Origin of the sequence: Gilliamella sp. B3817, assembly GCF_026536705.1 — a bacterium.
Lineage (GTDB): Bacteria > Pseudomonadota > Gammaproteobacteria > Enterobacterales > Orbaceae > Gilliamella > Gilliamella apicola_I.
Genome location: NZ_JAFNNV010000001.1, coordinates 115,343 through 346,028, shown reverse-complemented (window position 1 = coordinate 346,028; position 230,686 = coordinate 115,343). Strand labels below are relative to the sequence as shown.

Annotated in this window: 206 protein-coding genes, 6 tRNA genes, 2 other RNA genes and 2 riboswitches (2 of these 216 cut by a window edge); of the genes, 114 read left to right on the top strand and 100 right to left on the bottom strand. The window is 35.5% G+C overall.

Annotation, left to right across the window (positions count from 1 at the left end; all coding sequences use genetic code 11):
* Both J3U36_RS01535 and J3U36_RS01530 read left to right on the top strand, forming a co-directional pair.
* Positions 1 to 425, top strand: partial view of an HD domain-containing protein gene (locus J3U36_RS01535; protein ID WP_267380841.1) — the 3' portion only. 253 nt of this gene lie to the left of the window's left edge; the window shows 425 of its 678 coding nt (coding positions 254-678); its start codon lies beyond the left edge, outside the window; the stop codon is at positions 423 to 425.
* A gap of 80 nt (positions 426 to 505) precedes the next feature.
* Positions 506 to 1,348, top strand: a complete 843-nt coding sequence (locus J3U36_RS01530) for an aldo/keto reductase (RefSeq protein ID WP_267380840.1) — start codon at positions 506 to 508, stop codon at positions 1,346 to 1,348.
* A gap of 39 nt (positions 1,349 to 1,387) precedes the next feature.
* On the opposite strand, the gene J3U36_RS01525 is transcribed toward J3U36_RS01530, so the two are convergent.
* The 7 genes from J3U36_RS01525 to J3U36_RS01495 all read right to left on the bottom strand — a co-directional run bounded on the left by J3U36_RS01525 (position 1,388) and on the right by J3U36_RS01495 (position 11,778).
* Complete coding sequence (locus J3U36_RS01525; RefSeq protein WP_267349837.1) at positions 1,388 to 2,311, bottom strand: AEC family transporter; 924 nt, start codon at positions 2,309 to 2,311, stop codon at positions 1,388 to 1,390.
* A gap of 24 nt (positions 2,312 to 2,335) precedes the next feature.
* Entirely contained in the window at positions 2,336 to 5,014 is a 2,679-nt protein-coding gene (gene glnD, locus J3U36_RS01520) for a bifunctional uridylyltransferase/uridylyl-removing protein GlnD (protein WP_267380839.1), read from the bottom strand.
* 69 nt (positions 5,015 to 5,083) lie between these two features.
* A complete protein-coding gene (locus J3U36_RS01515) occupies positions 5,084 to 5,524 on the bottom strand; it encodes a hypothetical protein (protein ID WP_267380838.1) in 441 nt (146 codons plus the stop codon).
* 290 nt (positions 5,525 to 5,814) lie between these two features.
* Positions 5,815 to 6,459 (bottom strand): DUF7424 family protein, encoded by a 645-nt coding sequence (locus J3U36_RS01510; protein ID WP_267359350.1) that lies wholly within the window; start codon positions 6,457 to 6,459, stop codon positions 5,815 to 5,817.
* Positions 6,460 to 6,676: 217 nt separating this feature from the next.
* On the bottom strand, positions 6,677 to 7,807 hold the full coding sequence (nrdB, locus tag J3U36_RS01505) for a class Ia ribonucleoside-diphosphate reductase subunit beta (RefSeq protein WP_363317376.1): 1,131 nt from the start codon (positions 7,805 to 7,807) through the stop codon (positions 6,677 to 6,679).
* Between the two features lie 138 nt (positions 7,808 to 7,945).
* A complete protein-coding gene (nrdA, locus tag J3U36_RS01500; RefSeq protein ID WP_267380837.1) occupies positions 7,946 to 10,231 on the bottom strand; it encodes a class 1a ribonucleoside-diphosphate reductase subunit alpha in 2,286 nt (761 codons plus the stop codon).
* Between the two features lie 209 nt (positions 10,232 to 10,440).
* On the bottom strand, positions 10,441 to 11,778 hold the full coding sequence (locus J3U36_RS01495) for a replication-associated recombination protein A (RefSeq protein WP_267380836.1): 1,338 nt from the start codon (positions 11,776 to 11,778) through the stop codon (positions 10,441 to 10,443).
* 176 nt (positions 11,779 to 11,954) lie between these two features.
* On the opposite strand from J3U36_RS01495, the gene lolA reads away from it, so the two are divergent.
* Positions 11,955 to 12,548 (top strand): outer membrane lipoprotein chaperone LolA, encoded by a 594-nt coding sequence (gene lolA, locus J3U36_RS01490; protein ID WP_065558834.1) that lies wholly within the window; start codon positions 11,955 to 11,957, stop codon positions 12,546 to 12,548.
* A gap of 145 nt (positions 12,549 to 12,693) precedes the next feature.
* Here lolA and J3U36_RS01485 read toward each other — a convergent pair whose 3' ends face one another.
* The gene (locus tag J3U36_RS01485) at positions 12,694 to 13,473 is read right to left on the bottom strand and encodes an FCD domain-containing protein (protein WP_267380835.1); all 780 of its coding nucleotides are present in this window, start codon (positions 13,471 to 13,473) and stop codon (positions 12,694 to 12,696) included.
* Between the two features lie 687 nt (positions 13,474 to 14,160).
* Between J3U36_RS01485 and J3U36_RS01480 the strand changes: the two genes are divergently transcribed.
* From J3U36_RS01480 to J3U36_RS01470, 3 genes are all read left to right on the top strand, one after another.
* Positions 14,161 to 15,387, top strand: coding sequence for an oligosaccharide MFS transporter (locus tag J3U36_RS01480; protein ID WP_267380834.1), 1,227 nt, complete (start codon positions 14,161 to 14,163; stop codon positions 15,385 to 15,387).
* A 75-nt stretch (positions 15,388 to 15,462) separates the two neighbouring features.
* Entirely contained in the window at positions 15,463 to 16,581 is a 1,119-nt protein-coding gene (locus J3U36_RS01475; RefSeq protein ID WP_267380833.1) for a glycoside hydrolase family 172 protein, read from the top strand.
* Between the two features lie 15 nt (positions 16,582 to 16,596).
* On the top strand, positions 16,597 to 17,595 hold the full coding sequence (locus J3U36_RS01470; protein ID WP_267380832.1) for a substrate-binding domain-containing protein: 999 nt from the start codon (positions 16,597 to 16,599) through the stop codon (positions 17,593 to 17,595).
* A 43-nt stretch (positions 17,596 to 17,638) separates the two neighbouring features.
* On the opposite strand, the gene smpB is transcribed toward J3U36_RS01470, so the two are convergent.
* Entirely contained in the window at positions 17,639 to 18,121 is a 483-nt protein-coding gene (smpB, locus tag J3U36_RS01465; protein WP_065558829.1) for an SsrA-binding protein SmpB, read from the bottom strand.
* Between the two features lie 67 nt (positions 18,122 to 18,188).
* Here smpB and J3U36_RS01460 point away from each other — a divergent pair, with 67 nt between their 5' ends.
* The 5 genes from J3U36_RS01460 to J3U36_RS01440 are packed head-to-tail and all read left to right on the top strand — an operon-like array spanning position 18,189 to position 20,091.
* Complete coding sequence (locus J3U36_RS01460) at positions 18,189 to 18,617, top strand: type II toxin-antitoxin system RatA family toxin (protein WP_267349810.1); 429 nt, start codon at positions 18,189 to 18,191, stop codon at positions 18,615 to 18,617.
* Between the two features lies 1 nt (position 18,618).
* Positions 18,619 to 18,891: an RnfH family protein gene (locus J3U36_RS01455; protein ID WP_267349808.1), complete on the top strand. Its 273-nt coding sequence runs from the start codon at positions 18,619 to 18,621 to the stop codon at positions 18,889 to 18,891.
* Positions 18,892 to 18,914: 23 nt separating this feature from the next.
* The gene (gene zur, locus J3U36_RS01450) at positions 18,915 to 19,349 is read left to right on the top strand and encodes a zinc uptake transcriptional repressor Zur (protein WP_065558826.1); all 435 of its coding nucleotides are present in this window, start codon (positions 18,915 to 18,917) and stop codon (positions 19,347 to 19,349) included.
* Positions 19,337 to 19,696 (top strand): EamA family transporter, encoded by a 360-nt coding sequence (locus J3U36_RS01445; RefSeq protein ID WP_267349804.1) that lies wholly within the window; start codon positions 19,337 to 19,339, stop codon positions 19,694 to 19,696. Before zur ends, J3U36_RS01445 begins: the two co-directional genes overlap by 13 nt.
* The gene (locus J3U36_RS01440; protein ID WP_267349802.1) at positions 19,693 to 20,091 is read left to right on the top strand and encodes an EamA family transporter; all 399 of its coding nucleotides are present in this window, start codon (positions 19,693 to 19,695) and stop codon (positions 20,089 to 20,091) included. Before J3U36_RS01445 ends, J3U36_RS01440 begins: the two co-directional genes overlap by 4 nt.
* A gap of 42 nt (positions 20,092 to 20,133) precedes the next feature.
* Here J3U36_RS01440 and mutT read toward each other — a convergent pair whose 3' ends face one another.
* The 5 genes from mutT to J3U36_RS01415 form a co-directional block, all read right to left on the bottom strand.
* Complete coding sequence (gene mutT, locus J3U36_RS01435; RefSeq protein ID WP_267349800.1) at positions 20,134 to 20,538, bottom strand: 8-oxo-dGTP diphosphatase MutT; 405 nt, start codon at positions 20,536 to 20,538, stop codon at positions 20,134 to 20,136.
* Between the two features lie 117 nt (positions 20,539 to 20,655).
* Entirely contained in the window at positions 20,656 to 23,382 is a 2,727-nt protein-coding gene (gene secA / locus J3U36_RS01430) for a preprotein translocase subunit SecA (RefSeq protein ID WP_267359366.1), read from the bottom strand.
* Between the two features lie 83 nt (positions 23,383 to 23,465).
* Complete coding sequence (locus tag J3U36_RS01425; RefSeq protein ID WP_267349796.1) at positions 23,466 to 23,804, bottom strand: hypothetical protein; 339 nt, start codon at positions 23,802 to 23,804, stop codon at positions 23,466 to 23,468.
* 147 nt (positions 23,805 to 23,951) lie between these two features.
* The gene (locus J3U36_RS01420; RefSeq protein WP_267380831.1) at positions 23,952 to 25,502 is read right to left on the bottom strand and encodes a multicopper oxidase family protein; all 1,551 of its coding nucleotides are present in this window, start codon (positions 25,500 to 25,502) and stop codon (positions 23,952 to 23,954) included.
* A 130-nt stretch (positions 25,503 to 25,632) separates the two neighbouring features.
* A complete protein-coding gene (locus J3U36_RS01415; RefSeq protein WP_267380830.1) occupies positions 25,633 to 25,995 on the bottom strand; it encodes a hypothetical protein in 363 nt (120 codons plus the stop codon).
* A 319-nt stretch (positions 25,996 to 26,314) separates the two neighbouring features.
* Between J3U36_RS01415 and J3U36_RS01410 the strand changes: the two genes are divergently transcribed.
* On the top strand, positions 26,315 to 27,379 hold the full coding sequence (locus J3U36_RS01410) for an MJ1255/VC2487 family glycosyltransferase (RefSeq protein WP_267359372.1): 1,065 nt from the start codon (positions 26,315 to 26,317) through the stop codon (positions 27,377 to 27,379).
* A gap of 10 nt (positions 27,380 to 27,389) precedes the next feature.
* Positions 27,390 to 27,896 (top strand): type 3 dihydrofolate reductase, encoded by a 507-nt coding sequence (gene folA, locus J3U36_RS01405; protein WP_267380899.1) that lies wholly within the window; start codon positions 27,390 to 27,392, stop codon positions 27,894 to 27,896.
* 62 nt (positions 27,897 to 27,958) lie between these two features.
* Here the strand turns inward: folA and relA are convergent, their stop codons facing one another.
* The 11 genes from relA to trmB form a co-directional block, all read right to left on the bottom strand.
* Complete coding sequence (gene relA / locus J3U36_RS01400; protein ID WP_267380829.1) at positions 27,959 to 30,217, bottom strand: GTP diphosphokinase; 2,259 nt, start codon at positions 30,215 to 30,217, stop codon at positions 27,959 to 27,961.
* Between the two features lie 2 nt (positions 30,218 to 30,219).
* Positions 30,220 to 31,557: a 23S rRNA (uracil(1939)-C(5))-methyltransferase RlmD gene (gene rlmD / locus J3U36_RS01395; protein ID WP_267380828.1), complete on the bottom strand. Its 1,338-nt coding sequence runs from the start codon at positions 31,555 to 31,557 to the stop codon at positions 30,220 to 30,222.
* 12 nt (positions 31,558 to 31,569) lie between these two features.
* Entirely contained in the window at positions 31,570 to 32,058 is a 489-nt protein-coding gene (coaD, locus tag J3U36_RS01390; protein WP_267359378.1) for a pantetheine-phosphate adenylyltransferase, read from the bottom strand.
* 253 nt (positions 32,059 to 32,311) lie between these two features.
* On the bottom strand, positions 32,312 to 33,310 hold the full coding sequence (galM, locus tag J3U36_RS01385) for a galactose-1-epimerase (RefSeq protein ID WP_267380827.1): 999 nt from the start codon (positions 33,308 to 33,310) through the stop codon (positions 32,312 to 32,314).
* Positions 33,301 to 34,458, bottom strand: a complete 1,158-nt coding sequence (galK, locus tag J3U36_RS01380) for a galactokinase (protein WP_267380826.1) — start codon at positions 34,456 to 34,458, stop codon at positions 33,301 to 33,303. The genes galM and galK overlap by 10 nt, the downstream gene beginning before the upstream one ends.
* Positions 34,459 to 35,508 (bottom strand): galactose-1-phosphate uridylyltransferase, encoded by a 1,050-nt coding sequence (galT, locus tag J3U36_RS01375; RefSeq protein WP_416379859.1) that lies wholly within the window; start codon positions 35,506 to 35,508, stop codon positions 34,459 to 34,461.
* A gap of 41 nt (positions 35,509 to 35,549) precedes the next feature.
* A complete protein-coding gene (gene galE, locus J3U36_RS01370) occupies positions 35,550 to 36,569 on the bottom strand; it encodes a UDP-glucose 4-epimerase GalE (protein ID WP_267380824.1) in 1,020 nt (339 codons plus the stop codon).
* 39 nt (positions 36,570 to 36,608) lie between these two features.
* Positions 36,609 to 37,889, bottom strand: a complete 1,281-nt coding sequence (locus tag J3U36_RS01365; protein WP_267349776.1) for an MFS transporter — start codon at positions 37,887 to 37,889, stop codon at positions 36,609 to 36,611.
* Between the two features lie 532 nt (positions 37,890 to 38,421).
* Positions 38,422 to 39,582 (bottom strand): histidine-type phosphatase, encoded by a 1,161-nt coding sequence (locus J3U36_RS01360; RefSeq protein WP_267380823.1) that lies wholly within the window; start codon positions 39,580 to 39,582, stop codon positions 38,422 to 38,424.
* Positions 39,582 to 40,307, bottom strand: a complete 726-nt coding sequence (nfsA, locus tag J3U36_RS01355; RefSeq protein WP_267380822.1) for an oxygen-insensitive NADPH nitroreductase — start codon at positions 40,305 to 40,307, stop codon at positions 39,582 to 39,584. The genes J3U36_RS01360 and nfsA overlap by 1 nt, the downstream gene beginning before the upstream one ends.
* Positions 40,308 to 40,325: 18 nt before the next feature.
* Entirely contained in the window at positions 40,326 to 41,027 is a 702-nt protein-coding gene (trmB, locus tag J3U36_RS01350) for a tRNA (guanosine(46)-N7)-methyltransferase TrmB (RefSeq protein ID WP_267380821.1), read from the bottom strand.
* 271 nt (positions 41,028 to 41,298) lie between these two features.
* On the opposite strand from trmB, the gene J3U36_RS01345 reads away from it, so the two are divergent.
* The gene (locus tag J3U36_RS01345; protein WP_065558808.1) at positions 41,299 to 42,246 is read left to right on the top strand and encodes a ribose-phosphate pyrophosphokinase; all 948 of its coding nucleotides are present in this window, start codon (positions 41,299 to 41,301) and stop codon (positions 42,244 to 42,246) included.
* An 86-nt stretch (positions 42,247 to 42,332) separates the two neighbouring features.
* Positions 42,333 to 42,917 (top strand): aminoacyl-tRNA hydrolase, encoded by a 585-nt coding sequence (gene pth, locus J3U36_RS01340; RefSeq protein ID WP_324100926.1) that lies wholly within the window; start codon positions 42,333 to 42,335, stop codon positions 42,915 to 42,917.
* A 91-nt stretch (positions 42,918 to 43,008) separates the two neighbouring features.
* Here pth and J3U36_RS01335 read toward each other — a convergent pair whose 3' ends face one another.
* On the bottom strand, positions 43,009 to 43,452 hold the full coding sequence (locus J3U36_RS01335; RefSeq protein WP_267349771.1) for a DUF3597 domain-containing protein: 444 nt from the start codon (positions 43,450 to 43,452) through the stop codon (positions 43,009 to 43,011).
* An 843-nt stretch (positions 43,453 to 44,295) separates the two neighbouring features.
* On the opposite strand from J3U36_RS01335, the gene J3U36_RS01330 reads away from it, so the two are divergent.
* Positions 44,296 to 44,499, top strand: a complete 204-nt coding sequence (locus J3U36_RS01330; RefSeq protein WP_267380820.1) for a heavy-metal-associated domain-containing protein — start codon at positions 44,296 to 44,298, stop codon at positions 44,497 to 44,499.
* A gap of 167 nt (positions 44,500 to 44,666) precedes the next feature.
* On the opposite strand, the gene thiD is transcribed toward J3U36_RS01330, so the two are convergent.
* From thiD to J3U36_RS01265, 13 genes are all read right to left on the bottom strand, one after another.
* Entirely contained in the window at positions 44,667 to 45,464 is a 798-nt protein-coding gene (gene thiD, locus J3U36_RS01325) for a bifunctional hydroxymethylpyrimidine kinase/phosphomethylpyrimidine kinase (protein ID WP_267380898.1), read from the bottom strand.
* 8 nt (positions 45,465 to 45,472) lie between these two features.
* Entirely contained in the window at positions 45,473 to 46,114 is a 642-nt protein-coding gene (thiE, locus tag J3U36_RS01320; protein ID WP_267380819.1) for a thiamine phosphate synthase, read from the bottom strand.
* 12 nt (positions 46,115 to 46,126) lie between these two features.
* Positions 46,127 to 46,912 carry a hydroxyethylthiazole kinase gene (gene thiM, locus J3U36_RS01315; RefSeq protein ID WP_267380818.1) on the bottom strand — a complete coding sequence of 262 codons (786 nt, stop codon included), beginning with the start codon at positions 46,910 to 46,912 and terminating at the stop codon, positions 46,127 to 46,129.
* Positions 46,913 to 46,957: 45 nt separating this feature from the next.
* Positions 46,958 to 47,058: riboswitch (TPP riboswitch) on the bottom strand.
* Between the two features lie 68 nt (positions 47,059 to 47,126).
* Positions 47,127 to 48,488 carry a Trk system potassium transporter TrkA gene (trkA, locus tag J3U36_RS01310; protein ID WP_267380817.1) on the bottom strand — a complete coding sequence of 454 codons (1,362 nt, stop codon included), beginning with the start codon at positions 48,486 to 48,488 and terminating at the stop codon, positions 47,127 to 47,129.
* Between the two features lie 123 nt (positions 48,489 to 48,611).
* Complete coding sequence (gene trpS, locus J3U36_RS01305) at positions 48,612 to 49,607, bottom strand: tryptophan--tRNA ligase (RefSeq protein ID WP_267380816.1); 996 nt, start codon at positions 49,605 to 49,607, stop codon at positions 48,612 to 48,614.
* Positions 49,608 to 49,631: 24 nt separating this feature from the next.
* Entirely contained in the window at positions 49,632 to 50,327 is a 696-nt protein-coding gene (locus J3U36_RS01300) for a phosphoglycolate phosphatase (protein ID WP_267380815.1), read from the bottom strand.
* The gene (gene rpe / locus J3U36_RS01295) at positions 50,320 to 50,997 is read right to left on the bottom strand and encodes a ribulose-phosphate 3-epimerase (RefSeq protein ID WP_267359399.1); all 678 of its coding nucleotides are present in this window, start codon (positions 50,995 to 50,997) and stop codon (positions 50,320 to 50,322) included. The genes J3U36_RS01300 and rpe overlap by 8 nt, the downstream gene beginning before the upstream one ends.
* Positions 50,998 to 51,042: 45 nt before the next feature.
* Positions 51,043 to 51,858, bottom strand: a complete 816-nt coding sequence (locus tag J3U36_RS01290; RefSeq protein ID WP_267349761.1) for a Dam family site-specific DNA-(adenine-N6)-methyltransferase — start codon at positions 51,856 to 51,858, stop codon at positions 51,043 to 51,045.
* Positions 51,859 to 51,904: 46 nt separating this feature from the next.
* Positions 51,905 to 52,714: an SPOR domain-containing protein gene (locus J3U36_RS01285; RefSeq protein ID WP_267380814.1), complete on the bottom strand. Its 810-nt coding sequence runs from the start codon at positions 52,712 to 52,714 to the stop codon at positions 51,905 to 51,907.
* Between the two features lie 70 nt (positions 52,715 to 52,784).
* Positions 52,785 to 53,306, bottom strand: coding sequence for a shikimate kinase AroK (gene aroK / locus J3U36_RS01280; RefSeq protein ID WP_065558794.1), 522 nt, complete (start codon positions 53,304 to 53,306; stop codon positions 52,785 to 52,787).
* 184 nt (positions 53,307 to 53,490) lie between these two features.
* Complete coding sequence (gutQ, locus tag J3U36_RS01275) at positions 53,491 to 54,453, bottom strand: arabinose-5-phosphate isomerase GutQ (RefSeq protein WP_267349756.1); 963 nt, start codon at positions 54,451 to 54,453, stop codon at positions 53,491 to 53,493.
* A gap of 211 nt (positions 54,454 to 54,664) precedes the next feature.
* A complete protein-coding gene (locus tag J3U36_RS01270) occupies positions 54,665 to 55,288 on the bottom strand; it encodes a LysE family translocator (RefSeq protein ID WP_267359403.1) in 624 nt (207 codons plus the stop codon).
* 7 nt (positions 55,289 to 55,295) lie between these two features.
* Entirely contained in the window at positions 55,296 to 56,738 is a 1,443-nt protein-coding gene (locus J3U36_RS01265) for an LTA synthase family protein (RefSeq protein ID WP_267380813.1), read from the bottom strand.
* Positions 56,739 to 57,120: 382 nt separating this feature from the next.
* Between J3U36_RS01265 and glyA the strand changes: the two genes are divergently transcribed.
* Complete coding sequence (glyA, locus tag J3U36_RS01260) at positions 57,121 to 58,377, top strand: serine hydroxymethyltransferase (RefSeq protein WP_267380812.1); 1,257 nt, start codon at positions 57,121 to 57,123, stop codon at positions 58,375 to 58,377.
* A 49-nt stretch (positions 58,378 to 58,426) separates the two neighbouring features.
* On the opposite strand, the gene J3U36_RS01255 is transcribed toward glyA, so the two are convergent.
* On the bottom strand, positions 58,427 to 60,595 hold the full coding sequence (locus tag J3U36_RS01255; RefSeq protein WP_267380811.1) for a hypothetical protein: 2,169 nt from the start codon (positions 60,593 to 60,595) through the stop codon (positions 58,427 to 58,429).
* A gap of 195 nt (positions 60,596 to 60,790) precedes the next feature.
* On the opposite strand from J3U36_RS01255, the gene J3U36_RS01250 reads away from it, so the two are divergent.
* Complete coding sequence (locus J3U36_RS01250; protein WP_267380810.1) at positions 60,791 to 62,710, top strand: ABC transporter ATP-binding protein; 1,920 nt, start codon at positions 60,791 to 60,793, stop codon at positions 62,708 to 62,710.
* Positions 62,711 to 62,748: 38 nt separating this feature from the next.
* Here the strand turns inward: J3U36_RS01250 and J3U36_RS01245 are convergent, their stop codons facing one another.
* Positions 62,749 to 63,915 (bottom strand): sugar transporter, encoded by a 1,167-nt coding sequence (locus tag J3U36_RS01245; protein ID WP_267349746.1) that lies wholly within the window; start codon positions 63,913 to 63,915, stop codon positions 62,749 to 62,751.
* A 190-nt stretch (positions 63,916 to 64,105) separates the two neighbouring features.
* Here J3U36_RS01245 and J3U36_RS01240 point away from each other — a divergent pair, with 190 nt between their 5' ends.
* Together J3U36_RS01240 and J3U36_RS01235 are read left to right on the top strand one after the other, a co-directional pair.
* Complete coding sequence (locus J3U36_RS01240; RefSeq protein ID WP_267359414.1) at positions 64,106 to 64,462, top strand: DMT family protein; 357 nt, start codon at positions 64,106 to 64,108, stop codon at positions 64,460 to 64,462.
* A 298-nt stretch (positions 64,463 to 64,760) separates the two neighbouring features.
* On the top strand, positions 64,761 to 65,522 hold the full coding sequence (locus J3U36_RS01235; protein WP_267380809.1) for an acid phosphatase: 762 nt from the start codon (positions 64,761 to 64,763) through the stop codon (positions 65,520 to 65,522).
* A gap of 101 nt (positions 65,523 to 65,623) precedes the next feature.
* Here J3U36_RS01235 and apbC read toward each other — a convergent pair whose 3' ends face one another.
* Positions 65,624 to 66,691: an iron-sulfur cluster carrier protein ApbC gene (apbC, locus tag J3U36_RS01230; protein ID WP_267380808.1), complete on the bottom strand. Its 1,068-nt coding sequence runs from the start codon at positions 66,689 to 66,691 to the stop codon at positions 65,624 to 65,626.
* A 252-nt stretch (positions 66,692 to 66,943) separates the two neighbouring features.
* Between apbC and metG the strand changes: the two genes are divergently transcribed.
* On the top strand, positions 66,944 to 68,971 hold the full coding sequence (gene metG, locus J3U36_RS01225; RefSeq protein ID WP_267380807.1) for a methionine--tRNA ligase: 2,028 nt from the start codon (positions 66,944 to 66,946) through the stop codon (positions 68,969 to 68,971).
* Positions 68,972 to 69,057: 86 nt separating this feature from the next.
* Here metG and J3U36_RS01220 read toward each other — a convergent pair whose 3' ends face one another.
* A complete protein-coding gene (locus J3U36_RS01220) occupies positions 69,058 to 69,846 on the bottom strand; it encodes an SDR family NAD(P)-dependent oxidoreductase (RefSeq protein ID WP_267349737.1) in 789 nt (262 codons plus the stop codon).
* Between the two features lie 470 nt (positions 69,847 to 70,316).
* On the opposite strand from J3U36_RS01220, the gene J3U36_RS01215 reads away from it, so the two are divergent.
* Positions 70,317 to 71,189 carry a LysR family transcriptional regulator gene (locus J3U36_RS01215; RefSeq protein ID WP_267349735.1) on the top strand — a complete coding sequence of 291 codons (873 nt, stop codon included), beginning with the start codon at positions 70,317 to 70,319 and terminating at the stop codon, positions 71,187 to 71,189.
* Between the two features lie 105 nt (positions 71,190 to 71,294).
* Here J3U36_RS01215 and tolC read toward each other — a convergent pair whose 3' ends face one another.
* Complete coding sequence (gene tolC / locus J3U36_RS01210; protein ID WP_267349733.1) at positions 71,295 to 72,644, bottom strand: outer membrane channel protein TolC; 1,350 nt, start codon at positions 72,642 to 72,644, stop codon at positions 71,295 to 71,297.
* A gap of 138 nt (positions 72,645 to 72,782) precedes the next feature.
* Between tolC and nudF the strand changes: the two genes are divergently transcribed.
* Entirely contained in the window at positions 72,783 to 73,412 is a 630-nt protein-coding gene (gene nudF / locus J3U36_RS01205; protein ID WP_267380806.1) for an ADP-ribose diphosphatase, read from the top strand.
* Positions 73,413 to 73,573: 161 nt separating this feature from the next.
* On the top strand, positions 73,574 to 74,416 hold the full coding sequence (gene cpdA / locus J3U36_RS01200) for a 3',5'-cyclic-AMP phosphodiesterase (RefSeq protein ID WP_267385828.1): 843 nt from the start codon (positions 73,574 to 73,576) through the stop codon (positions 74,414 to 74,416).
* Positions 74,417 to 74,457: 41 nt separating this feature from the next.
* On the opposite strand, the gene cls is transcribed toward cpdA, so the two are convergent.
* From cls to fldA, 5 genes are all read right to left on the bottom strand, one after another.
* Positions 74,458 to 75,921 (bottom strand): cardiolipin synthase, encoded by a 1,464-nt coding sequence (gene cls, locus J3U36_RS01195; protein WP_065558777.1) that lies wholly within the window; start codon positions 75,919 to 75,921, stop codon positions 74,458 to 74,460.
* 5 nt (positions 75,922 to 75,926) lie between these two features.
* Positions 75,927 to 76,385 (bottom strand): acyl-CoA thioester hydrolase YciA, encoded by a 459-nt coding sequence (gene yciA, locus J3U36_RS01190; protein ID WP_267359429.1) that lies wholly within the window; start codon positions 76,383 to 76,385, stop codon positions 75,927 to 75,929.
* Positions 76,386 to 76,412: 27 nt separating this feature from the next.
* Complete coding sequence (locus J3U36_RS01185; RefSeq protein ID WP_267380804.1) at positions 76,413 to 76,955, bottom strand: septation protein A; 543 nt, start codon at positions 76,953 to 76,955, stop codon at positions 76,413 to 76,415.
* A 66-nt stretch (positions 76,956 to 77,021) separates the two neighbouring features.
* Positions 77,022 to 77,480, bottom strand: a complete 459-nt coding sequence (gene fur, locus J3U36_RS01180; protein ID WP_065558774.1) for a ferric iron uptake transcriptional regulator — start codon at positions 77,478 to 77,480, stop codon at positions 77,022 to 77,024.
* Between the two features lie 80 nt (positions 77,481 to 77,560).
* On the bottom strand, positions 77,561 to 78,073 hold the full coding sequence (gene fldA, locus J3U36_RS01175) for a flavodoxin FldA (protein WP_267349728.1): 513 nt from the start codon (positions 78,071 to 78,073) through the stop codon (positions 77,561 to 77,563).
* A gap of 179 nt (positions 78,074 to 78,252) precedes the next feature.
* Between fldA and sucC the strand changes: the two genes are divergently transcribed.
* The 11 genes from sucC (at position 78,253) to hslU (ending at position 88,054) form a co-directional block, all read left to right on the top strand.
* Positions 78,253 to 79,422, top strand: coding sequence for an ADP-forming succinate--CoA ligase subunit beta (gene sucC / locus J3U36_RS01170; RefSeq protein WP_267380801.1), 1,170 nt, complete (start codon positions 78,253 to 78,255; stop codon positions 79,420 to 79,422).
* Between the two features lie 27 nt (positions 79,423 to 79,449).
* Positions 79,450 to 80,316, top strand: coding sequence for a succinate--CoA ligase subunit alpha (gene sucD / locus J3U36_RS01165; RefSeq protein ID WP_267349726.1), 867 nt, complete (start codon positions 79,450 to 79,452; stop codon positions 80,314 to 80,316).
* A 110-nt stretch (positions 80,317 to 80,426) separates the two neighbouring features.
* Positions 80,427 to 81,998: a cytochrome ubiquinol oxidase subunit I gene (locus J3U36_RS01160; RefSeq protein WP_267380800.1), complete on the top strand. Its 1,572-nt coding sequence runs from the start codon at positions 80,427 to 80,429 to the stop codon at positions 81,996 to 81,998.
* Positions 81,999 to 82,017: 19 nt separating this feature from the next.
* The gene (cydB, locus tag J3U36_RS01155; RefSeq protein ID WP_267349724.1) at positions 82,018 to 83,154 is read left to right on the top strand and encodes a cytochrome d ubiquinol oxidase subunit II; all 1,137 of its coding nucleotides are present in this window, start codon (positions 82,018 to 82,020) and stop codon (positions 83,152 to 83,154) included.
* A gap of 9 nt (positions 83,155 to 83,163) precedes the next feature.
* The gene (gene cydX / locus J3U36_RS01150) at positions 83,164 to 83,277 is read left to right on the top strand and encodes a cytochrome bd-I oxidase subunit CydX (protein ID WP_065558768.1); all 114 of its coding nucleotides are present in this window, start codon (positions 83,164 to 83,166) and stop codon (positions 83,275 to 83,277) included.
* Positions 83,278 to 83,457: 180 nt separating this feature from the next.
* On the top strand, positions 83,458 to 83,853 hold the full coding sequence (ybgC, locus tag J3U36_RS01145; protein ID WP_267359440.1) for a tol-pal system-associated acyl-CoA thioesterase: 396 nt from the start codon (positions 83,458 to 83,460) through the stop codon (positions 83,851 to 83,853).
* 9 nt (positions 83,854 to 83,862) lie between these two features.
* Complete coding sequence (gene tolQ / locus J3U36_RS01140) at positions 83,863 to 84,534, top strand: protein TolQ (RefSeq protein ID WP_218837365.1); 672 nt, start codon at positions 83,863 to 83,865, stop codon at positions 84,532 to 84,534.
* 3 nt (positions 84,535 to 84,537) lie between these two features.
* Entirely contained in the window at positions 84,538 to 84,957 is a 420-nt protein-coding gene (gene tolR / locus J3U36_RS01135) for a colicin uptake protein TolR (protein WP_267349722.1), read from the top strand.
* A gap of 30 nt (positions 84,958 to 84,987) precedes the next feature.
* Complete coding sequence (gene tolA / locus J3U36_RS01130; RefSeq protein ID WP_267349721.1) at positions 84,988 to 86,001, top strand: cell envelope integrity protein TolA; 1,014 nt, start codon at positions 84,988 to 84,990, stop codon at positions 85,999 to 86,001.
* A gap of 170 nt (positions 86,002 to 86,171) precedes the next feature.
* Positions 86,172 to 86,699, top strand: a complete 528-nt coding sequence (gene hslV, locus J3U36_RS01125; protein ID WP_025316169.1) for an ATP-dependent protease subunit HslV — start codon at positions 86,172 to 86,174, stop codon at positions 86,697 to 86,699.
* Positions 86,700 to 86,725: 26 nt separating this feature from the next.
* Positions 86,726 to 88,054, top strand: a complete 1,329-nt coding sequence (gene hslU / locus J3U36_RS01120; protein WP_267380799.1) for an HslU--HslV peptidase ATPase subunit — start codon at positions 86,726 to 86,728, stop codon at positions 88,052 to 88,054.
* Positions 88,055 to 88,154: 100 nt separating this feature from the next.
* On the opposite strand, the gene asmA is transcribed toward hslU, so the two are convergent.
* The 3 genes from asmA to mltA form a co-directional block, all read right to left on the bottom strand.
* Entirely contained in the window at positions 88,155 to 90,047 is a 1,893-nt protein-coding gene (gene asmA / locus J3U36_RS01115) for an outer membrane assembly protein AsmA (RefSeq protein WP_267380798.1), read from the bottom strand.
* A gap of 33 nt (positions 90,048 to 90,080) precedes the next feature.
* Entirely contained in the window at positions 90,081 to 90,662 is a 582-nt protein-coding gene (dcd, locus tag J3U36_RS01110) for a dCTP deaminase (protein ID WP_065558762.1), read from the bottom strand.
* Between the two features lie 70 nt (positions 90,663 to 90,732).
* The gene (gene mltA / locus J3U36_RS01105) at positions 90,733 to 91,812 is read right to left on the bottom strand and encodes a murein transglycosylase A (RefSeq protein ID WP_267380797.1); all 1,080 of its coding nucleotides are present in this window, start codon (positions 91,810 to 91,812) and stop codon (positions 90,733 to 90,735) included.
* A gap of 191 nt (positions 91,813 to 92,003) precedes the next feature.
* Between mltA and cycA the strand changes: the two genes are divergently transcribed.
* Complete coding sequence (gene cycA, locus J3U36_RS01100; RefSeq protein WP_267349717.1) at positions 92,004 to 93,377, top strand: D-serine/D-alanine/glycine transporter; 1,374 nt, start codon at positions 92,004 to 92,006, stop codon at positions 93,375 to 93,377.
* A gap of 46 nt (positions 93,378 to 93,423) precedes the next feature.
* Here the strand turns inward: cycA and J3U36_RS01095 are convergent, their stop codons facing one another.
* On the bottom strand, positions 93,424 to 94,455 hold the full coding sequence (locus J3U36_RS01095) for a TerC/Alx family metal homeostasis membrane protein (RefSeq protein WP_267380796.1): 1,032 nt from the start codon (positions 94,453 to 94,455) through the stop codon (positions 93,424 to 93,426).
* A 174-nt stretch (positions 94,456 to 94,629) separates the two neighbouring features.
* Between J3U36_RS01095 and dacB the strand changes: the two genes are divergently transcribed.
* Positions 94,630 to 96,072: a serine-type D-Ala-D-Ala carboxypeptidase gene (gene dacB / locus J3U36_RS01090; RefSeq protein ID WP_267380795.1), complete on the top strand. Its 1,443-nt coding sequence runs from the start codon at positions 94,630 to 94,632 to the stop codon at positions 96,070 to 96,072.
* A 48-nt stretch (positions 96,073 to 96,120) separates the two neighbouring features.
* Here the strand turns inward: dacB and J3U36_RS01085 are convergent, their stop codons facing one another.
* On the bottom strand, positions 96,121 to 97,956 hold the full coding sequence (locus J3U36_RS01085; RefSeq protein WP_267380794.1) for an ABC transporter ATP-binding protein: 1,836 nt from the start codon (positions 97,954 to 97,956) through the stop codon (positions 96,121 to 96,123).
* Between the two features lie 239 nt (positions 97,957 to 98,195).
* Complete coding sequence (locus tag J3U36_RS01080) at positions 98,196 to 98,888, bottom strand: LexA family transcriptional regulator (RefSeq protein WP_267349713.1); 693 nt, start codon at positions 98,886 to 98,888, stop codon at positions 98,196 to 98,198.
* 658 nt (positions 98,889 to 99,546) lie between these two features.
* Between J3U36_RS01080 and tatA the strand changes: the two genes are divergently transcribed.
* A complete protein-coding gene (gene tatA / locus J3U36_RS01075; protein ID WP_411590960.1) occupies positions 99,547 to 99,720 on the top strand; it encodes a twin-arginine translocase TatA/TatE family subunit in 174 nt (57 codons plus the stop codon).
* 7 nt (positions 99,721 to 99,727) lie between these two features.
* Positions 99,728 to 100,912, top strand: coding sequence for an FAD-dependent monooxygenase (locus J3U36_RS01070; RefSeq protein WP_267380793.1), 1,185 nt, complete (start codon positions 99,728 to 99,730; stop codon positions 100,910 to 100,912).
* A 59-nt stretch (positions 100,913 to 100,971) separates the two neighbouring features.
* Here J3U36_RS01070 and J3U36_RS01065 read toward each other — a convergent pair whose 3' ends face one another.
* From J3U36_RS01065 to raiA, 4 genes are all read right to left on the bottom strand, one after another.
* Positions 100,972 to 102,012 (bottom strand): NADH:flavin oxidoreductase/NADH oxidase, encoded by a 1,041-nt coding sequence (locus tag J3U36_RS01065; protein WP_267380792.1) that lies wholly within the window; start codon positions 102,010 to 102,012, stop codon positions 100,972 to 100,974.
* A 125-nt stretch (positions 102,013 to 102,137) separates the two neighbouring features.
* Positions 102,138 to 103,175, bottom strand: a complete 1,038-nt coding sequence (gene mutY, locus J3U36_RS01060; RefSeq protein WP_267380791.1) for an A/G-specific adenine glycosylase — start codon at positions 103,173 to 103,175, stop codon at positions 102,138 to 102,140.
* A 15-nt stretch (positions 103,176 to 103,190) separates the two neighbouring features.
* Positions 103,191 to 104,342, bottom strand: coding sequence for a bifunctional chorismate mutase/prephenate dehydratase (pheA, locus tag J3U36_RS01055; protein ID WP_267380790.1), 1,152 nt, complete (start codon positions 104,340 to 104,342; stop codon positions 103,191 to 103,193).
* A gap of 101 nt (positions 104,343 to 104,443) precedes the next feature.
* A complete protein-coding gene (gene raiA, locus J3U36_RS01050; RefSeq protein ID WP_065558752.1) occupies positions 104,444 to 104,776 on the bottom strand; it encodes a ribosome-associated translation inhibitor RaiA in 333 nt (110 codons plus the stop codon).
* A 332-nt stretch (positions 104,777 to 105,108) separates the two neighbouring features.
* Between raiA and trmJ the strand changes: the two genes are divergently transcribed.
* Positions 105,109 to 105,795 carry a tRNA (cytosine(32)/uridine(32)-2'-O)-methyltransferase TrmJ gene (gene trmJ, locus J3U36_RS01045; RefSeq protein ID WP_411590978.1) on the top strand — a complete coding sequence of 229 codons (687 nt, stop codon included), beginning with the start codon at positions 105,109 to 105,111 and terminating at the stop codon, positions 105,793 to 105,795.
* A 46-nt stretch (positions 105,796 to 105,841) separates the two neighbouring features.
* On the opposite strand, the gene cysS is transcribed toward trmJ, so the two are convergent.
* From cysS to mog, 5 genes are all read right to left on the bottom strand, one after another.
* Entirely contained in the window at positions 105,842 to 107,233 is a 1,392-nt protein-coding gene (gene cysS / locus J3U36_RS01040) for a cysteine--tRNA ligase (RefSeq protein WP_267380788.1), read from the bottom strand.
* A 282-nt stretch (positions 107,234 to 107,515) separates the two neighbouring features.
* Positions 107,516 to 107,758: a GlsB/YeaQ/YmgE family stress response membrane protein gene (locus tag J3U36_RS01035; RefSeq protein ID WP_065558750.1), complete on the bottom strand. Its 243-nt coding sequence runs from the start codon at positions 107,756 to 107,758 to the stop codon at positions 107,516 to 107,518.
* Positions 107,759 to 108,067: 309 nt separating this feature from the next.
* Positions 108,068 to 109,429, bottom strand: coding sequence for a lysine-sensitive aspartokinase 3 (gene lysC / locus J3U36_RS01030; protein ID WP_267380787.1), 1,362 nt, complete (start codon positions 109,427 to 109,429; stop codon positions 108,068 to 108,070).
* Positions 109,430 to 109,510: 81 nt separating this feature from the next.
* A riboswitch (Lysine riboswitch) is annotated at positions 109,511 to 109,685 on the bottom strand.
* Between the two features lie 110 nt (positions 109,686 to 109,795).
* Positions 109,796 to 110,254, bottom strand: coding sequence for a transcriptional regulator ArgR (gene argR, locus J3U36_RS01025; RefSeq protein ID WP_267359469.1), 459 nt, complete (start codon positions 110,252 to 110,254; stop codon positions 109,796 to 109,798).
* A gap of 205 nt (positions 110,255 to 110,459) precedes the next feature.
* Positions 110,460 to 111,029, bottom strand: a complete 570-nt coding sequence (mog, locus tag J3U36_RS01020) for a molybdopterin adenylyltransferase (protein WP_267359471.1) — start codon at positions 111,027 to 111,029, stop codon at positions 110,460 to 110,462.
* Between the two features lie 232 nt (positions 111,030 to 111,261).
* Between mog and J3U36_RS01015 the strand changes: the two genes are divergently transcribed.
* Complete coding sequence (locus J3U36_RS01015; protein ID WP_267349700.1) at positions 111,262 to 112,206, top strand: ABC transporter ATP-binding protein; 945 nt, start codon at positions 111,262 to 111,264, stop codon at positions 112,204 to 112,206.
* Positions 112,199 to 112,969, top strand: coding sequence for an ABC transporter permease (locus J3U36_RS01010; RefSeq protein ID WP_267349698.1), 771 nt, complete (start codon positions 112,199 to 112,201; stop codon positions 112,967 to 112,969). Before J3U36_RS01015 ends, J3U36_RS01010 begins: the two co-directional genes overlap by 8 nt.
* A gap of 133 nt (positions 112,970 to 113,102) precedes the next feature.
* On the opposite strand, the gene accC is transcribed toward J3U36_RS01010, so the two are convergent.
* Positions 113,103 to 114,449 (bottom strand): acetyl-CoA carboxylase biotin carboxylase subunit, encoded by a 1,347-nt coding sequence (gene accC, locus J3U36_RS01005; RefSeq protein ID WP_065558744.1) that lies wholly within the window; start codon positions 114,447 to 114,449, stop codon positions 113,103 to 113,105.
* Between the two features lie 41 nt (positions 114,450 to 114,490).
* Complete coding sequence (gene accB, locus J3U36_RS01000) at positions 114,491 to 114,955, bottom strand: acetyl-CoA carboxylase biotin carboxyl carrier protein (RefSeq protein ID WP_065558743.1); 465 nt, start codon at positions 114,953 to 114,955, stop codon at positions 114,491 to 114,493.
* Positions 114,956 to 115,318: 363 nt separating this feature from the next.
* Here accB and J3U36_RS00995 point away from each other — a divergent pair, with 363 nt between their 5' ends.
* The 6 genes from J3U36_RS00995 (at position 115,319) to J3U36_RS00970 (ending at position 121,608) form a co-directional block, all read left to right on the top strand.
* Positions 115,319 to 116,362, top strand: coding sequence for a rod shape-determining protein (locus J3U36_RS00995; RefSeq protein WP_065558742.1), 1,044 nt, complete (start codon positions 115,319 to 115,321; stop codon positions 116,360 to 116,362).
* Between the two features lie 142 nt (positions 116,363 to 116,504).
* Complete coding sequence (mreC, locus tag J3U36_RS00990) at positions 116,505 to 117,347, top strand: rod shape-determining protein MreC (protein WP_065558741.1); 843 nt, start codon at positions 116,505 to 116,507, stop codon at positions 117,345 to 117,347.
* Complete coding sequence (mreD, locus tag J3U36_RS00985; RefSeq protein ID WP_267349693.1) at positions 117,334 to 117,819, top strand: rod shape-determining protein MreD; 486 nt, start codon at positions 117,334 to 117,336, stop codon at positions 117,817 to 117,819. The genes mreC and mreD overlap by 14 nt, the downstream gene beginning before the upstream one ends.
* 27 nt (positions 117,820 to 117,846) lie before the next feature.
* The gene (rng, locus tag J3U36_RS00980; RefSeq protein ID WP_267349692.1) at positions 117,847 to 119,322 is read left to right on the top strand and encodes a ribonuclease G; all 1,476 of its coding nucleotides are present in this window, start codon (positions 117,847 to 117,849) and stop codon (positions 119,320 to 119,322) included.
* Between the two features lie 94 nt (positions 119,323 to 119,416).
* Positions 119,417 to 120,877 (top strand): metalloprotease TldD, encoded by a 1,461-nt coding sequence (tldD, locus tag J3U36_RS00975; RefSeq protein ID WP_267380784.1) that lies wholly within the window; start codon positions 119,417 to 119,419, stop codon positions 120,875 to 120,877.
* 26 nt (positions 120,878 to 120,903) lie between these two features.
* Positions 120,904 to 121,608 (top strand): DedA family protein, encoded by a 705-nt coding sequence (locus J3U36_RS00970; protein ID WP_267349689.1) that lies wholly within the window; start codon positions 120,904 to 120,906, stop codon positions 121,606 to 121,608.
* Here the strand turns inward: J3U36_RS00970 and rnpB are convergent.
* Positions 121,603 to 121,991: RNase P RNA component class A (gene rnpB / locus J3U36_RS00965), an RNA gene on the bottom strand. The two genes, J3U36_RS00970 and rnpB, sit on opposite strands and share 6 nt — an antisense overlap.
* Positions 121,992 to 122,349: 358 nt before the next feature.
* Positions 122,350 to 122,691: a helix-turn-helix domain-containing protein gene (locus tag J3U36_RS00960; protein WP_411590973.1), complete on the bottom strand. Its 342-nt coding sequence runs from the start codon at positions 122,689 to 122,691 to the stop codon at positions 122,350 to 122,352.
* A gap of 177 nt (positions 122,692 to 122,868) precedes the next feature.
* Between J3U36_RS00960 and J3U36_RS00955 the strand changes: the two genes are divergently transcribed.
* The 5 genes from J3U36_RS00955 to J3U36_RS00940 all read left to right on the top strand — a co-directional run bounded on the left by J3U36_RS00955 (position 122,869) and on the right by J3U36_RS00940 (position 126,625).
* Positions 122,869 to 123,225, top strand: coding sequence for a DNA-binding protein (locus tag J3U36_RS00955; protein ID WP_065558735.1), 357 nt, complete (start codon positions 122,869 to 122,871; stop codon positions 123,223 to 123,225).
* Positions 123,226 to 123,288: 63 nt separating this feature from the next.
* Complete coding sequence (gene proQ / locus J3U36_RS00950) at positions 123,289 to 124,251, top strand: RNA chaperone ProQ (protein ID WP_267380782.1); 963 nt, start codon at positions 123,289 to 123,291, stop codon at positions 124,249 to 124,251.
* Between the two features lie 9 nt (positions 124,252 to 124,260).
* Complete coding sequence (gene prc / locus J3U36_RS00945; RefSeq protein ID WP_267380780.1) at positions 124,261 to 126,351, top strand: carboxy terminal-processing peptidase; 2,091 nt, start codon at positions 124,261 to 124,263, stop codon at positions 126,349 to 126,351.
* Between the two features lie 25 nt (positions 126,352 to 126,376).
* Positions 126,377 to 126,466, top strand: coding sequence for a YnhF family membrane protein (locus J3U36_RS11370; protein ID WP_267359485.1), 90 nt, complete (start codon positions 126,377 to 126,379; stop codon positions 126,464 to 126,466).
* Positions 126,467 to 126,537: 71 nt separating this feature from the next.
* Positions 126,538 to 126,625: transfer RNA gene (locus J3U36_RS00940), tRNA-Ser, on the top strand.
* A 93-nt stretch (positions 126,626 to 126,718) separates the two neighbouring features.
* Here the strand turns inward: J3U36_RS00940 and J3U36_RS00935 are convergent.
* Together J3U36_RS00935 and J3U36_RS00930 are read right to left on the bottom strand one after the other, a co-directional pair.
* Positions 126,719 to 127,006 (bottom strand): hypothetical protein, encoded by a 288-nt coding sequence (locus J3U36_RS00935; RefSeq protein WP_267380779.1) that lies wholly within the window; start codon positions 127,004 to 127,006, stop codon positions 126,719 to 126,721.
* Between the two features lie 522 nt (positions 127,007 to 127,528).
* Positions 127,529 to 128,224: an XRE family transcriptional regulator gene (locus tag J3U36_RS00930; protein ID WP_267359489.1), complete on the bottom strand. Its 696-nt coding sequence runs from the start codon at positions 128,222 to 128,224 to the stop codon at positions 127,529 to 127,531.
* 300 nt (positions 128,225 to 128,524) lie between these two features.
* Here J3U36_RS00930 and J3U36_RS00925 point away from each other — a divergent pair, with 300 nt between their 5' ends.
* The 27 genes from J3U36_RS00925 (at position 128,525) to recB (ending at position 158,902) form a co-directional block, all read left to right on the top strand.
* Positions 128,525 to 129,061, top strand: a complete 537-nt coding sequence (locus J3U36_RS00925; RefSeq protein ID WP_267385826.1) for an antiterminator Q family protein — start codon at positions 128,525 to 128,527, stop codon at positions 129,059 to 129,061.
* A gap of 358 nt (positions 129,062 to 129,419) precedes the next feature.
* On the top strand, positions 129,420 to 129,746 hold the full coding sequence (locus J3U36_RS00920) for a phage holin family protein (protein ID WP_218837354.1): 327 nt from the start codon (positions 129,420 to 129,422) through the stop codon (positions 129,744 to 129,746).
* Between the two features lie 11 nt (positions 129,747 to 129,757).
* Positions 129,758 to 130,198 carry a D-Ala-D-Ala carboxypeptidase family metallohydrolase gene (locus tag J3U36_RS00915; RefSeq protein WP_065559620.1) on the top strand — a complete coding sequence of 147 codons (441 nt, stop codon included), beginning with the start codon at positions 129,758 to 129,760 and terminating at the stop codon, positions 130,196 to 130,198.
* The gene (locus tag J3U36_RS00910; protein WP_267385824.1) at positions 130,198 to 130,674 is read left to right on the top strand and encodes a lysis system i-spanin subunit Rz; all 477 of its coding nucleotides are present in this window, start codon (positions 130,198 to 130,200) and stop codon (positions 130,672 to 130,674) included. The genes J3U36_RS00915 and J3U36_RS00910 overlap by 1 nt, the downstream gene beginning before the upstream one ends.
* Positions 130,675 to 130,825: 151 nt before the next feature.
* A complete protein-coding gene (locus tag J3U36_RS00905) occupies positions 130,826 to 131,233 on the top strand; it encodes a phage tail terminator-like protein (RefSeq protein ID WP_081299199.1) in 408 nt (135 codons plus the stop codon).
* A 24-nt stretch (positions 131,234 to 131,257) separates the two neighbouring features.
* On the top strand, positions 131,258 to 131,914 hold the full coding sequence (locus tag J3U36_RS00900) for a phage tail protein (RefSeq protein WP_267379117.1): 657 nt from the start codon (positions 131,258 to 131,260) through the stop codon (positions 131,912 to 131,914).
* A 16-nt stretch (positions 131,915 to 131,930) separates the two neighbouring features.
* Entirely contained in the window at positions 131,931 to 132,245 is a 315-nt protein-coding gene (locus J3U36_RS00895; protein ID WP_267350661.1) for a phage tail assembly chaperone, read from the top strand.
* Positions 132,242 to 132,547: a DUF1799 domain-containing protein gene (locus tag J3U36_RS00890; protein ID WP_081299198.1), complete on the top strand. Its 306-nt coding sequence runs from the start codon at positions 132,242 to 132,244 to the stop codon at positions 132,545 to 132,547. The genes J3U36_RS00895 and J3U36_RS00890 overlap by 4 nt, the downstream gene beginning before the upstream one ends.
* 35 nt (positions 132,548 to 132,582) lie before the next feature.
* On the top strand, positions 132,583 to 135,183 hold the full coding sequence (locus tag J3U36_RS00885; protein WP_267379120.1) for a phage tail tape measure protein: 2,601 nt from the start codon (positions 132,583 to 132,585) through the stop codon (positions 135,181 to 135,183).
* A gap of 339 nt (positions 135,184 to 135,522) precedes the next feature.
* Positions 135,523 to 135,864: a phage tail protein gene (locus J3U36_RS00880; RefSeq protein ID WP_220215504.1), complete on the top strand. Its 342-nt coding sequence runs from the start codon at positions 135,523 to 135,525 to the stop codon at positions 135,862 to 135,864.
* A gap of 62 nt (positions 135,865 to 135,926) precedes the next feature.
* Positions 135,927 to 136,661, top strand: a complete 735-nt coding sequence (locus tag J3U36_RS00875) for a phage minor tail protein L (protein WP_267379123.1) — start codon at positions 135,927 to 135,929, stop codon at positions 136,659 to 136,661.
* 1 nt (position 136,662) lies between these two features.
* Positions 136,663 to 137,385 (top strand): C40 family peptidase, encoded by a 723-nt coding sequence (locus tag J3U36_RS00870; protein ID WP_267379125.1) that lies wholly within the window; start codon positions 136,663 to 136,665, stop codon positions 137,383 to 137,385.
* Positions 137,375 to 137,992 (top strand): tail assembly protein, encoded by a 618-nt coding sequence (locus J3U36_RS00865; protein ID WP_267379128.1) that lies wholly within the window; start codon positions 137,375 to 137,377, stop codon positions 137,990 to 137,992. The genes J3U36_RS00870 and J3U36_RS00865 overlap by 11 nt, the downstream gene beginning before the upstream one ends.
* Before the next feature lie 7 nt (positions 137,993 to 137,999).
* Positions 138,000 to 141,635 carry a phage tail tip fiber protein gene (locus tag J3U36_RS00860; protein WP_267379131.1) on the top strand — a complete coding sequence of 1,212 codons (3,636 nt, stop codon included), beginning with the start codon at positions 138,000 to 138,002 and terminating at the stop codon, positions 141,633 to 141,635.
* Between the two features lie 62 nt (positions 141,636 to 141,697).
* A complete protein-coding gene (locus J3U36_RS00855; protein ID WP_267379134.1) occupies positions 141,698 to 143,125 on the top strand; it encodes a hypothetical protein in 1,428 nt (475 codons plus the stop codon).
* A 1-nt stretch (position 143,126) separates the two neighbouring features.
* Positions 143,127 to 143,654 carry a tail fiber assembly protein gene (locus J3U36_RS00850; RefSeq protein WP_267379137.1) on the top strand — a complete coding sequence of 176 codons (528 nt, stop codon included), beginning with the start codon at positions 143,127 to 143,129 and terminating at the stop codon, positions 143,652 to 143,654.
* A 629-nt stretch (positions 143,655 to 144,283) separates the two neighbouring features.
* Positions 144,284 to 145,177: a 50S ribosomal protein L3 N(5)-glutamine methyltransferase gene (gene prmB / locus J3U36_RS00845; RefSeq protein ID WP_267379140.1), complete on the top strand. Its 894-nt coding sequence runs from the start codon at positions 144,284 to 144,286 to the stop codon at positions 145,175 to 145,177.
* Between the two features lie 29 nt (positions 145,178 to 145,206).
* Positions 145,207 to 146,277: a chorismate synthase gene (aroC, locus tag J3U36_RS00840; RefSeq protein WP_267379143.1), complete on the top strand. Its 1,071-nt coding sequence runs from the start codon at positions 145,207 to 145,209 to the stop codon at positions 146,275 to 146,277.
* A 13-nt stretch (positions 146,278 to 146,290) separates the two neighbouring features.
* Positions 146,291 to 147,046: a TSUP family transporter gene (locus J3U36_RS00835; protein WP_267379146.1), complete on the top strand. Its 756-nt coding sequence runs from the start codon at positions 146,291 to 146,293 to the stop codon at positions 147,044 to 147,046.
* 425 nt (positions 147,047 to 147,471) lie between these two features.
* Entirely contained in the window at positions 147,472 to 148,395 is a 924-nt protein-coding gene (locus J3U36_RS00830) for a LysR family transcriptional regulator (protein ID WP_267379149.1), read from the top strand.
* 140 nt (positions 148,396 to 148,535) lie between these two features.
* The gene (gene rpsO, locus J3U36_RS00825) at positions 148,536 to 148,805 is read left to right on the top strand and encodes a 30S ribosomal protein S15 (protein ID WP_065559597.1); all 270 of its coding nucleotides are present in this window, start codon (positions 148,536 to 148,538) and stop codon (positions 148,803 to 148,805) included.
* 307 nt (positions 148,806 to 149,112) lie between these two features.
* Entirely contained in the window at positions 149,113 to 151,227 is a 2,115-nt protein-coding gene (pnp, locus tag J3U36_RS00820; protein WP_411597146.1) for a polyribonucleotide nucleotidyltransferase, read from the top strand.
* A 25-nt stretch (positions 151,228 to 151,252) separates the two neighbouring features.
* Positions 151,253 to 152,104, top strand: a complete 852-nt coding sequence (nlpI, locus tag J3U36_RS00815; RefSeq protein WP_267350629.1) for a lipoprotein NlpI — start codon at positions 151,253 to 151,255, stop codon at positions 152,102 to 152,104.
* 376 nt (positions 152,105 to 152,480) lie between these two features.
* On the top strand, positions 152,481 to 154,247 hold the full coding sequence (locus J3U36_RS00810; RefSeq protein ID WP_267379150.1) for a DEAD/DEAH family ATP-dependent RNA helicase: 1,767 nt from the start codon (positions 152,481 to 152,483) through the stop codon (positions 154,245 to 154,247).
* A 452-nt stretch (positions 154,248 to 154,699) separates the two neighbouring features.
* Positions 154,700 to 154,996, top strand: a complete 297-nt coding sequence (locus J3U36_RS00805; RefSeq protein WP_267350625.1) for a YfcZ/YiiS family protein — start codon at positions 154,700 to 154,702, stop codon at positions 154,994 to 154,996.
* 10 nt (positions 154,997 to 155,006) lie between these two features.
* The gene (sixA, locus tag J3U36_RS00800) at positions 155,007 to 155,462 is read left to right on the top strand and encodes a phosphohistidine phosphatase SixA (RefSeq protein WP_267379154.1); all 456 of its coding nucleotides are present in this window, start codon (positions 155,007 to 155,009) and stop codon (positions 155,460 to 155,462) included.
* Positions 155,441 to 158,902, top strand: coding sequence for an exodeoxyribonuclease V subunit beta (gene recB / locus J3U36_RS00795; protein ID WP_267379156.1), 3,462 nt, complete (start codon positions 155,441 to 155,443; stop codon positions 158,900 to 158,902). The genes sixA and recB overlap by 22 nt, the downstream gene beginning before the upstream one ends.
* 136 nt (positions 158,903 to 159,038) lie before the next feature.
* Here recB and J3U36_RS00790 read toward each other — a convergent pair whose 3' ends face one another.
* Positions 159,039 to 162,128, bottom strand: coding sequence for a beta-galactosidase (locus J3U36_RS00790; RefSeq protein ID WP_267379158.1), 3,090 nt, complete (start codon positions 162,126 to 162,128; stop codon positions 159,039 to 159,041).
* 428 nt (positions 162,129 to 162,556) lie between these two features.
* Here J3U36_RS00790 and J3U36_RS00785 point away from each other — a divergent pair, with 428 nt between their 5' ends.
* On the top strand, positions 162,557 to 164,266 hold the full coding sequence (locus J3U36_RS00785) for a carbohydrate porin (RefSeq protein ID WP_267379160.1): 1,710 nt from the start codon (positions 162,557 to 162,559) through the stop codon (positions 164,264 to 164,266).
* Between the two features lie 125 nt (positions 164,267 to 164,391).
* On the opposite strand, the gene J3U36_RS00780 is transcribed toward J3U36_RS00785, so the two are convergent.
* Genes J3U36_RS00780 through J3U36_RS00765 form a run of 4 tightly spaced genes read right to left on the bottom strand, consistent with a single transcriptional unit; the run spans position 164,392 to position 168,009 of the window.
* Positions 164,392 to 165,417, bottom strand: coding sequence for a BtrH N-terminal domain-containing protein (locus J3U36_RS00780; protein WP_267379163.1), 1,026 nt, complete (start codon positions 165,415 to 165,417; stop codon positions 164,392 to 164,394).
* A 41-nt stretch (positions 165,418 to 165,458) separates the two neighbouring features.
* Positions 165,459 to 165,890, bottom strand: coding sequence for a hypothetical protein (locus J3U36_RS00775; protein WP_267379166.1), 432 nt, complete (start codon positions 165,888 to 165,890; stop codon positions 165,459 to 165,461).
* Positions 165,891 to 165,895: 5 nt separating this feature from the next.
* Positions 165,896 to 167,071: a beta-ketoacyl-ACP synthase III gene (locus tag J3U36_RS00770; RefSeq protein ID WP_267379170.1), complete on the bottom strand. Its 1,176-nt coding sequence runs from the start codon at positions 167,069 to 167,071 to the stop codon at positions 165,896 to 165,898.
* A gap of 17 nt (positions 167,072 to 167,088) precedes the next feature.
* Positions 167,089 to 168,009, bottom strand: a complete 921-nt coding sequence (locus J3U36_RS00765) for a dialkylrecorsinol condensing enzyme (protein WP_267379173.1) — start codon at positions 168,007 to 168,009, stop codon at positions 167,089 to 167,091.
* A 118-nt stretch (positions 168,010 to 168,127) separates the two neighbouring features.
* Between J3U36_RS00765 and J3U36_RS00760 the strand changes: the two genes are divergently transcribed.
* From J3U36_RS00760 to J3U36_RS00740, 5 genes are read left to right on the top strand one after another with little or no spacing between them, the layout of a single operon-like run.
* Entirely contained in the window at positions 168,128 to 169,066 is a 939-nt protein-coding gene (locus tag J3U36_RS00760; protein ID WP_267379176.1) for an ABC transporter ATP-binding protein, read from the top strand.
* A complete protein-coding gene (locus J3U36_RS00755; RefSeq protein ID WP_267379179.1) occupies positions 169,047 to 170,258 on the top strand; it encodes an ABC transporter permease in 1,212 nt (403 codons plus the stop codon). The genes J3U36_RS00760 and J3U36_RS00755 overlap by 20 nt, the downstream gene beginning before the upstream one ends.
* Before the next feature lie 35 nt (positions 170,259 to 170,293).
* Positions 170,294 to 170,560: an acyl carrier protein gene (locus J3U36_RS00750; RefSeq protein ID WP_267350604.1), complete on the top strand. Its 267-nt coding sequence runs from the start codon at positions 170,294 to 170,296 to the stop codon at positions 170,558 to 170,560.
* Positions 170,561 to 170,564: 4 nt separating this feature from the next.
* Positions 170,565 to 171,716, top strand: coding sequence for a beta-ketoacyl synthase N-terminal-like domain-containing protein (locus tag J3U36_RS00745; RefSeq protein ID WP_267379182.1), 1,152 nt, complete (start codon positions 170,565 to 170,567; stop codon positions 171,714 to 171,716).
* The gene (locus J3U36_RS00740; RefSeq protein WP_267379185.1) at positions 171,716 to 172,438 is read left to right on the top strand and encodes a hypothetical protein; all 723 of its coding nucleotides are present in this window, start codon (positions 171,716 to 171,718) and stop codon (positions 172,436 to 172,438) included. Before J3U36_RS00745 ends, J3U36_RS00740 begins: the two co-directional genes overlap by 1 nt.
* Before the next feature lie 93 nt (positions 172,439 to 172,531).
* On the opposite strand, the gene J3U36_RS00735 is transcribed toward J3U36_RS00740, so the two are convergent.
* Together J3U36_RS00735 and J3U36_RS00730 are read right to left on the bottom strand one after the other, a co-directional pair.
* A complete protein-coding gene (locus J3U36_RS00735) occupies positions 172,532 to 173,536 on the bottom strand; it encodes a substrate-binding domain-containing protein (RefSeq protein WP_267379188.1) in 1,005 nt (334 codons plus the stop codon).
* A 428-nt stretch (positions 173,537 to 173,964) separates the two neighbouring features.
* The gene (locus J3U36_RS00730) at positions 173,965 to 176,082 is read right to left on the bottom strand and encodes an alpha-galactosidase (RefSeq protein ID WP_267379191.1); all 2,118 of its coding nucleotides are present in this window, start codon (positions 176,080 to 176,082) and stop codon (positions 173,965 to 173,967) included.
* Positions 176,083 to 176,317: 235 nt separating this feature from the next.
* On the opposite strand from J3U36_RS00730, the gene J3U36_RS00725 reads away from it, so the two are divergent.
* From J3U36_RS00725 to J3U36_RS00695, 7 genes are all read left to right on the top strand, one after another.
* Positions 176,318 to 176,932, top strand: a complete 615-nt coding sequence (locus J3U36_RS00725; protein ID WP_267350594.1) for a TIGR04211 family SH3 domain-containing protein — start codon at positions 176,318 to 176,320, stop codon at positions 176,930 to 176,932.
* Positions 176,933 to 178,051, top strand: a complete 1,119-nt coding sequence (locus J3U36_RS00720) for a multifunctional CCA tRNA nucleotidyl transferase/2'3'-cyclic phosphodiesterase/2'nucleotidase/phosphatase (protein ID WP_267379194.1) — start codon at positions 176,933 to 176,935, stop codon at positions 178,049 to 178,051.
* Positions 178,052 to 178,147: 96 nt separating this feature from the next.
* Positions 178,148 to 178,224 (top strand) — tRNA-Met (locus tag J3U36_RS00715).
* Positions 178,225 to 178,261: 37 nt separating this feature from the next.
* Positions 178,262 to 178,346, top strand: a tRNA-Leu gene (locus tag J3U36_RS00710).
* Between the two features lie 25 nt (positions 178,347 to 178,371).
* Positions 178,372 to 178,446, top strand: a tRNA-Gln gene (locus J3U36_RS00705).
* A 75-nt stretch (positions 178,447 to 178,521) separates the two neighbouring features.
* Positions 178,522 to 178,607 (top strand) — tRNA-Leu (locus J3U36_RS00700).
* A gap of 26 nt (positions 178,608 to 178,633) precedes the next feature.
* Positions 178,634 to 178,708: transfer RNA gene (locus J3U36_RS00695), tRNA-Gln, on the top strand.
* Between the two features lie 212 nt (positions 178,709 to 178,920).
* Here J3U36_RS00695 and J3U36_RS00690 read toward each other — a convergent pair.
* The 3 genes from J3U36_RS00690 to J3U36_RS00680 all read right to left on the bottom strand — a co-directional run bounded on the left by J3U36_RS00690 (position 178,921) and on the right by J3U36_RS00680 (position 182,397).
* The gene (locus J3U36_RS00690) at positions 178,921 to 180,414 is read right to left on the bottom strand and encodes a hypothetical protein (RefSeq protein ID WP_267379196.1); all 1,494 of its coding nucleotides are present in this window, start codon (positions 180,412 to 180,414) and stop codon (positions 178,921 to 178,923) included.
* Between the two features lie 233 nt (positions 180,415 to 180,647).
* Positions 180,648 to 181,448, bottom strand: a complete 801-nt coding sequence (locus J3U36_RS00685) for a YdgH/BhsA/McbA-like domain containing protein (protein ID WP_267350588.1) — start codon at positions 181,446 to 181,448, stop codon at positions 180,648 to 180,650.
* A 337-nt stretch (positions 181,449 to 181,785) separates the two neighbouring features.
* Entirely contained in the window at positions 181,786 to 182,397 is a 612-nt protein-coding gene (locus J3U36_RS00680) for an NUDIX hydrolase (protein ID WP_267379198.1), read from the bottom strand.
* Between the two features lie 111 nt (positions 182,398 to 182,508).
* Here J3U36_RS00680 and J3U36_RS00675 point away from each other — a divergent pair, with 111 nt between their 5' ends.
* From J3U36_RS00675 to rlmB, 12 genes are all read left to right on the top strand, one after another.
* On the top strand, positions 182,509 to 184,980 hold the full coding sequence (locus J3U36_RS00675) for a class I adenylate cyclase (protein WP_267379200.1): 2,472 nt from the start codon (positions 182,509 to 182,511) through the stop codon (positions 184,978 to 184,980).
* 216 nt (positions 184,981 to 185,196) lie between these two features.
* Complete coding sequence (gene rpoE / locus J3U36_RS00670; RefSeq protein ID WP_267350583.1) at positions 185,197 to 185,769, top strand: RNA polymerase sigma factor RpoE; 573 nt, start codon at positions 185,197 to 185,199, stop codon at positions 185,767 to 185,769.
* 43 nt (positions 185,770 to 185,812) lie between these two features.
* A complete protein-coding gene (locus tag J3U36_RS00665; protein ID WP_267350581.1) occupies positions 185,813 to 186,373 on the top strand; it encodes an RseA family anti-sigma factor in 561 nt (186 codons plus the stop codon).
* A 6-nt stretch (positions 186,374 to 186,379) separates the two neighbouring features.
* Positions 186,380 to 187,366, top strand: coding sequence for a MucB/RseB C-terminal domain-containing protein (locus J3U36_RS00660; protein WP_267379202.1), 987 nt, complete (start codon positions 186,380 to 186,382; stop codon positions 187,364 to 187,366).
* A 155-nt stretch (positions 187,367 to 187,521) separates the two neighbouring features.
* Positions 187,522 to 189,318 (top strand): translation elongation factor 4, encoded by a 1,797-nt coding sequence (gene lepA, locus J3U36_RS00655; RefSeq protein WP_267379205.1) that lies wholly within the window; start codon positions 187,522 to 187,524, stop codon positions 189,316 to 189,318.
* Between the two features lie 20 nt (positions 189,319 to 189,338).
* Positions 189,339 to 190,340 carry a signal peptidase I gene (lepB, locus tag J3U36_RS00650; RefSeq protein WP_267379207.1) on the top strand — a complete coding sequence of 334 codons (1,002 nt, stop codon included), beginning with the start codon at positions 189,339 to 189,341 and terminating at the stop codon, positions 190,338 to 190,340.
* Positions 190,341 to 190,345: 5 nt separating this feature from the next.
* Complete coding sequence (gene rnc, locus J3U36_RS00645) at positions 190,346 to 191,026, top strand: ribonuclease III (RefSeq protein ID WP_267379209.1); 681 nt, start codon at positions 190,346 to 190,348, stop codon at positions 191,024 to 191,026.
* Entirely contained in the window at positions 191,023 to 191,928 is a 906-nt protein-coding gene (era, locus tag J3U36_RS00640) for a GTPase Era (RefSeq protein ID WP_267379210.1), read from the top strand. Before rnc ends, era begins: the two co-directional genes overlap by 4 nt.
* 387 nt (positions 191,929 to 192,315) lie before the next feature.
* On the top strand, positions 192,316 to 193,908 hold the full coding sequence (purH, locus tag J3U36_RS00635; RefSeq protein WP_267379213.1) for a bifunctional phosphoribosylaminoimidazolecarboxamide formyltransferase/IMP cyclohydrolase: 1,593 nt from the start codon (positions 192,316 to 192,318) through the stop codon (positions 193,906 to 193,908).
* Between the two features lie 45 nt (positions 193,909 to 193,953).
* Complete coding sequence (purD, locus tag J3U36_RS00630; RefSeq protein WP_267379216.1) at positions 193,954 to 195,246, top strand: phosphoribosylamine--glycine ligase; 1,293 nt, start codon at positions 193,954 to 193,956, stop codon at positions 195,244 to 195,246.
* Between the two features lie 199 nt (positions 195,247 to 195,445).
* Entirely contained in the window at positions 195,446 to 197,875 is a 2,430-nt protein-coding gene (gene rnr / locus J3U36_RS00625; protein ID WP_267379219.1) for a ribonuclease R, read from the top strand.
* On the top strand, positions 197,876 to 198,628 hold the full coding sequence (gene rlmB / locus J3U36_RS00620) for a 23S rRNA (guanosine(2251)-2'-O)-methyltransferase RlmB (protein WP_267379221.1): 753 nt from the start codon (positions 197,876 to 197,878) through the stop codon (positions 198,626 to 198,628).
* 269 nt (positions 198,629 to 198,897) lie between these two features.
* On the opposite strand, the gene J3U36_RS00615 is transcribed toward rlmB, so the two are convergent.
* The 14 genes from J3U36_RS00615 to J3U36_RS00550 form a co-directional block, all read right to left on the bottom strand.
* A complete protein-coding gene (locus J3U36_RS00615; protein ID WP_267379223.1) occupies positions 198,898 to 200,358 on the bottom strand; it encodes a catalase in 1,461 nt (486 codons plus the stop codon).
* A gap of 294 nt (positions 200,359 to 200,652) precedes the next feature.
* Complete coding sequence (locus J3U36_RS00610; protein WP_267379226.1) at positions 200,653 to 201,198, bottom strand: 5-formyltetrahydrofolate cyclo-ligase; 546 nt, start codon at positions 201,196 to 201,198, stop codon at positions 200,653 to 200,655.
* 24 nt (positions 201,199 to 201,222) lie between these two features.
* Positions 201,223 to 201,405: non-coding RNA, 6S RNA (ssrS, locus tag J3U36_RS00605), on the bottom strand.
* Positions 201,406 to 201,461: 56 nt separating this feature from the next.
* Positions 201,462 to 201,755 (bottom strand): cell division protein ZapA, encoded by a 294-nt coding sequence (gene zapA / locus J3U36_RS00600; RefSeq protein ID WP_065559560.1) that lies wholly within the window; start codon positions 201,753 to 201,755, stop codon positions 201,462 to 201,464.
* Between the two features lie 7 nt (positions 201,756 to 201,762).
* Positions 201,763 to 203,625 (bottom strand): 1-deoxy-D-xylulose-5-phosphate synthase, encoded by a 1,863-nt coding sequence (gene dxs / locus J3U36_RS00595; RefSeq protein WP_411590082.1) that lies wholly within the window; start codon positions 203,623 to 203,625, stop codon positions 201,763 to 201,765.
* Between the two features lie 15 nt (positions 203,626 to 203,640).
* Positions 203,641 to 204,513, bottom strand: coding sequence for a (2E,6E)-farnesyl diphosphate synthase (ispA, locus tag J3U36_RS00590; RefSeq protein ID WP_411597176.1), 873 nt, complete (start codon positions 204,511 to 204,513; stop codon positions 203,641 to 203,643).
* Entirely contained in the window at positions 204,503 to 204,748 is a 246-nt protein-coding gene (gene xseB / locus J3U36_RS00585; RefSeq protein WP_065559557.1) for an exodeoxyribonuclease VII small subunit, read from the bottom strand. The genes ispA and xseB overlap by 11 nt, the downstream gene beginning before the upstream one ends.
* Before the next feature lie 130 nt (positions 204,749 to 204,878).
* On the bottom strand, positions 204,879 to 206,246 hold the full coding sequence (gene rmuC / locus J3U36_RS00580) for a DNA recombination protein RmuC (protein WP_267379233.1): 1,368 nt from the start codon (positions 206,244 to 206,246) through the stop codon (positions 204,879 to 204,881).
* Between the two features lie 2 nt (positions 206,247 to 206,248).
* Positions 206,249 to 207,223, bottom strand: a complete 975-nt coding sequence (gene epmA, locus J3U36_RS00575) for an elongation factor P--(R)-beta-lysine ligase (RefSeq protein WP_267361064.1) — start codon at positions 207,221 to 207,223, stop codon at positions 206,249 to 206,251.
* Positions 207,224 to 207,285: 62 nt separating this feature from the next.
* Positions 207,286 to 209,643: a glucans biosynthesis glucosyltransferase MdoH gene (gene mdoH / locus J3U36_RS00570; protein ID WP_267379236.1), complete on the bottom strand. Its 2,358-nt coding sequence runs from the start codon at positions 209,641 to 209,643 to the stop codon at positions 207,286 to 207,288.
* Between the two features lie 10 nt (positions 209,644 to 209,653).
* Positions 209,654 to 211,216: a glucan biosynthesis protein G gene (locus J3U36_RS00565; protein WP_267350551.1), complete on the bottom strand. Its 1,563-nt coding sequence runs from the start codon at positions 211,214 to 211,216 to the stop codon at positions 209,654 to 209,656.
* Positions 211,217 to 211,234: 18 nt separating this feature from the next.
* On the bottom strand, positions 211,235 to 211,900 hold the full coding sequence (locus J3U36_RS00560) for a hypothetical protein (RefSeq protein WP_267361060.1): 666 nt from the start codon (positions 211,898 to 211,900) through the stop codon (positions 211,235 to 211,237).
* Positions 211,901 to 212,050: 150 nt separating this feature from the next.
* Positions 212,051 to 212,287 carry a YecH family metal-binding protein gene (locus tag J3U36_RS00555; RefSeq protein ID WP_065559551.1) on the bottom strand — a complete coding sequence of 79 codons (237 nt, stop codon included), beginning with the start codon at positions 212,285 to 212,287 and terminating at the stop codon, positions 212,051 to 212,053.
* A 228-nt stretch (positions 212,288 to 212,515) separates the two neighbouring features.
* Entirely contained in the window at positions 212,516 to 214,501 is a 1,986-nt protein-coding gene (locus J3U36_RS00550) for an exoribonuclease II (RefSeq protein ID WP_267379239.1), read from the bottom strand.
* Positions 214,502 to 214,589: 88 nt separating this feature from the next.
* On the opposite strand from J3U36_RS00550, the gene J3U36_RS00545 reads away from it, so the two are divergent.
* The gene (locus tag J3U36_RS00545) at positions 214,590 to 215,345 is read left to right on the top strand and encodes an alpha/beta fold hydrolase (protein ID WP_267379242.1); all 756 of its coding nucleotides are present in this window, start codon (positions 214,590 to 214,592) and stop codon (positions 215,343 to 215,345) included.
* Between the two features lie 3 nt (positions 215,346 to 215,348).
* Here the strand turns inward: J3U36_RS00545 and J3U36_RS00540 are convergent, their stop codons facing one another.
* From J3U36_RS00540 to J3U36_RS00525, 4 genes are read right to left on the bottom strand one after another with little or no spacing between them, the layout of a single operon-like run.
* Entirely contained in the window at positions 215,349 to 215,675 is a 327-nt protein-coding gene (locus tag J3U36_RS00540) for a type IV pilus modification PilV family protein (protein WP_267379245.1), read from the bottom strand.
* Complete coding sequence (locus J3U36_RS00535) at positions 215,662 to 216,093, bottom strand: DUF2509 family protein (protein ID WP_267350541.1); 432 nt, start codon at positions 216,091 to 216,093, stop codon at positions 215,662 to 215,664. Before J3U36_RS00535 ends, J3U36_RS00540 begins: the two co-directional genes overlap by 14 nt.
* Positions 216,080 to 216,640: a prepilin peptidase-dependent protein gene (locus J3U36_RS00530; protein ID WP_267379248.1), complete on the bottom strand. Its 561-nt coding sequence runs from the start codon at positions 216,638 to 216,640 to the stop codon at positions 216,080 to 216,082. Before J3U36_RS00530 ends, J3U36_RS00535 begins: the two co-directional genes overlap by 14 nt.
* Positions 216,634 to 217,113 (bottom strand): prepilin-type N-terminal cleavage/methylation domain-containing protein, encoded by a 480-nt coding sequence (locus tag J3U36_RS00525; protein ID WP_267379250.1) that lies wholly within the window; start codon positions 217,111 to 217,113, stop codon positions 216,634 to 216,636. The genes J3U36_RS00530 and J3U36_RS00525 overlap by 7 nt, the downstream gene beginning before the upstream one ends.
* A gap of 219 nt (positions 217,114 to 217,332) precedes the next feature.
* Between J3U36_RS00525 and dapD the strand changes: the two genes are divergently transcribed.
* From dapD to J3U36_RS00495, 6 genes are all read left to right on the top strand, one after another.
* Positions 217,333 to 218,157, top strand: a complete 825-nt coding sequence (gene dapD, locus J3U36_RS00520; RefSeq protein ID WP_267350535.1) for a 2,3,4,5-tetrahydropyridine-2,6-dicarboxylate N-succinyltransferase — start codon at positions 217,333 to 217,335, stop codon at positions 218,155 to 218,157.
* A gap of 102 nt (positions 218,158 to 218,259) precedes the next feature.
* Positions 218,260 to 218,751 carry a YajQ family cyclic di-GMP-binding protein gene (locus tag J3U36_RS00515; RefSeq protein ID WP_267350533.1) on the top strand — a complete coding sequence of 164 codons (492 nt, stop codon included), beginning with the start codon at positions 218,260 to 218,262 and terminating at the stop codon, positions 218,749 to 218,751.
* A gap of 254 nt (positions 218,752 to 219,005) precedes the next feature.
* The gene (bglX, locus tag J3U36_RS00510; RefSeq protein WP_416379830.1) at positions 219,006 to 221,258 is read left to right on the top strand and encodes a beta-glucosidase BglX; all 2,253 of its coding nucleotides are present in this window, start codon (positions 219,006 to 219,008) and stop codon (positions 221,256 to 221,258) included.
* Positions 221,259 to 221,312: 54 nt separating this feature from the next.
* Complete coding sequence (locus J3U36_RS00505) at positions 221,313 to 223,007, top strand: sensor histidine kinase (RefSeq protein WP_267379257.1); 1,695 nt, start codon at positions 221,313 to 221,315, stop codon at positions 223,005 to 223,007.
* Positions 223,007 to 223,726 carry a two-component system response regulator BtsR gene (btsR, locus tag J3U36_RS00500; RefSeq protein ID WP_267361044.1) on the top strand — a complete coding sequence of 240 codons (720 nt, stop codon included), beginning with the start codon at positions 223,007 to 223,009 and terminating at the stop codon, positions 223,724 to 223,726. The genes J3U36_RS00505 and btsR overlap by 1 nt, the downstream gene beginning before the upstream one ends.
* 292 nt (positions 223,727 to 224,018) lie before the next feature.
* Positions 224,019 to 226,169 carry a carbon starvation CstA family protein gene (locus tag J3U36_RS00495; RefSeq protein WP_411589998.1) on the top strand — a complete coding sequence of 717 codons (2,151 nt, stop codon included), beginning with the start codon at positions 224,019 to 224,021 and terminating at the stop codon, positions 226,167 to 226,169.
* A 505-nt stretch (positions 226,170 to 226,674) separates the two neighbouring features.
* Here the strand turns inward: J3U36_RS00495 and J3U36_RS00490 are convergent.
* Together J3U36_RS00490 and J3U36_RS00485 are read right to left on the bottom strand one after the other, a co-directional pair.
* Positions 226,675 to 227,136: an NfeD family protein gene (locus J3U36_RS00490; protein ID WP_267379260.1), complete on the bottom strand. Its 462-nt coding sequence runs from the start codon at positions 227,134 to 227,136 to the stop codon at positions 226,675 to 226,677.
* A 96-nt stretch (positions 227,137 to 227,232) separates the two neighbouring features.
* Complete coding sequence (locus J3U36_RS00485) at positions 227,233 to 228,150, bottom strand: SPFH domain-containing protein (protein WP_267379263.1); 918 nt, start codon at positions 228,148 to 228,150, stop codon at positions 227,233 to 227,235.
* Positions 228,151 to 228,511: 361 nt separating this feature from the next.
* Between J3U36_RS00485 and J3U36_RS00480 the strand changes: the two genes are divergently transcribed.
* Together J3U36_RS00480 and trpD are read left to right on the top strand one after the other, a co-directional pair.
* The gene (locus J3U36_RS00480; RefSeq protein WP_267379266.1) at positions 228,512 to 230,074 is read left to right on the top strand and encodes an anthranilate synthase component 1; all 1,563 of its coding nucleotides are present in this window, start codon (positions 228,512 to 228,514) and stop codon (positions 230,072 to 230,074) included.
* Positions 230,074 to 230,686 carry the start of a bifunctional anthranilate synthase glutamate amidotransferase component TrpG/anthranilate phosphoribosyltransferase TrpD gene (trpD, locus tag J3U36_RS00475; protein ID WP_267379267.1) on the top strand. It continues 1,019 nt past the right edge of the window, so 613 of the gene's 1,632 nt are visible here — the first part of the coding sequence; the start codon lies at positions 230,074 to 230,076; its stop codon lies off the right edge, out of view. The genes J3U36_RS00480 and trpD overlap by 1 nt, the downstream gene beginning before the upstream one ends.

Here is a 230,686-nt window from a genome sequence, read left to right as displayed (position 1 = left end):
TACACGATTTTTTAATTCAACAAACGATCAGTCAAAGCGAAATTAAACACATTTTTGACATTATTGAAAATATGTCATATCGAAAAAATCTCACTCAAAAAAAAGAATTGTCGTTAGAAGGGCAAATTGTACAAGATGCAGATCGATTAGATGCCATTGGTGCTATTGGTATCGCTCGGACGTTTTACTATGGGGGTAACAAGCAAAATATTATGTATGATCCCACTATATTACCCAGAACATCATTAAATGAAGAAAACTATAAACAACCTAATACAGTAATAAACCATTTTTATGAAAAACTCTTTTTACTCAAAGATAGGATGAATACACAAATTGCTAAAAAAATCGCATTAAAACGTCACGCTATATTGGTTGAGTTTGTGAAGCAATTCGAAAAAGAGTGGGATGGTGATGAAGAATAGATAATATTCTAAATTAATTGATAATATCGATATGATCGATATAATTGATCAATAATCTGAATAAAATAGAAGGGGTTATCATGACGATTTCGATCAACAGTAAAGTAATGCTTAGTCATCATGTAGCAATGCAGCAACTCGGTTTTGGCACTTATCAATTAACTGATTTTGATGAATTATCATGTGCAGTAAATACGGCTATTAATGCGGGGTATCGAGCGTTTGATACCGCTCAGCTTTACCAGAACGAAAAGCAACTCGGGCAAATTATTAAAGATTGCCATGTCGCACGTGATAAATTGTTTATTACCACTAAAATCAATAATAGCAATCAAGGTTATGATAAAACATTAGCGGGTTTTGATCAGTCGCTAAAAGATTTACAGCTTGATTACCTCGATCTTTTTTTAGTTCACTGGCCATTAAGTGACACTTTTTTTGATACATGGAAGGCGTTCGAAAAACTGTATGAAGAAAAGCGTGTGCGGGCAATCGGCGTTTGTAATTTTCAAATCTCACATTTAGAATTACTCTCAACCAAAGCAAATATTAAACCCATGCTTAATCAAATCGAGATTCATCCTTATTTAACTCAAATCGAATTAGTGGAATATTTACGACAACAAAAGATTGCTATTGAAGCTTGGTCACCGTTGGCTCGTAACAAAGTCATTAATGATCCGCTTCTTATTAAAATTGGTAATAAATATCAGAAATCAGCATCACAAGTGACATTACGCTGGCATATTCAAAATGGTTACATTGTGATCCCTAAATCAGCACATCCGGATCGAATTGTGCAGAATGCTAATATTTTTGATTTCGAACTCACTTTAGATGAAATAAAAGCCATTAATGGACTTAACCAAAATCTGCGCGTAGGGCCGAATCCAGATAACGTTTATCAAAAAAATGGTTTTTGATGGTGAAAGATAAGATCTCTCTTATCGAGAGATCATGAATCAGTAAGGAATGGGCGCCCCAACTAAGGATAGAACAATCGGCAGAGTAATTAAACTGATTAAAGTACTGAAAAAAGTGGCACTTGATACAAGTTCAGGGTGCGTGTCAAATTGTACCGACATTAATGTCGTGTTTGCCGCACTTGGCATTGCCGCTAGTACTATTAGCACTTGCTTATATACCGGTGCAATAGGCATGAAGTAGACCATGGCACAAGCAACAATTGGCGATAGAATCATCCGAGTGAGGAGTGCAAAAGATAATTTAGGATAATCCAGTTGGGTGATTTTTATTTTCGCTAATTGCATACCTAATATAATCATAATAACCACGATGGATGCGTCACCAATCATCCCAATGGACGTCATAATCGATTTAGATAAGGGAATGTTACAAAGTTGAAAAAGGATACCTAAAAACGCTCCATACGCCACAGGCATGCGAATAACTTTGTTAATGACATCTTTTTGCGTAACGATATCATCTCGTGCGCTACCTTTTGCCGCATAATAGATACCAACAGTACTCATGACAAATTGTTGTAGCACCATCATAATTACGCCCAGATCAAATCCTATTGTGCCAAAAAAGACAAGCAATACGGGTGTGCCATAATTACCATTGTTCATAAAGCAAGCGCTTAAAATCATTGCACAGCGTTCTTTGCTTGAGTATTTCATCAAAATAGACCAAATCGAAATAATGATGACTAAAGCAAAACAGAGACCAAAAATATAGCAAATATAGAATAAGTATTCTGTTGTTAAGGTATGTGTATAAAATGTTTTAAATGCCAAAAAGGGTGAAAGCACATACAGTGACATTTTGGACAGGTTTGCCACATCAAAATGTAATTTTTTCTGCGCAATAAATCCCACCACGAAAATACAAAAAATAGGAAATAAAATAGTAAAAAATTGCATAGTTATTATCTTTAATTTATGTGATTAATTCATTGCATCGAGCGCAACAATGATGGATTGTTTTAGTTTATGACAAGTATCATCATCAAGGGCATGGTTATGTTTGTCGGTCAAAATAAACAGATCCTCGATATGTTCGCCGATAGTGGCAATTTTGGCACTCCTTAAAGATATCTCTAAGTTAGCAAAAACTTCTCCAACACAAGCTAAAAGTCCTGGTCTGTCTAAAGCAATCAATTCCATATAGGTTTGACTTTCGTTAAAGGATGATAAAAAGTTAATTTGTGTCGGCACTGAAAAATAGCGTAATCGTTGTTTAGGCGGTTTTACCGTAACACCTTTATAAGTCGGTTGTTGTAATGTTTTTTCAAGTGCATTTATTATACCTTCATGGCGATCAGATTGAACGGTATTGCCGTTAGGTTCCAGTACAATAAAGGTATCAAGCGCAAATCCTTGTTTATTGGTGATGATAAGCGCTTCAAGTATATTTAAATTGTGCATACTTAAGTTGTTGCAGACGGTAGCAAACAAATAAGGTCGGTCTGGTGAGTAAATAACGATTTCTGTACCACCATGATACGGCGTCGAATTGATCATAACTAGTGTTTGCGTTAAGTCGTGGTTTAACAAATTTTGAGCATGCCACACAATCTGTTCGGTAGTGTAGCGCAAAAAGTAATCCACCCGATAGTTTAGCCAAAAGTTTTTGATGTGTTGCTCATCATAACTTTGAGCAATTAAGATGGATAGTGCTTCTTGCTTGTGTTGACGAGCAATACTCCGCTGTTCCGGTATTTGGTGTATTCCAATATCAAATAAGTGTTCGGCATTAAAATACAGTTGACGTATTAAGCTTTGTTTCCAACTGTTCCAAAGTGTTTCGTTCGTCGCACACACATCAGCAACGGTTAAGCAGAGTAAATATTGAAGGCGACGCCGACTTTTAACTTGTTGAACAAATTCTTGAATCACAGCAGGATCTTGTAAGTCTCGATTTTGTGCCGTGACTGACATCAGTAAATGATAGCGTACTAACCAAATAATCAGATCAGTATCTTTTGTTTCAAGCTCATGTAATTGACAAAATTTTTCAACTAATTTAGCACCAATTTCAGAATGATCACCATGTCGACCTTTACCGATATCATGAAATAAACCCGTAATAATTAACAGTTCAGGTTTGGATAATTTAGCAAAAACGTTTGAGCTATTAGGATGCTTTTGTTTCCCTTGTTCTGATTTTAAACTATCAAGCTCTATTAATAATCGTACCGTATGTTCATCAACTGTATAGGTATGAAATAGATCAAATTGCATCATACCAGCGATATGTTTCCAACCAGGTATATAGACCGCTAAAATTCCATAACGATGCATGGGTAAAATTGCTTTTGCAATGGCTTCCGGATGCTTAATGATTAACATAAATAGTGCTCTGGCTTTAGGGTGTTCACATAATAATGTGGTGAGTTTTCGCCTTGCAGAGCGTAACTGACGAATGGTATTAGAATAGAGACCGATGATTTGAGGATTGAGCAAAATGGTGTAAAACAGTTGCAGTATCATTGTCGGATCTTTTTTAAAGATACTATCATCTTTTACATCAATTAATTTTTCTCGGATTTGAAAGTGTTCATCGATAGCATAGGGTTTATTGCTTGGATTAACTTCAAGAATAGACTCATCAAATAATTGCAGTAACATCTGATTGAGTTCAGTAACGTTGTGTGCAATTCGGTAGTAATCATGCATCATTTGTTCAACAGGTGCATTTCCTTGACCTTGATAGCCTAAAAGCTTGGCGATACTTAATTGACGATCAAAAAGCAATCGGTTGTCATAGCGAGTAATGACACTGTGAAGGGCAAAACGAATACGCCATAAAAATTTACGACAAGTTCTAAATTCGTCTACCTCTTCGGGAGTGAGGTAATGAAAATCAGCAATTTTTTGCAAAAATTCATCGCCAAAGTGACGAATCGCAATCCATTGAATAATTTGCATATCCCGTAGACCGCCCGGACTATTTTTTAAATCAGGTTCAAGATTATAAGTTGTACTGTGATATTGCTGATGCCGGGCTTGTTGTTCGGCAATTTTAGCACGATAAAAAGCAGGAGAAGGCCAAATTTTATCACTAAAAATGTGTTGTCGAAGGGTTTGTAATAATGGATTATTACCCGCAACCCATCTTGATTCAATTAGATTGGTCATGATAGTAATATCGTTTTTAGCTTCTTGCAAACACGTTTTTAGCGTTCTGACACTATGACCTATATCCAAATGAAGATCCCAAAGCAGCCGTACTAACTCGCCGATTTGTTTTTCGATATCATGATTAAGCGGGTAATCACTTAATATCAAAATATCAATATCTGACAAAGGGTGCAGCTCTGCTCGCCCATACCCCCCGACAGCGATTAATGCAATACGATTATTTTTTAAAGCTGATGAAGTTTGATCGGGAATTTGAAAATAGCACCATAATCGTGCAAGTAATTTATCGATAAATTGACTGCGTAGATGCACTAATTCATCAATATCTGCATTTTGTTTAAATTGCTTCATCGACCATTGTTGAAATTGGTCAAGGTGTTGTTTGAGAAAGTTAATATTTATCTCAGCATCACTAAAATCAAGTGGTGAAATAGGATAAATTAAATGCACTTGCGTCATGGGAATAAAATTAAGACCATTCAATAATCATATCGTCACCTGATTTTCACAGACTGTCAAGCAACAGTTTAGTTTGTTGCTTGAACTTTTGTTTTAATTTTTTATACGGTCACAATTTATTTCTACATTCATTTTTCGATTTGCGTTTGGAGCATTATCGATAAGAATTTCAGTTACTTCCGTTGTTTTGAATTTGTCTGGTGATAAATAGTTCATGGTCTTTTGCGTTTTTGATGTAACACCATTATTGGATTTTATATCCATTGAATCATTATAATAAGCTTTTAAATTATATGGATAAGATGTATCTGTACCAAAATTGAAAAATAAGGTATTGTCCTTCATAAAATACCTAATCATCCCTTTATCTTGTTTGAGTGGTGCATAGTCAGAAAATTTACCATTTTCCCATTTTGCCTCTTGCCCTGAAAATGTGCAATCCCACTCACCAATAAGCATTTCTTCAGTTACTTTTTTTTCACCACAACCAACCAAAACTAAACCGACAAGACTACTCAATAAAAGTTTTTTCATATTAAAACCTATAATTAATGTAAGTAAAAATGAAGTAAGTTTTTTCAAGATCGATGAATAGTACTGTTTCAAACGTTAGTGCAACTACAATATAACACAGTTTTATTTAATTATGCTTCAAATATTGATAGTAATTAACACGAAAACATTTACTGTTATCTATTATGATTTATACCCCAAAAAAACAACATAATTTCGTCAAGCTAAATAGCAATTCGATAGTTTTTACCTTACATTTTAAATATCATAAACTAAATAAAAGCGTTGATAGGCTTTTATTTTAGTTATAGCTAATTTTTTGTATCGATTGAATCATTAGCATTTTCATAAACTAAAGCGGAACCCTTAGTTAATATTGCAGATACCGAAACATCAGATAATTTTATCGTATGCTGACCTGGTTTTAAATCATACTTAGATACAGGAATCGCATTGTTATCAAGATAGATAGCATAACCAATAATTTGTTGTGCTTGATTCAAATCATTATTGACGTTAATACTGATTGATGTATTGATTTTGCGAAATGTCGAATTTTGGTGATTACTGATCTTTTGTTCTAATTTTTTTGACATTTCAACAACCATACCACCTGACTCGTTATTGCGTATTTGGATATCACCATTACCCGTTTTTCCTCCTACCATAATCGGTATTTCAAATACTGCTTTAGAATCCATTTTTTCTCGATAACATTCAATATATTTTGCATCCGCAAAAATTTTTTGAATTTCATTTTTTGCTTTTATTAACGTGGATGATTCTTGTCGTGAATCTTTAAAGTCAGTACATGATGAAACTTCAATCAATATTTTTGACTGTACGGTTTTTGCTGTTTCACTTTGCACGTCGCTAAGGTTTACTGTCGGTGCTAATTCAACTTTACAACCTGATAGTAACGTAATAGCAATTAAACTTACCATGAATTTATTCATTTTACTTCTTACTTCCTTTTGATTTATTTAACTAATATCGGTTAAATAATACAATTAAAAAGATTATTAATCAAACATTAAGAAATGTAATATAAATTAAAAAAAGAAATTGGATTGTAATTACTTAGATTTGGTTAACCGCTAAAGACAAAACATGCACAGGCTTTAGTACTAAACCTGTGCAAGTCAGGATAGGAAGTTTTAATGACAGCGTAAATTATAAAGTAAAATCACTCAAATCATCTTCATTGATTTCAGAATCAATTTGACCGACTAGATAAGAGCTCATTTCGGCTTCTTGTGGCGCAACTTGAACATTGTCGGATACTAACCAATTATTGATCCATGGAATCGGGTTAGATTTTACCTCGTAAGGCAATTTCAATCCGACCGCTTGCATACGAATATTGGTGATGTATTCAACATATTGACATAAAATATCTTTATTTAAGCCAATCATTGAACCGCCTTCAAATAAGTATGCTGCCCACTCTTTTTCTTGATTCGCTGCTTGTAAAAACAGGTCATAGCAGTCTTGTTCACACTCTTTTGCGATTTCAGCCATTTCAGGATCATCTTCACCACTACGAAGCGTATTAATCATAAATTGAGTTCCCGTTAAGTGAAGGGCTTCATCACGGGCAATGAGTTTGATGATTTTTGCATTTCCTTCCATTAGTTCTCGTTCAGCGAAAGCAAAAGAACAAGCAAAGCTGACATAAAAACGAATGGCCTCAAGGGCATTAACACTCATTAAGCAAAGGTACAGTTTCTTTTTCAATTCACGTAAACTTATGGTAATGGTTTTATTGTTAACTGTGTGTTTACCTTCACCTAATAAGTTGTAATAACTCGCATAGCTAATTAGATCATCATAATAACCCGCAATGTCACCCGCACGTTTTTGGATCTCTTTATTTGTCACAATGTCATCAAATACCACCGAGGGATCATTGACAATGTTACGTATGATGTGTGTGTAAGAACGAGAGTGAATTGTTTCTGAAAACGACCACGTTTCTACCCAAGTTTCAAGTTCAGGAATTGAAATTAAAGGGAGTAAAGCAACGTTTGGACTACGACCTTGAATCGAATCCAATAATGTTTGGTACTTTAAATTACTAATGAAAATATGTTTTTCATGCTCGGGTAGTGCCGCATAGTCAATGCGGTCTTGAGATATATCGACTTCTTCCGGACGCCAAAAAAACGAAAGTTGTTTTTCGATTAATTTTTCGAACATTTCATATTTTTGTTGGTCATAACGCGCCACATTAACCGGTTGACCAAGAAACATGGGTTCTTTAAGCTGATCGTTATGTACATGCGAAAAGGTACTGTAATTCATATTCATAATCGTACTCCTAACTGAATTTAGTTACTTTTACCACTACCTGTCGACAGCGGAAAAGGGGCAATATTGGGGGATCAAAATCCCCCATTGAATGTTTTTAAAGTGATGCTTTGTTTTTGTCTAAAAGGGCAATTAAATTTTACAAGCCCCGCCTTCACAACCGTCATCACTTTCAGTTAGTGCAATATCCCCTTGAATATCTTCCGCCCCATCACGTGTGTTATGGTAGTAGAGTGTTTTGACACCAAATTTATATGCGGTTAATAAATCAGCAAGTAGCTGTTTCATCGGTACTTTGTCATTCGGGAATTTTGTCGGATCATAATTGGTGTTAGCCGAAATTGATTGATCGATAAATTTCTGCATAATACCAACTAATTGTAAATAACCCGTGTTATTAGGAATTTGCCAAAGTAGTTCATAGAAGTTTTTTAAATCTTTATAGTCAGGTACTACCTGCTTTAAGATGCCATCTTTCGATGCTTTAACGCTGACATATCCTCGAGGTGGCTCAATACCATTAGTCGCATTAGATATTTGCGAAGACGTTTCAGAAGGCATTAACGCCGATAAGGTTGAATTACGTAGACCATGAGTTTTAATTGATTCACGCAGTGCTTCCCAATCATAATGTAATGGCTCTTTTGTAATGGTATCAAGATCCTTTTTATAGGTATCTATCGGTAATATCCCTTGTGAATAGGTCGTTTCGTTAAATAAGTTACATGCACCTTTTTCTTTCGCTAGGTTATTTGATGCTTTTAAAAGATAATATTGCATCGCTTCAAACGTGCGGTGGGTTAAATTATTAGCGCTGCCGTCAGAATATTTTACCCCATGTTTTGCTAAATAATAGGCATAGTTAATGACACCAATGCCTAATGTACGGCGATTAATAGATGAATTGCGAGCAGCAGGAACAGGGTAATCCTGATAATCAAGCAGTGAATCAAGGGCACGAACCGTTAAATCGGCAAGCTCTTCAAAATCATCTAACGATTGAATTTCACCTAAATTAAAGGCGGACAGTGTACATAGTGCTATTTCACCCTTTTCATCGTTGACATTGTTCAGCGGTTTAGTTGGTAACGCAATTTCCATACATAAATTAGATTGATGTACAGGCGCAAGCTGAGCATTGAATGGACTGTGAGTATTACAGTGGTCAACATTTTGAATATAAATACGTCCAGTTGATGCACGTTCTTGCATTAACAGGGCAAAGAGTTCTACCGCTTTCACTACACGTTTTCGAATGTTTACATCTTGTTCATATTGATGATACAACGCATCGAATTTTGCTTGATCGGCAAAAAACGCCTCGTATAGACCCGGAACATCTGACGGGCTAAAAAGGGTAATGTTTTCGTTTTGGATTAAGCGTTGATACATTAATTTATTAATCTGAACACCATAATCCAAATGTCGAACACGGTTTTCTTCAACACCTCGATTGTTACGTAAAACCAATAGACTTTCGACTTCTAAATGCCAAAGCGGGTAAAATACCGTTGCAGCACCACCACGAACACCGCCTTGTGAACAGGATTTTACCGCTGTTTGAAAATATTTATAGAATGGGATACAACCGGTGTGGAAAGCTTCACCACCACGAATTGAACTACCAAGCGCTCGAATTTTGCCCGCATTAACCCCAATGCCTGCACGTTGTGACACATATTTGACAATTGCGCTTGCCGTCGCATTAATAGAATCTAAGCTGTCATCACATTCGATAAGTACACATGAACTAAATTGGCGTGTTGGGGTGCGAACACCGGCCATAATTGGCGTTGGTAATGAAATTTTAAAAGTTGAGACTGCATCATAAAAGCGTTTGATGTAGCTAAGACGCGTATCTTTAGGGTAATTAGCAAAAAGACAAGCTGCGACTAAAATGTATAAAAACTGTGCGCTTTCATAAATCTCGCCTGTTACCCGATTTTGAACTAAGTATTTTCCTTCAAGCTGTTTTACTGCCGCATATGAAAAAGACATATCACGCCAATGATCGATAATTTTATCCATTTGTTCAAACTCTTCTTGCGTATAATCTTCAAGTAAGTGTTTGTCATAACGGTCACTTGCCACTAGTTTTTTTACATGTTCATAAAGTGGTGGAGGAGTAAATTGGTTATACGCTTTTTTACGTAAATGAAAAATGGCTAAACGTGCAGCCAAATATTGATAATCTGGTGAATCTTGCGATATAAGATCGGCGGCAGCTCGAATAATTGTTTCATGAATATCAGATGTTCGGATCCCATCATAAAATTGAATATGTGAACGTAATTCAACTTGAGATACCGAAACATTTTCTAATCCTTCTGCTGCCCATGTAATTACCTTGTGAATTTTATCAAGATTGATAGGTTCTTTCTTACCATCTCGCTTGGTCACAAATATTGATTTATTCATTTTCCATCCAGTTTTATCCCGTTTTTTGTGGAGCTTATCATAATTGATATTTGTCAAAATATACAATATATAGTGCCTATTAATCATTTTATTACTATATATAGTGTATTTATTAGTCAGTTAACATTTTTTTATTTTGTTAACTATCGGTTAGTAAACGTTTTTTTCTGTAATAAAATAAAATGGTTTAGAAAGGTTTTACTTATGAATCATTTTTGGTTTTTATAACGTTGAATTGCGCTTGCTTTATTTTGGGCTTCTAACCATGCAAGTTTATCGGCATAATTTTTTTCTGCACCACGATCAGTTGGTTGATAATATTTACTATCAGCCATTTCAGGCGGAAAATAATTTTCACCTGCTGCAAAAGCATTAGGTTCATCATGTGCATAACGGTATTGTGCTCCATAGCCCAAATTTTTCATTAGACTGGTTGGTGCATTACGTAAATGTTCAGGTACATCATAGTCTGGCTTAGACTGCGCGTCACTCATAGCTTGTTTGAAAGCAAGATAGACGGCGTTACTTTTCGGTGCACAAGCCAAATAAACTATAGCTTGCGCAATGGCGCGTTCTCCCTCGGCGGGGCCAACACGCGTAAAACAATCCCACGCCGCCAATGCAACTTGCATTGCTCTTGGATCGGCGTTCCCGACATCTTCAGAGGCAATTGCCAGTAATCGACGAGCAACATAGAGGGGATCACCACCAGCAGTAATGATTCTTGCATACCAGTATAATGCAGCGTCAGGCGCAGAACCACGAATTGATTTATGGACGGCAGAAATCAAATCATAATATCGGTCACCTTGATTATCGAATCTGGCACTACGCTCACCCATGACTTCTTTGAGTAACGCTGGTGTTAGTTCATTGCCACCGGACATATCCACTAATAATTCAAGTGTATTCAGTGCACGTCTGGCATCCCCCCCGACAAATTCAGCAATCTGTTTTTTTGTTTCTGGTGGTAACACGACATGTTTATTGCCATAACCTCGAACCGGATCATCAATGGCTTGTTGTAAAATATTTTCGATATCGGCATTGGTTAATGATTTGAGTAAATAAACCCTAGCTCGTGATAACAGCGCTGAATTGAGTTCGAATGACGGATTTTCAGTTGTCGCCCCAATAAAAGTAACTGTACCATTTTCAACATAAGGCAAAAATGCATCTTGTTGGCTTTTATTAAAACGATGAACTTCATCAACAAATAAGATCGTACGGATACCCGCTTGCTGATTGATTTTTGCTCGCTCAATGGCTTCACGAATATCTTTGATTCCGGATGTGACTGCCGAAACTCTTTCAACTTTAGCATGAGCATGATGCGCTATAATTTCAGCTAATGTGGTTTTCCCAGTTCCCGGAGGCCCCCATAAGATCATTGAATGGAGGTTTCCGGCTTCAATGGCTTTCGGTAATGGTTTTCCTGCTCCTAGTAGCTGAGTTTGTCCAATGTATTCTGATAAATTACGTGGACGCATTTTTGCCGCTAAAGGCTGAAATTCATCGGTCGTAAAATCAAATGACATGCTAGGCATAACAGGTGGTATCCAAGTTTGAAAAATTCATTATATTATATACTTGTTAATTGATAAGTGAAAAAGAAAAGAAAATAACTTTTCGATCTTAACGAAAAACGGTAATATTTTGACCTAATCAGATTTACGAACACTATTTAACGCTTTGTTATAGATAAAAAAAGTAAGGATTCGTTATGAAACAATTTTTAGTATTAATGGGATTATTAGTTAGCGTATCCGCTTGGGCAGGTGATAAAGAGGTCTTACAACAGCGTTTAGACAAAGTTGACGGATTTTATGCACGCTTTTCACAAGATGTAAAAACAGCAGATAATCAGCAAGTTCAGGAAGGAAAGGGGGATCTTTGGGTAACAAGACCTTACTATTTTAATTGGAAAATGACAGAGCCAGAGGAAACAACTATTATTTCGGATGGAAGTAATATGTGGGTCTATACGCCAACAGTCGAACAAGTCACAGTGATGGATTTAAAAAAAGCCGTTGATAATCGTTTAATGCTTTTAATTACCGATAGTCATAATCCTATTTGGAACCACTATCAAGTTACACGTAAACAAGATTCATTCACTTTAAAGCCGACAGACAGTTCAAGTCAGAATTTTATCATTTCAGTGTTACCAAGCGGAATGATTTCCAATTTTACGATTATTGAGGAAGATGGACAACGCAGTTTTTATGATCTATCGCACCAAAAACTTGGAAAAGTAGAACTCAGTAAGTTTCATTTTGAACCGCCTTTAGGCATTCAAATTGACGATCAACGATAAGTGATCAATGCGTTTAAAGTAATAAAAGTCATTATCGATTATCATTTTGAGCCTTAAACACAAGATAGCGTCAATTAATTTTGCTAAATTTATTTTTAATTAGTTGATAGCTACGAGTGAGTTAAAGCTTGATGATTTGTTTAGTTTAGTCTAATTCATTGTTATTGATACTAATGACGGGATTATCAGAAAATAAATAGTGATCACGTCTTGTTTCAAAATCTTTATTTGCAGCATCAAAAAGTGCTTTTTTAGTGTTTTCTAAATGCTGCCACATCGCTAATTTTGCTGCTTGAGGATCTCGATTAATTAAAGCTTCCAAAATTTGGTTATGTTCATCTGCCCAATTATTAATGGTTTGTTCTGGCATATTTTCATGAAGTTTTTTCCATAAAGGATTTAACGTGCGCTGTTGCCATGTTTCTTCAACAATGATAGTTAAAGCACTGTTACGAGTAATCATGGCAATCTGAGTATGGAATTTAATATCCCAATAGGGATCGCGATGATGATCTTCTTTTTGAGCATTATGTTGAATTTCTAATAATTTAACAATATCTCCCTTGGTGATTTGTGTGGCAGCAAATTCAGCAATATTACTTTCAATAAGTTGGCGTGCTTGCAACAGTTCAAAAGGCCCACTTTTTACAAAATTTAATCCTCCTGAAGTTGATGAAAGGTTTTTAAGCGAGCTATTGCCAATAACGTGGATACCCGATCCTTTACGTGCTTCAACAAAACCTTCAACTTCTAACATGATTATTGCTTCTCTTACGACAGAACGACTAACTTTTAACTCTTCGCACACCAATCTTTCTGAAGGTAATTTGCTTCCTATTGGGTAAATACCGCTAATAATCCGATTTTTTAATTCTGATGCGATGACTTGATAAAGCCTGTGATATTCATTTTGTTTTTCGGTCATAATTTATTTTTTTAAAATACCTAAGTCGTTTAAATATAACCTTAAAATAACATCTAATTGATTAGAGTTAAATAATGTAACTCTAATTTTTTTTATACTATTTTTATCAATTCTTACATAACTGACAAGTCGATAAACCATCTTAAATTGTTGTTATATTTTAGCTATATCATGTGTGTCAACTTTTTAGATTGTCATATATGTTTGAGTTAAATTTGATGTCTTTTTCACTAAATTTATATATCTAATATAGGTTAACTATCTTGCAGTTATAAGTTAGATTTTTTAGGGATACTTAACCGTGTTACATTTTATCATCTCACGCAAGTTGCTGAATCGACATTCCTCATTTTTTGATCATTTAAAACACAGTTAATGGCGTCTAATTAAAACATTTTTAATCATTCAATGGGTAAACTCATCTTGTTGCGATTTATGAATTAAAAAGTTGTCTGATATCTTGTTTTAAAGTTCAACGTTCAAATTTTTTTGAATTTATCAGCATAATGATTATCTTACTTTTAGATTTACCTATTGTTAACAAAACACCATGATGAATTTTGCTGTTTATTGCAAGTCTTAGAAATAATTTTTGATGTGGATCACATTTATCCAATAAACCCATTAAAGCTAAATTTTTAGCTCTTTATATTCCTTATCAGTGGTTAACTCTTCATAGGATAAATTATGACAAGTGAATTTTATAAAAAACCAACTTATTGGTTTGCTTCCTGTTATAGCTTTATGTATTACGCAGCAGGCAGTTTTGTTTTCTCTTTTTACTCAATTTGGCTTAGTAAAGAGATTGGTTTAACAGCGAAACAAACGGGTATCATTTATTCATTTAACTACTTTATTTCGTTAATTATCATGATTATATATGGTGTTTATCAAGATAAATTAGTCTTAAAAAAACACCTTATTTGGTTTCAAAGTATTATTATCACCTGCGCAGCACCTGCATTAATTTATATTTATGAACCACTTTTAAAGCATAACTTTTATGTTGGTGTGATTTTTGGCAGTTTCTTTTTAGGATTTGGTTGGGTGGCAGGTATGGGACTGATTGATTCATATTGTGAAAAGATTAGTCGGGCGTTTGGATTTGAATTTGGACAATGTCGAACTTGGGGCTGTATTGCTTATGCAGTAGGGACTTTTATCGCCGGAATTTTAATAAGTATTAATCCCCATCTTAATTTTTGGGCAGCGTCGATTGTCGGTCTCTGTTTTATGATTTTAAATCTCAATTTCAAACCTGACTTAACTCAATCCTCAAGTGTGGTATTTCAAAAGAAAGAAAAATTGACCTTTAATGAAATCCTTTCTGTGTTTGCGCTCAAAAAGTTTTGGATATTTGTTATTTATGTATTAGGCACTTATAGCCTTTATAATATTTATGATCAGCAACTGTTTCCTGTCTATTTCACACAACAATTTACCGATGTAAATGATGGTTATCATTTATATGGTTTATTAAATTCTTTTCAAGTGTTTTTAGAAGCTGCAGTCATGTTTTGTGTTCCTTTTGTTGTTAATCGAGTTGGCGCAAAAAATGCACTTATTTTTGCTGCATTTATATCGGCATCACGAATATTTTTAACTGCTCATGTTGATAGCATTGTCATTATATCCATTATTAAGCTAATGCATTGTTTAGAAATTTCAACCATTTTAGTCTCAGTATTTAAGTATATTGATAACAATTTTAATGCTCGTCTTTCTGCCACTGTTTTTCTGATTGGTTATCAAGTCGCAGGTTCAGTTGGGGTTATTTTGTTCTCAACTTATGTTGGCGACATTTATGATACCGCTGGCGCCGCAACGACGTTTAATAATTTAGGTTTGGTGGTTTTAGGTTTTATGATTTTTGCTATTTTCTTCTTAAGTCGAGACCAAAAAGGGAACACATAAAAAAAAGATTAATAAAAACACATATCTTTTAGACGGTAATAATAAGAATTTATTAAGACATATTAAGGATTAAAAATGAATATATTCAATTCAGTGACACAATTTAACTTTGAACAAACTCGAACTATTTCACCTGAAAATATGACAGGCGAAAAGGGTAAGTCTTGTATGAAACCGAGTGCTTTAGGCCCTAGCCGTAAAGGACAAGGGTGTATCTCGATTCCGGCAGGGGAAAAAATAACAATTGCAGAAATTAGCGGGCCTGCTGAAATTAGACATATGTGGTTTACCTTAACCGATAGAACACATCGTGGTAGTTTTGTCTTGCGTGATGTGGTTATTCGTATCTACTGGGATGACGAAACAATACCGTCAGTTGAAAGCCCAATTGGTGATTTTTTCTGTAATGGATTTGGAGCAAGATGTGATATCAATTCATTACCGATTGTGGTTAATCCAACAGGGGGATTTAACTGTTATTTTAGAATGCCATTCAATAAAAAAGCCAGGATAGAAATTCACAATGAGCATGAAGCAGATTTACAACATTTCTTTTTCACTATTAATTATGCCATCATGCCAAAACCGTTCGAACAGCCTCTCTATTTTCATGCTCAATGGCGTCGTCAGCGAGTAACTCAGTATGCACAAGATTATGTCATATTAGATAACGTACAAGGTCATGGCTATTATGTGGGGACGTATTTAGCCCTAACCGCTTTAGAACGGTATTGGTGGGGAGAAGGCGAGTTCAAATTTTATCTGGATGATGATAGTGCGTATCCAACACAACATTCAACTGGCTCAGAAGACTATTTTGGTGGGGCATGGGCATTTCATAATCGTGACAGTCAAGGTAAGCCTAAAGCAAAATGTTTTCAAACACTGTTTATGGGCTATCCTTATCAAACTAATCGAGATGCTACACGGGATTTTTTTCAAACAGGTGATTCAAATCCGGTACATGGCTTCGGCGATGATGCACTTCCGATGCATGGTTTATACCGTTGGCATTTACCTGATCCGGTTGCTTTCCATAAAAATATTAAGTTAGCTTTTCAACAGATCGGAAATGATGATATAAGATTGTATGAACGTTGTGATGATATTGCCAGCGTGGCGTATTGGTATCAAAATCCGTCGGAAAATCACAACCCGACTTTTCCCAATAAACAACAACGCACACCACGATAGTCTGGAAGGTGAAATATGGCGAGTAATAAATTAAGAATCAATGATATTGCTCGTTTGGCTGGCGTTTCGGCAACGACCGTCAGCCATATTTTTAATAAACGAGATAAAAAATATCGAATCTCATCTCTTACACGCCAAAAAGTGCTTGCAATAGCTGAGCAGTATAAAGAGCAATCGCATATTCGTCGATACTTAGTCAAGGCGAAGAGTACCAATACAATTGGTGTCATTGTTCCTGATATGTCGAACTCGTTTTTTTCGATGTTTTTACACCATTTAGAAGCATCATTTCGGGAAAAAAATATTCAGCTTTTAATTACTTGTAGCCACTATAATAAAGAGGTTGAAATTAATGTAGCGCAAAATTTGGTTGAACGAAAAGTGGATGCAATGATAGTGGTCACATCACTAGATAGCGATGAGTTTTACATGAGTATTAATCAACATACTCCGGTGTTATTTTTTGATCGTTATATTGAGCATACCATACTTCCATTTATTACAAGTGAGGCAATAGGATCGGTAGCTGAATTAATCGAACCTTATGCAAAAAAATTAAATGAGTTTTATTTTATTGGTTGTGATGTACAACTCACTTCAATTCGTGCTCGGTTACAAGGATTTAAACAAGGTTTAACGAATGCAGGCTTAACGCCAGCTTCTGACTGGATCATTTGTGATAGTTATTGCCCAAATAAAGGTTATGACTTACTCAAACGATTGCATCAAAAATTAGGGCGTTTACCGAAAGCTATTTTTACTCCGTCCGGTAATTTATTGCAGGAAGTGTTGAGCTATTTAGTCGAGGTTAAAGTTAATCCAGACCAAATTTGCTTATGTTCGTATGATTATAATATTTATCTGGATTACTCTTATTATCCGATTGATGCTATTGCACAAGATTTTCAAACTATGGCACTGACGTGTGTAAACACTATAGATGATCTGCTTAATTTTAAAGCGCTAAAGCATAACGCGATTTTCATCAAACCACAAATTAAACGCCATCCATAGCTTTTACGATGAGAGACAAAAGTAATAATAAGATGATTAGCGATTAGCGATTAGCGTTTTTCATGATACGCGCTTTATCAACCTGCCATTGCCGTTCTTTGATATCCGTTCGTTTATCGTACTCTTTCTTGCCTTTAGCCACACCAATTTTGACTTTTGCCCAAGCATTTTTCCAATATAATGAAAGCGCAACAACTGTGTAACCTTTTTGATTGATTTGACCAAATAGCGAATTTAATTCACGTTCATTCAAAAGCAATTTACGGTTACGCATGGGATCGCAGACAACATGTGTTGAAGCCACATTTAATGGTGTAATGGTTGCACCAAATAACCATGCTTCCCCGTCTTTAAGCAGTACATAGCTATCGCTAATATTTACTTTTCCTGCACGCAGGGATTTAACTTCCCAACCTTGTAGGGATAATCCCGCCTCAATTTCCTCTTCAATAAAGTACTCATGGCGTGCGCGTTTATTTAATGCAATGGTTGCCGAACCGGGTTTGTGTGATTTTTTCTTAGTCATAATGTGCGTTATTATAGAGTTACGTGTTAATATATGCCACAAATTTTATTTTTAATTAATTAATGTTATGGCACATATATTTCACGAAGTTATTGAACCGTATTCAATTGAACAAATGTTTTCATTAGTCAATGACATTGAGCGATATCCTGAATTTGTTCCCGATTGTATCGCAACGGGAATTATTAGAAAACAGGATAATATTATTGCTGCATTTATTGAAGTTGAAAAATTTGGTTTCAAAAAATCATTTACCACATTAAATCAAATTAATGAACCTAATTCAATCGATTTAACCCTTTTAGAAGGCCCATTCAAGCACCTTTCGGGCAAATGGCAGTTTACTACACTTTCTGACAACCAAAGTAAAATCAGTTTTAGTTTAGATTTTGAATTTCAAAATAAATTATTAGACATGACTTTTACCCCAATGTTTAAAGATGTGATGATAAATATGGTTAAAGCGTTTTCCAATCGAGCAAGGCAGATTTATTAATATGATAACGGTTCAAGTTGTGTATGCGTTACCGAATAATCCGACAATAATTGATTGTCAGGTTGAAGAATCGACGAATATCTTGCAAGCAATAGTAAAATCCAATATCTTATCTATTTGTCGCATTCAATTAGATGATCATCTAATTGGTATTTATGGAAAACGTTGTTCGCTTGATGAACTAGTGAAAGAGGGTGATCGTATTGAAATTTATCGCCCTTTAATCAACGATCCTAAAGAAATAAGACGAAGAAGAGCAGCATTAAATAAATAATGATTACTGGCAAGGGAAACACGATGCATAATCTGATAATTGAAAAGATTGAAACCTTATGCAAAAAACGCGGTATTAAATTGACAACTCAGCGTCGTACAGTTTTAGATATCATGTTAACGGCAAATAAGGCTATGAGTGCATACGATCTTTTAGATTTATTAAAAGTCAGTGAACCCCAAGCCAAACCACCGACTATTTATCGTGCCCTTGAATTTCTGCTTGAGCAAGGCTTTATACATAAAGTTGAATCAAGCAATAGTTATATTGTTTGCCCACATTTTCAAGACCCCGATCATCTTTCAATTCTCTTTATTTGTGATAAATGCCGACAAATTTTTGAAAAACACTCAGCAAATATTGAACAACAACTAAAACAACTGGCACAACAAAGTCAATTTTTGATTAAACACAGCGTGTTGGAAATTCATGGAGTGTGTCAGTCGTGTCAACCTTAATTATTTTTCTTTGGCTATTGAATATCGGCTGTGACACGGTCGGTCAAATCGCCTTTAAATATGCAGCGATTACCTCAAAGCATAATCAAGGTTTGGATTATTGGCATAAACTATTTGGTAATTTTTGGCTTTGGATTGGTTTTGGATCTTATTTTGTTGGTTTTATTTTCTGGTTAGCTTTTTTAAGCGAAGTGCCTTTGTCACAAGGTATTTTATTGGGTTCGTTTAATATGATAACGGTCATGTTAGCAGGACGAATCTTATTTAAAGAGCACCTAACGTGTTTTCGGTTGTTAGGGATATTTTTTATTACAGCAGGAGTAGTTTTAGTAGGACTCACGGAATGAAAAAATTCTATTTAATTGGCTTTATATTACTGCTTTTTTTTGATACTTTTGGTCAAACCAGTTTTAAGCTGACAGCAATATCGGCTTTGCCTTTCGAATTGAGTGTTGATTGGTTATTACGTATTTTTAGCCACTGTTGGGCTTATTTAGTCATGATAGGTTATACCGGTGCATTTGTGACCTGGATGGTACTGTTAAAAAAAGCACCAGTTGGCCCTGCTTTTGCAGCCTCGCATTTACAAGTTGTTACGGTAATGTTAGTGTCGGTAATGGTGTTTAATGAAAAGATTACATTAACACGCTTTATAGGCGCAATAAGTATAATCATCGGGATTATTTTTTTAGCGTTAGCTGAACAAAGAATTCACCAAAAGTCTAAAAAAGCGCATAGCTAATTTGAAAATGATGTGATTTTAACAATTTATGGCAATTACTTCTTAAATTTGTTTATCGAGATTCTTTAACATTTCGATTATAGGTCGATTTGCATCAGGAAATTCATCCGCATTCAATTCTTCTTGATCTACCCATCGGCTGGGTTGTCCTTCTTTAGCAAATGGAACGCCGTCCCATTCTTCCACTAAATAAGCGTGAATGGTAATATCACGATCATCGTAGCTGTGTTTCACTACTTTTAAAAATTGAGCATCATGGATTTGGATATCAACTTCTTCAGCAATCTCGCGTTGCAAAGTTTGATAAGGTGTTTCACCTACTTCTATTTTTCCTCCGGGAAACTCCCAAAAACCCGCTAAATGAGAGTCTTCTCCACGTTGGGTAATAAAAATTTGACAATTTTCCGAACGTATAATTCCTATTGCTATTTCAGTATGTTTTCTCATAATTCTGTTTATCTATCCGTAAAATTAGGGAAAGTGAACACTTTCCCTTGAATTTAAACGACGATGATAATCGCTGATTAAATCATCAATAATGTTTGATGATACTAAATTTTTTGCTTATTGAACAGCACCATGACAATGTTTATACTTCTTACCTGAACCACAAGGACATGGATCATTTCGTCCCACTTTGGCTTCAGTGCGAACTCTAGGTTGAGTTGAGCTTGTATTGTTTTCGCTTTCACCTTCGATATTAGAAGCTGATTCATGACTTGCATGTTGCTTAGCTGATAGTTTTTCCATTTCAGCAATGCGTTGACGTTCTGCTTCTTCCACTTCTTCTTGTGAACGAATAACAACACGACTTAATATCCCAATAACTTCATATTTTAGTGATTCTAACATGTCTTCAAACATGTTAAAGGATTCACGTTTATATTCTTGTTTAGGATCTTTTTGCGCATAACCTCGTAGATGAATACCTTGACGTAGATAATCCATCGCAGCCAAGTGTTCTTTCCACAAGTTATCAAGCGTCTGTAACATAACTGTTTTTTCAAAATGTCTAAATGCTTCTGAACCTGCTGCTTGCTCTTTTTCTTCATAAGCTTGTTGAGCAATTTGAATAATACGTTCTCGAAGTGACTCTTCATAAAGATTTTGTTCTTCATCCAACCATTTAGCAATTGGAAGATCCAAATCAAAATCACGTTTTAGCGCTAATTCAAGTCCTGGTACATCCCACATATCTTCGATTGATTCCCGTGGAATATAACGATCGATGAGCGCATTAAATACATCAACACGGATTACGGTAATGGTATCTTTAATTTCAGTATTATCCAGTATCTCATTTCGTTGACGATAAATTGCTTTACGTTGCTCATTGGCAACATCATCATATTCAAGCAATTGTTTACGAATATCAAAGTTACGACTTTCAACTTTCTTTTGAGCATTCGCAATCGCTTTATTGACCCATGGGTGTTCGATCGCTTCGCCTTCTTTCATACCCAATTTACGCATCATATTACCAACACGTTCTGACGCAAAGATTCTCATCAGCGGATCTTCAAGCGATAAATAAAAACGTGAACCGCCCGGATCTCCTTGACGACCAGCACGACCGCGTAACTGATTATCAATCCGACGGGATTCATGTCGTTCTGTACCTAAAATGTAAAGCCCGCCCAGTGCAATAACTTCTTCATGTTTAACTTGCCATGCTTGTTTAGCTTTTTCGATATCTTCTTGAGTAGGATTTTCAAGTTTTGCTAAATCGCTTTGCCAGTTACCGCCAAGCATAATATCGGTACCTCGACCCGCCATATTGGTTGCAATAGTGACAGCGCCTTTACTCCCTGCATTAGCAATAATTTCTGCTTCTTGGGCATGGAACTTGGCATTTAATACGTTGTGCTTAATGCCAACTTTTTTAAATGCATTGGATACCAATTCTGATTTTTCAATCGATGCAGTCCCCACTAGTACTGGTTGTCCTCGTTTTACACAATCTTGTACGTCAGCGACAATGGCTGCAATCTTCTCTTTTTCAGTCATATAGACTAAATCGGATTGGTCTTTACGCTGCATTGGGCGGTTAGTTGGTATAACAATGGTATCCAAACCATAAATCTGATGGAATTCGAAGGCTTCAGTATCGGCAGTACCCGTCATACCGGCTAATTTTTCATATAGACGGAAATAGTTTTGGAAAGTGATTGAAGCTAACGTCTGGTTTTCATTCTGAATTTTAACATGTTCTTTTGCTTCAACCGCTTGATGTAAGCCGTCAGACCAACGACGTCCTTCCATTGTTCGTCCAGTATGCTCATCGACAATAATAATTTCGTTATTTTTAACGATGTAGTCGACATCACGATGAAATAAATGATGGGCTCGTAGTGCCGCATTGACATGATGCATTAACACAATATTACTTGGCGCATAAAGCGACTCATCATTTTTCATGATACCTTGTTTAATTAGTAGTTCTTCTACCTTAATTAATCCTCGTTCAGTTAGATTAACTTGACGTGATTTTTCATCAATTGAAAAGTCACCGTCTCCTTGAAACTGATCTGAGTCTTCTTTTTCTTGGCGAATAAGATGAGGGATAATTTTATCAACACTCACATATTTATCTGAGCTGTCTTCGGCTTGCCCAGAAATAATCAACGGCGTTCTTGCTTCATCAATTAAAATAGAGTCAACCTCATCGACTAAAGCATAATGTAATGGTCGTTGAACACGTGCATCTTTACTAAACACCATATTGTCACGTAAGTAGTCAAATCCATATTCGTTGTTGGTGCCATAAGTGATATCAGCGCTGTAAGCTTCTCGTTTTATTGCTGGCGGCATATTGGGCAGGTTAATACCAACGGTTAAACCTAAAAATTCAAATAAAGGACGATTATTTTCAGCATCACGTTGTGCTAAATAATCATTGACCGTGACGACATGCACACCTTTGCCCGTTAATGCGTTTAAATAAGCGGGTAATGTTGCGGTTAACGTTTTACCTTCACCTGTACGCATTTCGGCTATACAGCGCTCATTTAAAACCATACCACCAATTAACTGAACATCAAAATGACGCATACCAAAAACACGTTTACTGGCTTCACGGACAACGGCAAAAGCTTCTTCTAAAATATCATCTAAACGGGTACCTGATGCTAATTTTTGTTTAAATTCAACTGTTTTTGCTTTAAGTTCATCATCAGTTAATGCTTCCATTGCAGGTTCTAATGCATTAATTCTTTCAACACGCTTACGCAGGGTTTTTAGCACACGTTCATTACGGCTACCAAAAACTTTAGTTAATAATTTTAATAACATAAATTTCTCTTTCTTCTTTTAATAGGGAATGTAAGGTCGACACCTTAGATAACAACATAAAAATTAAGTAATAAACTCTTAAATTAAATAGTGTTTTTAGGGCCTGCTCTTATCGCATTATGTGAAGTTATTTGAATGGGTTTATTGGTGGATAAAATATCGTAATTAGTCGCCATAAAGACAGTATTGGTACTGAATTTTTGGGGGTTGGTTAACGATGGTGACACCTTTCGGGTTGATATTTGTTGATCTTGAACGATTTCATTGTTCGCCATAATCCCAACGTGAGAAACCGTTGATTCATTGGGGATTGCTTCTTGCTGGCATAAACTAAACCCAGTAGCAATTACACCTAATAATAAGTGCGATAGAGCTGTTTTGATTGTTAAGCGTTTACTGAGTATTTGCCAGAAATTAGTCATGATCATAGTGGCAATATGTTAGCATTATTTGCCAAAATGAAAAACATTTATTACTTGTATTGTTATCAAGAAAATGAAGATTCAGTTAAAAAGGAAATTTATCTATCTTGTCGAACGTTTAATGACAAGATAGATAAAGATAAAAAACTATTTTACCATCAATTGACCCATCATACCCAGTGTTTCATGTTCAATGATATGACAATGATACATGCGTAATCCGGGCATATTTTGTTGAATCTTTATCGTGATTGTTTCATGGGGTCGAAGATTTACTGTATCTTTTAATGCCACGTATTGGGGGGGTGTTTTGGTACCATTAAATTCATGTGAAACGACCATAAATTGTGCACCATGAATATGAAAGTTATGATCCATATGAGAGTTATTATGAATAGTCCATTCTTCAACCTCGTGAATTTTACTTTCAAGATCGATACGATTCATATCATGGCGTTTGCCATTGATTAAAAATAACATTCCGCCACGCGGCTCTTTCATGTCCATCACTTCGGTATATTCCAGTTTTTTGTGTGCGGTGGCTTGTCCAAGTTTTGGTAAGGTACGAAGTGTTGATGGCAAGGTGATTGAGTTTGACTGCGTTAAATCTAACTCTGCAAGTAACATATCTTGTTCAGGTGGTACATTGCCCATTTTGCCTCGATCGTAACCGATAGATTGCAAATAAACCGTCCCCGTTTTTTTAGGTAGAATAACAATTTCTGCCCGTTCGGCAGGGGATAACAGTAATGGTTTATTTAGTGATACAGGTTCAGACAATAATCCACCGTCAGTCCCCACTAAAAAGACATCACAATCAGGAATGGATAAGTTAAGGTATCTACCTGAACAAGCGTTCCAGATTCTTACACGTGTTGCTGAATCAACTTTAATTTTAGGTCGATAACTCCCGTTAATTAATACAAATTGACCTTCACGACCGTTCATCCAATCAACCATGGTATTATCGGCAATTTCACCTTTATCCGTTAATTTTAAATCTGAAAAGAACCAGTGTTGTTCAGGAAGAGAATTTAAAGGATCATCTTTACTTCGAACAATGAATGTTCCAGCTAAACCTCGATAAACTTGTTCAGCTACTGTTTCATGTCCATGAGGATGATACCAAAATGTGCCTGCATTTCCTTTAGGAACGTCAAATTCATAAACACGACTTTTTCCCGCTGGAATGGCATCTTGAGGGTTACCGTCTTGATTCGATGGAATAAGTAACCCATGCCAATGCACGGTTGTGGCTTGTGGCAGATCATTTTTTACCGTGATTTTAACGTGATCACCCTCGTTAACTTCAATTTTAGGGCCGGGAATCATACCGTTATATGCCCAAAATTCCGTCGTAATTTCAGGTGTTAAGGCAATTTTGACGGGTTTGAGGTGTAAGGTCGCTTCAAATACACCCGGTTGATTACTTTCATTTTTTAAATTGATCAAGCTGGGTAAATTGTCGTTCTGTTTTAGTGAGGAAGTAGGCAAAAGCTTTTGTGGTTTTTGATCGTGTTTCATATTCATGTTCATATTCATATGTTCGTGCATATTATCCCCCTTGTTACAATCATCAGAATTGAGTTCGCAGGTCATACCCGTCATCTTGGTATGTTCCATTTTAGCAATGGCTTTGGTTGCAACTAATCCACCTACAGCAGCCGTAAAATTCATTAAAAAATGTCGACGTTTCATAATATTCCCATAATAAATTAACTGATTTAACAATAACGCTGAAAATCGTGATGTGAGTAAACATAACGATAGATAACGTTTATTCATAACTGATAGTGATTAACAACTACTATCTAATAGCGATAACTTATTAAGCAATTCGTGGTGGTCTTAATTCAGGAATAAATTCATTATCATTTGCAATGAATTTAAGTGATAAAAAATGTGTAAAGTTGATTTGCCTATCGAGGTTAATGGCATAGTTTGAAACGATTGCCCCACATACAGCACAATGATTGATTAATGAACAATTTATTTTTGATGATAAAGAATTAGCGTGATGAGGATCCGAGCTTTGATCGAATGTTAAAATGGAATGAGTCGTTGAATAACAAGTCGAGTCAAAAGACTTTCCCATTTTTGATAATGGTAGTAAAAAATAACCAAACAGCAACAAAACCGCTGTTAATACAACGATGCCTTTAAATTGTATATTGAGGATCCTTACTGACATATTACAATCTCACAACGCATCAAATCGCTAATAAGCAGTATTGTACTTCAAACGTCACGATATAGCACGTTTTTTAAACATTTCTTATTTTTAAACAACATAATTGATAGTTAACAAATTGAATAAATTTATTAATTAGATAAATAAGATATAGACTTTTTTTAAGTTTGGCGAGTTCATGAAATTCAGATTGCGATTGACCCTTAAACTCATTTTCAAATTTGTCTCAAAATTCTCCTTTATTGTTTAAAATAAGCAAGATAATTGTTTTGGCTTCTGGTATGATATGCAGTAATTTTAATTGACTAATCATTACAATATGAAAATTCTTTTTGGTGTTCAAGGAACAGGAAATGGTCATATTAGCCGATGTCGAACTTTAGCCAAAGCGTTAAAAAAGGCAGGCGCTGATGTTGAGTATATTTTTAGTGGACGTGATCCAAAAGATTATTTTGATATGGATGTTTTTGGTCATTATAAGACTTTTCGGGGTGTTACCTTTGCAACAGTCAATGGAAAGATAAATTTTCGTAAAACGGTTCAACGCATCCGTGCTTTTCGGTTAATTAAAGATGTTCGCGAACTGGACTTATCAAAGTATGATTGTATTATTAGTGATTTTGAGCCGGTAAGCGCTTGGGCTGCTCATCATCAGCATCGAGAATGCTTAGGTATCAGTAATCAGGCGGTTTGTCAGTATTTAAAACCCAAAGAATATGGACTGATTGCAAATGTGATCATGAAGTATTATGCGCCAGTAACCAAGCCAATTGGTTTACACTGGTTTCATTTTGGACATAAATTATTGCCACCCATGATTGATTCATTTCAAGTGGCGCCTACCGAAAATGGTTCCATTGTTGTTTATTTGCCATTTGAAAATATGACTGAAATTGTTGAATTACTTAAACAATTTGCTAAACATCAATTTATCTGTTTTCATCCAAATATAAAGCAATTATCACAAAACGATAATGTTACTTTGCACCCTCTTTGTCGTGACGGTTTTATGGATGCGGTAATAAGCTGTTCGGGGATTATTTCTAACACGGGATTTGCACTAATATCTGAAGCATTAGTTTTGGGTAAAAAGATTTTGACTAAACCTGTCTCGGGTCAGTTTGAACAAATCTATAATGCTCAATGTTTACATACATTAGATATGGCAACGGTGATGGAAACCTTAAATAGTATTAAACTTAAGTATTGGTTAGATTTACCTTCGCCAAAACCAACGGTCTATCCTGATGTTGCAACTGAACTTGCTAATTGGATTGTTAATGGGCAAAAAGAGTCTTTGCTTTCTTTAAGTCAACGACTTTGGGCGCAAACTGTTTTTCCCGAAAATGTAAATCAACGAATTAAAGCTTTAGGTTATGTATAAACAAACTCACATGACACTTAGTATCATTGTTGCGATGGCACATAATCGTGTTATTGGTTTTAACAATCAGATGCCTTGGCATTTACCAGCGGATTTGGCATGGTTTAAAAAAAATACGCTTAATAAACCTGTTATTATGGGCAGGAAAACGTTTGAATCTATCGGCAAAGCGTTACCCAATCGACATAATATTGTTATTTCTAGGCAAGCAAAAACCGAAGCCGAATCAAATACAAATCCTAATATAAGTTGGGTCACATCTATTGATGAGGCACTGGTAGTGGCCAATAGTCAACAATGTCAGGAAGTCTTTATCATTGGTGGTGGCAATATTTATCAGCAAGTTTTACCGTTTATCAATAGACTTTACTTAACGCATATTGATGCTGATTTACAAGGTGATACTTATTTCCCTAATTATGCCCCCGAAACTTGGCAATCAGTTTTTCAAGAACATCATCAAGCTGATGATAAAAATCCTTACGATTATTACTTTGAAGTGTTAGAACGTAACTAAATCACATTACGAAATGATGTCTGAGCAAAACTTAAGGTAGTGAGGGTGGCTTAAAAAATAGCTCACCCTTGGTGGCGTCTTGCTTCAATGACATCGGGTAGCTGTTTTATTTTATTGAGTATACGATTTAACGAGTCTTGATCAAAGATTTCCATGTCGACATCAATATTAGCCAATTGTTGCTTCATATCACTTCGACTTATTAATCCAAGCACATTGACTTTTTCGTTAGCTAAAATGGTTGTGATATCACGTAATAAGCCACTCCGATCGTTAGCGATGATCTGTATCACCATGGTATAACTTGAATTGGTTTCATTACTCCAAACCGCACTAGTGATTCGTTCAGGAGCGTGATTTTTTAAATCCTGTAACTGTTCACAATCCGCCCGATGAATGGAAATGCCTCGCCCTTGAGTCACAAAACCGACAATTGGATCACCGGGAATAGGGCGACAGCAATTTGCAATAGTGCACATTAAATTACCGACACCTTCAATAATAATTTCACTTCCTTTTTTATTACCGATTTTATTGGTATTTTTCGTTTGTGAATTGGATTTTTGAACAATTTGTTTTAATGCCGCTTCGTCTTCTTCTTCAGCGGTAGGTTTATTGACTTGGGCATTAACAAAATTGACCAATTGATTTATTCTGACATCACCACTACCAATACCGGCAAGAACTTCATTAAAGGAATGGGCGTTATATTTATCAATCAGCATTTTTTCAACGCTTTTCAAACTGATATTTAAAGGTTCCAGCTCATCTTCTAAAATTTGTTGACCAGCTGCTATATTTTTATGTCGATCTTGTTTTTTAAACCATGCCTGAATTTTAGCTCGTGCCCGACTACTATTTACAAATCCGGTATTTGGATTCAACCAATCTCGGCTCGGATTAGGTTGTTTTTGAGTGATTACTTCAACTTGATCGCCCATTTTTAGGTTATAAGTAAATGGTACAATTCGTCCTCCAACTTTTGCACCAATACAACGATGACCTACATCACTGTGAATATGATAGGCAAAATCAAGCGGTGTTGAGCCAGTAGGCAAATCAACCACATCACCTTTAGGCGTAAAGACATAGACTCTATCATCAAAAATCTGGCTACGTACGGCTTCTTGTATTTCACCACTTTCAGACATCTCTTGTTGCCATGTTAATAATTTTCGTAGCCAAGTAATTCGCTGATCATAAGCAGTCATTTTATCAGTACTGCCTTCTTTATATTTCCAGTGCGCAGCAATGCCTAATTCAGCATCATTGTGCATTTGCTCAGTTCGAATTTGAATTTCAATCGTTTTATTTTCGGGGCCATACACTACGGTATGAATTGATTGATAACCATTTGGTTTGGGGTTGGCAACATAATCATCAAATTCTTTAGCAATATGTTTATAATGACTATGGACAATACCTAATGCGTTATAACAATCTTCAATACGATCACAAATAATCCGTACAGCACGAATATCATAAAGATCTTCAAATTCAAGGTGTTTGCGTTCCATTTTTCGCCAGATACTGTAAATATGTTTCGGGCGTCCATAAACTTCTGCACGAATATGATCTTTATTCATTAACGCTTGTAGATGCTTAACAAAATGATTGATATAGGATTCACGATCAAGGCGTTTTTCGTGTAATTTTTTAGCAATAAAGCGATATTCATTCGGATAGAGATAACGGAAACAAAAATCTTCCAGCTCCCATTTTAATTGACCAATTCCTAAACGGTTGGCAAGCGGTGCATAAATGTTAAAACACTCCTTAGCAGCCAGTACTTGTTCTTCTTGTGGAGCATTTAACAGATTACGTAAATAAGTGATGCGTTCGGCAATTTTTATCACTACACTGCGAAAATCATTAACCATTGCCAATAACATACGGCGGATGCTATCAATCTGTTCAGACGTTGCACTGCCATTACGGATGGCGCGAAGTTGACGAATTTCTTTCATTCGAACAATGCTAGAAATAATGTGCATCATTTCACGGTCAAAATCTTCAGGAATATCTTCTCGACGTATAATCTTAGTTTCAAGGAAAGGGAGCAACAAAGCCGCACATAAACTGTTGATATCCATATTAAGTGTGGATAATATTTCAACCATTTCAACGGCATTTTGAAAACAGTAGACTTGCTCAGCTGCACCGGCACTGCTTTCAAAGCAAAAATCCCAGACTTGTTTAAACGTCTGATAACTATCCGCGTTAGTCAGTTGTAATTCTTGTTTTGCCCATTGTTCGACATCAAACTGTGCAAGAGAGTAATGCTCTTCACTATGTTGGTGTGCTCCTCTAATTGATACCATAATTATGATCCTGATTTGGTTAACAACAACATTGATTCAATATGTTTAGTTTGTGGAAACATATCTAAAATTGCTACTTGAGCAATGTTATAACCCGCTTGAGTTAACACTTTGCTATCTCTCGCTAATGTTGCGGGATTACATGAGATATAAACAATTTTTGACGGAGCCATTTTAACAATTTCTGTCGTTGCATTAAATGCCCCAGCTCTGGCAGGATCTAATAAAACTTTATCAAATTGTGATTGATTCCATGTAAAAAATTGTTGATTATCCTCTAAATTACTCGTTAAAAAATGAGTTTCGGCACAAACCTTGTTGCTATTTAATATAACGTTTAATTTCGCTTTTTCAACTAGTTCTTCTACGCCTTCAACGCCCGTTAATGATTGACAATAGGTAGCCATAGGTAATGAAAAATTACCCATACCACAAAAGAGATCTAAAACTTTATCGGTTGATGTTAATGTTAGCCAATCAAGCGCTTGTTCAATCATTTTTTGATTAACGTTGCTATTGACTTGAATAAAATTCAAAGGACTAAAAGTAAGCTTTAACTGATTGATTAGATAATAATGTTCCGTATGGCCGGTAATGTGCTGTAAATCTATGCCATGAAAGTAGAGTGAAATACCATTTTTTTCAGCGAAGTTTGTTAGTAACTGAGTGTCTTCATTGGTCATAGGCAAAGTATGCCTTAATACCATGATAATGCCACTATCAACAGCAACCAATTCAATATGCCCAAGTGATTTTTTTGATTTAATTTGACGTAATATTTTTTGCAAAGGAGCGAGTAACTGATCCAAGCTTTCGACCAATACAGGACAGTATTCTATATTGATAATTTGATTTGATTCAGCCTGACGAAAACCAATAAATAATTCACCTTTTACAATATTTATTGAAAGTCGGGCTCGTCGGCGATAATGATAAGGTTGATCAGCAATAATAAGCGGTGCTGAGTCAGTGATATGAGTTAACGATTGCCCACTTTCTTTTTGTATGAGATTAATGAGCGCATGATACTTTGCACTTTGCTGCAAATCCGTTGAAATATGCTGCAATTCACAGCCACCACATTTTTGATAATAGCCACATAATGGTTTTACCCGTTGGGCACTTTGATTGTGGTATTTGATGACCTTCGCTTTAGCATAATTTTTTTTATTTTCTGTCAACTGGATATCAACAGTTTCATCGGGTAAGGCTGATTTAACAAAAATAGTTTTGCCTTTGTGATTTGCAATTCCTTGTCCGAAGGCATCTATCGCTGAGATGGTGACCGTTAATTTTTGTGGAGCTTGTTTTTTTGAAGGTGGAGTATAAAAAATAACCATATAAATTCAACGTTATGTTAACCGTTTTAACAATTCTGTTTTGACATGTAAAGGAACTAAATTGGTAATATTGCCACCATGATAAGCAACATCTTTCACAATGGTTGAAGAGATAAAACCAATAGTCATTGATGGCATTAAAAATAAAGTATCTAAATCCGGTTTTAATGCGCGATTCATTTCGGCTAATTGTCTTTCGTATTCAAAATCTTGAGTGGTTCGAACACCTCGAACAATGACCGTTGCATTATGAGTTTGTGCAAAATCTGCCATTAAATTATCAAATCCAATCACTTGTACATTAAGTAAGTGTTCAACTGAACTGGATGCTAAATTGACCCGTTCTTTCAAACTAAATAACGTTTTTTTATTCGGATTTTCCGCAATTGCAACAATTAATCGAGGAAACAACAGCGAAGCTCGAGTAATCAAATCGATGTGCCCGTTAGTAATTGGATCGAACGTTCCCGGAAAAATTGCAGTTAAACTTTTACTTTTCATCAATCATAATGTCCATTTGCCATGATAGCTCTATCATACCGAATTCTTATCAAAATTGTTAGGGTAACTTGACAAAAAGCTTTGATGGTTTTATCGGAATATCCATCGTTGGTTATAAACGCGCATTGAATAAAATTGGGGTGTTACCGTGGTAGTAAGTCCCATTAAATCCAGTTGGACTTAACTCCATTGGTGTTTGCTCATATAGCATTAAGTGTTCATTTTTCCGTTTACATACTCAATTGATATAATATTATTCAATAAAAAATTGATAGATCGTTTGATATTGATAGGTTTCATCAGGTGTTAACCAACAACTAGGTTGTGGCCATTTGGGGTGATGTGGGCTATCTGGTAGAAATTGTGCTTCTAGCGCGATACCTGCATAATTGTCATATTCCCCATTATGACGGTTAGGTGTATGTTGCAGAAAATTACCGGTATAAACTTGTAACGCTGGTTTGGTCGTTATGACATTCATGGTCACTTTATTATCGGATGAGGTTAATTGCGCGGCAATTGGCTGGGTTTTGTCCAGTAAATAAGCATGATCATAGCCACCTGTTTTTTGTCGTTCAGGACTTTCAAGTAATCGGTCTGATAATCGTTTTGCTTGGCGTAAGTCCATATCAAATTCAGCGACACTAGCTAAATTGTCATCAGGTATGCCATGATTATCAACGGGCAAAAATTGGTTAGCATTGACTTGTAAAGTGTGATTGAGGATAGTGTTACTTGTTTCGCCATCTAAATTAAAATAAGCATGATTAGTTAAATTTACCACAGTGGTTTGCGTGGTAGAGGCATTGAACTTGATGATAACTTGATTATTATCGGTAAGTTGATAGGTCACTTGAACTTTCAGTTCACCGGGATAACCTTGATCACCATCGCAAGAAATTAAACTGAAAATGACTTGTTGATTAGATTGATCATCAATTTGCCATAATTGCTTATCAAAGCCTAACTTTCCGCCATGAAGCTGATTTTTACCTTCATTGGCAACAAGCGGATAGCGTTTATCGCCTAATTCAATAGATGCATGAGCAATACGGTTAGCATAACGCCCAATAGTTGCACCTAAATAAGCATGTTGTTGTTGATATTGCGCTAACGAACTACAACCAAGAAGTACTTCACGATTTTTATTATCAACCGGTATTAAGCAAGAAAGCCAAGTCGCTCCCCAGTTAGATAATTTAATCTGCATCCCTTGCTTATTAGATAGTGTAATGATCGTTGTTAAAGACATATGGCGTGCGCTCCTTCACTTGGTTGACAGATATATATATCTTCTTTAATACCAAATTTATTCTGATAATTATTGCTTACAACGGTTTTTACTGCATCAACTTTATTTTTATTTACCAGTGCAACAACACAGCCGCCAAAACCGCCACCTGTCATACGAACTCCACCTTGTTCACCGATAACATTATTGATAATGTTCACCAGATAATCGATAGCAGGTACTGTAATTTCAAAGTCATCACGCATTGAATTGTGACTTTGCGCCATTAATGTCGATAGTAATTTGTAATCACGACGTGCAAGTGCATGAGATGCCAGTAAAGTCCGTTCATTTTCGGTAATGACATGATGTGCACGTTTAAAAACGGTAGGATCAAGCGTTGGTTTAATTTTCAATAAATCTGATAATGTGGCGTCTCGTAATGCTTTTACGCCCAGCGCTGTTGCTGCTGCTTCACATTGCCTACGACGAGTATTATATTCGCTATCGACTAATCCACGTTTAATATTTGAGTTAATAATAACAACAGCTAAATCATCGGGTATTGAAACCGGATGAACAGAGAGCGTACGGCAGTCAATAAGTAAAGCATGATGATCTTGTCCAAGTGCCGATATTAATTGATCCATAATTCCACAATTGCAACCAACAAATTGATTTTCCGCTTCCTGACCGATTAATGCTAATTTAGTGCCATCTAAAGGTAAATTATTTAGAACTTGAAACATTTTGCCGATAGCCACCTCAAGCGAAGCCGATGAACTCAATCCTGCACCTTGGGGAACATTACCGCTAATTGCTAAATCAACACCATAAAGTGTATTTGCATAGTTTTTTAAATGTTTTACTACACCTCGAACATAATTAGCCCATTGATATTGTGAATGTTTCTCAATAGGGGAATCTAGCCAAAATTCATCTTGTTGATTATCATAGTCAACGGCAATTACACGTATTAATTTATCGGTACGTTTATGGCAGCTTATTACTGTGCCATAATTAATCGCACAAGGTAATACAAAACCATCGTTATAATCGGTATGCTCACCAATCAAGTTGACTCGCCCTGGTGCTTGCACAGTGATATCGGGTTGATAACCAAATAGGGTTGCAAAAGCTTGTTTAGTTTTATCGATTAATGCTTTCATCTATTTATCCTTTTTATCTTTATAATGAACATCACTGACATTGCGCAGTCTTTCAGCTGCCTGTTCAGGCGTTAAATCCCGTTGTACTTCAGCTAACATTTCGTAACCTACCATAAATTTTTTGACTATCGCTGAACGAAGCAAAGGAGGATAAAAGTGAGCATGAACTTGCCAATAGTCAGTGGTACCTTGCATAAATGGTGCGCCATGCCAACCCATAGAGTAGGGGAAAGAGCAATTAAACAAATTATCATAACGACTTGTTAATTTTTTCAGCGCCACCGCTAAATCAATCTGTTGGCTGTCGGTTAATAAGGTTAATTGTGCAATATGTGTTTTGGGTAATAATAACGTTTCAAATGGCCATGTTGCCCAGAAAGGCACGACAGCAAGCCAATGGTCTGTTTCAACAACTATTCGCTCACGATAGATCAATTCTTTTTCGGCATAATCAACTAATAAATTGCGGTGATAGGTTTCAAAATAATGATGCATATTCTGGTCTTCACGAGCGATTTCATTTGGGATAAAGCTATTTGCCCAAATTTGTCCGTGTGGATGAGGATTAGAGCATCCCATTACTGCACCTTTGTTTTCAAATATTTGCACCCAAGGATAATTTTGGCTTAGTTCTTTTTGCTGTGATATCCAAGTTTTAATTACTCCCTCAATTGCCGTTAAGTCTAATTCTGGCAAGGTTTTACTATGATCGGGGGAAAAACAGATTACTCGACTGGTTCCTTTGGCGCTTTGCATTTGAAAAAGAGTATCATCAGCTGGCGGCGAATCAGGGGTATCATCCATTAATGCGGCAAAATCATTAGTAAATACAAAAGTACCTGTATAGTCCGGATTTTTATCACCCGTGACCCGTTTATTGCTGGGGCACAAAAAACAGTTAGGATCGTAACTGGGTTTTTGTTCTTGATTTAGTGTTTCTTGTTGACCTTGCCAAGGTCGCTTGGCTCTATGCGGTGATACTAAGACCCACTGAGCCGTTAATGGGTTATAACGACGGTGGGGATGATCAACAGGATTAAATATTTGCATGTTTGCCTCTTTTAACATATTGCTGGTATTCATCTTTTTCATTAATCTTGAGGATAACCTTGTGGGTTATTCGATTGCCAATTCCAAGAATCTTTGACCATATCATCAAGCGTTAATTGGGTTTTCCACCCGAGTATCTGTTCTGCTTTTTTTGCATCTGCCCAAAATGCGGGTAGGTCGCCCGCACGTCGGGGTGCGTAATGCCACTTTAACGGTTTTCCTGACGCTTTCTCAAATGCTTCGATGACTTGTAAAACACTATACCCAACACCTGATCCTAGATTGTAAATATGGACACCGGGTTGATTATGATCAGCTTTTAATGCGGCGATATGACCATCAGCTAAGTCAACAACATGAATAAAATCACGAACACACGTTCCATCTTGCGTCGGATAATCATTTCCAAACACCGCCAATGATTCTCTTTTTCCTACAGCAACTTGGGTAATAAATGGCATAAGATTATTAGGAATACCAAGAGGATCTTCGCCTATTAATCCACTAGGATGAGCCCCCACAGGATTAAAGTAGCGTAGTAGGGTCAATGACCAATCAGGTTCGGCAATAGCCAAATCCATAATACATTGTTCGACCATTAACTTACTTTTTCCATAAGGGCTGGTTGGTAAACCTTGTGGCAAGGTTTCAACATAAGGTACGGGGGCTGATTCACCGTAAACGGTTGCGGATGAACTAAAAACTAATTGTTTGACGCCTGCATCACGCATTGCCTTCATTAACACAATGCTGCCATAGACATTATTTTCATAATACTCAAGTGGTTTATATACCGACTCACCGACGGCTTTTAAACCCGCAAAATGGATCACTGCTTGAATATCATTTTCATTAAAAATTTGCGCTAATAAATTGGCATCTCGTACATCACCTTGATAAAAATTGATTGGCTGATGCGTAATTTGTTGGATTCTTTTTAATACCGATGCTTTACTATTGAATAAATTATCTATCACAATTGGCGTATAACCTGCTTTAATCAATTGAACACAGGTATGACTTCCTATATATCCACAACCACCAGTAACGAATACTTTCATATAGAAACCTCAATTTATCTTAAATTGTTAAAAATTTGGTTATTGTTGTATTTCAGACGGGTGTTTATTTTTAGGTATGAATAGATCCCAAGGTCCTCGTCCGGATAAAGTGAAAGATGAAATAAATGTAAAACTAAATGCAATCAAACCAAGCACCAGATAGGCTCCTGTAAATCCAATTTCGACATACATTAGACCTGCAAGTGTGGACATAAACATCGTTGAAAGTTGTTTAGCAAAACAAAATGCAATCAAATAAACGGTTGCCGATAATCGTAAGGGGAAGTGTTTTGTAATATATTTAAATGCCCCGACAAGTAATAGTGGCGCTTCAAACATGTGTAAGGTTTTTAGAATAATAACTTCAACTGCATTGCTGGCAAATGCTGAGCCAGTTATACGAATTGACATAATAGCACCGGCAACTAATAACGTATTTTTGCTACCAATTTTTTTCACAATCCATGGAGCAAAAAACATGACGGTTGCATTTAAAATTTCACCGAGAGTCGTGACATAACCAAAGGCTTCTTGACCGACTTGTTCACTGGAAAAAAACGACGTAAAAAAGTTTGCAAACTGCTGATCAAAAACATCATAAGTACAGGCGACGCCAATTATATAAAGCATAAAACACCAAAGTTTCGGCATTTTTAATAAATCGACTGCGAGTTTAAAATTAAAGGATTCAGGCTTATTTAATCCCATTTGTTCAACGATATCGGTGGTGGAAGTTTTAGCGGGATCGGCTAATTTCACTAAAATAAGTAGAAATAATGCAAAACCAGAACAGAGCCAAAAAACCGCATTAATGTTCTTCGAAATCATAATTCCAACAAATGATGCACAAATTGCCCAACCAAAACAGCCAAACATACGGCAACGCCCAAATTCAAATCCACTGCGTCTGCTTATTTTTTCAACCAAGGCTTCAATAGCAGGCGCACCACCACTAAAAACCATGCCAAGATAAAACCCTCCAGCTATCGCACCGACAGTAACATTAAATTGTAGAAGTGGCCCTAACACATAAATAAAAAATGGCCCAAACAAGACTAACAGTAGAGTAATAAGCCAAAGGAGATGTTTTTTCAGTCCTAATTTATCTGAAATTAAACCGAATAAAGGTTGGAAAAGTAGTGCAAAAAATGAAATAAACGAAAAAACATAGCCAGTTTTTGCTTCATCAAGCCCGTTCATTTTCAGCCAAACGGGAAAGAATGGGCAATAGGCACCCATGATGAAAAAGTAGAGAAAGAAATAAAAACTGAAAATCCAATAATTCTTATTATGCCTTGCTGACTTAGTATTTTGATTCATAATTTACTTCCTTTAATCGAATTTGAATGAACCTGCATTCATTAAGAAATCGTTTACATATTTTTTTATGGATGAACTTGCTTCTCTTTTATGGTGGATAGTATCACCATAAAATGATGAAAAAAGTGATCTAGATAACACTTTATGAAATCGATTACATTATTTTGTTGTTTATGAGTAAGATGTTTTGTTGATGACGATGTTTTAATTCAACTCAAAGAATTCAAGAAGATAACTCTATTCTATTTAATATTATCAATTTATTGATGAGGCGATTCTGCTTACAATGAAATATAGCGTTAATATACAGGTTACATGTTGAGCGAAAATAAGATAACTTTTATGGTATCGATTACATTAATAAACAAGAAGCCGTTTTTATCTATTCTATCCACTCCTTGAAGATAAGGTAGGGAATAGTGATTAGGTGAGATAATATAACAGAGGTATTTAACCATAACAGGGAGCTAAATGTTAAAATCATCTCACGCCATGTAGGATAAATGCTGACGTGAGAAGTGAATTGATTAAATCATCCTTTAAACATGTTTAAACGCTGCTCAAAATCATGCCAGTCATAAAATCCATCTTGATTTTGCATGGCATTTTTAAGCTGCAACGTAAAATGTTGTGGTGGGTTATTTATACTGATTTGAGCACCAGTAAATAGTTGTTCAAAGCTTTGATAAACATATTCGGCTTTAAAATAGTATGTTCCAGACTCTAAATGACGAAAACGTTGTAAAATTACCTTACCACCGATTGGCGTTGTTTCATATTGATTCGGTAACTGATAATGTTCAAAGTCTAATGCGCCGAATAATGAAGCAATGGTACTATCATGTCCCACAAGTAAATGAATTTTTCGATCATCATGATGCATAAGATTGTTTATCATATTAATCAATTCGGTAGCAGAATGTTTGGCAAGCGTTTTAGTTCGACAGACTAAGTTTAGATATTGATTACGTATCTGAATAAGTTGTTGCCATTGTGCTTGGCTGTTGATTCTTCCCCACGCAATCTGTTCTTTGGGAAAGCCCGAATAATATTGTAATAAAAATGCATCTACTGCACTAACACCAATCGCTAATGCACCTAACAGAGCAGGTTCTTCATGCTTTTTCAAATAAACTTCAACAGGAATATCGGCTAAATCACATTGATATTGTGCATAAAATTTGGAATGTTTATAGTCTAAAATATCGGCTAAAATTTCATAAGCAGGCGCTAAATTTTTATAGATTGATTCTGCTGTAACAGTTTCATCAATGTCCTTAATAACAGCTTGTTTAAATTCGTCAGAATCGTTACGTAAACTAGGATCAAACATGGAATCCATTTTTTCAATGGGGTATTTATGATTGATGGGGATGTCATATCCGGCAAAAGCACCAGCTGTCAAAAATTGAGCTGTAGCAACGGTTCTTTGTAAACTATTTGCATACACAGACACATCAGAAGAAGTTGCTTGGTATTGAATATGTTGATTTTCAAGCCATGTCGCTAAGTATCGTCCAAAATAAACTTCTAGGGCACCGCCTCGGGTAGTTAGATAGCCATAAGGATGATCCCATTTAGGCCATTTAAACGGCGTGGCTTGTTCTAAAAATTCAAGTGTATTTTGTAATGGTGTACGGATTCCATGTCGGCTTAATATGACGACTTTATCCAATTGATAGTGATTGTTCATTATTGTTTCACCCAGCCTTGTTGATGTAAATAGTTGAGAATAAATTCTCGTTGTCCTTTGTAGATCGTTTCAGCTATTTTGTTACTCCATCCGCCTTCTTTTTGATTAGAACTACGAGTTTGATAATAATTTTCTATTTGCTCATCATACTGTGCCAATAATGTCTGATTGATTGGTTGATATTGATTTTCGAAAAAGATTAATTCACTCGGTAATCTTGGTTTCATTTCGGGTTCTTGATCTGGATACCCAATACAGAGACCAAAAAGGGGGATAACATATTTTGGCAAGGCTAGTAATTGTGTCACTTCAGATATATTATTACGTAAACCACCAATATAGACTGTACCTAATCCTAACGATTGCGCAGCAATAACCGTATTTTGCGCCATCAAGGCGGTATCAATACAACCGACTAAAAGTTGTTCGGCTCGTTCAAGAGGAATCGTTGCATCAATTTGAAAATGTCGATTAAAATCGGCACAAAACACCCAAAATTCGGGAGCTTGATAAATATAATTTTGATCACCTGAATAGTGAGCTAATTTTTTTCGCTTATCACTGTCTGTGATACGAATAATGGTTGAACATTGAAGAAAGTTAGAACTCGGAGCCGATTGTGCTGCTTGAATCATCGATGTTATTTGCTTTTGCGTCAATGGGGTGGGTTTATAAGCACGAATTGAACGACGATGATAAATGAAATCAAGAGTTTGATTTTCCATAACGGCTCCTTAATAACGTTATTGTTTTTGAAACTGTAAATCCCAAACACCATGACCAAGATTTTGACCTCTTTTTTCAAACTTGGTAATAGGTCGGTCTGCTGGTCTTGGAATATAATCTCCTGTTGATGATAAATTTTTATAACCTGTCGCTTGATTTAACACCTCAAGCATATGTTCGGCATAATGTTGCCAATCTGTTGCTAGATGTAAAATACCATTAACTTTTAATTTACGTCTGATAAGTTCGACAAAAGCAGGCTGAATAATTCGACGCTTGTTGTGCCTTGCTTTATGCCAAGGGTCAGGGAAGAATATTTGCACCTTATCTAATGAATTATCTGCAATCATGTTTTCTAAAACTTCGACTGCATCATGGCACATCACATTTAAGTTTGATAATTGATTTTCTTCGATCGCCATTAAACAAGCTCCGACACCCGGTTTATGTACTTCAATACCTAAAAAAGATTTCTCGGGGGCATTTTTTGCCATTTCGATGAGTGATGCGCCCATACCAAATCCAATCTCTAAAACGACGTTTTGATTAGGTTCAAAGTGAATGGGCGATCCCGCATTATATTTGACACCAAAGACGGGCCATAAATTTTGTAATGCTTGTTCTTGACCTTTGGTCAAACGACCTTGTCGTAGCACAAAACTGCGTATTGTTCGTTTCGGTTTTTGTTCTTCAATATCTGTATGTAATTGTTCTGCCATTAGATTATCTACTTGTGTTGTAAAATTGATTTAAACTAATTGAAAGCTACTCTAAAATAGCGATGATTACTTAGTTTACTCGATTTTAAGTTGACGTCAAAAAACATATTGATTACCCATGGACTCTTACACTATTTTGCTAGGCAGGTTAAATTATTTTGATAATTTTTTATAATGTGGTTGAGCATGATCACCAAATGATTATATAATTGTCACTCCGATTTAACCGATTACGGATACGTAATCATGATTACATGCTTGAGGATTTCTCGTGCCTGATATGAAGCTTTTTGCTGGCAATGCTACACCTGAGCTAGCAAAGCGTATAGCTAATCGTCTTTATACTTCTCTTGGTGATATTGTTGTTGGTCGTTTTAGCGATGGAGAAGTGAACGTTCAAATTAATGAAAATGTCCGTGGTGAGGATGTTTTTATCATTCAATCAACTTGTGCACCAACCAATGATAATTTAATGGAATTGCTTGTTATGATTGATGCAATGCGTCGAGCATCTGCAGGTCGTATTACCGCTGTTATTCCTTATTTTGGTTATGCTAGACAAGATCGTCGAGTGCGTTCTGCACGGGTTCCGATCACAGCTAAAGTGGTTGCTGACTTTTTATCAACTGTCGGTGTTGATAGAGTATTAACGGTTGATCTTCATGCTGAACAGATCCAAGGTTTTTTTGATGTGCCAGTGGATAATGTATTTGGTAGCCCTGTGATTTTAGAAGATATGCTTCAACGTGATTTTGAACGCCCAATTGTTGTCTCTCCGGATATTGGTGGGGTGGTGCGAGCTCGTGCTATTGCAAAACTGTTAAATGACACCGATATGGCGATCATCGATAAACGTCGTCAACGAGCGAATGAAGCTGAAGTGATGAATATTATTGGTGATGTTGCTGATAGAGATTGTATTTTAGTCGATGATATGATTGATACAGCAGGAACGCTTTGCAAAGCCGCTGATGCATTAAAAGCACGTGGTGCTAAAAGAGTATTTGCCTACGCAACGCATCCGATTTTCTCGGGTAAAGCCGTCAGTAATATTAAAAACTCAGCCATTGATGAAATAGTCGTTTGTGATACTATTCCATTAACAGCGGAAGTTAAAGCATTGAAAAATGTACGTCAATTAACATTATCAGGAATGTTAGCAGAAGCAATTCGTCGCATAAGCAACGAAGAATCGATTTCTGCAATGTTCCATCAATAATTGATTTTTAATGATAAAGATGCCCCGTTTTTTGGGGCTTTTTAATTTAACATCTTCAAGTAACAACAGCTAACAATTAAAACATCATGACAACCATAAAACTTATTGTAGGACTGGCCAATCCTGGAAATGAATATGCCCAAACTCGACATAATGCAGGGGCATGGTATGTTGATTTGCTTGCACAACGTTATCAACAGCCGTTAAAAAATGATCCTAAATTTTTTGGTTATAGTTCACGTATCAATATCGCAGGACATGACATACGTTTATTAGTGCCTACCACGTTTATGAATTTAAGTGGTAAAGCTGTTCAAGCGATGGCTTCATTTTATCAGATAAAACCCGAAGAAATTTTAGTTGCTCATGATGAACTTGATTTAAATCCGGGTATTGCGAAATTTAAATTTGGCGGAAGTCATGGTGGTCACAATGGTTTGAAAGATATTGCTAGCAAATTAGGCAATAATCCAAATTTTTATCGATTAAGAATCGGTATCGGGCATCCGGGTGATAAAAATAAAGTGGTCGGTTTTGTGTTAAATAAACCTTCTAAGCCCGAGCAAGAACTAATAGATAAAGCGATTGATGAATCTGCACGTTGCACGGATATTTTATTATCACAAAGCTTTGAAGCCGCAATGAATCGATTACACTCGTTTAAAGCGTAATGCCGTTGATTGAGTCGAACGAATTACAATATGCTATATAAAAAATCCACCCGAAGACCAGGTGGATAACAAATCACGTAACAATCTTTGATTAAGAAAATAGATGGGTAATATTACCGCCTTTTTCGGCAATTCGTTTAAATACTTCTTTAATTAACCAAGTATTCATTGCAGCGGTATCATCTGTACTACCCGTGTAATTAAGTTCTTTTGCCAATCTTTTACGAGCATCTAGACTATTGTCTATTCCTAATAATTTTAAAAGATCAACAATCGATGTTTTCCAATTAAGTTTTTCAGGAAATTTGCTCGCTAAATTATTAAGAATTGACATAACATCCACGTCCGAAATGGGCGTTTGGTTGTCTGAATGTTGTTGATTTTGATTTTGGTCTTGATTCTGATTATTTGACGCGGCATCTTTATCATGACCGGTAATGCTGTTGACTTGATTTTTAACGGCATCAGCGACATTACCGACAGCCGCTTGAGCACTTGGAAAGATTTTAGAAAAAATATTATTTAAGATACCCAAATTACACCCCCCTATGTTTAAACTGCTTTTGAAAAAAGTGCTTAACTATTCAGATGTACAAAATATCGCCTTTAGTATAACGTTTAACAAGCAATAGTGTCAAAGAAGTTCTGGATTTATAGCATTTTTTGTTGTTAATTCAGAGAGTAAATAAATTAAATGCATGAATAAATTTTTCTATAAAAAAATTATCTTGGCGTTTTAAATTATGATAACCATGGATAAACTTAGATTGTTAACCATTCACTATTAGTGAAAATGATGCTATTAATCCTAGATTGTTCAGTTTGTTATCTGATAATGATTCCAAGTGTTGAACATGAAAAGATGATTGAGATGTTTTTATTTGTGTCCTATAAATTCCAGTTTATTTAAAGCTAAAGTGAATCACGTAAATGAGTAAATCGAAACGATAAAAGAGATGCCTGACAAATTCTAGTTTTAAAAAGTATTGCGATGACAACGTCGAACAAAAAAATTCGCAACATTCACGCAATAATTCGATATGCTAAAGGCAATACCTTATACGCAAAATGATAATATGTCAGAGCCAGTTTTATCAGAATAAAAAATTGTGTATGATAAAAGAAATAATGTCATTGTGGCTTTGTAACTGAAGCATGCTTTTTACAAACAATATTGTGGACGTTTCAAAAAATTTAGCTTCATTTTTTACTGTACGCAATCTTTTTTGTTTCCCACAAAGTATGATGAAAATTACTGGGCTTGATTATTATCAAACGAGTAATAATGCGGGTCAATGGATCGAACACAATTATAAAGCCTACGCTAATTTGGGCGATCCGAATTCTGATAAGATTTAATTGAAAAGAGAGGTCAACTATGAAATTAATTGTCGATAATATGAGTTGTCAGCACTGTGTTAATACGATTACTAAAGCGATTAACGATATTGAGCCAAAAGCGAAAGTAAAGATTGATTTGGCTAAACATGAAGTTGATATCGAAGGCGGGACCATTTCACAAGAAGCCGCTATAGTGGCTATCAATGAAGCTGGGTATGAATTTGTAGGTATTTCATATTAATTAACCTATATTAAAGCAAACAAATTTGGACGTTAGTTTTTTTATTTATCTGTTTTCATTAACACGTTTAAAACGTCCAAAATCTACTTTACATCCTCTTTTAATCACTCATATTTTGAAAAATTTGAAGAGAGTGTTCGCAAATATGCGTCAATTGTGTTTTTGAATCACCACCAACGATAAAAGTGATGTGTTGGTCCAATCCCTTTACCAATATTTAAATCATCAGCATGGCGTATGGCGCCGTGTAGATATTCTTTCGCCTGTTTAACCGCGTGTGCTAAGCTGTTTTTAGGCAATAAAGTCGCAATAGCGGCTGATAAGGTACAACCTGTACCGTGCGTATTTTTTGTTTGAATTCTTTGCGATGTCATTCGGATTGTTTGGTCTGAGGTGATTAAATAATCGGGACTTTCTTGACTGGCTAAGTGCCCGCCCTTCATTAGTACCGCTTTACAACCTAGTTTAAGTAAATCTTGCCCTTGTTTTAGCATCTCATCTTCATTTTTCGCTTCATCACAATCTAAAAGTGCTGCGGCTTCGGGTAAGTTAGGTGTAATAATTGTTGCTAATGGCAATAATTGTTCTCGAATGGCGGTAATGGCATCGGGTTTTAAAAGTGCATGTCCCCCTTTAGCGATCATAACAGTATCAAGTACAATCGATGGTATAGGATGATTTTTTAATAACTGATAGACAGTTGTGACAATTTCTTTATTCATTAGCATACCAATCTTCACACTATCAATGTGAATATCTTGATATAAGGTGTTAAATTCTGCTTCGATAAATTCAGGCGGAATTCCAAATACCGCATTAACACCTTGGGTGCTTTGTGCGGTTAACGCGGTAATGACAGACATGCCATACGCACCGAGTGCCGAAAACGTTTTGAGATCGGCTTGGATGCCAGCTCCCCCACTGGGATCTGAACCAGCAATAGTTAGGGCTGTAATTGTCATGATGTTGCTTCCTATCTAGCTTGATTTATTTTATTGATTAGTAAGGTGGTTGCTTGTTCAATATTGGATTGACCACAAATAGCCGATACGACTGCAACGCCTTCAATTCCTGTTTGTATTATTTCTGTAACTTTTGTTACGTCGATACCACCAATGGCAACAGCAGGGCAATGTTTGGTTTTGACTAATTGAGTTAACTGCTCAATACCAAGTGCCGAGGATGCATCTTTCTTGGTCGAGGTCGGATAGACAGGACCAATTCCAATATAATCGACGTTTTGCCAAGGCACGGTTTCAAGTTGTTGCTGATTCGAAACAGATAGCCCTAACCATTTATTTTTACCGATCAATCGGCGAGCTACATCAACGGGCAAATCATTTTGACCAACATGCACACCATCTGCATCGACAGCTAAAGCAATATCCACATGATCATTAATCAATAGGGGAACCGATGTCTGACTGAGTGCTTCTTTCAAGGCTACAGCAGCTTTATACCAATCTTTGCCTGTCAATTCTTGTTCTGATCGTAATTGTACGGCGGTTACACCGTTGGCAACGGCAATTTTGGTGGTGTCTACCATGCCACTAATTCCCCCACATAGTGTCGGATCGAGCACTAAATAGAGAGTAAGATCCAACTTTTTCTGCATGCTACGTCCCTATTAGTATGATGAATAAAATAGTGATAATTGATCTAATAACGATACGGCAAAACTGCCTAATCCAAGCTGTTTATTTGCCTTTTCTCCAGCTTTTTTCATCATAAAGCAAGCGGCTGCTGTGGCTAAAAGTGGATCGGTTGAATTTACAATAAACGCTGCAACCATAGCAGATAAGGAACAGCCTGTTCCGGTAATTTTGGTTAAAGCAATATCACCGCCTGCTATAGCGTAAGTCGTATGACCATCAGTAATATAATCAATGTCACCAGTCATGGCGATGATAGTCTGGTAATCTTGTGCCAATTGTTTTGCATATTGTAAAGCGGATTTTGTCGAGTCTTGACTGTCCGGGCCTTTTGATGATGCAAGTTGACCGCTAAGCGCTAAGATTTCCGAAGCATTGCCACGAATAACGGTGGGTTTAAATGATAATAATTGATACGCAATTTCGGTACGATAAGCAAGTGCCGAACCAACGGCAACAGGATCAAGTACCCATGGAGTTTGGCTTTGTTGAGCTTGGCTTGCTGCAAGTAGCATACTTTTGGCGGTATTGTGATTAATTGTACCGATGTTAATCAGTAAACTATTAGCAATTTTAACAAATTCAGCCACTTCTTGTTCAGCAATAATCATTGCTGGTGAAGCTCCAATAGCAAGTAGGACATTAGCAGTAAAATTTTGTACAACATCATTTGTTATACAATGAACTAATGGGCGTTGCGTTTTGACAAGATTAATAAAAGGTGTAACTTGTGTGATTTGAAGCGATGTGGTTACTGACATGTTCATTCCTTATTTGATTTATCGGGAAGAATTTGCCTATTGTAAAGTTGAATGGCTAGACTTCCCTACGCTGGTGTTATCCAGATCAGGTTCAACGGGTAAACTCTCAGTTTTTTAATGAATAAAAAACACCCCGAGTCAAAATTATGCTTATATTATGAACTGCCTATTGGCTTTTAACAAGTTTGTATAATAGAAAATTTCGATTTAAATGTTATTGTAACAATTTTTCGATATCGGTAATCGCTCTTCTATCCGGCAAGAAAATAATCAGGTGATCATTCTCTTCAATCGTTAAATCCGTGTTGATAATAATAACATCTTCATCACGTACAACTGCGCCGATTGTTGCCCCAGACGGTAGCTTTAATCCATTGATGTTTTTTCCGACCAGTTTTGAATTTTCTTTATCACCATGCGCAACGATTTCCACAATTTCAGATTCGCCTTGTCGTAGTGATACAACTTTGACGATGCCTGTTTGTCTGACATGACTTAAAAGTTCAGAAATAGTGGCGTGTTGGGGTGAAATAGCAATATCAATCACACTGTCATTAATGAGTTCAAGATAAGCTTGTTTTTGAATTAAGACGATGACTTTTTTAGCGCCCATTCTTTTCGCTAGCATCGATGACATAATATTGGATTCATCATCGCCGGTTACCGCAATAAAAAGATCTGTCAGTTCAATCTGTTCTTGGGATAGCAATTCTTGGTCTGATGATTCGCCATGTAATACCGTGGTATTAAGTAACTGTTCAGCAATGAGTTCTGCTCGTTCAGCATTGCGTTCAATTAGTTTGACTTGATAATCATTTTCTAAGCGCTTAGCCAGTACAAGTGCAATGCCGCCACCGCCACTAATGATAATTCGTTTATAGGGTTTTTCTAAACGTTGTAGCTCACTGGTCACGGCTTTGATATTGGTAGGCGGAGTAATAAAATACACCATATCGCCAGCTTCAATTAAGGTAGAACCCAGTGGACGAATAAAGCGATTTTTACGGTAGATAGCAACGACTCTGGCTTCAACATGCGGAAGATGTTCTTTAAGCTCTGATAGCTCACTGCCAACTAGCGCGCCACCATAATATGCCATAACAGCGACTAGACATACACGGGTATCGTTGAATGAGGCAAATTGTAATGCGCCTGGATATTGAACTAAATGACTGATGTGGTTGGTAATAAGGTTTTCTGGTGCAATGATATGGTCGATATTGATACACTCTTTATTGAAAAAAGGATATCTTTCATCATTGTATTCCGGTGCGCGGATACGCGCCACTTTTTGCGGAATATTAAACATGACATGCCCTATTTGACATGCCATCATGTTGATTTCATCAGAGTTGGTAACGGCAACAAGCATATCAGCCGATTCCGCGCCAGCACTCTCTAATACTTGTGGATAAGATGATTTTCCACAAATAACTTGTAAATCAAAGCGTTCTTGCAAAGATTGCAATTTATCATGATCTTCATCGACAACAGTGACATCGTTTTGTTTTTCAGTAACAAGATATTCTGCAAGCGCACTGCCTGTTTGTCCTGCCCCAAGAATGATAATCTTCATAACTAACCTATTTTAATTAAATGGCTTTCATCGGATTGATTGTCATTAGGATAATCAATGCCTATATCAAAGCTAATTAATACTGTTTAGTGTTAATAATAATCATGTTTTTTTGATTTCAGACTATACAAAACCGATAGCGTCATAGACCTTTTTCAATGTGATATCCGCTTTAGTTCGAGCTTTTTCAGCGCCTTCTTTCATGATTGAATAGAGGTAATCTTCATTATCACGATATTGGTGATATTGTGCTTGTAAGTGACTTATCATATCAATCACTTGAGTCGCCACTTCCGTTTTAAGATGTCCATACATTTTACCCTCAAACTCTTTTTCAAGTTCGGTGACTGGTTTTCCTGTTACGCCAGTTAATATATCTAATAAATTTGATACACCAGCTTTATTTTTTAAATCATAACGTACAACAGGCGGTTCATCAGAATCGGTCATCGCTCGTTTGATTTTTTTCTCGATGTCTTTAGGATTTTCAAGTAAGCCAATCACATTGTTTCGATTTTCATCAGATTTAGACATTTTTTTCGTTGGGTCTTGTAAAGACATCACTCTTGCACCAACTTTAGGGATAAAAGGTTCAGGAACAGTAAAAATGTCACCATACAGGGCATTAAAGCGCATTGCAATATCACGTGATAGTTCGAGATGTTGTTTTTGATCGTCACCCACCGGTACTAAATTAGCTTGATATAATAAAATGTCAGCTGCCATTAATACAGGATAATCAAAAAGCCCTGCATTAATGTTTTCAGCATGTCGTGATGATTTGTCCTTAAATTGTGTCATGCGACTGAGTTCACCAAAATAAGTGTAACAGTTTAATGCCCACCCTAATTCAGCATGAGCAGGTACATGAGATTGTACAAATATAGTGCTTTTTTGAGGATCAATGCCACATGCTAAATAAAGCGCCATGGTATCCAGTGTTGCTTTGCGTAGCTTCTGTGGATCTTGGCGTACTGTGATAGCATGTTGATTTACAATACAATAAACGCAATCGTATTCTTGTTGTAAAGCGACCCAATTTTTTAAGGCACCCAAATAGTTGCCAAGTGTTAATTCCCCTGATGGCTGAGCGCCACTAAATACAATCGGTTTACTCATAATTTATTCCTAATCTATTCATTCTTATTTTTTTGCCTCAGCTTTAGGCAGTGGTAACAAGGTTAATATATCTTTGAAATCGTCAAACAAAAAATCGGGGTCGCTGGTCGCTATGGATACACCATAGTTGTAACCGTAACTTAACGCAACAGTATGGCAGTTAGCATTCTTTGCTGCGGTAATATCATTTTTCGAGTCACCAACAAATAGTAATTGATCGCAAAAGAGCCCAAACGTTGCCATAACCTGATAAAGTGGGGCAGGATGAGGTTTTAGCTTGATAACATCACCGCCACCTAGCACCAGTTTGAAATATTCTTTAATGCCTAATGATTCTAATAAAGCAGGTAAAAATTGTGCAGGTTTATTGGTAACAAGTGCTAATGGATAATGATTATCATAAAGCACTTTTAAGGTCTCTTTAACATGTGGAAAGAGTTTTGTTTCTGCATCGATAACTTTATCATAATGCTGATTAAAGCAATTTTTAGCTTGACTAAACAATTCTGCTGTTGGGGTAATATCGATTGCTTTAAAGGTACGTTCTAACATAACATCGATGCCATTACCTACCCAATTTTTAACTTGATCTTTGCTAACAGTAGGTAATTGTAAGTCGGCAAGCATTTGCTGAATTGCTAATGCAAGTCCGGGTACACTATCAACGAGTGTGCCATCCAGATCAAATGCTATTGCTTGAATGTCATCCAGTTTAGGCATAGTTTACTCCTGCTAATGCTTTTCGCATGGCATCAATAACTGATTTATAATCAGGCTGACCAAATATGGCAGACCCTGCAACAAACATATCAGCGCCTGCTTGGGCTATTTCTGCAATATTGTCGACTTTGACGCCCCCATCTATTTCAAGTCGTATATTTTGACCTGATTCAATAATACGTTGTTTAACTTGTCGTAATTTTTTTAATGTTGACGGGATAAAAGATTGCCCACCAAAACCAGGATTAACTCCCATTAATAACACAATATCAATTTTATCCATTACATAATCTAAATGATCTAACGGAGTAGCCGGATTAAAAACTAAACCAGCGGTACAACCATGATCTTTGATAAGTTGCAACGTTCGGTCAAGATGAATCGTTGCTTCGGGATGAATAGAGATATTGCTAGCTCCAGCTTTTGCAAAAGAGACAATAAGTTCTTCGACAGGGGATGCCATTAAATGGACATCGATTGGGGCTTTTATTCCGTAGTCACGTAGTGCTTGGCAAAACATTGACCCCATTGTCAAATTAGGCACAAAGTGATTGTCCATGACATCGAAATGAATTACATCAGCCCCTGCTTCAATCACTTTTTGGGTTTCTTCACCTAAACAAGCAAAATTTGCTGAAAGTATTGACGGTGCAATAATAAACTCTTTCATAACATACCTCTAATCATACAAGCCAATACTCAAATGTTTTTAGGATTATTTGTATAGCGCTAATATTTCATCAATTTTTTTTCGACCTTCACCATCACAGCTTATTGAGCGTCGCATTTCAGCTCGATAAAGGTGGCGAGCTTTACTATATAACGTTCTTGTATAATCAGTATCATGATTGGATACAAGCACTGGAATATTGTTTTTATAAGCCATTTTTTCGGCTAATTTAGAGAGTTTTTTATGTTCTTCATAGCCAAAATTATTTGAATAATATGCCGTAAATCCAGCCGAATCATTTGGCGATAAATAGGGCGGATCACAGTATATCACAGAATTTTTCTTTGCTTTTTTCATGACCTCTTGGTATGGGGCACAGATAAATTCCGCATTTTGTGCTTTTTTTGCAAAAAAGTTTAGCTCTTTCTCAGGAAAATAGATTGTTTTATAGCGACCAAATGGCACATTAAAAAGTCCACTGTTGTTATAACGACATAGACCGTTATAGCAATGACGATTTAAGTAAATAAATAATAACGATCGTAAATACTGATCTTTACTATAATTAAATACGTCTCGTAGTTGATAAAATGCCTCAGGCTTATTGTTCTGAGGTTGGAAAAATATTTTTAGATCATTAATAAACTCATTTGGTTTTGATTTCAATAAATTGAATAATTCAATTAAATCATGGTTAATATCAGCTAAAAGGTAGCTTTTATAATTGGTATTTAAGAAGACCGAACCTGCACCAACAAAAGGTTCAATCAGTTGATCTCCTTCTGGTAGATACTGCCTAATGGTGTCCACAAGCTCATATTTTCCTCCAGCCCATTTTAAAAAGGCTCGTTGTTTTTTCAAAGGATACTCCTATTTTGTCTTTGGTAGGATAAATGAACCATATCCTTTATTTTTCAGCTTTTTCTTTATTCACAGATGCACCAGATTTGACCCATGGATTATCCTTTTGTAAAGCACTAGGTAAAGATTTTATAGCCTTTTTGGCTTCATCTGATGATTTATATATACCTTTAATCAAAATAAACCATTTACTGTTATTACGTTTAGTTTCGTAAATTTGGTAATGAGTAATATTATTTTTTTCAACAAATTTTTTTAAGTTTTCAATAGATGATGAAGCACTAAGTTGAATAGTGTATTCATCATCTTTAATATAAATAGTATTGTTTTTATTCCTGTTTCCGTTATGACTTGAAATAGTATTATGACTATTCGCTCCATTTTTCTCAGAAAGGGACGATGTTGTTGGTTTTTTTATAGTCGAATCATTTGATTGATTACGAGCTTTCCTTGATTCATCCACAATATTACTATTACTGGTTAGTGGCTCTTGACTGTCTAATGATTGATTCGATCTTGAAGCAGTTGTAGAGTTGGGCAATAAACTTGAATCGGTAGTTTGTGTGTTACTTGATGCGTTTAACTCATCAGTTAAAGATTGAGCGTTGTTGCTGTTTTCAATATGTGTTGATGAATAACCATTGACGTCAGGCGACGTCAATGATGTAGGTTCATTTTCTGTTGAAGAACTTAATATCACAAAACTTAGCGTTAAGAAAAAGATTACCATAGCAGAACCAAGAATAATTAATTTTTTCTTGGAAAAATAATTAAGAAAACTTGGTAATTTGAATGAAGTTGTAGAGTCTTTATTCGCTTTTTCTGATATATAACGGTCATCTTTATCTACACGCATATTTACTCCTTAACTTGACATCTACACTATTACTATTTCAGTATCAGTCATTATCTTGATAATAAGTAGCTTAAATTTGCTCTATTTTATCGATGATATAACCAGCTACACCTTTAGCACTTTGTTCATCTGTCTTAATAGTGATATCAGCAATTTCTTGATAAAGTGGTTCACGTTCATCAGCAAGCTCTTCATAGAGTTCTCGAGGGGTATTTCCTCCTTGTAATAATGGACGCCGTTTGTCTTTTTGAGTTCTTGCCATCTGTTTTTCAATGGTTGTTTCAAGATAGACCACTATCCCACGAGCAGATAAACGATTACGTGTCTCTTTTGATAGAACCGATCCACCGCCTGTCGCGAGTACTACACCTTGTTTTTCAGTCAATTCATTAATGACTTTTTCTTCTCTGGCGCGGAATCCGTCTTCACCCTCTAAGTCAAAAATCCAAGCAATATCGGCACCCGTTCGTTTTTCGATCTCTTGATCAGAGTCAAAAAACTCCATGCCTAACTGTTGTGCAATTTGTCGACCTATTGTGCTTTTTCCTGCCCCCATTGGGCCAATTAGAAAAATATTTCGCTTTTCTGCCATTGTAGTTTCATCATCTATTAATTTTGGTTAAAATTTACAACACAATATTAACTGACCGTGATCTTTCGTTTCACAAGCAGTTAATTGTGTAACTTTTCTTGTATCTCCGTCTAACGACAAAAATTTAGGTTGGTAATTATCTCAATAGAAAGCCCCTTTTTGCAATAGGTATTTATTAATAGTTTTAGCTAATTCCTGCTTGATGCAAATCGTGAATATTTAATGCACCGACTAATTCACCTTCGTTATTCACAACTGGTGCAGCAGTAATATTGTGATAATTAAATGATTTTAAAGCTTCTGTTGCTTTCCAACTTGCGGGTATTCTATAACCAGGACTTGTCATCACAGCTTCAATACTGTCTTGTAATGTGCCATTTTTTAATAATAATCGACGCAAATCCCCGTCAGTAAATACGCCAATAATTTTATTATTATCCTGACATATTGCAACTAATCCCACACCTGTACGGCTGAGTTCAAGCATAGCTTCAAGTACTGTTGCAGTATGGGGAACTTTTGGAATTAAATCTCCCGTTCTCATGACATCTTTTACTTGATTAAGTAATTTCGCACCCAAACTGCCTGCCGGATGTGAACGAGCAAAATCTTCTTCATTAAAACCTCGGGCTCGCATGACGGCTATGACCAGCGCATCACCCATTAATAATGTATTTGTCGAACTCGAAGTAGGTGCTAGCCCCATAGGACACGCTTCTTTTTCGATCGATATATCAATTACGGCTTGAGCCGCTTTAGCTAAGGGTGAGTCTAAACCGCCAGTTATGGCAATCACCGGTACTTTCATCGAAGCAAGTATAGGGAGTATAAAATTAAACTCTTTTGCTCGTCCCGAATAAGAAATTAGTATTGCTACATCATTTTCGCTTACCATTCCTAAATCGCCATGTAGCGCTTCGGAGGGATGCATAAAAAAAGAAGGGCTACCAGTACTGGCTAAAGAAGCAGAAATTTTTTTTCCGATATGTCCCGATTTTCCAATACCCGATACGACAATTTTTCCTTTTGCAGTTAAAATAAGCTGGCAAGCTGTAATAAAGTCTTCACCTAGGCGATTAGGTAACTTTTGAGCTTCATGAATTTCCAATTCAAGAAGTTCACGACCATATTTTAATAATTTATCCATTTCAATTAACCTATGGAGTTTTTAGAAGGTATTTGTGCTATTTATGATCTTCAATAAGTAAAATTGAAAATAATAATATATATTAGATAGCTAACAGTGTAGCAAGTAACAGAGAAATATTCAAAAAGAAAGCGAGTTAATTTTTACGTCAATCATGTTTCTTATAAATTTATGATCGATTAAGTATTAGAATTTGGAAAATAACGAGGCATTAACCACCTAAAGCTACTTTTATTCCCAGTGCGATTATAATGATACCCAGAATTTTATCAATGATGAACTGAATTTTACCGTAACATCGTTGTACCGATCGGGTTTGAAAAATAAAGACAACAAATGGCCACCAAAAAATCGCTTCTACCCAAATTATCAGTGCCACTAATAATTTGTCAATGAGCGTTGAATTAGCACTAAGTACCTGAGTAAATATAGCGAGAAAAAACAAAGTAGCTTTAGGATTAAGTAAATTACATAAAAAGCCTTGAATAAACGCTGTGCCAGATGAGATCATCCTACCATGTGATTCACAATTTAGATAACGAGTACCGCTATTTTTGGCAAGTAGTGCTTTTATGCCTATCCAGATTAGGTATACAGCACCAACATAACGTAATGCATTATAAAGTAAGGGTGTTGCGGTAATCAGCACTGCGATTCCCGCAACACAATAACTCATATGAATTAATATGGCGATAATGACACCCAAACACGTGAGTAGTGCTATTTTTCGGTTATAACTTAAACTATTTTTTAGCACTAGAAAAAAATCAGGTCCGGGCGAAATCATTCCCAAAAAACTGACGGTAGTGACTATGATCATGGTATCAAGTGTCATGTTTGACCTATTTAACGTATTCAGCTGAGTGATTTAACGTTGCGATTTTAGATTTATTTTGTTCAATAAACTGTTTTTTATCCATGTCGGTTTGGGTTAAATAATCAGTTAAAAATTTAGCATTACTTTTAATTTGAGCACCATTTAAAATCAATCTTGGTAAATCAATTTGATAGATTGTTTGATCGGGTGATTTATGTAAATTTTCAGGTTTAGCATTGGTTAATAAATAAAGTTGACGCTCTTTTTCAGATAGGCGATGAATAGTAGGGGTACCCGAACCCATCATTAAGTGATCCGGAAAAATATAAAAGACCGTATCTTCGAGCAATCCATTATGCTCTAAATATTGGATAAATTGTCCAACGTTATAATCCAGTGAGGCAGCAACAAATGACATATTATCTTCTTTAGGTGTGATAACCGATGTCATTCGTTCATCATAAAATCCGTTAGGGGCATGGGTTGAAACAGTTGAAATGAATAGCGCAAAAGGTTGATTTGCTTCATTCATATCATTAATTTGTTTTTTGGCGATATCAAAAATATCTTTGTCATATAATCCAAAAGGTGCATTGGGATACTGACCTATATAGTTTTTTTCAGAAATCACTTTCAAACCAAGTAATTCAGCGGTATGTCCAATACCTGCAAAATCAGGGCCAGCCATAACATAGCGTGTTTGGTAGCCTGCCTGTTTCAATACATCCCCTAAACTGATTAATTGGGTTTGATTGCTTTTCATCAATGGCGAAGTTGAGTACCCACCAATTAAAAAAGGCACGCCTGTCATGTAAGTATACATTGATGCAGTTGTCCAGCTACTACCAACACTCATTGGCATATTCGGGAAGAAAGTGTATGTTTGACGTAATTGTCTTAAATGCGGTGTGATATCCGCAAAATCTAAAAAACCTTGCTCAAACGATTCTAACGAAATGACGACAATATTTTTTCCTTTATGACTAATTAACTGATTTTTATTAGTGTAATCTGTCATATTGAGCGTTTGTAGTGCTTGTTCGAATGATTCACGAGGTGCGTTTGTCACTTGATAAATTTCGTATAAACGGCTTAACGGTCCATTGTGATAACTGATGCTAATAATGGCAATCATAGCCAATACCAAACGAAGTAATGGATGACATTTTCGCTTAAATAAACTCGCTAACTTAAACAGTAAAAATACAAAACCCAAAAAGACAACAATCACCAAGAGTGCTTGTAATTTAAAAATGAATAACCCTTGTATAATGTCATTGATATTTAAATTGACGTAAAACTGGTAGTCTATAAAGCCGCCACTAAAATAGATTGAGGTTAACTCCATGACTACAAAAACTGTCAACAAACTGATCACCAGTAGTTGCCACTTTTTTCGTTTAAAAAATGAGGCAATCACAACGGTAATAATTAAAAGAGGTAAAACAATTAATGTCGAAAGTGGCATAGAACAAAATACTCAATGATTAACTTTTGCATAAGTATATACTTAATATTATGAAAAATAAAAAGCAGCGAGTATTTTTATCTCAATAGCTAGATAGAATGCTGTTAACTGACAATTTTGAGTGTAATTAATCTGTTATTTATCAACAAATAAATTAAAAAATCACATTTTTTTGTTAAGGTTAAATTATAACCGTTTGGTGAATTAATCGGATATTTAGCCTATCAAGATTTTTATAATCTTATTTCTATAAATATTATTTATAACTCATAAAAAAGATTGAAATAAAATGTTGGATAGGTAAGGATAATTCATCGTGATTTTTAAGCGTAAAGTTAACCAACAGCCTAAAAGCCAATGTAATTGAAAATAAGGAGTCAAAATGTTTAGTAAAGAAATGACTATTGCCGATTATGACAAGGAGTTGTGGGATGCCATTAAGGGTGAAGAACAACGTCAAGAAGATCATCTTGAATTAATTGCATCCGAGAATTATGCCAGCCCAAGAGTAATGCAAGCACAAGGTTCCCAGTTAACCAATAAATATGCAGAAGGGTATCCAGGTAAACGTTACTACGGTGGTTGTGAATATGTCGATATTGTTGAAAAATTGGCTATTGAACGAGCAAAAACGTTATTTGGTGCTGATTATGCCAATGTACAACCCCATTCAGGTTCGCAAGCTAACTTTGCTGTTTATACCGCGTTATTAAATCCTGGCGATACAGTACTGGGTATGAATTTATCTGAAGGTGGTCATTTAACCCATGGTGCACCGGTTAGTTTTTCAGGCAAGCTTTATCATGTTGTTGCCTATGGTGTTGATGAGGCAGGTCGTATTGATTATGAACAGTTAGCGACCATTGCTAATGAGTCAAAACCTAAAATGATTATTGGCGGTTTTTCTGCTTATTCTGGTATTGTTGACTGGAAGCGTATGCGTGAAATTGCTGATAGTGTGGGTGCTTATTTATTTGTGGATATGGCGCATGTTGCAGGTTTAGTGGCAGCAAGTGTTTATCCAAATCCTGTTCCTTATGCGCATGTGGTTACCACAACAACCCATAAAACCCTTGGTGGACCAAGAGGCGGATTAATTTTGGCAAAAGGTGGTAGTGAAGATCTTTATAAAAAATTAAATTCATCGGTATTTCCTGGTGCGCAAGGTGGGCCTTTAATGCATGTCATTGCAGCAAAAGCGGTGGCATTGAAAGAAGCAATGGAACCAGCTTATCAACAATACCAACAACAAGTCGTTAAAAATGCACAAGCAATGGTTGATGTGATTTTAAAACGGGGCTATAAAGTCGTTTCTGGTGAAACACACAATCATCTATTTTTGATTGATTTAGTCGATAAAAAAATTACAGGTAAAGAAGCTGACGCAGCATTAGGAAGTGCAAATATCACCGTGAATAAAAATAGTGTGCCAAAAGATCCGCAAAGTCCTTTTGTCACATCTGGTATTCGTATTGGTTCACCTGCGATTACAAGGCGAGGATTTAAAGAGTCGGAGTCTCGTGAATTGGCTAATTGGATTTGCGATGTATTAGATAATATTGATGATGAACAAACGATCCAAGCCGTAAAAGAAAAAGTATTAGCGATATGTCGGCAATTCCCTGTTTATCAACATTAAGATACCATCATTATCGCCGACACTATCGGCGATAATGATAGATTTGTTTTTATTGTTTTTCTGTGTCTGTGGTTTTTTGTATAAGTTCTTGCTTTTGTTGTTCTATAAAGTGTGTTATATGACCTTTATGCCATAACCACCCACCTGTTATACCAATACCTAATACTAAAGCTATCCAAAATACAATAGCAAATTTATTACGACGTTTTCTCATTGGGTCACGTAAATTACGTTTTGCATTTTTCGGTAATTCTGCTTTACTAGTGAGTAATCCACCTAATAATAAGTTTATTTTCACTTGCCCATTAATTGCCCAACCGGATGCTTCAAGAAGTGGTCCAAGTGTACGGTGTCTTAATTTTAACCAAGCTAAAATCACAGAAGGCCCCGATATAATGACAAATAATCCAATAATAACCAAAGGAAGTTGCCACCAGCTTAATGAAAATAGTGCTTGGAAAATGGTCGCTAAAGCAGTACCAATTGCACCAAGTGCTAAGCCAATTGCGGCAAATATACCCACGCTTTTACCAATATCAAATTTGGTATCTGGATTTTGTAAGACTTGCGTACCGGTTTTTTCGATATCGGCATCTTTGCTGGTTGCCCATTTATTAATTTGTTCAGTAATTAGGCGACCAATACGTTGATAAGGAGCCCAAACAGCTTGTTGGATACTGATTGGTTTTGTAATAATCTTAACTACATTAGCATCCCAATCATTACCTTCATTGTCAATAAATACACCGTTACGACCTTCGATAAGTAAATCACCTTGCCCTGCAGTAATAGCCGCTGCAATCACCTTTTTTTCACCTTGTCTGGTACATTCACAGTAAAGTAAACACAGTTCCGAGTAGTTAGACATAGTAATGTGTTTGGCAATATTATCTACCGAAACACATAGCGTTGCACAGCGACCATCAATATAGAGTTTTCCAAGTTGAAATGCCGCTCTTTTTTCAAGTGAAAAGAAATCAGAAAAAGAGGTAAAATTGACGAGTAGTCGATACAAATGTTTGTGAAATAGAACGAGTTTTTCTAAAACTAATACATCTGAGGCTGAAATTGGTGTCTTATTGTCTTGATCAACCATTTCTTGAAATTGAGCCAATAAATCACTATTTGCCATGTTTTTAATCGTTTTGTTTGATAAATCTTCAATGCTATCGGTTGGTTGAACTGAAACTTTGGTTTGAACCATACTAGGTTTTGAATTAATCAGCGAGGCGTAAGGATCCAGACTGGTTTGAATATTTTGCCATTCTTCTTCTGTTAGTACATTAGAATTGGCTAATAACGGCGAAACGAGTGTTTTAAATTGTGTAATTTTTGCTTTCCATAATGGATTGAGCCCATTGACCAAATCGAGAGAGTTATGGGTATCGATTTTTGATAACGGTAATTCGGCTAGCGCTTCGTCTGATAATAACCCATTTTCTGTTGGGACAATATACTTCTCATCAACGTTCAATGCTGTTTGTGCTTGTGGTGCATATTGTGCAAGTTCCACACGTAAAAAATAGTCATCTATTTTGGGTTTTAGCGTTTGAACAAGGTTCCATATTTCAGCACTATTTTCGCCAAATGGTGTTTGTGTATTACTTATATCCTTTTGCCATTGTTGCCATATTTGTAAGTTTTGAACAAATGTTTTGGCAATATCTATGTTAATTCCATTTTCTCCACTCATATCTTTTTCAGCCCCAACAATTTTTATTGCTGATTTGATAAAAGTTTGCATTTCTGGTGATAGCTCGGCGGATGCAGGAAAAATTAAATCACCATTGTAAAGTTTGCCTGCATTAATTTTAATAGATTGTTGTACATCATCTTGAGTTAAATAATCACAATCACTTTTGTTTAAATTGACAAGAATGCTGCGAGCGGTGATGAATAATTTTTTACCTTGTTCTGTTTCTGTATTAATTTGTGACAAAGGTAAAATATCTGATGAATGTAAGATCGTTTCAAAAGAGTGAATTTTACCTCTTGTCCAAGCGATAGCATCTAATATATCGGGAATGCGAATGCGACCGTCTTGATCTTCATCCAAAAGTGCCAATGTTCGTTTGTCAAAATCTAGCCCTGTCGTCGGGCAACTGAGTGCGACCCATAATTTAGGGTCAAGATTGGGTAGATTAATAATATCGTCGGCGTTTTTAAAAACAACTTGATCTAATCCACCTACACGCTGAAATGTCCACATATGACTCATGATAACCTCCATACTGAAATTTATTTTATTTCCTTTATGTAAATAAATATAACAGTATTAGTCGTTTAATGAAAGAGAACAGTGATTTTAAGCTTGTGAAATTTTAAAAAATTTTGAAGAATTGAGTTTAGTTGCTGACCACAACTTTATGATAGAATAACGCCATATTACTTAATATCCAAATAAAAAATAACTATGTCATTAATCAATCTTACAAATGCTTATCTTTCCTTTAGTGATGCGCCATTACTCGACCATATTGATATGTCGATTGAAGCTAATGAGCGTGTCTGTCTTGTTGGGCGTAATGGTGCAGGTAAATCAACGTTACTTAAAGTATTAAATAAAGAAGTACCGTTAGATGAAGGTCAAATTATTTATGAGAATAATGTTGTTGTGTCACGTTTACAACAAGATCCCCCAAGAGATATTCAAGGAAATGTGTTCGATTTCGTTGCAGAAGGTTTAAAAGAACAAGCTCAATTATTGAGGGATTATTATGATTTATCTCATCGTATTGAACAAGATCCCAGTGAAAGTAATCTGTCTAAATTAGCTAAATTACAAGAGCAATTAGATCAGCAAAATGGTTGGCAACTTGATAATCGTATTCGTAATGTTATCTCTTCACTTTCCTTGGATGGTGATGCGCTACTGTCATCCTTATCAGGAGGTTGGTTGCGTAAAGCCGCATTGGCTAAAGCATTAGTGTGTCAGCCAACAGTATTGTTACTGGATGAGCCAACTAACCATTTAGATATCGAAACGATAAAATGGTTAGAGGAATTTTTAAAAAGTTTTAATGGTAGCATTGTGTTTATTTCACATGATCGTTCTTTTATTCGGCAAATGGCAACGCGTATTATTGATCTCGATAGAGGTAAAGTGGCTTCATGGGGTGGTGATTATGATAGTTATCTTGTTGGAAAAGAGGAAGCACTACGTGTCGAAGAGTTGCAAAATGCAGAATTTGATAAAAAATTAGCTCAAGAAGAAGTGTGGATACGTCAAGGTATCAAAGCTCGCCGTACACGTAACGAAGGTAGAGTACGCGCTTTAAAGGCGATGAGACAAGAACATTCACAGCGTCGCCAAGTCATGGGTAGTGCAAAAATGCAAATTGAAGAAGCGTTGCGTTCGGGCAAAATTGTTTTTGAATTGGATAATGTGAGCTATCAAGTCGCAGATAAATTACTGGTTAAAGATTTTACGGTACAAGTATTACGTGGCGATAAAATTGCGCTGATTGGTCCTAATGGTATAGGTAAAACAACACTTTTAAAGCTGATGTTAGGTAACTTACAGCCGACATCGGGTAGCGTCCATTGTGGTACCAAATTGGAAGTCGCTTATTTTGATCAGTATCGACTTGAGTTGGATCCTGAAAAGACTGTGATGGATAATTTGGCTGAAGGTAAGCAAGAGGTGATGGTTAATGGTCGATCTCGTCACGTGCTTGGCTATTTGCAGGACTTTTTGTTTCCACCAAAACGCGCCAGAACTCCTGTTCGTGCATTATCTGGCGGTGAGCGAAATCGTTTATTGTTAGCTAAACTATTTTTAAAACCAAGTAATTTATTAGTTCTCGATGAACCCACCAATGATCTGGATATTGAAACTTTAGAGTTGTTAGAAGAACTAGTTAATGATTATCAAGGCACTGTTTTATTGGTTAGCCATGACCGACAATTTGTTGATAATGTGGTTACCCAATGTTGGTTTTTTGAAGAACAAGGTCATATCGGTATTTATGCGGGCGGTTATACTGATGCTTTACAGCAACAGCAGCAAGCAAAACCCGTGTCGGTGAATAAAAATACTGCACCGGTTAAATCCGATGAAAAAGCGGTAACAGCAGAAACCAAAATGCCTGAAGCGAAAAAGAAAGTAAAGTTAAGTTATCATGAACAACGTGAATTAGCACAATTACCAAGCCAAATAGAGCAATTGGAATTAGCAATAGCTGATTTACAAGCGCAAATAGGGCACAGTGACTTTTTTAATCAACCCCACGAGGTGACAAGCCCGATTTTAACTGATTTGGCCAATAAAGAAGCTGAACTAGAAGCAGTTTTTGCACGTTGGGAAGCGCTTGAGTCGTTAAGTCAACAATAATAGCGTTAAGAGCTTGCTTGGCAAGCTCTTGTTAGCATTTACCATGTTCTTTTTGTTAATATTAAAAAGAGTGCTAATGCAAGAATAACAAATATTGCACCAATAAACCCGATATACTCGGTTGATAGTCGAACTAACACTTGGCTACCCACAAACGCACCTGCTCCAATGCCGATATTATAAATACCTGAATAAACGGAGGTTGCAATATCAGCTGCATCTGGAGCAACATCGATGACTTTACTTTGCATAACCATGCCGATAATGGTGATCGCAAGTCCCCATAACATTCCTTGTATAATTGCAGTGATTAAATTGAATGAGCAAACATAAAGCGAAAGTAAACAAATCATTAATAATAACAACGGAATGATTAGAATTGCTGTTGGATGTCTATCAGAATATTTAGCAAAGACAACACTGCCGATCATACCTGAAAAACCAATAGCTAATAGAATGCTAACCACCACTTTTTCGTTAAAACCACCGACATTTATCATAAAAGGGGTGATATAGGTATAAGCACAAAAATGACCAGTAATAATAATTGCTGTTAACAGATAGATATTAAGTAATACTGGTCGTTTAAGCACTTTCGGAATATCACGGATAGATAAGGTGTCTGTGCTTGGCACAGGCGGTAATAAATAGAGTAATGAAACCATGACACAAAAAGCAATAAAACCGATACATAAAAAAGTAATCCGCCAACCAACAACTTGTCCAATTATCGTGCCAATTGGAATACCTAAAATTGTTGCCATTGAAACACCGACAACAATAAAACCCATTGCTTTAGCTTTTTTGCCATTGGGTGCAAGTCGAACAGCTAAAGGCGTAGTAATAGCCCAAAATACAGCGTGTGCACAAGCGATTCCAATTCTGGCTACCATTAAACTATAAAAGTCCCAAGCAAAACCCGCTAAGATATGGCTACCAATGAATAAACAGAATAAGAAAACAAGAAGTTTTCGGCGATCCATTTTTGAAGTTAATACCGTTAAGGGTAACGATAATAATGAAACAGACCAAGCATAGATAGTTAATAATAATCCTGCATGCGCTTCATCCATTGAAAAACTTTTAGCGATGTTGGGTAATAATCCTACCGGAACAAATTCGGTGGTATTAAAAATAAATGCTGCAAATGCCAAACATAAAATTGACGACCAAATTCGAGACCGTTTATTAGCATTGTTTATCATGTTGTTTTTCGAAGAAGGGATAAATAGATTGAGTGTCATTATAACATGAATAATGTTCGTTATTAAACAGTCAGTAAAGATAATGGTGTCATCTTCGATGACAACTAATCGGCATTCTTTATCGATTTTGTACCTTCATTCGTAACAGGTATATAATACTCATACCTTTCCACTAACAGTGATGATAATCATGAATCAACTTTTTATTACGATATGTCTATTAATTTTTAGTAATATGTTTATGACGTTTGCTTGGTATGGCCATTTACGTTTTTTGCATAATCAAGTCTGGATTGTTGCCGTTTTTATTAGTTGGGGGATTGCGCTGTTTGAGTATTTATTGCAAGTTCCTGCTAATCGTATAGGCTTTCAAGTTGCCACCGCTGGTCAATTAAAAATTATTCAAGAAGTCATTAGTTTGTCTGTCTTTATACCCTTCTCAATTTATATCTTAAAAGAACCTTTTAAAACTGATTATATTTGGGCTGGTTGCTGTTTGCTTGGTGCAGTATTTTTTATGTTTCGAGATAAAATTTTTGCATCATAAACAGTTATGATACCTCTATTTTAAATATCATTACGGCTTGAAGAGTGATTCGATCTTTTATATCACTATTGATAAAAAGTGACAGTATGAAAATGTGATAGTTGTCACATAATGTAAATGATGTAATTTATTAATCCAATAATTCAATTTAAGATTGATTAATATCAAATAAATCAATGTGATTAGACAATAAGATTTAGAAAACTTTATTGTATGGACATTGTAACAAGGCAATTTAATCGTTTTAAATACCAACGATATAGGAATATCAATATCGAGAAAGAAAAGGGGGCCGTCTATGCAAAAAATGTTAGTTAAAAGTATTATGCTGTATTCTTTATTATGTGCTCAAGCATTCGCCGTAGAAATAAAAGATGTAACAACACATCCTAATGACTATTATCTTACTGAAAATCAAGCTCCTGATAGTTTACAATTGTTACCACCACCTCCTTCATTTACCAGTGTTGAATTTTTAAGAGATAAAGCCATGTATGATTGGGGTAAATCGATGCGTCATACCGAACGAGGAAGACAAGCTTATATTGATGCTGACTCTAGCAAGGAAAATGTCACTCAGCAATTTTCAACGTCGTTTGGTTTTGATATATCTGCTATCAAAACACCCGAAATTTATAAATTGATTACGACAATGAAAGAAGATGCTGGTGATCTGGCTACTCGTTCGGCGAAAAATTATTACAATCGTATCCGACCATTTTCGTTTTTCAATGAGCCCACTTGCCGACCAGAAGACGAAAAAACGCTGTCTACTAATGGATCTTATCCCTCAGGACATACAACAATTGGTTTTGCTATATCGCTGGTGTTAGCTGAAATCAACCCACAACGTCAAAATGAAATTTTAAAACGAGGTCTTGAAGTGGGTGAAAGTCGTGTTATTTGTGGATACCATTGGCAAAGTGATATTGATGCGGCTAGAGTGATGGCGGCGAGTGTGGTGGCACAACTGCATGCTAATGCCCAGTTTAATCAACAACTAACAAAAGCCAAAATGGAGTTTAACCGCTTAAAAACCAACCAACAAAATAAAAAATAATAAGAATTATCGAAAAATATGATTCGATTGTAAATCCAATGTTTATCAATTTAAGGCTGATATTGGCTGTTTCGTTAAACAACCAATATCCAGCTTAACAATCATAACGCTTTAAATGAGATATCCGGTAAAATCGCTTCACCTTGCCAATATAATTCACTGGCAAGTTGCCCGGCAATTCGACAATAATTTTCAGTAAATTCACTGTCTGGATGACTAATAACTGTTGGCGTTCCGGTATCAAGGTCTTGTCGCAACATTTTATGCAGCGGTATTTGCCCAAGTAATTGAGTTTGATATTTTTCGGCAAGTTGTGCCGCACCACCTTCACCAAAAATTGCCTCGTGGTGCCCACAATTTTCACAGATATGGTAGCTCATGTTTTCGATAATACCTAGCGTCGGGATATTAACCTTATTAAACATTGTGATGCCTTTTTTAGCGTCAATTAAGGCAATGTCTTGAGGCGTGGTAACAATCACCGCGGCAGTAACAGGAATACTTTGCGCGAGTGTTAATTGAATATCTCCTGTCCCTGGTGGCATATCAATCACTAAATAATCAAGTTCAGGCCAAAGCGTGTCTTGCAAAATTTGCAATAATGCTTTGCTTGCCATTGGTCCTCGCCATACCATTGCTCCATCCGAATCGACTAAATAGCCAATCGAGTTACTGGCTAATTCATAGGCCATAATTGGTGTCATATGTTTATTGTCGGGAGTAAGTGGCTGTTGTTTTTCGGTTCCTAACATGGTAGGTATAGACGGGCCATAAATATCGGCGTCTAAAATACCAACTTTAGCGCCTTGTTTTTGCAGTGCAAGCGCAAGGTTAATCGCGGTTGATGATTTACCGACTCCTCCTTTACCAGAGCTAATGGCGATGATGTTTTTAATGTTTTTTATCGCTTGTTGATGATTTGCTCGTTTTAGGGTGGCAATATTGAAATCAATTTGCCAATTCACTTGTTTTAGACCGTCAAGTTCGAGTAATTGAGGTGTAATGGTTTTTTTCAGCTCTTCAAAAGTGATTTGCCATGCAAAGGGCATCGTTAAATGAATATGCAAAGTTTGATTTTCCATTTCACACTTTTTAACTGCACCTAATTCGATTAAATTTTTTCGCAAAGTAGGATGAGCAAAATTTTCAAGAATCTTTTTGGGTTCCATGGTGATTAGCCTTCATTTTTATCTACGGTTTTATCTGCTTTAATGCTGATTTGTATAATTATCATGCTTATTTAAGTAAAATATTGAGAACAGCCAAATTATTTTATGCTTTCCAAAATATCGTGAATCATTAGTTTGCTGATTTTTCTGAATCTGGAAAGAATTTTTATTAAATTATGGCATAAATCTAGCGATAATCCCATGTTTGATGTACTATTCCCGACATTATGTAATAAAAGGTATTAAATTGACATGACAACAAAACGCAAAATATTAGTGACTTGTGCACTTCCTTATGCAAATGGTTCAATTCACTTAGGACATATGCTAGAACATATTCAGGCTGATGTATGGGTACGCTATCAACGAATGCGTGGCAATGAGATTTACTTTATTTGTGCAGATGATGCGCATGGTACGCCAATCATGCTTAAAGCCCAACAACTAGGGATGACGCCTGAACAGATGATTGCAGAAGTTAAAACTGAGCATCAACGTGATTTTGCTGGATTTAACATCAGTTATGACAATTACCATTCAACGCATAGTCCAGAAAATCGTGAGATATCTGAACAGATTTATAAAAAGCTAAAAGCCAATGGTTATATCAAAACAAAAGTAATATCACAATTATTTGACCCAGAAAAACAGATGTTTTTACCTGATCGGTTTGTGAAAGGCACGTGTCCACGTTGTAAAGCCCCAGATCAATATGGTGATAACTGTGAAGTTTGTGGTGCAACTTATAATCCAATTGATCTCATTAATCCTCAATCGGTTATTTCTGGCGCAACCCCAATAATGAAAGACTCAGAGCATTTCTTTTTTGATTTGCCCGCTTTTTCAGAAATGTTACAGGCATGGATCCGATCGGGCACATTGCAAGATCAAGTTGCGAATAAAATGCAAGAGTGGTTTGAAGCAGGATTACAACCTTGGGATATTAGTCGTGATGCTCCTTATTTTGGTTTTGAAATTCCGGATGCACCCGGTAAATATTTTTATGTTTGGTTAGATGCGCCAATAGGTTATATGGGATCTTTCCTTAACTACTGTAATAAAAATAATAAAGCGATATTTGATGAGTTTTGGAATAAAAACTCAACGACTGAACTTTATCATTTTATCGGTAAAGATATTGTCTACTTCCATAGTCTATTTTGGCCAGCAATGTTAGACGGTAGTGAACATCGTAAACCTTCCAATATTTTTGTTCATGGCTATGTCACGGTTGATGGTGCAAAAATGTCAAAATCACGTGGAACTTTCATTCAGGCAAGTACTTACTTAAAACATTTAGATCCAGACTGCTTGCGTTACTATTATGCAGCGAAATTGTCGCCACATATTGATGATATCGATTTAAATTTGGAAGATTTTGTCCAACGTGTTAATAGTGATTTAGTCAATAAAGTTGTTAATATTGCTTCCCGTTCGGCAGGCTTTATCAGCAAACGTTTTGACGGTAAATTGTCTGATAATCTTTCTGAGCCAGAACTTTATGCTTTGTTCATTGAAAAATCAAAAGTAATTGCTGATTATTTTGAACAACGTGAATCCGGTAAAGCAATACGTGAAATTATGGCACTGGCTGACGAAGCAAATCGTTATATAGATGAAAAAGCGCCGTGGGTTGTAGCAAAACAAGAAGGGCAAGATCAAGCATTACAAGATATTTGTTCAATGGGGATTCATCTATTCCGTATTTTAATGACCTATTTAAAACCTATTGTGCCAGCATTAGCAGAACGCACTGAAGCATTTTTAAATAGCCAATTAACGTGGGATTCGATTAATCAACCTTTGACCAGACACAATATTAACAAATTTAAAGCCCTATTTAACCGTATAGATATGGATAAAATTACTGCTATGATTGATGAAACAAAACAACAAGCTGCATTAGCGACGCCAGCTAAAGAAAAAGTTGCTGAACCGATTGCTGACACGATCAATTTTGATGATTTTGCAAAAGTGGATATGCGTGTTGCATTAATTAAAAATGCAAGTGTTGTTGAAGGATCAGACAAATTATTGCAACTTACACTTGATATAGGAGACGAAACTCGTAATGTCTTTTCAGGCATTAAAGAGTTTTATCCTGATCCTCAAGTTTTAGTGGGCAGATTAACGATTATGATCGCTAACTTAGCGCCTCGTAAAATGCGTTTTGGTATCTCTGAAGGCATGGTACTTTGTGCAAGTGGTAAAGATGATAGTGAAGGCGTTTACTTATTGTCACCTGATAGTGGAGCAAAACCAGGTATGCGAATTTCGTAATTAATTGTTTTCTTTTTTTACATCTTAACAAGTTAAAACGCTTGTTAAGATGTTTAATTTTTTTAACGTGTTTTGTTGTAAAAGTTTTAAGACTTTTGATTTTCAGCCGCATTGCCAGAATAAGGTAAAATACTATCTTTTAATGTAAATGAAAAATCTTTTGTGCTGATTTCTCCGATGATGTTGTCGCTATCATATAGCGCCATTAAAAAACCAGCCATTTGCTCTGCTGTGTGATATTGGCTGAAACTTTTATTATAGTCATATTCATTGACATTATTCGCTTTTTGACCGAATTCAGTTTGGGTTGCCGCAGGGGCTAAGACTTTAGCCGTTAATTTCGCTTTTGCTTGTCTTAATTCTTGCGCTAAACCTTCAGTAAAAGCATTAACATAGAATTTAGTCGCACAATAAGTGACAGCATTGGGTACAATTGTGTATCCACCTCGTGAAGAGATATTAATTATTTGTGTACCAGATTGATGGTGATATTTATGCACATACAGCGTTGATAGAATTGTTAAGGCTTCGATATTTAAATGTAGCATAGATTGTATTTTATCTAAATCTTGATCTTTAACACTTCCGTAATGCCCAAAACCTGCATTATTTATCCATGTTTCAATATAATAGCTATCTAATTGTTTGAAGAGTGAAAAAACATTATTGGCTTGCGACAAATCACAAATTTTAATGATGACTTCCAAATTTGGATTTAATTCGGCAATTTTTTGTTTCAATGTTTCTAGTTGTGATTCTCTTCTTGCTATCAATATAAGGTTTTTATTTCGTTTAGCAAATTCAATTGCAGTGGCATAACCAATGCCTGAACTTGCGCCGGTAATTGCAGTGTATTTTTTAACATGATTGTTCATTTTTTTTCCTTTTAATTTCTTAATAAAGTAATTGTTATGTCGGTTTTTCCATAGACTATGGAGTAATTTTCTGTTTATTGGATTTCTATGCTTTAACTAATTGATTTTGAATAAAACACAGTTTATGTTGGTTAAGTTCACGCCAATCACCAACTTCAGGATATAAAGCTAGTTTTGATAGAACCAAATACCCTTTGCGCAAATTATTAAAATATAAAGGTGTTTACTTTTTACGTCATTATTTAGGATAACAAGCGATCTTCAATTTGTTGTATTATTCAGTTTTGAATCTATAACGTTATCTTCAATAGAAGTTTAATTGACAATACCTGTTTATCTCGTAGTAAATTTTCTGTTTTCACACCCAAGATGATTTTGTTTTATTATCTTTATAAAATAAGGGATAATAAATATTATAAAAATTGATTTATTAACAACTGGGAGTTGATAATTTGGATCTATTAAAGTGTATGGAAGCATTTGTATTGACGGTGAAAACAGGATCGTTTGTGTCTACGTCAGTATCATTGAATACTTCACCGCAGATGGTGACTAAATACATTGCTTTTTTAGAAAAACACTTAGGATTAAAATTACTTAATCGAACAACACGCTCGCAACATCTTACCGTGTTTGGCAAACAGTATTATCAACGGTGTTTGTTAATTCTTGCAGAAATAAAAGAGACGAAGATATTAGCCCAACAATTTATTGAAGAGCCAAAAGGTCGATTAAGGATTAGTGCACCTGTCAGTTATGGACACTATAATTTAATTCCGGTCATTAGCCGTTTTATGAAACGCTATCCTAAATTAAACATTGATATTCAACTAAGTGATCGCTATGTTGATATAGTAAAAGAGGATTATGATATTGTGTTTCGTATCGGTCAATTAAATGATTCTGGTCTGATCGGACGCAAACTTAAACCTTTTCAACTTATATTTGCCGCTTCGCCGAGTTATTTGATGCAAAATGGTGTACCAGCTGTTCCTGACGATTTAAAAAATCATCAGTGTCTAATTTATCAATATGTGAATCGAAATAAAAATGATTATGTTTGGCCATTTACGATGAATGGCAAAGCCGTCAATCTTTCTATTTCTGGTTCATTACAATCAAATGATACTTCAGCATTAGCGATTGCCGCTATTGAAGGTTTGGGGATAACGATGTTACCCGAACCGATGCTTAATGAGGCGATAAAACAAGATAAATTATTACCGATATTACAAAATTATTTACCTCCCGCTCGGGAAGTCCATATGCTTTATACTGCTGACAGGCAACCGCTAGCTATAATGAAAATGTTTATTGAATTCGTGGTTGATACGATGTCATGAAAATCATCAAATGATGTTATGATCAGACTTGATTTAAGATAACTGCTATAAGGCAATAAAAAAAGGCGATAAAATCGCCTAAAGTCAAACAGTTATACTTAAAGATTATTGTATTGTTGCTAAGGTACTGACTTCATTGCCAAGCATATTATTTAGATAGACTAAATCGTCTGCGGTTAATGTACCAACAGCATATTTAAGTTGTAGTAAATTTATTAGATAGTTATATTTCGCATCTGATAAATTTCGTTTAGAGCTATAAAGTTGAGTAGTTGCATTCAATACATCAACAATAGTTCGAGTTCCTACTTGATAACCTGAATTCGTCGCTTCTAATGAGCTTTCAGCTGAAACAACCGCTTGTTGATAAGCTTTAATCGCACTAATTGACGAAGAAATATTGTTATAAGAAGAACGGACTTGATTGATTACACTGCGATTAGTACTTTCAAGCTTTTCACTCGAACTAACGTAGTTGTGTTGAGCTTGCTCAACTTTAGATTGCGTAGCGCCACCTGAGAAGATAGGTAAATTTAAACTTAATCCAACATAATTATTACCCGAATAAGATTTTCCTCTATGGCCCCCATTAGTTGCAAAATTATCCCCATATCTATCGGTTTTATTTAGATTTGTTGATGCATCTAAACTTGCTGTCGGTAGGTGTCCTGCTTGTGATAATTTGATTTGATCACGAGCTATTTCTTGGTTTAATTTCATTGTTAATAAATTAAGATTAGACACTTCAGATTGTTTTAACAACGAATTAATTGAAATTGGCGCTTCGGTTTTAAACATTTTGGTATTAATGGTTGCTAAATTTGAATAGAATCGACCACTGACCTGACGTAAGTTTTCGATAGCGTTATTCAAATCGTTCAATGCATTAACTTGTTGAGCAAGCGTAAGGTCATAATTTGCTTGCGCATTTTGCACATCGGTAATTGCTACCAAACCAACTTGATGTTGTTGTTTGGTTTGTTGTAATTGACGACCAATTGCTTTTTTCTGTGCATCGATAAAGTTTAATGCCTCAAGTGCTTTAAGTACATTAAAATACGCAACTGAGGTATTTAATATAAGCGTTTGTCCTTGATATTGATAAGCTATATCAGCAATACTAGCTTGCTTTTTAGTGATATCTAAAGCTTTCCAATTAGAATAATTAAAAATACTTTGTGATAAGCTTACTTGATAAAGGTTCCCACTTTTGGATTTTACACCACTGGTATCACGACGCCCATGAGTTACACCATAAGAAGCACTTAAACCAATTTGTGGTAATAAGCTTGCTCGTGATCCAGAAATTGCTGAATATGCCTTTTCTTTTTCAGCTAATGAACTGCTTAAATCAGGATTCGTTTCCTTAGCTTGTTCATAAACCTGAACCAAATTTTCGGCAAATACAGAGTGGCTTAGCGCTAAGCCGATTAGAAAGGTTAAAGTTTTTTTCATCAATTTTCTCTTTAAAACATTCAAATATAATAGTATTTTTAATTTGCATAATTTTAACAGATAAATAGGATATAGTAAGCATAGTTTGTTAACTATTCGCACTTTTTATTAAAATTAAGACTAAAATTGAGAGTTTCTATGAAAATTAATAATGATCCTGTTGTGTTTAACAAGAAAGATGTGTTTAATTTGACTAAACGCGTTTTGTATAAAGGCTTTTTTTCTTTAATTGAATACCGTTTTCAATACCGTAAATTTGACGGCACCAAAAGCGATGTCGTAACGCGAGAAATTATGGAGCGGGGACATGCTGTCGTGTTATTAGCTTACGATGTTAAACTTGATAACGTAGTCATGATAGAACAGATTCGTATTGCTGCTATCGAAACTCAGGATAGTCCGTGGTTATTAGAACTTATTGCTGGCATGATGGATCATGAAAATGAATCTTATGAAGAGGTTGCAAGGCGAGAAGCGATGGAAGAGGCAGGTATAACAATTGGACGTTGTAAACCGATTGTAAGTTATTTGGCATCACCGGGGGGATTAACGGAAAAACTTCATATATTAGTTGGTGAAGTAGATTCCTCAACTGCTATGGGAATTCATGGATTGGCAGAAGAAAACGAAGATATCAAAGTGCATGTAATTAGCCGCAAGCAAGCTTATCAGTGGGTTCAAGAAGGCGTGATTAATAATGCGGCATCAATTATTGCGCTTCAATGGTTACAGCTCAACTATAAATCATTAAAAGATGAATGGATATAATCAATGGCAATGATCACATTTAAGTTTTTCTTTCATAAAAATGTGATCCATTTTACACTTTATAAATCTACTTGAATTTATAATAAAAAATATTTAGTCTAGCCAGCTTTACTATCCTTATTTTGGGGATTTGATTATCTCTAATCGTGTATTTTGATAAAATGTTGAGGTCAATTTTGGGGTCATTTTTAACGCTTCCAATCATAAATAGAAATTACAGTAATATTTTACATATTACCGATACACATCTTTTTGCTAATGACCAGAGTAAATTATTAGGTATTGATTCAAATGCTAGTTTTCGAACAGTGATAAGAGAAATAGAAAATAGAAAAAGCCCGTTTGACTTAATAGTGGCAACAGGTGATTTTGTTCAAGATGGATCAAAACAAGCTTATCGTCTTTTTGCCGAGCAAATACAGAAATTTAATTTACCTTGTGTTTGGTTAGCAGGCAACCATGACAATTATCATGATATGCATGAAATTTTTGCTGACTATCAACTCGCTGAAAATAAAATTGTTCTTCTAGGGGATAAATGGCTTTTAGTGTTGCTTAATAGTCAGGTTGTGGATCAAGCCTATGGTTTTTTACCCCAGTCAGAACTTGAATTTTTGCAATGCACATTAACAAGTCATGATGATCGTTATGCTTTTGTGTTTTTGCATCATCATGCTATTGAGTCAGGTTGTCACTGGTTAGATCAACACATATTAAAAAACAAACATGAACTAGAAGAAATTATTAAGCATCAACCCAATATAAAAGGCGTAGCTTGGGGACATATTCATCAAAGTCTGGAATATATTTGGCACGGCTGCAAAGCGTTTTCTACACCTTCCACTTGCGTACAATTTATGCCAAAATCTTATGATTTTAAATTATCCTATGAAGCACCAGGATGGCGAGAAATCAAGCTTTCAATAGATGGAACAATTCAATCCAAGGTTCATCGTATTGCTGACAATTGTTTTCAACCAGATATGTCACAAAATGGCTATTGAATTAGATCCGATTATAACATTAGTTTTAAAAAATTAATTTTTTATAGCAACGGTGCAAAAAAATAAAAAAGTCGTTCAATAACACGTTGCCAAATTGGGCGTTTTTTCCATTCATCGATATTTACGATATCTGAGTTAGATAAGTATTTATGTAAAAGCTGAGATAATGATTTAGCAAATTCAGCATCATCAATAACTGTAGTGATTTCAAAATTGAGCCATAAACTACGCATGTCTAAATTTACGGTACCCACTAAACTAAGTTGATTATCAATTAACACACTTTTGGTATGTAATAAATTATCATTAAATTGATAAAGTTTGACACCACCTTCTAGTAATTCAGAGAAAAATGCTCGACTAGCCCATTTGACCATAAGTGAATCATTTTTTTTCGGAACGATAATAATCACTTCAACACCTCGCTGAGCAGCTGTCACAACAGCGTGTAATATATCATCGCTAGGCACTAAATAAGGGGTAGTAAAAATAATTTGTTCTTGCGCTGAGTATATTGCGGTTAACAGCACTTGATGAATCATATTTTCAGTATAACCCGGCCCTGAAGCAATTAATTGCATTATGTGTTTTTTCTCTTCGGGCGGTTCGGCAAACTCAGTAATTTGCGGTAATGCTAAGTATTTCCCCGTTTCAAGCTCCCAATCACTTGCATAAATTGCACCCATTAACGTTGTCACGGGCCCATTCATTCTTACCATGATATCTACCCATTCGCCAATGTGTTTATTTTGTTTAAAATAGCGAGGATCCACGATATTCATACTGCCAGTATAAGAAATATAATTATCAATAATGGCAACTTTGCGATGTTGACGTAGGTCAAGACGTCGGAACATAAAACGTAACAGATTTACTTTTAACGCTTCGATAATTGTAATGCCTGCGTCACGCATTCTTTTACTTGCTTTGGTTCTGATAAAATGGCGACTACCTGCGGAATCAACCATTAAACGACAGGTTACGCCTCGTTTGGTTGCGGCAATCAATGCATTCTCAACATCATCCGCTCTACCGCCTTCGTTCCAGATATAAAAAACCATTTCAATATTGGATGTTGCATGATTGATATCATCGATTAAACGATCGAATATCTCATCTGTTTCGCTAAGTAACTCTATATGGTTACCATTAATACCATCGAGGCCGGTTTGGTGCTTACAAAGTTGAAAAATCGGTTTACTGACTTGACTAACATTACGGGTAAAAATATCAGGAAAATCTTCAAGTCGATTAATAAATTTAGCAATTGTAGGACGCATTTGTTGCGCACGTTTTACACGTTGTTGACCTAAATGGGCTTCCCCTATGGCAAAGTAGAGTATGATTCCAACAATTGGTAAAATATAGATTATTAACATCCATGCAATAACGTAGGTTGTCGGTCTGCGTTTGAAAACAATACGCAATGAGGTTGCTACAATAAGCAACCAATAAGTTAGAAAGATCAACGAACTAATTAGAGTATGGAATGAGTATAATTGCATATTGCTCAACTATTGTTAAGATTTAATTTGCTAATCGGGTCTTTGTCGCAATCGAAGTTTTGAAATATTTCTGGTAAAGGTTTTGGATTATTATGCTTATCGACAGACACATAGGTAAATACCGCATCAGTAATACAAAAACGCTGTGTTGTATCATCAGTATCAATTAATTTTTTGATCCAAACTTCAATAGCAATTGTCATTGAGGTTCTTCCTGTTTTTATACAACGAGCATAGCAGCAAACTACATCACCAACCATAGCGGGTTTATGAAAAGTAATGCTACTGGCATTAACAGTTACGACTCTGTTTTTAGCAATCTCTTTTGATAAAATACCACCTGCAAGATCCATTTGAGACATGATCCAACCACCAAATATGTGTCCATGTGGGTTGGTGTCTGAAGGCATAGCAAGCGTTCTGAGTACTAGTTGTCCCTTGGGATTGTCAGTTGTTTGTTTCATCACTAAAATTACTCCTACCTATGCTATTTATTTACTTTCTAAATCTTTATTAAGATTTTTATAGATATAAATACCAGAAATTAAGGATAATAACAATGATGCAATGGGTAAAATAAAAACCTTAAATTTCCAAAAAAAGTTATCAGACATATAATAAGTTGCAATCAAACTGAACGTTCCACAAAGTATAAAAAAGACTATCCATATTAAATTCAGTTTATTCCAAATAATGTCATCTAATTGTAACTCTTTGCCTAACATTTTTTGAATTAAGTTTTTCTTAAATATAGATTGACTGATTAATAGAACAGATGCAAATAAAAAATTAATAATTGTTACTTTCCATTTTATGAATATCGCTTCTTTTGTGGCGAGCGTAATACCACCAAAAATCATCACCATCAAAAAGGAAATTAATTCTACTTTATCAATTTTTTTGTATAAAATCATTCCAATAACAAGTGATACACATGATGCAATCATTAATGCTTGAACACCAACAAAAATATCATACATTGTCAAAAAGACAAAAAAGACAACAAGTGGGACAAAGTTTAAAAGCTGTTTCATTTTAATTATTAACCTAACAGAAGAATTACGATAATTTGAAAAGTAAAAAAAGCCTATAAAATAGGCTTATTTTTTGGTATGAAGTTCTGGGTGTTTTTTGCAATTACCGGAATCACAATGACCATAAAGATACAAACTATGGAAAGTTAATTTTACGCCATATTGTTCTGCAATTTCTTTTTGTCTGGTATTAATAATTTCATCACGAAATTCAAATACTTCACCACAATCTAAACAAATTAGATGATCATGATGTTGTTGTGTTGCAAGTTCAAATACGGCTTTACCACCCTCAAAATTGTGTCGGGTTACGATACCTGCGTCATCAAATTGGTTTAAAACTCGATAAACTGTTGCAAGTCCAATTTCTTCTCCCATATCAAGAAGTTTTTTATAGAGATCTTCTACAGTAATATGTTGGCATGAAGGATCACGTAGTAACTCTAAAATTTTTAAACGAGGTAATGTAACTTTTAAACCAGCACTTTTCAGCGCTGCATTATTATCTCTATCATGATTTGTCATATTACATCCCAATATAGTTGATATAAATTAATGATTATAAAATATGATGAACGAAAAATACATTAAATCATTAAAATAGATTAAATATTCATTTCTGTTTTTACTTGTTCAACCCAAGTAGAAATGCGTTCTTCTGTTAATTCTGGTTGACGATCTTCGTCAATTGCCAAACCAACAAAATGTGTATCATCAACTAAACCTTTAGATGCTTCAAAGTTATAACCTTCAGTTGGCCAATGCCCAACAATTTTGGCGCCTTTCGGTTCGATAATATCGCGTATTGTTCCCATTGCACTGCAGAAGAATTCTGAATAGTCTTCTTGATCTCCGCAGCCAAAAATAGCGACAGTTTTTCCGTTAAAATCGATTTGCTCTAAATTAGGAAAGAAGTCTTCCCAATCTGCTTGTGGATCACCATAATACCAAGTTGGAATACCGAAAATAAGGTAAGCATATTGTTCGATATGCTCTTTGGTGGCTTCTCGAATATCTAAAAGATCGGCTTTATCGTTACCCAAAATGAGTTGGATTTGTTTGGCAACATTTTCTGTATTGCCTGTATCACTTCCAAAAAAAATACCAACTTGTTTCATTTTTTTACCTTTACAATTATTACGATATTAATTTAGCTAATGAGTATATCATTGTCACTTATTATCAGCAATAATTCTCAATTACAATACCTATAAGATATTATTTACTACACAATTGATTAATCTTGGATTAGAATTGAGGCTATTTTAAATATTAACTTAAGTTGTGGAATTTGTTTATGAACTTGCATGAATATCAATCCAAATATCTTTTCAAGCAATGCAACTTACCCGTACCAGAAGGGTTTGTATGTAACTCAATGGATGAAGTACAAGATACTTTAGCTGAATTAGCATCTAAGTCTGATTCAGGTGCTTGGGTTGCTAAATGTCAAGTTCATGCAGGGGGCAGAGGAAAGGCTGGTGGTGTAATTTGTACTAATGATCTTAATCAAATTAAACTTTTTGCTGAAAAATGGCTAGGTCAGCATCTTGTCACTTATCAAACCACATCAGAAGGTCAACTTGTTAATCAAATCTTAATTGAAAAAGCTTCCAATATACAGAAAGAACTTTATTTAGGGGCAGTAATAGATCGTAGTATTCAACGTGTGGTCATCATGGCTTCAACTGAAGGCGGCGTTGATATTGAAAGTATCGCTGAAAAATCACCACATTTAATACATAAAATTGCACTTGATCCTTTAACTGGTCCTTGTGCTTTTCAAGGTAGAGAACTTGCCTTTAAATTAGGGTTAACGGGTAAACTTATTAACCAATTTGCCAAACTATTTGTTAATTTTGCGCAGTTTTTCTTAAAAAATGATGTGTCATTAGCAGAAGTCAATCCTTTGGTAATTACCGATGCCAGTGAATTCGTTTGCTTAGATGCTAAAGTTGTTTTAGATGATAACGCAATGTTTAGACATCCTGACTTAACTATTTTAAGAGATACCACACAAGAAGATAAACGTGAATCTATTGCCGCCAAACAAGGGATTAGTTATGTTTCGTTAGATGGCAATATCGGTTGTATGGTTAATGGGGCAGGTTTGGCAATGGCAACCATGGATATGATCAAACTTTATGGTGGAAAACCGGCCAATTTTCTCGATGTAGGTGGCGGTACAACCAAAGAGCGAGTCGCTGAAGCGTTCAAATTGATTTTATCAGATAAAAATGTCAAAGCGATATTGGTCAATATTTTTGGTGGTATTGTTCGATGTGATCTAATTGCCGATGGTATTATCAGCGCTATTAAAGAAATTGGGCTAACTGTTCCTGTTGTTGTTCGTCTTGAAGGTAATAATGCTCTGCTTGCCAGAGAAATTTTAATTGAAAGCCAATTAAATGTTATTACAGCCGAAAGTTTGACTGATGCTGCACAAAAAATTGTTGCGGTCGCATAATAATAGGAAGAGTGGGGAACAATAATTATGTCAATTTTAATCAATAACGCAACGAAAGTCATTTGTCAGGGATTTACGGGTAGCCAAGGTACCTTTCATTCACAACAAGCGATTGAATATGGAACTCAATTGGTTGGTGGGGTTACACCCGGTAAAGGGGGAACAACTCATCTCGGATTGCCGGTTTTTAATACTGTCAAAGAAGCTGTTGAAGCGACGGGGGCAACGGCAAGTGTGATTTATGTTCCTGCGGCATTTGGTAAAGATTCGATACTCGAAGCAATAGAAGCAGGTATTAAATTAATTGTTTGTATCACTGAAGGTATTCCTACTTTGGATATGCTTATTGTCAAAGAAAAGCTAAAACAGAGTGATACAATTATGATTGGTCCTAATTGTCCGGGTATTATTGTGCCTGATGAATGTAAAATTGGCATTATGCCTGCGCATATTCATCTAGCTGGTGATATCGGTATTGTGTCTCGATCAGGGACTTTGACTTATGAAGCAGTCAAACAAACTACTGATATTGGACTAGGTCAATCTGTTTGTATTGGTATTGGTGGTGATCCCATTCCAGGCAGTGATTTTATTTCTATTTTAGCATTACTTGAGCAAGATCCGAAGACTAAAGCAATTGTGATGATTGGCGAAATTGGTGGTAGTGCGGAAGAAGAAGCTGCTGAATACATTAAAAAACATGTTAGCAAACCAGTTATAGCCTATATTGCCGGTATGTCGGCACCAGCCGGCAAACGCATGGGGCATGCAGGAGCAATTATCTCGGGTAATAAAGGCACTGCTGAAGAAAAGGTAAAAGCTTTAACTGCTGCTGGTGTAGTTGTAGTTAGTAGTCTTGCTGAAATTGGTAATGCGGTAAAAAAAGCAGTTTAAACAGTGTTTTTTTTGACATTAATCAATTTTTATTCTTTAAATATTGATGTACAATATTGCGATATATCTTTATACACTTTGTGGGCATATTAAAGGAACAGGGAGCAATTATGTTAGATATAGTAGAACTATCGCGTCTCCAGTTTGCACTCACGGCAATGTATCATTTTATTTTTGTACCATTAACGCTAGGTTTAGCGTTTATGCTAGCAATTATGGAAACGGTATATGTTGTTAGTGGTAAGCAAGTCTGGAAAGATATGACTAAATTCTGGGGAAAACTGTTTGCTATTAACTTCGCTGTTGGTGTAGCAACAGGTTTAACAATGGAATTTCAGTTTGGTACTAACTGGTCTTATTATTCGCATTACGTCGGCGATATTTTTGGGGCACCATTGGCAATAGAAGGGTTAATGGCCTTTTTTCTAGAATCAACAATGGTAGGGTTATTCTTTTTTGGTTGGGATAGATTAAGTCGCGGTAAACATCTTCTTGTGACATGGTGCGTTGCATTCGGGTCGAATTTTTCTGCACTATGGATTCTCGTTGCTAACGGTTGGATGCAGTTCCCAATCGGTTCAGATTTCAATCCAATCAACTCTCGCATGGAAATGGCAAGTTTTTATGATCTGATCACCAACTCTGTTGCACAATACAAATTTGTGCACACTGTCGCAGCGGGTTATCTAACAGGTGCGATTTTTGTCTTAAGTATCAGTTCTTATTACTTACTTAAAAAACGTGATAGCGAATTTGCTAAACGCTCTTTTGCCGTGGCAGCTATGTTTGGTTTCATTGTATCTATTGTTGTCGCGATTATGGGGGATGAAGCCGGTCACGAAATGACAACCGTTCAGCCAGCTAAACTTGCTGCTATCGAAGCCGAATGGGAAACTCAACCCGCCCCTGCATCATTTAATGTTATTGCTTTTCCTTCTCAAAAAGATAAAGAAAATTTATTTGCGATTGAAATACCTTATGCAATGGGCATTATGACAACACGTTCATTGGATAAGCAAGTAACAGGGTTAAAAGACATTTTAGCCACTAACGAAATGCGAATTCGTAACGGTATTTTAGCTTATACAAATCTTGAAAAAATCCAACAAGGAAATCAAGATCCCGAGGTGCTTAAATTGTTTGAAAATAACAAAGCTGATTTAGGTTATGGTTATTTAGTCAAACGTTTTACTGATCGAGATAATTTAACGATTCCGGAAGCGACGGAAGCGCACATTAAAGCTGCCACAGAAGATTCTATTCCTACTGTTTGGCCACTATTCTGGTCATTTAGAATCATGGTTGGTCTTGGTGTATTAATGATCTTAGGAACTGGTCTTGCATTATGGACTACTTATAAAAATAAAATTGGTGAAAAACGTTGGCTTCACCGTTTATTATTAGTGTTCTTACCTTTTCCATGGATAGCATGTGAATGTGGTTGGTTTGTTGCTGAATACGGTCGACAACCATGGGCAATACAAGATATTTTACCAACAGGTGTGGCTAATTCGTCGTTAACTCCAGGTGAAGTATTATTTACTATGATACTAATTTGTGGACTTTATACTCTGTTCTTAGTTGCTGAAATGTTCTTAATGTTTAAATTTGCACGTCTTGGACCAAGTTCTTTGGGGACAGGCAAATATCATTACGAAAAAACGCAACCAACTACAGAATAGGACAAAGGGAGTAAACACAATGATTGATTACGAAATTCTACGAGCTATTTGGTGGTTGCTAATTAGTGTTATCTTGATTGGTTTTGTTATCACTGATGGTTTTGATATGGGGGTTGGTATTTTACTCCCTTTCATAGGTAAAACAGATACTGAACGCCGAATTATGATAAATGCTATTGCGCCTCATTGGGATGGTAATCAGGTTTGGCTAATTACGGCTGGAGCTGGGATTTTTGCTGCATGGCCATTTGCTTATGCTGTGTCGTTTTCGGGCTTTTACATCGCAATGATTTTGGTTCTATGTGCATTATTTTTTAGACCAATAGGCTTTGATTATCGCAGTAAACTTGAAAATTCAAAATGGCGTGGTTTATGGGATATTGCAATCTTTATTGGTAGCTTTGTTCCTGCTCTTGTTTTTGGGGTGGCTTTTGGTAATTTATTAGAAGGCGTTCCATTTAGATTTGATAATTCTTATCGTGTCTTCTATGATGGAAACTTCTTTGGTTTGCTTAATCCGTTTGCTTTATTAACCGGTGTGGTGAGTTTGATGTTGTTTGTTGCTCATGGCGGCACTTGGTTGCAAATGAAGACCTCTGGTGAATTATATTTAAGAGCCCGAAAAGCAACTCAAATATCTTGCTTAATTTTAGTCATTACATTTATTTTAGCGGGTATTTGGGTCATGTTTGGTATGCATGGTTATGAAGTGGTCAGCACGATAGATCATAGTGTCACGTCACAGCCATTAAATAAAGTGGTATCCACCGAATCAACATGGCTTAGAAATTATATGAATTATCCAATTTTATGGATTGTTCCTGTACTCGGTGTTGTTTTACCTTTACTCAACATTGTTTGTTCTGGGTTAAATAAAAATGCTTTATCATTTATTTTATCGACGTTAACTATTGCGTGTGTGTTATTAACTTATGGCATAGCAACGTTCCCATTCATTATACCATCAAGCATTATGCCTAATGCGAGTTTAACAATGTGGGATTCAACATCAAGCCAGTTAACACTTAATATTATGTTCTTTGTAGTAGTGATATTTTTACCCATTATCCTTTTCTATACTACTTGGTCATATATTAAAATGTTCGGACGACTTGATAAAAATCATATCGAAAATAACAAACATTCACTTTATTAAGGTATAATTATGTATTACTTTTTATGGTTTATCGGTCTTATTGCAGCTTGTATGCTTGCCGTTGTTACAGGACTTTGGGTTGAACAAACAAACAGCGAAAAAGAACCCAAAAATAACAATTAATAAGCATCTCTGTATTTTTAAAGGTGACAATCGTCACCTTTTTCATTCATCGTTAATTTAAATCATTAATATGTTACAAATGATAATTGTTTTCATTTGAGTAATTCTATATCATAGTGCAGCATATTTAAGATTTAGATATAATAAAACATATTGCTTTTAAAATATGTAAATACAAATATGAAAGAATTTAATTGGAGTGCCAGAGTTTATTATGAAGATACTGATGCTGGTGGTGTCGTATATCATGCCAGGTATCTTGCTTTTTATGAGCGAGCGAGAACAGAATTGCTAAGACAACTTGGAATCAGTCAACATAAGCTATTACAAGAAAGTATTGCTTTTGTTGTTAAAAAGATGGATATTAGCTATCACTTCCCCGCTCGTTTGGATGACCTGTTAACTATTAATAGTAAAGTTGATCAAATTCGCAAGGCATCTATAATTTTTAAGCAAACTATTATTAATGAGAACAATCAAGTGATTAGCAGTGCTGATGTTATTATTGCTTGTGTTGATATCACTAAAATGAAGCCATGTGGGCTTCCAAAGTCACTAGTTTTGGAGTTTATATAAGTGGAAAATCTGAATATTGTTAATCTGTTCTTACAAGCAGGTCTTTTAGTGCAATGTGTTATGTTGTTATTATTGATGTTTTCAATTATGTCATGGGCGATTATTTTTCAGAGAACTAAGGTTTTAAGGCAAGCCAAAAAGCAAATTGAACAATTTGATAATCGTTTTTGGGCAGCTGACGAGTTGAATGTTTTATTTGAGAAAGCAAAATCCAACAAAGATGAAATTACAGGTACAGAACATATTTTTTATTCAGGTTTTAAAGAATTTACCCGTTTATATCAAATCAATCCAAATATGCCAGAGGCAGCTTTAGACGGTGCATCTCGTTCTATGCGCCTTGCTATGAATCGAGAACTTGATAATCTTGAACAGCATATTCCTTTCTTAGGTACGGTAGGTTCTATTAGTCCTTATATTGGGTTATTTGGGACCGTTTGGGGAATCATGCATGCTTTCATTTCTCTTGGCGCAGCTAAACAAGCGACATTAAAACTTGTTGCGCCAGGTATAGCTGAAGCTTTAATTGCAACAGCAATTGGTTTATTTGCTGCAATTCCAGCGGTTATGGCATTTAATCGTTTATCGTTGAAAGTCAGCCGTATTGAGCAAAGTTATCTCAACTTTATTGATGAATTTTCAGCTATTTTACAGCGTCAAGCTGTGGCTGTCAGGAAATAAACTATGCGTAGAAGTTCACGTTTTTCAACTAAATCAGAGATTAACATTGTACCATTGCTTGATGTACTGTTAGTATTGGTACTTATTTTTATGGCAACAGCCCCCATTATTAGCCAAAGCGTTGAAGTCGATCTGCCTGAATCAACCGAATCTAAGACGGTTTCAGCTTCTGAAAATAAAACCATAATATTAGAAGTGGCAGATGTCGGGGTTTATACACTCAGAATCGATGGTGTGCCACAAGAAAGCTTACAGCAAGAACAGATCATTGCTGAAGTTAAGCAGTTATTAGCATTGAATGAAAAGGCAGTTTTTTTAGTCGGTGGAGCTAAAAATGTACCTTATGAAGAAATTATAAAAGCTTTAAACTTATTACAATCTGCAGGTGTTAAATCTGTTGGTTTAATGACACAACCAATGTAAACTAGAATAAAACACATTAAAATGTCAGCAATGTCTAAAAAATCAAATTCAAAATTCAGTTTAGCCATAATTTTATCAATCCTGTTTCATGTGCTATTGATAATTTTTTTATGTTATAAAGCTATACAAGATGATAGTGATAATTACGGTACGGTCAATGGTCAATCGATTGATGCAATTATGGTTGATCCATCTATTATATCTGAACAATATAAAAGGCAATCACAAAGTCAAAAAAATCAACAGCAATTAAGGCAACAGGTTGATGAGCAAATTACAAAACAGAATCAGTTGTTGCAGCAAAAGCAACTGGAACAGCAACAGTATTTAAAGGATTTAGAAAAAGAGCGTTTAAAACTTGCTGAAAAACTTAAACAAGAACAGCTTGAAGCTGAGAAAAAAGCAGCACAAGAAAAGCTAGAGGCTGAAAAGCGAGCCGCTGAGGAAAAAGCAGCACGAGAAAAGCAAGAAGCTGAAAAGCGAGCCGCCGAAGAAAAAGCAGCACGAGAAAAGCAAGAAGCTGAAAAGCGAGCAGCTGAAGAAAAAGCAGCACGAGAAAAGTTAGAAGCAGAAAAAAGAGCTGCTGCAGAAAAAGCAGCACGAGAAAAGCAAGAAGCAGAAAAAAAAGCTGCTGAAGAAAAAGCGGCACGCGAAAAAAAAGAAGCTGCTAAACGAGCTGCGCAACAAAAGGCAGCAAATGATAAAGCTGTTAATGATCTATTAGGTGAACTTACGACAGGTGGATCAAGCGCACCAGCAACAAGAAAGGGTGTTTCTAACGGCGAATTAGATAAATATAAATTTTTAGTTAAAACCGCTATAAGTAATAAATTTATTAATCCAAATCGTCTTTATGTAGGTCAGCGTTGCCAATTACAAATTCAAATCGCACCGGATGGTCTATTGTTGGACCATAAAGTGTTGAGCGGCGATGATGCATTATGCCGTGAAGCCGTTGCTGCTACATTGTTAGCCGTAATTCCGGAACCTTCTCAAATACTTTATCCTGAAGTTAAAAAGATGATAATCAACTTTGAACCATAGTAAATATGGATTTTCAATTGATTTTACAATGTGATGTGAATCTCGATTATCCATTCATTCAATAAATTGACAACATCTTTGTATAAAAGATGTTGAAAACCAATTTATCATCCCAATATATAACCTATTCATTCCAAATTAAGATATTTATGTAAGAGAAGGAGCAGAATATGACAACAATTGTCAGTGTCCGTCGAGAAGGGCAAGTTGTAATCGGTGGAGACGGTCAAGTCACACTAGGCGAACGTATTATTATGAAAGGAAATGCACGTAAAGTTCGTCGTCTTTATAATAACAAAGTGATTGCAGGTTTTGCTGGTGGTACTGCTGATGCTTTTACACTTTTTGAATTATTTGAGCGTAAATTAGAAATGCATCAAGGTCATTTGACGAAGGCCGCTGTTGAACTAGCTAAAGATTGGCGAACAGACAGAATGTTACGCAAATTAGAAGCTTTACTTGCTGTTGCTGATGAAAGTGCTTCACTAATTATTACTGGTACAGGGGATGTAATTCAACCAGAAGATGATTTAATTGCAATTGGTTCTGGTGGACCTTATGCTCAAGCTGCGGCAAGAGCTTTGCTGGATAATACTTCTTTATCTGCACATGATATTGTACAAAAATCATTATCGATTGCCGGCGATATTTGTGTGTATACCAATAATTTCCAAACGATTGAAGAACTTAATTATTAATTTAACTGATTTAAGAGAATTATATTATGTCTGAAATGACTCCTCGCGAAATTGTAAGCGAACTAAACCAACATATTATTGGACAAGATAAAGCTAAACGTTCCGTTGCAATAGCGTTACGTAATCGTTGGCGTCGTATGCAACTAGATGAAGCACTCCGTCACGAAGTCACCCCAAAAAATATATTAATGATTGGTCCAACTGGTGTTGGTAAAACAGAAATTGCAAGGCGCTTAGCGAAATTAGCTCATGCACCTTTTATCAAAGTTGAAGCGACGAAATTTACTGAAGTAGGTTACGTTGGTAAGGAAGTCGATTCCATTATTCGTGATTTGACGGATTCAGCGGTAAAAATGATTCGACAAGAAGCGATGGAAAGAAATCGTAATCGTGCTGAAGAACTAGCTGAAGAACGGATTTTAGATGTACTTGTCCCACCGGCTAAAGATGGCTGGGGACAAGTTGAAAACAATAATGATTCTACAGCAAGACAAGCATTTCGAAAAAAATTACGTGAAGGTGCGCTTGACGAGAAAGAGATAGAGATTGAAGTTGCTGGCGTTAATATTGGTGTCGAAATTATGGCTCCTCCGGGTATGGAAGAGATGACTAATCAATTACAATCAATGTTTCAAAATCTAGGTGGACAAAAAACCAAACCACGTAAGATGAAAATTAAAGATGCATTTAAACAGTTGATTGAAGAAGAAGCTGCTAAATTGGTTAACCCTGACGATCTTAAACATGAAGCTATCGAAGCGGTGGAACAAAATGGGATCGTATTTATTGATGAAATTGATAAAGTCTGTAAACGAGGTAATTCGTCAGGTCCTGATGTTTCACGTGAAGGTGTACAGCGTGATCTATTACCACTTGTTGAGGGATGTACTGTTTCTACTAAACATGGTGCAGTAAAAACCGACCATATTTTATTTATTGCTTCGGGAGCTTTCCAAACAGCTAATCCATCTGATTTAATCCCTGAACTTCAAGGGCGTTTACCTATAAGGGTTGAATTACAGGCGTTAACAACTGAAGATTTTGAGCGAATTTTAACTGAGCCAAATGCCTCGCTTACAGTACAATACAAAGCATTAATGGCAACAGAAGGTGTCAATATCGAATTTACGCCTGATGGTATCCGTAAAATAGCTGAATCTGCTTGGCAGGTGAATGAACAAAATGAAAATATAGGCGCTCGTCGTTTGCATACCGTGTTAGAACGATTAATGGAAGAAGTTTCGTTTGATGCAAGTGAATTAGGTGGTCAAACTATTACTATTGATGCTAAATATGTAGGCGATCACTTAGATAAACTGGTTGCGGATGAAGATTTAAGTAAATTTATTCTATAAATAAATGTTCTTTATCGAATAAAAAAAGGTGAGTTAATCTCACCTTTTTTATTAACATCATTGATCGTCATAACAATCAATTTAACGTGCAGATCAAGCACTATTTTTTAAATAACTGACCTAAGATATCCGCCGCTTTTTGCTTCGATTTTGATTTAGAATCATCTTTTGAATTTCGATTTTCGAGTTTTTCTCGAAGTTTATCTAATCCTTGTTGTAGTTTATCATTAAGAACATCTTTAAAGACTTGGCTAATATCAATTTGATAATGAAGTTTTGTAAATTCACCATAAATTCGTAGTGGAATCGTTAATTGTTGTAATTTGGCAATGGTTTCACTTTTTCCATTCCAACCACCTAGCATTTTGACATTTAAATTGATATCGAGGTCTTTTTGAACTAGTCCTACTCTTCCCGAACCATTTATAATATCTAATGTTTCTGAATTAGCGGTTAATGTCGTGACATCCAAATTACCATTATTTATATTACCATTAGCAGAAATTTGATGAAACTCGGTGAATTTTTGTTGATTTTCGGTTGTCAGCACATCTTTACTATACTTCGCTGCCGCATTTTGAATGATATTTTGAATATTAATATTATCCAATCTAGCATTAGCTATGTTGATAGCAACGTTTCCTCGTAAACTGGATAACAAGTTAGCCGTGGAAATGGTGCTTGCTTCTAATTCTCCGTTTGCATTAAATACGCCTACTAAATCATTTGGTGTATTGATTTGATTAAAGAATTCATTTAAATCGATATTACTGATTTTACTGCTCAGTTTAATTAATGCATTCTTTTGTTTGCCGCTGGCAAAACCATTTGCCGTAATATGCCCTTTGGCAAAATCAAAATTCAGGTTATTAAACGTTGCAATACCATCATTATTACTGATATCAGCATGAACATTATCAAGTGTTATTTGATTAGCAATGATTTGCCTAATATTTAACTTAGCTTTCGCATTGAAACTATTTAGGAAATCAAGTTCATTATTAGTTTTTTGAACTGTCGATACAACAGGTGTCGTTTGCTGTGATGGACTACTTTCATTATCGCTAGGCTTCTCTTTGGCCGTAATAAACGGATCTAAATTTAATTTATCAGCATTGAGATCTAACGCTAAATAAGGCTTGTTAGCTAAATTGAGACTAACGTTGCCTGTTAATGTATTACCATTAACTGATAATAGAAGATCTTGCGTGTTCACGCTTTGCGGATTTTTTTGATAATGTAAAACAGTTTTCAAATTACCTTTTATTTCGCCACTAGGGATGCCGATACCTGTTAACGTATAATCAAATTTTTTCAGATCGATTGTCGCCTGTTCAGGGTATTGACTTAAATCAATATTGGCATTTGCAACATAAAATAAATCCTGTTGATTTTTATCAACATTTCCTTTGAAATCAACATTGAGATTTTTATCCGCTTTTTGTTCAACCGTTAAGTTAATGTTCCTAAAATTGATTAGCGTATCTTTTTGTTGTAGTACTAAAGTGCTATCTGCAACTTCAAATTTGTTCAATGTGAATTGCCAACTTGATTTGCTTTGCTCTTCATTCTTTTGTTTATCTTCATTAGGTTTATGAGGTATATTGTTGGCGTTTTTTTTATGTGCCATTTCACCTTTGCTATCATCGGTAATATTGATGACAGCCGACTTAACAAAAACATTTTTTACTACCAACTTTTTCGAAAAAAGTGGTAGCAGTTCAACATCTAGTCGCATATTGTCTGCGGTCAAAATAGGTTTTTGCGCACCGGTATCATTCAGTTTTACCGAATCGGTTAATATACTGACTTGTGGCCAAATATGCCAACGTAAATCACCCTCAATAGTTAATTCATAACCTGTTTTATCTCTTACTTTATCAGAAATAAATCCTCGGAAATTATTAGGATCGACAAAAACAATCAGTGAAATGATCCCAATAGCTATAATCAGAATTAAAATAAAAAGAGTAACCAATATTTTTTTTATCATATTAGTGTTCCTATAGTAAGGTTATATGCTGATTTAGTCTTTATCAATACGACTGGCTACAGCGCCATGTTGGTCTTTATATTTTGCATCTTGTCGACGATTGTAAGGTCTCGCCGCTCGCCCTGTTAAAGTCTCAAAACTTAGGGCTCCGATAGTCATCCCAGGTCTAAGTGCTAATGGGATTTTTCCAGAATTAAAAAACTCTAAGACAATTTGTCCTTGCCAACCTGGATCAATACGGTGTGCAGTTACATGCACCATAAGACCAAGTCTGGCTAATGAAGAACGTCCATCAAGCCAGCCAACTAAATCATCAGGAATCGTCACAGATTCAAGTGTAACGGCTAATGCAAGTTCTCCTGGATGAAGGTAAAAAACATGACCTTCAGATAGTACTATTTCATCACTCATTACACGTTCTAATACTGCGGAAACTTCTTCTTTGGGTCCACTTAAATCGATATAGGGAGTTGTATGTTCTCGGAAAGTCCGAAATTGATTACCTAACCTGACATCAACTGTTGCGCCATTTATTGAACTTGGTGCTGGTTGAGGGGTTATTTTTAATTTACCGTTTTGTAAATATGCTTCAATATCTCGATCGCATAATCTCATGAGTTATCCTTAATTGAGCCTCTATCCTGCTATTTTAACAGTTTCTTGTTATGCCGTCGATGTTCGTAAATTAAGGTTTAATTACCCATGCCCGACCATAATGATTGTAGTATCCAGCAAGTTTACCTGCGTCATTTCCAACGCCAAGATAAAGGTCAAAATGATGGCCTTTTATGGCGCCTCCAACATCGAGCGCAACCATTAGACGAGTTTCTCGTCTACCACTATATTGACCATCCTCATCGAGTAATGGTAAATCCATTAACACCACCGAACCAAGAGGGACAAGTAACTTATCTGATGCTACCGATGCATTAGCAACCAAAGGTACAGTTGCTGCTCCTTTGACATCAGCATTGTATTGGGGCTTAAAAAAGACAAAGGAACGGTTTTCGGTTAGCAAGGCTTTGAGCTGTTTTTCAGTTTTAGTTGTTGCCCAATCTCTAATTGCTTGTAACGATATCTTTTCTTTTTCAATTTCACCTTGTTCAATTAAAATTCTTCCAATGCTGGAATAGCCATGTCCATTTTTACCGCCATAGCTGAAAAAGACCAAAGGTTCACCGTCTTCAAAATCGATATAGGCACTACCTTGAACTTCCATAATGAAGTTTTCAATTAATGAATTACTATAAGCAATTTCAAGTCCTTTACCAGCTAAAGCACCTTTATAAATCTGTTGTCGACTTGGTAATTGACCTTTGTAGTTAACCGGCATTTTATAAATAGGATATTTAAATTCTTTAGTAGGTTTATGTCTGGCTTTAATAATTGGGGTATAATAACCAGTTAAGTGCACGTTTCCAAATCCATCTTGACCTGCCATTTCGTAACTATTTAATCCTACTTTGTGAAATTCATTAGAAGCAAGCAAGCCATTAATCCAATCATCAACAGCTTTATAAATATGTTCATTTTGTTTGTATAATGCGGGCGATGCGGTTTTTATTTGTTCCACCTGCATGATGTAGTCTGTTATGTTTACAGGCGTATCTAAATTTGGATAGCTGATATTAAGTGATAAGGGTAATCGCCCGTCCGAGTATTGTTGACCCTGTTTAATGGGTTTATCTTGACAGCTGGTTAACAGCGAAAGTGTAAAAAAGGCAATAAAAACAATGAAAAGATAATGATTGAGTTTTTTTTTCATCTAATTAGTTATTATCAATAATAAACAGTATTGAATATGCTACACAATTATATTATAAGAAACTACTCATAATTATTAACGGACAATAAAAAGTTTTCATAAAAAATCAGCTTGCGATTTAGCAATATTGAATTTATAGTCCTATATTCCTTAAAAAATCGAAAATTACGGAATAAAAGGTAATAATAGTGATGAGCAATACATCCTCAAACAATGACCTAAAACGAAACCTTTCTAATCGGCATATTCAGTTAATTGCAATCAGTGGTGCAATTGGTACAGGCTTATTTATGGGATCAGGAAAAACAATTAGCCTTGCTGGACCGTCGATCATCTTTGTTTACATGATTATTGGTTTTATCTTATTTTTTGTTATGCGAGCAATGGGTGAAATCTTGCTTTCCAACTTGAAATATAAATCGTTTAGTGATTTTGCCAATGATCTACTCGGCCCTTGGGCAGGGTTTTTTACTGGTTGGACTTATTGGTTTTGTTGGGTGGTAACAGGTATTGCTGATGTGGTTGCTATTGCCGGTTATGCACAGCATTGGTTTCCTGATTTGCAATCTTGGATCCCGATGTTATTAACCGTCGTTTTACTGTTAACACTTAATTTATTAACAGTAAAAATGTTTGGCGAAACCGAATTTTGGTTTTCAATGATTAAAATTATTGCGATTTTAGCTTTGATTGGTATTGGATTAGGATTAATTTTCACAGCATACCACTCAGATCAAACGAATACCACAGCTGCATTTTCGAATCTTTGGGATTATGGCGGATTTTTTCCTCATGGTTTTATGGGATTCTTTGCCGGTTTTCAGATAGCTATTTTTGCTTTTGTGGGAATTGAACTGGTTGGTACTACCGCCGCTGAAACAGTCGATCCGAATAAAAATTTACCTCGAGCCATTAATTCTGTGCCTGCACGTATTATCTTCTTTTACGTGTTTGCATTAATTATCATTATGAGTGTGACACCATGGTCATTTATTTCACCAAATAAGAGTCCATTTGTTGAGTTATTTACCCTAATTGGTTTACCAGCGGCAGCAAGCATTATTAATTTTGTGGTATTAACATCGGCTGCTTCGTCGGCTAATAGTGGTATCTATTCTACCAGCCGAATGTTATTTGGTTTGGCTAAAAAACAAGATGCACCAGAGCCTTTTGGAAAATTATCACGTCGTTCAGTTCCTGCCAATGGTTTACTCTTTTCATGTACTTGTTTATTCGGTGGTGTAGTTCTGATTTATTTAGTTCCTAATGTGATGGAGGCTTTCACCATAGTAACGACGATTTCCGCCATATTATTTATGTTTATTTGGTCAATGATATTGATATCGTATATGGCTTATCGACGTAAAAAAGTGAATTTGCACGAACAATCTCAATTTAAGATGCCAGGTGGTAATTTGATGTGCTTGGTTAGCTTGATGTTTTTTATATTTGTTATTGTCTTACTTACTTTTGAAAAAGATACTCGTCAAGCATTGATTGCAACACCAATTTGGTTTGTAATTTTAGGGATAAGCTATTTTATACGTTCGCTAAAACGTCAATAATTATTACTATAATGAGTAGGATGAATTCCTACTCATTGTCTGAAGATTAATCTGCTTTGTGGTGATCTTTTTCAGGCCAAATGATACTGGCAATAATACCGATAGCTAAAATGCCTAATACGATATAAAGGCTTGTTATAGGACTAATATCAATACCATGCCCAAATAAATGGTTACTTGCATTTAATGCTAATTTGATTGCTATAAAAAACAGTAAACAAATAACCGCTTTTCCTAAGTGAACTAAGTATTGTTTCATGGCTTCTAAAACAAAATACATGGTTCTGAGACCTAAAATTGCAAAAATCATGGCACTATAAACGATGAGTGGTTCTTGGCTAACCGCGATGACAGCAGGAACAGAATCAAAGGCAAACATCACATCGCTAAGTTCAATTACAGTAATACATAAAAAAAGCGGGGTTGCGTATAAAGCTCTTTTAGGTAATTTGCCAATTAAGTTACTGTTTTCTGGTTTTGCAAGTTCTTGATCTAACTGTTTAGAGGTTAATAAAAAATGATGCCCGACAATTTTAGGATAAGCGGGAAAAATACGTTTTGCTATTCGATAAGCGAAATGGTTTGAATAATCTTTTATTTCTTCATTTTCACCTTGATTTTTTAACATCATCAAACCGGTAAAAGCAACAATAACGGAAAAAACGAGCTCCATCCAAGGTCCTAAAGCTAATAAACCTGTCCCAATGATAACAAAAATAGCACGGAATATGATGGCGCCTATTACTCCCCAATAAAGCAAGCGATGACGATAATTTTCAGGTACAGAAAACCATGAAAAGATAGCCATAATCACAAATAAATTATCAACAGAGAGAGCCTTTTCAAGTACATAACCAGTGATAAATAAGCTCGCTATTGCACTACCATGATGAAGATATAGATAAAGAGTAAATCCTAAAGCTACAGCAATCCAAAATAGTGACCATAATACAGCATTTTTTAAATTTATGGGTTTATCGTTATGATGTGCATATAAATCAATAACAATAGCTGTTGATGCTAATACAATAAAAACGATGACCGTTTCAATTGGAAAGCCTAATGAGTTGTGAATCATAATTTATCGCCTAATATGTAGTTATGTCATGATCTTTTAATAACAAAATTTAACTATTTTTACAGAACATATATATAAAAGTAGTTGAGTATATATTGATAGCAATAACAAAAAAAGATATATTTGTTTTCAATATCCCTTCCCATTAATTAAAATAATTTTGAGCTGATTTTGATGAAAAATTTCAAAGTAGTAAGTTTTTTTATTATTTCTTTTTTTTCCGCTATATTGCAAGCTCAGTCAGTTGAGTCTTATGTATCTTCGTTACCCAAAGGTAGTGATATATCAATTTTAGTTCAATCTGTTGATGACAAACCAAGAACATTAGCTAAATATAAAAGCGATCAATTTAAACAGCCAGCCAGTACCCAAAAAGTGATCACTGCACTTGCAGCAGAACTTGAATTAGGAGCGGATTTTAGATTTGAAACTAAAATGTTAACTAATGGTTCAATTGCCAATAAACAATTAAATGGTGATTTGATTATTCAACTGAGTGGTGATCCAACTTTTACGCGTGGACAGTTAAAAAATATGCTGGCAAGTTTACGTGGGAAAGGGGTTGAAAAAATAACAGGAAAAGTCATTTTAGATACTTCTATATTTACCAGTCACGATAAAGCAGAAGGTTGGTCTTGGAATAATTTAACCGCTTGTTACAATGCACCGCCGTCAGCTGCAATTATCGATGATAATTGTTTTTATGTGACAATCAAACCGGGTAAGGTCGGTGCTAAAGCCTCTATTTCTGTTTCCTCAAATATTCCTGTCACGGTGACAGGTAATGTTAAAACCATAGCTAAAAACAGTAAAGATCTGAATGATAAATACTGTGAGCTTGATGCCAGTTATACTGACAAAAATCGCTATCAATTATCCGGATGTATTGCGTCAGGTTCAGATAAAATAGCATTAAAATTTGCTGTACTTAATGGGGTGGATTATTTTTCAAATGTTTTGAAAAATGAGTTAAAACAACAGAAAATTTCGTTTAATGGTGCGATTTCAGCACGTAATGAGCCCATAAATAGCAAACTTTCATTATTAGTTTCAAGCCAGTCTGCACCGCTATCAGAATTGTTAACCGTAATGTTGAAAAAATCGAACAATCTGTACGCTGATGCTATCTTTAGAACAATTGGGGCTCATTACTTTAAAATTCCAGGTACATGGCGAAATAGTGGAGATGCGGTTAAACAAATTTTACTTAAAAAAGCTGGTATTGATCTCGAAAATTTGGTGATTGTTGACGGTTCAGGTTTGTCTAGATTGAATCTTGTCAGTGCAGACAAAATGATGGAAATTCTGCAATATATTTCAGCTCATGATCGCGATCTCAAAATTATTGAAAAACTTCCTGTTGCAGGGAAGGATGGAACATTACAATATCGTAAAAGCTTTAATCAACCGCCTTTTATAGAAACCATACGAGCAAAAACGGGATATATACAAGGCAGCTATAATTTAGCTGGATTTATTGAGAAGTCAGATGGAAAAATTATCGCTTTTGTTCAGTTACTTTCGGGATATCATCCTGAAAGAAGGGATGAGCCTAAAAATAGTGCAATAATGCGTTTCGAATCTGAATTTTATAAAAAATTTGTGATTGGTGAATAAAAAATGATATTGGCACCTAGAACAAAGGTGCCAAACCGTTAAACGCATTTATAGACTATCTGGTAAAAAACCACCGCTTTGATGTTTCCAAAGTTGAGCGTATAAACCATTTTTATCCAGTAATTCTTGATGTGTACCTTGTTCGATAATTTTTCCTTCATCCAAAACAACCAGTTTATCCATTGCGGCAATAGTTGATAAACGATGCGCTATAGCGATAACAGTTTTGCCTTCCATTAGTGAATATAAACTTTCTTGAATAGCTTGTTCAATTTCTGAATCTAATGCACTGGTTGCTTCATCAAGTAATAATATTGGTGCATTTTTTAAGATCACCCTAGCAATGGCAATGCGTTGCCTTTGACCACCCGATAGTTTTATACCTCGTTCACCAACATGAGCATCATAACCGGTTCTACCATTAGCATCGATTAATGTTTGAATAAATTTATCTGCATGGGCTTTTTTAGCCGCATCTATCATCTCTTGTTCAGTAGCTTGATTATTACCATAAAGTAAATTTTCCCGAACAGTTCGATGTAACAAGGACGTGTCTTGTGTAACCATACCAATTTGCGCCCGTAAGCTTTCTTGATTAATCTCGGTAATGTCTTGTCCGTCAATAAGAATTTTACCTTGTTGTAAGTCATAAAAACGTAATAACAGATTAATTAATGTTGATTTTCCGGCGCCAGAACGTCCAACTAACCCTATTTTTTGACCGGGCTTAATAGTTAAATTGAGATCATTAATTACCGAATTTCGAATCTTTTCATCGTAAGTGAAATAAATATTTTTAAACTCGATTTTTCCATCAGTCACATTTAGATTTTTGGCATTGGGTTTATCAACAATGGTTGTTGCAGTTGAAAATGTATTCATACCATCTTTCACAACCCCAATATTTTCAAATAAAGCTGCAAGCTCCCACATAATCCAATGTGATAAACCGTTTAAACGAAGCGCTAATGCTGTGGTTGTTGCAATAGCTCCGATTCCAACTAATTGATTTGTCCATAACAGCAAGGCAACACCAGTCGTTGATAAAATAAGTAGAATAGATAGTAAATGATTCACGATTTCAAAACTGCTGACTAGCCGCATTTGTTTATTGACAGTAATCAAAAACTCATCCATAGACTCTTGGGCATACTTTGCTTCATTACCGGCATGAGAAAACAGTTTAACCGTCATAATGTTTGTATAAGCATCCGTTACACGTCCAGTCATGGTAGAACGAGCATCTGCTTGCATACTTGCAACTTTACTTAAGCGAGGAATAAAATAGTACATGGCTAAGCCATAAAGAACACACCACCCAAAGAATGGCAGCAATAGCCAAGGGGCTAATTGACCGATTACCGCAGCCATAGTTATAAACGAAATCAACACAAATATTAAGATATCAGCAACAAGAAAGCAGGTATCTCTAACGGCTAATGCAGTTTGCATAACTTTTGCCGATATTCTTCCGGCAAACTCATCTTGAAAAAAACGCATACTTTGATTAAGCACTAGTCGATGTAAATTCCAACGCATTCGCATTGGAAAATTTCCCGCTAAACATTGATGCTTGATGATTGTTTGTAATCCAATAATCAAAGTGCTGGATAAAATGATTAAGGTTAAAATTAATAGCGATGTTTTTTCTTTTTGCCAAAGCTCATTAGGTTCGACAATCGCAAGCCAATCCACCATTTTGCCAAGCGCAGCGAATAGAAAAGCTTCAAATGCACCACTGAGTGCACTAAATATAATTAAAAGCAGCATGAATATTCGAGTGCCTTGGGTTGATTGCCATATAAAACCTAGAAAATTTTTAGCTGCTGGTTGCGGTTCACTTTTAGGATAAGGTGACACCAATTTTTCAAAAAATCGATACATAATTGACCTAATTATTTGCTATTTTTCATTAAATTGAATCGTTGATATTAACATTGCGAGTAGAATGAATAGAGTTAGATATCCTAAAACTGATGGATAGTTATGAAATTTAACAACATTTTACTACCTATTATTGCAGATTCTAAAAATATTAAAAACTAAAGCAAGAAAGAGTTCATTTTTTATTCTTTCTTGCTTTTCAATTATATCTTGAATAACGATATTTGCCTATTTTTTGACTAAAAAATATCTTTAATAATTTGTACAACTCGACCCACAAAATGGTACTTATCAAAATTTTCTTTAGAGACTTCAATGGTAGGGAATTGGTTATTGTTACAAATTAAAACCCATCCATTTTGCGTTAATCGAACTTTACGTAAAAAGGTAATATCTTCATATTCAACTAAATAGATTGCTCCATCAATAATTTCAACGATTTCAGTATTAATAATTAAACCATTATTATTGTTGATTTCAGGCGACATGAGATCCCCTTTAGCCCAATAAATGATTAATTTTTTGATATCTAATCCTCGATGAGAAGCCCAACCTTCAACAACGGGATAGTTCATGACAGGAGGTGTTTCTCGAATATATCGTTGTGATTGCGCTTCTTCTTTGGTTGGTAACTGTTTTTTATAGACGGGAATACGGTATATATTCTCGTTGTAGACATCTGCTTCATCTTCTTTAGGATCTAAAACTTCTAATTTATAGCCTGTTGCCAGCCAGTTATATGAAACATTGCATTTTTCAGCAATCACTTCCAGACGTGTCAAAGATGGATAAGTTTTTCCTGATAAATAATCTCTGATCACTGTTTCAGACATATCACATTTTTTAGCGAAGGCGGAGACAGATAAACCTTGCATTGAGCTATGTAATCTTTCTTTAAATGTTTTTACATTTTTATTTTTAATCATATTCATTTCTGATTTGTTTCTCCTATTACATCCGTTTTTCAAATTATAGTAGATATTTTATAAGTTTTACATACAACATTAAATGAAAAGCTAATATAAAAAAGTAATTTTTTGTAATTTTGTCTGAATTGTTCGTTTTATAGCAAGTTAATTATATCAATTTGCGTATTAAAAAATCAAAATATAGTGTTTTTAAAAAAATATTTTATTTTTGTTTTTCTGTTGGAATTTTGTTTATTTCCACGAGAAAAAAAGATTTTTGTCTGCTTTTTAAATGTTTTTTATTTTATATTTGATATATATCAAATTAATTTATTTTCATGAGTTACTTACGTTAAATTTATTTATTTATTGATTTTAAAAGATTTAATTCTTGTTTTTGACCTTTTTCTTTTAAAATTTAAAATAAATAAAAAAACAAATAAAAACGTTGACTGAAACGAAAAAAAATGGATAATAAGCAGTGTAAGGATTTTTCATTGTTTTCTTTCCTTATATTCCTTATATTTCATGTTGGCCTGTATATTTATATGCAGGTCTTTTTTTTTGCTTAAACTTCTTATGAAATCATCCCTTAAAAGGTATAATGTATAAATATATATACCATTTGTTTACAATTCTATTGTTAGACGAATTAATAAAATTTAATAAAGAGGATTTTATTATGTCATTTAGTATCCCACATCTTTTAGTCTTTCTTGCTGTTGTCGTCTTGTTATTTGGTACTAAAAAACTACGAAACTTAGGATCTGATTTAGGTTCTGCGCTGAAAGGGTTTAAAAAGGAGATGAGTGAAGATATTGAATCTAAGAATGATCCTAAATTAGATAATAAATAATTGAGCTATGAGAATTCAATTTGATGTCGCCATTGTTGGGGGTGGCTTAGTAGGTTTGGCAACGGCTTGTGCTTTAAGTCATTATGATTTGAAAATTGCCATTATTGATAAAAATATTCACCAACATGAAAGTTTGCCAAAGGATAAGATTGGGGTCAGAGCTTCAGCGCTAAATGGTGCTAGCCAGCGCTATTTTGCTCAAATTGGTGTATGGAATGCACTTTGCTTAAGTGGTCGTGTGCAAGAGTTTACTGAAATTGATGTGTGGGAAAAGAATGGACAGGCTCATTTATCAGCACAGGCTAAGGATTATGGTTATCAAAATTTAGGTTATATCATAGAAAATCACGTTATGTCTCATTATTTATATCACTATGCTTTAGCTAGTAACAACATAACGATTTATAGTCAAGAAGTGATAGATAGTGTATTCGATGATAATAGTGCTTTTTTGACCTTGGCAGATCAGGTTACTTTACCAGCGAAACTTATTATTGGTGCAGATGGTGCAAATTCATGGATTCGTCAGCATGAAAATATTTCGGTTTTAGAACGTAAGTATATTCATCACGCACTTATTACAACCGTTGAAACCGAATATCCTCATCATGCTTGTGCAAAACAAATTTTTTATCCCAATGGTATTGTTGCCTTTCTTCCCCTTCATCATCCTAATAAAAGTTGTTTAGTATGGTCAACTAAACCTGATAATGCAGCTAATTTAGCTTTGTTATCTGAAACCGACTTTTCTCATCAATTATTTCAATTAACAGGTGATAAAGTAGGTCACTGTCAGTTAATTAACCCAAGAATGATTTTTCCTTTAAAAGCACGCTTTGCCAAGCAGTTTGTTAAACATCGTTTAGTTTTAGTTGGCGATGCAGCGCACACAATTCATCCTTTAGCTGGGCAAGGCGTCAACTTAGGTTTTCAAGATTCGGCCTTGTTAGTGTCGACAATAAAAAAATTAATCGATGAGAATCAGGATATTGGCTTGGTCAGTAATCTAAAATCATTTCAGTTTACGCGTCGTAAAGATACGATGGTAATGTTAGCGGCAATGCAAACTATTCAAGATATGTTTAATGGGGATAACTTATTTAAGAAGGCACTAAGAACGGTAGGCATGAATACTATTGATTATTGTTCACCATTAAAAAAACAGTTGATTAAATATGCCATGAAGATATAAATTTGCTGATGTTTATTATCCTGTAGCGTGTGCTACAGGAGATAAAATTTTAGCATAAGTTATTTAAAAGCGATTTGATAAGATGCCGGAACAAATGGCGATGAAGGAATACGCAAAGGCCAATAAGGATCATTGAGTAAGCCTCGACCAATTGCTATCAAATCTGCATCGCCTCGGCTTAAAACGTAATCGGCTAAGTAATGATCTTCAAGCATACCAACAGCTATTATTGGTAAATCTATCGATTGTCTGATAGCGCTAGCCAAGTAAACTTGATAACCGGCATGAAAATCAGGGGTGTTTGCTGGATCAAGCTGTCCGTCACCGCCACCACTCACATCTAAAACGTCAGCGCCCGCATCGGCAAAACGTTTAGCTATTTTGCATCCATAATCAACACTATATCCATCTTTACCATATTCTTGCGCTGAAAACCGAATAATTAACGGCATGTCAGGTGGCATAACCGATTTAGCGGCTTTAATAACTTGTTCTCCAAAGAGTAACTTATCTTGACCATATTCATCGGTTCGTAAATTGGTTTTAGGTGAACTGAATTGATGTATTAAGTAACCATGTGCGCCATGGATTTCAATTGCATCGAAACCAGCTTCAACGGCCCGACGGGTTGATTCTTTAAATTTTTGAATAATGTCAGCGATTTCATTTTTTGATAATTCTCTTGGCATTTGATATTGCCACTGTTTATTGGCTTCGTTAGTGCCGTCATAAAGAAGAGGAGAGCAAGATACCACATCATCAGCTCCTAAAGCTTTACGCCCTGCATGGGCAATTTGAATGGCTATTTTGCCATTTTGGGCGTGAACGGCATCAACAATGCGTTTAAACTGATCACGTTGTTCATCATTCCATAAGCCTAGACAATTTGGCGAGATTCGTCCATTTGGTGCAACATTCGTCATTTCAACAATAATTAAACCAACGCCCCCAACAGCTCTTGAAACGTAATGAACAAAATGCCAATCATTTGGTAAACCATCTTTAGCTTGATATTGACACATTGGAGGCATAACAATACGATTTTTTAATGATAATTTTTTAATCGTAAAAGGTGTATTTAAATAAGATATTTTAGCCATATAGAATTCCTTAAATTATTGGTGAACAATAGATTCTCAACTTTTTGTGAAGAATAATTAAGCTATAATATCGCTAATTTAACCGATAGTTAACCAACCGATCAATTTTAAGCTCATTTAATCAATCATGAATTCAATTGCTTCAATAAATTGTAAATGGGTGTAGCTAAGCCAATTTTCGCATTTTCTGTTGTTAAGTTATACCAATAGCCATTACTTTCATCTAAACATTTCGTGTTGTTAACCATGATGCAATGAATCGGTATGATATCTAAATGAAAATGGCTAAAAGTATGGCGAAAAGAAATCAATTGTTGTGGTGGAGTTGTTTGAATTCCACAATCGTTTAGCCAATTGATTAATGCTTGCTTTGTAGCAAATTGTGGTGGGCAATATAAACCGCCCCAGATACCCGATGGCGGTCGTTTTTCAAGCCATATACTCTGGTTGTATTCTAGCATCAAAAAATAAGCCGATTTTTCAGGAGTTGTTGTTTTCGTTTTTTTGGTAGGATATTGTTGCCAACTGTTTGTTTGATAAGCGATACAATCACTTTGTAGTGGGCATAAGTTACATTTAGGTTTGGTGCGAGTGCAAACCATTGCGCCTATATCCATCATCGCTTGATTAAATTTTGCTACATCATGCTTTGGTGTGACCTGTTCGCTCAATTGCCAAAGTCTGTTTTCAATGCTTTTATTGCCAGTCCAACCTTCAACAGCAAAAAAGCGTGTTAAAACCCGTTTTACATTACCGTCTAAAATAGGGTAATGTTGGTTTTGAGATAGCGACAAAATTGCGCCAGCAGTTGACCGCCCAACCCCGGGTAAGGCAACGACATCATCAAATAAAGTAGGGAAGTGACCTTTAAACTTGTCAGTAACCATTTTCGCCGCTTTATGTAAATTACGGGCTCGAGCATAGTAACCCAATCCAGTCCACAAATGTAACACATCATCAATCGGGGCGTGTGCTAAATCGGTTATCTTCGGAAAATGCTCAATAAAACGATTGAAGTAGGGGATGACAGTTGCAACTTGAGTTTGTTGGAGCATCACTTCAGACAACCAAACATGGTAAGAACTTTTTTCAATTTGCCATGGTAACGTTTTTCTGCCGTACTGTTCATACCACTTGAGCACGGCATTTGAAAATTTTTGCATAATGTCAATAATATATTACATGAGAGAAGAAATGGAATCACTTGGATAGCAGCCAAGCACTTTGGTGTATAAGGTAATAGCTGAGAGTTCCTTGAGCGCAGTTTGCATTTCATGAGAATTTAGATTACCTTGTAGATCGATATAAAACATCTCTTCCCATGGCGTACCATGGATTGGTCGAGACTCCAGCTTTGTCATGACAATGTTGTGATTGCGCAATACTAGTAATGCATCAACTAAAGCCCCAGCTTGTTGACCTGTTTTCATTAGGATAGTTGTTTTAGCAGGTATCTGATTTGAAACGTCAACAGGTTGTCGAGCTAACACAATAAAGCGAGTGATATTTTCTTTTTGATTAGCAAAATCATGTTCAAGTACTTGTAGTCCATATAATTCACCGCCATCTTTGTTACCCATTGCTGCAACATTTGGCTTATTGAGGCTTGCTACCATCTCCATAGCTGACGAGGTACTGTCGCAATAGACAATTTTCCAATGAGGTGATTTTTCTAAAAAGTTACTGCATTGTTGAAATGGTTGTGGATGACTATAAATAGTGTCAATTTGCTCCAGTTTGGCATTAGCAATAGCAAGTACGCAATGATCTATAGGTAATGAAAGTTCACCAATGATATGTAAATTGGTTTTTTGTAAAAGATCATAAACTTCATTAATCGAACCAGAGCTTGAATTTTCGATAGGTAAAATACCAAAATCCACCACTCCTTTTTCGACTTGCTCAAAAACATCTTTAAAGGTTGAACAACTAGATTCCGTCATTTCTTCAAAGTGAGCACTCGCATAACGTCGCGCAGCAGAGTGGGAGTAAGAGCCTTTGGGCCCTAAAAAAGCAACTTTTGCCGTCGCTATGGTGTTGTGATTAAGTTTTTCTTGTAAGATCTTTTGTTGTAGTAGAACGGAATCTTCAATAATAACCTGATATAGACGTTTTATTAAAATATCATCAAGATGATAGTCTTTTCCTTGATGAATAAGTGAATTGATTAATGAGCGTTCACGTTCTAAATCACGCACAGGAATGTTGGCTTCAATTTTTGTTTGAATGACTTGTGTTGAAATTTGGCGACGTTTAGCTACAAGCTCTAATAATTTCGCATCAATTTCATTAATTTTATCTCGCAAGGGTAGTAAAGGATTAACAGTCATTTGGCTTAATTAAGTAAAAAATAGATGTGTAATATTATAACAAGCTAAAAAATAAAGGCACTATCAAAGTGCCTTTTAATTTATTTGTGATCATCTATTTTCTAAACTTGCTCTTCCAGTACGGCTCCTTTGATGCTATCAAAGGCTCGGCGAGATTCCCCTTTATGCTGAATCTTATTGAGTTGTTTTTCGAGTTTTCCAATAAGATCATTAATTGCCGCATACATATCAATGTGTTTAGCTGAAGCAACTAAAGGTGTGCCTTTGGTTGCAATGGTGGCATCAATAATAAATCCATCAGGTTCCTTCGATAATATAAAGTGAGGGTTGATTAACAGTGCTCTCCATTTATCTAGTTTCGAAAACTTATCTTCAAGATAACGACGAATTGCAGGAGTAATGTCCATTTGTTTACTGGTAATACTTAACGTCATGATTGACCTCCACTATGTTTACTAAAAAGTTTACTAAAAAATTCGCTAACAAATTGAGCTAACTCAATGGGGGATTTCTACCTCTACATTGGCAAATTATTGCAGTTTCGTCAATCAGTTATTTATTTATTCTGTAAATTTTGTGATTAACATTCAAAATAATTTCTGCTGATTTTAATCAATCAGATTTCAAATCTGCATTTTGCCATCTTTTTCCTATATACTGTTAACTATTTGGTTCTAATAGGAACTCGATACTTTTTAATGAGGATATTGTGAATTATTTAGATAACGTGAAGATTGTTTTAGTTGAAACTTCGCATACTGGTAATATGGGTTCAGCCGCTAGAGCAATGAAAACAATGGGATTAACGCATCTTTGTTTGGTTAACCCAGTAATAAAACCAGATTCTCAATCTATTTCTTTAGCAGCTGGAGCGAGTGATATTATAAAACAAGCCCAAATTTTTTCATCTTTGGATGAGGCGATTGCAGATTGTAGGTTAGTGATCGGGACTAGTGCTCGTCCTCGCAGTTTACAGTGGCCGAATTTAACACCAAAAGAGTGTGGCGATAAAATTATTCAAGAAGCATCTAATAATGATGCAAATGTTGCTTTGGTTTTTGGTCGTGAACGAGTGGGATTAACTAATGAGGAGTTGCAAAAGTGCCATTATCATGTTGGGATTCCTGCAAATCCAGCTTATAGCTCATTGAATTTGGCGATGTCAGTACAAGTGCTTTGTTATGAAATACGAATGTCGATGTTAAATATTGGTTCTGTTTTAACTGAACAAGAGGCTGATATAAATAGTATTGAGTTTCCCAAAGATGAAGACATCGAACGTTTCTATCAGCATTTAGAACAAACTTTGTTGAAAACTGAATTTATTAATGCTAATCACCCCGGTCAAATTATGGGGCGCTTACGTCGGTTATTTACTCGCGCACGGATTGAGCAACAAGAGTTAAATATTTTACGGGGTATTTTAACGTCAGTGGATAAAAAATTAAGATAGATGATTATCAACACCCATTTTTTTATGGGTGTTTAAGCTTATATCATCAACTTTTTTTGCGCCAAGTCGTGCCATTCGCACCATCTTCAAGCACGATATTCATAGCATTTAGTTTATCTCGGGCTTCATCGGCTAACGCCCAATTTTTACTGGCGCGGGCTTCATTACGTTGTTGAATCAAAGCATCAATTAAGGTGCTATCAACATCGTCTTGTGATTCGCCTTGTAAAAATTTGACTGGATCTTGTTCTAATAAACCTAGAACAGCGGATAAATAGCGTAATTCGGCTGCCAATTCATTGGCATGCGCCATATCATTTTCCGCTTTTGCTTTATTAATTTCACGCGCGAGATCAAATAGTGTGGAATAGGCTTCAGGTGTATTAAAGTCATCATTCATTGCTTGACAGAACTGACGGTAATAATCACTGTCTGGTGTGGTATGAGGATGATTAGGATCGGTATCCCGTAAAGCTGTATATAAACGCTCTAGTGCCATTCTGGCTTGTTTTAGATTTTCTTCACTATAGTTGAGTTGACTGCGATAGTGACCTGACAATAAGAAATAGCGAACTGTTTCTGCATCATAATGCTTTAATACATCACGAATCGTGAAAAAGTTATTTAGTGATTTTGACATTTTTTCTTGGTCAATCATTACCATACCCGAATGCATCCAATAATTTACATATTGTCCATCATGAGCACAAGTTGATTGAGCAATTTCATTTTCGTGGTGTGGGAACATCAAATCAGACCCACCACCATGAATATCAAAATGATTACCCAATTGGTAGCTATTCATTGCTGAACATTCAATATGCCAACCAGGACGACCTTTACCCCATGGTGAATCCCAACTTGGTTCGTTTGGTTTAGACATTTTCCATAACACAAAGTCCATTGGATTGCGTTTTACATCAACAACATCAACACGGGCACCCGCTTGTAGTTGTTCTAAATTTTGACGAGATAAAATACCATAATTAGGATCACTATCGACGGAAAACATTACATCGCCATTATCAGCAATATAAGCATGGTCTTTTTTTATTAACTCTTCAACCAATTCAATAATTTGTTGCATATGTTGAGTTGCACGAGGTTCAACGTCAGGACGTTTAATATTCAATGCATCAAAATCAGCATACATCTCTTGTAACATACGTTCGGTCAATTGTTCACAGGTTTCGCCATTTTCAAGGGCTCTTTTAATGATCTTATCATCAATATCGGTAATGTTACGGACATAAGTTAAGTCATAACCTAAAAAACGCAGATAACGAGAAACAACATCAAATGCGACAAAAGTGCGCCCATGACCAATATGACAAAGATCGTAAATCGTCACACCACAGACATAAAGTCCGATTTTATTGGGGGTAATGGATTGAAATACTTCTTTTTCTCGAGATAATGTATTGAATATTTTAAGCATTCTAGTTTACTATTTATTTATAAGTGATTTTGGAGATTAATATAACAAAAATCGCCATACGACGAAATTACTTATTAACATCTTTACAACGAAAATGAAAGGAATCTAATTTATGCCATTCGGTTTTTTGATGCTACAAGCGTAGGTTTAAAAGCGGTGAGTATGGTAACTGATGCTAAACCAAAAAATAAAATTCATTGAATTATCGATAAGAATTATTTTGATAATTGCATTAATTAATTGGCGGAAGCAATCCGCCAATTTTGATTTGAAACGAATTTTTTATCTGAAAAGACGATAAAGATAGATTAATAAAATCGCCCCTAATACTGAGATAAACAAACTTGGGAAATTGAATCCAGTGACGCTTCCCCAGCCGAAGAAAGTACTTATATATCCTCCTACCAAGGCTCCCGCGATACCGAGTAGAATGGTTTTCACCACCCCAACACTGCCTAGAGGCATGAAAAATTTAGCAATCCAACCGGCAATTAATCCTAGAATAATCCAACTTATAATACCCATGATAATTTACCCTTATTTTGTTGTATTTAATGTTAGTTTACAGATGTAGTAAATTGAATTAAAAAAAGTAATACACTTTTTAAACGTATAAATATTAATAACAAAACTAGATGAAGATTGATGACAATTGATAAATAGAGAACAGTTTTATGAACGTACGGCATAAAATAATTTAACTATATTCTATAATTTTTTTTATTAAATGTTTAGATATTTTATTAAGCTTTACAATTTATTTTTTAGCTTAGTATGGAATTTAGCTTGAACTAGCAGATAAAGAGGAAGAGATTATCTTCCTCATAGAGAATATTATTCAAAAATTGTTTTGTGGAGAATTTTAATGATGTCTTCCGCATCATTACTTCTTGATAATAAACAAAGGTTATGCGTGCTAGCACCGTAACAGCAAAGTCGAATGATAAAATCATCTAAGACACCAAATACTTCTTTGGCTATACCTTTGGTTGATGTCAGTTTATTACCGATAATGGCAATTAGAGCTAAATCTTCTTCAACATCGACATGGCAAAGTGTGGAAAGCTCATCAAATAGTGCTTTAGTTAATAAACTGGTGCCATTGGTGTTGGTTCCTGTCGTATCAATGGTTAATGCAATGCTGACTTCTGACGTTGTGACTAAATCAACCGAAATATTATGTTTAGCCAGTATAGTAAACACATTCGCTAAAAAGCCTTGTGCATGTAACATATTTAAACTAGTTAACGTAAGTAAGGTTTGTTTGCGGCGCAATGCTAATGCTCTAAATGATGGCAGATCGGATTTGATACTGTTGGTATTATAAACAATTGTTCCGCCTGCTTGTGGCGCTTTACTCGACCCGACAAATACTGGGATATTGCTTCGAACAGCTGGCACCAGTGTTGCAGGATGTAACACTTTAGCGCCAAATGTTGCCATTTCAGCCGCTTCAGCAAAAGAAATTTCGTCAATGCGTTTAGCGGATGGCGCAATTCGAGGATCGGTAGTATAGATACCTGCAACATCTGTCCAAATATCGATTTGTGTTGCATTTAATGCTTCACCAAGCAAAGCGGCAGTATAATCGCTACCACCTCGACCTAAGGTAGTGGTTTTACCGGTGCTTTCAGAACCAATAAATCCTTGTGTAACAATAATGTTATTGGCATACAATGATTTTAAATGTGCACAACAGAGTTGTTTAATATCTTCAATTATTGGTGTGGCTTTACCAAACTTATTATCCGTCCGCATGACTTTACGCACATCGAACCATAACACATTTTTCTGTTTTTCTTTCAATATTTCTACAAAAAGTTTAGAAGACATAATTTCGCCATGACTGACAAGTTCGTCGGTTAGGGCGTATGATGTAGCGAGACTAGCGGCTTCTGATAAAGAGGCAATATTAGCAATTATCTGATCTATCTCAGCACGTAATGTAGGATTTTGAGGAAGTTGTTCTAAAATACTATATTGAATAGATTGAATTTTCGCGATGTGTTGTGCTCTTACTTCAGCATCTCGCCCTTCAGCTAAAGCTACTAATAAATTTGTAATACCTGCAGAGGCAGATAATACCACAACTTTGACATTCGGATTGGTGACAACGATATTTGCACTGTTTACCATAGATTGGTAATCGGCAACACTGGTACCACCAAATTTAGCAATTACAAATGATGTTTCCATGAATTCCTCATATTAAAAATTATTATTTTTAACAGAGTTAGAGCGAGGTCATGACTTATTTACCGTTAAGGAAAATGAGTAAAACCCTGAAGCGCTCCACCTGTTAGGGTGACAACCCAAGGGATTCAGCCCTTGCAGTCGATCTAACTGAGTTCTGGATTATCAATTAAATCTCGGCATTACATCCCCTCAATCATTTATTAACGGTTCCAGCCCCTAAAATAATCTACCTGAGTAATGCGCCTCTTCGTTCTTGTGATTTAAATTACAAAATCAGTATGTATAGAATTAACGATTCTGTTAATTGTGTCAATAGGTTAAATATTAAAAATTCAAATAATAACAAAAAAGTTAACTGATCAGTTTTTATAATTCCTGTTCAAATAGCTCAAGAATAATTTGATATAATTTTTTCACCGTACATCCTTTCGTTGGTGTACTGAAAATTGTATCATCGCCAGCAATGGAACCTAAAATACCTTCTGATTTTCCGATTGAATCAAGTAATCTTGCGATTAGTTGCGCAGCGCCTGGGCTAGTTCGAATGACGACCATTGAACTATTATAATCAATGTCTAAAACCAAATTTTTTAATGGGCTGCTTGTCGTTGGAACACTGATTTCAGCGGGTAAACAATAAACCATTTCCGATTTGGCATTTCGTGTTCTCACGGCACCAAATTTAGTTAACATTCTTGATACTTTAGATTGATTAATATTGTCAAAACCTTGATCTTGAAGAGCTTGAACAATTTCAACTTGTGAACTAAATTTTTCTTGACTTAGCATCTCTTTAAATACGCGAGTGAAATCATCTTGTTTCATAGTGTTCCTTTGGATTAAATGTTTTACTGTTTTGACATTCAATTTTATTTATAAACATTGCTTAAAATTTTAAAATCAATCAGATATAACAATATAGAAGTCAGAAGTTATCTTTTATTGCACAAAAACTTTTATCGAATGGAGAAATAAAAGCAGTTTATTTTATTAGATAATTATGCATCAAAGTTGCATAAAACTAAAGTTTCTATTTTACAGGTTTATTCGGTCGAAAAGCTTTAACAACATGTTCATGTGTTTCGATGTATGGTCCTTCTAATAGCTCAATACAGTAAGGCACACTGGCAAAAATACCATTTACAATCACATTCCCAGCATTATCTTTCACACCTTCTAATGTTTCTTGAATAGATTTAGGTCTGCCAGGTAGATTCAGAATTAAACATTTGTTTCGTATTGCACCGATTTGTCTGGATAGAATTGCAGTGGGCACAAAATGCAAACTAATTTGACGCATTTGTTCACCAAAGCCAGGTAAAATACGATCGGCTATCGCTATTGTTGCATCGGGTGTGACGTCTCTTAAAGCTGGCCCTGTTCCGCCAGTTGTCAGTATTAAATCACAATGTAATTTATCCACCAAATCGCATAAGGTTTGTTCAATTAACGGTTGTTCATCAGGGATAATACGCGGTAGGGTTTCAAACGGGGTTTTTAATGTTTTTGTTAACCAGGTAATTAAAGATGGAATTCCTTCATCTTCATATACACCATTAAATGCACGGTCTGATACCGAAACCAACCCAATCTTAATCATAATATTCTTTCCTTACTTAATGATTTATTTTAACTTAACTTAGTTTAAGCGTTTGTGAGTTGATTTTAACAAACATTAATCTTTTTTATGTTTTGTTAATGGGGTGCCATATAATCAATTCAAATAATGCTAAAAAGCGCTTTACAATGAATAATTATATTGTCAATATTAATTCACATCAAATAGGATTTTATAGCAATTTAATTATAAAATATTCAATTAGGATACATCCATGTCATCTATTCCTGCACTTGAGTTAATTGAACTCAAAAAAATTTATAAAAATGGTGTAGAAGCATTAAAAGGTATTAATTTAACTGTACAAGCTGGTGATTTTTATGCACTGCTTGGGCCTAATGGTGCTGGAAAATCCACTACGATTGGAATCATAAGTTCTTTGGTTACCAAAACATCGGGTCAAGTTAAAATTTTTGGATTTGATTTAGATAAAGATATTGTCAACGCCAAAAGGCAGTTAGGGTTAGTGCCTCAAGAATTTAATTTCAATCAGTTTGAAGAAGTACTGCAAATTGTTGCAAACCAAGGTGGATATTACGGATTACCCCGTAAATTAGCACTTGAACGTGCTGAAAAATATTTACGTATTTTAGATCTTTGGGATAAGCGTAATAGCCGAGCAGGTATGTTATCAGGTGGCATGAAAAGACGACTCATGATAGCAAGAGCATTAGTTCATGAACCTAAATTATTAATTCTTGATGAACCAACGGCAGGGGTTGATATTGAATTACGACGTTCTATGTGGGATTTTTTAAGAGAAATCAATCGTCAGGGTATTACGATTATTTTGACCACACATTATTTAGAAGAAGCAGAAATGTTATGTCGGCATATTGGTATTATTCAACATGGTGAACTCATTGCTAATTCCTCTATGCGTGATTTACTGGCGAATAGTCAATCTGAAACGATTATTATCGATTATTTACCAACCAGTCAGCCTATAGTTTTAAACGATTATGCATTTACCAATGTAGAGCCAGGCGTGTTGGAAGTTAAAGTCGATAAACAGCATGGATTAAATCAATTGTTTGAGCAACTTAATCAACAACAAATCAAAGTTATCAGTATGCGCAATAAAACCAATCGACTTGAAGAGTTATTTGTTGATTTAGTGCGTAATGATACTCAAACAAAAGGAGCCGATAATGAATAACTTATACTGGATAGCCCTAAAAAGTATCTGGCGTAAAGAGGTGATACGATTTTTAAGAATTTGGATTCAAACCTTAATTCCTCCTGTTATAACTATGTCGCTTTACTTTATTATCTTTGGCAATTTAATTGGGTCACGAGTTGGCAATATGGGTGGTCATAGTTATATGGCATTTATTGTACCGGGATTAATTATGATGTCGGTAATTACCAACTCTTATACAAATGTTTGTTCATCATTTTTTAGTGCTAAATTTCAACGTAATATCGAAGAACTTTTAGTTGCACCTGTACCAACACATATCTTAATTTGGGGATTTGTTGGTGGTGGCGTTATTCGAGGTATTTTAACTGGTGCTTTAGTGACAATGGTATCCCTTTTTTTTGTGACTTATGAAGTTCATTCTTGGGTATTCGTTATTTTCACACTACTATTAACTTCAATACTATTCTCGTTAGCTGGACTGTTAAATGCAGTTTATGCTAAAACATTTGATGATATTAGTATTGTGCCAACATTTGTGTTAACGCCGTTAACTTATCTTGGGGGGGTATTTTATTCAATCACGTTACTGCCAACATTTTGGCAATGGGTATCTAAATTAAATCCTATTGTCTATATGATTAATGGTTTTCGTTATGGTTTTCTTGGTACCACAGATGTTTCACTATGGATCACTTTTTCAATGCTTATCTTGTTTGTGGTGATTTTATATATCGCTGTGTGGCGTTTGATTGAAAGTGGTAAAGGATTAAGAAGTTAAGCAGTAAAAATAACACCGCCGACATAAGTCGGCGGATAAGTAGAACCGTTAAGTTTTATGTTAATGATTGGACAAATCAAGCAATTAACACGCTAAAATAACAATATTATTGTCGAGATTAGACATTAATGGACTACTCATAAATACCTAGTTTTTTCTCTAAGTAATGGATATTTGTTCCACCTTTTTGGAAGTTTTTATCATTCATAATTTCAATGTGAAGATCAATATTGGTTTTGATACCATCGATAACGAGTTCAGCTAACGCATTTTTCATACGAGCGATCGCCACTTCACGAGTTTCACCATAGGCAATTAATTTACCAATCATTGAATCATAATATGGTGGTACGGTATAACCAGCGTAGATATGAGATTCCCAACGAATACCAAACCCACCCGGCGCATGAAAACGAGTAATTTTACCCGGTGATGGCATAAATGTTTTTGGATCTTCTGCGTTAATTCTACACTCAATCGCGTGACCTTTAATATGAATATCACTCTGTTTGATTGAAAGTGGTTTGCCAGCGGCAATTAAAATTTGTTCTCGAATCAAATCAACGCCAGTTATCATTTCAGTTACAGGATGTTCTACTTGAATACGCGTGTTCATTTCAATGAAGTAAAACTCGCCATCTTCAAATAAAAACTCAAATGTACCTGCGCCACGATAACCAATCTCAATACAAGCATTAACGCAACGTTCCCCGATAAATTTACGCATTTTAGGCGTAATACCAACAGCAGGAGCTTCTTCTACCACTTTTTGGTGACGTCTTTGCATTGAACAATCGCGCTCACCTAAATAAACTGCATTACCTTGACCATCAGAAAGCACTTGTATTTCAATATGACGTGGATTTTCAAGGAATTTTTCCATATAAACCATATCATTATTGAAGGCAGTTTTGGCTTCTAATTTGGTCATTTTAATGGATTGTTCTAGATCTTTTTCATCACGAACAATACGCATACCACGACCACCACCGCCACCTGAAGCTTTAATAATGACGGGATAACCTATTTTTTTGGCTATCTGTTTATTTGTATCAATATTATTGCTCAATGGACCATCAGAACCAGGTACACAAGGCACACCTGCTTTTTTCATGGCTTCAATCGCAGATACTTTATCACCCATTAAACGAATCGTGTCTGGTTTTGGACCGACAAAAATAAAACCAGAACGTTCAACTTGCTCTGCAAAATCAGCATTTTCTGATAAGAATCCATATCCAGGATGAATCGCAGCTGCACCGGTAACTTCGGCCGCTGAAATTAATGCCGGTATATTAAGATAGCTTTTGGCAGACGCTGCAGGACCGATACAGACAGTTTCATCTGCAAGTAAGACATGTTTTAAATCTTTATCTGCCAAAGAATGAACAGCAACAGTTTTAATGCCAAGTTCTTTACATGCACGTAATATACGTAGCGCAATTTCACCGCGATTAGCAATAAGAATTTTATCAAGCATATTCAATCTCTTAATCGTAAAAATTAATTAATAAATTCTGATTATTCAATAATGAATAATGGTTGATCAAATTCAACGGGTTGACCATTTTCAACTAAAATAGCTTTAATAGTCCCAGCTTTTTCTGATTCAATTTGATTCATCATTTTCATCGCTTCGACAATGCAAAGTACATCGCCCACATTCACTGTTTGCCCAACTTCAACAAACGCTTTTGATTCAGGGCTAGGTGTACGATAAAAAGTACCAACCATTGGGGATTTTATTGTTGTTCCAGAAACAGCAACAGGCTCGACTTCATTAGCCACTTCTCCATTAGAAGAAGCTGATGTTACTACAACAGGAGCAGCTTGAGGAATTTGAATATTTTGTACAGGCGCAGAATAGCTTGTTGTTGCCACTGAACGGCTAATACGTACTGATTCTTCACCTTCAGAGATTTCAAGTTCTGAAATTCCTGACTCTTCAACTAACTCAATTAATTTTTTAATTTTGCGTATATCCATGAATTACACCGTGTTTATTTGATATAAGTAACAATTAATTAATGCATCCTTAATATCTTAAAAGAAATCTTTTAACGTGATAATAAGGCAGTAACTCAACATTAACGCCGCAGGATACACTGTAAAATATAATTTGTCATTATATATCTCCTTTACAATCTATTGCTATACTATTTTCTAGGTATTATTTTATAATTGCGATACAATATTATAACTCAATTATTATTGAGGCTTGCTATGGAATTGACAGACTAAATAAGATATTATTTTGACCGATTTTACAAGAAAATTATATTTTATAATTAGCTTGCTTCAAACTCTAAATATACTTAAACAAGATTAATTCTAGGAAAAGTTTTTATTATGTTCAAAAAAGTTCGCGGCTTGTTTTCAAATGATTTATCTATTGATTTAGGTACAGCCAATACACTTATTTATGTAAAAGGGCAAGGGATCGTATTAAACGAACCTTCCGTTGTTGCCATTCGACAAGATCGTTCTGGAACACCGAAAAGTGTTGCTGCTGTCGGACAGGCTGCGAAACAGATGTTAGGGCGTACTCCAGGTAATATTGCAGCTATTAGACCAATGAAAGATGGTGTTATCGCTGACTTTTCTGTCACAGAAAAAATGTTACAGTATTTTATTCGCCAAGTGCACAGCCATAGTTTTTTAAGACCTAGCCCGCGTGTTCTTGTTTGTGTGCCTGTTGGGGCAACACAGGTTGAACGTCGTGCTATTCGGGAATCGGCATTAGGGGCAGGTGCCCGTGAAGTTTATTTAATTGAAGAACCAATGGCAGCCGCTATCGGTGCAGACTTACCCGTCTCGTCACCAACGGGATCGATGGTGGTTGATATCGGCGGCGGAACAACAGAAGTTGCGGTGATTTCCCTTAATGGTGTGGTTTATTCTGCTTCTGCTCGAATAGGTGGTGACCGATTTGATGAAGCTATTATCAACTATGTTCGTCGTAATTATGGCGCTCTCATTGGAGAAGCAACAGCCGAAAAAATTAAACATTTCATTGGTAGCGCTTATCCGGGTGATGAAGTTCTTGAGATTGAAGTTCGTGGTCGAAATTTAGCAGAAGGTGTTCCTCGTAGCTTTACGTTGAACTCGAATGAGATTTTAGAAGCGTTACAAGAACCATTAAGTGGTATCGTGAGTGCTGTCAAGGTCGCTTTAGAGCAGTGTCCGCCAGAACTTGCTTCTGATATTTCTGAACATGGTATGGTGTTAACAGGTGGTGGTGCGTTATTACGTAATATCGATAAATTGTTAGCCGCTGAAACGGGTATCCATGTTGTTGTCGCTGAAGATCCGCTTACTTGTGTAGCACGAGGCGGAGGAAAAGCACTGGATATGGTAGACATGCATGGTGGTGATCTTTTCAGTGAAGATTAAGATTTGTCTTAGTTACCATTTCATTTAGTGCAATAAAGTGGTAAATTATTCAATATCATACTTTCTTATCCGTCGACATTGTCGACGGAGTCACATCTTTGTATCAATAGCGCTTAAGTATATAACAGGTAAGTATTGAACAATGAAATTACTTTTTTCTAATCGTTCACCGCTTAGTGTGCAACTATTTATTTCTATGGCACTTGCTTTAATTTTAATAGTTTTTGATGTTAATTATCGTCCATTTAAAGAAATTCGATATTATCTTGATACTATTATTTCGCCACTTTATTACATTTCTAATTCACCGGCAGCATCGTATGATTCACTCTATGAAATGTCGAAATCCAGAGAAGAATTAGTCAATGAAAACGAAAGATTATCTGAAGAATTATTAAATAAAAAAGCTGATCTGCTACTACTTGCACATTTAAGACACGAAAATAATCGATTACGGGAATTATTGAAAGCACCTTTATGGCATGAAGAGCATAAAATGGCTGCTCAAGTTTTATTAGCTGATACTAATCCTTACGCTTATCAGATCGTTATCAATAAAGGGCAACATGAAGGAGTATATGTTGGGCAACCTGTGATTGATGAAAAAGGTATTGTTGGACAGATTTATGAGACAGCTCAAAACACGAGTCGAGCTATTTTAGTTTGTGATTTTCAACATGCCATACCTGTTCAAGTGCAAAGAAATGATATTGCTATGGTTGCTGTCGGTAATGGATGTAATAATGATTTAACACTCGATTTTTTACCGAATAATGTTGATATTAAAGTTGGTGATGTTCTTGTCACATCGGGGCTAGATGGTCGATTTCCAGAAGGCTATCCTGTTGCGGTAGTAAGTTCAGTTAAAATTGATATCAGTGATTCATCACCCATTATTTCAGCTACTCCGACTGCTGATTTAAAACGACTACGTTATCTATTACTATTATGGGGCGATCAAGGAGAACAACATGAAAAACCCTAGAGGAATACTGGTTATTTGGATAACGTTATTTTTAGGTTTATGTTTACAAATTATACCTTGGACGCCATCTTATAATATATACAAACCACATGTACTAATGCTCTTTTTAGCTTATTGGTTAATTGCGCTTCCGCATCGTGTTGGTATAGGGACAGCATTTATTCTAGGCATTATTATGGATCTCTTTTCCGGTACGATAATCGGTATCCATGCATTTATTTTTTCTATTATTGCTTATTTACTGATTTTTAAATACCAGTTGATACGTAATTTAGCATTATGGCAACAATGCTTTATTATTTTTGGCATATCAATTTGTTATAATTTATTGATGTTTTTATTTCAGGTCAGTATTTATCATACTATAACAATGTCCCCATTAAATTTACTATCAAGCTTTGTTGACGGAGTATTATGGATAGTAATTTACCTATTTTTACGACTAGTGAGACGGAGCTTTGCGATCAATTAATTAGCGATCTATTTAACAGGAATCTTTATGTCAGTTGAACTATTAATGAACGTAACACCTTCTGAAACTCGTGTCGCTTATATTGAAGATGGTGTATTACAAGAAATTCATGTCGATCGTGAATCTCGGCGTGGTATTGTTGGAAATATCTACAAAGGTAAAGTGATCCGCATTTTACCTGGCATGCAAGCAGCATTTGTTGATATTGGTCTTGAAAAAGCAGCCTTTTTACATGCTTCAGACATTATGCCTCATACGGAATGTGTATCGGATACTGAGCAAGAGCAATTTCAAGTTAAAGATATTTCTGAACTTGTTCGCCAAGGACAAGACTTGATGGTACAAGTCGTTAAAGATCCGTTGGGAACAAAAGGGGCAAGGTTAACTACAGATATTACATTGCCTTCTCGTTATTTAGTATTAATGCCCGGTCCAAACTCAGCTCACGTGGCGACTTCTCAACGTATTGAAAGTGAAGAAGAACGAGATAGACTTAAAAAAATTGTTGAACAGTATGTTACCGATCAAGGTGGTTTTATTGTTCGTACGGCAGCTGAAGGTGCAAGTGCGCATGAATTAGAACAAGATGCTAATTTTCTAAAACGACTGTGGTCAAAAATACAAGAGCGTATGGCTAGGCCAATCAGTAAAAATCTGGTTTACGGAGAATTACAACTTTCTCAGCGTGTATTACGTGATTTTGTTGGCGATCCTATTGAGCGCATTTTGGTTGATTCAAAATTAACGTATGATTTATTAGTTGAATTTACGCAAGAATTTATGCCTGAAGTTACTGATAAGCTAACGCACTATCGAGGTAGTGCGCCAATATTTGATCTCTATGATACAGAAAACGAAATTCAACGAGCACTGGATCGTAAAGTTAAATTAAAATCAGGTGGTTATTTAATTATCGATCAAACCGAAGCCATGACGACAATTGATATTAATACAGGCGCATTTGTTGGGCATCGGAATCTTGAAGAGACAATTTTTAATACGAATATCGAAGCAACTATTGCTATTGCGCGTCAATTACGATTACGTAATTTAGGTGGTATTATTATTATCGATTTTATCGATATGCAAGAAGATGTCCATCGAGAACGAGTGCTCCAATCACTACAAGATTTTTTAGCCAAAGATAGAGCAAGAACGACCGTAAATTCATTTTCGACTTTAGGCTTAGTGGAAATGACGCGCAAACGTACTCGAGAAAGTTTGGGGCACATTTTATGTGAGGAGTGTCCAGCCTGTAAAGGTCGCGGTATCGTCAAATCCGTAGAAACCGTATGCAATGAAATATTGCGTGAAATTGTCCGTGTTCATAAAGCACATCGTTCTGAATACTTATTGGTTTATGCGTCTGCAGCGGTTGCCAATGCTTTAAATAATGATGAATCACATGCTTTAGCAGAAGTGAAAGTGTTTGTTGGTAAACGTGTTGAAGTCAAAGTTGAACCGCTTTATATTCAAGAACAATATGATGTGGTATTAATGTAAAGCTTCAAAGCCTTGAGATATTAAAAATTAACAATATATTGATAATAAGTGAACTTTAAAAATTATTAAAGTTGAAATATTAATTAAGGAATCTATGATTGTAACTGAAGTAAGTAAACGACTACTTTGTCCAAATAACCTAAATCATTCAGATATTATGCGTTTATTGGATATGTTAGGTTCAAGAAAAATTGATTATGGCGATTTGTACTTTTTATCGGGCTTTTATGAAAGTTGGGCAATCGAAGATAGTATTATCAAAAATGCTTCTTATCATCGTGATCAAGGTGTGGGGGTTAGAGCTATCATTGGTGAAAAAACAGGGTTTGCCTATACCGATCAACTTGCTTTAAATCGCTTAGAGCAGAGTGTTTTGGCAGCAAATTCCATTACAACTCTACAAACGCCAATTAAAATTACTCCCCTTAAAACATTGGAAAATAGCTTAAAATATCCGTCAATTAATCCAATTAATGGCTTTTATCAAGATCAAAAGATAACCTTATTAAGGCAAGTCGATCAGTTAGCACGTGCGCTTGATTCACGAGTTACAGAAGTCTCGGCGAGTTTGACTGGCAGTTATGAAGATATCCTTATTGCGGCTACTGATGGGACTTATTGTGCCGATATCAGACCATTAGTCAGATTATCCGTTTCTGTTCTTGTCGAGCAAGATGGCAAGCGTGAACGTGGTAGTAGTGGTGGTGGTGGTCGTTTTGGTTATGACTACTTTTTAACTATTCACCCTAAAACAGGGGAAAGCATTGCCGATAGCTACACACGTGAAGCCGTACGCCAAGCATTAGTTTCACTATCTGCTAAACCAGCACCAGCAGGAACAATGCCGGTTGTTCTTGGCGCAGGTTGGCCAGGTGTCTTATTACATGAAGCGGTGGGGCATGGCTTAGAAGGTGACTTTAATCGTAAAAATAGCTCTGTATTTTCAGGAAAAATAGGTGAAAAAGTCACTTCAGAACTTTGTACTATAGTGGATGACGGTACAATGGAAAATCGACGCGGTTCACTTTCGATTGATGACGAAGGAACGCCAAGTCAAAAAACAGTACTGATAGAAAATGGCATTTTAAAAGGCTATATGTTTGATAAACTCAATGCAAAATTGATGAATACTCAATCTACAGGTAATGGACGCCGTGAAAGCTATGATTGTCTTCCGATGCCTCGAATGACGAATACCTATATGTTATCAGGCAAGTCAACGTTCGATGAAATTATCAGTAGTGTTGATTATGGTTTATATGCACCAAATTTTGCTGGCGGTCAAGTTGATATAACCTCTGGTAAATTTGTTTTCTCCACATCAGAAGCATATTTAATCGAAAAAGGCAAAATAACGACGCCGGTAAAAGGGGCAACATTAATTGGTTCAGGTATCGAAACCATGCAACAAATATCAATGGTCGGGAATAATCTTGAATTAGATTCTGGTGTGGGTGCTTGTGGTAAAGCAGGGCAGAGTGTACCGGTAGGTGTTGGGCAACCAACTTTGAAAGTGAATAATTTAACTGTAGGTGGTACTATTAATCACCAATAACTTAGATGAATAGGATTTTAAAATAGATGGAAACAATCATTACTCTTTATCAAGCTTTTATTAATATGGATGTTGCAACACTATCAAATCCAAATGTCTTATGGACATTATATGGTATGTTATTTGTCATCATATTGTTAGAAAATGGCGTCTTACCGGCAGCTTTTTTACCGGGTGACAGCTTGCTCTTTTTAACTGGTGTGCTAATTAGTCTTGATGTTTTCCATTTCGGGTTAATCAATGTCATCTTAATTGCAGCAGCAGCCCTGGGAACTTGGTTAGGTTATTTACAAGGACTTTGGCTTGGTAATACCAAAATTGTAAAAGGTTGGATGGAACACCTGCCTGAAAAATATCACCGTAAATCCGAAGTTTTATTCCATAAATATGGATTACAAGCGTTGTTTATCGGTCGATTTATTGCTTTTGTACGAACATTATTACCGATGATGGCTGGATTATCCAATCTACATAGTAGAAAATTTCATATTTATAATTGGATTAGTGCAACATTATGGATTTTCTTGATTGTGACTTTAGGTTATCTATTCGGTTTGTCGCCGATTTTTAAAACTTATGAGAAGCAGATCATGTCACTTTTAATGTTAATTCCTGTATTGTTATTGCTTTTAGGTTTGATCTTCTCTATTTGGCTGGCGTTAAAACGTTGGTTAAACAAAAAGAAACAAGTGCATGTCGCTGAAATTGAGAATCAAAAAGAAGAAAATTGAAATTAACCGATAAGCCGGGTTCTGTCGTGGACAATCATTCCTCTAGGCTAATACTCACGCATTAGCTCAAGCAGTCTACCCGGATTCAACGCGGGCCGCGCCAATGAATCCCTATTTGACCTTGCTCCGAGTGGAGTTTACCGTGCCACAACTGTTACCAGTTGCGCGGTGCGCTCTTACCGCACCCTTTCACCCTTACCTGATCTTAACTATAAGCCATCGGCGGTATACTCTCTGTTGCACTAGTCGTAAATTTTAGCTCACGCCAAAATTCCCCAGGCGTTACCTGGCACTCTGCCCTATGGAGCCCGGACTTTCCTCCCCTCTGTTTGTCTCCTCTTTTACAAGGACTACAACAAAGCAGCGATTGTCTGGTTAATTTCGCAGATTAGTATAGCGTAAAGTATCATTTTGTCTAGCACAGCATCATGATTTTAGCATCACTAATAAGAATATCTGTTTAAAAGAATGGTTTTTAAACTCAATTAAACTATTTTTTATCTCTAGTTTTACTAAATTAAAAATAATGATGCAACTTGCGAAGTCACAATAAAAGATTGAGTCATCATATTCTCCCTAAATTATTCACTAATTAAACTAAAAAAACTATTATTAAATAAAAATAAGAAGTCACTTAAAATTAATATAGTTTAATAATTTAATTTTGTTGAAAATATCAGTTAATACATAAAATTTAGAAACAAATGAACTTAATCTTTATATATTTCATTGAAATATTTCTTAAGTTTCCTGATTATTTTTATTTATTTTTTCTATCATTTCTTCAATCATTTCTTGATTTAAACCGGATGATTCAAAATTTAATTTCTTTTCATAAACAACACGCTTAATTGGCTGATTTGTTTTTGCATCAATATAACGACTAGGCCAAATTTCGGCCGGATCTAAATCAAGGGCTTTAGCAATGATAAATTCCCCTTTTGTCCATGGTCGAACAAGCGCATTACCAAGAGTTGACGAACTAAAACCCGATCGGCGTGATAATTCAGATAGTGTTGTCCCTTTCTTTTTTAGTGCAGCTATAATATCAGCGTGATGCCAATCGCTGAATTTTATTTCCATTTTTTGTTCCCTCTTAGTTTATAACTTATTTTATCTATGCTATGCTCTAAAATTACTGAAACGAGTAATTTCATTATTCAAGTTATTTTGCAATAATAACTCGTTTCTTATTTAGTATAACAAGATTTCTTTAATTTCTGTATTTTTTTCTGGTTATTTAAAATTAGGATGGTTAAAATGAAAGAATGGTTCTCATCTAAAGAGCTGTCAAGCATTGCAGGGATGCCTACAACAATACAAGGTATTAATCGAAAAGCAAGAGCTGAAAAATGGACTGCACGTAAACGTTCAGGTGTTCGAGGTAAAGCTGTCGAATATCATATTGGAAGTTTACCGTCAGATGTCAAAAAAGCATTATATATTGAGGAAGAGAGTGCAAGCTATGTAATTTCACCCATTGAACCTCTTCAACTTTGGATGACTGCTTTTGAACAATTGACACCCGATGAGCAATCGATTGTCTCTTCATGGCTAATGCGAAATGGTATAAAAGATTTCATCAGTTTCATCAATAAACAAAATAAAGAAGATTAGTGTTATTAATTTAGCTGATATATACTTTAGCGCTTATAAAATTTAGTTATTACGGAAAAGTAAATGGGAAAACAATTTCAATTAACAACAAATGACGAAATTATTGCTTATTTAGTTAAGCAATTTCCAGATTCTTTTGCGTTCGGGAGTAATGTCAAACCTTTAAAAAAGGGCATTGTTCATGACATTATTTCCCGATTAAATGAAAACCCTAAATTAAGCTTAGCTAAACTCAATGATGCGTTAGATTTCTACATGAATAGTCAGCATTATTTAGAAAGTATAAAAATTGGGGTTTATCGGATCGATTTAGACGGTAATCCCCATGAAATCATAACTCAGGAACAGATGGATCTTGCTAAGCAACAACTAATAGAAAGTAAAGAAAAAACGATAGAATCCTTTAAAGAACAACCCAAAGTAAACAATAACGCAATTCATTCACAACCCAACAGTTTAATTATTACGGCAGAACAGATGGAAAAACAGTTTCAATTGACAAATAGTAAAGAAATTATTGTATATTTAGCCCAACAATTTCCTAATTGTTTTACTATTGAGGGCGAAGCAAAGCCCTTGAAAATCGGCATATTTCAGGACATACTTTCACGTCTTGATGGAAACCAAGAATTAAGCAAAACGAAACTACGTGTTGCCTTACGTGTTTATACCAATAATTGGCGTTACTTATATAGTATAAAAGTTGGCTCGCATCGTGTTGATTTAGATGGTAATCTCAATGAAGTCATTACCCAAGAACAGATGGATTATGCACAACAACAGCTTAAAGAGAGCAAAAGTAAAGCTAAAGAGCACTTTAAAAAACAAAACAAATCGAAACCTAAAAGAGCTTATACTCCACCTAAAAAAAATAGAGTTTTAAAAATTGGTGATTTTGTTAAGGTTACGATGGGCAATAAACCATTAAAAGTGCAGATCATTGATATTGAAAAAGAACATATCAAAGTGAAGGTTGGTTCAGGTATGCAACTAACAGTTAAACCAGAGCACATAATTAATCAATAGAGAATGGCAATGAGTAATTTATTTAAAGGTATAAGAAAATCGTTACTTGTTCTTTGTGTTATTAGTCCAAGTATCGTTTGCCAAGCAGTTCAGACTAATTCGTCAGTTACAGAACAATTACCTACACTAAAACAAGATCAAATTCATCAAATTGTGGCAAATAGGGTAACTAACTATTTTACTCAAGCCCATTACCGTAATTTTGATTTAGATGGCGTATTTTCAGCCAAAATCTTTGACCGCTATTTTAAACTATTAGATGGCAATAAATCTTTTTTTATTCAGCGTGATATTGATAGCTTTAGAGATAAACAAGCGTCGTTAGGTCAAGAGCTGTTAGATGGCGATTTGAAAATGGCCTATGACATTTATAATCTTTCTATTCAAAAAAGATATAACCGATTTCAATATGCTTTAAAAGTTTTACAACGCCCTATGGATTTTTCAACTAATGAAAATATTGATTTTAAAAGAGAAGATATTTCATGGGCAAGCACCGAAGAAGAGCTTGATAATTATTGGGATAAACGAGTCAAATATGATGAGTTAAGTCTCTCATTATCCGGTAAAAATGAGAAAGAGATACGTGAAGTTTTAACTAAACGTTACAATCGTGTGTTAAAAACATTGTTACAATCCAAAACTGAAGATGCGTTCCAAGTGTTTATGAATGCATTTGCACGCGAAATTGATCCTCATACCAGCTATTTGGCGCCACGAAAGAAACGAGACTTCGATGCTGAGATGAATTTATCAATGGAAGGTATTGGAGCCACTTTAAGTCAAAAAGATGATTACACCGAGATTATGTCTTTTGTAACGGGTGGACCGGCTGAAAAAAGTAAACAACTAACCATTGGTGATAAAATTATTGGTGTCGGACAAGGTAATTCAGCCATTGAAGATGTTATTGGCTGGCGTCTCGATGATGTTGTTGAAAAAATTCGTGGGCGAAAAGGAACTGTTGTCCGACTCGAAATTTTACCGGCAGGCAATAGTAGCAAACCTAAAATTGTTGAACTAACACGTGATAAAATTCATTTTGAAGACAGGGAAGCTAAACTAAAAATTATTGACAATCAACGAGGGAAGGTTGGTGTTATCGAAATTCCTAGCTTTTATATAGGATTAACTCAAAAAGTCAATTCACTATTAACGCAAGCTAATCAAGATAATCTGCAAGGGCTTGTTATCGACTTACGCGATAATGGCGGTGGTTCTTTAGCAGAAGTTATTGCATTAACTGGGCTATTTATTGATACAGGACCTGTGGTTCAAGTGCGTGACAATCTACAAAAAATCAATGTTTATGATGATAAAAATGAAAGTATCAAATATTCAGGGCCAATCGTGGTGATGATAAATCGGTACAGCGCTTCTGCCTCTGAAATTTTTTCTGCCGCAATGCAAGACTATGGCCGAGCGTTGATTATTGGGGAAACGACTTATGGTAAAGGTACGGTGCAAACCTCACGAAATATAGCTTATCCGGTAGATGCAAGATTACATCCGGATTGGCCTGAATTAGGCGGTGTGCAATATACTGTTCAAAAATTTTATCGAATTAATGGTGGGAGTACGCAACTTAAAGGGGTTGACCCTGACATTGACATGATCAATGAGAAATATGTTGACGAAACCGGTGAAAGATATTTAGATAATGCATTGCCGTGGGATAAAATTCCTTCAGCGCAATATTCAAAAGTTGCAAATATCGAGCCATTATTGTCGGAACTTAAATCTAACCATTTAGCCCGAATTGCCAAAAATCCTGAATTTATCTACATTCAAGATGATATTAAACGGTTCAATGATAAAAAGGATAGTCGTTATATTGTTTCTTTAAATAAAAAATATCGTGAAGATGAACAAAAGAGCGATGATGACCGAGATTTGAAACGCATGAATGAACGTTTGAGTCGCGCAGGTTTGGCTCCAATTGCGAAATTAGAAGACTTACCAAAAGATTATAAACGCCCCGATGCTTATTTAGATGAAGCTGTTGAAATATTGCTTGATTTTGCGCCTAAATATTCCAAAATTGCGAAAGAACAAGTAAACAGTAATGTCATTCCATTAAACATTTCGGTTGATCAATAGAATAATTAAAATTGGAGATAAAAATATGTGTTCAAATTTAAAATATGCATTATTTAGTACAGTAGCCATACTCGGTTTAATTGCTGCATTTGGCGTGATTGTTTGTATGAATTAAAAATACTTGAAAAATTGTTTTGTGACGATTATAGTATGCGCCTGCTTTTGAAAAGCAGGCTTTATAATTTAGGTGAGGTGTCCGAGTGGTTGAAGGAGCACGCCTGGAAAGTGTGTATACGGCAACGTATCAAGGGTTCGAATCCCTTCCTCACCGCCATCTCTTCCCGATTTTTGCTTGGCTTGCCGCTTAAAACAGCGTTATACCAACATTTTAGTTTTTAGAATATTGATCATAAAGTCTCAATTCTTATTATTTATACCTGTTAATAAATTGTGCTTTTGATTCTTCTCTTGCTTGAGAATAGCAAATATCCAAAACGAACTGATCATAAATGTCAGCGTTAACTGCGTGATTATCAAGTTTCAGTTTGATTAACTCTAGAAGTTGCCAATCATTTTCATTACTAAAGTTTTTTATAAGTTCGCTAGCCCGTTTATCGATCCACTCATCTTTTGCATCTTGTTTTTCAATTCTATCGAGCATTTTGCAAAAATCAGCTTCATATGCGTTTTCAACTAATCGGTGTAATTGATGCATCACGTACCTCGTTGCTGTTTATCTATTTCAACTAAAAAAGCAATAATCCAAACAAGATTAAAATAAAAATACCAATAAAAGAAAAATTGATTTCGCTATTCGTTAATTGATAATCTGGATGAAAACGATCTTTTATTTTCATCTTAACAAAATCTCTATTTGTCATATTAACCTCTAAAAAAGCCCCGATTTCGAGGCAAAAGGGTGTAGAATATTACTGTCTTTCCAGTTGTCAGATATTCAATAAATTGGTTTACACAAACTTGTATTGAATATCTCATCAAAACCGCAGTATGTTCGTAAGCCTCTGCTAGCTACTTGAATCTCGTTACCCCATTAGTAACTCGTGGTATTGCTAACTTTATGGTAAGTTGATTAGTTTTGATAACCATAATGATAATATAAGTTATCAAAAAAGTTAATAACAAAAGTAATAAAAAATGAGGTTACGATAAAAAATTAAAATGTTAGGGCATAATGGTAGGAACATAAACCGCCGAAGCGGTAAATGTTATGTGTCGATCAATCCAATATCGATGATTGCCACCAGACTCTTCCTAGAATGGTGATATCATCCAAAGAAACAGTTTCATCATCATAATCTGAATTGTAACTTCTGATTTTGACTTGATTACCAGGCAATCTTTCCAATATTTTTATTCTTAATAACCCGTCATGATTAATTGCGTATATTTTTCCATCTCGAATATTGGTGTCAGCTTGATTGATACCGACAGTTGACCCGTCTCTAAAAACAGGTTCCATACTATCTCCATAAACAGTTAAACATACGGCACAGTCTTTATCAATTCCGTATTTTCGCATTGTTGACCGTGATAATCGCAGTTTGTATCCGTTATAATCTTCAATATCATCAGCAAATCCGTTACCTGCAGAAAGCCTAACATCTTTGTAAAATGGCACTTCAACTTCATCCTCATCAAGTGGTGTTTTGCTATCCCATTCATCGATAGCACCTAGCATTGTTGCATTGGCACTATTTTTAGTTAATTTCGATTTGCCAACACCTTTTGTCAGCCACAATAAATCAACATTTAACGCGTTGGCTATTTCAACAATTTTTCTTGATGTATTGGATTTTCCTGACAGTAATTTTTGAATGGCGGGCTGACTAATTTTAACCTTTTCAGCTAATTGATGTTGAGACATACCAGATTGTTTCAATGCTGAATTTAATCTTTCTGTAAATGTCGTCATTTTTTTATCCCATTGTAATGAAGTACTTTATTGTATAACTCAAGTTATCATTATTCAAATAACATTGGTTATTGATTTTTATGATAACTATTGTTATTATTAATAATAATAGTTATTTTAAAGGAATATTTCAAGAATATCTTTGTCATGATCAGTGCTAATAGAGATATAAAAAAATCACTTTAATACTGAAAGAGAGATAAAACATGAATGAAAACATGAATGAAAACATGTTGATAATTAATTCTTTTACTAGTTATTAATTTAACGTTAATAAAATGAAACTACTTGAGGTGAATAATGCTAGCAAAACAAATCAATGTTGAACAATATCAAAACCCGACACAATGGCTTAATAAAGTGAGTTTGAATGCTGATTATGATATCACTCAAGTATTAACCCGTTGGGGTAATTGGGCTCGAAAAGAAGCCTATCAACAACGCAAAGTATTTAGTCTATATCAATCCCAAAAAAAGGAATATAAACAGGTCTGTTTAGATAAAGACGGGTTAATAATAGATGGCATTATTTCGACGATGAAAAACAGTAAAATTGCGAAAATAAAAGAAGAAGCAAAAGTCTTAATTAAATTTTATTATGGAGACGAAATGATCGTGGATGATCATGTTTATATCGAACCAAGCAAAACACAAATATCGTCGACATTAATTATCAAACCTAAAAATTTACGTGAAATAGCGCAGGATTTAGCCTGTAGTGAAGGCAATATCCGAAAAATAAAAAGTAGTGGGGAAAGTTACATTATTGGTGCATTATCGATGCAAACGATGTTAACCGGCATTGAACTGGAGTTATTGCAACATTTAGTGTTTTAAAAAAAGTGGGACAGTTAATCTTGACAACGTACGCCAATAAGTATATAATCATCTCAAAATCAAGAATTGTTACTTAAGCCCGCTAAGCGGGCTTTTTTATTGCTTTTAATTTGCAATATGTTATTTAACATTCTGTTTATTCATATAAAATAATTAAATCAAAATAAATTAAATTAATTAAACTTCTTTAATATAACTCTCTTTTATTCAACCGCTTCATTGCGGTTTTTTTATGTCTACGATTTAACTATCAGTTATCACAATTCAACGGGTTCGCAGAGCAATCTCAGAAAATAATTTATACATAAGTGCTGCGTAACCCTTTCTTATTTTTAACTGCCTCAGCAGGAGGCTCACGATGAAGATGAAACCTATGCCAATCAAAGAGCCTGACCATATCAATTGGTATGTTGTCGTTTATTTGTTTTTTGTCACCTTACTGGGGTCATTAGCCAGTTATTGCTATCACATTATTAATGGGAATAAGTTTAATCTGATGATTTTAATTGCTCAGATATTTATTTCTACTTTTGCCGGCGCGCTGGTGGTGTTGGCAGCCAGTTATTTTAACTGGCAGTTTGAGCTGGCCGGCGGTGTTGCCGGTTTAGCGGGGTGGTCGGGCGCAACCTTAATTAAAGCGCTTGAAGAACAATTAATAAAAAAAACACGTGGACATGATGATTAAAAGGAAAACCAATGAAACTGACTGAACATTTTAAACTGGATGAGTTTACCTATTCATTGACTGCCAGTCGATTAAAAATTGACAATTCCGTACCGGCAGCGCTGATGCCCAATATCCAATTAACAGCAATAAAACTTGAACTGGTCAGAAAAGCCCTTGAGCACCCCATCATCATTACTTCCGGTTACCGTTGTCCGGCATTAAATGCCCGGGTAGGCGGGGTGGCAAGTAGTGCACACACTCAAGGTTTGGCGGTTGACTTCCGTTCGCCATTTGGCACACCGAAACAAATCTGTCAACGATTGATAGATGCAGGAGTCGTGTTTGATAAGCTTATTCAGGAGCATAATCAATGGGTTCATATCGGATTCAGTCCCACTCATAATCGCCAAATAGTGCTGACTGCCGTCAAAAATGGTGGTAAAACGGTGTATTTAAACGGATTAGTATGATGAATAAATTAACATTGTTGATTAAGTTATTACCGTATGGTGGCATTGTAATAACCGGTTTAGCGCTTTATTTTGCATATCACTGTTGGCAAGGTGAACAACTGGCAATGGCTAAAACGGTGGCGTTAGAAGCGCAATTTAAAGCATATAAACAAGGTAACAATGCCATTAAATTAATTGAGTCAAATATTCTTGAGACAATAAAAGATGAACAGGTTAAAACAGATAGTTTACGTGATGATGTGGATAATGGTCTTGTCGAGTTGCGCATCAAAGTCGCCACCCTCGAACGAAATAGTGCCGCCACCGGCGATATTGCTGACAAAGCCTTACGACTTGCAAAATCTTCTCAACAAGATTATTACCGTCTCACCCACGCAATCAGCTATAACCAAGCCCTAATCGAAGGATGGCAACAATACTACTGTCAGGTCATTGCACCTCAAAATAACACACTGTTTATGTGTGATAGATAATTGTTTTATCAGGTGTAAATAGCTTTTTCTAATCGAATTTATTGAATAAATTTAAAAAACTCTTCCTTAATTTCTGAAGTTTTTATGAAATTTATAAGCAAACAATAATTAACAAGATCTATTTTTAAAATGTCGCTAAGGAGATGATAATTTGATTTCAACAATCTCAGCATTGCTTGAATCTCACCTTGATATTATTGCAAAAAAACTAAACTTACCTGTTTTCGATGAAAATAGTGAAATTCTTTCTCATTCCGATATTTATCTCAGAACTTATATTTTACCAGAAGTAACAACAAGCGTTGATTCAGAAGGAAAATTGAAGGTTTATCGAGGTGTTTATCAAATTTCTGTTGTCGCACCTATCAATAGCGGTAAGTTACGTTCTCAACAAATATCTGATGAAATTATTCAGCATTTTCCACTCAATTTAGAGTTAACAAGTCATAACTTTTCACTTTATGTAAATTCTATACCAAGTGTTTATCCAGCAAAAATGGATAATGCTTGTTATACACTACCGATCAGCTTTAACTATCGTGCTGATTCTATATTTTAAATAAAATTTAAGGAGATATATATTATGGGTTTTGCTTTACCTAATGGTTCACGTGTGTATGTGCAAAAATCACACAACGAAGTAACTAACTTTAATTCAATTTCTAATACTAAAGAAGCGGTGGTAACGTTAAATTCAGGGCATGGACTAGTGGTCGGGGACGAAGTCATGCTCACTTCATCATGGACTAAATTGAATAATATTGTCGCAAAAATTTCTCACGTAAATAACAATGAAGTGACTTTGGGTAATATTAATACTAGTAATACAACGGTATTCCCGGCAGGAGAAGGACAAGGAACTATTACCAAAATAACGGAATGGGAACAACTACCTCAAATTAAAGAGGTTGCTACTGAAGGTGGTGAACAGCAATTTATTCAAATTCAGTTCCTTGATGATGATGCAGAACGTCAATTACCGACTATCAAATCAGCGAAAAGTAAAAGTTTTACCATTGCTCATGACAGCTCATTACCTATCTACACATTGTTACAGCAGTTGGATTTAACCAATAATGTTGTTGCAATGAAAATGTATGTTCCTAAAGCTAAAGAAACACGTTATGACTCTGTCCGTATTGCTTTTGATCCGACGCCAACAACAGCCATTAATGATATTGAAACTGTAAAAGTAAGTGCGACAGTTGAGTCACCAGCAATTACTTTCTATAAAGATTAATTAGGACATTTTAATCATGGCAAAATTTAAACTTATTGCAGATCCGACATTTAGATGTGAAGTTTCCATTCCGCGTCCTGGATTGGACGATGGTCAAATTAGCTTTGATTTCAAACATTATTCAGTTGATAAACTGACCGTGTTTGAGACCGAGCTTAAGGATAAACCTATCATTGAATTTATGATAAAAATTGTATCTGGTTGGAATTTGGATGAAGAGTTTAATCAAGAAAATTTAAATATCTTATTAAATAACTATCCTGCTGCTTGGCAAGCAATAACTAATACTTATTATAAAGAGATGTTGGGACAACGAGAAAAAAACTCATAGAGCTTGCCACTGCACTTTATTCATCAACGCCTTCAAAAGCTGAACTTGATTCTTTTGGGCTATCGGAAGTCGATTATGAAGATGAGTATATAGAAATATGGTCAGATAACTGGGATGCTTTCCAGTTATTCCAAGCCATGTCAACGCAGTGGAGAACAAGCATGAGTGGTATTTTAGGTCTTGACTATAATTGCTTGCCTTGGGTAATGCAAATGCTTGATATTAAAGGAAACCAAAAAATTTTTAATGATATTCGGTTAATGGAAAGTCAGGCCTTAACAATCATACACAAATCAAAATAACCGACGAAAGTCGGTTTATTTAATATGGGTAATCTATGTCAAAAACAACTACATTATCATTAAAAGTTGAAACAGGTAATCTTGATAAAGAGATTAAAAGAATTAACGAGTTAGATGTAAAGCTTAAAATAACTGATAAAAGTTTGAGAACACTAAATACATCTAAACTAATGCATAACAATATTAGTAAACGTCAATTGGAATCTTTATATAACCAAATTGGGGTCTATAATAAGTTATTAGGGATCATTCATCCGGTCAACAAAGCATTGGATAATCTGCTTTATGTGCAACAACAATTATCTGACAATAATGGAAATGGATTTATTGATGCTCATGCTTTTCAAGTTTTTAATTCAATAATTGAAAGCTCTAAGTATCAATTAATTGGGATAATTGAATCGCAAGAAACATTTGCCAATACAAGTGAAAAAATGAGTGCGGCATTAAGTCAGATTTCAAATCAAATAAAACAGATGTCCGCACAAGCGAATGTAAAGAAAAATCCATTAATGACACTGGCGGAACATGGAATAGAAATTGGTGAATTGTTCGGTCCTGTTGGAAAAGCTATTGGTACGATAGTTGAAGTGGGTGCCGTCGTCGGTAAGGATTTGTTTGACTATTTTGATAATGCTGTATCTGCCACTGATAGTTTAAGAGAATCCCAAGAAAAATTGTATAGTATTGTTAAACTAAATAAAGATGGAACAGTTTCATTTACTGAAGAAATGAAGGAACTAGCAAATATAAATCCTAAATTTGCGACAGCATTTATTCAGACTTCAAAAAGACTTTCAGAAAAATCAATTGAGTCTTCAAAAGGTGTGTTTGAAGAAATTTTAAAAGAATCAAAAATTAATTTTAATATCATTACTCATGGATTGGACTATATTCGAACGCATCCTAATGGTATTGAAATACCTGAAAAAATTGATGATTTTTGGGAGAGTAAAGAACAATATAATCAGGCAATGGGAAATGTGCATGAACAAATCTTTAGTTTAGTAAAATCAAGCACTGAGCAACTTGCTAAAACATGGAATATAACTAATGAAGAAGCTAAACTTTTTTTAAATAAATTGTTGGAAATTAAAAATGCATCAAATTCATTCGAGTTTGAAGCAAAATTAAATGATCTTGGAGCTTATTTTGGAGACATTTCATCAATAGCTGGTAAAGGAAATGATAATTTAGATAATTTTATAATAAAATTTAAAGAAATTATTACCAAAGTCACTAATTCAACAAAAATACTGAAGTCATCAAATGATTTAAATGGCAACCCTCAAGGCGATAAAGGCAATAGAAATAAAATAAACACTTTATTTTCTTCAAAAAATAGTGCGCCGTCATTATTAAAAACTAGTCAACGTGATGAGAAAAATCTTCAAATTCAATTAGAATCATTAAAAGAACAGAATGCAACGATCGGTGCGATAACGGCAGAACGTAAAAAATACTTTGATTTGCAAGCTCAGATTAACATCTTGGAACAAGAAAACAATAAAAGTAGACTAACCGCAGAAGAACGTCATTTACTAGCCAATAAAGCGTCGTTACTTACTCAATATGAAAAAAATGCGGCAATTTCTGAAGAAATCAATGGTCGAATCAAAGCCCAACAGATTTTACAAAATATTACTCACAATTCTACTCAATTACAAAATGAGATTGCAGATAAAAAAGCGACCTTTGGAATGACATCATCTCAATCATCAAGGTATCAAAGTCGAATTAATTTAGAAAGAAATAAGGAACAAGATTTAGATCCAAGTAATAATCTAAGTCAAGAAAACATCATCACTATAACCCAAAACTACCTTGAGGCAGCTCAACTTTTAGAAGAAAGTTTTGTGCAAGAAGATTTACAAAAAGGAGATTGGATAGCTGGTTTAACAACCGGTTTGAAAGAATTTGCTGAAACATCTCAAGATGTTTTTAGTGTTGCTAAAGATTTTGCGCAAAATTCAATTGGATCTATGTCTCAAATGATGACAACGCTTGTCACAACAGGCAAAGCAAACTTTCAAGAGTTTGCAAAAACTATCTTAGTTAATCTAATTGAAATTATTAATAAATTGATTTTAGCACAGATTATTCAATCTGCTTTAACGAGTTTTGGTGGTGGAGGAAAAGCGACCGGAGGACTTCAACAAGCTTATACAGGGGGTGAAATTCTTGGATATGCTTCGGGTGGAAGTGTGGGATATGCATTGGAACCAGGCGGTTTTACTGGACGAGGTAATAAGTACCAACCAGCAGGAATCGTTCATAAAGGCGAGTTTGTTTTTACAAAAGAGGCAACTCAACGATTAGGTGTAGACTATCTTTATAGTCTGATGAATGATTCTCATAAAGGATATGATAGCAGTGGTTATGTTCATACCTCTATTTCGGCTCCGATAGCATTAGCCCAACGCACAACTCCTTCTTCAAATGCAATCACTGTTAATCCCAATATTGTATTAAATATGTCTTCAGAAAATAGTACTTCTACTCATGGCAATAATACCGATCCAAAACAAGTTCAATATCAAGTAGATGCGGTTATTAGACGGCAAATGAATGAGATGTTTAAAAAATCAGTTTCACCGGGAGGAGAGTTATACAACGTCATGTATGCGATGAAGTAATGATATTAACCATTTAGATTCTTTTAAAAACCTCTAAATAGCATAATTTTAATACTTATTCGAATATTAAAACACAATAACAACTCATTTTTAACCATCCCTATTTCTTGGAATATCATCGTATTTTAGTCGTCTATAGCGCGTAACTGGATTCATTTCAACACAATTAACTTAATTTTTTATTGCAAAAAAAACATAAAGTTAGAATTGATCACATCAATAAATATCCGTTTTCACGCTTATATCTAAAAATTGTATTGTTAATTACTCAATTTTGATGTTTTTAATTCAACTAAATTACCTAGACATATTCAAAACCAAATTTTGTTTGAGGAGTATATGAAAGTAGATAAATTTAAATGGAAAACAATGCATTCCCCCAATGGAGGGGAAAAAATGAGTATCACAGAAGTAAAATTTAACGATGGATATTCGCAAATTTGGAGTTCTGGAATCAATAAATCAGGTGAAACATGGGATTTGTCCTATACGGGTCATTGTAACGAATTATCTGAAATCCGTCAGTTTCTTAACAGCCATATTATTCATTCCTTTCAATGGGTTAATCCGTGGGGAGAAGAAAGATTATATCGTGTTCAAAACGAATCAATCAAATCTGAATTTATCTCTTCGAATGTGGTAAAGCTAAGTTTTACTTTTGTCCAATCTTATGCACCTTAATTATTCAAATGTAAACCTCAAAAAATTTTCTTAATTAAGTTTTGGGGATTGATGGAGAGAACATGTCAATAACACAAGATTTACAAGCCATTGAAGGCAATGAGCTGATACAACTTATTGAAGTTGATTGTACAAAATTTGGGCTTGATGAGGTTTTGCGATTTCATTCTCATAATATTTCTGCTGAAGGGTGGGCTTCCTTTGCTGTTGGAAATTTACCTTCTATAAAATGGCAAGGTAAAGAATATTTACCGTATCCGTATGAATTAAGTGATCTTGAATTAAGTAGTACGGGTGCACAACCTACCCCTAAATTGTCAATCGGTAATATTGACGGAAGAGTGACTAGATTGTGTATAGATTATGATGATTTAGTTCAAGCGAGAGTAAAAATTCATACCACAATGGCAAAATACCTTGATTCAGACAACTGGTTAGCAGGTAATGCCACAGCCGATCCAACTCAAGAAAGAGTTCAATTATTTTTTATTAATAATAAACGCGAAGAAACGAAAGCTATTGTTGAATTTGAACTTTGTTCGCCATTTGATATTCAAAATTTACAATTGCCTACCAGGCAAATCACAACAATATGTACTTGGTGTATGCGTGGATGGTACCGCTCAGGTACAGGCTGTGATTATGCCGGAAATAAGTTTTTCACCAAAGACGGAATTGCCGTTGAAGATCCGGCAAAAGATGAATGTGGAGGACTATTAAAAGATTGTAAAGCCCGACATGGTAATAAACCTCTTCCGTTTGGTGGTTTTCCTGCGGCTAATCTTCAAGGTAAGTAATATGCGACAAAAATTACTAGATTCAATCAAAAAGCATGTGGATAGCGAATACCCAAATGAAGCTTGTGGATTCATTATTGATACGGGAAAAAAACAGATCTATCTACCTTGTAAAAACATTTCAGATAATCCAAAAGCGCATTTTTTAATATCACCAGAAGAACAGATAGCTGCAGAAAAACAAGGTGAAATTATCATGATTATTCATTCTCATCCTGATGTTACGTCACTGGTTCCGTCAGAGTTTGACCGTATTCAATGTGATTATACAGGTATTGAATGGGGAATAATGTCTGCTCCTGATGGTGACTTTTGCACAATATCGCCACGAATAAATCGAGATTATACAGGACGGCAATGGTTGCTTGGTCACGCTGATTGTTGGTCATTAATAATGGATTATTATGATCGTGAATATGGGATTAAATTAAACAATTATTCAGTGCCTCGAGAATGGTGGGATAGTGGCAAAGAGCATCTTTATGATGATAATTGGCAAGCAGAAGGATTTGTTGAAGTCGGTCTGAATGATATGAAAGTCGGAGACATGATTATGATGCGCATTGGTTCGCAAGTCACAAATCATGCTGCTATTTATGTGGGTGATAATCTTATTTTACACCACCTGTACGGTCAATTATCTACACGTACACCTTACGGTAAATATTTTAGAGATAGAACTGTTCGCATTGTGCGGCATAAGGAGTTATTGAATGCTCAGTAAGTTAACATTGAAAGGTGCAATGGCAAGGCAATTTGGAAAAAAGCATACGTATGACGTAAACAATATCCGAGAATTGCTACGCGCACTTTGTGCGACAATAAAAGGATTTGAAAAATATATGAGTACGGCTCATTTAAAAGGCATTAAGTTTGCCTTTTTTGTGGATGGAAAAAATATTGGAATTGATGAGTTTGATATTAATGTTAATGGCAAAAATTATGTGATTATGCCGATAGCTCAAGGTGCAAAAAGTGGTGGTTTATTACAAGTTGTGATCGGAGCTGTTGCTTTGGTTGCTGCATTTTTCACTGCTGGAGCATCACTAGCCGCATGGAGTGCAGCGATGGCAGCGGGAACACTATCCGTTACGTCTATTTTAACCAGTATTGGTATTAGTATGATGTTAGGAGGGGTTGTTCAATTATTAACTCCTCAACCCAAATTTAATGCAGGAGGAGCATCACATACCGAAAATAAACCTAACTATGGTTTTGGAGCGCCCGTTAATACCAATGCGGTAGGATATCCTGTTCCTGTTTTATTGGGTAACCGTGAAATTGGTGGCGCAGTGATTAACGCGGGTATTTATTCAGAAGATCAACAATAGGTGGATTATGCAATTAATAGAAGGTCAAAAGGGCGGTAAAAAAAAGCAACATAGACCTTATGAACAACCCGATAATTTGCTTTCAACAGCAAAGCTCAAAGTGCTTTTAGCATTAAGTGAAGGGGAAATTCAAGGCGATCTAACAGAACAAAATATATTCATTGATAATACTCCACTAGCCAATCTCGATGGTACGCGTAATTTTAATGGTGTTGCATGGGAATTCCGTAATGGTGCTCAAACGCAAGATTATATTCAAGGAATACCTGAGATAAGTAATGAGTTAAAAGCCGCTTTTACAGTAAAATCTGACAATCCTTGGATACGATCATTTAGTAATCTAGAATTAGATGCCATAAGAATCAAATTAAGTTTACCAAGTCATTTACATTATAAAGAAAATGGTGATACGGTAGGAACTGTTACCAAGTATACTATTGACTTATCAACAGATGGCAGTGCGTTTGAAACGGTTATTCATGGTGAATTTAATGGAAAAACTACTTCAGAATATCAGCGGGATCATCGCATCAATTTACCAAATGCATTAGAAGGGTGGACTATACGTGTTAGACGACTAACACCTGATTCAAAATCGAATAAATTGATTAATGCGTTTAGTGTTTTTTCATATGCGGAAATTATTGACAGTAAATTACGGTATCCTAATACCGCTCTACTTTATATCGAGTTAGATGCTAGCCAATTTAATGGTTCTATTCCTAAAATTAGTTGTAAACTGAAAGGGAAAATTGTTCAAGTACCCGACAATTATGATCCAGTAAACAGGACCTATTCAGGCACTTGGACAGGTGGATTTAAAATGGCATATACCAATAATCCTGCTTGGCTTTCTTATTATTTGATGCGTGATGAGATAGCAGGTATGGGGGTCAGAATTGATTCAACAATGCTTGATAAATGGTCAATTTATCAATTAGGTCAGTATTGTGATCAAATGGTACCGGATGGTCGAGGTGGCATGGAACCTCGCTTTGCTTGTAATGAATATATACAAAGTCAAGAAGAGGCTTATAACGTTCTAAAAGATTTAGTGGCTTCATTTCGGGGCATTATATTTTGGGGGAATGATCAGATCTGTTTAACCGCAGATATGCCGCAAGATGAACCAGATTTTATCTATCATCCTTCTAATGTTATTGGCGATTTTACCTATTCTGGTGGTTCATATAAAAATCGTTATACATCCTGTTTAGTTGCATATTCTGATCCTAACAATCATTATTGTGATGATGTTGAGGCTGTGTGGGACCATGACTTGATGCGTCGTTATGATGTCAATGTCATGAAATTAACAGCGATAGGTTGTACTTCGCAAGCTGAAGCGCAACGACGTGGACGTTGGGCTTTACTTTCTAATGCAAAAGATGAAGTGATCACATTTTCGGTGGGACTCGATGGCTATATTCCTTTACCTGCGCGAATTATTGGGATTGCTGACCCTTCTCGTTCTGGCAAAGAAAATGGCGGGCGTATTCACGCCGTTGAAGGGCGAAAAATCACATTAGATAGAGCCGTTGAATATGATGTGGGCGATCGGTTAGTCCTTAATTTACCGGATGGCACTGCGCAAAGCCGAACGATTAGAGCGATTAGTACAGATAAAAAAACACTCACTGTTACGTCTAATTATAAACTGACACCAGTTGCTGGCGCAGTGTGGTGTATTGATAGTGATAATATCGCTATTCAGTTTTATAGAGTAACCTCAATATCATCGTCTAATGAGGGTCAGTTTACAATTACGGCTATTCATCATGATCCAAATAAATTCAAATATATAGATCAAGGTATACGATTAGAGTCAAAACCCATAACAGTCACTCCACCAAGTTCAGTTTCATCCCCCAAAAATATTGTTTTATCAGAAAGTAGTTATATATCTCAAGGCCTGTCGGTGGCATCATTACAAGCTTCTTGGGATGTGGTAGAAGGTGCGACAAACTATATTGCTCAATGGAGAAAAGATAATTCGTCTTGGATTAATATTGGGCGAACTAATGGAACGAATTTTACCGTCGAAGGTGTTTATACTGGTGTATATGAAGTTCGAGTACGAGCAGTAAATGCGATTGATGCTTCTTCACCCTGGGCTTATTCACAAGCCAAAGCAATCATAGGAAAAGTTGGTAAACCTGACAGACCAGTAGACTTTACTGCTAGCGAAAATGTGGTATTTGGTATTGACCTTAATTGGTCGTTTCCAATTGGAAGCGAAGATAGTAGTTACACAGAAATTCAATATAGTACGACTGAAAATGAAGAAAATGCCCTGCTATTAAGCAATGTTAGTTACCCAACTTGCAATTATTCTCAGACCGGGTTAGCTATAGGTCAACAGTTTTTCTACCGTGCTCGCCTTGTCGATAAAATTGGTAACATCAGTGATTGGACAGATTGGGTTAGAGGTGTTTCAAGTACCAATACTAACGATTTGACAGACCATATTTTTGAAGAAATAAAAGAAACAGACGCTTGGCAATCTCTTGTCGAATCTGCTGATAATGCTGCTATTAATTCAATAGCGAATGCAAAATCCATTATTGAAAATGCACTGGCTATAGATGCTGAGACAAAACAGCGCAGAATTGAAAACGGCAACTTATCCGCTGAAATTCAAGAAACCCATTCAGCGTTATTAACTGAGAAAGCAGCAACAGCCATTGCTTTAAAGGAGTTGAATTCAAAATACGGTAGTATAAATAGCAATCTATCAGAATTAAAACAGACAACCGCTGAACAAAATGCCGCAACTGCCAAATCAATACAGGCAATTAAAACAAAAGTTGGAGATGTCTCTACCACCATTTCAGATGTCAGTGAAACGGTAAACAATTTAAATGGTAAAGTTTCAGCTCATCGTACAATGAAAGTTGAAGTAGATGACAAAGGACAACAGTATGTCGCTGGTATGACGATGGGGGTTGAAAATACTGAACAAGGAATGCAAAGTAATGTCATTTTTCTTCAAGATCGTTTTTCAATCATGAACTCAGCCAATGGGAATCCTCAAACAGTCTTTACGACACAGGGTAATCAAGTTGTCATTAATGATGCAGTTATTGGTGATGCTTCAATAACGAACACGAAAATTGGCAATGTTATTGAATCAAATAATTTTAGAGAGGGTGTATCTGGTTGGCAATTATCTAAGCATACAGGAACATTGAAAGCCATTAATGCTGACATTTCAGGGAGACTGCGTGCCACATCAGGAGAGTTGAATAATGTTGTAATTAATGAAAATTGTCAGATCAAAGGTAAATTAACAGTCAACCAAATCGAGGGTGATTTTTTAAAACTTTATACTTTGAAATTTGGGGAAATTTTAACAATTCCATCAACTTATTTTGAAAGGACCGTTATTTCCACTCAAATAACACTTATAGCAACAGGAACTGGTACAAAAGAAGATCTAATCGAGATGTCAGTATATAAAAATGGACAAAAGATTTTTGCCAGAACAGCGATAGCAAGCTATAACCGGCAAAACATTGTTACAGGAAATTTTTCTTTCAAAATTCCTGCATGGGAAATAACAACACTTGAAATAAAATCAAGAAATTGGGGTTTGAATAAACCACGAGTTCCAGAAATTTCATTATTCGCGATGAAATCATAAAAGCCGATAAATTTTTTAAAAAACTAATAAATCATTGTTAACTTTTTAATATAAGGATATTTATGTCATGGTATAAATCTGGCTCTGTTAACATAGAACAGGGTAGTAAAATAATTACAGGAATTGATACTAAATGGGCAAATCCATTAATTGGCGTTTGTTCAGGTCAAATGTTAATATTAAAAACAAAAAATTCTATAGAAATATGTGAAATAGCTTCTGTTCAATCTGATACGCAATTGACTTTGGCAAATGAATACAATGGTGAAACAAAAGCTGGGGTGAATTACGAAATACCAACATCGCCTAAGGTATCTATAGAAGCGTTAGCATTGAGAATATCAGAAATGTTAAATTATTATCAAACTCAACTTGATGCATGGCAAATGATTCTAACCAGTGATGATGAAGTGACTTTAACCGCTCCAGATGGTCAGCAAGTAACTATAAAATCGCAATATGCAATTTCAAATGAGTTTTTTGAGCTATTAGAACAGAGCAGAGGTTACACTGAGCTATCTGCACATAATGCTGCCAATGCTAAAAATGCAAGCTCTTTAGCTGCTAATAGTGCAGAGTTGGCTAAAAATAATGCTGATAATGCCAATAAATCAGCCGATTTAGCAAATAAATATGTAACAGTTGTGAGGAGTTTGATTAAACAATCAGCAGAGAACGTTACAGAATCTCAAACATCAGCAGATAACGCTGCCAAATCGGCTTTAGACGCTAAAAATGCTGCATTATCGATAAATGGCTCGAATTTTATACAAAAAACAGGCATAGAACATCAAGCTATTAATGGTTCGTTAGACGTTAATCAATTAACAATAAATGGTGAAAAAGTATATTCAATAATTAATAAACCCATAGCAGATGATATTGGTGCCTTACCTGTTAATAAAATCGTTTTAGATGGTGTGCCTATCTATTTAATTGATCATCATGTTGTATTAAAAGATACTATTGGCGATCAACGTCTGATGCCATTTAGACGTAATGAATTGCCATTTGGTTGGTATTTTAGAAATGGAGATAATTTCCTATTAAATTCACCACAAGGAAAAGTTTTAAATAATCTATCTTATAACTATAAATTTGATCATCGAATTACGATAAAAACTATTAATGGCCAGCAATATATAAACGTCCCGACAGCATTTGCAACAGATGGAAGAGGCTATTTTGAACGAGCGGTTAACGGAACTGCTCGACAAGTCGGTAACATAGAGAATGATGCAATTCGTAATATTAAAGGTTCACTTCCTAATGGAGCGTCTAAAGCAATAATTGGACACGAAAATATTAATAAAGGTGATAGAGATGGAGCAATATCGATTTATCATTGCGATGACGATTGGTTGCAAGTGGGTAACCGGCGCATGAGATGGGCTTTTTTTGATATTGATGCATCAAGAGTTGTCCCTACAGCTAACGAAAACCGTCCATTGAATATCGGTATGACACCTGTAATTTATCTTGGAGTTTAGAATGATCAATTATTATTTTGATAATGCAAATAAATTAAAACCGTACACACACCAATTAGATGCAAATGATGATACATTACCGCCTGATAATGCGCTGCGTATAGCCCCTGAATTTAAAGAGGGTTTTTACCCTTGTGAGAATAATGGTAAATGGACATTAGTAGAAGATCATAGAGACAAAATTATTTATAACATTAAAACTAAAGAGCCAGTAAAAGTAGATTATTTAGGAAAAATCAAAAAAGGATTTACTTTGTTAGAACCATTTGAATTTTGTAAATGGGAACAAAATAAGTGGATATTGGATGAATTACAAAGAAACGATTATATTATTAAACAAAACTTATCAAACATTACAATGTTAGTATCGGAGGCTAATAATGAAATAGAAATTTTAAAAGATAAATTAGAGCTTGATATTGCAACCGATGCTGACAAAAAACTATTAAAAAAATGGAAACTTTATCGTATCCAATTAAAATCGATTGATGCAAATCAACCAAATATTGAATTACCTATCAAGCCTTAATAATATATTTTACAAATTCCATTTGCTTGTCACCTTAAAAAGTGTTTAGCTTTCTAACATAATATTGTTTTATTATAGATCTAGGCTGAAAGCGTAATTATTTCTAATTTATATGGCTATTTTAGAGAATAAGCATAGTTAATAGATATTGTAAAAATATTATATTAGCCTCTTATTTTCAAAATAGTTTTTAGTTTTTGGAAAAGACATCTTAACTATTAGAAAGTTATAATATTTTTTTAAGTATTAATTGATAAATAGCCAAGACCTATCAAAAAAGGTATTGATTTGAATCAAGTCATTATTAAAAAAACACTCTCTATGACTCACTATTATGATTGAGAATGAATAATTGAATATAATAAAATACTTTGATAATATTTCGCGTAGTTAAAAAATTCATAAATGAATTAAAATTAATTCTAAAATGATAGATTATCATAATGAATATATTTAATTTATTTAACTTACTTTCTTCACCCTATATTGCGAATAATTAAATTGTTGAAATAAATGAGTGATACAATTTTAAAGGTTTGTTTAAACACTCGATTTGCGATATTTATTGAGAATAAGATGACCTTCATTGACGAATGATATCTTCCTCTCCTCGATCTTTTGGAGCCATTATGGAAAACTTAAGTACTGTTCAGGACTTTATTCGCTGGACAACTTCACAACTCAGTCAATCAGAAATTTATTTAGGACATGGAACTGATAATCCTATCGATGAATCAAAACAACTTATTTTAGCCAGTTTAGGATTATCATTATCTATTCCTCCCGAATTTTACGCGGCCAATCTGACGGAAGAAGAAAGACAGTTTCTGTTTGATATTATTCAAAAGCGAATTGACGATCGGGTTCCAACTCCTTATTTAACGAATCAAGCGTGGTTTTGTGGACATAGTTTTTATGTTGATGAACGAGTTTTAATACCTCGTTCACCGATTGGTGAATTAATTGATGATCATTTCAAAACGCTACTTACCACACCGCCTCGACATATTTTAGATCTTTGTACCGGTAGTGGTTGTATTGGTATTGCTTGTGCTTATGCTTTTCCTAAAGCGCATGTTGATATCACTGATATTTCGCTTGAGGCAATCGATGTTGCTCAAACTAATATCGACTTGCATGAAATGAACTTTCAAGTTACTCCTATCTTATCGGATCTCTTTAATGATTTGCCGGTTAAACAATATGATCTTATTGTCTCCAATCCGCCTTATGTCGATGAAGAAGATATGAATGATTTGCCAGAAGAATATTTATACGAACCAAAACTGGCGCTGGAAGCCGGATTTGATGGATTGGATTTAGTAAAACGAATTTTGCATGATGCGATTAATTACTTAACTCCCGACGGTGTTCTTGTTTGTGAAGTAGGAAATAGTTGGGTTAGTTTGCAAGAACAGTATCCAGATGTTCCTTTCAATTGGATTGACTTTGAGCGTGGTGGATTCGGGGTATTTTCAATCACACAGCAAGATTTGGTGAAATATCATCACTATTTTAAATAAATTTATGCATTAATCGGGATAAGGTTATTATGTCTGGAAACTCAATCGGAAAATTATTTAAAGTCACAACGTTTGGTGAATCGCATGGTGTTGCATTAGGATGTATTGTTGACGGTGTACCACCGGGATTAGCATTAACTGAATCAGACTTACAAATAGATTTAGATCGCCGTCGCCCAGGCGCCTCTCGTTATACCACCCAACGCCGAGAACCTGATCAAGTTAAAATATTATCTGGTGTATTTGAAGGGGTAACAACTGGTACAAGTATTGGATTAATGATTGAAAATACCGATCAACGTTCGCAAGACTATAGCCAAATAAAAGATATTTTTCGACCTAGCCATGCAGATTACACTTATCACAACAAATATGGGATAAGAGATTATCGAGGGGGAGGGCGTTCTTCTGCTCGTGAAACAGCGATGCGCGTAGCGGCAGGAGCAATAGCCAAAAAATATTTACATGAAAAACTTGGTATTCAAATTCGTGGTTATTTAGCACAAATGGGGGATATTGAGTGCGAATTAAAAGATTGGCAGCAAGTTGAACAAAATCCGTTTTTTTGTGCAGATGAATCGAAACTTGAATCGCTCGATCAATTGCTTAGATCGTTACGAAAAGAAGGCGATTCGATTGGTGCTAAAGTTTGCATTGTGGCTGAAAATGTTCCAGTAGGATTGGGGGAACCTGTTTTTGATAAATTAGATGCTGAACTCGCCCATGCTTTAATGAGCATTAATGCGGTAAAAGGGGTAGAGATTGGCGACGGATTTGCGGTTGTCACTAAACGAGGAAGCGAAAATCGAGACGAAATTACACCAAATGGTTTTTTATCTAACCATGCTGGTGGTATCTTAGGCGGGATAAGTTCCGGACAAACGATAATAGCTAATATTGCCCTTAAACCCACGCCAAGTATTGAAATATCAGGTCGTTCGATAAATGTATTTGGTGAATCGGTTGACGTCTCTACGCATGGGCGACATGACCCATGTGTGGGGATTCGTGCGGTTCCGATAGCTGAGGCAATGGTGGCTATAGTGCTGATGGATCATTATCTTCGTTATCGAGCTCAATGCAGCGAAGTAAATTTATGATGAGCAATCATTTATGAGTGATGAAATACTCGTTTTATTATTTGCGATCGCCATTTTAGCTGGTTTTATTGATTCAATTGCTGGTGGCGGAGGTCTATTAACTGTGCCAGCTTTACTCGCTGTAGGACTGCCACCTGCTAGCGCTTTAGCAACAAATAAACTACAAAGTTGTGGTGGATCTTTTTCCGCTAGTCTCTATTTTATTCGTCAACGCATGGTTGATTTAAAACAGCAAAAGTGGGCGATTGTATTTGCCTTTATTGGTTCTGTTATAGGTACGATTTCAGTCATCCATGTTCAAGCTGAATTTTTAAAACTTTTACTACCCATACTAACTATTAGCGTGGGCATTTATTTTTTACTTTCGCCAAAAGTTGGCGAAGATGATCGTAAAAGTCGTTTCTCTATTATTCAATTTGCACTTATACCTGCTTTGGGAATCGGTTTTTATGACGGATTTTTTGGCCCCGGAGCAGGTTCATTTTACGCTGTGGCTTATATTACCCTTGCTGGTTTTAATCTCACAAAAGCAACGGCAAATACTAAAGTTTTAAACTTCACCTCAAATTTAGCTGGTCTAATCTTTTTTATTTTAGGTGGCGAAGTTGTTTGGTCAATTGGTCTGATTATGTTATTAGGTCAATTTATTGGAGCAAGGGTAGGCGCTAAAATGGTAATCACTAAAGGGCGCAAATTAATCAGACCTATGTTAATCACCGTTTCGACCATTATGAGCATCAAACTAATCTACGAAAATTTTTTTATTTAATGGCAAATAGATAGGAACAAGGATAAGTCAACTTTATTCAAGGTCGATTAATAGGTAATTATCATGATTCATATACATGTTTATTGAATCAAAAAGATGCTATAACTGGTCAGCTAGACAATTTTTAAAGCGGTAGAATCAATTGGCTCTATTCATTAACACACGCAATTACGTTGCAAAATTAATCCTTTCATTTACTCCTTTCACCCATCACTTATAAAACCTGTTAGTCTAGATTTTCAACTCCTCATTCATTTAACTATCCCAATTACATTTCATTTGGTAAACAAATAAATTAAATAGTATTGTGCCTGTATGTCAGATTTAATTTTAAACAATCAGTTAGTGCACATCTGCAAATTTTTGGTATATAGTTAACAAGATATTATCCCGTAATGGGCTTATACGACTAAATAAGTGACGCTATGAAACTACAACAATTACGCTATATTTTAGAAATTGCTCGTTCAGGTTCAATTAATGAAGCTGCAAAAAATCTCTATATTACGCAACCGAGTCTTTCCACAGCAGTTAAAGAATTAGAAGCAGAATTTGGTATTGAAATTTTTGTACGAACGTCTAAAGGAGTCTCATTATCCACTGATGGCGTTGAATTTTTAGGCTATGCGAAACAAGTTTTAGATCAAGCTGAATTATTAGAACAACATTATTCAAAAAAAGTCCCTTCAAAACAACTTTGTAGCATTTCCACTCAACACTATGCATTTGCTGTCAATGCCTTTGTGAATCTCATCAAAAAAAATCATACTGATGAATATGAGTTTACTCTCCGAGAAACCAGAACTTACGATATCATTACCGATGTGGCTAATTTACGAAGTGAAGTTGGGATTTTATATTTAACAGATTTTAATCAAAAAGTGATTCTACGCTTACTGAAAGAACATCGATTGACATTTCATCCGCTATTTGAAGCCCTCCCACACGTATTTATCAGCACCAATCATCCTTTATCATCAATGAAATCGTTAACGTTAAGTGATCTTGAAAATTACCCTTATTTGTCTTTCGAACAGGGGGAATATAATTCATTTTATTTTTCTGAAGAGATTTTAAGTACTGTTTACCATAAAAAAAGTATTCATGTGAGTGATAGAGCCACCTTGTTTAATTTGTTGCATGGGTTAAATGGTTATACGATTAGTACTGGCGTATTAAGTACGGATTTAAATGGGTCTGATATTTTATCCATACCGCTTGAAGTTAATGAAAAAATTTTGATAGGTTGGATTACTTCTCAAAAAGCCCAATTAAGCCTGTCTGCACAAAATTATATTGAAGCATTGAAAAAATTGATTCAAGAAGAGTATGGCTTTGAACTTAAGTAAACTTATAGTTACGTAAATCAAATTGCTATTTTAATAAAATTCAGTATAATTGCGCCCAATTCATATTTATATGAATACCGAGGTTGTCTGAATTAGAGATCGGACATGCCATGTTTTATACTAATTTTATGAGGTTTATTATGTCTCTAACTGTAGAAGCTAAAGCGAAAATCGTAGCTGAATATGGTCGTGGAACTAACGATACAGGTTCAACTGAAGTTCAAGTTGCTCTTTTAACTGCGCGTATTAATGATTTACAAGGTCATTTTTCTGAGCATAAAAAAGATCACCACAGCCGTCGTGGTTTATTACGCATGGTCTCTAGCCGTCGTAAATTATTAGACTATTTACGCCGTAAAGATATCGAACGTTACAACCAATTGATTCAAAAATTAGGCTTACGTCGCTAATCAAAATCTACTTGAAAGAGGCCTAGGCCTCTTTTTCGTTGTTAAAAATTTGAGCTTTGCTATAATGCTCAGCTCGAAAGTAAAATTAATTCGTTTTTGTAAATCAACACATTAAAAGATTGTATCTCATGTTTCGCGCGACTAATGAGAGCTCTATAATTTATAGATCTGTCATTAGTCGTGACAGTGAAATAATCTTTTGTTGATGACCCTACATTGTTGAAATAAAAAATCAATAAGTTGTACTTAAAACTACTGCCTGTCGAGCTTTTCATTTCAACAGCATTATTAACAAGAGGATATTATTTTGTTTAATCCAACATATCAAAAATTTCAATATGGACGTCACACTGTTACTTTAGAAACAGGTATTTTAGCACGTCAAGCATCGGCTGCGGTCATGGTTAATATGGACGATACCGCTGTATTTGTCACGGTGGTGGCTAATAAAAAAGTCAAAGAAGGACAAGACTTTTTCCCATTAACAGTTAATTATCAAGAACGTACTTATGCTGCCGGTCGTATTCCGGGTGGATTTTTTAAACGTGAAGGTCGTCCAAGCGAAGGCGAAACGTTAATTGCACGTTTAATTGACCGTCCATTACGTCCATTATTTCCAGAAGGATTTGTTAATGAAATTCAAATCATTGCAACAGTCGTGTCAGTCAATCCGGATGTTAGTCCAGATTTAGTTGCAATGATAGGTGCTTCCGCTGCACTTTGCTTATCAGGTGTGCCTTTTCATGGTCCAATTGGTGCTGCTCGAGTTGGTTTAATTAACGATGAATTTGTATTGAACCCTTCAGTAAAAGAACTACAAAATAGCCGTTTGGATTTAGTGGTTGCTGGTACGAAAAGTGCGGTATTGATGGTTGAGTCGGAAGCTGATTTATTAAGTGAAGAACAAATGTTAGCTGCAGTCGTATTAGGTCATGAGCAACAACAAGTGGTCATTGATAACATTAATGAATTTGTGGCGAAAGCGAATCGTGAAAAATGGGATTGGGTTCCACCAGTTAAAAATGAAGCATTATATAATGCTGTTTCTGAATTAGCGAAAGATCGTCTAGGTGAAGCTTACCGTATCACAGAAAAACAAGCTCGTTATGCGCAAATTGATCTGATTAAAGAAGATGTGCTAACCTCTTTAAAAGCGCAAGATGAAGAACTTGATGAAAACGAAGTGATGAACATTATTATTGATTTGGAAAGCCAAATTGTTCGTCAGCGCGTTATCGCTGGTGAACCGCGTATTGATGGTCGTGAAAAAGATATGGTTCGGGCACTGGATATCCGTACCAATTTATTACCAAGAGCACATGGTAGCGCCTTATTCACACGTGGTGAAACTCAAGCGTTAGTCACAGCAACATTAGGGACTGAACGCGATGCTCAGATTATTGATGAATTAACTGGCGAATATACTGAACGTTTCTTATTGCATTATAACTTTCCGCCATATTCTGTCGGTGAAACAGGTATGGTTGGATCACCTAAACGTCGTGAAATTGGTCATGGGCGTTTAGCTAAACGTGGTGTAGCTGCGGTCATGCCTAGCCAAGAAGAGTTCCCTTATACCGTACGTGTCGTATCTGAAATTACCGAATCAAATGGTTCATCGTCTATGGCTTCTGTTTGTGGTGCTTCACTTGCCTTAATGGTTGCCGGTGTGCCAATCAAATCATCAGTTGCAGGTATTGCAATGGGATTAGTTAAAGAAGGCGATAAATTTGTCGTATTATCAGATATTTTAGGTGATGAAGATCATCTTGGCGATATGGACTTTAAAGTAGCCGGAACTCGTGAAGGTGTGAGTGCATTACAAATGGATATCAAAATTGAAGGTATCACCAAAGAAATCATGCAAGTTGCCCTTAATCAAGCGAAAGGTGCCAGATTGCATATTTTAACGGTAATGGACCAAGCGATTAATAAACCGCGTCAAGAAATATCTGAGTTTGCCCCACGTATTTATACAATGAACGTTAATCCGGATAAAATCCGTGATATTATCGGTAAAGGTGGCGCAACGATTCGTGCATTAACTGAAGAAACAGGCACAACCATTGAAATCTCTGACGATGGCACAGTTAAAATTGCAGCATCAGATGCGAACAAAGCTAAAGATGCTATGGAGCGTATCAATAATTTAGTTGCTGATGTTGAAATTGGTAAAATTTATACTGGTAAAGTCACTCGAATTGTTGATTTTGGTGCGTTTGTTTCTATTATTGGTGGTAAAGAAGGATTGGTTCATGTTTCTCAAATCGCTGATCACCGTGTCGAAAAAGTAGCTGATTACTTAAAAGTAGGACAAGAAGTCAATGTGAAAGTCCTTGAAATTGATCGTCAAGGTCGAATTCGTTTAAGTATGAAAGATGCAATTGAACCAACAACGGAACATTCACCAATTACTGAATAAAAAATTAATCATTAGGGGTTTTAAAATGAAACTTTTCAACCTGAGGATTGTCTGCTTACTTATAGCTGTTATTCTATTGTCAGGTTGTTCAAGTTCACCGCTCCTTTTGGCTGTTCCTGAGCAAGTTTCGTATAATGATGAATTGAAAATTGCTCAGATTAGCCAACAATTATCCCAAAAAAATATTGATACTGTAACCCGAATGCAGCTTATTTTTGAAAGGGGAATTGTTTATGATTCATTAGGTTTTAAAGCATTTGCGCAAATTGATTTTTCTACCTTATTAGGTTATAGCGCTGACATTCCAGATATTTATAACTTTTTAGGGACTTATGCTTTAAGAGAAGGTGACTTTGATGTTGCCTTAATGTCTTTTAATACAACTTTAGAAATCGATCCAGCTTATGCTTATGCATATCTGAATCGAGCAATCACGTTGTATCGTACAGGTCATTATCAATCTGCTAACCGAGATGCACTTCAGTTTTATCAATATGATGTGAATGAGCCAATTAGATTATTATGGCTTTATCTAATTGAAAATGAGATTGATAAGAAAACAGCATTAAATATGCTACAAGACCGTTATAATCGGTTAAATGATAAATCGATTTATAGTAGCCATATTGTTGCATTTTATTTAGGTAAAATTAATGAATCTAAATTGATGCAAAATCTTCAAGAAGGCGTTGAAAATAATCGGCAATTAGCTGAGCGTCTTTGTGAAACCTACTTTTATTTGGGTAAATATTATCAGAATAAAGGTGATAATGAGCGTGCCAAAATGTTATTTAAATATGCTTTAGCTAATAATATTTATAACTTTGTTGAACATCAACAGGCACTCTATGAAATGAAGTTACTTGAGGAAAAGTAACATGGGTCATGCCAGTTTTAAAAGTGAAAATATTGTTATAGTTTAGTTCTGATTGACTATTAATACTTGTTCAAATTATTGATGAGTCGTTAATTAGTTATATCCTTAATCGGATCAGAGTATTGCGCAAATGTGATATTTGTCCATATAACATTCACAACAATAATCAATTATAGTATCGGTAATTAATTTTTGATGTGAATCGTAAATTTTCAATTTAGTGAGCTGGCATAAATTTATATATAGCTTTCTTTTCAAGGAAATGCAATTAAACATTTAACCATATTGAGATTAATTACTTTATTTCATTAAGCTTAATTGTTTAGCAATTAAAATAGAAAGTTTATATATATGATAAATTTATAAGCGAGTTTACATGACAAATGAAGTTTCTTTTATTGACCTTGGTTTATCCGAGGACATCCTTAACGCATTAAATGATCTTGGTTTTAGCAAACCATCACCCATTCAAGCTGAATGTATTCCACTATTATTAGATGGAAAAGATGTGCTTGGTATGGCGCAAACCGGAAGTGGAAAAACAGCGGCTTTTTCCATTCCATTTTTAATGAACATTGATGCAAGCTTAAAAGCGCCACAACTATTAGTATTAGCACCAACACGTGAACTTGCAATACAAGTTGCTGATGCCTGTTCAGAATATTCAAAATATATGAAAGGGGTGAATGTATTAGCCCTATATGGTGGTCAGCGTTATGATGTGCAATTGCGAGCGTTAAAACAAGGACCGCAAATTGTAGTTGGCACGCCTGGACGTTTATTAGATCATTTAAATCGTAAAACATTAGATCTTTCAAATCTTAAAGGTTTAGTTCTTGATGAAGCCGATGAAATGCTAAGAATGGGCTTTATTGATGATGTTGAAAATATTATGGCTGCCATTCCCGAAGATCATCAAACAGCGCTATTTTCAGCAACAATGCCTGCGCCAATTCGCCGTATCACTAAACGATTTATGCATAATCCAAAAGAAGTACAGATAAAAGGGACTAATCAAGCAGCGCCTGATATCGATCAAAGTTATTGGTTAGTGCGTGGAATGCGTAAAAATGAGGCAATAATACGTTTTCTTGAAGCAGAAGATTTTGATGCTGCAATTATATTTGTACGAACAAAAACAGCAACGCTTGATGTCGCCGAAGTGCTTGAAAAACACGGGTACAGTTGTGCTGCATTAAATGGAGATATGACTCAGCAATTAAGAGAACAAACACTTGATCGATTACGTAATGGTCGTTTAGATATTTTAATTGCAACTGATGTGGCAGCGCGCGGATTAGATGTTGAACGTATTAGTTTAGTTATCAACTATGATATTACCTTAGACTCAGAATCTTATGTTCACCGTATTGGGCGAACAGGTCGTGCAGGCCGTGCAGGTCGTGCAATTTTATTTGTTGATAGCCGTGAACGTCGTTTACTAAAAAATATTGAACAAACAATTAAAAAACCAATCCCAGAAGTGGGCTTACCTTCTAAAGAATTATTAGAAAAACGTCGTTTAGTTAAGTTCAATCAGCAAGTTCAACAACAGCTAGAAAGTAATGATTTAGATCAATATCAAGCAATACTGAGCCAAATCCAAACTGAAAGTGGTGCGGATCTTGAAACGATTGCAACTGCTTTATTAAAACTTGCACAAGGTGAGCGCCCATTAATTCTACCGCCTGATCCAGTATTCAAACCATCTCGTGAAGGTCGTGATCGTGATAATCGTGGTGGTGAACGTCGACTACGAGGCGATAATCGAGAGTCGCCAAAACGTCGGGAACGTCGTGATGTGGGTGACATGGATATGTATCGTATTGAAATTGGTAAAGAGAACGGTATTGAAGTTCGGCATATTGTTGGTGCTATTGCTAATGAAGCGGATATTAGTAGTCGTTATATTGGTAACATCAAACTTTATGAAACCCATTCAACGGTTGAGTTACCAAAAGGAATGCCAAAGAATATCCTTAAACATTTAGAAAAAGTACGGGTACTGAATCAACCAATGAAAATGAGCTTGGTCAGTGGTGCTCAGTCAGATGCTAAACGGGGACGTAAAAGTAACCGAACAGAATCGAACGATAAAAGTTTTGCAAAAAAACGAGGTCGTTCATCTGCACCTAAATTTTAATCATATAACCTCTACCATTTGGTAGAGGTTTTTTTGCTTTTTTTATGATCTAAATCTTTTTAAGATTACCAAAACATTAACTATCTCAATTAAATTCAATCCCAATAACCTAAATTGAACGCCTTTCTGGTTAAACGGATTTGGATTCATAACAAAAGAATACCTTAACAGAACTGAAAAAGGGGCATTTAGTTAACTACAAATTGAATCGTTGATTAGTTGGTGAACGTTACTGACATATCGACAAGATTTATTTTAATTTTCTCAATTTCAAAAAACTCAAATTACAACTCGGATTCTTGATTCCGTTTAGTCAATAACAATGTCGTTTTATCTTTCAAAAAATGTTATCAAAGTAAAGCTATTCTAAATAAATCCTGATGAGAATTTTGCCCTTAGATATGATTGAGAGTATACTACTGTCAATTTAATCGGTAAAACAGAGGTATGGCATGACAGATTCTTTAAATAAATGTAAAGCAAATGATACTCCGGCGTGTTGTTGCGTAGATGTTGGCACAATCATAGATAATGAAGATTGCACGGCTGAGTATGAGCATGTCTTTGCGACAGAGTCAGAAGCACAAGCTAAATTAGCATCTTTAACTCAAGCAGCAAAAGATGTGGCAACTGAGCCTTGCGAAATTAATAGCAGTGTTGATAAGGTTGACGGTGGTTTTAAATTAACGGCAAAATTTACCTTTTGTTGTGGCGCTGAATGCTTGATTTTTCAATTAAAATTACGCTAATTGGATATAAATGAAAGTTTGTATAATGCGGCATGGTGAAGCAGGCTTTTCTGCTTCATCCGATTCAAGTCGATCCCTTACGTCTTACGGAATTCGACAAGCAATTCAAGCTGGGCAGTGGCTTAAACAACAAAATTTTCAATTTAATATTGGTTTAGTTAGCCCGTATTTACGTGCTCAGCAAACATTAGCAGAGTTATCATCACAAGTTTCTGTTTCAACGGTAGAAACAGATAAACTGTTAGTACCTGGCGGTAATCCTGAATATATTTCCAATTTGTTATCGACATTTCCTTCTCAAGGTATTGAGCAAGTGATTATTGTTTCGCATCTTCCTTTAGTTGGATATTTGGTTAATGAACTTTGTCCTGATATCTCTCCGCCCATGTTTCCGACTGCATCAATTGCATGCATTGAGTTAACATCAACTATTGGTAAGCTTGAATGGTTTCATCAGGCGGAATAAAAAAACTCAATCTTTTTGATTTACCGTTAACAGGCCGAACACTGATTGAAGCATCGGCAGGTACGGGTAAAACCTATTCGCTTGCCTTTATATATTTAAGGTTACTGCTTGGCATTGGTGAAAATAGCTATTCTACACCGCTTGATGTTAGCCAAATTTTAGTGGTGACGTTTACCAAAGCGGCCACTCAAGAGTTACGTTCACGTATACGACAAAACATACAAGAATTAAGATTGGCATTATTAAACGGTGAACATGATGATCCTATTTATCAGCAATTAATGACATTGATTGTTGATCGTCGACAAGCGATTCAACGACTTACTGAAGCCCAACAATCAATGGATGATGCAGCAATTTACACGATTCATAGTTTCTGTCAAAGAATACTAACTAGTCATGCGTTTGAGTCTGGCGTGTTGTTCGAACAAAAATTAATTACCGACGAATATCAATTGCAATTACAAGTCGTGCAAGATTTCTGGCGATACTATTTTACACCTCTTGAAAAATCGTATGCTTATTTAGTTCGAGACTGTTGGAAAGAGCCGGCAGAATTATTAGCCGATATTACCCCTTATTTATCCAATACCTTTAATGAGAAAACTGAATTAAACCCCAATATTACCGAAGCAATAGCTGAGTTTTATCAGCAAAATTTTAACATGATTGAAACGGTAAAAAAAGCATGGTTAAAGCATGTTGATCAATTAGCGGATATTATTAATCAATCGGGTGTCAGTAAACAATCTTATAGTAGCCGATATCTACCTAATTGGCTTTCAAAAGTTTCACAATGGGCTAACAGTACAACGCTTACGTTTGCATTACCTAATGAGCTTGAAAAATTTTGTCAATCAGTTCTGGCAAGCAAAACAAAAGAAGGAAAAATCGTTCCAAGTCATTCTGTTTTTACTGAAATTGATACACTCTATAAGTGTAAACTGGATTTGCGAAGTCATATTTTAATGGATATTGTAACCATAATCCAAAAAGGCATTTATGATGAAAAAATTAAACGCACTGAGATAAGTTTTAATGACTTGCTTTGGCAGCTTAATCGGGCGTTAGTGACACGAACAGGAAAACGATTAGCACAAAGTATATCAACGAAATATCGGGTTGCGTTAATTGATGAATTTCAAGATACTGACCCGATTCAATACCAAATCTTTGATCGTATTTATGATAGCAAACGATCTGATATCGGACTATTATTTATCGGCGATCCAAAACAAGCTATTTATAGTTTTCGTGGCGCCGATATTTTTACTTATCTTAAGGCGAAACATTCAACCGGTGATAACTATTTTACCATGGATGTGAATCACCGTTCCTCATCAGCTATGGTAAATGCGGTAAATCAATTATTCGCCCATCATGAAAATCCGTTTGTTTTTAATGATATTCCCTTTTTACCAATGAATTGCGCTGAAAAAAATAAGCAAAAATCATTGCTAATTAATGATCAAGAAAGCAATGCTTTAACAGCTTATTTATTGCCAGAAGAAGTAACAACCAAAGCTGATTATCAAGAGCAGATGGCAAATTGCTGTGCCAAGCAAATCGTAAAATGGTTATCGGACTCTTCAATATTAATTAATGATAGCAAGGGTTGTCGCCCAATAACGACGTCAGATATAGCCATTTTAGTACGAACGGGTAGAGAAGCTGAAATTATTCAGCAAAAATTGGCCGTTTGTGGTATCAAAAGTGTCTATTTATCCAATCGTAATAGCGTATTTGAATCAGATGAGGCTAAGGATGTGCTTTGTCTTCTGCAAGCGGTATTGATGCCAGAAAATGAAGCCGCTTTACGTTTGGCTATGATGACGGCGTTATTAGGACAGACGATGTCTGAACTTGAACAAATCACTGATGATCAAGATAAATGGGAAAGCTTAGTAGAAGAATTTAAGCAGTATCAGGTTATATGGCAATATTATGGCGTATTGGTAATGTTACGTCGAATGATGAAAAAACGTCACCTAGCAGAAAATATTCTTGCTCGACAAGACGGAGAGCGTATTTTAACTAACTTTATGCATTTAAGTGAGTTATTACAAGAAGCGGCAGATGATTTAGATAGTCCACATGCGTTAATACGTTGGTTAACCAAACAGATTGTTAATCCTGATTTTAATCTCGAAAATCATGAACAGCGTCTTGAAAGTGATGAAAATCTAGTCAAGATTATCACCATCCATAAATCAAAAGGTTTAGAGTTTCCAATCGTTTGGTTACCTTTTATTTGCCAATATCGTGTGTCTGATACACAATTTTATCATGATAAAAATAACGATTTTCAACAAACTTATGCATGGATGTTAACAGATGAAATAAAACAACAGATTGAAGATGAACGCATGGCGGAAGACTTACGTTTATTGTATGTTGCTATGACACGATCGGTTTATCATTGTAGTATTGGTCTTGCCACTATGAAGAAAGACCAATCAGCTATCCATTATCTTTTAAAGGGTGAGTTAAACAATATAGCAGCAATGGCGGATCTTATTAATGTGGAACTACCCCTTGAAAATGATAAGTACACCGCTCATTGTCAGCTAAATCAATCTTTAACGGCTAATGTATTTAAACGGAAACTTTGTAATCATTGGCGTGTAACCAGTTATACGGAACTACAAAAACATCATGCTGTTTTAACGTTCAATCCAGAAATTATCAGCGATTGGGATGAGGAGACGCCAGAATCCCAAGCCGCTTTGCAGAACGAATTAACCTATGATATTCACCATTTTCCCAAAGGGGCGTATGTGGGGACTTTGCTGCATAAGATAATGGAAAATGTTTCTAATAAGAATATCGAAACCTTGTGTAGTGAAACAATAACAAAACTCAATTTAGATCAAACTTGGCAAGCTATTTTATTGGAATGGTTACAACAAGTGTTGTCCACAACGCTTAATCAACAAGGTTTGGTGTTATCAGATGTATTAACAGGGCGATGTATCAATGAATTACAATTTTATTTTCCGATTCGTGAAGCAGTAAGTTGTGAACAACTTGATAACATTTGTAAAACCTATGACAACTTATCTCATCAATGTCCAACACTTGATTTTGAAACAGTACAAGGCATGCTGAAAGGATTTATCGATTTGGTTTTTGAATATCAAGGGAAGTATTATATTGTTGATTATAAATCAAATTGGTTAGGTTATTCAGCTGAAGATTATGGGCAAAAAGCCTTAAAACAGGTGATGTGTGAGCATCGTTATGAATTGCAATATCAACTTTATAGTCTAGCGTTACATCGTTTTTTGAAAAGCCGCTTACCCAATTATCAATATCAAACCCATTTTGGGGGAGTTTATTATCTTTTTTTACGAGGTATGCCTGACCATGGTATTTTTTATCATCTTCCTAAACAAGCTTTTATCGAAGAGTTAGATAAGCTATTTGATGGTGTTAGTTAAATAGGTTGCTAGTTGTTGTACCTCAATCTCAGTTTTTGATATTTGAATCGATAGCTTTAACTGCTTGTTAAGCAAATTACGATAAAGCACAAATTTATTATGCCTTATCGTTGTTCTTTTTTTATCATCGTAACTTTTAGTTAACCTCGAAGGTTAATTGATAACGATAATGTTTTTTAGTTAATAAAAATTCAGAATGGACATTTGGCGTCCATGAATCATCACCACCAATCCCCATATGGAAAGCATCAATACTCACATAAGCACAAGGCTCCGCCACTAAAAGGTGACGATGTGTGACCGCCATTAACTGTTGAGTACCATATTGGTTGATGTTAAATTGAAATTGCTGACCGGTGATCGTCATTTCATCCAGTATTAATTTCTTTACATCACAGCGTAAACCATTTTCACAAGGATAAATATAAGGAGTATAGAGTTCAGAAAAAGGTAATGACCATTTACAAAAAATGGCAGAGTGTTTACGGTCTGGATAGTTTTCGTGCGGCCCTAAACCTAGCCATTTAACTTTTTCTGGGATTTCGTTAAGTTGATATGTTAAACCAATACGCGCAGGCGCTGGCATATTGTTGGCAATATCAACATCAACCGTTAGCGTTAAATAGCCTTGCTGATCAAATTGATAAATCCATTTGCTTTGAATCACTCTTTGACCTTCATAAAAATAACCATGCAACGCTTCGATAATGATAGTGCTGGATGATTGTGAAGCTTGTATTCCAAGACATTTATGGGTTAAATCAAAATAACCTGCTGCTTTCCACTGTTCAACCCAGGCAAATGGATTGTTATTGCTATCATAGTCACCACTAATTCCAATATCGTTATCAATTGGCGCTCGAATAAATTGATCACAAAACGGCGAAGCCAATAATGGTTTATCCTCTTTAGTCCATTGATTTAGAAAACCAGTAGTTTTATCAAATAACCAATTTTGATTTTGATGAGAAATTAAATAATTATTTTTATTTTCCTTTAATGTCATGGGGGTTTTAAGCTTGTTAAGCTTAAGAGGCGGAATAAAGACATTCTCAAGTTGCCATTGTTCCCAAGCGACAAGATGACCAATTGGTGACCATGGAGTTTCTTCTTTTTGGATAATAATGACAGAAAGATGAACATCTTCACAATTGATATAGTTAGGTAAGCTATCAAGTAATTTTATTCTGATTGTACTATCTGGTTGCATATCAAGGGTAATTTGACCACTTCGTTGTTTATTACCATCGATTAAGATCTCCCATTGTAATAGTTCATTATCAGTACGTCGAAACAAATATTCGTTGGTTATTTCGACAACTAAAGGTTTTTGACTAATGAGTTTGAATTGAAAAGGTTGCTGAACTTTTTTGGCTTCGATTAAGCTTGGATGCGGTTTTCGATCGGGAAAAACTAAGCCGTCCAAGCAAAATTGCCTATCGTGGTAAGCCTCGCCAAAATCACCGCCATAAGCCCAATAACTTTCTCCTGATGATGTTTGGCAACGAAGACCATGGTCTGCCCATTCCCAAATAAAACCACCTTGTAATCTTGGATATTGCCTAAATGCTTGCCAATATTTATAAAAAGCACCAAGACTATTTCCCATAGCATGTGCATATTCACATAAAATAAGTGGGCGGTTTTCATCGGGCAGGGATATCCATTTTTTTATAGCCCATTTAGGTACCTTTGGATGAAGCTGATCCTGATCGACTCGAGCGTACATAGGGCAAATAATATCGGTGGCAGCCGTATTTGCGCCTCCTCCTTCATATTGAACGGGGCGAGTTGGATCATTACTTTTGATCCAAGCATACAGTGCATCATGTGATGAACCGTGCCCGGATTCATTCCCAAGTGACCAGATAATAATAGATGGGTGATTGCGATCTCGTTGCACCATGCGTGTAACCCGTTCACTGTATGCTGCGAGCCAATAGGGGTCATCTGATAAACGGGACATAGGGAACATGCCGTGAGATTCTATATTCGCCTCATCGACTAAATAAAGTCCATACTGATCACAAAGTTCGTACCAACGAGGATCATTGGGATAATGACTGCAACGTACTGCATTGAAGTTGTGTTGTTTAATCAGTTTTATATCATGAAGCATGGCTTCTTCAGTGATAGCATAGCCTTGATCCGGATAAAACTCATGGCGATTGGTTCCTTTGATAAGTAAAGGTTGACCATTAATACAAAGCTGACCATGTTTGATCTCAACCACTCGGAAACCAATATTATAAGCTTCGGATTCAATAAGCCCGGATTTTTTATGATATAAACTGATTACGACACGATAAAGATTAGGTGTTTCAGCACTCCATAATTCAGGTGAAATAACTGGAATATGACAAAACAGGCGATCATGATAGCCCCCTTTTTCATCAATGGGTTCGGTACCAATCAGTTGAAATTGTCCGGAAATCAAATCGCTATTTTTCCATAATTCAATGCCAATATTTAATTGATCCATATTGTCATTGTGTTTTACGTCAATTTGTATCGATAACGTAGCATTCCGATAACAGGCATCAAGTTCTGTCTTAATTTGGATATTTTTTAGGTGTGATTTAGGTTTATTAAGTAGCGAAACATTTCGAAAAATACCGCTTAATCGCCACATATCTTGATCTTCAAGATAACTTCCATCACACCATTTTAAAACTAAGACTGCTATTCTGTTTTGCCCAACTTTTAAGTAAGGGGTTAAGTCAAATTCCGCAGCGATTCGACTGTCTTGTGAATAACCCACCCATTGACCATTACACCAAAGATGAAAAGCAGAACTAACACCGTCAAAAATGATTCTAGTTTCCCCTTTATCTAACCATGCTTGCGTAATATTGATATAACGAGAATAACAACCTGTTGGATTATCGTCAGGAACAAAAGGGGGATTATAAGGAAATGGATAACGTATATTGGTGTAAATTGGTGCATCGTAACCGTGTAATTGCCAATTAGATGGAACGGGAATGGTATTGGTGTCTATCTCTCTTTCTAACCATGATTCTGGAACGTGTTTGGGGTTATCAAAATAGCTAAAAAACCAATCCCCATTTAAAGATAATATTGATTCTGAATCAATATTATTTTTAGCTTGTAATTTATCACGCCAACTGTGGAATTTAGAATGTGTCGGAAGCCTATTAATACTAAGAACTGATAAATTATTCCAATCATTTCTACTTATGATTGTATCTAAAGAGAGATTCATTTTTTCACCATTTTAATCTTAACAATTTAGTACTAAATGATTTACGTTAATCTAACCAATTTTTGAATGCGAATTATTATAACTAAATTAGGACATACAACAGTGAACAATATAACATTTGTCTAATCGGAATCATGTATAAAATTGTAAGTTTCTTAATTCTGTTTATTTTTTTTTGTTTACGGTTACATTTTTTATCTTTAAATAACTTTTAATTACTGTGACTTAAGTCACAACATCAGGATTTTATTTTTGAAACCATTTTTTTATTTGTTATATTGAAAACGCTAATTATTAGCTTTTGGATTGCTACCGATATTAAGCGGGCAAAACCTAAAGAATAGTTGTTGTTACCTATTCTTTAGGTTTTTTTTTGTCTTAAATTTATAAGACTAATGAATAAACAATTAAATTATGAGTAGAGAAAAATGAAATATCTAACAAAATCATTAAAAGTAAAGCCTAAGCGAATTGTTTTAATTACCATGCTCGGTTTATTTTATTTGCCTAATGCGATAGCTGCTACTCAAGATGAGTTAGAGGCAAGAATTAATTTATTAGAGCAAAAATTAATTGCGCTGAGTAATGAATCTATTGATTTGAAAAAACAGCTGATTGAATCGAATAAGCAAATTGCTCAGTTAAGTCTTAATTTAGAAAAGCAACAGTTAGTGATAAGCAATCAACAAAAAGAGATAAAAATACAAACCGCCGCACTCAAACAACAAAAATCAGTTAATCTACAACCTGTTAGTATTAAGCATCCTAATAACAATAATGCGATTGTGTTAGTCACTGATAGCCAAACTAATGAAGAACAGAATAGTAATATTACCACTAAAAAATCGTTTACGTTAACAGAATTCAAAGATTATATTAAAGAAGAAATTGGATTTTCCTTTAATGGGTATTTTCGTGGTGGTTGGTCAACTTCGATGAATGGTAAACCCAAAAATTATGCCGAAGGCGCTCTAGGACGATTTGGGAACGAATATGGGGGGTGGTACGATCTTGTCTTCAGACAAAAAGTGTATGATCAAGATGGTCGTCGAGTGGATGCAATTGTTATGATTGATGGTAATGTGGCAACCGATAAAGCGGCTGGATTGTTTAATACGCAAGACGACAATATCATGCAATTTTCTGATATCTACTTAGCCACCAAAGGATTTGTTCCTCTTTTTCCTGAAGCGACTTTGTGGGTAGGTAAGCACTCTTTACCGTATAATGAAATTCAAATGCTTGATTGGAAAACCCAAAAATCGCCAGCTGGTGGGGGTGTCGGTATTGAAAATTTGGAAATTGGCGTAGGAAAGCTAGATTTAGCATTGTTACGTGCTGATGTGAATGTTAAGGTCAATAAAAAAACAGCGGGAACAGATATAGCTAAAGTAAGGCGTGAAGAAGTTGATATCAATGAAATTGAAGTGCGTTACCGAGATATCCCATTATGGCAAGATGCATTGTTTGCTGTTAATGCCCGATACTCAGCGCCGAACAAATCAAAACTGCAAGATGATGTCACTGTTAAAAATGCTTGGTTAGGTAGTGTTGTTCTACGTCAAAATAACTTTTTTGGTGGTTTTAATCAGCTAACGCTACAGACTGCAACCAATTCAGTCGCTTCACATTTGGGCAATATCAATACCAATAATCCAGAATTTGCCGCTAATGCTGATAATGATTATATAGGTAAACACACAGGAGGTAAGGCTTATCGATTAGTTTCTGAAGGTGAAGCGTATTTTTCTGATAATATTATCGTGGCGCATGCATTAGCTTTAACAACAGGTAAAGATGTTTATTCTTATGATTTAAACTTACCTCATACAGATTTTACCAGTTTTAAATCAGCAGTAAGACCTGCTTATATTTGGGATCAATACAATCAAAGTGGTATTGAAATTGGTTACTTTAAACAAAAAAATAAAGTTAATGGTCGAACTTATAAAGAAGAAGGCTACAAAACAACCCTGTATCATTCATTTAAAGTAGGTGAAAGTATTTTATCCTCTCGTCCCGATATTCGTTTCTATCTATCGTATATTGAGTCATTAAATAATGATATTAGTAAATTTGAATTTAATGGTAAAAAACATCAAATTAGTTTTGGGGTGCAAACTGAAGTGTGGTTTTAATTTAAATGATGAAATAGAGACCTAAATTCGTGATAATAGGTCTCTATTTTTTCGACGTTTAAATTTTTTTAAAAGCCCTTATCATTTGTTTCTGGGCATCAAAATAACCTATCATTATTAGCTGTTCAAGCTATTTTTTTGATACTTTGACTGAGTGATCGCCAACATTTTTTTTCACTATCGGCAACTTGGTGTAACAACTCAGATACCTCATTAAATCCAGTTTCGTTCAAATTTCGGCATAATTTTACCGTACGGCTAGCAAATTTACGCCAAGCATCGCCAATATTAGTCATATTATCGGCAGCCTCAAGCAATAATGGTTTGTGATTTGATGAGAAATGATCTGCTGCCTCTTGAAGAAATGAAGCATACATATAACGAAAACCAGCTCCACCTGTTCCGATTTCCTCCTGCATTCTAACAATATGACCTAGATAAAGTTTTTTATATTGATCACTTTTCATCGAATTTTTTAGTTTTTGAATTCGATTAGCTAAAAGATGAATACCTTTAATACCAATAAAAGGTAAAGGGGCTTGCATTTGGCGCGCATTTTTAAGGATTGCACTGCGAATCACTTGTGATAGATTTACAGGGTGATCCTGTTTTTGGGCATCTTCTAATGTATACATTAATCCTTTTCCTGCCAATGCACCTTTAGCAAAACGAGCCCGTTCCAAGTCTGACGCTGAGCATTGAACTGGTAATTCCATAACAGGATCACTAATCAAATATTGTTCTGCTTCTTTCCCATAGACAAGAATATTATGCGCATTGAAATGAAAGCGCAAAGCATCGGGAATGTAAGGTAACCAAAAAACAGAAGTTTGTAGTCCAACTAATTGATTGTTGTCTAATGCTTGATCCAATTTTTGCATGCCTTGTGTTGCGGAGACAAATTTTTGCATGTTCAGTTTAATGCCTAATCGTTTGCAAGAATTACGAATAATTGTTTTTGGTGGCATACGATAAGCGATGAGTGGCATACCCGAAAGTTTTATAATCGGTAAATAGGCAAATGTAAGTGCAGAAGATAAACCAAAGAGCATGGGTTCACTGTAATCAAAACCGTGGTGCTTGAGTAGCGTCGACATAACACCGCTTTCACAGTGTGCGGTGTGCTGATGTTGAAAATGATGAATTGTCATTATGTTGCCTGATTATTATGATTATACAAAGTCTAATAAGTTTATTTAAATGGATAATTGTTTTGCGTTTGATTATCTTCAGTCGGAAGCTGTTTTAGCTGTTCAATGGATAAATTAAAGACTTGTGCATAACGATTTAATTTTTTATCTGATAATTTTTTGAAAACCTGAGGTTTGAAGTGCCGTTTGATTTGCCAACGAAAAAAACCACTTGTTTGAGCAAGGCTAGTGATATCATGACGATATAAAAACATATAGTAAAAGAGTGATGAGCGTTGTTCATTCTTCACTGCATGAAAAGCCAACTGAGTTTGTTCTGCTAATGCATCTACAGCTTGTAATGTTACAAACTCTTCATCTTCCCAACCGCTAGTAGTTGCTTTTGTATAACTTCCATTTTTAACAGCATAAACCACTTTGGCATGACCGCCATAAGTTTTACTTTTATCTTGTGGAATTTGGTTAATATCCATAAATTCTAATTCTCTTGGTTAGCATCAATGACTTCAAGTAACATAAAACAAGATGAGAATCGTCCACTTTCTGGGATATAGCATAATATTTTTTGCCCATGCTTGAGTGAATGCGTCCGCAAAAATTCCTCAAGTATAATATAGATAGAAGCTGAACCTGTGTTACCTTTTGAAGTAAGATTGGTAAACCATTTTTCATAAGGAATTTCAAAATCAATATTTATCAATCCTTGATAGAGTTTTTCACGAAAATAATGAGAAGAGTAATGAGGTAAAAAATAATCGATATCATTTTTTTTCAAATCATGTTTTCTAATTGAGTTAGCAAGCATCTTTTCAACGGTATACTTAACAATATTTTCATTTAGCATTTTTACATTCTGTTTAACACTTAACAAACTTTGATTTTGTTGATCAAGTTGAGTAAATTGCTTCCAACCTATGAACTGATCCTGATAGTAGTCACCGCCTGCATACATGCATGCTGGCATCTCATTTGCGTAGGATAAAATATCAATCCAGTGAATTTTTAATGATAAATGATGACTATTTGGCTTACTACTTAATAGCATAGCCCCAGCTCCATCAGATAGCATCCAACGTAAAAAATCTTTTTCAAAGGCCAGTTCAGGTTGTGTAGACAACGCTTTCACTTTTTGTTCTATTTCTGCTTCAAAGTTCTCACTTCTCATTACAGCAGATGCAGTTTCAGATGCACAACTAACGGCGGTACAATGATCACCAACTTTTACAGCATTAAACGTGTGTTTCAGTGCTGACATACCTGCAACACAAACACCTGAGCTGCTGTGAACTTCGCAAGGATGAGTTTCATTGAGTTCGCCATGAACCATGACTCCATGACCAGGCATAATCTGATCTGGATAAGAAGTACCACAGGCTAAAAAAGTCATTTCATTTATACCAAATTGATGGTTATCTTTGAACAATAACTTTATGGCTTGTGCTGCTAAATTGGCATTGCTATGTGTTGCTTGACGAGTATGCGGGTCAATCGCATAGTATCGCGTTTTTATCCCATTACTTTTTAAAATAATTGCTCTTGCTCTGGACGGTTTGTGACCAACTTGTCCAAGGACATTTTCCATTGATGAATTATCAACAGGATTATTCGGTAAAAATGCGGCAATTTTATTAATATAAACATTATGTGTTTTCATTGTTTTACTCTTATATTTTATTCGCCTGAAGGCCAACTAAATAAATGTTTTTGTTTACTGATTTTGTTTTTTAACCATGGGGATAGTAATGTTTTGATCAGTGCACTAATTGGCACAACGGTTAAAATGATTACTACCAAGAAAATAATATAAAAATAAAGTAAACCTTGACGAAGTGGTCGAGCGATTTTACCTGCTTTAATGATCAGTTTGCCCCATAAATAGAAGCTGCGATAACCAAATTTTTCACTAAGAATCAAACGTTCATTGACTTTGACTGCCCCCATGTTTTTTAACATTGGCTCAGTGATTTTGGGTTGTGTTAGCAATACGGTTTTAATTTTTTCACCATATTTAGCACAATCATTAATGTCCTCATCAGATATGCCCGCTTTCGGTAGCCAACGTACGGGCTGTTTTTTCCCCGTAAACATCCAAAGCGGTGTAGCAATAAAACTTGCAGGCCCGCCACAGCTATCTATGCGAACAACATTGTCAACTAAATTAGCATTTGCTTCTTTTAAGTATTTCTTCACGGTTTCTTGTGCCATTAACCACATGTTGCGACATCCAATTAACGTGACAACAGGGGTATCGGCTAAGAGTTGTTGCGTGTTTTTATCTTGTAAAAATGCGGTGATAGGCTGAGAAGGGGATAAAAACCACACAGTATAAGCTAGAATGATTAAATCATATTTTTGCTGTTTAAATTGTGGGGCAACAATGGGTGAAGGCATTAAATGAACCGTTTCTGGAAAAATATTAAAAAAGTGGTTAAAAGACCATGGAAAAGAATAGGCTTGTTGAGGTTCAATAGCAAGCGTTTCTAAATTAATATCTTCATGATTAGCTAAAGGTGATACAAAATGTTTAGTAAGTTGTGTTAATTGACCCGTTTGTGAATAGTACACTAATAGAACGTTTTTTTTGTTACTCATTGTTATAATTGATTTATTAGATTTTATCGTTAATTGTTTACCTAACATGCATTTTGTTATAATAGCATAATATGTTAACATTCTGTTTATAAAAATTAAAATTATTTTAAAGAATTGTATGTTAAAGCTCCAAAATGTAACTTATCGCTATAAAAATGCTAATAATTATGCGGTGTGTGATATTAATTTAGAAATTGAATCCGGCACATGCTTTGGATTATTAGGGCCTAATGGCGCCGGCAAAACAACATTGATATCATTAATGTCGGGTTTACTTTCATTACAATCCGGGCAAATTTATCTTAATAATCAGATCTTCTCTCAGTTGTCACGTCAACAGTTGCAACGTATTTCTTTAATTCCACAAGAATATGCTTTTTATCCTCAATTGACGGTTTTCGAGAATTTACAATTTTTTGCTTCGTTGTATAAAATTAAAAATACTAATTTCCTAATTTCTTTGATGAAAAAAGTCGATATTTTAGATTATAAAAATAAGTTGTCAGCGAATTTGTCGGGTGGTTTAAAACGTCGATTAAATTTTGCTATAGGGTTAATTAACTCGCCAACGCTAATTTTTATGGATGAAATTACGGTCGGGGTTGATCCTGCATCCCGCCAATTTATATTAGACAGTGTGAAGCAATTAACTAAAGAAGGGGTAACTGTCATTTACACTTCTCATTATCTACACGAAATAGAAAGTTTATGTCAAAAAATTGCCATTATGGAGAGCGGTAAAATTTTGTATTGCCATTCCATTGATCAGATATTGACACAACATGCTCAACAACAATGCATTATCACGTTAGCGCAAAGTGTGCCTTCACATGTGCTTGACCAATTTAATGCCACTTTAATTCGACATACCCCAATGCAAACAGTTGTCATTGATTCATCGCCTGAGCAGATCACAACAATATTACAAGAATTTCAACAATACCAAATACAAAATATTCAGTATGGTCATGGTTCTTTAGAGTCATTTTATTTGGACTTCTTGAATAAGTCAGTATTGAGGCATGGAGGGCAAAGCAATGCTAGCTGCAATCGCTAAAGAATTTCGTCTGTTGAGTCGTGATTTACATGGTATAGCTGTTCTTTTTATTATGCCTATGCTGTTTATGTTCATTATGTCTGTGGCATTAAGCCAACGTGATGATTTCAATCAAAATACTAAAATAGCCTTAGTCGGTGAATCATCCAATTTATTGAACTCGCAGTTAATAGTGATTTTGGGCAATCAAGAAAATATGAATGTTGATTTTTTTGATATAGCTGATAAGGATAATGCAAAAGCTAAATTAATCGAGGGAAATTATGATTTTTTATTAATTAATTCCAATCAAAATACCGAAAATTTGAGTAATGAATCGCCTTTAGCATTAATAACCTTAGCGGGGATCGATCAATTAAGATTGATGAATTTACAAACAATTATCCAGAAAAGTTATTTACAGCTACGGCTTAAAGATATTTTTTCAACGCCAAACAATGATTCTTCTATAATGGATGCAAATGCAATCGAATTAAAACGGCAACAACAACTAGATGACTATTTGTCAGGAAAAATAATCACTGAAGAGTTCATCAATGTAGAAGGCAATAAAGTGGTTAAACCGAGTTCGGTACAACAAAGTGTTCCTGCTTGGTTAATTTTTGGTATGTTTTTTATCATGATTCCTTTATCAAATGTCATGACTTGTGAAAAACAAACGAACACTATTATTCGATTACGACTAGCAAAATCATCGGCATTTTCATTACTTATCGCAAAATTGTTACCTTATTTTTTGATTAATCAATTACAGTTTATTGGCATGATTTTGTTAGGTATTTATATTTTACCTTTAATCAATATTACAGGATTTGTTTTAGAAGGCGCTTATTGGAACTATGCATTGTTATCGATAGCAATTAGTTTATCTGCTTTGGGATATGCACTGTTAGTTAGCGTACTTGCAAAATCGGCAGAACATGCTGTGGTATTAGGTGGTGGGGGAAATATTATTATGGCAGCCTTAGGTGGTATTATGGTACCGAGTTATATGATGCCAGAAACCATGCAAATAATTTGTTTAATTTCGCCTATGTCTTGGGCTTTGAAAGGCTTTCATAATCTTTTGCTTGATCAGTATGATTTTGTACAAATATTACCGCAATGGTTGTCGTTAATAGGTTTTGCGCTAATTTTTTTATTGCTAGCAGGAATTATTTACTATCGGCAATTAAATAATAAGCATTTATAAATTTTTAATTAAATAATAAAAACAAGAGGTTAAATTTGGATAATTTAATTTTTAAATTAAAACAGTTAATTATTACCGAATCTGAAAAAGAAGATATCTTAACTGCCGAGGAGTTAACAGATAATGAGCCGCTGTTTGGGCCTACCAGTCGATTAAATTTAGATTCTTTAGATGCATTACAAATTTGCGTAGCGTTAAAAGAGCAATTTGGCGTTCGTTTACAAGGTGACCGAGAAGTAAGAATACATATGGTCACGGTTTCGAAACTCAATAAATATGTACTTGAGCAAATAAAAAAATAATATTATGGACAATGTTTACATTAATGGTTTTTCAGCGGTGTGCGCACAAGGTGATAACTGCCATGAGATTATTAGTAATATTCTTTTTCATCCAAGAAAACCTAAATTGATTCCTTTAAATACAGCAAGTGAACCACTATCTGTTAATTATTTTCCAGCCTTTGATAAAAAACGGCTAAGTTTAACTGAGATTGTTGATCGTATAGTATTTCAAATTCTGCAAACTTTACAGGCCTGTCAGTGGCAAGAATCAGAATTGGAACAAATCCCAATTTTTTTAGCTTCCACTTCTTTTGCAATGTCTTCGCATGAAATTACTTTTTTTAATAAGGAATTATCAGAATTAACAGAAGCATGTTATCACCAACCCTTTTCTTTAAATGAAATAGCAGAACAACTTAAATTAAAATGGAAAAATCTTGATGTGATCAATGTTGCGACGTCTTGTACTTCAAGTTCTAATGCATTACTTTATGCAAAAAATTACATTTCCCAAGGCATAATTGAACGGGCAATCATTGTGGGATTTGAATCATTTAATTCTATCACTTTAGAAGGATTTAATGCTTTAGGATTACTAACAAATAATTATCAACCACCATTTTTAAGTGTTAGCCAAGGACTTATTTTAGGGGAGGGGATTGGTTGTATTGCATTAAGCAATCAACCACGATTAGCAAACAATAATCAATTTATCTTAAAAGGCGGTAAAACGATATGTGATACCTCTAATATTACCACAACGGATCCTAAAAATGTTAGCGCACTCATTAAAGACACGTTAACGCAATTCGATGTGACTGAAACCGATATTGTTGCTATTAAAACTCATGCGACAGGTAGTCCAATGAATGATAAAGTTGAATTTGATAGCTTAACAAATGCTTTTACAGAGCGAAAACCGTTAATATTTTTTAAACCTTATCTTGGTCATACATTAGGGGCATCTGGTGTACTTGAGATGATAATATTATTGTTGATATTCGAATCAAAACAGACGCCTAGTTATCCAAATTATCACATGGCACAATCTGAACCTATTTATACAAATGGTTTTACAGACATTTCAAAACCTTATCCTCAAGGTTATTATTTATTAAATTGTATTGGATTTGGCGGTAATAACGCTGTGTTATTGTTGGAGATAACAGAATAATGCAAAGTGTTTTTTTACTCAGTACATCACAGTTTATCGCAGAGAGCCATAGTGAAGAAAGTAAGTTAAAAAATTTGCTTAAACAGCAATTTAATATTAATAGTCGACGTACAAGTCGTTTAGCGTTGTTATCATTGTTAGGTGCGCTTTCCATAGAAAAGATTAATGCTCATTGTGGCGTGTATGTGACCTCAATTTTTAGTTCACCCAGTAATATGTATGAACTGGAGATGAATATTTTTCAACGTAAAACACCACGACCATTTAATTTTATTAATAGCATAAATAATGCGATTTCTTTTTATGTTGCTGATGCATTGAAAGTGAATGGACCCAATCTTTTTATTTCGACAGATATTTGTAATTGGTCACAGATTTTACTCCCAGCCATAACGGATTTACAACAAGGTGTGGTTGATCAGGCATTGGTGGGGTGGTGTTATGAATCACGTCGTTATGATGAATATTCTAAAGAAGGCAGTTTTTGGTTATTGTTGACTCGGCATCCTGATACTTCAGCTTTAGCCAGTTTAACCATTGCCAACAAACCTTGCCAGGGTGATGTCAGCAATCAACCAATAATGACCCATGCGAATTATTTTTATGATTCTGTTTTAAAAACGTTTGATTTAAATAGCCAACTAAATTGCGATGTAATTTCGGTTGATCTGATATTAAATAAATTATTATTAATAAAAAAATTACCTTTACATAAACATTGATTGTTCAATACGATTATTTAATCGTGGCTTAACATTTTTCTTTATTGTTAAGCCGCTAATATTGAAACGCTTTATTGAATGTTTATTTCTACTTTAGCCTATAGAATTGACAGAATAACGTTTAGTTAATGTTGGAGTAAAAATATTAATTAAGTTATTTGAGGGAGCCTCTCCTTTAGCGAGGGATAAGGCAAGCTCAGCTGCTTGTTCTGCCATTGCTTGTAAAGGATACCGAACCGTTGTCAGTTTAGGATGTAAATAATTAGCCATTAATAAATCATCAAACCCAATAACAGAAATATCAGCTGGGATTTTTAAATCATTATCATACAGGACTGACATGGCACCCGCAGCCATAGAATCATTATAACAGGCTATAGCGGTGATGTTTCGATTCCGTTCTAATAAGGATTTCATGGCTTCTTCTCCACCTATTTCATCAGGCGAAGAGTAGGTAATTAGATTCTGTTCTATCTCGATATTAAATTCACTCAACGCATCTTTATAACCATTTAGTCGATCTGAAGCGTCTGAAATTTCGTGATTCGAACATAAATAACCTATTTTCGTATGTCCATTTTGAATTAAATGTTTGACCGCGATATACGAGCCATAACGGTCATCAAGTGCAATACAACGTGCTTCAAACCCTTTCACTATACGATTGATGATAACCATGCCTGGCACTTGTTGCATCAATTTTATGAGTGTTTCATCGGAAAGTATTTTGGCATGAACAACTAATGATTTACAGCGGTGCTCAATAAGCTGAGTAATGGCATTGTATTCTTGTTTTTCTTTATGGTATCCATTGCCAATTAGCAAAAAATGACCAGTTCGATAAGCTACTTTTTCAACCGTGCTAACCATCGCCCCAAAAAAAGGGTCGGACACATCGGCGACCACAATGCCAATTGTATTAGAGTGTTGTTGAGATAATGCGCGAGCGTTAGCATCTGGATAATAGTTTAATGTCTCCATGGCTTTTTTTACGACTTCACGTGTATTTTTACTTACATTATTTGCATTATTTATAACTCGGGATACTGTTGCAACTGAAACTTCAGCTAAATATGCAACATCTTTTATTGTCGCCATAAAAAAACCTTTTATTAAATTACTATCGCTAAAATAATTACTCAAACTAAATTTATTTCATGTAAATTTTTATAATTTAAGATTGCCAATATAGAGCTATGTAGACTACCAACGAAATAAAAATGAAAAGTATTTGTAAAGCGGGAAGTAATCTGTACTAAAATATCTTTTACTTTACTTACATCTTAAAACTTCTTTTAGTTGATCCAGTTTGTTTCTCTTAATAATTGACTATAACTATTTATTATTCCTAACTAATTATAATAAAGGAAAAAAAACTATTTGCCAATAATTCGATTAAATTCTGATCATACAAACTTAATTTAATACAAAGGGAAAATTGCATTATGGTCTTTTTCCCCCTTGTTATTTTCAAAAAAATATTAATTTTTTGTAAATTTATTGTGTGCTTTGTAAGTCAAAAGTTTTTATTGAGCTACCACTCTAATTAACATTGCTGTTGCAGGATCTAAAACGGGTAAAGGTAGTCCAATTTGCATTAACCAGTCGCCTGATAATGTCGTTTTGTTGACCATCCAATAAGGTAGAGCTTTCATTACATGTCCATTTATTTTCGGATCAATATTATCAGGTAGATCAAGTATTTCAATCAAATATTGTTTTTCGGGCTGTAGACCTGTCAAGCGTAAGTTACCACTTAAAGCATAAGTTGGTAAGGTTAATTGGGCAATGATAAACGCAGCATCATTTTTATCTTGGCTTACTACTCCATAACTTTGCATTGCATTGCTGTCGTCAACATCCAATCGATAATTGTTATTACTATGCAATAAATTTCGTAATTGTTTATGTAGTCCAATATAATGTGCAAATGCATGCTGTTCAACTTCTGATTCTTTTACGGGATCAAGTTCAACGCCCATATGACCAAATAAAGCAGTTAATCCCCTAAGATTCATGTTCAGTTCACGATAAGTTGTATGACACAAAGCGCCACCAATATGTGCGCCCATGACTTCTGGCGGGAAGAAATAACTCATTCCGCGTTGAATGATTTGTCTGTCTAATGCATCGTTAGAATCTGAAGTCCAGAATCGTTGTGTTCGTTTTAATATTTCATAATCTATCCGTCCACCCCCTGATGAACATGATTCGATTTCTACGTTCGGAAATTTTTCTCGTAAAATATCGAGTAAACGATACAATGCTTTTGTTTGTCCAACAATAGCTGGATTGCCATTGTGACCCGCTTGAACAATTTCTCGATTCATATCCCATTTGATATAATCAATATCATAACTACCCAGTAACCATATTAATCTTTCAAGTAAATAATCAAAAACAGCAGGATTTTGCAAATCTAATAAATATTGATGACGTCCTTCAGGTTGTTGATAACCCGATAACTCAAGTAGCCAATCAGGGTGTGCTCGATATAAATCCGAGTTTTTGTTGATCATTTCAGGCTCAACCCAAATACCAAATTCCATGCCCAAATTTTTCACGTGCTCGATAACCGGTTCAAGTCCATTGGGGTATTTTCGTTCATCAAGGTACCAATCACCTAAACCTTGGTAATCGTCATCACGCTTGCCAAACCAACCGTCGTCGATAATAAAGCGCTCAACGCCCATTTGTGCCGCTTTACTTGCCATTTTCATAATGTAATCTGGATTATGGTCAAAAAAGATACCTTCCCAAGTATTAAGATGAACAGGACGTGCTTTATTTTGTGGAAAGGTAATAATATTGTTACGCAGAAATTGATGAAAGTGGTGACTCATTTTATTTAAACCTTCATCACTGTAAGTGGCATATAGCCATGGTGTTGTAAGGGTTTCACCTTGGGCAAGCGATATTTCGCCTGCGCTATATAATGCTTCGGCTTGAATAAAGCGTTTACCATTACTTTTAACCGCAACTTGGATACGATGATTACCACTCCAACCTAAATGAATTCCCCATACTTCGCCTGTTTGTTCTTTAAAACCTGTGGTACCAACAATCATACCAGGGAAATATTCATGTGAAGTTCTTCCTCGGCGATTTTCTTGTAAATAGCTACAATGTTCAATTTTTGTTCTGTGAGGAAAAAATTCTTTAATCCAGCGTCCACTAAAAGCCATTAATTCTTGTGCACGTTCAGGAATAGGAAGCGTTATTGATAATCGATTGACTGAATAAGGTTCTGCACCTAAGTTGGCCAGGCTATTTTGACATTGCAATACCCCACAATCATCCAAAATAAACTGACTGGTTAAACGTAATTTTGCAATACTGTCTTCACTGATAATTGTTATTTGATTGTCTGAATTTTTTACATCTTTAGTAACAAATACGGGAGACCAATCTTTTCCATTCCTGTGTCCTTCTAATCCTGGCGTACTAAAATTACCTAATCCTTCTTCTGGACAGAGAGTAAAAGGGACGTGAACATCAATGCGTGAATTTGGCACTGCCGGAATAAATAAATCATAATTTTCAATGTGATCATCATGTAATCGTTTACCAAAATAACATAATTCCGCATAGGGTTTTGTTCGAATAAGAATATCTAAATTTTTATTGCTAAGACGGCAGTTCATAATATCTCCCATTGTTAATTGCTTTGCTAAATATAAATTAGCGATTATTCTCTTTTATTTAAATAATAAATTTTTTAATCTGTGATTAAGATCGCATAAAAAATGTAATCGTTTTCAATTGATGAGGCGAATTAAGTATTGGATAATTAAGAAACATAAAATGTAAAATGATTATGCGAAATATCCAATTTTTATGTTATTATGTAATTATTTATGGATGATTAGTTGAAATTTTATGAAGAAACAAAATATTTTTACCTTAATTTCTCTTATTGCAGTTGCTTTTAGTGCAAATGCTGTTGATAAATATGTTATTGATGAGGTTGATGTTTACTTACGTCGTGGTCCTAGCCAACAACATGCTTTCACAAATACGATCAAAAGTGGTTCAAAAGTCAATGCGCTTGAAAGAAGTGCGGATGGTAAATACACTAAGCTGCTGCTGAAAAGTGGCAATGTGGCATGGATCGAAACCAATAAATTAAGCGATACACCAAGCCTTAAAGAGCGTATTCCTTATTTGGAAGCTAAAATAGCCGAATACAAAGATAAAGTTGATAATGCGGATAAATATCAACAGAAATTAGTGACCGACTATGTGCAACAATTACGAACCTCAGAAGAATTAGTTCAGAACTTGAAAAATAAAAATATCGAATTGGAGAAACAAGTAAAAGAACAAGCAGCAATGTTAGACTCAATGTTAAATCAAGTAGATGATAAGCGACGTGACTTAATTGTGACTTGGTTTACTTATGGTGGTCTTGTTGCAGGTGGAGGACTTATCTTAGGTCTTATTTTACCTATTATTATGCCTCGCCGAAGTAAAAAAGACCGTTGGATGCGTTAGATGAGTGAAGTCTATCTTGTTGGTGGAGCGGTTCGGGATAGATTATTAGGTCTGCCAGTTTTCGATCGAGATTGGGTTGTCGTTGGCGCAGCTCCCGAAGAACTTATTTCGTTAGGTTTTGAACAAGTCGGTCGAGACTTTCCGGTATTTTTACATCCAAAAACGAAAGAAGAATATGCTTTAGCGCGTACTGAACGTAAATCAGGAAAAGGGTATTGTGGCTTTATTTGTGATTTCAGTAAAGAAATTACCTTAGAACAAGATTTAATTCGTCGGGATCTCACCATCAATGCTATTGCCATGGATGAGCAGGGGAATATTGTCGATCCTTTCCATGGCGTAGATGATATTAATCAAAGATTGTTGCGTCATGTTTCAAGTGCTTTTCGCGAAGATCCCTTACGTGTTTTACGCGTAGCCCGTTTTGCTGCTCGGTATCATCATTTAGGATTTACAATCGCTCAAGAAACAATGGATCTTATGAAAGAGATGATATCCATAGGCGAAATAAGCTATCTCACTCCTGAAAGAGTGTGGAAAGAAACGGAAAAAGCATTAGCCAGCGAAAATCCACAAATTTATTTCCAAGTCCTTGAGCAATGCGGAGCACTTCAAATTTTATTTCCTGAATTAGTGTTAACGACCAATATAATCTATGCTTTAAAAAAATCAGTAAAACTTACCCATGAGTTAACTGTGCGTTTTGGCGTTTTATGTGGTGATTTAATCAGTAAAGATTCCGTTGAACGTTTATGTAAACAGATAAAAGCACCAACTTCATTTTCTAAAATTGCCAAAATAGTTCAACAATACAGAAAGGTTGTTAGTCATATAACAGTGCAAAGCGCTTCACAAATTTTAGAATTATTAAATGGTATTGATGTTTGGCGTCATCCTCATCATTTAAAGCAATTGATTATTGCCAGTGAAGCTTTCAATGAAAGCGCAACTTATCCGCAAGCTCAATATCTTGAACATGCTTATAATTTAGCCTATAGTGTGAATGTGCAGGAAATTATTGCTCAAGGGTTTACTGGACAATCCATTAATCTTGAGTTGCAAAAAAGGCGAATTGAAGTGATATTAAACTGGATTTGCTTGCAACTTAATCAATCATAACTTTTTTTTAAAATATCTAAAAAAAAGGGTTGACGATTTGCCTCAACACAAGCATAATGCGCCTCGCAGTGTTGGTTATGACGTTGCGAATGAAATGGCTACGTAGCTCAGCTGGTTAGAGCACATCACTCATAATGATGGGGTCACAGGTTCGAATCCCGTCGTAGCCACCATTAAGATTAAGTTATACTTTTACCGGAAGTATATCATGCGGGTGTGGCGAAATTGGTAGACGCACCAGATTTAGGTTCTGGCGCCGCGAGGCGTGGGGGTTCAAGTCCCTTCACCCGCACCATTTTAATCTTAATGTTATCCTTTATTGGGGTATAGCCAAGCGGTAAGGCAGCGGGTTTTGATCCCGCCACGCCCAGGTTCGAATCCTGGTACCCCAGCCATTCCAATCTGCATATTTTGATATCTATTAGTTAATCTGTTTTATCTCTGTTTGTTACTTTCTTTAGTATTCCAATACGGGTATGGCGGAATTGGTAGACGCGCTAGATTCAGGTTCTAGTTCCGAAAAGGTGTGCGAGTTCAAATCTCACTACCCGTACCACTAGATATCTTTTTCCTGAATAATATTGGGGTATAGCCAAGCGGTAAGGCAGCGGGTTTTGATCCCGCCATGCCCAGGTTCGAATCCTGGTACCCCAGCCATTTATTCTTCTTTTCTTATTACAAAGAATCAATCGCTTCTATTTTCCAATAAGATCTAAATTTAAATTTCAATAAATTTTGTTCAAATTGGCATCGCTTCAGTAAACTTCAATATTTTATATTTTAAAAAAATTAATTTATCACTATTATTTTTTAAATCATCAGTTCAAATAAGCGTATGATTACAGCAAAATCCTCGAACAGACGCGTTATCATTTAAGCACACAAACAAAATTGATCGGTTCATCTTTCGCTAACCATTCAATCGCACCAATAGATGGCCCCACTGCATATTGATGATTAGTATCTCTTTCTTCCGATGTCCAATATAAAATATTTTTAGGAAAGTTATTACCCGGATAAGCATGGTAATACTGGTTTTGTTCATTGGTGATATCGCCCCATTCAGCAAAAAGACTCTTTCCAACTTTTCGATAATAATGGTTACTCTTGATTGCCAAACAATTGTTAGAATTGTTATCTGATTTACAAGCTCCAGAAGTGATGATTGTTTGATCACTATTGGTAAAGTCTTCAATTGTTGGTACAACATAATTGCCTTGGCAAGCTTGTGCACTTTGGTCATAACTGGTTGCATTTAAATCGGACGTAGCAAACCATTTATTAATTGTAAAAGTGTATATCTCGCTCCCATTGGACTTGATTGAAAAAGTAGGCTTGTCGGTCGCTTTTCCGGATAAATGAAATTGCAGAGAAGTATTAACTAAGTAGTCATCAATATCATTGTTTTTAAGAAGATTAGTTGTCAGATTTACACCATTTGAATTTGTCGATGTTGAAATGGTGGATAAATCAAATGGAACACCTGCAAAAGACATGGTGAATTGAGCATGGTCAAACCCAGTTGTTGGAAAACCTTTTGAACGCACCTTATTAACCAGACCAGAGTCATATGTGTATTCATTATTTTCACCCCAAGTTAGTTTAGCCCAGTCTCCTGTATAATCCCGACCTTCAAAAACAAATGAGTAAGCAATAGAAGGTTTGGCTGCACATACGGTGGGTCTAATTGCATTATAAATAAAAAAGTCCCGTTTAGGCGATGCATAAACTCTGAAGTTTGGTTCTCCAAATTCGGTCACTAAAACAACAGGGCCTGATATTCGAATATAGGGATTCCAACCTAATCGAGCCAATTCACAAAAAGTCCTATTTCTATCTGATTCCAGCAACAAAAAAGATTGATTGATAGAGCGATAAAACCAATCGATTTTTAATCCTGCATCAGGAGGATTTATTTTAATTGGAATATCACCTTCATCATCAGCAACATTATTCCTATCATCGGCAACTAACAAAGGGTTAAACGGAAGTATAGTCCCCTCTAATCCATAACTGGATTTTAATAGCGCTAACAGTTGATTGGGTGTGGTTGTGTTTGGATCGACGGCGGAAAATCCAGATTGTTTTATCGCCATGTTTAGATCATTCATTCCCGAATATGTTGCACCTTTGAATTTAACACCAAAATAAATAAAATTTGCTTTATCGTAATCACGAGCACCTTCAACCCCTACTTTGTCAGCTTGAGTAAAATAAGGCGCAGTGCCTTGAATAACTTGCGCTGTTTTAGCACTGAGTGCATCAGTTGTTGAACTAACAAAAATGATGACAAAAGAACTGTGTTTTAATATTTTTTTCGTAACATTGATATATCGTTTAATCCTAACATTTTTTAATAACATACGTTTCCCAACCGTTTTAATGCAGTGATTGAAAATGAGAAAAATCAGGTGTTTCTTAAAATTATGTTTTGTAATGAATTTAGATATATGTTTTTAACAAATAAATTATTAAACAGATAAAGGTTGGCTATTTAAACAGCATTATTCACTATTTAAGTATTGTAAGATTTTATGTTTTCCACGGGTTAAAGTGATTGAGTTCTCTAACACGTGGAAAATGCAATTAAGATATTTTATTTATATAAATTAACATAAACTGTTTGTGCTGTATTGGCTGGGTTGGTTGATACCTCTTTCACGTAATAAAATTGAGCGCCATTTGCAATTGCATGTTTCTGTGCAGCAGCACTTATTTCAGTAGTGTTGTTAAAGACGCCATGGAAAACAATTGTGGTATAAGGTTTCATCGTTTTAAATGCATCACTACTGATTTCATAAGCATCTTCACCTTCAATTGCTTTGGTAACGATATAATCTCTTACTGGCGCATCTTTTTTATATAAAGCCACTTCAACATCTTGAGATTGATTTTTTAGATTAGAAGGCTCGATAGAGCTGATATAAAATGCATAAGCATCTTTATCTGCTGCGATTTTACTTGCTTCAGTGGTGATTTCAGATGTGTTGTTAAAACTTCCTTTAAATTTGACAACTTCAAATGGCAAATAATAAAGTGCTTTGTTACGTTCATAAGCAACTATACCATTATAAGTTGTTTCTTCTTTATTTAATGCAATCGGTGCATTAGATTGATAAATATCAGCATAGACAATAGCAGAATCAGCTGAGCTTGATGTTTCTGCCGCTTCAAGTGCTTTAATATGATAATACTTAGCTCCAGCTTCATCGGCTGCTTTTGAAATATCATCTTCCGCATTTTGTGCTTGCAAATAATTACCTGTTACCGAAATCTCTTTCATTGGAATTAAATTACTACTTTCTTCATCGGTTAAAGGTAAGGCAGCATAAACACTAACGAACGGTAACGATAATACTACAGCTAATGCGATCGATGATTTATTGAAACGTTTCATGATAATACCCTTATTTTTTAAATGATTGAAATTAATAATCAATGTTTAACAATTATTCAATGGGTAGAGATGAAATCTTTAATAGAGAGTGTAGAAATCTTAAGTAGCTCTCAGATGTTGTCTTTTTTTAACTTTCAAAAGTGTTCAGACGTAAAGTTGTTAACGAGAGATAAATTAAACAACGCTATCTATTTAAAATATTTACTGAGTGATTCTCAAGGATTTTTTGTTACATGGACATATTGTTTAGCATTAATTGCTAAAATTACTACAAATTGCTACAAAAAAAGCTTTAATTAAATGAATAATTAAATTGGTTTCGAGTTATCCATTTTAACTAACGACTAATTGTATTGATAAAATTAGATAAAATTTGGGCAGTTAATCCCCAAATAATACGATTATTATATGAATAATACAAGATATTATGCTCCGATCTTTTTTGCCAGTCAGAGCGGATATTTGGTAATAGATGAAAAGGAAAGTTATCTGATGGTTTATGCCCGATTAGCATTACAGCTTGTTGCGGGGGATTTTCAATAAACCAATCAATCGGTACGGTAAATATTTGTTCGACCTCATCCCGATTAAGCTGTAAATTATCAAGGGAATCTATTTTTGCAACAAACGGATAAATGACTAGCCCCAATGCGGCGATAAATTTAGGCATTTTTCCTAAAATAGTCATTTGACTCATTGGGATACCTAATTCTTCAAATGTTTCTCTTTTTGCGGTATATTCTGGATCTAAGTCAGTCAATTCTACCCGACCGCCAGGAAAACAGATATCGCCTGGTTGCCATTTAAGTTTGTTCGATCTGACCTGAAATAACAATTGAGGTTGTTTGCCATCGTTAATAATGGGTAAAAGTACTGCAGCTTTGTTATCAATCGAGCTCGCGTTACTATTTGTTTTAAATTGATTCGTAATTTTTTCTATTGTTATCATAATAGTTCACTTAACAAATTTTTATATTTTTTATTCTATTTACCTTCTACTCATAAAATGTTAGATTGAGGCAGTCCGTTAGTAGTACACGTGTTTCATCCAGATAAAGTTATGCTATATTATATTAATAACATAAAAAAAGAACTTAAAGATCTTGTTCATCTAAAACATGAACGTGCTTTGACTGGGATGTCAATTGAGTTTCAACGTGTATTTTCTTTGCTACCCGCCATTTTTCATTTTCATCACCCTAAATTGCCCGGCTATCTTGCTGAAGATACTCCATCAGGAATCGCTTATTACCAGACAACCGATGAGATTTGTTCGCAACTCAAGAACTGTTTTGAATTTGAGGCTATTCCAAATGTGAACAATCCCGAAATATCGGCACTCTACTCCATGGGTAGTACATGTTCCATTGGACAATCAGTCGAATCCGATTTAGATATTTGGCTTTGTATTGAAAATAATTTATCCGAAAAAAGAAAGCAAGCCTTAATTGAAAAATGTCGTTTAGTCGAAAATTGGGCTAAAGAACAAAATGTAAAATTAACCTTATTTGTCGTTGATGTGGATCGCTTCATCAATAAACATCATGAATGTTTAATGGGGGAAAATTGCGGTTCTGCGCAACACATTTTATTACTTGAGGAATTTTATCGAACAGCCACACTATTAGCAGGAAAATATCTGTTATGGTTTGTGGTGCCCTATAACTTCACCGTGAATAACGTTAGCTATTCGACTTATGAACAGTGTGTGAATGCTTTGGTTGATTCAAAGCTAATTAAGCGGGAAGAGTGGATCGATTTTGGACCTTTAACAGGTCTTTCTGCTGAAGAGTATTTTGGAGCCAGTTTATGGCAACTCTACAAAAGTATCGATTCTCCTTTTAAAGCGGTGCTCAAAACGTTGCTACTAGAAGCTTATTCTTGGATATATCCGCAAAATAGGCCCATAGCTTATGAAATGCGAGAATGTATCCAAAAATCGCTAACTCAAAAGGGAATAAATTTAGATTCTTACTATATGCTTTTAGATAGGATCACTCAATATTTAATCGAGATTAAAGATTTTGAAAGGCTGGATCTGATCAGAATCTGTTTTTATCTAAAAGTAAACGAAAAACTTTCTCAAACAAAAAAAGCTATTTCATGGCGTCGGGACGTTTTGAATGATCTGGTAAAAGAGTGGGGCTGGACGTCAGAGCGTTTAGCTAAATTGGATGCGAGTCATACTTGGAAGATAGAGCAAGTTCGAGAAATGCATGAAATATTACTGCAAACCATGATGACAGGATACCGAAATTTACTTAATTTTGGGCGCCGTAATAATTTGGATTCTCTCATTAGTCCACAAGATATGGCAATATTAACTCGTAAGCTTTACGCTTCTTTTGAAGTATTACCCGGAAAAATAACGACGTTAAAGTTAAATATTGCTAATAATTTGCAAGAACAAGCATTAACGTTTATCCACGTAAAAGAAGATAGAATTAATCGTGCTGGTTGGTATGTGTATAATCAAAAACCGGTATTAAACTCAATTTCAGGTCATCAATATTTAGAATATAGTAAATATCTGGTTAAACTAGTCGGTTGGTGTTATTTTAATGGCTTAATCTCAGATAAAACTCAATTTTACTGTCATGACGGTGAAAAAAGAGATAACTCGAAAATCAATAAATTAATTGAAAATTTAAAAGAATATTTTCCTATAGAAATTCCAAAGGCGACGGAAGAACAGTTATATGGGCCTTGTGAAATTCGTCATTTAGCAATCATGTTAAATCTTGAAGATGATCCTAGTACTAATCTAGATTTTGAATTTGAGTTTAGCAACAATGTGTTAAATTACGGAAAAAAAGAGTTAAGTTTAGTGGGATCGGTTGATTTGCTTTATCGCAATTCATGGAATGAAATACGTGTACTACATTTTAGCGGAGCGTTGTGCGTACTGGAAGCGATTAAAACGTTATTAAATCGCATGCACAAAGATGCGGATTTACCTAATCCTATGGAAATTTTTTGCTACAGTAAATATTTAGGTAATGAAATTAAGCAACAAATGAAAACATTAATGGATGAGTGTATAGAATTACGATTAACCACGACACAAAATAATTCGACACAGGTTAAACCATTACGGATAGGTGGTTCTTCATGGTATCTCTTTTTTGAAAGGTTAGGGGTCTCTTTTCATCAGTTTGATAATGCAATCGATTTTTATGGGGCAGTATCGAACAATAAAGTACAAGGTCGCCCGTTAAATATTTTGGATCAAACAAATGAGTTACCAAAAGAAATTGACAGTGTTGCCTATGAGGGAATCATTCAATTCTTTTTTGAAGATACCGATTCAGGATTCGATCTTTACATTTTGAATGAAAATAACCAAATAGAAATTTACCGTAATTGCAACGGCACAAAGGAGAGTATGGTTAAAGATATAAATGATTTTTATGTGCTATCCGATGATCGTTTTACCTTTAAAACGAGTAGTTCAGTCAATTTTAATCTACCTCAATTCTACCAAATCACCTATAATGATGCTGGTAAGCGTGAGATCTTTTTATTAAATTAGCATTATTTAAAATATCATTACACAATAGTGTTAAGAAAAATAGTTAAATAAATCAACTGGTTTTAATTTTAAAAAACTTTAATCTAATTATTAATAGATCCCAAAATAAAATTTCTATTAAAATAATGGAACTTTTTTTTAATTTAAGAATCTAACTGTGTGAGTGCAGCGTTTTGGCCGAGCAACAGTTATTAACATAATGAGGAATGGCCTTTAATGGGGGAGCAAGTAACAGACCAAGTTTTAGTTGACCGTGTATTAAACGGAGATAAAAATGCGTTCAATTTACTTGTGGTTCGTTATCAAAATAAATTGTCTCACTTGGTTTCTCGTTATGTACTCGCTTCTGAAGTGCCAGATGTTGTACAAGAAACCTTTATCAAAGCTTATCGTTCGTTAAGCTTATTTAAAGGGGAAAGTGTTTTTTACACATGGTTATACCGCATAGCGGTTAACACAGCAAAGAATTATTTAACGTCTCAAGGTCGAAGACCACCTTCATCGGATATTGATGCAAGCGAGGCGGAAAGTTATGAAGGAGCTGATTCGCTCAGGGATCTTGATAATCCTGAGAATTTAGCGCTTTCTGATGAAGTTAAAAAAGCCGTATTTGAAGCAATTGATGCGCTTCCTGATGATTTAAGAATAGCAATTACATTACGTGAAATTGATGGTTTAAGTTATGAGGAGATTGCAGAAATAATGGATACGCCGGTTGGAACAGTGAGATCACGCATTTTTAGAGCAAGAGATGCGATTGATGAAAAATTAAAACCATTAATTGGTTGAATACAAAATGATAATGAGTAGTCATAAATTTAAGGTATCTACTATGCGAATTGAACAGAAAGAGCAACTTTCATTGCTTATGGATGGCGAGTTTACAAGTGATCATTTCATTGATGAAATATCAAATGATGAAAGCCTTCAATCATGTTGGCATCGCTATCATATTGCCAGAGAAGCAATGCGTGGTGACTTGCATAGTAGCGCATTAACTTTGGATATTTCTAAACAAGTGGCAAACGCCATTGCTAAAGAAGATATCTATAACAAATTAACCAATCAACCTAATCAGGATGAAATATCGCGACCAAATAAACAAAATCTTATTTGGATTCGTCTCAAAGACGTCATGGCAAAAGTCAGTCAAGTTGGTCTTGCTGCTTGCGTTACTTTAGCGATTATTGCGGGTGTACAATATCAACAACGTCAATCTGATAGTGATAGTAATATCCCAACTTTAAATACCATCCCTGTTGGTGTCAATGTTGCGCCTGTTGGAGGACTACAGCAACAGAATGATCAGCAACTTCTAGAAAAAAGACAATATGATAAAATCAGATTACTTGTACAAGATTATGAACTGCAAAAAAGGTTAAATGCTCAGTAATCCGAAATGAAATTAAAATTTTATTCAAATTTCCAAACAATGATAAAACAGAGTAGCTATATATTTGCTAGTCTGTTTTTTCTGCTAATGTCCCTGTCAATTCAAGCTAGTGAAAATAATGATCCTGTCGCTCTGCTTAATAAAATGAGCAAGGCAGTGCAAACTCAAGATTATCAAATTCACTTCTTATCACAAGATAAAAATCAATACGTTAGTACATATGAATATACGCATTTAGGTGCGGAAAATAAAAAAGATGTCAAAGCGTTGTTACTTTATCTTGAAGGTGCTGCGAGAGAAATTATTTTACATGAAAACGTCATTAGCTACTTCCAACCGGATAGCGAGTCTTTTTCGATAAGCAGTTCACGAATTGTTGAGGCTTTCCCAGATATTATATATAACGATTTTAATGAACTTACCGATGTATATGACTTTACTTTATTAGGAAAAACACGGACAGCAAATCGTAGCGTACAATTGGTTAAAATGGTCGCAAAAGATAAAGATCGTTATAGCTATGTTATTTGGGTTGATGATGAAATTTACCTACCGATTCGTATAGATTTATTAGATCAACATAGCGAAATTATCAGCCAACTTAAGGTAGCCGATCTCGACGAAAATTTTGATAAAAAAGCAGTAAAGGAATACATCGAAACTCGAAGCTACCCTATTTTATTATCTATTGAAAAACAAGAAAACGTACTCGATTCATGGCGATTAGCATGGCTACCTAAAGGATTTAAAGAAGTGGCAGCATATAATGTCAATTTTTATAATTCAGATATAGCTACAAAGCTTTTTTCAGATGGCGTTTTTTCATTTACGGTCAATGTTTCTTCCGAAAAAGCAAATCAGGCTAATCAGTTTATCCAACAAGGTGGACGAACCATTTTTTCAACCAATATTGCTAAAAAGAATATTATCATTATTGGTAATCTACCGCGAACGACTATAGAACGTATTGCACAAAATATTATTGAGAAATAGTGGTTAACTTCTCGATAACGCTATGCTTAGCAGTGATAAATGTGTAAAATGCTACTCTTTCTAGCTTTATAATTATTATGAGATACTGTTTATCACTATTCGGTATTTAAATAGTTAATTGTTTACAACTAAAATACAAAATATAATTTATTGATATGAATAAAAATATCCGCAATTTTTCAATTATTGCTCATATTGACCATGGTAAATCTACACTTTCAGACCGCATCATACAAATTTGTGGAGGCCTTTCTGATCGTGAAATGGCAGCACAAGTTTTAGATTCAATGGATCTTGAACGTGAACGTGGTATAACAATTAAAGCACAAAGTGTTACTCTCGATTATCATGCAAAAAATGGTGAGACATATCAGCTTAATTTTATTGACACACCCGGTCATGTTGACTTCTCTTACGAAGTATCGCGATCGTTAGCGGCTTGTGAAGGGGCGCTGTTAGTGGTTGATGCAGGTCAAGGCGTTGAAGCACAAACTCTGGCAAACTGTTATACCGCTTTAGATATGAATCTTGAAGTTGTCCCAGTGCTAAATAAAATTGATTTGCCCGCTGCTGAGCCGGAACGTGTGGCAGAAGAAATCGAAGATATTGTTGGTATTGATGCCTCTAATGCTGTTCGCTGTTCAGCAAAAACAGGTGTGGGGGTTATTGATGTACTCGAACAATTGGTTAATGATATTCCGCCACCTGAAGGCGATTCAAATGCACCTTTGCAGGCATTGATAATTGATTCATGGTTTGATAATTATCTTGGTGTTGTGTCTTTAATTCGCATTAAAAATGGTGAACTAAAGAAAGGGGATAAAATCAAAGTGATGAGCACAGGAATGACTTACAATGTTGATCGCCTTGGAATATTTACCCCAAAACAAGTCGACAAAACCTGTTTACAATGTGGTGAAGTAGGTTGGGTTGTCTGTGCAATTAAAGATATTTTAGGGGCTCCTGTTGGTGATACATTAACATCTGCTAAAACGCCAGCAGAAAACCCATTACCGGGGTTCAAAAAAGTAAAACCGCAGGTTTATGCTGGGTTATTCCCGACTAGTTCGGATGATTATGAAGCCTTTCGTGATGCACTTGGAAAATTAAGCCTAAATGATGCATCGCTATTTTATGAGCCAGAAAACTCAGGTGCATTAGGGTTTGGTTTCCGTTGTGGTTTCCTTGGATTATTACACATGGAAATCATTCAAGAGCGGTTAGAGCGTGAATACAACTTAGATTTGATTACGACAGCGCCAACAGTAGTTTACGAAGTGCTGACAACGTCAAACGAGATAATCTATGTTGACAGCCCTGCTAAACTACCTGCTGTTAACAATATTCAAGAATTGCGTGAGCCTATTGCTGAGTGTAACATTTTGGTACCACAGACTTATCTTGGCAATGTTATTACACTTTGTGTTGAAAAGCGTGGGGTACAAACGCATATGGTTTATCATGGAAATCAGGTGTCGCTAACCTATGAAATCCCTATGACCGAAGTGGTTTTAGATTTCTTTGACAAGTTAAAGTCAACTTCTCGTGGTTATGCTTCATTGGATTACAGTTTCAAACGTTTCCAAGTTGCCGATATGGTCAGGTTAGATGTACTTATTAACGGAGAACGTGTTGATGCGTTAGCGTTAATCACTCATAAGGACAATGCACCTTATCGCGGTCGCGAATTAGTTGAAAAAATGAAAGATTTAATTCCACGTCAACAATTTGATATTGCTATTCAAGCAGCAATCGGAAATCATATCATTGCGCGTTCAACCGTTAAGCAATTACGTAAAAATGTATTAGCAAAATGTTATGGTGGTGACGTTAGTCGTAAGAAAAAACTTTTACAAAAGCAAAAAGAGGGTAAAAAACGCATGAAACAAGTGGGTAATGTTGAATTACCACAAGAAGCGTTTTTAGCTATTTTACATGTCGGTAAAGATTAACCAGTAAAAGAGGAAAAAAAATGGCTAATACATTCGCCATCATATTAACAATAGCAACATTGATAACAGGTATCTTTTGGTTTTTAGAAAAATACCGCTGGAAGCCTGCAAGACAGCGTAAAGTTGAGGAAGTCCGTAAACAATGCAATGGTGAAATCGATGGAAAAGTGCTGGCTCAAGTCGGTAAACCAAAAGGTTGGGTAGAGAATTTAGCCTCATTTTTCCCCGTTCTTTTTGTTGTATTTTTCATCCGCTCGTTTCTATATGAACCGTTTCAGATTCCGTCTGGTTCGATGATGCAGACACTTTTGATTGGTGATTTTATTGCTGTTCAGAAATATTCTTATGGATTGCGTGATCCCATTACTAATACGGTCATTATATCGACAGGGCACCCTAAACGCGGAGATGTTGCCGTTTTTAAACACCCAGATGGTTCAAAAATGGATTTAATTAAGCGTGTAGTTGGCTTGCCTGGTGATAAAATTGTTTACTCAGTTCAAGACAAAAAACTCTTTATTTATCCTGCTTGCCAAAGTAGTGATACCAACTGTGTAGGGCAAAAAACGCAACCACTGGATTTACATTACAGTGAACCAAAATTAAGTAATTGGAAACAAGTTTATCAGCAATTCAAATCAGGGCCTAATTTTTATACTTTAGAACAGTATAAAGAAAAAGGGATTGCTGATTCAAACTCTGTCGAATCATTAAATATAAACATACAGCAAGAAACACTAGGTGATGAACCACACGATATTTTAACAACGGAAAACATAATTGAAAAACCAGAATACTTCTTCCATCAAAATGGACAACCGCTTGCGACTTGGGTTGTACCGGAAGGCAATTACTTTATGATGGGTGATAATCGTGATAACAGTGGCGACAGCCGTTATTTCGGATTCGTGCCTGAATCAAACTTCGTTGGTAAAGCGACAGCAATATGGATTAGCTTTGAAAAACAACCCGATGAATGGCCTACGGGGATTCGCTTTAGCCGTATTGGAGGCATACACTAGTCGCCATGAGTATTAAAAATTTAAAATCTTTGCAACAGTCGATTGGCTATCAGTTTCAAAACCTTTCGTTACTTGAATTAGCCTTAACTCATCGAAGTGCGAATAAACGACATAACGAACGCCTAGAGTTTCTAGGCGATTCTATTTTAAGCTTTGCCATTGCAGACGATCTTTTTCATCGATTTAAGCAGCAAGATGAAGGCGATTTAAGTCAGATGCGAGCAAGCTTAGTTTGTGGCACAACATTGGCTGAAATAGGTAAAGCATTCAATTTAGGAAATTATCTGACCTTAGGACAAGGTGAATTAAAAAGCGGTGGTTTTCGTCGGGAATCAATTATTGCTGATGCGGTTGAAGCCATTATTGGTGCGATCTATTTAGATAGTAATATTGAAAATGTCAGGCGGTTAATATTGTCTTGGTATCAGAGCCGGTTAACAGAAATTAAACCGGGTGTGAAACAAAAAGATGCGAAAACAAGACTTCAAGAATACTTGCAAGGGATACATCAAGAACGTCCCTGTTATTTGATCCTCGAAGTCACAGGTGATAAACACGAGCAAGAATTTTTGATTCAATGCAAACTTGAAAATGATGATCATCAATATTTAGGGCGAGGACTTAGTCGCCGTAAAGCCGAACAAGCTGCTGCTCAACAAGCACTCAATCAATTAGGTATAAAATGACAGAAACAACACAACATTGTGGATTCGTTGCCATCGTAGGTCGACCAAACGTCGGCAAATCAACTTTATTAAATCAATTATTAGGTCAAAAAGTTTCTATTACCTCGCGTAAAGCTCAAACAACACGTCATCGTATTGTGGGCATTGATACTCAAGGTAGTGACCAAATAATTTATATCGATACACCCGGTCTTCACATTGAAGAAAAAAGAGCGATTAACCGCCTTATGAATCGAGCGGCAAGTAGCTCTATTGGTGATGTAGAGTTGGTGATTTTTGTCGTTGAGGGGACACACTGGACCGATGATGACGAAATGGTTGCTAACAAATTGAAAGATTGTAAGTCGCCAGTCTTATTTGTGATCAATAAAATTGATAATGTTACCGATAAAACCCAATTGTTACCTCATATTCAAGAAATCAGCCAAAAAATCAATTTTCTTGATGTCGTACCAATTAGCGCTGAAAAGGGTGAAGGCATTGATATCATCAAAGATATTGTGAAAAAACATTTACCGGTTGGTGAACACCATTTTCCAGAAGATTACATTACTGACCGATCGCAACGTTTCATGGCATCGGAAATCATTCGTGAAAAATTAATGCGTTTTTTAGGCGATGAATTGCCTTATTCGGTAACCGTTGAAATCGAACAATTTAAAGTTGATGAACGTACAGGTATGTATCGAATCAATGGGTTGATATTAGTCGAACGTGATGGTCAAAAGAAAATGGTTATCGGCAATAAAGGTGAAAAGATCAAAAAAATTGGGATTGAAGCTCGTAAAGATATGCAATCTTTTTTTGATACTAAAGTTCATTTAGAGTTATGGGTTAAAGTCAAAGCAGGTTGGGCTGATGACGAGCGTGCATTACGCAGTCTTGGCTATAGTGACGATTAAACCTTATTGCTTGGTTATTTGATGAGTTATCAATTTAGTTTAGGTTATGCCGCTTTATTAATAACTCATTTTTTAACCAAATAAATTTTATTGCGATAGTCATACATTAAAACCGTCTACCTATCAATTTATCGGTTACTACCAATCAAACAATACTTTTTATTTTACAAAAAATCAGATCACTTTTATAACTAAAAAAGCTTGTTCTATTTTTCAAAGTGAAATTTTCAAATGCTCCATATGCTAGGCTTAAAATGTTAGATTCGCTTTGCAGGATATAATTAAATTTATCAGAATATAAACTAATCACTAAACATCGATGATGCTTTTCTATATAATACCGATTCAATTGATTTGGATTTAAAGTATTAACTTCGGAGCCCCATCATGCAGCAGTTTCGACCTATTCATCGCGCTTTACTTAGCGTATCAGACAAAACCGGTATTATCGAATTTGCCCAAGCTCTTCATCAACGAAACGTTGAACTTCTTTCTACGGGCGGTACCGCTAAATTGCTTATGAAACACAATATTCCCGTCATTGAGGTTTCAGACTATACTGGATTTCCTGAGATGATGGAGGGTAGAGTCAAAACACTTCATCCTAAAATTCATGGTGGAATTTTAGGGCGGCGAGGTTTCGATGATGATGTGATGCATCAACATCAAATTGCACCGATTGATATGGTCGTGGTTAACTTGTATCCCTTTGCTGACACCGTCGCTAAATCAGATTGCCGTTTAGAAGATGCCGTTGAAAATATTGATATTGGTGGCCCCACCATGGTACGTGCCGCGGCTAAAAATCATCAAGATGTCGCTATTGTTGTTGATTACAATGATTATGCGGCCATTATTGAATTGATGGATCAGCAACACAATTCCCTGAGCTACTCATATCGTTTCAATTTGGCGATTAAAGCTTTTGAACACACAGCAAAATATGATGGTATGATTGCCAACTATTTTGGGCAGTTAGTGCCGCCTTATTATGGTGAAACCGATAAAGTGTCTGGACAATTTCCACGAACGTTGAATCTTCAATTTATTAAAAAACAGGATATGCGTTATGGTGAAAATGCACATCAAAAAGCGGCTTTTTATATTGATGAAGATATAAACGACGCATCGATTGCGACAGCTAAACAATTACAAGGTAAGGCACTTTCTTATAACAATATTGCGGATGCGGATGCCGCACTTGAATGCGTTAAATCCTTTGATGAGCCAGCGTGTGTGATTGTCAAACACGCTAATCCCTGCGGAGTGGCTGTGAGTGATACTCTTTTGAATGCTTACTCAAATGCGTTTAAAACCGATCCAACGTCTGCTTTTGGTGGGATTATTGCTTTTAATCGTCCTTTAGATTCAAAAACGGCAACCAGAGTTATAGAAAACCAATTTGTAGAAGTGATTATAGCACCGTCAATTAATGAAGATGCACTTGCCATAATGCAGACAAAAAAAAATGTACGGGTATTAGCATGTGGTCAATGGTCGCAATCAGCGAATAGTCGTTTAGATTTTAAACGAGTAAATGGTGGACTGTTAGTTCAAGAACATGACTTAAGTATGGTCACCGAAAATCAATTGACAGTGGTGACCAAACGGCAACCAACTCAAAAAGAACTATCTGATGCACTGTTTTGCTGGAAAGTGGCTAAGTTTGTTAAATCAAATGCCATTGTTTATGCCAAAGACAACATGACCATTGGAATTGGAGCAGGACAAATGAGTCGTGTGTATTCGGCTAAAATAGCCGGTATAAAAGCGCAAGATGAAAATTTAGAAGTAGCGGGTTGTGTGGTCGCATCTGATGCATTTTTTCCATTCAGAGACGGTATTGATGCTGCGGCTAAAGTCGGGGTAACTTGTGTCATTCAGCCAGGTGGTTCTATCCGTGATGATGAGGTTATTCAAGCTGCTAATGAACATAATATTGCAATGATTTTTACTAATATGCGTCATTTTAGACATTGATCGTATAATATAAATGTCAGTTAAGAACAAATTAAAGGAATGGGTATGAAAGTATTGGTTATTGGTAATGGTGGTCGTGAGCATGCTTTAGCATGGAAAGCGGCACAGTCCCCCTTGGTTACAAAAGTTTTTGTCGCACCGGGTAATGCAGGTACAGCACTTGAGCCTAATTTAGAAAATATTAATATCAAAGCAAATGATATTAGTGGATTACTTAATTTTGCCCAGCAACAGCAAATTGATTTAACTATAGTGGGGCCTGAAGTCCCATTAGTACTTGGTGTTGTTGATAGTTTTCAAAAAGCCGGATTAAATATTTTTGGGCCAACTAAATCGGCAGCTCAGCTAGAAGGTTCTAAAGCTTTTACTAAAGATTTTTTAGCGCGTCATCAAATCCCCACTGCTGAATATCAAACTTTTACCGAAATTGATCCTGCCATTGCCTATATACGTGACAAAGGCGCCCCAATTGTGATTAAAGCCGACGGGTTAGCAGCCGGTAAAGGGGTTATTGTTGCCATGACCCTTGAAGAAGCTGAAAATGCTGTACGTGACATGCTAGCGGGTAATGCATTTGGTGATGCGGGTCATCGAGTGGTTATTGAAGAATTTTTAACCGGCGAAGAAGCCAGTTTTATTGTCATGGTTGACGGCAAGCATGTCGAGCCAATGGCAACAAGTCAAGATCACAAGCGAGTCGGTGACGGTGATACGGGTTTAAATACGGGGGGAATGGGCGCTTACTCTCCAGCACCTGTTGTGACAGATGAGGTGTTTACCAAAGTTATGGAACAAATTATCTATCCAACCGTAAATGGCATGGCTCAAGAAGGGAATGTTTATGTTGGTTTTTTGTATGCAGGCTTAATGATTGATAAACAGGGTAATCCTAAAGTGATTGAATTTAATTGTCGTTTTGGCGATCCCGAAACCCAACCCATTATGATGCGTATGCAATCAGACTTGATTGAGTTATGTTTGGCGGCGGTAAATGGTCAATTAAGTATGGTTAAATCCAAGTGGGATAGAAGACCTGCATTAGGTGTCGTTATGGCGGCTGGTGGTTATCCAGGTGAATATAATATCCAAGATACAATCATTGGTTTACCTACCGAATCGACAGTTGATTGTAAAGTGTTCCATGCAGGTACGATTTTTGAAAAAGGGCATGTGTTAACTAACGGTGGTCGTGTACTTTGTGTCACTGCTTTAGGTGATACGGTATTGGAAGCTCAGCAACGTGCTTATCAACAAGTTGATAAAATCCATTGGCACGGCTGTTTTTATCGTCATGATATCGGTTATCGCGCCATTGAGCGTGAAAAAAACACTAAATAGATGAATAAAACATAATTGAATTTATATCATTTATAGGCTTAGAAATGGCGAATTAGATTCGGTTTTGATGTTAATAATTTAGTTTTGTTTAGCTATGTAAATTATATCGATAAAGATTAGTAGTAAAAAGGAATGTTTATTTTAAGTTACATAACTCTATGTTATGCTACCGATTAAATATGATCTCTGGATATTCCTTATGATAAACGATCCATTCTATGAACGAGAAGCGCAGAAATATGATTCACCGATAGCCAGTCGCGAATTAATATTAGATTACCTAACCAAAGAGGCGAAGCCTGCTAATTTAGAAAAAATTGCCCAAGCCGTTTCCATTAAAACTGAAGAACAAAAAGAAGCACTACATCGCCGCTTACGTGCAATGGAACGCGATGGTCAAGTCGTGTTTACACGCCGTAAATGTTATGCATTGCCTGAAAAGTTAGATATGGTTAAGGGGAAGGTGATTGCACATCGTGATGGTTTTGGCTTTTTACGTGTTGAAGGAAAACCTGAAGATTACTTTTTATCGCCAGAACAGATGAAAAAAGTCTTACAAGGTGATGTAATTTTAGCCCAACCACTGAGTAATCAATATCGTGGAAAAACAGAAGCACGTGTTGTGCGTATTTTAGAGCCTCGCAGTAATTTAATTGTTGGTCGCTACTTTATTGAACAAGGCGTTGGATTTGTGGTGCCTGATGATAGTCGCTTAAATTTTGATATTTTAATCACTGGTAAACCGAAACGCACAGTACGCATGGGAACGGTCGTTGTTGTTGAGTTACAACAACGACCAGAACGTCGTCAAAAAGCGGTCGGTGTCATTAAAGAAGTCCTTGGTGAAATCATGGGGACTAACTTAGCCATAGATATTGCTCTTCGTAATCATGAAATCCCATATGAATTTCCTAAAGCTGTTGAAAAAGAGGTGAGTAAATTTGGTGATGAAGTGCCCGAAAAAGCCAAAAAAGGGCGTAAAGATTTACGGGATCTACCTTTAGTTACCATCGATGGTGAAGATGCACGTGATTTTGATGATGCCGTGTATTGCCAAAAAAACCGTGGTGGAGGTTACCGATTATGGGTGGCAATAGCCGATGTCAGTTATTACGTCAGACCCGATAAAGCACTTGATAAAGAAGCCTGCTTACGCGGTACATCGGTGTATTTTCCTTCTCGTGTCGTGCCGATGTTGCCAGAAGCGTTATCAAATGGACTTTGTTCGCTTAATCCACAGGTAGATAGACTATGTTTAGTTTGTGAAATGACCGTATCAAACAAAGGCCGTTTGACTGGTTATCAATTTTACGACGCTGTGATGAATTCACATGCCAGATTGACTTACACGAAAGTTGCAAAAATTTTAGACGGTGATAAAGAACTCCGTCAACATTACCATGATTTAGTGCCACATTTAGAAAACCTATATGGCTTATACAAAATATTGGATAAGTCACGAATTGCTCGTGGAGCGATTGGTTTTGAATCGGAAGAACCGAAATTCATTTTCAATGCCGATAAACGGATCGAAAGTATTGAGTTAGCACAACGTAATGATGCACATAAAATTATTGAAGAGTGTATGATTTTAGCTAATGTTGCAGCAGCAAAACTGGTGATTGAAGCGGACGTACCTGCTTTGTTTCGTGTTCATGATCGTCCTGATGAAGAGCGAATGAATAACTTACGTAGCATCTTACAAGAACTAGGATTATCGTTAGGTGGCGGTGTTAACCCAAAATCAAAATATATTGCCGAGTTGATGCTAGCGATTGAAGAGCGTATTGATAGTGACATGTTACAGACAGTTATTTTACGTTCGATGAAACAAGCGATTTATGATCCAGAAAATCGGGGTCATTTTGGGCTTGCACTTGAAGAGTATGGTCATTTTACCTCGCCAATTCGACGTTACCCTGATTTACTGTTACATCGAACTATTAAGTGGATATTAGCCAATGAACAGCATAAAACCAGTAAGACAGGCGGGCATCGTTATACCATTAACGAAATGCTCTATTTTGGCGAACATTGTTCACTTACAGAACGTCGAGCCGATGAGGCAGTGCGTGATGTGGTTGATTGGCTCAAGTGTGATTATATGCAAGATCATGTGGGTGAAGTCTTTAATGGTACCATATCAAGTGTTGTGAACTTCGGGTTTTTTGTCAGATTAGATGATCTATTTATAGACGGTCTGGTACATGTTTCATCGCTTGAAAATGATTATTATATTTATGACGCTTCACGAAATCGTTTAATTGGTGAAAATACCCATTACAGTTACCGTTTAGGTGATAAAGTTAGCGTTAAAGTAGAAAATGTTAATCCTGAAGAAAGAAAAATTGATTTTGCCTTGGTCAGTAGTAATAATAGCCCTAAGCGTCAAGGTAAAACCGCAAAAACTAAGGCTAAACAGCTAAATGATAAAAATAATAACGATATTGCACCGGCTAAAAAGCGTAAAAGCAAAAAACAAGTAGTGAGTGGCAACGTTAGAAAAAAGGTGAAAGCGACAAATAAAAATAAAGGAAAGCGCAAAAAGGTAGATAAAAATGCGGTTCAAATCGCATCGACATCAACAAGTAAAACGACTAAAAGTAAGAAAGTAAAGAGTAAAAAATAGATGAGTGAAACAGTTTACGGTATCCATGCTATAGAAGCACTTTTAACACGTGCCCCTGAAAGAATTATTGAGGTTTACATCGCCAAAGGGCGGGAAGATAAACGTCTTAATAGTCTTGTGCATGAAATAGAACAACTTGGTTTAATCGTGAAAATAACCCATCGCCAGTGGTTAGATGACAAATCTAAAAATGGTGTACATCAAGGTATTTTAGCAATAGTAAAACCCTGTCGTACCTATCAAGAAAATGACATTCCATTACTAGTTGAACAGCAACCCTATCCCGTTATTCTGATTTTAGATGGCGTAACAGATCCACATAATCTTGGTGCCTGCATCAGAACAGCAGACGCCGCAGGGGTTAATTTTATTATTGTCCCGAAAGATCGTTCGGCTCCGCTTAATTCGACGGCACAAAAAGTGGCTTGTGGAGCCGCTGAAAGTATCCCTGTTGTTCGGGTAACCAATTTAGCTCGTACCATGCGAATGTTACAAGATGAGTATCATGTGTGGATTGTGGGCACGGCTGGAGAAGCAGAACGTACACTTTATCAAACCGACTTTTACAAATCATCAACAAGTATTCCACTGGCTCTGGTTATGGGCGCAGAAGGGGAAGGCATGCGACGTTTAACCAAAGAACATTGTGATGAATTGGTCAGTATTCCAATGGCGGGAATTGTGTCTTCGCTTAATGTCTCGGTGGCAACGGGCATTTGCTTATTTGAGATAGTCAGACAAAAAAATAAATAATTAACTAGGATAAAAAGCTTGGTTTAGTTAAACCACTAACCAAGCTGTAAATAAAACAATATTTGATTGTTTTCTCAAGAAATTCTTCCAAATAACCATCAAAACAGTTTTATATTTATCTATGAATTTTCAACAATAGAGTTAAGTCCTGTTCGCCAGCCAAAATAAGAGTAAATACAAATAAATAGCCTGTTTATTTAACTTAGCGCTAAATGTATTAACCATACAGTGCCGATTAAGCAAAGTCAGCACTGTGGTTATATGGTGAACTAACTTTTGATAAGATCGATTTCAATTCCTAACCCATTGGCAACACCAGAACCATAATCAGGGTGGACTTTATAAAAGTGTTTAAGCTGTCTAATTTGGATATCACGATCAACGTTTTTCATTGAACCGACAATATTATCAATCAGGAGCTGTTTTTGATCGGAACGCATTAAATTGAATAATGCGCGTGGCTGTGAATAGTAATCATCGTCAACACGATGATCATGTCTATCCATTGTACCAGCAGGCACATGCATAGGTGGCTCAGCATATTGTGGTTGTTGTTTAGGTGCGCTATCAACACTATTTGGCTCATAATTAGGCGCATTATCTGGTGTATAAAAGCGCATAGCTCCATCACGTTGATAATTGTGTACCGGACATTTCGGCGCATTGATCGGTAATTGTTGGTAGTTTGTGCCTATACGATAACGATGTGCATCGGCATAAGCAAAAATTCGCCCTTGTAACATTTTATCTGGCGATAACCCCGTTCCTGGCACGACATTACTTGGTTCAAATGCGGCTTGTTCAACTTCAGCAAAATAGTTTTCTGGATTACGATTAAGTTCCATTACGCCCACTTCAATTAATGGATACTGTTTTTGTGACCACACTTTTGTCACATCAAAAGGGTTTTCAGGATGATGATTGGCTTGTTCTTCAGTCATTACCTGCATGTAAAGGCGCCATTTAGGATAGTCACCGCGTTCAATTGCATTAAATAAGTCTTCTTGTGCTGAGTCGGGATTACTACCATCTAATTCGGCTGCTTTTTTAGGATGGATATTTTTAATACCTTGTTCCGTTCTAAAATGCCATTTAACCCAAGTGCGAACATTATCTTTATTAATAATACTGTAAGTATGACTACCAAAACCATGCATATGTCTAAAGCCGTCAGGAATACCACGGTCAGAGAACAGAATGGTGACTTGATGAAGTGATTCCGGTGACAAAGACCAAAAATCCCACATCATTTGCGGATCTTTTAAGTTGGTTTTAGGATCACGTTTTTGGGTATGAATAAAATCCGGGAATTTGAGGGCATCACGTATAAAAAATACCGGTGTATTGTTGCCAACAATATCCCAGTTACCTTGATCGGTATAAAATTTTACAGAAAATCCCCTAGGATCACGGGCTGTATCGGATGAACCTCGTTCACCGCCAACAGTTGAAAATCGGGCAAACACGGGAGTTTGTTTCCCCACTTTGGTAAAAATACTGGCATAAGTATATTGAGTGATATCATTAGTCACGGTAAATGTACCATGCGCACCCGATCCCTTGGCATGTACACGTCTTTCAGGAATGTTCTCACGATTAAATTGTGCAAGTTTCTCAATAAGCTGATAATCATCAATTAATACAGGGCCTCGAGGACCTGCGGTACGGGAATTTTGATTATCGGCTATTGGTGCTCCATTGTTGGTGGTTAAGGCTTTTTTTTCTGACATTGCTACACTCCTTTTTATTATAAAAAAAAGTCTTAAGAAATAAAATTCCACCATGAGTTAGAATATTTATTCCCTAAGACTTGAGTATGAAACAATAATACAAAACAAAAAAAGAACTAAAAGGATGAATAACATACTGTAAAAAGAAAGATTGTAATTTACAAATTATTACTTTTGAATAGCCATTGTTTAAAAAAACAAAGTTAAGAAATGAAGCGTAAATAAGTATACAACTATTCAATTTTAAATGATACAAATTTCAATCACTTTTTTTAATATAATTGTAAAGGTGATTCAGGCATAAATGATTTGAGGTAATTGGATATCCCAAGGTTGATTGCTTAGTTGCTGAACTTTTTGGCAGGCAAACCCTAAACCAATCGGTAAAATTTGGTCTGCTTTATAATTAGCTAACAAACGATCATAAAATCCGCCACCCATTCCTAAACGATAACCTCGATCATCGAATGCAACTAAAGGAGTGAAAACAATATCCAATTTTTGATGGGGAATGACATCTAATACATTTAAAGCGGGTTCTAAGATACCATACTTATTTTTGATTAATTGACTGTAAGGGGTGTATTGAATAAAAAGTAAGTGAGTAGGTACAAAAGGATGAATTATCGGTAAATAGACAGCTTTATTTTGCTGCCATAAATATTCAATAATAGGTTTAGTTTCAATTTCGCCATCGAAAGAGAGAAATATTGCGATATTCTTGGCTTGACCAATCGCAGTATGATCAGCAATTTTTTGGTAAATACGTTGCTGGGCAATTTGACGTTCATGAGGCGATAATTGACGCCTTTTTTGGCGAATAATCTGTCGGATGTTCATTAAGTTATCACTTATGAAGAAAAGGAAAACTCCAAGATGTCGTTAGGGTCGTAACCCTTGAACCCAAGGTTCAAGGTGAACAACGTGTTTTAATTTTTAGGTTTCCTTAATATTAAGGCATACACACCAATTAAAAGTCACATCATTCTAAAGTAAAGAATATCGGCTCAGGGGACTAACCCTTAATCGCGAACATCCCAGAGATGGGTAACATAATACAAAATTTGAAAAATCATACAATAGTATTTTTATTAAATTTACAATTAGAGTGATTCATTGTTAGAGTTTAAAGCCGAATCAAGTAACTGTTGTAATAATTTTAAGCGACCACTAAACTGATCACTCTTTTCTTTTTCTTTAGTCAGTTCGTAAGAGATATTCAGTGCAGCCGTCATAATTAGTTGATCACTTCCAACTTGTGGTGATTTTTCACGTAAATTTGTCAAGCGTAGATCGAGATCTCTCGCAGCATTATTGAGGGCGTCCACTTCATCAACTGGACAATTAAATTTCAACGTTCGTCCAAAAATTTGAATAGTGACAGCTTGAGTTTCCATATTTTACCTATTGATTTATAAATTTATTGATTTTATCGATAATATGTTCTGAGTTTAATCCCATTTCAGCCCTAATTTCACTTTGTGATCCTTGTGGAATAAACCTGTCAGGTAATCCAATGTTTAAAATATCACATTTTATTTTTTTCGATAACAGGAATTCATTGATGCTACTTCCTGCTCCGCCTTTAATACTATTTTCTTCTATTGTGACTAGTATATTATGGGTTTGGCTAATCTGCAAAAGTACTTTCTCATCTAATGGTTTTACAAAGCGCATATCAATAACTGTAGCATTAATTTGCTCGGCAGCTTGTAAAACTTCAGGGAGTAATGTGCCAAAATTGAGTAAAGCTATTTTTTCGCCTTCTCGGCATACCTTAGATTGACCTAATGGAATGGCATTTAAAGGTGCTAGCGGTGTTCCTGTTCCTTCTCCTCGAGGATAACGTACCGCTGCAGGCCCTTGATGAAGATAGCCAGTATATAGCATTTGACGACATTCATTTTCATCACTTGGTGTCATGATAACTAGATTTGGTATACATCTTAAAAAACTTAAATCAAATGCCCCTTGATGGGTTTCTCCATCTGCACCCACGATCCCCGCACGATCTATCGCAAACAAAACAGGCAGATTTTGTATTGCAATATCATGAATAACTTGATCATAAGCACGTTGTAAAAAAGTAGAATAGATTGCCACAATCGGTTTAAAGTCACTAATAGCAAAACCTGCCGCTAACGTTACCGCATGTTGCTCAGCAATAGCCACATCATAAAACTGGTTGGGATAACGTTTAGCAAATTCAGTCATACCAGAACCTTCACTCATTGCGGGGGTAATAGCGATCAATCGCTCGTCCTTTTCTGCCATTTCACACAGCCATTCACCAAAAACTTGCGAATAGGTGGGTGCAATTTTTTTATCTAACGGGAAAGTTCCATCAATAGGATCAAACTTTGGTACACCATGCCAGAGTGTCGGGTTCTTTTCAGCAGGCTCATAGCCTTTCCCTTTCTGTGTAATGACATGCAATAACTGAGGACCTTTTAATTGTCGCACTCTTTGTAATGTGGAGACTAAATTTTCAATATCATGTCCGTCAATGGGGCCAATGTAATTAAAACCCAGTTCTTCAAATAAAATGGCAGGAGTGATTAAACCTTTTAAATGTTCTTCTGTTTTTTTAACTAACTCTTTTAATGGCGGAATATTGGAAAGAACACGTTTGCCACTTTCTCGAAAAGAAGTATAGGCCTTACTGGATAGAATTTGCGTTAAATGTTGATTTAATGCTCCGGTATTTTCAGAAATGGACATATCATTATCATTTATAATCACTAACATATCGGGTTTGATATGACCTGCATGATTCATTGCTTCAAATGCCATGCCTGCTGTTAATGCACCGTCTCCGATAATGGCTGCAACTTTTTGACCTGATTGTTTTTTTTGTTCACTAATGGCAATACCCAATGCTGCACTGATTGAAGTTGAAGAATGTCCTGTAGTTAATACGTCATATTCGCTTTCTTCTCGATGTGGAAAAGAATGTATGCCGTCTTTTTGGCGAATAGTCAGCATCTGATCACGGCGACCCGTTAAAATTTTATGTGGATAGGCTTGATGTCCAACATCCCAAATAATTTTATCGAATGGCGTATGATAAACGTAATGGAGGGCGACCGTTAATTCAACTACGCCAAGACCGGAAGCTAAATGTCCACTGGATTGACTTACACTAGTTAACAAAAATTGCCTAAGCTCACGACAAATCGCAGATAATTGCGAAAGCGGATAGCGCCTAAGATCGGTTGGAGAGTTAATTTGTTTTAATAGCGGATAATTATCTAAATTCATCTTTATTATTGAGTGAGTGTGTTAACTATTACGATTAATAATATAACTAGCAAGGTCTTGTAATGGCTTACTATTATAAGGTATTTGCTTCACACTATCGATAGCTTGTTGATAAAGTTGTTGTGTCAACTGTTGCGCATTTTTTAATCCCATTAAGGCCGGATAAGTGCTTTTTTCATGCGCAATATCTGAACCTTGTGGTTTTCCCATAATGGCTTGTTCGCCAATAATATCTAAAATGTCATCTTGAATTTGAAAAGCAAGTCCAATTGCCTTTGCATAATGATCTAAATTAGCATAATAAGGGATAGCTTGATTACCGCTCGCATAGGCGCCCAAGCGTATCGCTGCTTTTATCAAAGCGCCAGTTTTGTAGCAGTGAATTTTTTGTAAATGCTCAAGTGATATCGATTGGTGTTCAGCTTGTAAATCAAGTGATTGTCCTAAACACATCCCATCTAAACCACTTGCTTGTGCCAGCTCGGTTATCATTCTAATTTTGGCTTGATCATCGATGAATTGGCTTTCAGCTAATAATGTAAATGCTAATGATTGTAATGCGTCTCCGGCTAAGATAGCCTGTGCTTCATTAAATTGAATATGGCAAGTAGGTTTACCTCGCCGTAAATCATCATTATCCATAGCAGGAAGGTCATCATGAATAAGCGAATAGGTATGGATTGATTCAATTGCGGCTGCCGGTTCGTCCAAATTAGCAAGTGGACAACCAAACATTTGACCTGTTAAATAGACTAAAATAGGGCGTATTCGCTTACCACCAGCAAGTAAACTGTAACTCATAGCTTGTTGCAAAGTCGATGCCGATTTTTCTGATAAATACGACGTTAAAAAAGCATCAATACGATCTTGCAACGTTTTTAAGTTATTCATCATCATCCACTAAAAAATCTGACAATTCAGCATCACTATTTTCAGATAATAAAATTTGTATCCGTTGCTCTGCTTGTTTTAACTGTTTTTGACCCGCTCTGGCAAGCTTGACCCCTTTTTCAAATTCATTCAATGCTTCATCTAGGGGTAGGTCACCATTTTCTAAATGTGTGACGATAGTTTCAAGCTGTTTCAGTGTTTCTTCAAAACTCGGTTCTTTAGTCGTTTTTTTGGGCATAAGGTAATCCTCTTTTTACTCAGTGAGTATACACGTTATTTTAAGAATGGTGAATGACACTTTATCTGTATATTCTAGCATTTAGCGATCTTCAATGCCTGACGTTCTTCATTATCAATACAATACCTACTTATAATGATTGATTTGAAATAGTCTCTTGCTTCTGCTCCAATTCATCTAGTGACACTAAAGCAAGATCAGGATCGATCGGTTTTTTAACTTCAACACCTAATTCCCGAAATTTTTCAATTTGACCAATGACGTTACCTCGTCCTTTAGCCAATTTATTCATTGAATTTTGAAATGTTTGTTGTGCTTTATCTAAACAGTTACCCAAATTTTCCATATCCTCAACAAAACCACGGACTTTATCATAAAGTTTACTTGCTCTATCGGCAATTAATTCGGCATTACGATTTTGATATTCAAATCGCCATAGATTATGAATAGTTCGCAGTGCTACTAAAAGCGTGGTTGGACTGACTATCATAATATTATTTTTTAGTGCCTCATTGATTAATGAGGGATCCTGATCTATGGCACATAAAAAAGCGGGTTCGACGGGAATAAACATCAGAATATAATCTAACGAATTAATGCCGATAAGTTTATGATAGTCTTTTTGGCTAAGTTGTTTAAGATGATTACGGACTGCTATCAAGTGGTCTGACATGGCTTTAGCTTTGATGACCTCATCTTCGCCATTAAAATAGCGCTCATAAGCAACAAGGGTGACTTTTGAATCAATCACAACATCACCACCTTGAGGTAAATGTACAATGACATCAGGCTGTAATCGTCGATTATCGTCATTGGTTAGATTTACTTGTGTTTCATATTCATAACCTAAACGTAATCCAGAATTATCCAAAATTTGACTGAGGATAAATTCACCCCAATTTCCTTGAGTTTTATTATTTCCTTTTAAGGCATTAGTAAGATTAATCGCTTCTTTAGTCATAAGCTCATTGAGTTGCTGCAAATTACGAATTTCGTGTGTCAGTGTATGACGCTCTTTCGCTTCTTGACCAAAACTATCTTGAACTTGTTTTTTAAAGCCTTCTAACTGCTCTTTAAGTGGTGACAATAAAAAATCTAAACTTTGTTTATTTTGTTGTTCAATTTTTTTACCACTGTGTTCAAATATGCGATTAGCTAAGTTTTCAAATTGGGTTGTAAGACGTTGCTCGCTTTGTTCAAGAATAGTTTGACGTTCATGCGCAGAATTAAGCGTTTCTTCTAAGCGAGTTTTCAGTTCGCTAATTTTCATATTTTGAGCAACGTGTTGTTGTCGATACTCATTAAGTTCATTTTCTAACTGCATGACTTGTTTGACAAGAGTCTGCAATTCCTCTTTTTTCTGTGACAATTGAATATCAAATAATTGTTTGAGATTATGGCTGGTAAATTGGTACTTAAAAACGATTATCAATAAAATTAAGGATACACAACAAAAAATAATTGCAATCCAATCAATTAATCCCAACGCAGCAAGCATAATTAAGCCCTTTCAAAAGTAAATGATACCACATCCGCTAAGCTTTGTGACTCAAGCGCTAGCATGATTAGGCGATCTAATCCTACCGCAACGCCTGCACAATCAGGCAATCCTGCTTCCATTGCTGCTAATAATTCAACATCAATATTTTGTTGTGGTAAGTTTAATTTGGTGCGATCCAGATTATTTTGTTCAAATCGTAGCTTTTGTTCTTGCGCATTTGTCAGTTCTTTAAATCCATTGGCAAGTTCTACACCTTTATAATAGAACTCAAAACGACTTGCAACGCGATGATCTTCGGAACTGATAGTGGCTAATGCTGCTTGAGAAGCAGGAAAATTAAAGACAGCTATGGGTCTATCTTTCCCGATATGCGGTTCAACGCCTAAGGTAAACAAGCACTGTAATAATGAATCTCGATCATAATCTTCAGTTTTTATACCCATGTTGAGTTGATTTGCGGCAGTAATTAATGTTTGGTGATCTGCTTCGAGCGGGTCGATATTTAAATGACGTTGAAAAGCTTTTTGGTATGAAATCCTTTCAGCAGGCTCACAATCTAAGACGTATTGTAATAGATCGTCGACTTCGTTGATCATTTGCATCATATCAAATTGAATTCGATACCATTCAAGCATAGTAAACTCGGGATTGTGAATTCGACTCACTTCTTCATGATTACGAAAGGATTTACAGATTTGATAAATAGGACCACTGCCCGCAGCCAGTAAGCGTTTCATATGGTATTCAGGACTGGTAATGAGCGTCATTTTTTGTCCTTGAGATAGTTCAAATTCGCCTGGTTTATAAAAAGTGGTATCAAAGGAACTTAAATGCACATCCGTGACAGCATATTGGCTTAAAGTTGGAGTTTCAACTTCTAAAATACATCGGTCAGCAAAGAATTGTCTTACTTGAGAAACGATTTTTGCGCGCTTAAGAAGGTTAGTGATAGATGCAGAAGGTTGCCAAGTCATAAAAAAATCCATGAGGGTTGATAATTCATAAAAAAGAAATAGGGCTAAAGCCCTATAAATTACTATTGACGCTCATTTTGCCATAATTGGAACAAATTGTCGTATTTTTCTTGTTGCAGCCAAATATGGCGATGCAATTGAGAAAGGATGAAAGGATCTTCTAAAATTGCTAATTGTTGTTCTTTAGTAATTTTTTCAAGATCTGTGTGTAAATAGTGATGAACTAATTCGTCACGTACTAATTGATTTTTTTCATTCGCTAAATGACGTGAAGTAGATAATGCACATGCCAGCGCATTATAAACCGGATCTACAAGTGCCATAATAAAGCCATGTTGCACAAAAGCAGCCTCGATTTGTTGTAAATAATCGTCTGTCAATGTGACGGCACGAGTTGGATGCGTTTCTTCAGGGGTTAAAAATAAACCTGCTTTTTGAGCTTTGATTCCCACACTAGAAAGACCCGAAACACGAATAACCAATGGAGAAATAGTTAACGGTATCAGGATTGCAATGTACCAATAGGTAAATTGCGGGTTGAGCCAAATTATTATCGCTAACCAAATAATGCCTAATATTGACAGTGGCCAGCAAAAATAGAATGACTCGCCCCATGTTAACGCGTCATCATTTCGTGAAGGGGATTTCCACTGGATTTTACTACCCAACCATGCTTTTACCACAAATTTACTATGAAATATCATGCGGATAGGGGCTAAAATCATCGACCATATCATTTCAATAAGGATAGATAAGGTTAATTTAAAAATTCCACCTACGTCTTTTGCTCTGGTTTTGGCAATGATAATACCGTAGCTAAAAAATTTTGGCGCAAATAATAATATTAACGTTGTCGATAATAGTCTTATTGCTAACTGTTCATCCCATTTAGGCCAAGTAGGATAAAATTGATTGGATTGGTAAAAATATTGTGGTTCTGAAATGTTAAATACCAATAATAATAATGTAGAAAAGATTAAAAAGACCAACCATAAAAGTGACGAAATATAAGCCATACCACTGGTCAAAAACATAATGCGGTGGGTAAAGGTAATTCCACTTTTAAAGATTAATCTTAAATTGATTAGATTTCCCATACACCAGCGATTATCTCGTTTAAGATCTTCAATCATGTTGCCAGGAAGCTCTTCATAGCTACCATTAAGATTATAAGCAATCCAAACTCCATAACCAGCCCGTCGCATTAATGTCGCTTCGACAAGATCATGTGACAATATATGAAGAGGCCCTTTACGTTTTTGTAAAGGCGATAAAATACAGTGTTCAATAAAGGGTTTTAAACGAATCATCGCATTATGTCCCCAATATTGTGCTTCACCCAATTGCCAAAAGTGAGTACCTGAACAAAATATATCACTATATATTTGATTAGCGAATTGTTGAATACGCCCATAGAGTGTTTTCATTCTGACTGACTTCGGAGGGGATTGCAAAATACCTGCATTAGGTGTCATTTCCATCATGGCAATCATTTTTAAAATACAGTCGCCAGTCATAATACTGTCTGCATCAAGAATCATCATATATTCATATAAATGACCCCAACGACGACAAAAATCATCGATGTTACCACTTTTACGTTTTACGCGGCGTTTGCGGTGACGGTAAAAAATTTGACATCCGTTATCGGCTTTTTTAGCGTTGAAATCAGCCCAAGCTTTCAGTTCATTAACATAAAGATCGGGATCATTGGTATCACTTAAAATGTAAAAGTCACAACATGCGACATGACCGGTTTCGACGAGTGATTGGTAAGTTGCTTCTAATCCGGCAAAAACACGTGCCACATCTTCATTACAAATTGGCATAACTAAAGCAGTGCGATGCGTATTGTCAATATGGGATGCAGGATCCGTTGGAATCGGTATGGTGAATCGATCTTTACCTATGACCGCCAAAATTAATCCCATAATACTTGTCCAAAAACCAATTGAGATCCAACAAAACAAGATAGCAAACAGGACTATTATAATTCCTTGAATAATATAGGGAATCACGTTATATATTGCCAGTTCAGGATTTAGCTGCCAATTAGCCATAAAATTAATTTTGTCCCAACTTTGATAGGGTAGCAAAGAAGATAAATAATTTGTGCCTAAATAAGTTTGAATGGCAATCAACAAAAACATTATCAAACGCCGAATTGTGGCAATAAAACTTCTATTTGGCTTGGATTTTGCTTTGAAAGGTTTATTCCAAATTTGAGGTTGGATTGCAACACGCTTAATGTCTGGATAGGTAGGTTGTTGCTTTCTGTCATCATTAAAATCACGAGTATCACTAATTTGATGCAAGCGATACTTCAAAAATGCCACATCATCAGAAGGCATTTCCTGTTCATTTGATTTCTGACACCAGTTATCGGCGTCAGAAAGATGTGAAAAGTAATCATTTTTCATAGGATTATCACTATTGTGCAGGGTATTGACCACTCCATGTTTCGGATAAAATTTCGTTAGTTTTCTCAGAAGCTAATTGAATACGAATATCAGTGGCTTTTTTGTTATCTTCAACATTAAACCTTACAATGACACGCCATCCTTTCGTTACCGAATTATATTGTGAGTCTGTGCTAACAATCGATCCATTGGTGATACTTGAAATCACCTTAACAGGTATTTTATTGGATAATTGAGGTCCTGCAAAATCAATGACGTAAGCATTAGAACCATCAAGTTTACGAATTAGATTTGCCTGTTTGATATCGCCTAGCGATAAACGCGTACTAACTGCTCTGGCAACATTACTTGGATAACGTTGCTGATCATTTAACGTATAGTGTAATCGATAGCTAATATCAAGAACATCACCAGCATTGTACTGTTTTTTCGGAACCCAGAACGTTACGATATTATCGTTAGTTTCATCGGCGGTCGGTATTTCAACAAGTTCCACACGACCTTTTTGCCAATCGCCAAGAATTTCTGTCCAAACACTTGGTCTTTGCTCATAATGATCGTCAAGGTCTTGGTAATCTTGAAAACCATTATCACGTTGAATCAAGCCAAATTGTTTAGGGTTTTCCAAGCTATAAGATGAAAACGACAGACGCTTAGGATTGTTTAACGGACGCCAAATCCATTCATTATTGTTGGTTAAAATGGATAACCCATTGGAATCATGCATAGCAGGGCGATAATTCAAAATTGGCGAAGGTTGATTTGGCCCATATAAAAACATACTGGTTAAAGGTGCCACACCAAGTTTTTTTACTGATGTACGGAAGAAAACTTTAGCTTCAACTGTGACAGTGGTATCAACACTTGGGATTAACGTTATTTTGTATGCACCTGTTACACTAGATGAATCAAGAAGCGCATAAATCACTAAATGTTTCTGATTCGGTTCGGGTCTTTCTATCCAAAATTCTTTAAAACGAGGAAACTCTTCTCCCGATATTTCACCTGTATCGATAGCAAGCCCTCTCGCTGAAAGACCATAGATTTGGTTTTTACCTATTGCCCGAAAGTAACTACCACCGAGTGCAGTAAAAACTTCATCATCGGTTTTTGTTGGCGAATTGATAGGATAATGTACTTTAAATCCCGCAAAGCCTAAATTTTTAGTATCTAATTTATCTAAGTGAATCTGACTAAGGTCAAAATAACTAGGATCATATTTTATTTCTTGAGCGTGATTATTGACGACCTCATTAATCTTAACGGGGGTATCGAAATACATACCTTCATGATAAAACTCAAGTTTAAAACGAGTATCTTCATCATTCCAATAAGCTTTTTGATGATTAAATTGAATTTTCTGATAGTCTGCAAATTGTAATGATGCAAGTTCACTCGGGATATTTTTGGATGGTTGCTGATAAGCTTTTTTTGACAAGTCTTTAGCTTTGTTTATCACATCCTCATACGAAAATGCCCAAGAAGAAAAGCTAATTAACGAAACAGCACACACGCAAAATATTTTGCATGTGACTGTTTTATAAAATTGGCTGTTTGGCAATAAATTGTGCATAAAATACTCACATTGGGTTTATCTAAATATATTGAAATAATTAATAATATTATCTTTTGGATTGCCTAAACACTTTTCAACATAATCGTTTTTCATTTCTAAAATAATACTTGGGTTTTGGTCAATCAAAAAGTGAGCATAATTATCTTTATTGATTTTAGAATAGAGTGCTGACATATCTTGCTCAGACATTTTAAATAAGGGTTGATAGTAGTTGGCAATCTTGGTTGTATCTTTTGTATAAATTGCCGAGACAAAATCAGCAGAAAGATCACAATAATTTTTGATATTGCTGCGAGATGCCTTGATTTTATTCAGTTCAATTTGACGCTCAGCTTCGTTTTCTTCAGTTATTTTTTTGAGTTGCAGATCAGATTTCAGCTTATAATATTCAGTCAAATAAAAATTTAAAACACAAAAGGCTGAATTATTATCATTTTTACACGTTAGCAATCCTCGCTTAATAACATAGTTATTAAAATTTTTGTTGCCAATTAATTGAGCTAGTTGATTTTTTGCATTAACAACATAGGGATTGTTATATTCAGTTTTATTTTGTAAAGCCAATAATTGATCTGTTTCAGTATTCCCTTCAGCTTTTTTCTGTGACAAATCAGATCGAAGTGCGCAACTTGAAACAAGAATAGCAACAATGGCACATGTTAAAATATTACTTATTTTCATATATAAAATTCCATGAACTTATTCTTGAGTTATAATTCAATAGGATGCTATATAGCTATTATTAAAAAAATTATATACTTTTTTTTATAATAACACTTTATAACGACGTATTTTTTTGTAAAAAATGTGATAGAACTTACAACTTTATCATTAGTGGTGACAGATCTTCTGAATATTAACTGTAAATTGCGTATTTGTTACAGGTGAAAATTTTGCTTTCGCTTTCAAAAAAGCAATCAGTTCAGATGCATTCATATCTGTTTTAGAGCAAGTATGAAATTTAGCATGTTTTCCAAATCGTTGTTCAATAGCTGCCAGTAGAGATAATTCTGTGTAGCTATTCCCTTCCATCATTTGTAAAACTTCATGACCATGAATTGATACCATAAATCCCTCTTGATGTTACCGATTAATGCTATAACAACGACACTTTTATAACCCATTTATCTTATAAAAGCAATGTTTTAACAAGGTTGGGAAAGATATCAGATCTTATCACGAAACAAAAGGATTTAATCGTTAAGATATTGTCAATATATGATGCCTTGCTGCTAAATAATTACAGCATTAGGTAAAGATTAATTATCATTAATCTGCAAGGCATCATATTTTTAATTATTCATTAATATTTGTTAATTTAACGATAATTGATTGATTTTCATTTTTTACTTGAAAGATAGAAACAGGGATAATATCTGTGAGTTTATAACCGATGTTATCGTTTATTTTAATCACTCCTTCATCGGGTAATGAAACGATTTCTTCCCTTACAGAATGTAGCATGGATAAAGGTAAAAAAGCATAAGCACCAATATCGGTAAGACGAACTCTGGCACCGCCACGATTGATATCCACAATTTCAGCTGTGTATGTTTGACCAATTTTATCTGATAAGTATTGAGCAAATAGATTTTCGGCCATATCTCGTTCTGCCAATCTTAACATTTTTCGCCGTTCATTCATGGTTTTGAGTTGATTTGTATCCGGTGGTGTTAACGCTTCCTGGCGCATATAAGCTTTCAATAAACGATGATTAACCATATCGCCATATTTACGAATTGGTGATGTCCAAGTTGCATAAGCGTCAAATCCCAATCCAAAATGAGGTTGAGGTTCAATTGAAAAATCAGCCGGACTTTGGAATTTTCGTAATCGCATGGCTAAAAACGGATCATTATCAATGATGCGACGAAGTTTTATATAACCTGCAAACGAAGTTAGTGACGTTTTATCAAACTCAGTTATCCCGTTGTCGGCTAGAATTTTTAATATTTGATCCAGATATTTGGTGTCAAAACCGGTGTGAATATTATAAATACCAAAACCAATTTTTTCATTTAACATCGTGGTTAATGCTTGGTTTGCAATCACCATGACTTCTTCAACAATTTGATTAGCGATGCGACGCGGTTCTTTTATAATAGCTTCAACTTGGCGATTTTCATCAAGTACGAAACGGTAGTCGGTTACATCCTTAAAAACAAGTGCATTTTCTTGTCGCCAATTTATTCTGACCTTAGCTAAATTGGCTAAAATATTAAGTTGTTCGGGTAAAGATGAATGACTTGAAGATAATTGCTCATTGTTTTCCAAGAAGTCAGAAACATTGTGATAAGCAAGTTTGGCTTTCGATTCTATCCAAGCAGAGGTAAAACTGATGCTATCAAATAAGATATTCCCTGATGAATCAAGTTTTAGCTTGCAAACCATTGCCGGGCGTTTTACATTCGCTTGCAAAGAACATAAATCATCGGCTAACTCTTTAGGTAACATTGGGATATTGAAATCGGGAAGGTAGGTCGTAAAATTCCTCATTTTTGCAATATTATCAATATCACTATCTTTCAAGACAAATGCTGTGGGATCGGCAATGGCGACATGAAGATTAAAATTACCTTGTTCATCCATATTAACCGAAATCGCATCATCCATATCTTGAGTGTTTTCACTATCTATGGTAAAAAAACAGACGTCAGTTAAATCTTGACGATTTTCAAGCTCTTTTTCAATAATCGATAAAGTATCAGCTTGCGGTACTGTTGTTTCTAAATTATAACGTGCTAGTGTTTTAAGCCATAATTTGTATTTTGAATCATCTTTAACGATGAAATCGGTAATGGCTGCAACAAATTTTTTTTTGTCTGCGTTCAAAGGATGTGAAATTAGTGTTGCAACGACCCAGTCATTTTCTTTCAATTTTTGTGGAAGTTGACTATTTACTTTGCAGGGGATCGAAAAACTACTAGGCATGTTTTCTGGATAGATAACCATTGAACGGTCTTGGAAACCTATTCTTCCAATAAATGATTCTAATGCGCTTTCAAGTAATACTTCAGGTTCAAAAGATTCTTTATCGTTGTTTTTGACAACGATTCCAGAAACTTTGTCGCCATGACAAACGGTTTTCATTTTAGCCATTGGTATAAAATAACTGGTTTTGTTATCAACGTCTAAAAAACCGAATCCCTTCTCATGGGCTCGGACTGTGCCTTCAATGCGTGGCGTTTGTTGATGAAGCTCTTGCTTTAGTTGTGCGAGTAATGGGTTATTTTGAAACATATGACTTAATATATAATGAAAATAAGTGCTGAATTCTAACACATTTATAGCTTATATTGTTACAGAATTAATCACTAAATTATTATCAACTATTGGAATAAATTTTAAACATAAATATTAGAGTGGAAATATGAAACTAAATTATAAAATTCAGGGCGAAGGACAGCCTATTTTATTTTTGCATGGTATGTTTGGTAGCTTGGATAATTTGAATATGCTAGCAAAAGATTTTGCTCCGCATTATCAAACTATTCAGGTCGATCTGCGTAATCACGGACTTTCGCCGTGGTCAGATGAAATGAATTATGACGCTATGGCTAATGATGTTGCTGAGCTTTGTCAAGAATTACAATTGAAAAATCTTATAATTGTCGGCCATTCAATGGGTGGAAAAGTAGCAATGCAATTAATTCGAATTGTGCCTGAAATTATACAGAAAGTTGTCGTCATGGATATTGCACCCGTAAAATATTTACAGTCACCTAATTTTGATGTTATTCAATCATTAGAAAAGTGTTGTTCACAGCATATTACTGATAAAAAACAGATTATGCATATTATGGAGCAACAAGGTGTGAATTCAGCGACTATCTATTTTTTATTAAAATCATTTAAAAAAGATCACTGGCTATTTAATGCAAAAATTATTGTTAAAAATTATTTTGATTTAAGTGATTGGCAAGCAGGCGCGCCCAGTATGAAACCCATTTTATTTATTCGTGGTGGGAATTCAACATACATAGCTGATCAATATTTGGATACACTGTTTTCGCAATTTCCACAGGCTAAAATTGTAACTATTGAAGGGGCAGGTCACAATGTTCATGCTGAAAAAACGGCTCAAGTGTTAACGGCATTGCATGAGTTTATCGAAAATAAGATTTAATTATTATTGGCAAAATAATCGTTGTTGCTCACTTTTATCATAATTAGGTATAGTAATGGTTATGATTACCAGTGTACATTGATTATTATACGTTTTATTTTGTAAGAGGTATGTCCAATGTGTTGGAATAATATGTTGGGCAATATCAGGATAGCTATCGAGTAATTGGAAGATAACCTGATCAACATGTAGTTTGTTGGTAATGTAATGGCGCTGATGAAGTAAGGCTTTTTCCATCTGCATAAAACTAAGAAGAATGATTGAAAATAGTAGTGAGGCGATCAATACTTCAATCAAACTAAAACCGCCAGCATGTTTATTCACAATCATGACTTCTTTTCTCTGGGCAATAATCAAGCCACTGTCCTTTATGAACGATGAGTTTGCCATTGTCTAAATGCGCTAAAGTATAAAGAAAAAACCCATTAGCTTCTCCTCGTACTAAAATGGCATTATCGTGACTCAAGTTCGATTGTTTAATACAAACTTTTAATTGTAAATTTAGCTCATGTTGGCATTGCCAATGGGGTTTAGGGCGCTGCCAACGTTGCGTTATTGCCCAACTTAATGATGAACTGGCGGTATTAAATTGTTGATAGTATCGTCTTTCTGTCATGGCAATTTTTTGCCATGATGCAACTAAAATATGAAATCCGAACAATAAAGATAAGCCTATTATCATTAAAATAATCACCATAACAATAGCACTAAATCCCGATTGATTAACAAAACGATTACCTGTTTTCATTTTTGATTATCTTGGTAAGGTGATACTGAATATGAGCATGTTTTTTTAATTCAGCAGTTAACTTTATTTCAATTGTCTGACTGCGTTGCTTGATACTAAATTGAGTGACGTTCACATCATTTGGATCAAACAGGCGTTGCCAATTCAAACCATCACATTTAGTGGCTGCGTGTTTGTATTCAAGATTATTTTGGTGATAGCGAAAAGTAAAGACATCAAAATAAGTAGAATATAAAGATTTGCGACTCCCATTATCACCTAATCCACTGTCATAACGAATAACGATACAATCTTGTCGATCATTAATTTCAATGGGTTTAAATTTTATTTTTGTAGAAATATGATGCGTAAACCCAGCACGCTTAATATCTTTAGATAAGCCAGCCAGTGCTTGATGAACCGTTTGTTGTAAATGTGATTTTAAATAATCATCACTTAGCCGCATTTGGAGTTGTTGATAACATTGACTTGTGCCAATCAAAATTAAACTTGCTATCATTAAACAGATTAATACTTCAAATAGCGAAAATCCTGATTGTTTTAACATGGAGGCATACCGGATAGATAACCTTGCTCATAACAAAAGCGAACCCTTCCTCGAAATGAGATTAAAATTTTTGTTTCGCCTATCTGATTATGAAGTTTTAAAGAAGCTGTTTGTGCCATGTTTCTTCGTCCCCAAAAGGAAATGATTTTTTTATTGGTTAAACCGCTTATTTCCACCGAATTGTTGGGTTTAATATATCGTAATTCACTCTCCATACAGGAATTGGGTTTATCGCCTTTACTGGCAACTAAACACCAAGGCGAGGAAAAAAGATAGAAATGATAAGTATGATTATAAGTGTATGCGTTAATTTGCACTTCGTTAAAAAAATGCGTTAATTGTTTAGTGGTGGTAAGTAATTCTTCTTTAAGTTGTAACGTTTTCCATTGTGTTACACCAATGGAAGCAAATATGGCACAAATGCCCACAACAACGATCAACTCTAATAAAGAAAATCCTGAATTTTGCATCATACATATTGGTTAAATTAGCGATATGATGATAGTAAATAATGACATTCAAATAACGATTTTTTATTGTCAAAATTGGAACACATTTCACAAATTAATGTCCTTTTTATTAAACAGTATTAAGATGATATGACAAACCGCTTAAAAAGTGCCGGATATTATATTATACTGTCAATCCTGATTAAATTTGCCAACGGACTTAAAAGTTAAAGGAAACAAGAGATGCAACAATTACAAACTATTATTGACGCCGCATTTGAACGTCGTGCGGAAATCACACCATCAAATGCAGATGCTGTTACACGTGATGCAATTAATCAATGTATTCATCTATTAGATAGCGGAAAAATGCGTGTCGCTGAAAAAATTAATGGTGAGTGGGTCACCCATCAATGGTTGAAAAAAGCTGTATTGCTCTCGTTTCGTATTAACGAAAATCAGTTGATCAATGCTGGTCCAACTAATTATTACGATAAAGTGCCGTTAAAATTTGCTGACTATGATGAAGCTAGATTTGCGCAAGAGGGTTTTCGTGTTGTTCCGTCTGCCATTGCGCGTAAAGGGGCTTATGTCGCTCGTAACACCGTATTAATGCCATCTTATGTTAATATTGGTGCTTATGTTGATGAAGGAACAATGGTTGATACATGGGTTACAGTTGGTTCATGTGCCCAAATTGGTAAAAATGTTCATTTGTCTGGTGGTGTAGGTATTGGTGGAGTCTTAGAGCCATTACAAGCAAATCCAACGATTATTGAAGATAACTGCTTTATCGGTGCCCGTAGTGAAATTGTAGAAGGCGTGGTAGTTGAAGAAGGTTCGGTTATTTCAATGGGCGTATTTATTGGGCAAAGTACCAAAATTTATGATCGTGCAACCGGTGAAGTTCATTATGGTCGTGTGCCTGCAGGTTCTGTTGTTGTTTCCGGTAACTTACCAACTAAAGATGGTAAATATAGCCTTTATTGTGCCGTTATTGTTAAGAAAGTGGATGCCAAAACTTTAGGAAAAGTGGGTATCAATGAGTTACTTCGCACTATCGATTAATTTTTTAATCACACTTAAAAATGCCACTAACTAAGTGGCATATATCTTTGTATTTTTCTTAGAATTCTATTTATATTTTTAATCTTTTGAAGAGGAGAGTTTATGCCTTCTTTCGATATCGTATCAGAAATCCAAATGCCAGAAGTGAAAAATGGCGTCGAGAACGCGTCACGTGAATTGACCACGCGCTGGGATTTTAAAAATGTTGAAGCTTCGTTTGAATTGAACGAAAAAAACGAGACAATTAAAGCCACCAGTCAATCTGAGTTTCAAGTTCAGCAACTTCTTGATATCTTACGAGATAAATTGGCTAAACGTGGTATTGATGGCGGTGCTTTAGACATTCCTGAAGAATTGGAGCATAGCGGTAAACTTTACAGTATCACTGTCAAACTGAAGCAAGGTATTGATAAAGAGTTAGCTAAAAAAATAGTGAAATTAATTAAAGATAGTAAAATTAAAGTTCAAGCTCAAGTTCAAGGTGATCAAGTTCGTGTAACTGGTAAGTCTCGTGATGATTTACAAGCGACAATGGCTTTAGTCAAGAATGGTGAATTAGGACAACCTTTTCAATTTACCAATTTTCGAGACTAAACAACGCTTAAATTTGCCGATAATGTTGTCGGCAAGTTTGCTTATTGAATATCCGGTCTTCATTTTAGCATAATCCTCATTTTTTCTTATTATTACTAAAAAATTTCACCATACTATCATAAAGTTGATTTTCACAAATTTAGTAAAGATTGAGATTTTTTTTAGCGATTCAGCTATTCTATTCTTATTTTAATCCTCACAACGACAGTGACAGCGAACCTAATGATGAAAAAATTAATCTTATTGTTATTCATGTGTCTCTTCTCTTCTTCTCTTCTTCTATTCTTGCGCAAAATGAAAATAGCGAGGATAAAAAAGCCTTTATTGATGCGCTATTATCAAAAATGACCATTGAACAGAAGGTTGGACAATTGCGTTTAATCAGTGTGGGCGGAGAACTCACACTCGATAAAGTCTTAGATCAAATTGAAGCTGGCGAAATTGGGGGGATATTTAATACTGTTGTCGAGCCTGACTTGTCACGAATGCAAGATCGTGCTTTAAAATCACCTAACAAGATCCCGTTATTATTAGGATTTGACATTGTGCATGGTCATCGCACTGTGTTTCCAATCAATTTAGGTATTGCCTCTACTTGGGATCGCCAAGCAATGGCTCTTGTCGCACAAGTTTCCGCTGATGAAGCTACTTCTGATGGACTTAATATTACTTGGGCTCCCATGGTTGATATTACCCGAGACCCACGATGGGGTAGAGTTTCTGAAGGTTTTGGTGAAGATCCTTATCTTACTTCAGAAGCTGGGCGGATTTTTGTTGAACAAATGCAAAAGCCGTCTTTGGCGGAAAAAAATTCGTTGGTGACAACCGTTAAACACTTTGCGCTTTATGGTGCGGTTGAAGGTGGGCGAGAATACAATAGTACCGATATGAGTGAACGAAAAATGTTTCAAGAATATCTGGTTCCCTACAAAGCGGCAATAGATGCAGGAAGCCAAGCTATTATGGTATCGCTGGTTACGGTAAATGGTGTTCCGGCTACCGCAAATCATTGGCTTTTGACCGATGTGCTACGTCATCAATGGCATTTTAATGGCGTAGTCATTAGCGATCATGGTGCAATTCGGGAACTGATTAATCATGGTGTTGCCAGTGATGCCAAAGATGCTGTTCGCATTGCAATTAAAGCCGGTATTGATGTTAGTATGAATGATGAATATTTCCTTCAATTTATCCCCCAACTGGTCAAAGAAGGGGCATTGAGTGAAGATGATATTAACAATGCATGTCGACACGTGTTGTCGCTTAAATATGATATGGGATTGTTTCGTCACCCTCATCGTAATTTAGATCCAAACTTAGACATTGAAACGATGTTTGCTGATAATCGATTACATCGAAAAGAAGCCAGAGAAGTGGCACGACGCAGTATTGTGTTATTAAAAAATGATAATAAGGTTTTACCTTTATCTAAAGATCAAAAAATTGCGGTTATTGGTCCACTAGCAGACTCCAAACGCGATATATTAGGGAGTTGGTCGGGTGCAGGTCGAGCTAATTTAGCCGTGACTCCCTTGGAAGGCATTAATCACGCAATAAACAACCCCAAAAATGTCAGTTATGCATTGGGTGCTAATCTTTCGGATGATCCCGCACTATTTAAATTCTTAAATCTTTACGAAGTTACGGCAAAATTTGATGACAGACCTGTTGAAAAGATGATTAGTGAAGCGGTCGAATTAGCGAAAAATGCAGATGTTGTTGTCGCTTTCGTTGGTGAAGCGCAAGGAATGGCACATGAGTCGTCAAGTCGAACAGATATTTCCCTTCCTGAAAGTCAAAAAAGATTACTTCGAGCACTTAAAGCAACCGGTAAACCCCTTGTTATTGCTTTAATGAATGGTCGCCCGTTAACATTAGTCGATGAATATCAACAAGCCGATGCGATGCTTGAAACATGGTTTTTAGGTACAGAAGGCGGTAATGCCATTGCTGATGTATTGTTTGGCGATTATAATCCGTCTGGAAAATTACCTATGTCATTTCCACGTAATGTTGGACAGATACCTGTCTATTACAGCCATTTAAACACAGGTCGCCCACACGGAACGGAGAATATGGGGAAATACACGACATCTTATTTGGACAGTCCTAATGAACCTTTGTTCCCTTTTGGCTATGGACTAAGTTATACTGATTTCAACATCACTTTTTCTCTTTCAGCGACAGAAATGCAACAAAATGGTCAAATTATTGTGACAGCAATAGTTGAAAATACAGGAAACAGGGAAGGTACTCAAACCGTTCAACTTTACTTACAAGATGTGACTGCTTCGGTAAGTAGACCCGTTAAAGAACTAAAAGGCTTTGAGAGCATTACATTGAAAGCACATGAAAAAGGAGAAGTGCACTTTATTATTAAGCCTGAAATGTTAAAATTTTGGAATGACAAAATGCAATATGTGGCAGAGCCAGGTAAATTTAATGTGTTTATTGGCTCGGATTCAACTACACAAAACAAACAAACTTTTACTTTATTGAATAACTAAACTTTTTTATCCCATTAACCTTCGTTAGTGGGATAGGCTTAATAGATTTAAATTATGCTTGAATTCGATCTAATTCTACAACTTTTACAACAGATGTGTGTTTATTTAGTTATTGCCTATTTACTAAGTAAAACCCCAATTGTTATTCCGCTCATGCAAGTCACAGTGCATTTACCGCATAAATTAGTTTGCTATTTTATCTTCTCACTGTTTTGTATTATGGGGAGCTATTTTGGACTTCACATTGAAGATACTATTGCAAATACCCGTGCTATCGGGGCGATCTTAGGTGGTCTTCTTGGTGGTCCTATGGTTGGTTTTTTAGTCGGTTTGACAGGGGGAATTCACCGCTATACATTGGGGGGAATAACGGCTGAAAGTTGTATGTTATCGACTATATTAATTGGGCTAATCAGTGGATTATTGCATTACGCGTTAATGAAAAAAGGTCGGGTTGATCTTATCTATAATCCTTTGTTAGTCGGCGTGCTGGGTTTATTGGTCGAATCGCTTGAAATGATTTTAGTATTATTAATTTCACGCCCTTTTGATACTGTTTTACATGCGGTAAAAAGTATTGCAGCGCCCATGATTATTGCCAATAGTATTGGTTCAGCGATGTTTATGCGAATTTTATTGGATCGACGAGCTATTTTCGAACGCTATACCTCGGCTTTTTCGGCAAAAGCATTACAAATTGCAGTGAGCACTGAAGGGCTGTTACGTGATGGTTTCAATCAAGAAAATAGTACAAAAGTGGCAGAAATTATTTATCAAGAGTTGGATATTGGTGCGGTTTCCATTACAGACAGAGAAAAAATCTTGGCTTTTATTGGAATTGGAGATGATCACCATTTACCGGGTACACTGATCACGTCAAATAGTACTTTAGAAGCTATTGAAAAAAATGAAGTACAATATCTGGATGGCGCACATTTACCGTATCAATGTTCAATTAATAAAAATTGCCGTCTTGGATCAACGCTGGTAATTCCACTGCGAGGTGAAAATAATACTGTTGTTGGTACGATCAAATTATATGAGGCAAAAAATACTTTATTTAGTTCAATCAATCGAACATTAGGGGAAGGGATAGCCAGTTTATTATCGGCACAAATATTAGCGGGTCAAAATGAGCATTACAAACAATTATTGTCTAAAACCGAAATTAAGTTATTACACGCTCAAGTTAATCCACATTTCTTATTTAATGCCTTAAATACGCTAGTCGCGGTTATTCGGCGTGATAAAGTGCAAGCATCTGAGCTGGTGCAAAATCTATCAACTTTTTTTCGAAAAAATCTAAAAAGAACGGACGAAATAGTTACGCTCAAAGATGAAATAGAGCATGTTAATTCTTATTTACAAATTGAAAAAATGCGTTTTATGGATCAACTCACGCTTGATATTCATATCCCAGCAGATTTAGAAAATGCTCGTCTTCCTGCATTTTCATTGCAACCAATCGTTGAAAATGCCATAAAACATGGTACTTCCCAATTGATTGGTGAAGGAAAAGTGAGTATAAATGCTTATACAAAAGATTTAACATTGTATTTAGAAGTCATCGATAATGCGGGTAATTATCGAGAAAATAAAAAAGATATGAAAGGATTAGGACTAAATTTAGTCGATAAAAGAATTCATATTCGTTATGGTGAAAGATATGGTTTAGCGATTTTCTGTCAACCTGACGAATATACGAAAGTGATATTATCACTACCATTGCAAGAGGATGTAATTAGTTAATGTTAAATGTTATTATTGTGGATGATGAACTCCCTGCACGTGAAAATTTACGTTGTTTGCTCGAAAAAGATCCCGATGTTGCTATTATTGCTGAGTGTCATAATGCAATGGAAGCAATCAGTAAAATACACCGCCTACAACCTGATGTGGTATTTTTAGATATACATATGCCCAAAATAAATGGGTTTGAAATGTTATCGATGCTTGATCCCCAGACGATGCCTAGCATTGTCTTTTTAACTGCATACAGTGAATTTGCCGTTAAAGCTTTTGAAGAACAAGCCTTTGATTATTTACTTAAACCGGTAGAACAAGACCGTCTCAATAAAACACTATGCCGTTTACACCAACATCAATTACCTAATAATGTAAAGCATTTAGATATGGTTAATCAAAATTTAGATTATATCCCTTGTGTTGGTCATAACCGTATATATTTATTAAATTTAGATGATGTTTTTTATATCGCTTCCAAAATAAGTGGTATCTATGTATTTAATCAAAACAATGATGAATATTTTACTGAGTTAACTTTAAAGACATTAGAAGATAAAACCCCTCTTATTCGATGTCACAGACAATACTTAGTTAATTTAAAAAAACTTAAAGAGATTCGCTTTAATGAATCAACGGGCGTAAGTATTATTTTAAATAACGATATTTCAGTCCCTGTTAGTCGTCGATATCTAAAATCACTCAAAGAAATGTTAGGATTATGATTTCAATTATCGATTTATGTAAATTTTATTAAACCGCTCATTGACTGATTTTAACCACTCATTGTTGCCATTCAACCTATGGCTTAAATAGCGATACCATTCTTATCAACAAAAATTTACTATAAGCTTGATATATAAGTCACAAAGGTATACTCAAAACCATAAAATAGGTAAGGAATAGTGGAAGATAGTAAAAAAATTGTTTTTTATTTATCCAAACACCAAGCCAAATAGCATTTTAATGGTGTTAAGTATCGTTTTTATAATCTTAAAACCCAAAAAGAGAATCATTATGAATAATAAAATATTAAAGCATATTCCTTGGGTCATTCTTGCTTTTGTTGGTGCATGCTGTCTAGCAGTTGTTGCATTACGGCGAGGTGAACACATCAGTGCATTATGGATTGTTGCTGCTGCTGTATCTGTATATTTAGTTGCTTATCGATATTATAGCCTTTATATCGCTAATAAGGTTATGCGATTAGATCCTACTCGAGCAACGCCTGCTGTCATTAATAACGACGGACTAAATTATGTTCCAACCAATAAATATGTTTTATTTGGTCACCATTTTGCTGCTATAGCTGGTGCAGGTCCACTAGTTGGTCCCGTTCTTGCTGCACAAGTTGGTTATTTGCCCGGTACACTTTGGCTACTTGCTGGTGTTGTTTTTGCTGGCGCCGTACAAGATTTTATGGTGCTTTTCCTTTCATCTCGCCGTAATGGTTCTTCACTGGGTGAAATGATTAAAAGCGAGATGGGGCCAATTCCAGGTGCTATCGCCTTATTTGGTTGCTTTTTGATTATGCTTATCATTTTAGCGGTTTTAGCGTTAATTGTTGTGAAAGCATTAGCAGAAAGTCCTTGGGGTGTTTTCACGGTGTGTTCAACCGTACCCATTGCGCTGTTTATGGGTATCTATATGCGATTTTTAAGACCCGGTCGAGTTCTTGAAATCTCAGTCATTGGTATCGTTTTACTTATATTATCCATTTGGTTTGGGGGCGTTATTGCTCACGATCCTTACTGGGGGCCAGCGTTAACATTTAAAGACACAACGATCACTTATGTGCTAGTCGGTTATGCCTTTATCTCTGCGATGTTACCTGTATGGTTAATATTGGCACCACGTGATTATTTAGCGACATTTCTGAAAATTGGCGTCATTGTTGGTTTAGCAATAGGAATAGTCATATTAAATCCTGATTTAAAAATGCCAGATGTAACACAATATGTTGATGGGACTGGCCCTGTTTGGAAGGGATCATTATTTCCATTCTTATTTATTACGATAGCTTGTGGTGCGGTTTCTGGATTCCATGCGCTTATTTCTTCTGGTACCACGCCTAAATTATTAGCTAACGAAAAAGACGCACGCTTTATCGGATATGGTGCAATGTTAATGGAGTCATTTGTCGCCATAATGGCGTTAGTAGCAGCTTCAATTATTGAGCCTGGTCTCTATTTTGCGATGAATACTCCGCCAGCAGGATTAGGGATTACAATGCCTGATTTGCATAAATTGGGGACTGATGATGCACCAATGATAATGGCGCAATTAAAAGATGTCACCGTTCATGCTGCTGCGACAGTGAGTTCATGGGGCTTTGTGATCTCTCCTGAACAAATCCTACAAACCGCCAAAGATATAGGTGAACCGTCCGTCTTGAATCGTGCAGGTGGTGCACCAACGCTAGCGGTAGGTATTGCTTATGTATTCAACCAAATATTACCAGGAGCGAATATGGGCTTTTGGTATCATTTCGGTATTTTGTTTGAAGCCCTATTTATTTTAACGGCGCTTGATGCAGGAACACGTTCAGGTCGATTTATGTTACAAGATTTATTAGGTAATTTTGTACCGTTCTTGAAAAAAACAGACTCACTTATCGCCGGCTTTATTGGTACGCTGGGGTGTGTAGGATTATGGGGATATCTCCTCTATCAAGGCGTTGTTGACCCATTAGGTGGTGTGAAGAGTTTATGGCCACTATTCGGTATATCTAATCAAATGTTAGCTGCTGTCGCGCTGATTTTAGCAACAGTCGTATTGATTAAAATGAAACGTGCGCAATACATTTGGGTCACGATCATTCCAGCAATTTGGTTGTTAATCTGTACAACATGGGCATTAGGTCTAAAATTATTCAGTGATAATCCTCAATTAGAAGGCTTCTTCTATTTAGCTAATGAATATAAACGTCAAATTGCTGAGGGTAGTAAAGAGTTAACTGCTCAACAAATTGATAATATGCATCATATTATTATCAACAATTATACCAACGCAGGATTAAGTATTTTATTCTTACTTGTGGTATACACGATTATCTTCTTTGGTATTAAAACCGCGCTTAAAGTTCGCAACAATAAACAAAGAACAGATAAAGAAACCGCTTATGTTCCTATACCAGAAGGTGGTGTTAAAACTTCTATGTCACATTAAGTGGTCTGGAGCGAGATGTCATAGTGATATTACCTCTCGATAGTAAACTCCAATTATTTTAGTTAAAGCTCAACAATGTGACATTGTTGGGCTTTTCTATGTTTGTCATGAAAAAAATGCTTCCAATATTATAAGGTTTGTTAAATTAAAAAAATTAGCGTTGTCGGCATAACTCTCTATATGTCATTACCAGTGTGATAGCATATCGCATCGATAAGTCAAAGGAAGGTGAACAATTTATCGTCACTGTTATGACAAATATTTGCGGTTTATTAACTAAAAAAATTAGCCAATAATGATTATTGGCTAATAGGATAAATGAATGTTAAGATTAATAGTATCGAATCAATGATACTGCTTTGTTACACAATAAAGATTGCATAAATTTTGGTGCATTTTGGGTATCATCTTTCCATATGTAAATCTTATTTTCTTTACAAATTTCAATCATCTTCTCAATGTCATTTTTCTGATATTTGTTTTTCAAATATGATATGAAAACATTTTAAATGATAGGTTCAACACTTAAAATTATTCCATCGACAGAAGTAACAATAACGGATTGACCTACTGGTAAATCTTGATTACATCTAGCTGACCATGTGCCATCTTTAATTTTAACTCGACCAGTACCATTAATAATTGCATCAGTGACAACGGTTTTAATACCAATTAAGTCTTGTTGAGGTTGATTAATTTGGTTTTTACTTGAACGATGTTTTCCTTTGTTTTTAAGCCAGACATACCAGAGATAAACAGAAACGACCGTAAAAATTGAGAATAAGAACCATAAAGTTGGCCAAGATAATGGAATTACCCAAGCTATTATTCCCACACAAATGGCTGAAATTCCACACCAAAGTGCATATCCACCTATACCCAATAATTCGGCAATCAGAAAAATAACGCCTAAGGCAATGAAAATCCATTGAGGAGAGTTATAAATAACTGTAAAAAAATCAGCCATTATTTTTTACCTTTCATTTTATAAAAATTAAAATAATGCCTCTGCTTTAGCACTGTGTAAATTCGCTAAATTAGAGGCATAATTATCGAAAAATTATTATGAATTAATTTTTGATTCTTTAATTAATTCTGCAATACCACCAATACTGCCGATTAAATTAGAGGCATCAAGTGGCATCATAATAACTTTACTGTTATCTGATGAACCGATTTGTTGTAATGCTTCGGTATATTTTTGGGCAACGAAGTAGTTAATCGCATTAATATTCCCGGCAGCAATTGCTTGGGATACCATTTGTGTCGCTTTTGCTTCAGCTTCAGCGGCACGTTCACGCGCTTCAGCTTGTAAGAATGCGGCTTCTCTTTCCCCTTCAGCTTTCAAAATTTCAGATTGTTTTTCACCTTCAGAACGTAAAATAGCCGCTTGACGCACCCCTTCTGCTTCAAGAATTTCAGCACGCTTATTACGTTCTGCTTTCATTTGAGCATTCATGGCTGCAATTAATTCAGCAGGTGGACGAACGTCACGAATTTCAATACGGGTAATTTTAATACCCCAAGGGCTAGTTGCATCATCGACAATACCCAATAATTTTGAGTTAATATGATCACGTTGTGATAACATTTCATCCAGTTCCATACTACCCAGTACAGTACGTATATTGGTCATCATTAAGTTAATCACAGCACGCTCTAATTGATTAACTTGATAAGCGGCTCTTGCTGCATCTTGTACTTGGATAAAACAAACCGCATCAATTTGCACATTCGCATTATCTTTTGAAATTACTTCTTGTGATGGAATATCAAGCACTTGTTCCATCATATTAATTTTTCGTCCCACACCATCCATAAATGGAATAATGATATTTAATCCGGGTTCAAGAGTATGGGTATATTTACCAAAGCGCTCTATAGTATATTGAAAACCTTGCGGAACAATAGTAATGGCTTTTAATACAGTAATTAAAGCAAGTATAACGATAACGCCAATAACGATGTAAAAAGTAGGCATAGACAACATTTCCTTAGTAATTAGAATTCGTGGCTATTTTAATGATAAATTTCTAATTTGACTAGTTATTATTAACTTATTTATATTAAAACGATTATCGATACTTTACTTAAATTTAATTGTTGACAACACACTAATGAACTAGTTTAATAGTACAAAATATATTAAACAGATAATGATGATGACATTACAGTACTTATACCTAGTTATTTATTCATTCATAGGCTTTGGTCGGTGGCACATTAGCTATTTCGGGTGATGTGATTATCTGTTTTTTTCATAAACCCGCTTAAAGCGGGTTTTTTAGTTGTGAATTAATGATAAAAAAATTTAATAAAAATTTGATAATAGTGAGTCGACAATGAATAAGCCAACTTTAACCCAGCTAACTAAAACTATTTGTTATCATCAAGATCCGACGTTAGTATTTAACCAATTATGTGAAAATCGTCCTGCAACGTTATTGCTCGAATCGGCTGAAATTGATAATAAGCAAGGTATTAAAAGTGTCATGATTGTTGATAGTGCATTACGTATCTCGGCAATAAACACGCAAGTGACTTTTGAAGCCTTGACCACTAATGGTGAAAAGTTGTTACCTTTATTGCACCATGCTTTTGACGAAAAGGTCATTAAAATATTCGATCATTCCCAAAAATTAACCTTGAGTTTTCCAACGATTGATAGCCTGCAAGATGAGGATTCTCGTTTAAAGTCGCTATCGATTTTCGATGCGTTAAGAACTTTACTTAAAATAGTAAATATCCCTGAACAAAGTAGCTCGGATGTCATATTTGTTGGTGGGTTATTTTGTTATGACTTGGTGGCAGGATTTGAAAACTTACCTATTTTACCAACAGAACAACGTTGCCAAGATTTTTGTTTCTATTTAGCGGAAACTCTATTAGAAATTAATCATCAAGATCATGTATCAATTTTGAAGGCTACCGCTTTTACGTCAGATCAGATTGAAATATCTCGCTTAACTCATCGTTTAGCTGAATTAGATGTGAGATTAAGCAAGCCGATGAAACCAATTCAAACTCAATCACTGGCAAGCATTGATGTTACGTGTAATAAAAGTGATGACGATTTCAACACGGTTGTAAAAAAAATGCAAGATGCTATCCAACAAGGCGAAATTTTTCAGGCAGTGCCTTCCAGACGTTTTACGTTACCTTGTCCAGCCCCATTATCGGCTTATCAAGTGCTAAAAAATAACAATCCAAGTCCATATATGTTTTATATGCAAGATCGTGATTTTGTCTTGTTTGGGGCATCACCTGAAAGCGCGCTTAAATATACTAAAGCGACAAATCAAGTTGAAATCTACCCGATTGCTGGTACTCGCCCTCGAGGATTAACGGCGAATGGTGAAATTGATTATGATTTAGACAGTCGATTAGAACTTGATATGCGTACCGATAAGAAAGAGTTAGCAGAACATTTAATGTTAGTTGACTTAGCCCGTAATGATTTAGCGCGTATATGTCAACCCGGTACTCGCTATACTAAAGAATTATTAAAAGTTGATCGTTACTCTTTTGTTATGCATTTGGTATCAAGAGTGGTGGGACAATTAAGACATGATTTGGATGCCTTACATGCTTATCAAGCAACAATGAATATGGGAACGTTAACGGGAGCGCCGAAAGTTCGAGCCATGCAATTAATTGCTGAATCGGAAAAAATTAAACGAGGTAGTTACGGTGGAGCGGTTGGATATTTTACCGCCAATGGCGATTTGGATACTTGCATAGTCATTCGTAGTGCCTACGTGGAAGCAGGAATTGCAACCGTTCAAGCAGGTGGGGGGGTAGTGTTAGATTCAGAACCACAATTTGAGTCTGATGAGTCACGTAATAAAGCTCGTGCCGTTGTTCGTGCGATTATGGCAGCACATCATGTAGAAGGTGTATTTTAATGGCTAATATTTTATTTATTGATAATGTTGATTCCTTTACTTATAACTTAGTCGATCAACTGCGTAATAGCAAACATTGTGTCACTGTTTATCGTAATACGATTCCAGCCGACGTCATTATTGAAAAATTATCTCAAATGCAAAATCCTATTTTAATGCTATCACCAGGTCCCGGTACGCCAAGCGAAGCAGGATGCATGCCAGAACTACTTAAGCGTCTGAAAGGAAAATTGCCAATAATTGGTATCTGTCTTGGTCATCAAGCAATTGTCGAGTCCTATGGGGGAAGTATTGTACCAGCAGGTGATATATTACATGGTAAAGCATCGCTTATTGAACACGATGAACAAGCTATGTTTAAAGGGTTACCCAACCCACTACCTGTTGCTCGATACCATTCATTAAAAGGCGAAAATATTCCAAATACACTCACCATTAATGCACTTTGTAATAATATTGTAATGGCGGTGCGCAATGATCATGATCGGGTTTATGGCTTTCAATTTCACCCCGAATCAATTTTAACGATTCAAGGTGTAAAATTGTTAGAACAAACGATTGAGTGGGCACTCAATCCACCACAATCAGAGTCACAATCGAAACCTGAGGCCA

Coding starts and splice junctions, on each gene's coding strand:
- J3U36_RS01530 (WP_267380840.1), top strand. CDS start 506: ATGACGATTTCGATCAACAGTAAAGTAATGCTTAGTCATCATGTAGCA.
- J3U36_RS01525 (WP_267349837.1), bottom strand. CDS start 2,311: ATGCAATTTTTTACTATTTTATTTCCTATTTTTTGTATTTTCGTGGTG.
- J3U36_RS01515 (WP_267380838.1), bottom strand. CDS start 5,524: ATGAAAAAACTTTTATTGAGTAGTCTTGTCGGTTTAGTTTTGGTTGGT.
- J3U36_RS01510 (WP_267359350.1), bottom strand. CDS start 6,459: ATGAATAAATTCATGGTAAGTTTAATTGCTATTACGTTACTATCAGGT.
- nrdB (WP_363317376.1), bottom strand. CDS start 7,807: ATGAATTACAGTACCTTTTCGCATGTACATAACGATCAGCTTAAAGAA.
- nrdA (WP_267380837.1), bottom strand. CDS start 10,231: ATGAATAAATCAATATTTGTGACCAAGCGAGATGGTAAGAAAGAACCT.
- J3U36_RS01495 (WP_267380836.1), bottom strand. CDS start 11,778: ATGCCTAGCATGTCATTTGATTTTACGACCGATGAATTTCAGCCTTTA.
- lolA (WP_065558834.1), top strand. CDS start 11,955: ATGAAACAATTTTTAGTATTAATGGGATTATTAGTTAGCGTATCCGCT.
- J3U36_RS01485 (WP_267380835.1), bottom strand. CDS start 13,473: ATGACCGAAAAACAAAATGAATATCACAGGCTTTATCAAGTCATCGCA.
- J3U36_RS01480 (WP_267380834.1), top strand. CDS start 14,161: ATGACAAGTGAATTTTATAAAAAACCAACTTATTGGTTTGCTTCCTGT.
- J3U36_RS01475 (WP_267380833.1), top strand. CDS start 15,463: ATGAATATATTCAATTCAGTGACACAATTTAACTTTGAACAAACTCGA.
- J3U36_RS01470 (WP_267380832.1), top strand. CDS start 16,597: ATGGCGAGTAATAAATTAAGAATCAATGATATTGCTCGTTTGGCTGGC.
- smpB (WP_065558829.1), bottom strand. CDS start 18,121: ATGACTAAGAAAAAATCACACAAACCCGGTTCGGCAACCATTGCATTA.
- J3U36_RS01460 (WP_267349810.1), top strand. CDS start 18,189: ATGGCACATATATTTCACGAAGTTATTGAACCGTATTCAATTGAACAA.
- J3U36_RS01455 (WP_267349808.1), top strand. CDS start 18,619: ATGATAACGGTTCAAGTTGTGTATGCGTTACCGAATAATCCGACAATA.
- zur (WP_065558826.1), top strand. CDS start 18,915: ATGCATAATCTGATAATTGAAAAGATTGAAACCTTATGCAAAAAACGC.
- J3U36_RS01440 (WP_267349802.1), top strand. CDS start 19,693: ATGAAAAAATTCTATTTAATTGGCTTTATATTACTGCTTTTTTTTGAT.
- mutT (WP_267349800.1), bottom strand. CDS start 20,538: ATGAGAAAACATACTGAAATAGCAATAGGAATTATACGTTCGGAAAAT.
- secA (WP_267359366.1), bottom strand. CDS start 23,382: ATGTTATTAAAATTATTAACTAAAGTTTTTGGTAGCCGTAATGAACGT.
- J3U36_RS01425 (WP_267349796.1), bottom strand. CDS start 23,804: ATGACTAATTTCTGGCAAATACTCAGTAAACGCTTAACAATCAAAACA.
- J3U36_RS01420 (WP_267380831.1), bottom strand. CDS start 25,502: ATGAAACGTCGACATTTTTTAATGAATTTTACGGCTGCTGTAGGTGGA.
- J3U36_RS01415 (WP_267380830.1), bottom strand. CDS start 25,995: ATGTCAGTAAGGATCCTCAATATACAATTTAAAGGCATCGTTGTATTA.
- J3U36_RS01410 (WP_267359372.1), top strand. CDS start 26,315: ATGAAAATTCTTTTTGGTGTTCAAGGAACAGGAAATGGTCATATTAGC.
- folA (WP_267380899.1), top strand. CDS start 27,390: ATGACACTTAGTATCATTGTTGCGATGGCACATAATCGTGTTATTGGT.
- relA (WP_267380829.1), bottom strand. CDS start 30,217: ATGGTATCAATTAGAGGAGCACACCAACATAGTGAAGAGCATTACTCT.
- rlmD (WP_267380828.1), bottom strand. CDS start 31,557: ATGGTTATTTTTTATACTCCACCTTCAAAAAAACAAGCTCCACAAAAA.
- coaD (WP_267359378.1), bottom strand. CDS start 32,058: ATGAAAAGTAAAAGTTTAACTGCAATTTTTCCGGGAACGTTCGATCCA.
- galM (WP_267380827.1), bottom strand. CDS start 33,310: ATGTCTTTAACAACGATCATTACACTATCTAATAAGCAAGGGATGCAG.
- galK (WP_267380826.1), bottom strand. CDS start 34,458: ATGAAAGCATTAATCGATAAAACTAAACAAGCTTTTGCAACCCTATTT.
- galT (WP_416379859.1), bottom strand. CDS start 35,508: ATGCAAATATTTAATCCTGTTGATCATCCCCACCGTCGTTATAACCCA.
- galE (WP_267380824.1), bottom strand. CDS start 36,569: ATGAAAGTATTCGTTACTGGTGGTTGTGGATATATAGGAAGTCATACC.
- J3U36_RS01365 (WP_267349776.1), bottom strand. CDS start 37,889: ATGAATCAAAATACTAAGTCAGCAAGGCATAATAAGAATTATTGGATT.
- J3U36_RS01360 (WP_267380823.1), bottom strand. CDS start 39,582: ATGAACAATCACTATCAATTGGATAAAGTCGTCATATTAAGCCGACAT.
- nfsA (WP_267380822.1), bottom strand. CDS start 40,307: ATGGAAAATCAAACTCTTGATTTCATTTATCATCGTCGTTCAATTCGT.
- trmB (WP_267380821.1), bottom strand. CDS start 41,027: ATGGCAGAACAATTACATACAGATATTGAAGAACAAAAACCGAAACGA.
- pth (WP_324100926.1), top strand. CDS start 42,333: ATGACAACCATAAAACTTATTGTAGGACTGGCCAATCCTGGAAATGAA.
- J3U36_RS01330 (WP_267380820.1), top strand. CDS start 44,296: ATGAAATTAATTGTCGATAATATGAGTTGTCAGCACTGTGTTAATACG.
- thiE (WP_267380819.1), bottom strand. CDS start 46,114: ATGCAGAAAAAGTTGGATCTTACTCTCTATTTAGTGCTCGATCCGACA.
- thiM (WP_267380818.1), bottom strand. CDS start 46,912: ATGTCAGTAACCACATCGCTTCAAATCACACAAGTTACACCTTTTATT.
- trkA (WP_267380817.1), bottom strand. CDS start 48,488: ATGAAGATTATCATTCTTGGGGCAGGACAAACAGGCAGTGCGCTTGCA.
- trpS (WP_267380816.1), bottom strand. CDS start 49,607: ATGAGTAAACCGATTGTATTTAGTGGCGCTCAGCCATCAGGGGAATTA.
- J3U36_RS01300 (WP_267380815.1), bottom strand. CDS start 50,327: ATGCCTAAACTGGATGACATTCAAGCAATAGCATTTGATCTGGATGGC.
- rpe (WP_267359399.1), bottom strand. CDS start 50,997: ATGAAAGAGTTTATTATTGCACCGTCAATACTTTCAGCAAATTTTGCT.
- J3U36_RS01285 (WP_267380814.1), bottom strand. CDS start 52,714: ATGCGTGTAGATAAAGATGACCGTTATATATCAGAAAAAGCGAATAAA.
- aroK (WP_065558794.1), bottom strand. CDS start 53,306: ATGGCAGAAAAGCGAAATATTTTTCTAATTGGCCCAATGGGGGCAGGA.
- gutQ (WP_267349756.1), bottom strand. CDS start 54,453: ATGGATAAATTATTAAAATATGGTCGTGAACTTCTTGAATTGGAAATT.
- J3U36_RS01270 (WP_267359403.1), bottom strand. CDS start 55,288: ATGACACTTGATACCATGATCATAGTCACTACCGTCAGTTTTTTGGGA.
- J3U36_RS01265 (WP_267380813.1), bottom strand. CDS start 56,738: ATGCCACTTTCGACATTAATTGTTTTACCTCTTTTAATTATTACCGTT.
- glyA (WP_267380812.1), top strand. CDS start 57,121: ATGTTTAGTAAAGAAATGACTATTGCCGATTATGACAAGGAGTTGTGG.
- J3U36_RS01255 (WP_267380811.1), bottom strand. CDS start 60,595: ATGAGTCATATGTGGACATTTCAGCGTGTAGGTGGATTAGATCAAGTT.
- J3U36_RS01250 (WP_267380810.1), top strand. CDS start 60,791: ATGTCATTAATCAATCTTACAAATGCTTATCTTTCCTTTAGTGATGCG.
- J3U36_RS01245 (WP_267349746.1), bottom strand. CDS start 63,915: ATGATAAACAATGCTAATAAACGGTCTCGAATTTGGTCGTCAATTTTA.
- J3U36_RS01240 (WP_267359414.1), top strand. CDS start 64,106: ATGAATCAACTTTTTATTACGATATGTCTATTAATTTTTAGTAATATG.
- J3U36_RS01235 (WP_267380809.1), top strand. CDS start 64,761: ATGCAAAAAATGTTAGTTAAAAGTATTATGCTGTATTCTTTATTATGT.
- apbC (WP_267380808.1), bottom strand. CDS start 66,691: ATGGAACCCAAAAAGATTCTTGAAAATTTTGCTCATCCTACTTTGCGA.
- metG (WP_267380807.1), top strand. CDS start 66,944: ATGACAACAAAACGCAAAATATTAGTGACTTGTGCACTTCCTTATGCA.
- J3U36_RS01220 (WP_267349737.1), bottom strand. CDS start 69,846: ATGAACAATCATGTTAAAAAATACACTGCAATTACCGGCGCAAGTTCA.
- J3U36_RS01215 (WP_267349735.1), top strand. CDS start 70,317: ATGGAAGCATTTGTATTGACGGTGAAAACAGGATCGTTTGTGTCTACG.
- tolC (WP_267349733.1), bottom strand. CDS start 72,644: ATGAAAAAAACTTTAACCTTTCTAATCGGCTTAGCGCTAAGCCACTCT.
- nudF (WP_267380806.1), top strand. CDS start 72,783: ATGAAAATTAATAATGATCCTGTTGTGTTTAACAAGAAAGATGTGTTT.
- cpdA (WP_267385828.1), top strand. CDS start 73,574: ATGTTGAGGTCAATTTTGGGGTCATTTTTAACGCTTCCAATCATAAAT.
- cls (WP_065558777.1), bottom strand. CDS start 75,921: ATGCAATTATACTCATTCCATACTCTAATTAGTTCGTTGATCTTTCTA.
- yciA (WP_267359429.1), bottom strand. CDS start 76,385: ATGAAACAAACAACTGACAATCCCAAGGGACAACTAGTACTCAGAACG.
- J3U36_RS01185 (WP_267380804.1), bottom strand. CDS start 76,955: ATGAAACAGCTTTTAAACTTTGTCCCACTTGTTGTCTTTTTTGTCTTT.
- fur (WP_065558774.1), bottom strand. CDS start 77,480: ATGACAAATCATGATAGAGATAATAATGCAGCGCTGAAAAGTGCTGGT.
- fldA (WP_267349728.1), bottom strand. CDS start 78,073: ATGAAACAAGTTGGTATTTTTTTTGGAAGTGATACAGGCAATACAGAA.
- sucC (WP_267380801.1), top strand. CDS start 78,253: ATGAACTTGCATGAATATCAATCCAAATATCTTTTCAAGCAATGCAAC.
- sucD (WP_267349726.1), top strand. CDS start 79,450: ATGTCAATTTTAATCAATAACGCAACGAAAGTCATTTGTCAGGGATTT.
- J3U36_RS01160 (WP_267380800.1), top strand. CDS start 80,427: ATGTTAGATATAGTAGAACTATCGCGTCTCCAGTTTGCACTCACGGCA.
- cydB (WP_267349724.1), top strand. CDS start 82,018: ATGATTGATTACGAAATTCTACGAGCTATTTGGTGGTTGCTAATTAGT.
- cydX (WP_065558768.1), top strand. CDS start 83,164: ATGTATTACTTTTTATGGTTTATCGGTCTTATTGCAGCTTGTATGCTT.
- ybgC (WP_267359440.1), top strand. CDS start 83,458: ATGAAAGAATTTAATTGGAGTGCCAGAGTTTATTATGAAGATACTGAT.
- tolR (WP_267349722.1), top strand. CDS start 84,538: ATGCGTAGAAGTTCACGTTTTTCAACTAAATCAGAGATTAACATTGTA.
- tolA (WP_267349721.1), top strand. CDS start 84,988: ATGTCTAAAAAATCAAATTCAAAATTCAGTTTAGCCATAATTTTATCA.
- hslV (WP_025316169.1), top strand. CDS start 86,172: ATGACAACAATTGTCAGTGTCCGTCGAGAAGGGCAAGTTGTAATCGGT.
- hslU (WP_267380799.1), top strand. CDS start 86,726: ATGTCTGAAATGACTCCTCGCGAAATTGTAAGCGAACTAAACCAACAT.
- asmA (WP_267380798.1), bottom strand. CDS start 90,047: ATGATAAAAAAAATATTGGTTACTCTTTTTATTTTAATTCTGATTATA.
- dcd (WP_065558762.1), bottom strand. CDS start 90,662: ATGAGATTATGCGATCGAGATATTGAAGCATATTTACAAAACGGTAAA.
- mltA (WP_267380797.1), bottom strand. CDS start 91,812: ATGAAAAAAAAACTCAATCATTATCTTTTCATTGTTTTTATTGCCTTT.
- cycA (WP_267349717.1), top strand. CDS start 92,004: ATGAGCAATACATCCTCAAACAATGACCTAAAACGAAACCTTTCTAAT.
- J3U36_RS01095 (WP_267380796.1), bottom strand. CDS start 94,455: ATGATTCACAACTCATTAGGCTTTCCAATTGAAACGGTCATCGTTTTT.
- dacB (WP_267380795.1), top strand. CDS start 94,630: ATGAAAAATTTCAAAGTAGTAAGTTTTTTTATTATTTCTTTTTTTTCC.
- J3U36_RS01085 (WP_267380794.1), bottom strand. CDS start 97,956: ATGTATCGATTTTTTGAAAAATTGGTGTCACCTTATCCTAAAAGTGAA.
- J3U36_RS01080 (WP_267349713.1), bottom strand. CDS start 98,888: ATGAATATGATTAAAAATAAAAATGTAAAAACATTTAAAGAAAGATTA.
- tatA (WP_411590960.1), top strand. CDS start 99,547: ATGTCATTTAGTATCCCACATCTTTTAGTCTTTCTTGCTGTTGTCGTC.
- J3U36_RS01070 (WP_267380793.1), top strand. CDS start 99,728: ATGAGAATTCAATTTGATGTCGCCATTGTTGGGGGTGGCTTAGTAGGT.
- J3U36_RS01065 (WP_267380792.1), bottom strand. CDS start 102,012: ATGGCTAAAATATCTTATTTAAATACACCTTTTACGATTAAAAAATTA.
- mutY (WP_267380791.1), bottom strand. CDS start 103,175: ATGCAAAAATTTTCAAATGCCGTGCTCAAGTGGTATGAACAGTACGGC.
- pheA (WP_267380790.1), bottom strand. CDS start 104,342: ATGACTGTTAATCCTTTACTACCCTTGCGAGATAAAATTAATGAAATT.
- raiA (WP_065558752.1), bottom strand. CDS start 104,776: ATGACGTTAAGTATTACCAGTAAACAAATGGACATTACTCCTGCAATT.
- trmJ (WP_411590978.1), top strand. CDS start 105,109: ATGGGTTCAGCCGCTAGAGCAATGAAAACAATGGGATTAACGCATCTT.
- cysS (WP_267380788.1), bottom strand. CDS start 107,233: ATGCTTAAAATATTCAATACATTATCTCGAGAAAAAGAAGTATTTCAA.
- J3U36_RS01035 (WP_065558750.1), bottom strand. CDS start 107,758: ATGGGTATTATAAGTTGGATTATTCTAGGATTAATTGCCGGTTGGATT.
- lysC (WP_267380787.1), bottom strand. CDS start 109,429: ATGGAAACATCATTTGTAATTGCTAAATTTGGTGGTACCAGTGTTGCC.
- argR (WP_267359469.1), bottom strand. CDS start 110,254: ATGAAACAAGATGATTTCACTCGCGTATTTAAAGAGATGCTAAGTCAA.
- mog (WP_267359471.1), bottom strand. CDS start 111,029: ATGATTAAGATTGGGTTGGTTTCGGTATCAGACCGTGCATTTAATGGT.
- J3U36_RS01015 (WP_267349700.1), top strand. CDS start 111,262: ATGTCATCTATTCCTGCACTTGAGTTAATTGAACTCAAAAAAATTTAT.
- J3U36_RS01010 (WP_267349698.1), top strand. CDS start 112,199: ATGAATAACTTATACTGGATAGCCCTAAAAAGTATCTGGCGTAAAGAG.
- accC (WP_065558744.1), bottom strand. CDS start 114,449: ATGCTTGATAAAATTCTTATTGCTAATCGCGGTGAAATTGCGCTACGT.
- accB (WP_065558743.1), bottom strand. CDS start 114,955: ATGGATATACGCAAAATTAAAAAATTAATTGAGTTAGTTGAAGAGTCA.
- J3U36_RS00995 (WP_065558742.1), top strand. CDS start 115,319: ATGTTCAAAAAAGTTCGCGGCTTGTTTTCAAATGATTTATCTATTGAT.
- mreC (WP_065558741.1), top strand. CDS start 116,505: ATGAAATTACTTTTTTCTAATCGTTCACCGCTTAGTGTGCAACTATTT.
- mreD (WP_267349693.1), top strand. CDS start 117,334: ATGAAAAACCCTAGAGGAATACTGGTTATTTGGATAACGTTATTTTTA.
- rng (WP_267349692.1), top strand. CDS start 117,847: ATGTCAGTTGAACTATTAATGAACGTAACACCTTCTGAAACTCGTGTC.
- tldD (WP_267380784.1), top strand. CDS start 119,417: ATGATTGTAACTGAAGTAAGTAAACGACTACTTTGTCCAAATAACCTA.
- J3U36_RS00970 (WP_267349689.1), top strand. CDS start 120,904: ATGGAAACAATCATTACTCTTTATCAAGCTTTTATTAATATGGATGTT.
- J3U36_RS00960 (WP_411590973.1), bottom strand. CDS start 122,691: ATGGAAATAAAATTCAGCGATTGGCATCACGCTGATATTATAGCTGCA.
- J3U36_RS00955 (WP_065558735.1), top strand. CDS start 122,869: ATGAAAGAATGGTTCTCATCTAAAGAGCTGTCAAGCATTGCAGGGATG.
- proQ (WP_267380782.1), top strand. CDS start 123,289: ATGGGAAAACAATTTCAATTAACAACAAATGACGAAATTATTGCTTAT.
- prc (WP_267380780.1), top strand. CDS start 124,261: ATGAGTAATTTATTTAAAGGTATAAGAAAATCGTTACTTGTTCTTTGT.
- J3U36_RS11370 (WP_267359485.1), top strand. CDS start 126,377: ATGTGTTCAAATTTAAAATATGCATTATTTAGTACAGTAGCCATACTC.
- J3U36_RS00935 (WP_267380779.1), bottom strand. CDS start 127,006: ATGCATCAATTACACCGATTAGTTGAAAACGCATATGAAGCTGATTTT.
- J3U36_RS00930 (WP_267359489.1), bottom strand. CDS start 128,224: ATGACGACATTTACAGAAAGATTAAATTCAGCATTGAAACAATCTGGT.
- J3U36_RS00925 (WP_267385826.1), top strand. CDS start 128,525: ATGCTAGCAAAACAAATCAATGTTGAACAATATCAAAACCCGACACAA.
- J3U36_RS00920 (WP_218837354.1), top strand. CDS start 129,420: ATGAAGATGAAACCTATGCCAATCAAAGAGCCTGACCATATCAATTGG.
- J3U36_RS00915 (WP_065559620.1), top strand. CDS start 129,758: ATGAAACTGACTGAACATTTTAAACTGGATGAGTTTACCTATTCATTG.
- J3U36_RS00910 (WP_267385824.1), top strand. CDS start 130,198: ATGAATAAATTAACATTGTTGATTAAGTTATTACCGTATGGTGGCATT.
- J3U36_RS00900 (WP_267379117.1), top strand. CDS start 131,258: ATGGGTTTTGCTTTACCTAATGGTTCACGTGTGTATGTGCAAAAATCA.
- J3U36_RS00895 (WP_267350661.1), top strand. CDS start 131,931: ATGGCAAAATTTAAACTTATTGCAGATCCGACATTTAGATGTGAAGTT.
- J3U36_RS00885 (WP_267379120.1), top strand. CDS start 132,583: ATGTCAAAAACAACTACATTATCATTAAAAGTTGAAACAGGTAATCTT.
- J3U36_RS00880 (WP_220215504.1), top strand. CDS start 135,523: ATGAAAGTAGATAAATTTAAATGGAAAACAATGCATTCCCCCAATGGA.
- J3U36_RS00875 (WP_267379123.1), top strand. CDS start 135,927: ATGTCAATAACACAAGATTTACAAGCCATTGAAGGCAATGAGCTGATA.
- J3U36_RS00870 (WP_267379125.1), top strand. CDS start 136,663: ATGCGACAAAAATTACTAGATTCAATCAAAAAGCATGTGGATAGCGAA.
- J3U36_RS00865 (WP_267379128.1), top strand. CDS start 137,375: ATGCTCAGTAAGTTAACATTGAAAGGTGCAATGGCAAGGCAATTTGGA.
- J3U36_RS00860 (WP_267379131.1), top strand. CDS start 138,000: ATGCAATTAATAGAAGGTCAAAAGGGCGGTAAAAAAAAGCAACATAGA.
- J3U36_RS00855 (WP_267379134.1), top strand. CDS start 141,698: ATGTCATGGTATAAATCTGGCTCTGTTAACATAGAACAGGGTAGTAAA.
- J3U36_RS00850 (WP_267379137.1), top strand. CDS start 143,127: ATGATCAATTATTATTTTGATAATGCAAATAAATTAAAACCGTACACA.
- prmB (WP_267379140.1), top strand. CDS start 144,284: ATGGAAAACTTAAGTACTGTTCAGGACTTTATTCGCTGGACAACTTCA.
- aroC (WP_267379143.1), top strand. CDS start 145,207: ATGTCTGGAAACTCAATCGGAAAATTATTTAAAGTCACAACGTTTGGT.
- J3U36_RS00835 (WP_267379146.1), top strand. CDS start 146,291: ATGAGTGATGAAATACTCGTTTTATTATTTGCGATCGCCATTTTAGCT.
- J3U36_RS00830 (WP_267379149.1), top strand. CDS start 147,472: ATGAAACTACAACAATTACGCTATATTTTAGAAATTGCTCGTTCAGGT.
- rpsO (WP_065559597.1), top strand. CDS start 148,536: ATGTCTCTAACTGTAGAAGCTAAAGCGAAAATCGTAGCTGAATATGGT.
- nlpI (WP_267350629.1), top strand. CDS start 151,253: ATGAAACTTTTCAACCTGAGGATTGTCTGCTTACTTATAGCTGTTATT.
- J3U36_RS00810 (WP_267379150.1), top strand. CDS start 152,481: ATGACAAATGAAGTTTCTTTTATTGACCTTGGTTTATCCGAGGACATC.
- J3U36_RS00805 (WP_267350625.1), top strand. CDS start 154,700: ATGACAGATTCTTTAAATAAATGTAAAGCAAATGATACTCCGGCGTGT.
- sixA (WP_267379154.1), top strand. CDS start 155,007: ATGAAAGTTTGTATAATGCGGCATGGTGAAGCAGGCTTTTCTGCTTCA.
- recB (WP_267379156.1), top strand. CDS start 155,441: ATGGTTTCATCAGGCGGAATAAAAAAACTCAATCTTTTTGATTTACCG.
- J3U36_RS00790 (WP_267379158.1), bottom strand. CDS start 162,128: ATGAATCTCTCTTTAGATACAATCATAAGTAGAAATGATTGGAATAAT.
- J3U36_RS00785 (WP_267379160.1), top strand. CDS start 162,557: ATGAAATATCTAACAAAATCATTAAAAGTAAAGCCTAAGCGAATTGTT.
- J3U36_RS00780 (WP_267379163.1), bottom strand. CDS start 165,417: ATGACAATTCATCATTTTCAACATCAGCACACCGCACACTGTGAAAGC.
- J3U36_RS00775 (WP_267379166.1), bottom strand. CDS start 165,890: ATGGATATTAACCAAATTCCACAAGATAAAAGTAAAACTTATGGCGGT.
- J3U36_RS00770 (WP_267379170.1), bottom strand. CDS start 167,071: ATGAAAACACATAATGTTTATATTAATAAAATTGCCGCATTTTTACCG.
- J3U36_RS00765 (WP_267379173.1), bottom strand. CDS start 168,009: ATGAGTAACAAAAAAAACGTTCTATTAGTGTACTATTCACAAACGGGT.
- J3U36_RS00760 (WP_267379176.1), top strand. CDS start 168,128: ATGTTAAAGCTCCAAAATGTAACTTATCGCTATAAAAATGCTAATAAT.
- J3U36_RS00755 (WP_267379179.1), top strand. CDS start 169,047: ATGCTAGCTGCAATCGCTAAAGAATTTCGTCTGTTGAGTCGTGATTTA.
- J3U36_RS00745 (WP_267379182.1), top strand. CDS start 170,565: ATGGACAATGTTTACATTAATGGTTTTTCAGCGGTGTGCGCACAAGGT.
- J3U36_RS00740 (WP_267379185.1), top strand. CDS start 171,716: ATGCAAAGTGTTTTTTTACTCAGTACATCACAGTTTATCGCAGAGAGC.
- J3U36_RS00735 (WP_267379188.1), bottom strand. CDS start 173,536: ATGGCGACAATAAAAGATGTTGCATATTTAGCTGAAGTTTCAGTTGCA.
- J3U36_RS00730 (WP_267379191.1), bottom strand. CDS start 176,082: ATGAACTGCCGTCTTAGCAATAAAAATTTAGATATTCTTATTCGAACA.
- J3U36_RS00725 (WP_267350594.1), top strand. CDS start 176,318: ATGAAGAAACAAAATATTTTTACCTTAATTTCTCTTATTGCAGTTGCT.
- J3U36_RS00720 (WP_267379194.1), top strand. CDS start 176,933: ATGAGTGAAGTCTATCTTGTTGGTGGAGCGGTTCGGGATAGATTATTA.
- J3U36_RS00690 (WP_267379196.1), bottom strand. CDS start 180,414: ATGTTATTAAAAAATGTTAGGATTAAACGATATATCAATGTTACGAAA.
- J3U36_RS00685 (WP_267350588.1), bottom strand. CDS start 181,448: ATGAAACGTTTCAATAAATCATCGATCGCATTAGCTGTAGTATTATCG.
- J3U36_RS00680 (WP_267379198.1), bottom strand. CDS start 182,397: ATGATAACAATAGAAAAAATTACGAATCAATTTAAAACAAATAGTAAC.
- J3U36_RS00675 (WP_267379200.1), top strand. CDS start 182,509: ATGCTATATTATATTAATAACATAAAAAAAGAACTTAAAGATCTTGTT.
- rpoE (WP_267350583.1), top strand. CDS start 185,197: ATGGGGGAGCAAGTAACAGACCAAGTTTTAGTTGACCGTGTATTAAAC.
- J3U36_RS00665 (WP_267350581.1), top strand. CDS start 185,813: ATGCGAATTGAACAGAAAGAGCAACTTTCATTGCTTATGGATGGCGAG.
- J3U36_RS00660 (WP_267379202.1), top strand. CDS start 186,380: ATGAAATTAAAATTTTATTCAAATTTCCAAACAATGATAAAACAGAGT.
- lepA (WP_267379205.1), top strand. CDS start 187,522: ATGAATAAAAATATCCGCAATTTTTCAATTATTGCTCATATTGACCAT.
- lepB (WP_267379207.1), top strand. CDS start 189,339: ATGGCTAATACATTCGCCATCATATTAACAATAGCAACATTGATAACA.
- rnc (WP_267379209.1), top strand. CDS start 190,346: ATGAGTATTAAAAATTTAAAATCTTTGCAACAGTCGATTGGCTATCAG.
- era (WP_267379210.1), top strand. CDS start 191,023: ATGACAGAAACAACACAACATTGTGGATTCGTTGCCATCGTAGGTCGA.
- purH (WP_267379213.1), top strand. CDS start 192,316: ATGCAGCAGTTTCGACCTATTCATCGCGCTTTACTTAGCGTATCAGAC.
- purD (WP_267379216.1), top strand. CDS start 193,954: ATGAAAGTATTGGTTATTGGTAATGGTGGTCGTGAGCATGCTTTAGCA.
- rnr (WP_267379219.1), top strand. CDS start 195,446: ATGATAAACGATCCATTCTATGAACGAGAAGCGCAGAAATATGATTCA.
- rlmB (WP_267379221.1), top strand. CDS start 197,876: ATGAGTGAAACAGTTTACGGTATCCATGCTATAGAAGCACTTTTAACA.
- J3U36_RS00615 (WP_267379223.1), bottom strand. CDS start 200,358: ATGTCAGAAAAAAAAGCCTTAACCACCAACAATGGAGCACCAATAGCC.
- J3U36_RS00610 (WP_267379226.1), bottom strand. CDS start 201,198: ATGAACATCCGACAGATTATTCGCCAAAAAAGGCGTCAATTATCGCCT.
- zapA (WP_065559560.1), bottom strand. CDS start 201,755: ATGGAAACTCAAGCTGTCACTATTCAAATTTTTGGACGAACGTTGAAA.
- ispA (WP_411597176.1), bottom strand. CDS start 204,513: ATGATGAATAACTTAAAAACGTTGCAAGATCGTATTGATGCTTTTTTA.
- xseB (WP_065559557.1), bottom strand. CDS start 204,748: ATGCCCAAAAAAACGACTAAAGAACCGAGTTTTGAAGAAACACTGAAA.
- rmuC (WP_267379233.1), bottom strand. CDS start 206,246: ATGCTTGCTGCGTTGGGATTAATTGATTGGATTGCAATTATTTTTTGT.
- epmA (WP_267361064.1), bottom strand. CDS start 207,223: ATGACTTGGCAACCTTCTGCATCTATCACTAACCTTCTTAAGCGCGCA.
- mdoH (WP_267379236.1), bottom strand. CDS start 209,643: ATGAAAAATGATTACTTTTCACATCTTTCTGACGCCGATAACTGGTGT.
- J3U36_RS00565 (WP_267350551.1), bottom strand. CDS start 211,216: ATGCACAATTTATTGCCAAACAGCCAATTTTATAAAACAGTCACATGC.
- J3U36_RS00560 (WP_267361060.1), bottom strand. CDS start 211,900: ATGAAAATAAGTAATATTTTAACATGTGCCATTGTTGCTATTCTTGTT.
- J3U36_RS00555 (WP_065559551.1), bottom strand. CDS start 212,287: ATGGTATCAATTCATGGTCATGAAGTTTTACAAATGATGGAAGGGAAT.
- J3U36_RS00545 (WP_267379242.1), top strand. CDS start 214,590: ATGAAACTAAATTATAAAATTCAGGGCGAAGGACAGCCTATTTTATTT.
- J3U36_RS00540 (WP_267379245.1), bottom strand. CDS start 215,675: ATGATTGTGAATAAACATGCTGGCGGTTTTAGTTTGATTGAAGTATTG.
- J3U36_RS00535 (WP_267350541.1), bottom strand. CDS start 216,093: ATGAAAACAGGTAATCGTTTTGTTAATCAATCGGGATTTAGTGCTATT.
- J3U36_RS00530 (WP_267379248.1), bottom strand. CDS start 216,640: ATGTTAAAACAATCAGGATTTTCGCTATTTGAAGTATTAATCTGTTTA.
- J3U36_RS00525 (WP_267379250.1), bottom strand. CDS start 217,113: ATGATGCAAAATTCAGGATTTTCTTTATTAGAGTTGATCGTTGTTGTG.
- dapD (WP_267350535.1), top strand. CDS start 217,333: ATGCAACAATTACAAACTATTATTGACGCCGCATTTGAACGTCGTGCG.
- J3U36_RS00515 (WP_267350533.1), top strand. CDS start 218,260: ATGCCTTCTTTCGATATCGTATCAGAAATCCAAATGCCAGAAGTGAAA.
- J3U36_RS00505 (WP_267379257.1), top strand. CDS start 221,313: ATGCTTGAATTCGATCTAATTCTACAACTTTTACAACAGATGTGTGTT.
- btsR (WP_267361044.1), top strand. CDS start 223,007: ATGTTAAATGTTATTATTGTGGATGATGAACTCCCTGCACGTGAAAAT.
- J3U36_RS00495 (WP_411589998.1), top strand. CDS start 224,019: ATGAATAATAAAATATTAAAGCATATTCCTTGGGTCATTCTTGCTTTT.
- J3U36_RS00490 (WP_267379260.1), bottom strand. CDS start 227,136: ATGGCTGATTTTTTTACAGTTATTTATAACTCTCCTCAATGGATTTTC.
- J3U36_RS00485 (WP_267379263.1), bottom strand. CDS start 228,150: ATGCCTACTTTTTACATCGTTATTGGCGTTATCGTTATACTTGCTTTA.
- J3U36_RS00480 (WP_267379266.1), top strand. CDS start 228,512: ATGAATAAGCCAACTTTAACCCAGCTAACTAAAACTATTTGTTATCAT.